At 64.8% G+C, this 224,824-nt stretch carries 222 protein-coding genes and 4 tRNA genes (2 of these 226 only partly in view); 61 read left to right on the top strand and 165 right to left on the bottom strand.

Annotated elements, in window-relative coordinates:
• From EL388_RS06105 to EL388_RS06080, 6 genes are all read right to left on the bottom strand, one after another.
• Positions 1-640, bottom strand: partial view of a segregation and condensation protein A gene (locus EL388_RS06105; RefSeq protein WP_420856657.1) — the 5' portion only. The gene continues 212 nt to the left of window position 1, outside the view; only the first 640 of its 852 coding nucleotides appear in the window; the start codon lies at positions 638-640; its stop codon lies off the left edge, out of view.
• A 110-nt stretch (positions 641-750) separates the two neighbouring features.
• Positions 751-978 carry a hypothetical protein gene (locus EL388_RS06100; protein ID WP_126461097.1) on the bottom strand — a complete coding sequence of 76 codons (228 nt, stop codon included), beginning with the start codon at positions 976-978 and terminating at the stop codon, positions 751-753.
• Positions 978-2,180: a tryptophan--tRNA ligase gene (locus EL388_RS06095; protein ID WP_126461094.1), complete on the bottom strand. Its 1,203-nt coding sequence runs from the start codon at positions 2,178-2,180 to the stop codon at positions 978-980. The genes EL388_RS06100 and EL388_RS06095 overlap by 1 nt, the downstream gene beginning before the upstream one ends.
• A gap of 17 nt (positions 2,181-2,197) precedes the next feature.
• Positions 2,198-2,848 carry a site-2 protease family protein gene (locus EL388_RS06090; RefSeq protein WP_126461091.1) on the bottom strand — a complete coding sequence of 217 codons (651 nt, stop codon included), beginning with the start codon at positions 2,846-2,848 and terminating at the stop codon, positions 2,198-2,200.
• 8 nt (positions 2,849-2,856) lie between these two features.
• A complete protein-coding gene (locus tag EL388_RS06085; RefSeq protein WP_126461088.1) occupies positions 2,857-3,480 on the bottom strand; it encodes an L-threonylcarbamoyladenylate synthase in 624 nt (207 codons plus the stop codon).
• Between the two features lie 6 nt (positions 3,481-3,486).
• Positions 3,487-4,317: a 3',5'-nucleoside bisphosphate phosphatase gene (locus EL388_RS06080; protein ID WP_126461085.1), complete on the bottom strand. Its 831-nt coding sequence runs from the start codon at positions 4,315-4,317 to the stop codon at positions 3,487-3,489.
• An 87-nt stretch (positions 4,318-4,404) separates the two neighbouring features.
• Between EL388_RS06080 and EL388_RS06075 the strand changes: the two genes are divergently transcribed.
• The 4 genes from EL388_RS06075 to EL388_RS06060 are packed head-to-tail and all read left to right on the top strand — an operon-like array spanning position 4,405 to position 6,399.
• Positions 4,405-5,010 carry a septation protein A gene (locus EL388_RS06075; protein WP_126461082.1) on the top strand — a complete coding sequence of 202 codons (606 nt, stop codon included), beginning with the start codon at positions 4,405-4,407 and terminating at the stop codon, positions 5,008-5,010.
• Positions 5,007-5,312 (top strand): YciI family protein, encoded by a 306-nt coding sequence (locus tag EL388_RS06070; protein WP_126461079.1) that lies wholly within the window; start codon positions 5,007-5,009, stop codon positions 5,310-5,312. The genes EL388_RS06075 and EL388_RS06070 overlap by 4 nt, the downstream gene beginning before the upstream one ends.
• Positions 5,312-5,578 carry a BolA family protein gene (locus EL388_RS06065; protein ID WP_126461076.1) on the top strand — a complete coding sequence of 89 codons (267 nt, stop codon included), beginning with the start codon at positions 5,312-5,314 and terminating at the stop codon, positions 5,576-5,578. The genes EL388_RS06070 and EL388_RS06065 overlap by 1 nt, the downstream gene beginning before the upstream one ends.
• Positions 5,579-5,607: 29 nt before the next feature.
• Positions 5,608-6,399: a peptidylprolyl isomerase gene (locus tag EL388_RS06060; RefSeq protein WP_126461072.1), complete on the top strand. Its 792-nt coding sequence runs from the start codon at positions 5,608-5,610 to the stop codon at positions 6,397-6,399.
• Between the two features lie 27 nt (positions 6,400-6,426).
• Here the strand turns inward: EL388_RS06060 and EL388_RS06055 are convergent, their stop codons facing one another.
• On the bottom strand, positions 6,427-7,377 hold the full coding sequence (locus EL388_RS06055; RefSeq protein WP_126461069.1) for a DnaJ C-terminal domain-containing protein: 951 nt from the start codon (positions 7,375-7,377) through the stop codon (positions 6,427-6,429).
• 124 nt (positions 7,378-7,501) lie between these two features.
• On the opposite strand from EL388_RS06055, the gene hfq (EL388_RS06050) reads away from it, so the two are divergent.
• The gene (hfq, locus tag EL388_RS06050) at positions 7,502-7,765 is read left to right on the top strand and encodes an RNA chaperone Hfq (protein ID WP_126461066.1); all 264 of its coding nucleotides are present in this window, start codon (positions 7,502-7,504) and stop codon (positions 7,763-7,765) included.
• Between the two features lie 72 nt (positions 7,766-7,837).
• On the opposite strand, the gene gyrA is transcribed toward hfq (EL388_RS06050), so the two are convergent.
• Positions 7,838-10,384, bottom strand: coding sequence for a DNA gyrase subunit A (gene gyrA, locus EL388_RS06045; RefSeq protein ID WP_126461063.1), 2,547 nt, complete (start codon positions 10,382-10,384; stop codon positions 7,838-7,840).
• A gap of 189 nt (positions 10,385-10,573) precedes the next feature.
• Here gyrA and EL388_RS06040 point away from each other — a divergent pair, with 189 nt between their 5' ends.
• Complete coding sequence (locus tag EL388_RS06040) at positions 10,574-11,896, top strand: TRZ/ATZ family hydrolase (protein ID WP_126461060.1); 1,323 nt, start codon at positions 10,574-10,576, stop codon at positions 11,894-11,896.
• On the opposite strand, the gene EL388_RS06035 is transcribed toward EL388_RS06040, so the two are convergent.
• The gene (locus tag EL388_RS06035) at positions 11,893-12,468 is read right to left on the bottom strand and encodes an rRNA large subunit pseudouridine synthase E (protein WP_126461057.1); all 576 of its coding nucleotides are present in this window, start codon (positions 12,466-12,468) and stop codon (positions 11,893-11,895) included. The two genes, EL388_RS06040 and EL388_RS06035, sit on opposite strands and share 4 nt — an antisense overlap.
• A gap of 35 nt (positions 12,469-12,503) precedes the next feature.
• On the opposite strand from EL388_RS06035, the gene icd reads away from it, so the two are divergent.
• The gene (icd, locus tag EL388_RS06030) at positions 12,504-13,754 is read left to right on the top strand and encodes an NADP-dependent isocitrate dehydrogenase (protein WP_126461054.1); all 1,251 of its coding nucleotides are present in this window, start codon (positions 12,504-12,506) and stop codon (positions 13,752-13,754) included.
• A gap of 9 nt (positions 13,755-13,763) precedes the next feature.
• On the opposite strand, the gene EL388_RS06025 is transcribed toward icd, so the two are convergent.
• Complete coding sequence (locus EL388_RS06025) at positions 13,764-13,952, bottom strand: hypothetical protein (RefSeq protein ID WP_126461051.1); 189 nt, start codon at positions 13,950-13,952, stop codon at positions 13,764-13,766.
• Positions 13,953-14,041: 89 nt separating this feature from the next.
• Positions 14,042-14,245 carry a cold-shock protein gene (locus EL388_RS06020; protein WP_126461047.1) on the bottom strand — a complete coding sequence of 68 codons (204 nt, stop codon included), beginning with the start codon at positions 14,243-14,245 and terminating at the stop codon, positions 14,042-14,044.
• A 192-nt stretch (positions 14,246-14,437) separates the two neighbouring features.
• On the opposite strand from EL388_RS06020, the gene clpS reads away from it, so the two are divergent.
• From clpS to EL388_RS05995, 5 genes are all read left to right on the top strand, one after another.
• On the top strand, positions 14,438-14,749 hold the full coding sequence (gene clpS, locus EL388_RS06015) for an ATP-dependent Clp protease adapter ClpS (protein WP_126461044.1): 312 nt from the start codon (positions 14,438-14,440) through the stop codon (positions 14,747-14,749).
• Positions 14,746-17,016: an ATP-dependent Clp protease ATP-binding subunit ClpA gene (gene clpA / locus EL388_RS06010; protein WP_126461041.1), complete on the top strand. Its 2,271-nt coding sequence runs from the start codon at positions 14,746-14,748 to the stop codon at positions 17,014-17,016. The genes clpS and clpA overlap by 4 nt, the downstream gene beginning before the upstream one ends.
• Before the next feature lie 51 nt (positions 17,017-17,067).
• Complete coding sequence (locus EL388_RS14405; protein WP_420856656.1) at positions 17,068-17,280, top strand: DUF4160 domain-containing protein; 213 nt, start codon at positions 17,068-17,070, stop codon at positions 17,278-17,280.
• Complete coding sequence (locus EL388_RS06000; protein WP_126461036.1) at positions 17,267-17,566, top strand: DUF2442 domain-containing protein; 300 nt, start codon at positions 17,267-17,269, stop codon at positions 17,564-17,566. Before EL388_RS14405 ends, EL388_RS06000 begins: the two co-directional genes overlap by 14 nt.
• Positions 17,567-17,736: 170 nt before the next feature.
• A protein-coding gene (locus tag EL388_RS05995) for an IS3 family transposase (protein WP_420856645.1) occupies positions 17,737-18,848 on the top strand; the annotation gives its coding sequence in 2 pieces (ribosomal slippage) (positions 17,737-17,992 and positions 17,992-18,848; 1,113 coding nt in all).
• Between the two features lie 119 nt (positions 18,849-18,967).
• Here the strand turns inward: EL388_RS05995 and EL388_RS05990 are convergent.
• The 15 genes from EL388_RS05990 to EL388_RS05920 all read right to left on the bottom strand — a co-directional run bounded on the left by EL388_RS05990 (position 18,968) and on the right by EL388_RS05920 (position 31,030).
• Positions 18,968-19,741, bottom strand: a complete 774-nt coding sequence (locus EL388_RS05990) for a TatD family hydrolase (RefSeq protein ID WP_126461033.1) — start codon at positions 19,739-19,741, stop codon at positions 18,968-18,970.
• Positions 19,742-19,847: 106 nt separating this feature from the next.
• Positions 19,848-20,216, bottom strand: a complete 369-nt coding sequence (locus EL388_RS05985; RefSeq protein ID WP_126461030.1) for a PilZ domain-containing protein — start codon at positions 20,214-20,216, stop codon at positions 19,848-19,850.
• The gene (locus tag EL388_RS05980) at positions 20,213-21,196 is read right to left on the bottom strand and encodes a DNA polymerase III subunit delta' (protein ID WP_126461027.1); all 984 of its coding nucleotides are present in this window, start codon (positions 21,194-21,196) and stop codon (positions 20,213-20,215) included. The genes EL388_RS05985 and EL388_RS05980 overlap by 4 nt, the downstream gene beginning before the upstream one ends.
• Positions 21,193-21,801 carry a dTMP kinase gene (tmk, locus tag EL388_RS05975; RefSeq protein ID WP_126461024.1) on the bottom strand — a complete coding sequence of 203 codons (609 nt, stop codon included), beginning with the start codon at positions 21,799-21,801 and terminating at the stop codon, positions 21,193-21,195. The genes EL388_RS05980 and tmk overlap by 4 nt, the downstream gene beginning before the upstream one ends.
• On the bottom strand, positions 21,801-22,802 hold the full coding sequence (mltG, locus tag EL388_RS05970; RefSeq protein ID WP_232019197.1) for an endolytic transglycosylase MltG: 1,002 nt from the start codon (positions 22,800-22,802) through the stop codon (positions 21,801-21,803). The genes tmk and mltG overlap by 1 nt, the downstream gene beginning before the upstream one ends.
• Positions 22,795-23,613 carry an aminodeoxychorismate lyase gene (gene pabC, locus EL388_RS05965; protein ID WP_126461021.1) on the bottom strand — a complete coding sequence of 273 codons (819 nt, stop codon included), beginning with the start codon at positions 23,611-23,613 and terminating at the stop codon, positions 22,795-22,797. Before pabC ends, mltG begins: the two co-directional genes overlap by 8 nt.
• Before the next feature lie 8 nt (positions 23,614-23,621).
• Positions 23,622-24,932: an aminodeoxychorismate synthase component I gene (locus EL388_RS05960; RefSeq protein WP_126461018.1), complete on the bottom strand. Its 1,311-nt coding sequence runs from the start codon at positions 24,930-24,932 to the stop codon at positions 23,622-23,624.
• 19 nt (positions 24,933-24,951) lie between these two features.
• Entirely contained in the window at positions 24,952-26,190 is a 1,239-nt protein-coding gene (gene fabF, locus EL388_RS05955) for a beta-ketoacyl-ACP synthase II (protein WP_126461015.1), read from the bottom strand.
• A gap of 26 nt (positions 26,191-26,216) precedes the next feature.
• Positions 26,217-26,450 carry an acyl carrier protein gene (gene acpP, locus EL388_RS05950; protein ID WP_126461012.1) on the bottom strand — a complete coding sequence of 78 codons (234 nt, stop codon included), beginning with the start codon at positions 26,448-26,450 and terminating at the stop codon, positions 26,217-26,219.
• A gap of 114 nt (positions 26,451-26,564) precedes the next feature.
• Positions 26,565-27,302: a 3-oxoacyl-ACP reductase FabG gene (gene fabG / locus EL388_RS05945; protein ID WP_126461009.1), complete on the bottom strand. Its 738-nt coding sequence runs from the start codon at positions 27,300-27,302 to the stop codon at positions 26,565-26,567.
• 13 nt (positions 27,303-27,315) lie between these two features.
• On the bottom strand, positions 27,316-28,245 hold the full coding sequence (fabD, locus tag EL388_RS05940; protein ID WP_126461006.1) for an ACP S-malonyltransferase: 930 nt from the start codon (positions 28,243-28,245) through the stop codon (positions 27,316-27,318).
• A gap of 65 nt (positions 28,246-28,310) precedes the next feature.
• Positions 28,311-29,270 carry a beta-ketoacyl-ACP synthase III gene (locus EL388_RS05935; RefSeq protein WP_126461003.1) on the bottom strand — a complete coding sequence of 320 codons (960 nt, stop codon included), beginning with the start codon at positions 29,268-29,270 and terminating at the stop codon, positions 28,311-28,313.
• Complete coding sequence (plsX, locus tag EL388_RS05930) at positions 29,267-30,334, bottom strand: phosphate acyltransferase PlsX (RefSeq protein WP_126461000.1); 1,068 nt, start codon at positions 30,332-30,334, stop codon at positions 29,267-29,269. The genes EL388_RS05935 and plsX overlap by 4 nt, the downstream gene beginning before the upstream one ends.
• Before the next feature lie 48 nt (positions 30,335-30,382).
• The gene (rpmF, locus tag EL388_RS05925) at positions 30,383-30,565 is read right to left on the bottom strand and encodes a 50S ribosomal protein L32 (RefSeq protein ID WP_126460997.1); all 183 of its coding nucleotides are present in this window, start codon (positions 30,563-30,565) and stop codon (positions 30,383-30,385) included.
• A gap of 30 nt (positions 30,566-30,595) precedes the next feature.
• Entirely contained in the window at positions 30,596-31,030 is a 435-nt protein-coding gene (locus EL388_RS05920) for a YceD family protein (RefSeq protein WP_126460994.1), read from the bottom strand.
• Positions 31,031-31,095: 65 nt separating this feature from the next.
• Here EL388_RS05920 and EL388_RS05915 point away from each other — a divergent pair, with 65 nt between their 5' ends.
• The 5 genes from EL388_RS05915 (at position 31,096) to EL388_RS05895 (ending at position 36,138) form a co-directional block, all read left to right on the top strand.
• Positions 31,096-32,514 carry an acetyl-CoA carboxylase biotin carboxylase subunit gene (locus tag EL388_RS05915; RefSeq protein ID WP_126460990.1) on the top strand — a complete coding sequence of 473 codons (1,419 nt, stop codon included), beginning with the start codon at positions 31,096-31,098 and terminating at the stop codon, positions 32,512-32,514.
• A gap of 13 nt (positions 32,515-32,527) precedes the next feature.
• A complete protein-coding gene (oadA, locus tag EL388_RS05910) occupies positions 32,528-34,387 on the top strand; it encodes a sodium-extruding oxaloacetate decarboxylase subunit alpha (protein ID WP_126460987.1) in 1,860 nt (619 codons plus the stop codon).
• Positions 34,388-34,487: 100 nt separating this feature from the next.
• Positions 34,488-35,084, top strand: a complete 597-nt coding sequence (locus EL388_RS05905) for a Maf family nucleotide pyrophosphatase (RefSeq protein ID WP_126460984.1) — start codon at positions 34,488-34,490, stop codon at positions 35,082-35,084.
• A complete protein-coding gene (locus tag EL388_RS05900; RefSeq protein WP_126460980.1) occupies positions 35,063-35,773 on the top strand; it encodes an SAM-dependent methyltransferase in 711 nt (236 codons plus the stop codon). Before EL388_RS05905 ends, EL388_RS05900 begins: the two co-directional genes overlap by 22 nt.
• Positions 35,770-36,138 carry a YkvA family protein gene (locus tag EL388_RS05895; RefSeq protein ID WP_197721832.1) on the top strand — a complete coding sequence of 123 codons (369 nt, stop codon included), beginning with the start codon at positions 35,770-35,772 and terminating at the stop codon, positions 36,136-36,138. The genes EL388_RS05900 and EL388_RS05895 overlap by 4 nt, the downstream gene beginning before the upstream one ends.
• A 7-nt stretch (positions 36,139-36,145) precedes the next feature.
• Here the strand turns inward: EL388_RS05895 and cysM are convergent, their stop codons facing one another.
• From cysM to EL388_RS05815, 17 genes are all read right to left on the bottom strand, one after another.
• Positions 36,146-37,033 (bottom strand): cysteine synthase CysM, encoded by an 888-nt coding sequence (cysM, locus tag EL388_RS05890; protein WP_126460974.1) that lies wholly within the window; start codon positions 37,031-37,033, stop codon positions 36,146-36,148.
• 3 nt (positions 37,034-37,036) lie between these two features.
• A complete protein-coding gene (locus EL388_RS05885; RefSeq protein WP_126460971.1) occupies positions 37,037-38,203 on the bottom strand; it encodes a nucleotide sugar dehydrogenase in 1,167 nt (388 codons plus the stop codon).
• Between the two features lie 4 nt (positions 38,204-38,207).
• A complete protein-coding gene (pyrF, locus tag EL388_RS05880; protein ID WP_126460968.1) occupies positions 38,208-38,912 on the bottom strand; it encodes an orotidine-5'-phosphate decarboxylase in 705 nt (234 codons plus the stop codon).
• On the bottom strand, positions 38,902-40,065 hold the full coding sequence (gene lapB / locus EL388_RS05875; RefSeq protein ID WP_126460965.1) for a lipopolysaccharide assembly protein LapB: 1,164 nt from the start codon (positions 40,063-40,065) through the stop codon (positions 38,902-38,904). Before lapB ends, pyrF begins: the two co-directional genes overlap by 11 nt.
• A gap of 6 nt (positions 40,066-40,071) precedes the next feature.
• Entirely contained in the window at positions 40,072-40,329 is a 258-nt protein-coding gene (locus EL388_RS05870) for a lipopolysaccharide assembly protein LapA domain-containing protein (protein WP_126460962.1), read from the bottom strand.
• A 100-nt stretch (positions 40,330-40,429) separates the two neighbouring features.
• Positions 40,430-40,714, bottom strand: a complete 285-nt coding sequence (locus EL388_RS05865) for an integration host factor subunit beta (protein ID WP_126460959.1) — start codon at positions 40,712-40,714, stop codon at positions 40,430-40,432.
• A gap of 14 nt (positions 40,715-40,728) precedes the next feature.
• Positions 40,729-42,450, bottom strand: a complete 1,722-nt coding sequence (gene rpsA, locus EL388_RS05860; RefSeq protein WP_126460956.1) for a 30S ribosomal protein S1 — start codon at positions 42,448-42,450, stop codon at positions 40,729-40,731.
• Positions 42,451-42,546: 96 nt separating this feature from the next.
• Entirely contained in the window at positions 42,547-43,206 is a 660-nt protein-coding gene (gene cmk, locus EL388_RS13820) for a (d)CMP kinase (protein ID WP_165919183.1), read from the bottom strand.
• A gap of 16 nt (positions 43,207-43,222) precedes the next feature.
• A complete protein-coding gene (gene aroA / locus EL388_RS05855) occupies positions 43,223-44,518 on the bottom strand; it encodes a 3-phosphoshikimate 1-carboxyvinyltransferase (RefSeq protein ID WP_165919184.1) in 1,296 nt (431 codons plus the stop codon).
• Between the two features lie 3 nt (positions 44,519-44,521).
• On the bottom strand, positions 44,522-45,385 hold the full coding sequence (locus EL388_RS05850) for a prephenate dehydrogenase (protein WP_126460953.1): 864 nt from the start codon (positions 45,383-45,385) through the stop codon (positions 44,522-44,524).
• Positions 45,382-46,470, bottom strand: a complete 1,089-nt coding sequence (gene hisC, locus EL388_RS05845; RefSeq protein WP_126460950.1) for a histidinol-phosphate transaminase — start codon at positions 46,468-46,470, stop codon at positions 45,382-45,384. Before hisC ends, EL388_RS05850 begins: the two co-directional genes overlap by 4 nt.
• Positions 46,471-46,485: 15 nt before the next feature.
• Positions 46,486-47,568, bottom strand: coding sequence for a prephenate dehydratase (gene pheA, locus EL388_RS05840; protein ID WP_126460947.1), 1,083 nt, complete (start codon positions 47,566-47,568; stop codon positions 46,486-46,488).
• 12 nt (positions 47,569-47,580) lie between these two features.
• Positions 47,581-48,762: a phosphoglycerate dehydrogenase gene (locus tag EL388_RS05835; protein ID WP_126460944.1), complete on the bottom strand. Its 1,182-nt coding sequence runs from the start codon at positions 48,760-48,762 to the stop codon at positions 47,581-47,583.
• A gap of 118 nt (positions 48,763-48,880) precedes the next feature.
• Positions 48,881-49,963 carry a 3-phosphoserine/phosphohydroxythreonine transaminase gene (gene serC, locus EL388_RS05830; RefSeq protein ID WP_126460941.1) on the bottom strand — a complete coding sequence of 361 codons (1,083 nt, stop codon included), beginning with the start codon at positions 49,961-49,963 and terminating at the stop codon, positions 48,881-48,883.
• A 23-nt stretch (positions 49,964-49,986) separates the two neighbouring features.
• Positions 49,987-50,787: a carbonic anhydrase gene (locus tag EL388_RS05825; protein WP_197721831.1), complete on the bottom strand. Its 801-nt coding sequence runs from the start codon at positions 50,785-50,787 to the stop codon at positions 49,987-49,989.
• Positions 50,788-50,869: 82 nt separating this feature from the next.
• Positions 50,870-52,543, bottom strand: a complete 1,674-nt coding sequence (locus tag EL388_RS05820; protein WP_126460938.1) for an ABC1 kinase family protein — start codon at positions 52,541-52,543, stop codon at positions 50,870-50,872.
• 13 nt (positions 52,544-52,556) lie between these two features.
• The gene (locus EL388_RS05815) at positions 52,557-53,195 is read right to left on the bottom strand and encodes a DUF6781 family protein (RefSeq protein WP_126460935.1); all 639 of its coding nucleotides are present in this window, start codon (positions 53,193-53,195) and stop codon (positions 52,557-52,559) included.
• 111 nt (positions 53,196-53,306) lie between these two features.
• On the opposite strand from EL388_RS05815, the gene EL388_RS05810 reads away from it, so the two are divergent.
• Positions 53,307-53,783, top strand: a complete 477-nt coding sequence (locus EL388_RS05810) for a C40 family peptidase (RefSeq protein ID WP_126460932.1) — start codon at positions 53,307-53,309, stop codon at positions 53,781-53,783.
• A complete protein-coding gene (locus EL388_RS05805; RefSeq protein WP_232019196.1) occupies positions 53,752-54,435 on the top strand; it encodes a hypothetical protein in 684 nt (227 codons plus the stop codon). The genes EL388_RS05810 and EL388_RS05805 overlap by 32 nt, the downstream gene beginning before the upstream one ends.
• Positions 54,436-54,514: 79 nt before the next feature.
• Here the strand turns inward: EL388_RS05805 and EL388_RS05800 are convergent, their stop codons facing one another.
• From EL388_RS05800 to hemP, 10 genes are all read right to left on the bottom strand, one after another.
• The gene (locus EL388_RS05800) at positions 54,515-55,684 is read right to left on the bottom strand and encodes a cytochrome-c peroxidase (RefSeq protein ID WP_197721830.1); all 1,170 of its coding nucleotides are present in this window, start codon (positions 55,682-55,684) and stop codon (positions 54,515-54,517) included.
• A gap of 48 nt (positions 55,685-55,732) precedes the next feature.
• Positions 55,733-56,806, bottom strand: a complete 1,074-nt coding sequence (locus EL388_RS05795; RefSeq protein ID WP_126460930.1) for an alpha-hydroxy acid oxidase — start codon at positions 56,804-56,806, stop codon at positions 55,733-55,735.
• Entirely contained in the window at positions 56,806-57,489 is a 684-nt protein-coding gene (locus EL388_RS05790; protein ID WP_126460927.1) for a Fe2+-dependent dioxygenase, read from the bottom strand. The genes EL388_RS05795 and EL388_RS05790 overlap by 1 nt, the downstream gene beginning before the upstream one ends.
• Positions 57,490-57,545: 56 nt before the next feature.
• A complete protein-coding gene (locus EL388_RS05785) occupies positions 57,546-59,768 on the bottom strand; it encodes a TonB-dependent receptor (protein WP_197721829.1) in 2,223 nt (740 codons plus the stop codon).
• 88 nt (positions 59,769-59,856) lie between these two features.
• Entirely contained in the window at positions 59,857-60,279 is a 423-nt protein-coding gene (locus EL388_RS05780; RefSeq protein WP_126460924.1) for an ExbD/TolR family protein, read from the bottom strand.
• Positions 60,279-61,001, bottom strand: coding sequence for a MotA/TolQ/ExbB proton channel family protein (locus EL388_RS05775; protein WP_126460921.1), 723 nt, complete (start codon positions 60,999-61,001; stop codon positions 60,279-60,281). Before EL388_RS05775 ends, EL388_RS05780 begins: the two co-directional genes overlap by 1 nt.
• 2 nt (positions 61,002-61,003) lie before the next feature.
• The gene (locus tag EL388_RS05770; protein ID WP_126460918.1) at positions 61,004-61,684 is read right to left on the bottom strand and encodes an energy transducer TonB; all 681 of its coding nucleotides are present in this window, start codon (positions 61,682-61,684) and stop codon (positions 61,004-61,006) included.
• Positions 61,681-61,980: a hypothetical protein gene (locus EL388_RS05765; protein ID WP_126460915.1), complete on the bottom strand. Its 300-nt coding sequence runs from the start codon at positions 61,978-61,980 to the stop codon at positions 61,681-61,683. Before EL388_RS05765 ends, EL388_RS05770 begins: the two co-directional genes overlap by 4 nt.
• Positions 61,981-61,997: 17 nt before the next feature.
• Positions 61,998-63,350, bottom strand: coding sequence for a carbohydrate porin (locus EL388_RS05760; protein WP_126460912.1), 1,353 nt, complete (start codon positions 63,348-63,350; stop codon positions 61,998-62,000).
• An 81-nt stretch (positions 63,351-63,431) separates the two neighbouring features.
• Positions 63,432-63,629 carry a hemin uptake protein HemP gene (gene hemP, locus EL388_RS05755; protein ID WP_126460910.1) on the bottom strand — a complete coding sequence of 66 codons (198 nt, stop codon included), beginning with the start codon at positions 63,627-63,629 and terminating at the stop codon, positions 63,432-63,434.
• Positions 63,630-63,741: 112 nt separating this feature from the next.
• Between hemP and EL388_RS05750 the strand changes: the two genes are divergently transcribed.
• From EL388_RS05750 to serS, 8 genes are all read left to right on the top strand, one after another.
• Positions 63,742-64,749: a Fe(3+) ABC transporter substrate-binding protein gene (locus EL388_RS05750; protein WP_126460907.1), complete on the top strand. Its 1,008-nt coding sequence runs from the start codon at positions 63,742-63,744 to the stop codon at positions 64,747-64,749.
• A gap of 105 nt (positions 64,750-64,854) precedes the next feature.
• Positions 64,855-66,447, top strand: coding sequence for an ABC transporter permease (locus EL388_RS05745; RefSeq protein ID WP_232019195.1), 1,593 nt, complete (start codon positions 64,855-64,857; stop codon positions 66,445-66,447).
• Entirely contained in the window at positions 66,434-67,501 is a 1,068-nt protein-coding gene (locus EL388_RS05740) for an ABC transporter ATP-binding protein (RefSeq protein ID WP_126460902.1), read from the top strand. Before EL388_RS05745 ends, EL388_RS05740 begins: the two co-directional genes overlap by 14 nt.
• Positions 67,502-67,547: 46 nt before the next feature.
• On the top strand, positions 67,548-69,089 hold the full coding sequence (locus EL388_RS05735; RefSeq protein WP_126464022.1) for a bifunctional aminoglycoside phosphotransferase/ATP-binding protein: 1,542 nt from the start codon (positions 67,548-67,550) through the stop codon (positions 69,087-69,089).
• A 48-nt stretch (positions 69,090-69,137) separates the two neighbouring features.
• Complete coding sequence (locus EL388_RS05730) at positions 69,138-69,383, top strand: FeoA family protein (RefSeq protein WP_232019194.1); 246 nt, start codon at positions 69,138-69,140, stop codon at positions 69,381-69,383.
• The gene (gene feoB / locus EL388_RS05725) at positions 69,380-71,164 is read left to right on the top strand and encodes a ferrous iron transport protein B (RefSeq protein ID WP_126460899.1); all 1,785 of its coding nucleotides are present in this window, start codon (positions 69,380-69,382) and stop codon (positions 71,162-71,164) included. The genes EL388_RS05730 and feoB overlap by 4 nt, the downstream gene beginning before the upstream one ends.
• A 67-nt stretch (positions 71,165-71,231) precedes the next feature.
• Positions 71,232-73,865 carry an ATP-binding protein gene (locus EL388_RS05720; protein ID WP_126460896.1) on the top strand — a complete coding sequence of 878 codons (2,634 nt, stop codon included), beginning with the start codon at positions 71,232-71,234 and terminating at the stop codon, positions 73,863-73,865.
• Between the two features lie 104 nt (positions 73,866-73,969).
• Complete coding sequence (gene serS / locus EL388_RS05715) at positions 73,970-75,241, top strand: serine--tRNA ligase (protein WP_126460893.1); 1,272 nt, start codon at positions 73,970-73,972, stop codon at positions 75,239-75,241.
• 9 nt (positions 75,242-75,250) lie between these two features.
• Here serS and mltF read toward each other — a convergent pair whose 3' ends face one another.
• A complete protein-coding gene (gene mltF / locus EL388_RS05710) occupies positions 75,251-76,636 on the bottom strand; it encodes a membrane-bound lytic murein transglycosylase MltF (RefSeq protein WP_126460891.1) in 1,386 nt (461 codons plus the stop codon).
• 204 nt (positions 76,637-76,840) lie between these two features.
• On the opposite strand from mltF, the gene EL388_RS05705 reads away from it, so the two are divergent.
• From EL388_RS05705 to EL388_RS05680, 6 genes are all read left to right on the top strand, one after another.
• Positions 76,841-76,931, top strand: a tRNA-Ser gene (locus EL388_RS05705).
• Positions 76,932-77,907: 976 nt separating this feature from the next.
• Positions 77,908-78,318: a DUF1924 domain-containing protein gene (locus EL388_RS05700; RefSeq protein WP_126460888.1), complete on the top strand. Its 411-nt coding sequence runs from the start codon at positions 77,908-77,910 to the stop codon at positions 78,316-78,318.
• A gap of 11 nt (positions 78,319-78,329) precedes the next feature.
• A complete protein-coding gene (locus EL388_RS05695) occupies positions 78,330-78,800 on the top strand; it encodes a diheme cytochrome c (RefSeq protein WP_126460885.1) in 471 nt (156 codons plus the stop codon).
• 13 nt (positions 78,801-78,813) lie between these two features.
• The gene (locus EL388_RS05690; RefSeq protein ID WP_126460882.1) at positions 78,814-79,485 is read left to right on the top strand and encodes a cytochrome b/b6 domain-containing protein; all 672 of its coding nucleotides are present in this window, start codon (positions 78,814-78,816) and stop codon (positions 79,483-79,485) included.
• 174 nt (positions 79,486-79,659) lie between these two features.
• Positions 79,660-80,328 (top strand): response regulator, encoded by a 669-nt coding sequence (locus tag EL388_RS05685; protein ID WP_126460879.1) that lies wholly within the window; start codon positions 79,660-79,662, stop codon positions 80,326-80,328.
• A gap of 260 nt (positions 80,329-80,588) precedes the next feature.
• Complete coding sequence (locus EL388_RS05680; RefSeq protein ID WP_126460876.1) at positions 80,589-81,923, top strand: ATP-binding protein; 1,335 nt, start codon at positions 80,589-80,591, stop codon at positions 81,921-81,923.
• A gap of 385 nt (positions 81,924-82,308) precedes the next feature.
• Here EL388_RS05680 and EL388_RS05675 read toward each other — a convergent pair whose 3' ends face one another.
• The 7 genes from EL388_RS05675 to EL388_RS05645 all read right to left on the bottom strand — a co-directional run bounded on the left by EL388_RS05675 (position 82,309) and on the right by EL388_RS05645 (position 89,580).
• Positions 82,309-85,002, bottom strand: coding sequence for a 2-oxoglutarate dehydrogenase E1 component (locus EL388_RS05675; RefSeq protein ID WP_232019193.1), 2,694 nt, complete (start codon positions 85,000-85,002; stop codon positions 82,309-82,311).
• A gap of 351 nt (positions 85,003-85,353) precedes the next feature.
• Positions 85,354-86,649, bottom strand: a complete 1,296-nt coding sequence (gltA, locus tag EL388_RS05670) for a citrate synthase (protein WP_126460873.1) — start codon at positions 86,647-86,649, stop codon at positions 85,354-85,356.
• Positions 86,646-86,888, bottom strand: a complete 243-nt coding sequence (locus tag EL388_RS05665) for an FAD assembly factor SdhE (RefSeq protein WP_197721828.1) — start codon at positions 86,886-86,888, stop codon at positions 86,646-86,648. The genes gltA and EL388_RS05665 overlap by 4 nt, the downstream gene beginning before the upstream one ends.
• Entirely contained in the window at positions 86,885-87,580 is a 696-nt protein-coding gene (locus tag EL388_RS05660; RefSeq protein ID WP_126460870.1) for a succinate dehydrogenase iron-sulfur subunit, read from the bottom strand. Before EL388_RS05660 ends, EL388_RS05665 begins: the two co-directional genes overlap by 4 nt.
• A gap of 139 nt (positions 87,581-87,719) precedes the next feature.
• Positions 87,720-88,013, bottom strand: coding sequence for a HigA family addiction module antitoxin (locus tag EL388_RS05655; protein WP_232019192.1), 294 nt, complete (start codon positions 88,011-88,013; stop codon positions 87,720-87,722).
• 66 nt (positions 88,014-88,079) lie between these two features.
• On the bottom strand, positions 88,080-89,066 hold the full coding sequence (locus EL388_RS05650) for an integron integrase (protein WP_126460864.1): 987 nt from the start codon (positions 89,064-89,066) through the stop codon (positions 88,080-88,082).
• Positions 89,067-89,181: 115 nt separating this feature from the next.
• Complete coding sequence (locus EL388_RS05645) at positions 89,182-89,580, bottom strand: hypothetical protein (protein ID WP_126460861.1); 399 nt, start codon at positions 89,578-89,580, stop codon at positions 89,182-89,184.
• A gap of 93 nt (positions 89,581-89,673) precedes the next feature.
• Between EL388_RS05645 and EL388_RS05640 the strand changes: the two genes are divergently transcribed.
• The 7 genes from EL388_RS05640 (at position 89,674) to EL388_RS05610 (ending at position 94,337) form a co-directional block, all read left to right on the top strand.
• Entirely contained in the window at positions 89,674-90,048 is a 375-nt protein-coding gene (locus EL388_RS05640) for a hypothetical protein (RefSeq protein ID WP_126460858.1), read from the top strand.
• A gap of 82 nt (positions 90,049-90,130) precedes the next feature.
• Positions 90,131-90,682 carry a hypothetical protein gene (locus EL388_RS05635; RefSeq protein WP_126460855.1) on the top strand — a complete coding sequence of 184 codons (552 nt, stop codon included), beginning with the start codon at positions 90,131-90,133 and terminating at the stop codon, positions 90,680-90,682.
• Between the two features lie 78 nt (positions 90,683-90,760).
• Positions 90,761-91,186, top strand: a complete 426-nt coding sequence (locus EL388_RS05630) for a hypothetical protein (protein ID WP_126460852.1) — start codon at positions 90,761-90,763, stop codon at positions 91,184-91,186.
• 34 nt (positions 91,187-91,220) lie between these two features.
• On the top strand, positions 91,221-91,940 hold the full coding sequence (locus EL388_RS05625) for a hypothetical protein (protein WP_126460849.1): 720 nt from the start codon (positions 91,221-91,223) through the stop codon (positions 91,938-91,940).
• A gap of 15 nt (positions 91,941-91,955) precedes the next feature.
• Entirely contained in the window at positions 91,956-92,630 is a 675-nt protein-coding gene (locus EL388_RS05620) for a cation efflux transmembrane domain-containing protein (protein ID WP_232019212.1), read from the top strand.
• A 33-nt stretch (positions 92,631-92,663) separates the two neighbouring features.
• Positions 92,664-93,791: a DUF3800 domain-containing protein gene (locus EL388_RS05615; protein ID WP_126460846.1), complete on the top strand. Its 1,128-nt coding sequence runs from the start codon at positions 92,664-92,666 to the stop codon at positions 93,789-93,791.
• An 81-nt stretch (positions 93,792-93,872) separates the two neighbouring features.
• The gene (locus tag EL388_RS05610; RefSeq protein ID WP_126460843.1) at positions 93,873-94,337 is read left to right on the top strand and encodes a hypothetical protein; all 465 of its coding nucleotides are present in this window, start codon (positions 93,873-93,875) and stop codon (positions 94,335-94,337) included.
• A gap of 17 nt (positions 94,338-94,354) precedes the next feature.
• Here EL388_RS05610 and EL388_RS05605 read toward each other — a convergent pair whose 3' ends face one another.
• Together EL388_RS05605 and EL388_RS05600 are read right to left on the bottom strand one after the other, a co-directional pair.
• On the bottom strand, positions 94,355-94,582 hold the full coding sequence (locus EL388_RS05605) for a hypothetical protein (RefSeq protein ID WP_126460840.1): 228 nt from the start codon (positions 94,580-94,582) through the stop codon (positions 94,355-94,357).
• Between the two features lie 21 nt (positions 94,583-94,603).
• Positions 94,604-95,715, bottom strand: a protein-coding gene (locus EL388_RS05600; RefSeq protein WP_420856648.1) for an IS3 family transposase whose coding sequence is annotated in 2 segments (ribosomal slippage) — positions 94,604-95,460 and positions 95,460-95,715 — 1,113 coding nt in all. Because the reading frame shifts where the segments join, the coding sequence is not laid out codon by codon here.
• Positions 95,716-95,841: 126 nt separating this feature from the next.
• On the opposite strand from EL388_RS05600, the gene EL388_RS13815 reads away from it, so the two are divergent.
• The 3 genes from EL388_RS13815 (at position 95,842) to EL388_RS14205 (ending at position 98,246) form a co-directional block, all read left to right on the top strand.
• Positions 95,842-95,988, top strand: a complete 147-nt coding sequence (locus tag EL388_RS13815) for a hypothetical protein (protein ID WP_165919212.1) — start codon at positions 95,842-95,844, stop codon at positions 95,986-95,988.
• A 478-nt stretch (positions 95,989-96,466) separates the two neighbouring features.
• Entirely contained in the window at positions 96,467-96,985 is a 519-nt protein-coding gene (locus tag EL388_RS05595) for a PAS domain-containing protein (protein WP_126460837.1), read from the top strand.
• Positions 96,960-98,246, top strand: coding sequence for a methyl-accepting chemotaxis protein (locus EL388_RS14205; RefSeq protein WP_126460834.1), 1,287 nt, complete (start codon positions 96,960-96,962; stop codon positions 98,244-98,246). The genes EL388_RS05595 and EL388_RS14205 overlap by 26 nt, the downstream gene beginning before the upstream one ends.
• Positions 98,247-98,275: 29 nt before the next feature.
• On the opposite strand, the gene sdhA is transcribed toward EL388_RS14205, so the two are convergent.
• From sdhA to EL388_RS05555, 7 genes are all read right to left on the bottom strand, one after another.
• Positions 98,276-100,036, bottom strand: coding sequence for a succinate dehydrogenase flavoprotein subunit (sdhA, locus tag EL388_RS05585; RefSeq protein ID WP_126460831.1), 1,761 nt, complete (start codon positions 100,034-100,036; stop codon positions 98,276-98,278).
• Positions 100,033-100,377, bottom strand: a complete 345-nt coding sequence (gene sdhD / locus EL388_RS05580) for a succinate dehydrogenase, hydrophobic membrane anchor protein (RefSeq protein WP_126460828.1) — start codon at positions 100,375-100,377, stop codon at positions 100,033-100,035. The genes sdhA and sdhD overlap by 4 nt, the downstream gene beginning before the upstream one ends.
• Position 100,378: 1 nt before the next feature.
• Positions 100,379-100,750: a succinate dehydrogenase, cytochrome b556 subunit gene (gene sdhC / locus EL388_RS05575; protein WP_126460825.1), complete on the bottom strand. Its 372-nt coding sequence runs from the start codon at positions 100,748-100,750 to the stop codon at positions 100,379-100,381.
• A complete protein-coding gene (locus EL388_RS05570) occupies positions 100,750-101,949 on the bottom strand; it encodes a malic enzyme-like NAD(P)-binding protein (protein ID WP_126460822.1) in 1,200 nt (399 codons plus the stop codon). The genes sdhC and EL388_RS05570 overlap by 1 nt, the downstream gene beginning before the upstream one ends.
• A 343-nt stretch (positions 101,950-102,292) precedes the next feature.
• Complete coding sequence (locus EL388_RS05565) at positions 102,293-103,798, bottom strand: tripartite tricarboxylate transporter permease (protein WP_126460819.1); 1,506 nt, start codon at positions 103,796-103,798, stop codon at positions 102,293-102,295.
• 6 nt (positions 103,799-103,804) lie between these two features.
• Positions 103,805-104,263 carry a tripartite tricarboxylate transporter TctB family protein gene (locus EL388_RS05560; protein ID WP_126460816.1) on the bottom strand — a complete coding sequence of 153 codons (459 nt, stop codon included), beginning with the start codon at positions 104,261-104,263 and terminating at the stop codon, positions 103,805-103,807.
• Between the two features lie 94 nt (positions 104,264-104,357).
• Positions 104,358-105,332, bottom strand: coding sequence for a tripartite tricarboxylate transporter substrate binding protein BugD (locus tag EL388_RS05555; RefSeq protein WP_126460813.1), 975 nt, complete (start codon positions 105,330-105,332; stop codon positions 104,358-104,360).
• Between the two features lie 211 nt (positions 105,333-105,543).
• Here EL388_RS05555 and acnA point away from each other — a divergent pair, with 211 nt between their 5' ends.
• The 4 genes from acnA (at position 105,544) to EL388_RS05535 (ending at position 111,395) form a co-directional block, all read left to right on the top strand.
• Positions 105,544-108,183: an aconitate hydratase AcnA gene (gene acnA, locus EL388_RS05550; RefSeq protein ID WP_126460810.1), complete on the top strand. Its 2,640-nt coding sequence runs from the start codon at positions 105,544-105,546 to the stop codon at positions 108,181-108,183.
• 236 nt (positions 108,184-108,419) lie between these two features.
• Positions 108,420-108,962 carry a DUF302 domain-containing protein gene (locus EL388_RS05545; RefSeq protein ID WP_126460807.1) on the top strand — a complete coding sequence of 181 codons (543 nt, stop codon included), beginning with the start codon at positions 108,420-108,422 and terminating at the stop codon, positions 108,960-108,962.
• Between the two features lie 49 nt (positions 108,963-109,011).
• On the top strand, positions 109,012-110,709 hold the full coding sequence (locus EL388_RS05540) for a tetrathionate reductase family octaheme c-type cytochrome (protein ID WP_126460804.1): 1,698 nt from the start codon (positions 109,012-109,014) through the stop codon (positions 110,707-110,709).
• Positions 110,710-110,795: 86 nt separating this feature from the next.
• Positions 110,796-111,395 (top strand): cytochrome b/b6 domain-containing protein, encoded by a 600-nt coding sequence (locus EL388_RS05535; protein ID WP_126460801.1) that lies wholly within the window; start codon positions 110,796-110,798, stop codon positions 111,393-111,395.
• Positions 111,396-111,470: 75 nt separating this feature from the next.
• On the opposite strand, the gene EL388_RS05530 is transcribed toward EL388_RS05535, so the two are convergent.
• The 3 genes from EL388_RS05530 to clpB form a co-directional block, all read right to left on the bottom strand.
• Positions 111,471-112,331, bottom strand: coding sequence for a TlpA family protein disulfide reductase (locus EL388_RS05530; protein ID WP_126460798.1), 861 nt, complete (start codon positions 112,329-112,331; stop codon positions 111,471-111,473).
• Between the two features lie 41 nt (positions 112,332-112,372).
• Positions 112,373-113,326 carry an IS30 family transposase gene (locus tag EL388_RS05525; protein WP_126460448.1) on the bottom strand — a complete coding sequence of 318 codons (954 nt, stop codon included), beginning with the start codon at positions 113,324-113,326 and terminating at the stop codon, positions 112,373-112,375.
• 167 nt (positions 113,327-113,493) lie between these two features.
• Positions 113,494-116,073, bottom strand: coding sequence for an ATP-dependent chaperone ClpB (gene clpB, locus EL388_RS05520; RefSeq protein ID WP_126460795.1), 2,580 nt, complete (start codon positions 116,071-116,073; stop codon positions 113,494-113,496).
• A gap of 104 nt (positions 116,074-116,177) precedes the next feature.
• Here clpB and EL388_RS05515 point away from each other — a divergent pair, with 104 nt between their 5' ends.
• Both EL388_RS05515 and nadC read left to right on the top strand, forming a co-directional pair.
• Entirely contained in the window at positions 116,178-116,522 is a 345-nt protein-coding gene (locus EL388_RS05515) for a hypothetical protein (RefSeq protein ID WP_126460792.1), read from the top strand.
• A gap of 23 nt (positions 116,523-116,545) precedes the next feature.
• The gene (gene nadC, locus EL388_RS05510; RefSeq protein ID WP_126460789.1) at positions 116,546-117,400 is read left to right on the top strand and encodes a carboxylating nicotinate-nucleotide diphosphorylase; all 855 of its coding nucleotides are present in this window, start codon (positions 116,546-116,548) and stop codon (positions 117,398-117,400) included.
• A 7-nt stretch (positions 117,401-117,407) separates the two neighbouring features.
• Here nadC and EL388_RS05505 read toward each other — a convergent pair whose 3' ends face one another.
• From EL388_RS05505 to EL388_RS05475, 7 genes are all read right to left on the bottom strand, one after another.
• The gene (locus EL388_RS05505) at positions 117,408-117,743 is read right to left on the bottom strand and encodes a hypothetical protein (RefSeq protein WP_126460786.1); all 336 of its coding nucleotides are present in this window, start codon (positions 117,741-117,743) and stop codon (positions 117,408-117,410) included.
• Complete coding sequence (locus EL388_RS05500; protein WP_126460783.1) at positions 117,740-118,597, bottom strand: STAS domain-containing protein; 858 nt, start codon at positions 118,595-118,597, stop codon at positions 117,740-117,742. Before EL388_RS05500 ends, EL388_RS05505 begins: the two co-directional genes overlap by 4 nt.
• Positions 118,598-118,626: 29 nt before the next feature.
• Positions 118,627-119,670, bottom strand: coding sequence for an ATP-binding protein (locus EL388_RS05495; protein WP_126460780.1), 1,044 nt, complete (start codon positions 119,668-119,670; stop codon positions 118,627-118,629).
• Positions 119,667-120,644 (bottom strand): GGDEF domain-containing protein, encoded by a 978-nt coding sequence (locus EL388_RS05490; protein WP_172599383.1) that lies wholly within the window; start codon positions 120,642-120,644, stop codon positions 119,667-119,669. Before EL388_RS05490 ends, EL388_RS05495 begins: the two co-directional genes overlap by 4 nt.
• A 243-nt stretch (positions 120,645-120,887) precedes the next feature.
• Entirely contained in the window at positions 120,888-122,321 is a 1,434-nt protein-coding gene (gene thrC / locus EL388_RS05485) for a threonine synthase (RefSeq protein WP_126460774.1), read from the bottom strand.
• Positions 122,321-123,631, bottom strand: coding sequence for a homoserine dehydrogenase (locus tag EL388_RS05480; RefSeq protein ID WP_126460771.1), 1,311 nt, complete (start codon positions 123,629-123,631; stop codon positions 122,321-122,323). Before EL388_RS05480 ends, thrC begins: the two co-directional genes overlap by 1 nt.
• Positions 123,632-123,656: 25 nt before the next feature.
• A complete protein-coding gene (locus EL388_RS05475; RefSeq protein WP_126460768.1) occupies positions 123,657-124,883 on the bottom strand; it encodes a pyridoxal phosphate-dependent aminotransferase in 1,227 nt (408 codons plus the stop codon).
• A gap of 169 nt (positions 124,884-125,052) precedes the next feature.
• Here EL388_RS05475 and EL388_RS05470 point away from each other — a divergent pair, with 169 nt between their 5' ends.
• Complete coding sequence (locus EL388_RS05470; RefSeq protein WP_126460765.1) at positions 125,053-125,421, top strand: Mth938-like domain-containing protein; 369 nt, start codon at positions 125,053-125,055, stop codon at positions 125,419-125,421.
• Positions 125,422-125,430: 9 nt separating this feature from the next.
• On the opposite strand, the gene yrfG is transcribed toward EL388_RS05470, so the two are convergent.
• From yrfG to EL388_RS05390, 16 genes are all read right to left on the bottom strand, one after another.
• Positions 125,431-126,099 (bottom strand): GMP/IMP nucleotidase, encoded by a 669-nt coding sequence (gene yrfG, locus EL388_RS05465; RefSeq protein ID WP_126460762.1) that lies wholly within the window; start codon positions 126,097-126,099, stop codon positions 125,431-125,433.
• Complete coding sequence (gene rpoS / locus EL388_RS05460) at positions 126,096-127,031, bottom strand: RNA polymerase sigma factor RpoS (protein ID WP_232019191.1); 936 nt, start codon at positions 127,029-127,031, stop codon at positions 126,096-126,098. Before rpoS ends, yrfG begins: the two co-directional genes overlap by 4 nt.
• Before the next feature lie 18 nt (positions 127,032-127,049).
• On the bottom strand, positions 127,050-127,781 hold the full coding sequence (locus EL388_RS05455) for a peptidoglycan DD-metalloendopeptidase family protein (protein ID WP_232019190.1): 732 nt from the start codon (positions 127,779-127,781) through the stop codon (positions 127,050-127,052).
• Positions 127,778-128,437: a protein-L-isoaspartate(D-aspartate) O-methyltransferase gene (locus EL388_RS05450; RefSeq protein WP_126460759.1), complete on the bottom strand. Its 660-nt coding sequence runs from the start codon at positions 128,435-128,437 to the stop codon at positions 127,778-127,780. The genes EL388_RS05455 and EL388_RS05450 overlap by 4 nt, the downstream gene beginning before the upstream one ends.
• Complete coding sequence (gene surE, locus EL388_RS05445) at positions 128,434-129,177, bottom strand: 5'/3'-nucleotidase SurE (protein ID WP_126460756.1); 744 nt, start codon at positions 129,175-129,177, stop codon at positions 128,434-128,436. The genes EL388_RS05450 and surE overlap by 4 nt, the downstream gene beginning before the upstream one ends.
• 28 nt (positions 129,178-129,205) lie before the next feature.
• Positions 129,206-129,282 (bottom strand) — tRNA-Pro (locus EL388_RS05440).
• Positions 129,283-129,339: 57 nt separating this feature from the next.
• Positions 129,340-129,744: a MerR family transcriptional regulator gene (locus EL388_RS05435; protein WP_126460753.1), complete on the bottom strand. Its 405-nt coding sequence runs from the start codon at positions 129,742-129,744 to the stop codon at positions 129,340-129,342.
• On the bottom strand, positions 129,719-130,030 hold the full coding sequence (locus tag EL388_RS05430; protein ID WP_126460750.1) for an integration host factor subunit alpha: 312 nt from the start codon (positions 130,028-130,030) through the stop codon (positions 129,719-129,721). Before EL388_RS05430 ends, EL388_RS05435 begins: the two co-directional genes overlap by 26 nt.
• A gap of 16 nt (positions 130,031-130,046) precedes the next feature.
• Positions 130,047-132,410, bottom strand: a complete 2,364-nt coding sequence (gene pheT, locus EL388_RS05425) for a phenylalanine--tRNA ligase subunit beta (protein WP_126460747.1) — start codon at positions 132,408-132,410, stop codon at positions 130,047-130,049.
• Between the two features lie 117 nt (positions 132,411-132,527).
• Positions 132,528-133,595, bottom strand: a complete 1,068-nt coding sequence (gene pheS, locus EL388_RS05420; RefSeq protein ID WP_126460745.1) for a phenylalanine--tRNA ligase subunit alpha — start codon at positions 133,593-133,595, stop codon at positions 132,528-132,530.
• Between the two features lie 27 nt (positions 133,596-133,622).
• Entirely contained in the window at positions 133,623-134,402 is a 780-nt protein-coding gene (locus EL388_RS05415) for an IS1595 family transposase (RefSeq protein WP_197721789.1), read from the bottom strand.
• A 101-nt stretch (positions 134,403-134,503) separates the two neighbouring features.
• The gene (gene rplT / locus EL388_RS05410) at positions 134,504-134,869 is read right to left on the bottom strand and encodes a 50S ribosomal protein L20 (RefSeq protein WP_126460742.1); all 366 of its coding nucleotides are present in this window, start codon (positions 134,867-134,869) and stop codon (positions 134,504-134,506) included.
• An 11-nt stretch (positions 134,870-134,880) separates the two neighbouring features.
• Positions 134,881-135,078 carry a 50S ribosomal protein L35 gene (rpmI, locus tag EL388_RS05405; protein WP_126460739.1) on the bottom strand — a complete coding sequence of 66 codons (198 nt, stop codon included), beginning with the start codon at positions 135,076-135,078 and terminating at the stop codon, positions 134,881-134,883.
• Between the two features lie 160 nt (positions 135,079-135,238).
• The gene (gene infC, locus EL388_RS05400) at positions 135,239-135,766 is read right to left on the bottom strand and encodes a translation initiation factor IF-3 (RefSeq protein ID WP_126460736.1); all 528 of its coding nucleotides are present in this window, start codon (positions 135,764-135,766) and stop codon (positions 135,239-135,241) included.
• Positions 135,767-135,803: 37 nt separating this feature from the next.
• Entirely contained in the window at positions 135,804-137,708 is a 1,905-nt protein-coding gene (thrS, locus tag EL388_RS05395; RefSeq protein ID WP_126460734.1) for a threonine--tRNA ligase, read from the bottom strand.
• Between the two features lie 55 nt (positions 137,709-137,763).
• Positions 137,764-137,840 (bottom strand) — tRNA-Val (locus EL388_RS05390).
• 135 nt (positions 137,841-137,975) lie between these two features.
• On the opposite strand from EL388_RS05390, the gene EL388_RS05385 reads away from it, so the two are divergent.
• Complete coding sequence (locus EL388_RS05385) at positions 137,976-138,440, top strand: peroxiredoxin (protein WP_126460731.1); 465 nt, start codon at positions 137,976-137,978, stop codon at positions 138,438-138,440.
• Here the strand turns inward: EL388_RS05385 and EL388_RS05380 are convergent.
• Positions 138,435-139,733, bottom strand: coding sequence for an MFS transporter (locus tag EL388_RS05380; protein ID WP_338057668.1), 1,299 nt, complete (start codon positions 139,731-139,733; stop codon positions 138,435-138,437). The two genes, EL388_RS05385 and EL388_RS05380, sit on opposite strands and share 6 nt — an antisense overlap.
• A 54-nt stretch (positions 139,734-139,787) precedes the next feature.
• Between EL388_RS05380 and metG the strand changes: the two genes are divergently transcribed.
• The 5 genes from metG to EL388_RS05355 all read left to right on the top strand — a co-directional run bounded on the left by metG (position 139,788) and on the right by EL388_RS05355 (position 146,950).
• Complete coding sequence (gene metG / locus EL388_RS05375) at positions 139,788-141,860, top strand: methionine--tRNA ligase (RefSeq protein ID WP_126460728.1); 2,073 nt, start codon at positions 139,788-139,790, stop codon at positions 141,858-141,860.
• A gap of 33 nt (positions 141,861-141,893) precedes the next feature.
• Complete coding sequence (locus EL388_RS05370) at positions 141,894-143,174, top strand: methyltransferase domain-containing protein (protein ID WP_126460725.1); 1,281 nt, start codon at positions 141,894-141,896, stop codon at positions 143,172-143,174.
• Positions 143,171-143,446 (top strand): acylphosphatase, encoded by a 276-nt coding sequence (locus EL388_RS05365; protein WP_126460722.1) that lies wholly within the window; start codon positions 143,171-143,173, stop codon positions 143,444-143,446. The genes EL388_RS05370 and EL388_RS05365 overlap by 4 nt, the downstream gene beginning before the upstream one ends.
• A 74-nt stretch (positions 143,447-143,520) precedes the next feature.
• Positions 143,521-144,357, top strand: a complete 837-nt coding sequence (gene map / locus EL388_RS05360) for a type I methionyl aminopeptidase (protein WP_269470958.1) — start codon at positions 143,521-143,523, stop codon at positions 144,355-144,357.
• Positions 144,358-144,379: 22 nt separating this feature from the next.
• Entirely contained in the window at positions 144,380-146,950 is a 2,571-nt protein-coding gene (locus EL388_RS05355) for a [protein-PII] uridylyltransferase (protein ID WP_126460716.1), read from the top strand.
• A gap of 58 nt (positions 146,951-147,008) precedes the next feature.
• On the opposite strand, the gene EL388_RS05350 is transcribed toward EL388_RS05355, so the two are convergent.
• The 23 genes from EL388_RS05350 to rnr all read right to left on the bottom strand — a co-directional run bounded on the left by EL388_RS05350 (position 147,009) and on the right by rnr (position 172,539).
• On the bottom strand, positions 147,009-147,293 hold the full coding sequence (locus EL388_RS05350) for an EscU/YscU/HrcU family type III secretion system export apparatus switch protein (RefSeq protein ID WP_126460712.1): 285 nt from the start codon (positions 147,291-147,293) through the stop codon (positions 147,009-147,011).
• Positions 147,277-148,596: a flagellar hook-length control protein FliK gene (gene fliK / locus EL388_RS05345; protein WP_126460709.1), complete on the bottom strand. Its 1,320-nt coding sequence runs from the start codon at positions 148,594-148,596 to the stop codon at positions 147,277-147,279. The genes EL388_RS05350 and fliK overlap by 17 nt, the downstream gene beginning before the upstream one ends.
• 1 nt (position 148,597) lies before the next feature.
• Positions 148,598-149,047 (bottom strand): DUF2802 domain-containing protein, encoded by a 450-nt coding sequence (locus EL388_RS05340; RefSeq protein ID WP_126460706.1) that lies wholly within the window; start codon positions 149,045-149,047, stop codon positions 148,598-148,600.
• Positions 149,044-153,798 carry a glycosyltransferase gene (locus EL388_RS05335; protein WP_197721827.1) on the bottom strand — a complete coding sequence of 1,585 codons (4,755 nt, stop codon included), beginning with the start codon at positions 153,796-153,798 and terminating at the stop codon, positions 149,044-149,046. The genes EL388_RS05340 and EL388_RS05335 overlap by 4 nt, the downstream gene beginning before the upstream one ends.
• A 57-nt stretch (positions 153,799-153,855) precedes the next feature.
• Positions 153,856-154,848, bottom strand: coding sequence for a hypothetical protein (locus EL388_RS05330; protein WP_126460703.1), 993 nt, complete (start codon positions 154,846-154,848; stop codon positions 153,856-153,858).
• A gap of 42 nt (positions 154,849-154,890) precedes the next feature.
• Entirely contained in the window at positions 154,891-155,946 is a 1,056-nt protein-coding gene (pseI, locus tag EL388_RS05325) for a pseudaminic acid synthase (RefSeq protein WP_126460700.1), read from the bottom strand.
• A complete protein-coding gene (gene pseG / locus EL388_RS05320; protein ID WP_232019189.1) occupies positions 155,943-157,367 on the bottom strand; it encodes a UDP-2,4-diacetamido-2,4,6-trideoxy-beta-L-altropyranose hydrolase in 1,425 nt (474 codons plus the stop codon). The genes pseI and pseG overlap by 4 nt, the downstream gene beginning before the upstream one ends.
• A 44-nt stretch (positions 157,368-157,411) precedes the next feature.
• Entirely contained in the window at positions 157,412-158,092 is a 681-nt protein-coding gene (locus EL388_RS05315; protein ID WP_165919195.1) for an acylneuraminate cytidylyltransferase family protein, read from the bottom strand.
• Between the two features lie 10 nt (positions 158,093-158,102).
• Positions 158,103-159,401: an N-acetyl sugar amidotransferase gene (locus tag EL388_RS05310; RefSeq protein WP_126460691.1), complete on the bottom strand. Its 1,299-nt coding sequence runs from the start codon at positions 159,399-159,401 to the stop codon at positions 158,103-158,105.
• A gap of 8 nt (positions 159,402-159,409) precedes the next feature.
• Entirely contained in the window at positions 159,410-160,204 is a 795-nt protein-coding gene (gene hisF, locus EL388_RS05305) for an imidazole glycerol phosphate synthase subunit HisF (protein WP_126460688.1), read from the bottom strand.
• Between the two features lie 7 nt (positions 160,205-160,211).
• Entirely contained in the window at positions 160,212-160,829 is a 618-nt protein-coding gene (hisH, locus tag EL388_RS05300; protein WP_126460685.1) for an imidazole glycerol phosphate synthase subunit HisH, read from the bottom strand.
• 2 nt (positions 160,830-160,831) lie between these two features.
• Positions 160,832-161,914 (bottom strand): N-acetylneuraminate synthase family protein, encoded by a 1,083-nt coding sequence (locus EL388_RS05295; RefSeq protein ID WP_126464012.1) that lies wholly within the window; start codon positions 161,912-161,914, stop codon positions 160,832-160,834.
• On the bottom strand, positions 161,914-163,077 hold the full coding sequence (pseC, locus tag EL388_RS05290; RefSeq protein WP_126460682.1) for a UDP-4-amino-4,6-dideoxy-N-acetyl-beta-L-altrosamine transaminase: 1,164 nt from the start codon (positions 163,075-163,077) through the stop codon (positions 161,914-161,916). The genes EL388_RS05295 and pseC overlap by 1 nt, the downstream gene beginning before the upstream one ends.
• Complete coding sequence (gene pseB, locus EL388_RS05285) at positions 163,074-164,075, bottom strand: UDP-N-acetylglucosamine 4,6-dehydratase (inverting) (protein ID WP_126460679.1); 1,002 nt, start codon at positions 164,073-164,075, stop codon at positions 163,074-163,076. Before pseB ends, pseC begins: the two co-directional genes overlap by 4 nt.
• Positions 164,072-164,470, bottom strand: coding sequence for a flagellar biosynthesis regulator FlaF (gene flaF, locus EL388_RS05280; RefSeq protein WP_126460676.1), 399 nt, complete (start codon positions 164,468-164,470; stop codon positions 164,072-164,074). Before flaF ends, pseB begins: the two co-directional genes overlap by 4 nt.
• Positions 164,451-164,849, bottom strand: a complete 399-nt coding sequence (locus EL388_RS05275) for a flagellar biosynthesis repressor FlbT (protein WP_126460673.1) — start codon at positions 164,847-164,849, stop codon at positions 164,451-164,453. Before EL388_RS05275 ends, flaF begins: the two co-directional genes overlap by 20 nt.
• A 90-nt stretch (positions 164,850-164,939) precedes the next feature.
• Positions 164,940-165,923 carry a flagellin gene (locus EL388_RS05270; RefSeq protein ID WP_126460670.1) on the bottom strand — a complete coding sequence of 328 codons (984 nt, stop codon included), beginning with the start codon at positions 165,921-165,923 and terminating at the stop codon, positions 164,940-164,942.
• A 444-nt stretch (positions 165,924-166,367) separates the two neighbouring features.
• Positions 166,368-166,856 carry a hypothetical protein gene (locus EL388_RS05265; RefSeq protein WP_126460667.1) on the bottom strand — a complete coding sequence of 163 codons (489 nt, stop codon included), beginning with the start codon at positions 166,854-166,856 and terminating at the stop codon, positions 166,368-166,370.
• Positions 166,857-166,933: 77 nt separating this feature from the next.
• A complete protein-coding gene (locus EL388_RS05260) occupies positions 166,934-167,911 on the bottom strand; it encodes a flagellin (RefSeq protein ID WP_126460664.1) in 978 nt (325 codons plus the stop codon).
• Between the two features lie 173 nt (positions 167,912-168,084).
• Entirely contained in the window at positions 168,085-168,870 is a 786-nt protein-coding gene (locus EL388_RS05255) for an S-methyl-5'-thioinosine phosphorylase (RefSeq protein ID WP_126460661.1), read from the bottom strand.
• Positions 168,870-169,418 (bottom strand): hypoxanthine-guanine phosphoribosyltransferase, encoded by a 549-nt coding sequence (locus EL388_RS05250; protein WP_126464011.1) that lies wholly within the window; start codon positions 169,416-169,418, stop codon positions 168,870-168,872. Before EL388_RS05250 ends, EL388_RS05255 begins: the two co-directional genes overlap by 1 nt.
• Before the next feature lie 5 nt (positions 169,419-169,423).
• Positions 169,424-170,158: a 23S rRNA (guanosine(2251)-2'-O)-methyltransferase RlmB gene (rlmB, locus tag EL388_RS05245; RefSeq protein WP_126460658.1), complete on the bottom strand. Its 735-nt coding sequence runs from the start codon at positions 170,156-170,158 to the stop codon at positions 169,424-169,426.
• The gene (rnr, locus tag EL388_RS05240; RefSeq protein ID WP_126460655.1) at positions 170,155-172,539 is read right to left on the bottom strand and encodes a ribonuclease R; all 2,385 of its coding nucleotides are present in this window, start codon (positions 172,537-172,539) and stop codon (positions 170,155-170,157) included. The genes rlmB and rnr overlap by 4 nt, the downstream gene beginning before the upstream one ends.
• A 35-nt stretch (positions 172,540-172,574) precedes the next feature.
• On the opposite strand from rnr, the gene EL388_RS05235 reads away from it, so the two are divergent.
• Positions 172,575-172,661 (top strand) — tRNA-Leu (locus EL388_RS05235).
• Between the two features lie 133 nt (positions 172,662-172,794).
• On the opposite strand, the gene EL388_RS05230 is transcribed toward EL388_RS05235, so the two are convergent.
• The 17 genes from EL388_RS05230 to ndk form a co-directional block, all read right to left on the bottom strand.
• On the bottom strand, positions 172,795-174,084 hold the full coding sequence (locus EL388_RS05230; protein ID WP_126460652.1) for an adenylosuccinate synthase: 1,290 nt from the start codon (positions 174,082-174,084) through the stop codon (positions 172,795-172,797).
• A gap of 27 nt (positions 174,085-174,111) precedes the next feature.
• Positions 174,112-175,263: an ATP phosphoribosyltransferase regulatory subunit gene (locus tag EL388_RS05225; protein ID WP_126460649.1), complete on the bottom strand. Its 1,152-nt coding sequence runs from the start codon at positions 175,261-175,263 to the stop codon at positions 174,112-174,114.
• A complete protein-coding gene (locus EL388_RS05220) occupies positions 175,260-175,481 on the bottom strand; it encodes a DUF2065 domain-containing protein (protein ID WP_420856653.1) in 222 nt (73 codons plus the stop codon). Before EL388_RS05220 ends, EL388_RS05225 begins: the two co-directional genes overlap by 4 nt.
• 4 nt (positions 175,482-175,485) lie before the next feature.
• Positions 175,486-176,358, bottom strand: a complete 873-nt coding sequence (hflC, locus tag EL388_RS05215) for a protease modulator HflC (RefSeq protein WP_126460646.1) — start codon at positions 176,356-176,358, stop codon at positions 175,486-175,488.
• Positions 176,355-177,569, bottom strand: coding sequence for an FtsH protease activity modulator HflK (gene hflK / locus EL388_RS05210; RefSeq protein WP_126460643.1), 1,215 nt, complete (start codon positions 177,567-177,569; stop codon positions 176,355-176,357). The genes hflC and hflK overlap by 4 nt, the downstream gene beginning before the upstream one ends.
• Positions 177,556-178,698, bottom strand: a complete 1,143-nt coding sequence (gene hflX, locus EL388_RS05205; RefSeq protein ID WP_126460640.1) for a GTPase HflX — start codon at positions 178,696-178,698, stop codon at positions 177,556-177,558. The genes hflK and hflX overlap by 14 nt, the downstream gene beginning before the upstream one ends.
• A gap of 10 nt (positions 178,699-178,708) precedes the next feature.
• A complete protein-coding gene (gene hfq, locus EL388_RS05200) occupies positions 178,709-178,939 on the bottom strand; it encodes an RNA chaperone Hfq (RefSeq protein ID WP_126460637.1) in 231 nt (76 codons plus the stop codon).
• A gap of 87 nt (positions 178,940-179,026) precedes the next feature.
• Complete coding sequence (locus EL388_RS05195) at positions 179,027-180,856, bottom strand: EAL domain-containing protein (RefSeq protein WP_126460634.1); 1,830 nt, start codon at positions 180,854-180,856, stop codon at positions 179,027-179,029.
• Positions 180,857-181,017: 161 nt separating this feature from the next.
• Entirely contained in the window at positions 181,018-182,415 is a 1,398-nt protein-coding gene (gene der / locus EL388_RS05190) for a ribosome biogenesis GTPase Der (RefSeq protein WP_126460631.1), read from the bottom strand.
• A gap of 85 nt (positions 182,416-182,500) precedes the next feature.
• Positions 182,501-183,688: an outer membrane protein assembly factor BamB gene (gene bamB, locus EL388_RS05185; protein WP_165919194.1), complete on the bottom strand. Its 1,188-nt coding sequence runs from the start codon at positions 183,686-183,688 to the stop codon at positions 182,501-182,503.
• Between the two features lie 7 nt (positions 183,689-183,695).
• Entirely contained in the window at positions 183,696-184,325 is a 630-nt protein-coding gene (locus tag EL388_RS05180; protein WP_126460624.1) for a YfgM family protein, read from the bottom strand.
• 2 nt (positions 184,326-184,327) lie between these two features.
• On the bottom strand, positions 184,328-185,593 hold the full coding sequence (gene hisS / locus EL388_RS05175) for a histidine--tRNA ligase (protein WP_126460621.1): 1,266 nt from the start codon (positions 185,591-185,593) through the stop codon (positions 184,328-184,330).
• Positions 185,594-185,618: 25 nt separating this feature from the next.
• Positions 185,619-186,857, bottom strand: coding sequence for a flavodoxin-dependent (E)-4-hydroxy-3-methylbut-2-enyl-diphosphate synthase (gene ispG, locus EL388_RS05170; protein ID WP_126460618.1), 1,239 nt, complete (start codon positions 186,855-186,857; stop codon positions 185,619-185,621).
• Positions 186,854-188,020 (bottom strand): helix-turn-helix domain-containing protein, encoded by a 1,167-nt coding sequence (locus tag EL388_RS05165; RefSeq protein WP_126460615.1) that lies wholly within the window; start codon positions 188,018-188,020, stop codon positions 186,854-186,856. Before EL388_RS05165 ends, ispG begins: the two co-directional genes overlap by 4 nt.
• Entirely contained in the window at positions 188,017-188,799 is a 783-nt protein-coding gene (pilW, locus tag EL388_RS05160; protein ID WP_126460612.1) for a type IV pilus biogenesis/stability protein PilW, read from the bottom strand. Before pilW ends, EL388_RS05165 begins: the two co-directional genes overlap by 4 nt.
• Positions 188,799-189,914 (bottom strand): dual-specificity RNA methyltransferase RlmN, encoded by a 1,116-nt coding sequence (rlmN, locus tag EL388_RS05155; RefSeq protein ID WP_126460609.1) that lies wholly within the window; start codon positions 189,912-189,914, stop codon positions 188,799-188,801. Before rlmN ends, pilW begins: the two co-directional genes overlap by 1 nt.
• Before the next feature lie 258 nt (positions 189,915-190,172).
• On the bottom strand, positions 190,173-190,598 hold the full coding sequence (ndk, locus tag EL388_RS05150; RefSeq protein ID WP_126460605.1) for a nucleoside-diphosphate kinase: 426 nt from the start codon (positions 190,596-190,598) through the stop codon (positions 190,173-190,175).
• Positions 190,599-190,705: 107 nt separating this feature from the next.
• On the opposite strand from ndk, the gene EL388_RS14030 reads away from it, so the two are divergent.
• Entirely contained in the window at positions 190,706-191,314 is a 609-nt protein-coding gene (locus EL388_RS14030; RefSeq protein ID WP_197721826.1) for an SPOR domain-containing protein, read from the top strand.
• Here EL388_RS14030 and tilS read toward each other — a convergent pair.
• The 3 genes from tilS to EL388_RS05130 form a co-directional block, all read right to left on the bottom strand.
• Entirely contained in the window at positions 191,295-192,653 is a 1,359-nt protein-coding gene (tilS, locus tag EL388_RS05140) for a tRNA lysidine(34) synthetase TilS (RefSeq protein WP_126460602.1), read from the bottom strand. The two genes, EL388_RS14030 and tilS, sit on opposite strands and share 20 nt — an antisense overlap.
• The gene (locus EL388_RS05135) at positions 192,625-193,590 is read right to left on the bottom strand and encodes an acetyl-CoA carboxylase carboxyltransferase subunit alpha (protein ID WP_126460599.1); all 966 of its coding nucleotides are present in this window, start codon (positions 193,588-193,590) and stop codon (positions 192,625-192,627) included. The genes tilS and EL388_RS05135 overlap by 29 nt, the downstream gene beginning before the upstream one ends.
• A gap of 63 nt (positions 193,591-193,653) precedes the next feature.
• Positions 193,654-194,145, bottom strand: coding sequence for an FKBP-type peptidyl-prolyl cis-trans isomerase (locus EL388_RS05130; protein ID WP_126460596.1), 492 nt, complete (start codon positions 194,143-194,145; stop codon positions 193,654-193,656).
• Between the two features lie 134 nt (positions 194,146-194,279).
• On the opposite strand from EL388_RS05130, the gene EL388_RS05125 reads away from it, so the two are divergent.
• Complete coding sequence (locus EL388_RS05125; protein ID WP_126460593.1) at positions 194,280-195,425, top strand: cupin domain-containing protein; 1,146 nt, start codon at positions 194,280-194,282, stop codon at positions 195,423-195,425.
• Between the two features lie 466 nt (positions 195,426-195,891).
• Here the strand turns inward: EL388_RS05125 and EL388_RS05115 are convergent, their stop codons facing one another.
• The 5 genes from EL388_RS05115 to typA form a co-directional block, all read right to left on the bottom strand.
• Complete coding sequence (locus EL388_RS05115; protein ID WP_197721825.1) at positions 195,892-196,671, bottom strand: IS1595 family transposase; 780 nt, start codon at positions 196,669-196,671, stop codon at positions 195,892-195,894.
• Between the two features lie 88 nt (positions 196,672-196,759).
• Positions 196,760-197,917 carry a pyridoxal phosphate-dependent aminotransferase gene (locus EL388_RS05110; RefSeq protein ID WP_126460587.1) on the bottom strand — a complete coding sequence of 386 codons (1,158 nt, stop codon included), beginning with the start codon at positions 197,915-197,917 and terminating at the stop codon, positions 196,760-196,762.
• Positions 197,910-198,296: a thioredoxin family protein gene (locus EL388_RS05105; protein ID WP_126460573.1), complete on the bottom strand. Its 387-nt coding sequence runs from the start codon at positions 198,294-198,296 to the stop codon at positions 197,910-197,912. Before EL388_RS05105 ends, EL388_RS05110 begins: the two co-directional genes overlap by 8 nt.
• On the bottom strand, positions 198,274-199,062 hold the full coding sequence (locus tag EL388_RS05100) for a M90 family metallopeptidase (RefSeq protein ID WP_126460570.1): 789 nt from the start codon (positions 199,060-199,062) through the stop codon (positions 198,274-198,276). The genes EL388_RS05105 and EL388_RS05100 overlap by 23 nt, the downstream gene beginning before the upstream one ends.
• A gap of 3 nt (positions 199,063-199,065) precedes the next feature.
• The gene (typA, locus tag EL388_RS05095) at positions 199,066-200,895 is read right to left on the bottom strand and encodes a translational GTPase TypA (protein ID WP_126460567.1); all 1,830 of its coding nucleotides are present in this window, start codon (positions 200,893-200,895) and stop codon (positions 199,066-199,068) included.
• 109 nt (positions 200,896-201,004) lie between these two features.
• Between typA and EL388_RS05090 the strand changes: the two genes are divergently transcribed.
• Complete coding sequence (locus EL388_RS05090) at positions 201,005-202,633, top strand: HD family phosphohydrolase (protein WP_126460564.1); 1,629 nt, start codon at positions 201,005-201,007, stop codon at positions 202,631-202,633.
• A 7-nt stretch (positions 202,634-202,640) separates the two neighbouring features.
• Here the strand turns inward: EL388_RS05090 and purL are convergent, their stop codons facing one another.
• From purL to EL388_RS05075, 3 genes are all read right to left on the bottom strand, one after another.
• Complete coding sequence (gene purL, locus EL388_RS05085) at positions 202,641-206,576, bottom strand: phosphoribosylformylglycinamidine synthase (protein WP_126460561.1); 3,936 nt, start codon at positions 206,574-206,576, stop codon at positions 202,641-202,643.
• A 29-nt stretch (positions 206,577-206,605) separates the two neighbouring features.
• Positions 206,606-207,004 (bottom strand): response regulator, encoded by a 399-nt coding sequence (locus tag EL388_RS05080; protein ID WP_126460558.1) that lies wholly within the window; start codon positions 207,002-207,004, stop codon positions 206,606-206,608.
• A gap of 74 nt (positions 207,005-207,078) precedes the next feature.
• Positions 207,079-207,318: a hypothetical protein gene (locus EL388_RS05075; protein WP_126460556.1), complete on the bottom strand. Its 240-nt coding sequence runs from the start codon at positions 207,316-207,318 to the stop codon at positions 207,079-207,081.
• A 62-nt stretch (positions 207,319-207,380) separates the two neighbouring features.
• Here EL388_RS05075 and EL388_RS05070 point away from each other — a divergent pair, with 62 nt between their 5' ends.
• On the top strand, positions 207,381-208,232 hold the full coding sequence (locus EL388_RS05070; RefSeq protein WP_126460553.1) for an NAD(P)H-hydrate dehydratase: 852 nt from the start codon (positions 207,381-207,383) through the stop codon (positions 208,230-208,232).
• On the opposite strand, the gene galU is transcribed toward EL388_RS05070, so the two are convergent.
• The 17 genes from galU to EL388_RS04985 all read right to left on the bottom strand — a co-directional run.
• Positions 208,233-209,111, bottom strand: coding sequence for a UTP--glucose-1-phosphate uridylyltransferase GalU (gene galU, locus EL388_RS05065; protein WP_126460550.1), 879 nt, complete (start codon positions 209,109-209,111; stop codon positions 208,233-208,235).
• 272 nt (positions 209,112-209,383) lie between these two features.
• Complete coding sequence (gene ligA / locus EL388_RS05060) at positions 209,384-211,417, bottom strand: NAD-dependent DNA ligase LigA (RefSeq protein WP_420856652.1); 2,034 nt, start codon at positions 211,415-211,417, stop codon at positions 209,384-209,386.
• A gap of 10 nt (positions 211,418-211,427) precedes the next feature.
• Complete coding sequence (locus EL388_RS05055; protein WP_126460544.1) at positions 211,428-212,615, bottom strand: cell division protein ZipA; 1,188 nt, start codon at positions 212,613-212,615, stop codon at positions 211,428-211,430.
• Positions 212,612-212,980, bottom strand: a complete 369-nt coding sequence (ftsB, locus tag EL388_RS05050) for a cell division protein FtsB (protein ID WP_126460541.1) — start codon at positions 212,978-212,980, stop codon at positions 212,612-212,614. The genes EL388_RS05055 and ftsB overlap by 4 nt, the downstream gene beginning before the upstream one ends.
• 1 nt (position 212,981) lies before the next feature.
• Positions 212,982-214,265 carry a phosphopyruvate hydratase gene (gene eno / locus EL388_RS05045; protein ID WP_126460538.1) on the bottom strand — a complete coding sequence of 428 codons (1,284 nt, stop codon included), beginning with the start codon at positions 214,263-214,265 and terminating at the stop codon, positions 212,982-212,984.
• 50 nt (positions 214,266-214,315) lie between these two features.
• Positions 214,316-215,158: a 3-deoxy-8-phosphooctulonate synthase gene (kdsA, locus tag EL388_RS05040; RefSeq protein WP_126460535.1), complete on the bottom strand. Its 843-nt coding sequence runs from the start codon at positions 215,156-215,158 to the stop codon at positions 214,316-214,318.
• Positions 215,155-216,825, bottom strand: coding sequence for a CTP synthase (locus EL388_RS05035; protein ID WP_126460532.1), 1,671 nt, complete (start codon positions 216,823-216,825; stop codon positions 215,155-215,157). Before EL388_RS05035 ends, kdsA begins: the two co-directional genes overlap by 4 nt.
• A gap of 164 nt (positions 216,826-216,989) precedes the next feature.
• Positions 216,990-217,745, bottom strand: a complete 756-nt coding sequence (locus EL388_RS05030) for a sulfite exporter TauE/SafE family protein (RefSeq protein ID WP_172599382.1) — start codon at positions 217,743-217,745, stop codon at positions 216,990-216,992.
• 10 nt (positions 217,746-217,755) lie between these two features.
• Positions 217,756-218,070 carry a DUF190 domain-containing protein gene (locus EL388_RS05025; RefSeq protein ID WP_126460529.1) on the bottom strand — a complete coding sequence of 105 codons (315 nt, stop codon included), beginning with the start codon at positions 218,068-218,070 and terminating at the stop codon, positions 217,756-217,758.
• Positions 218,071-218,072: 2 nt separating this feature from the next.
• Positions 218,073-218,453: a fluoride efflux transporter CrcB gene (gene crcB, locus EL388_RS05020; RefSeq protein ID WP_126460526.1), complete on the bottom strand. Its 381-nt coding sequence runs from the start codon at positions 218,451-218,453 to the stop codon at positions 218,073-218,075.
• A 21-nt stretch (positions 218,454-218,474) separates the two neighbouring features.
• Positions 218,475-218,954, bottom strand: coding sequence for a DUF302 domain-containing protein (locus EL388_RS05015; RefSeq protein WP_126460524.1), 480 nt, complete (start codon positions 218,952-218,954; stop codon positions 218,475-218,477).
• A gap of 27 nt (positions 218,955-218,981) precedes the next feature.
• The gene (locus EL388_RS05010) at positions 218,982-219,323 is read right to left on the bottom strand and encodes a winged helix-turn-helix domain-containing protein (protein WP_197721823.1); all 342 of its coding nucleotides are present in this window, start codon (positions 219,321-219,323) and stop codon (positions 218,982-218,984) included.
• A 130-nt stretch (positions 219,324-219,453) separates the two neighbouring features.
• Complete coding sequence (locus tag EL388_RS05005; RefSeq protein WP_165919207.1) at positions 219,454-219,912, bottom strand: nitrate reductase cytochrome c-type subunit; 459 nt, start codon at positions 219,910-219,912, stop codon at positions 219,454-219,456.
• 47 nt (positions 219,913-219,959) lie between these two features.
• Positions 219,960-220,847, bottom strand: a complete 888-nt coding sequence (gene napH, locus EL388_RS05000) for a quinol dehydrogenase ferredoxin subunit NapH (protein WP_126460516.1) — start codon at positions 220,845-220,847, stop codon at positions 219,960-219,962.
• A 2-nt stretch (positions 220,848-220,849) separates the two neighbouring features.
• Positions 220,850-221,623: a ferredoxin-type protein NapG gene (napG, locus tag EL388_RS04995; RefSeq protein ID WP_126460513.1), complete on the bottom strand. Its 774-nt coding sequence runs from the start codon at positions 221,621-221,623 to the stop codon at positions 220,850-220,852.
• 103 nt (positions 221,624-221,726) lie between these two features.
• Positions 221,727-224,498 carry a nitrate reductase catalytic subunit NapA gene (napA, locus tag EL388_RS04990; protein ID WP_126460510.1) on the bottom strand — a complete coding sequence of 924 codons (2,772 nt, stop codon included), beginning with the start codon at positions 224,496-224,498 and terminating at the stop codon, positions 221,727-221,729.
• Between the two features lie 26 nt (positions 224,499-224,524).
• Positions 224,525-224,824: the 3' portion of a chaperone NapD gene (locus EL388_RS04985; protein WP_126460507.1), read on the bottom strand. 18 nt of this gene lie beyond the right edge of the window; 300 of the gene's 318 nt are visible here — the last part of the coding sequence; its start codon lies off the right edge, out of view — the gene reads right to left on this strand; it ends in the stop codon at positions 224,525-224,527.

Below are 224,824 nucleotides of genomic sequence, written 5' to 3'. Positions count from 1 at the left end.
GCACCGAAAGCTCCTGGCGACCGATGCGGTGGTGCTTGTGGCGCGAGGCCCGCTTGAGGATGTCGCGCCAGGCGGCCAGCAGGTCATCCTGGTTGACCTGGGGCAGGCGCCGCACCGCCAGCTTCTCGACCCAGACGTTGACCGGCATGAAGTCACGGCCGATCAGGGGCGCGGCGTTCAGATTGTGCGCCGCCTTCTTCATCTGTTCGTATTCCAGCAGGCGGCGGACCAGTTCGGCGCGCGGGTCGACCTCCTCGCCCTCCTCCAGCTTCTCCGGCCGTGGCAGCAGCATGCGCGACTTGATCTCGATCAGCATGGCGGCCATGACCAGGTATTCGGCCGCCATGTCGAGCCGGGTGCGGCGCATGGCCTCGACATAGTCGATGTACTGCCGGGTCAGCTCGGCCATGGGGATGTCGAGCACGTCGATGTTGTTGCGCCGGATCAGCCACAAGAGCAGGTCCAGCGGCCCCTCGAAGGCGTCGAGGATGACCTCCAGCGCATCCGGCGGGATGTACAGATCCTGCGGCAGCTCGAGCCAGGGCTGGCCGAGTACGCGGGCGATGGCAGGCACCTCGGCCTGGGCAGCCGTTGCCTCGGCGACCTCGGGGGCCTCGGCGACAGTCTCGGTATCGATCATCTCGTTCATCCGCGCGGCTGCGGTGGCTTTTTTATTCGGTTTCGAAGGGCCTGGCGGCCATGGCTTGTGCAGGATTGGGCTCCATCTTACCCGGTTTTCGCGTCGCTGAATTATTCCTTACGAATCAAAGCGATATGCCGAATTCCCAGGCAAAGACCGGGCCGCGCAGCAAACCCCGACGGGGCGGCCCCGGCCAGGCTCAGCCAGACGAAGGCCAGCAGCGAGGTCAGCGGCAAAGGGGCGATCTGGGCGGCAAAACCGCTGGGCCGCTTGGCGATCGCGGACACGGCCACGATGACCAGGGCTAAGAGCAGGACCTTGGCGGCGTAATAGCGCATCAACCGTAATTGAGGCCCATGGCCTCGCGCACGTCGCGCATGGTCTCGCGCGCCAGGTCGCGGGCCTTTTCGCAGCCGTCGGCGATGATGCTGCGCACCAGGTCCGGCTCCTCGGTATAGGCCCGGGCCCGTTCCTGGATCGGCGCCAGCTCGCGCAGCACCGCCTCGATCACCGGCTGCTTGCACTCGATGCAGCCGATGCCGGCCGAGGTGCAGCCCTGGGTCACCCAGGCGCGCACCTCGTCGTTGGAATAGACCTGATGGAACTGCCAGACCGGGCACTTCTCCGGGTTGCCGGCATCGGTGCGTCGCACCCGGGCCGGGTCGGTCGGCATGGTACGGATCTTCTTGCTCACCGCCTCCGGGTCTTCCCGCAGGGCAATGGTGTTGTTGTAGGACTTGGACATCTTCTGCCCGTCCAGGCCCGGCATCTTCGAGGCCTCGGTCAGCAGGGCCTCCGGCTCGGTCAGGATCATCTTGCCGCCACCTTCGAGGTAGCCGTACAGCCGTTCCTTGTCGCCCAGGCTCAGGTTCTGCGCCTCGCCCAGGATGGCACGGGCCGATTCCAGCGCCTCCTCGTCGCCCTGCTGCTGATAGCGGCTGCGCAATTCCGTATAAAGCTTGGCCTTCTTGCCGCCCAGCCTTTTCACCGCCGCCTCGGCCTTTTCCTCGTAGCCCGGCTCGCGGCCATAGAGGTGGTTGAAACGGCGGGCGATCTCGCGCGAAAACTCGATGTGCGGCACCTGGTCCTCGCCCACCGGCACCCGGTTGGCCCGGTAGATCAGGATGTCGGCCGATTGCAGCAGGGGATAGCCGAGGAAGCCATAGGTCGACAGGTCCTTGTCCGTGAGCTTTTCCTGCTGGTCCTTGTAGGTCGGCACCCGCTCCAGCCAGCCCAGCGGCGTCATCATCGACAGCAGCAGGTGCAGTTCGGCATGCTCGATCACCTGCGACTGGATGAACAGCGTCGCCCGGTTGGGGTCGACGCCGGCGGCCAGCCAGTCGATCACCATCTGCCAGGTGTGCTCTTCCAGCGCCTGAGGGTTGTCGTAGTGGGTGGTCAGGGCATGCCAGTCGGCGACGAAGAACAGACACTCGTATTCGTGCTGCAGCTTCAGCCAGTTCTTGAGCACGCCGTGGTAGTGGCCAAGGTGCAGGCTGCCCGTGGGGCGCATGCCTGAAAGGACGCGATCAGCGTACATGGTGGTGGGTTCTCTTCTTAAAAATTCAGGCCGAACACGGCCAGGGAGACCGTCTGGATCAATTCGTACACGGGCCCGATCAGGGTACCGAGCAGACCGGTGAACAACAGGGCGAGCAGGATGAACAGGCCGAAGGGCTCGACCCGCGACAGGGCATAGGCCGCACGCGCCGGCAGCAGGCTGACTGCGATGCGACCGCCGTCCAGCGGCGGGATCGGCAACAGGTTCAGGGCGGCCAGGATGGCATTGATCGACACCCCGGCCATGCCCATCAGGGCCAGGGGCTGGGCGTAATCGCTGCCGACGATGAGGTGGGCGAACTTGACCATGGCCGCCCAGAACAGGGCCATGACCAGGTTGGCGCCGGGCCCGGCCGCCGCCACCCAGAGCATGTCGCGCTTGGGATGGCGCAGGTTGCCGAAGTTCACCGGCACCGGCTTGGCCCAGCCGAACAGGATGCCGCCGAGGAAGATGGTGATCGCCGGGACCAGGATGGTGCCGATCGGGTCGATGTGGCGCAACGGATTCAGGGTGATGCGGCCCATCATCTCGGCCGTGCGGTCGCCGAACATGCGGGCGACATAGCCGTGTGCCGCCTCGTGCAGGGTGATGGCGAAGATCACCGGCAGGGCGAAGATGGCGATTTTCTGGATGACGTTGAGTTCCATTTTTTCTTTCAGAGGCCGAGCCGGCTGGTGTCGCCCTTGCCCTGGCGCACGACCTCGAAGGCCTCGCCCGACAGGTCGATCACCGTGGTCGGCTCGATGCCGCAGAAACCGGCATCCAGGATCAGGTCCACCTGTTTGCCCAGGCGCTCGCGAATCTCTTCCGGATCGTTGAGCGGGTAATCGTCGCCCGGCAGCGCCAAGGTCGCCGACAGGATGGGCTCGCCCAGTTCGGCGAGCAGCGCGGCCACCACAGGGTGCTCCGGCACCCGCAGGCCGATGGTGCTGCGCTTGGGGTGGAGCAGGCGCTTGGGCACCTCCTTGCCGGCCTCGAGGATGAAAGTATAACTGCCCGGCGTGACCCCCTTGAGCAGGCGGTACTGGCGGTTGTCGACCCGGGCGTAATGGGCGATCTCGGACAGGTCGCGGCAGACCAGGGTGAAGTGGTGCCGCTCATCGACGCCGCGGATGGCGCGGATGCGCTCCATGCCCTGCTTGTTGCCGAGCATGCAGCCCAAGGCATAGCAGGAATCGGTGGGATAGACGATGACGCCGCCGTTTCTGAGGATCTTCACCGCCTCGCGGATCAGACGGGGCTGGGGGTTGTCCGGGTGGACAGAAAAATACTGCGCCATAAGCGATTACCAGGCCGACCAGACCGGGCGGCAATGCTCGGGCAAGGGTGGTAGTTTGCCCAGTTCGCGGCCGTTCTCGCCCGGCGCATGGAAGTCGGAACCCACCGAGGCGTAGAGGCCATAGGTTTGCGCGTAATCCGCATAGATCAACGCCTGGTCCTGGGTGTGGCTGCCGCAGACCACCTCGACTGCCTCGCCGCCGGCCGCCTTGAATTCCTCGAACAGAAGATGGCGCTTTTCTTTGCCCATCATGTAGCGACCGGGGTGGGCCAGCACCGCCATGCCGCCGGCGGCGCGGATCCAGCCCACCGCCTCGGCAAGCTGCGCCCATTCGTGGTGGACATAGCCCGGCTTGCCCTTGACCAGGTATTTCTTGAACACCGCCTTGATATTGCGCACGTGGCCTTTTTCCACCAGGAAGCGGGCGAAGTGGGAACGACCGATCAGCTCCTTGTTCTCGGCCAAGGCATAGGCGCCTTCCAGGGCGCCGGCAATGCCCAGCTTGGCCAGGGCCTCGGCGATCTTCCGGGCCCGTTCGGCCCGGCCGGCCCGGTTGCGTTCAAGTCCGGCGACGATCTGTTCATGCTCGGGGTCGACCTGAAGGCCGACGATGTGCACGGTATTGCCGCCCCAGGTGACGGAGACCTCGACGCCGGCGACCAGCTCGATGCCGCAGTCCTCGGCGGCGGCCCGCGCCTCGGCCAGGCCGCGCACGTCGTCGTGGTCGGTCAGGGCCAGGACCTTGACGCCCTGCTCGCAGGCGCGCAAAACCAGTTCACGGGGAGAAAGGGTGCCGTCGGAAACTCGGGAGTGGCAATGAAGGTCGTAGGGCGACATGTAACTGTGCTTGAGAATCAGCGCCAAATCATAGCAAAATGCTCAACTTCCGGCCATGAACGGCCCTTGCAAGCATAGCGACACATTGTGAAATTTCTGTTCGACCTGTTTCCGATCATCCTGTTCTTCGTCGCCTTCAAATGGGGCGACGCCAACCCCGAAGCCGCCACCGCCCTGCTCGCCAACCTGGGCCTGCACCTGAACGGCGCGGCCAAGCCGGGCGTGCTGCTGGCCACCCTGGTCGCCATCCTCGCCACCTTCGGCCAGATCGCCTGGGTCTGGGCCAGGCAGCGCAAGGTGGATGCCATGCTCTGGGTCAGCCTGGCGCTGATCGTAGTCTTCGGCGGCGCCACCCTGTGGCTGCAGGACGAGGCCTTCATCAAGTGGAAGCCGACCGTGCTCTACTGGCTGTTCGCCTCGGCCCTGCTGCTGGCGCCGCTGCTGTTCGAGCGCAACCTGATCCGGCTGATGATGGAAAAGCAGCTCACCCTGCCCGAGATCGCCTGGATCCGGTTGAACCAGGCCTGGGCCGGCTTCTTCGCCTTCATGGGCGGCGCCAACCTGTTCGTCGCCTTCAACTTCTCGACCGACATCTGGGTCGACTTCAAGCTGTTCGGCTCGCTCGGCCTGATGCTGCTGTTCATCCTCGGCCAGAGCGTCTATCTCTCCCGCCATATCAAGGAAAACGCATGAACCGGCTGTATGCCATCGTCGGCGAGGATGTCGCCGGCAGCCTGGAAAAACGCCTGGGCGCCCGGCCCGCCCACCTGGAGCGCCTGACGGCGCTGAAGAACGAAGGCCGCCTGGTCCTGGCCGGCCCCTTTCCCGCCATCGACAGCAACGATCCCGGCCCGGCCGGCTTCACCGGCAGCCTGATCGTGGCCGAGTTCGACAGCCTGGAGGCGGCGCAGGCCTGGGCCGAGGCCGATCCCTATGTCGCCGCCGGCGTCTACGCCCGGGTAACGGTGAAGCCGTTCAGGAAGGTGTTGCCCTGATGAGCGATCTGATCGAACTCATGCGCGCGCGGCTTGCCGGCCTGGCGCCGGAATCGCTTGAGATCGAAGACGAAAGCGCCCAACATGCCGGCCATGAAGGCGCCAAGGGCGGCGGCGGTCATTACCGGATGACCATCGTCTCGCCGCAATTCGCCGGTCTCAGTGCGGTGGCCCGCCACCGCGTGGTCTATCAGGCCCTGGGCGACCTGATGGGCAAGCGCATCCATGCCCTGAGCATCACCGCCTTCACCCCCGAAGAGTTCTAAATAACCGACTACCAGAGGAAACCGACAACATGCAGAACAAGCTGATCCCCACCCTGGCCCTGGCCGCCGCCTTGGTCCTGCCGCAATGGGCCCAGGCCGAGGAAGACAAGGCCGCGGTCACCGTCAACGGCGTCGCCGTGCCCGCCGCCCAGGCCGAACTGCTGCGCCAGGACCGCGCTTCCCGCGGCCAGCCGGCCGAGGCGCTGAACGAGAACGCCATCCGCGAGATGCTGGTGTCGATGGAGATCCTCGCCCAGGAGGCGGTGAAAAAGGGCATCGACAAGCGGCCCCAGGTCGCCGCCACCATCGAACTCAACCGCAAGGACATCCTCGGCCGCATGCTGCTGGAGGACTACATGAAGAACAACCCGATCAAGGAAGAGGACATGAAGGCCGAATACGATCGGGTCAAGGCCAGCGCCGGCAGCAAGGAATACCATCCCCGCCACATCCTGGTGCAGACCGAGGCCGAGGCCAAGGACATCCTGGCCAAGCTGGCGAAGAAGGCCAAATTTGAGGACCTGGCCAAGAAGCAGTCCAAGGATGCCGGTTCCGCCAAGAACGGCGGCGATCTCGGCTGGCTGCTGCCGGGCAATCTGGTGCCGGAATTCAGCGAGGCCATGGTCAAGCTGAAGAAGGGTGAAACCGCCAAGGCCCCGGTCAAGACCCAGTTCGGCTGGCACGTCATCCGCCTGGACGACGCCCGCGACCTGAAATTCCCCGAGTTCGAGCAACTCAAGCCCCGGATCACCACCCAGCTGCAACAGCAGCAGGTGCGCAAGTACCTCGCCGAGCTGCGCGCCGCCGCCAAGGTCGAGTAAGCCTCGACTGGCCGCAGTTTCCCGGGCTCAGTCCTTGGGAAACTGCGGGCGCGGATCGAACCGCGACAGCGCCTGCAACTTTTCGTACAGCCTTTTCTCTTCCTCGCTCAACTCGCCCGGCAGCACGATCTGCAAGAGCACGTAGAAATTCCCCGCCCCCTTTGAACTTGGCATGCCCTTGCCGGCCAGCCTCAATTTCTGGCCGCTGCGCGCGCCGGCCGGCACCTTCAGCCGCACCGAACCGGTCAGGGTCGGCACCGTGATCGTGGTGCCCAGGGCCGCCTCCCAGGGCGCGATCGGCGTCTCCAGCACGATGTCCTTGTCTTCCAGCCGGTAGAGCGCGTGCGGCGCGATCTCGATGTTCAAGTAAAGGTCCCCGGCCGGCCCGTGCTGGCCCGAACCATACGGACTGGCCCCGCCCTTGCCCGGCACCCGCAGCCGCATGCCCGGCAAGGCGCCGGCGGGGATGCGCACCTTCACCGTGCGCCCGGCCTGGCCGGGTGAGGTGAGGTTCAGGCTGCGCTCGCAGCCGTGAAAGGCCTCTTCCAGGCTGATCTGGATGCTGGCCTCGACGTCACGGCCCTTGGCCGCGCGGTGAAAGCCACGCGTCCCGCCGAAGCCGCGACCGCCGTGCATGCCACCCATGCCGCCGAACATCTGGGCGAAGAAATCGCCGAAGTCCATGCCGCCCATGTCGGCCCCGCCGAAGCCGCCGCCGAAACGCTCGCCCCAGCCCGGCGGCGGCCGGAACTCCTGGCCGCTCTGGTAATAGCCCAGCTGGTCGTAGGCCGCCCGCTTCTCCGGGTCGCTCAGCACGTCGTTGGCCTCGTTCACTTCCTTGAAGCGCTCCTCGGCCTGCTGCTCCTTGGACACGTCCGGGTGATACTTGCGGGCGAGCTTGCGGTAGGCCTTCTTGATCTCATCGACCGAGGCCCCGCGCTCGACGCCGAGGATCTTGTAATAGTCCTTATATTTCATGATGTTGCATACACCCCAATCATCCATGAGCAAAGTGGGGCCGCGCGCGACAATTGCAAGCACCCCACAGGCCCTATGCTATGATGCAAACTCTTTTCCGGCCCCGTATTCACAATAAATAATCATGAGCGATAAAGAACGACACAACCTGCAGGATCTCTTCCTCAACACCCTGCGCAAAGAACACGTCACCGTCTCGGTCTTCCTGGTCAACGGCATCAAGCTGGTCGGCCGCATCGAATCCTTCGACCAGTACATGGTCCTGTTGCGCGGTCACGATCAGGCGGTGCAGGCGATCTTCAAGCACGCCATCTCCACCGTCTCGCCGTCCAAGCAGATCAACCTGAACCTGCCTGGTCAGGCGCCCAAGGCACCGGCCGCCGAGTAAGTCTTTCGCCACATCCAATGAAAAGGGGCGACCGCGAGGTCGCCCCTTTCGTTTTCCAGCTCCGGACCGGACTTACTCGTCCTCGTCCGACTCCATCACCCGCTGCAGGCCGGTCAGCTTCTCGCCTTCGCCCAGGTTGATCAGGGTGACGCCCTGGGTGGCGCGGCCGAGTTCGCGGATCTCCTTGACCCGGGTGCGGATGAGCACGCCGCCGGTGGTGATCAGCATGATCTCGTCGTCCGGATCGACCAGGGTGGCGGCGACCACCTTGCCATTGCGCTCGCTGGTCTGGATGGCGATCAGGCCCTGGCCGCCGCGGTTGTGGCGGGTGTACTCGGTGATCGGGGTGCGCTTGCCGTAGCCGTTCTCGGTGGCGGTGAGCACCGCCTGCTGCTCGTTCTCGGCGACCAAGAGCGAGATGACCTTGGCGCCCTTGGCCAGCTTCATGCCACGCACGCCGCGGGCGCCGCGGCCCATGGCGCGGACGTCGCTCTCCTCGAACCGGTTGGCCTTGCCCTCGTCGGTGAACAGCATGACATCGTGGCTGCCGTCGGTGATGGCGACGCCGATCAGGTGGTCGCCCTCGTCCAGGCTGACGGCGATGATGCCGGCCGTGCGCGGACGGGAGAACTCGGAGAGCGGCGTCTTCTTCACGGTGCCGTTGGCGGTGGCCATGAACACGAAGTGCTGCTCGTCGAACTCCTTGACCGGCAGGATAGCGTTGACCACCTCGCCCGGCTCCATCTTGAGCAGGTTAACGATGGGCTTGCCACGGGCGATGCGACTGCCCTGCGGCACCTCGTAGACCTTGAGCCAGAACATGCGGCCGCGGTTGGTGAAGCAGAGGATGGTGTCGTGGGTGTTGGCGATGAAGAGCTTCTCGATGAAGTCCTCTTCCTTGGTCGTGGTCGCCTGCTTGCCGCGGCCGCCGCGCTTCTGGGTGCGGTACTCGTCGAGCGGCTGGGCCTTGATGTAGCCGGCGTGGGACAGGGTGACCACCACGTCCTCGGGTGCAATCAGGTCTTCCAGCGACATCTCGCGGGCGTCGGTGACGATCTCGCTGCGGCGCTTGTCGCCGAAGGCGTTCTTGATGTCGGCAAGCTCATTGCCGATGATCTCGGTCACCCGCTCGGGCTTGTCCAGAATGTCCAAGAGGTCGGCGATGCGGGCCATGACTTCCTTGTACTCGCCGACGATCTTGTCCTGCTCCAGGCCGGTCAGGCGCTGCAGGCGCAGCTCCAGGATGGCCTGGGCCTGGGCATCGGACAGGAAGTAGCCCTTCTTGTGCAGGCCGAACTCGGGGGCCAGGCCGGCCGGCTTGTACTGGTTGCCCTCGGCGCGGGCGAGCATCTCCTCGACCAGGGACGAGCGCCAGGGCTTGCTCATCAGCCCGGTCTTGGCCTCGGCCGGGGTGGGCGAGGCCTTGATCAGGGCGATGATCTCGTCGACGTTGGCCAGGGCCACGGCCAGGCCTTCCAGGATATGGCCGCGATCGCGCGCCTTCTTCAGCTCGAACTGGGTACGGCGGGTGACCACCTCGCGCCGGTGGCGCAGGAAGGCCTCGAGGAACTGCTTCAGGTTCAAGAGGCGGGGCTGGCCGTCGACCAGGGCCACCATGTTCATGCCGAAGGTGTCCTGCATCTGGGTCTGCTTGTACAGATTGTTCAGGATCACCTCGGGCATCTCGCCCCGGCGCAGCTCGATCACCACGCGCATGCCAGACTTGTCCGATTCGTCGCGGATCTCGCTGATGCCCTCGATCGCCTTGTCGCGTACCAGCTCGCCGATCTTGGCGCAGAGGTTGGCCTTGTTCACCTGGTAGGGCAGCTCGTCGATGATGATGGCCTGGCGGCCGCCGCCCTTCTCGATGTCCTCGAAATGGCACTTGGCCCGCATGACCACGCGGCCGCGGCCGGTGCGGTAGCCGTCCTTGACGCCGGAGAGACCGTAGATGATGCCGGCGGTGGGGAAGTCGGGCGCCGGCACGATGTCGATCAGCTCGTCGACCGTGATCTCGGGGTTGTGCAGCACGGCCAGGCAGGCGTCGGTGATCTCGTTCAGGTTGTGCGGCGGGATGTTGGTCGCCATGCCCACGGCGATGCCGGCCGAGCCGTTGACCAAGAGATTCGGAAACTTGGCCGGCAGGATCAGCGGCTCGTGCTCCGAGCCGTCGTAGTTGGGGCCGAAGTCCACCGTCTCCTTGTCGATGTCGGCCAGCAGCTCGTGGGCGATCTTGGCCATGCGGATCTCGGTGTAACGCATGGCCGCCGCGTTGTCGCCGTCGACCGAGCCGAAGTTGCCCTGGCCGTCGACCAGCGGATAGCGCAGGGAGAAGTCCTGGGCCATGCGGACGATGGTGTCGTACACCGCCGTGTCGCCGTGCGGGTGGTATTTACCGATCACGTCGCCGACCACGCGGGCCGATTTCTTGTAGGCCTTGTTCCAGTCGTTGCCCAGTTCGTGCATGGCAAAAAGCACGCGCCGGTGCACCGGCTTGAGGCCGTCCCGGACGTCGGGCAAGGCGCGGCCGACGATCACGCTCATGGCGTAATCGAGGTAGGAACGGCGCATTTCTTCTTCGAGGCTGACGGGGAGGGTTTCTTTGGCGAACTGTTCCATTGGCGGGGTCGTTGACGTCTCGTCGTTATCGGTTGTTTAGCTGGCGAATTCTACCATGTTCGCCCTGCCCGCCCCAGCCCCTGTGACCGGCCGGGAAGCCCCGCCGGACAAGGACCGGACGGCCCAAGCGGCCCCAGGCCGGGGGCCGGCGGTTGCCAGCCGACCGCCCCGCCCTTAGGATGCAAGGCCATGACCAACAAACAAGCGGTGGATACCCGCATCGACGCGGGTTGGATCGTCCCGGTGGAGCCCGATGGGGTCGTCCTGCCGGAGCATAGCCTGCTGATCCGGGACGGCCGCATCGTCGCCCTGCTGCCCTGGGCCCAGGCCGATGCCGGATTCGAGGCCGGACAGCACCAGCGCCTGCCCGACCATGTCCTGATCCCGGGCCTGATCAACCTGCACACCCATGCCGCGATGACCCTGCTGCGCGGCTTTGCCGACGACCTGCCGCTGATGACCTGGCTCACCGAACACATCTGGCCGGCGGAAAAACGCTGGCTGTCGCCGGAATTCGTCTACGACGGCAGCCGCCTGGCCTGCCTGGAAATGCTCCAGGGCGGCATCACCTGCTTCAACGACATGTATTTCTTCCCGGAGGCGGCGGTCCAGGCCGCGACCGAGGCCGGGCAGCGCATCGCGGCCGGCATCATCGTCATCGACTTCCCCTCCAACTATGCGGCCGACCTCGACGGCTATCTGAACAAGGGGCTGGCCCTGCGCGACGCCATGCGCGACCACCCCCTGGTCTCGTTCTGCCTGGCGCCCCATGCCCCCTATTCCACCAGCGACCGCAGCCTGGAGAAGGTGCTGACCTACGCCAAGCAGCTGGACCTGGCGATCCACATCCACATCCACGAGACCCACGACGAGATCCACCAGAGCCTGGAGCAGTATGGCGTGCGGCCGATCGAGCGTCTGCGCCACCTGGGCCTGCTCGGGCCGGAGTTCATCGGCGTGCATGCCATCCACCTCTTGAACGAGGAGATCGACCTCCTGGCCGAGCATAACTGCCACATCGCCCACTGCCCGACCTCCAACCTCAAGCTGGCCAACGGCGTCGCGCCCAAGGCCGCGCTGCTGGCCAGGGGCATCAACGTCGGCATCGGCACCGACGGCTCGGCCAGCAACAACCGGCTCGACTGCTGGCAGGAGATGCGGCTGGCCGCGCTCTTGGCCAAGGGCATGTCGGGCAAGGCCGAGATCGTGCCCGCCCACTACGCCCTGCGCATGGCCACCCTGAACGGCGCCCGCGCCCTGGGGCTGGACGACCGCATCGGCTCGCTCGAGGTCGGCAAGCAGGCCGATGTGGTGGCGGTGGACCTGTCCGGCCCCCACACCCAGCCCTGCTACGACCCCATCTCCCAGCTGGTCTACAGCGCCGGCCGCCAGGAGGTCAGCCACGTCTGGGTGGCCGGCCAGGCCGTGGTGAAAGACAGGACCTGCCTGACCCTGGATGAGGCCGAGGTCGTCGGCCGCGCCCATTACTGGCAGCAAAAACTCTCGGCCTAAGCCCAGCCTTTGGCGGCCTTGGCTGCCGCTGCCGCGCCGACCTCCCGCCACTCGCCCGGCGCCAGGCCGTCCAGCGCATAGTCGCCTATGCGCGCCCGGATCAGGCGCAAAGTCGGGAAGCCCACCTTGGCCGTCATCCGCCGCACCTGCCGGTTCTTGCCCTCGGCGATGGTCAGCTCGATCCAGCTGGTCGGCACGCTTTTGCGGAAGCGGACCGGCGGGTTGCGCGGCCACAGCCCGGCCGGCTCTTCGATGCGCTTTGCCCGGGCCGGACGGGTGACGAAATCGCCCAGGTCCAATCCGCGCCGCAGGGACTCCAGCGCCGCCTCGTCCGGCTCGCCCTCGACCTGAACCCAATAGGTCTTGGCCAGCTTGTGCCGGGGGTCGGTCAGCCGGTGCTGGAGCCGGCCGTCATCGGTTAAAATGAGCAGGCCTTCGCTGTCCGCATCGAGCCGGCCCGCGGCGTACACCCTCGCCAGGGGGATGAACTCCTTCAGCCCGGGGTGGCCGTCCTCAGAAGTGAACTGGCTGAGCACCCCATAGGGTTTGTTGAACAGAATGATGCGCGCCATCGCGTCTTCGTAATGTATTGATTCCAGGAGTCATCGTGTCCGCTAGCCACATCCAGGTTCCCGCCCAGGGCGCAAAGATCACCGTCAACGCCGATTTCTCGCTGAACGTGCCGGACCGGCCGATTATCCCGTTTATCGAGGGCGACGGCACCGGGGTCGACATCACCCCCGTCATGCGCGCCGTGCTCGACGCCGCCGTGGCCAAGGCCTACGCTGGCCGCCGCCAGATCGAGTGGATGGAGGTCTATGCCGGCGAGAAGGCGGTCAAGGTCTACGGCAACGACACCTGGCTGCCGGACGAGACCGTGCAGGCCGCCCGCGATTACGTCGTCTCGATCAAGGGGCCGCTGACCACCCCGACCTCGGGCGGCATCCGCTCGCTCAACGTCGCCCTGCGCCAGCTGCTCGACCTCTATGTTTGCCTGCGCCCGGTGCGCTACTTCACGGGCGTGCCCTCCCCGGTCAAGGCGCCGGAAAAAGTGGACATGGTCATCTTCCGCGAGAACACCGAGGACATCTACGCCGGCGTCGAGTGGGAGGCCGGCAGCGCCGAGGTGAAGAAGGTGATCGAATTCCTGCAGAAAGAGATGGGGGTCAAGAAGATCCGCTTCCCCGAGACCTCGGCCATCGGTATCAAACCGGTCTCGATCGAGGGCTCCGAGCGCCTGATCCGCAAGGCCATCCAGTACGCCATCGACAACGGCCGCAAATCGGTGACCCTGGTGCACAAGGGCAACATCATGAAGTTCACCGAGGGCGGCTTCAAGAAATGGGGCTACGAGCTGGCGGTGCGCGAGTTCGGCGGCGAGCCGATCGACGGCGGCCCCTGGGTCAAGCTGCCGGAGAAATTCGGCGGCATTGTGGTGAAAGACGTGATCGCCGACGCCTTCCTGCAGCAGATCCTGCTGCGGCCGGAGGACTACGACGTCATCGCCACCCTGAACCTCAACGGCGACTACATCTCCGACGCCCTGGCGGCCGAGGTGGGCGGCATCGGCATCGCCCCGGGCGCCAATCTGTCCGACTCGGTGGCCATGTTCGAGGCCACCCACGGCACCGCGCCCAAGTACGCCGGCCAGGACTACGTCAATCCGGGCTCGATCATCCTCTCGGGCGAAATGATGCTGCGCCACATGGGCTGGACCGAGGCGGCCGATCTGATCATCAAGGGCATGGACGGCGCGATCCGCGCCAAGGCGGTGACCTACGACTTCGCCCGCCTGATGGACGGCGCCAAGCAGGTCAAATGCTCGGAGTTCGGCCAGGAGATCGTCCGGCACATGTGAGCCGCCGGCTCAGGCCTCAGGCAGTTCCTGTTCGACTTCGGCGTCGGCAGGGCTGCCGCCTTGCAGCAGACAAATCAATTCATCCGCCAGGGTGCCCAGTTCCGGGCGCAGGCGATCCAGCCCATTCAGCAATTCATGCACATGCCGCCTGCCTGGCTCACTGGGCAGGTCGGCCTGTTTTTCACCCACTGCGCGCATAGCATTACCTCCGCGCCAGACTCTCGTTTGAATCTAGCACAGGGTGCACCGCACGCTAGCGGCAATAGCCTGCCGCTGCGGGAGCGGGATTAAGCGGCTTGGATGTTGGCGGCTTGCTTGCCCTTGGGGCCTTCGGCGATCTCGAAGGAGACGCGCTGGCCCTCTTTCAGGGTCTTGAAGCCGGACATGTTGATCGCGGAGAAATGGGCGAACAGATCTTCGCCGCCACCGTCGGGGGTGATAAAGCCATAACCTTTGGAGTCATTGAACCACTTGACGATACCGGTAGCCATACCAAAAACACTCCTAATGACAACAAGATGAAAAGCTCGCCCGTTTGCCCTTGGCGATTGCAGGGAAATACGCCAATCGGGCAGCGAACAGCCGCATTTAACCGGCTGCCAGCCAGGCCGTCAACAGCCCTTGCAAAAAATCCAGCCGCCTTCAAAATGAGGTAACTATTAGCTAACTTGAAGTGTGTGCCGATGGCTGTGCAGCATCAGGACGAAAGCCTGCTGGAGGTCGAGCGGGTCAAGGCTCCGCCGCCCCCTTTGTACCGGGTGTTGTTGTTGAACGACGATTTCACCCCGATGGATTTCGTGGTCAAGGTTCTGGAACATTTTTTCCATATGGGCCGCGAACAAGCCACCGTCATCATGCTCAAAGTGCATAATGAGGGTGCCGGGTTGTGTGGTGTGTTCCCCCGCGACATCGCCGAGACCAAGGTCAACCAGGTCACCGACTATGCCCGCAGCCACCAGCACCCCTTGCAATGCGTTTTGGAGGAAGATCGATGATTGCCCAGGAACTGGAAGTCAGCCTGCACATGGCCTTCATGGAGGCCAGGCAGAAGCGCCACGAGTTCATCACCGTGGAGCACCTGCTGCTGGCCATGCTGGACAATCCCTCCGCCGCCGAGGTGCTGCGCGCCTGCACCGCCAACATCGAAGAGCTGCGCCGCAGCCTGACCGACTTCATTGAAAAGCACACCCCGCGGGTGCCCGGCACCGGCGAGGTCGACACCCAGCCCACGCTCGGCTTCCAGCGCGTCATCCAGCGCGCCATCCTGCACGTGCAGTCCTCGGGCAAGAAAGAGGTCACCGGCGCCAACGTCCTGGTCGCCATCTTCGGCGAGAAGGACTCGCACGCCCTGCACTACCTCAACCAGCAGGGTGTCACCCGGCTCGACGTGGTCAACTACATCTCGCACGGCATCGCCAAGGCCCCGCAGGAAAGCGCCCCGGCCAGCAGCAGCCGGGCCGAGCCGGCGCAGGAGCAGGACGCCGAGAACGTCACCGGCTCGCCGCTGGAGGCCTTCACCATCAACCTCAACGCCCAGGCCCTGGCCGGCAAGGTCGACCCGCTGATCGGACGCGACCTGGAACTGGAACGGGTGATCCAGACCCTTTGCCGCCGGCGCAAGAACAACCCCCTGCTGGTCGGCGAGGCCGGCGTCGGCAAGACCGCCATCGCCGAAGGCCTGGCCCGGCGCATCGTCCAGGAAGAGGTGCCCGAGGTGCTGAACGGCGCCACCGTCTACGCCCTCGACATGGGCGCCCTGCTCGCCGGCACCAAATACCGCGGCGACTTCGAGCAGCGGCTGAAGGCCGTGCTCAAGCAGCTGGCCGGCCAGGAAAACGGCATCCTGTTCATCGACGAGATCCATACCCTCATTGGCGCCGGTGCAGCTTCGGGCGGTACGCTCGATGCCTCCAACCTGCTCAAGCCCGCCCTCTCCTCGGGCCAGCTGCGCTGCATCGGTGCCACCACCTACAACGAATACCGCGGCATCTTCGAGAAGGACCACGCCCTCTCCCGCCGTTTCCAGAAGATCGACGTCAAGGAACCCTCGGTCGAGGAGACCATCGCCATACTCAAGGGCCTGAAGTCGCGCTTCGAGGCCCACCACGGCATCAAATACACCCAGCAGGCCCTGGCCACGGCGGCCGAGCTGTCGGCCCGCTTCATCAACGACCGCCACCTGCCGGACAAGGCCATCGACGTGATCGACGAGGCCGGCGCCGCCCAGCGCATCCAGCCCAAGTCGAAGCAGAAGAAGGTCATCACCAACAAGGAGATCGAGGACATCGTCGCCAAGATCGCCCGCATCCCGGCCAAGACCGTGGCCAGCGACGAGCGTAACGCCCTGAAGAACCTGGACCGCGACCTCAAGGCCGTGGTCTTCGGACAGGACCCGGCGATCGACGCCCTGGCCACCGCGATCAAGCTGTCGCGCTCGGGCCTGGGCAATCCGCAAAAGCCGATCGGCTCTTTCCTGTTCTCCGGCCCCACCGGCGTCGGCAAGACTGAGGTCGCCCGCCAGCTGGCCTACACATTAGGAGTGGAGTTGATCCGCTTCGACATGTCCGAATACATGGAGCGCCATGCCGTCTCCCGCCTGATCGGCGCGCCCCCCGGCTACGTCGGCTTCGAACAGGGCGGTTTGCTGACCGAGGCGATCACCAAGCACCCCTATTCCGTCCTGCTCCTGGACGAGATCGAGAAGGCCCACCCGGACATCTTCAATGTCCTGCTCCAGGTGATGGACCACGGCACGCTCACCGACAACAACGGACGCAAGGCCGATTTCCGCAATGTGGTGATCATCATGACCACCAACGCCGGCGCCGAATCGCTGAGCAAGGCCAGCATCGGCTTCACCGAGACCAAGGCTGCCGGCGACGAGATGGCAGAAATCAAGCGCCTGTTCTCGCCCGAGTTCCGCAACCGGCTGGACGCCACCATCTCCTTCGCCCCCTTGAGCGAGGCCGTCATCCTGCGCGTGGTCGACAAATTCCTCATGCAACTGGAAGAGCAGCTGCACGCCAAGAAGGTCGAGGCCCAGTTCACCGAGGCCCTGCGCAGCTGGCTGGCCAAGGAAGGCTACGACCCGCTCATGGGCGCCCGCCCCATGGCCCGCCTGATCCAGGAGACCATCCGCAAGGCCCTGGCCGACGAGCTGCTGTTCGGCCGCCTGGCCAACGGCGGCCACGTCACCGTCGACGTCGACGAGACAGGCAAGGCCAGGCTGGTGTTCGAGGAAGAGGCAGCGGCGGTGGTTTGAGCCGCAGGCCGGCTGGTGGGAACCATCCTCAGGATCGGCGGCTGGATTGTCATGATTTATACTCACGACCACCCGCCCGCCCATGCTCATCTCGTCGGACCCAATGGGCGGGCCAAGGTGCTGCTGAACTGCCCCAGCGGTCCGCCAGTCCCGCTCGATATCCGAGGCATCGACAAACCGACCATGCGGCGCCTCATGGAAGTAATCGCGGCGGAACTCAGCCAGTTATGTGAAGGATGGGAGAATATTCATGGACGATCTTGATCGCACAATCGAGGCTGCCATCCGGCGCGGCGAGGATCTTGCCGGACACGAACCGCGGGCGATTTCCGCCCGATTTGATATCGAGCGCAAGCGTCTGGTCATCGAACTCTCGACCGGCGCCGAGTTATCCATTTCCCCGTCCTTGCTGAACCTTCCTGAAGGTGCTGACCTCAGTGGCGTTCAAATCCTCGGCGATGGCTACGATCTATATTTCCCGAAAATCGACGAAGGCGTCTTCGTGCCAGACCTCTGCCGTTCCGCCTTCGACATGCAACTAGCCGCCTGAACTATCGCCCCAAAGACAAGTGGGGCAGGTGCTACTTGGGCGCGTAATGCAGACCGTCTTAAAACCAGCCAAGGCAAAGCGCAAGGCTGGCCGCCTAAAGGTCGTTATTGAAGCCTCCTCGGATATTCGGGCCAATATGAAGTAGAGTTTTCCCTGAAAGGAAGCTCTACATGAAGAAATCGAAATTCACCGAGCAGCAGATCGTGGCGATCCTCAAGGAGGTCGAACTGGGCGCCAAGGTCGGCGAAACCTGCCGCAAGCACGGCATCTCGGACGCCACCTACTACAAGTGGAAGTCGGCCTACGCCGGCATGGAAGTGTCCCAGCTCAAGCAGTTGCGAGACCTGCAGGCCGAGAATGCGCGGCTCAAGAAGATGTATGCCGAACTGGCCATGGTGCACAACGCCCTGCAGGACGTTGTCTCCCGAAAGCTCTAGCCCCGGCGCGCAAGATTGAGTTGGCCGACGTGCTGATGGATGCGCATGGCTTGTCCGAACGCCAGGCTTGCCGGGCGGTACGGCTAGCCCGATCCAGCCGGCACTATGTGCCGGTTCGGCGCGATGACAGCGCCGTCATCGAGGCGGTACAGGCCTACATGGCGGTCAATCCCCGGCATGGTTTCGGCCTGCTGCATGACAGCTTCAGGCTGCAACAGCAGCCTTGGGGCAAGACCGTGCTGTGGCGGGTGTATTGCCAGCTCAATCTGAACCTGCCGCGCCGGGGCAAGAAACGCTTGCCGGCTCGCATCAAGCAGCCTCTGGTGGCCGGGGCGCTGCCGAACGATACTTGGAGTTGTGACTTCATGGCCGATGCGCTGTGGAGCGGTCGGCGCTTCCGGACCTTCAACGTCCTGGACGAGTTCAGCCGCGAGGCCCTGCGTATCGAGGTGGACACTAGCCTGCCGGCGGCCAGGGTGGTGCGGGCCTTGAATGAATTGATTGAACTGCGGGGCAGGCCCCGCCGGCTACGCCTGGACAACGGCCCGGAACTGGTCAGCCAGGCACTGGCCCAGTGGGCCAGGGATAATGAGGTGGAATTGATGTTTACCCAACCGGGGAAACCAACCCAGAACGCCTATATCGAACGGTTCAACCGCTCCTACCGGACCGAGGTGCTGGACTGCTATGTGTTCGAGTCGCTGGCCGAGGTCAGGAAGCTGACGGAGGACTGGCTGCACCGCTACAACCATGAACGACCGCATGAAGCCCTGGGCAGGATTCCACCGGTGGCCTATCGCATGCAAAAATACCCAAACCCTCTACTTCTGAGTGGCACGGAATAACGAGGAGGCTTCACAATCCCCATAAGGCTCCCACCTGATGCGGTTAGTTTTATTTCGGACTATTGTATCATAAATCAAACCGTAGACAACGCACCGACGAGACCAGCAGTTGTCGGGGATTAAGACCGCGCTGCACTGAACAATCTAAAGAAATTCCCCGTCGTCGCCTCGACGACCGCCTCGACCGACACCCCCCGCACCTGCGCGATCAGCTCCGCCACCTGCCGGACATAGGCCGGCTCGTTGCGTTTGCCGCGGTGCGGCACGGGCGCAAGGTAGGGCGAATCGGTTTCCACCAGCAGACGATCGAGCGGCACCTGGCGGGCGACTTCGCGCAGGTCGGCGGCGCTCTTGAAGGTGACGATGCCGGAGAAGGAGATGTAGAAGCCGAGTTCCAGCGCCTGGCGCGCCACATCCCAGCTTTCGGTGAAGCAGTGCATGACGCCGCCGGCCTCGCCCGCGCCCGCTTCGCGCATGATCGCCAGGGTGTCGTCGGCCGCGCTGCGGGTGTGGATGATGAGCGGCTTGCCGGCCTGGCGGGCGGCGCGGATGTGGGTGCGGAAACGGGCGCGCTGCCAGTCGACCTCGGCGCGCGGCAGGCGGTAGTAATCGAGGCCGGTCTCGCCGATGGCGACGACCTTGGGATGCTTGGCCAGCTCGACCAGTTGGTCGACCGTGGGCTCCTGGTAGTCCTGATGGTCCGGGTGGACGCCGACCGAGGCGAACAGGTTGGCGTGGGCCTCGGCCAGGGCCAGCACCCGCGGATAGTCCTCCAGGGTGACCGAGACGCAGAGGGCATGACCGACGCCGGCCTGTTGCATGTTGGCCAGCAGGGGCGCGACGCCCTCGGCGAAGTCGGGAAAATCGATATGGCAGTGGGAATCGACCAGCATGGTTCGGGAATTCGGCTTGTAAAAAAGGCTTCAGTCTCCCCCTCCTAGCCTCCCCCATGAATGGGGGAGGAATCCTCCCTTCAAGGGATGGAAGGTGGGCGAAGGATTACATCGTGTGGGTGGTACGGGTGGACTTCATGGCGTTGCCGAGGATGCCTTCGATCTTGTTGCGCACCTCGGTCGCCTTCTCGTTGCTGTCGAACTGGACGCCGATGCCCTGCTGGCGATTGCCCTGGGCGCCGGACGGGGTGAGCCAGACGACCTTGCCGGAGATCGGCCAGCGGGTCGGGTCTTCCATCAGGGTGAGCACGATGTAGACCTGATCGCCCATCGCATATTCGCGGCTGGTGGGGATGAACAGGCCGCCGTTCTTCACGAATGGCATGTAGGCGGCATACAGGGCGCGGCGCTCCTTGATGCTCAAGGAGAGCATGCCGGCACGGCCCGGTGCTTTTGCGCTGGCGTCGGTGCTCATCGTCTCGCCCCCAGTTCGGCATAGCGGATCAGCCATGATTCTAGCAACAACTGGCCGTTGAGCGGGTGCTGCAGCCAGCGGCCGTCGTCCATGACCTGACGGTAGACCGCCCACAGCCGCCCGGCATCGATGCGCTGAGCCAGCTTGCGCAGGGCCTGGGCGTGGTCGGCGAAATAGCGCACCTGGCCGGTGGTCTGGCACAGGCTCAGGTCGCACAGCCAGCGGACGAGCCAGCCCCAGGCCTCGGCCACCCGCTGCTGGTATTCGCCGGCCAGTGCGCTCAGGTCTTCCCGCTCGGCGTCGAGCAGGCCTTCGATGAAGCGCTGGCGCCGGGCCAGGCGTTCCGGCTCGGCATAGTCGAGGGCGAGCAGCGGCGCGCCGCCCGCCTCGGCCAGCAGGACTTCTGGCGCATCCACCGCCTGCGCGCGCAGCCAGGCCAGGGCGGCGGCCGGCTCGGGGCTGGCCACCGGCAGCTTGCGGCAGCGGCTGAGAATGGTCGGCAGCAGCCGGCGCGGCTGGTGCGAGACCAAGAGGAACACCGTGCGCGGCGGCGGTTCTTCCAGGGTCTTGAGCAGGGCGTTGGCGGCGGCCACCCCCAGGGCCTCGGCCGGCTGCAGCACCACGACGCGCCAACCGCCCTGGTGGGCGGACAGGGTGAGGAACTCCACCACCTCGCGCACCTGGTCGACGCTGATGCGCTTGCCGCCCTTCTTGCCCTCCTCCGCTCCTTCGGCCTCGGCGGCCGGCTCGATCAGGCGGAAATCGGGGTGGCCGCCCTGGGCGAACCACTGGCAGGATGGGCACTCGCCGCAACCGCCGGCAGGCGTGGGGGTCTGGCAGAGCAGCCAGCGCGCCAGTTCCAGGGCCAGCGCCCGCTTGCCGATACCGGCCGGCCCGTGCAGCAGCAGGGCATGGGGCAGGCGCTCGCGCTCCGCGGTCAGCCGCTGCCAGAGCTCGCCCTGCCAGGGATAGACGCTCACCCCAGGGTCTCCAGAATCTGCGCCAGATCGGCGCGCACGGCGTCCAGGCTGCGGCTGCCGTCGATCACCCGGATGCGCTGCGGGTTCTGCTCGGCCCGGCGCAGATAGGCGGCGCGCACCCGCTCGAAGAATGCACGGCCCTCGCGTTCGAAGCGGTCGGGCGAGCGGGCGGCGGCCAGGCGGGCGCGGGCCACCTCATCGGGCACGTCGAACAGCAGGGTCAGATCCGGCTGGGTGGCCTCGTGCACCCAGCGCTCGAGAATTTGCAGGCGCGCCTCGGGCAGGCCGCGGCCGCCGCACTGGTAGGCGAAGCTGGCGTCGGTGAAACGGTCACAGATGACCACCTCGCCTCGCGCCAGGGCCGGCAGGATGACCTGCTCCAGGTGCTCGCGGCGCGAGGCGAACATGATCAGGGCCTCGGTCTCGGCATGCATGGGCTCATGCAGCACGATCTCGCGCAGCTTCTCGCCGACCGGGGTGCCACCCGGCTCGCGCGTGTGCCGGACGATGCGGCCGCGCTGGCGGAAGTACTCGACCAGCCAATCGGTATGACTGCTCTTGCCGGCGCCGTCGACGCCCTCCAGGGTGATGAACAGGCCGCGCATCAGCGCCCTCCCCTCTGGTAACGGTTCACCGCGCGGTTGTGCTCTTCCAATGTCGCGGAGAAATAATGCCGGCCCTCGCCCATGGCGACGAAGTACAGCGCGCGGCTGGCATCCGGCTTCAGCGCCGCGCGCAGGGCCGCCTCGCCGGGCAGGGCGATCGGCGTCGGCGGCAGGCCGGCGCGGGTGTAGGTGTTGTAGGGCGTATCGGTGATCAGATCGACCTTGCGCAGGTTGCCGTCGAAGCGCTCGCCCAGGCCATAGATCACGGTGGGGTCGGTCTGCAGGCGCATGCCCAATTTGAGGCGATTGACGAACACCGCCGCGATCTGCGGCCGCTCCTCCGGCACACCGGTTTCCTTCTCGATGATCGAGGCCATGATCAGCGCCTCGTAGGGTGATTTGTAGGGCAGACCCTCGGCCCGGCTCTCCCAGGCCCGGGCCAGGCGCTCCTGCATGGCGTGATAGGCGCGACGATAGAGGGCGAGATCGGAACTGCCGATGTCGAAATAGTAGGTGTCGGGGAAGAACAGCCCCTCGGGGTGGCGCTCCATTGCGCCGAGCTTGGCCAGCAGGTCCTGGTCACTCAGGCCGGCGGTCTCGTGGCGAAGGTCGGGGCTTTGCTCGACGGCCTCGCGCATCTGGCGGAAGCTCCAGCCCTCGACCACGGTCAGCTTGCGCATCACCGTGTCGCCCCGGGTCAGCTTGTCCAGCAGGCCGAGCGGGGTCAGCGGCGATTCCAGGCTGTACTGGCCGGCCTTGATCCGGCCGGTCTTGTTGAGCAGGATGGTCAACACCACGAACTCGAACTGGCGCGGCAGGATCGCGGCCGCTTCCAGCTCGCGGGCGACGGCGCGGGTGGAACTGCCCGGCTGCACGGCGAATTCCACCGGTTCGGCCGGCAGATCGAGCGGGCGGAAGGCGAACAGGGCCAGCCAGACGGCGGGCCCGAGCAGGAGCAAGACCCAGAGAAAAAGGCCACGCATGGTGGTTCGGCTAGCCATCGACAAATTCTCGCATAACTGAATCCATCCCGGTTTGCGGCCAGATGCGCTCGCCCAAACGGGCCACCCGCCAGACCCGGATCAGGCTGTTGGTCAGCCAGACCGCCTCGGCCGCCAACAGCTCGTCCAGGGTGAGATCCCGCTCGCGCACCGTCATCCCCCGTGCCGCCGCCGCCCGCAGCACGCGGTTGCGCGCCACACCCGCCACGCCGCAATCATGGAGTCGGGGCGTCAGCAACTCGCCCTTGTGCCAGATGAAGACGTTGCTGCTGACCCCGCTGATCACCCGGCCGTCTTCGGCCAGCAACAGCCCTTCGCGAATATCGGGATCATCCCATTCGGCGCGGGCCAGGACGTTCTCCAGCCGGTTCAGGTGCTTGACCCCGGCCAGGCGCGGCTGCCGGCCCAGGCGCAGATCGCAGACCCGTACCGCCACCCCCTCCTGCCAAAGGCTGGCCGGCCACTCGGGCAAGGGCGCGAGCAAGGCGATGCGGGTGGGCCGCGCCGGCTGGGGCGGCTGATAGCCGCGGCTGCCGATGCCGCGGGTCACCACGAGTTTGAGCACGCCATCGGGCCGTTGCGCACTCAGCCGCTGCAGGTCTGCGGCCCAAAGCTCGGGGGCCGGGCAGGCCAGGCCGAGCCGGGCGCAATCGTGCGCCAGCTTGGTCAGGTGCTCATGCCACCACACGGCCTGGCCGGCTTCCAGGCGGAGGGTGCGGAACACGCCGTCGCCGTACATCAGGCCGCGGTCGAGCACGGCGAGGGTCTCACGCGCTTCGCCGTCGATCAGGATCAGGCCCGTGCCGCTCATGCCAGCCGTCATACCAATCCCAGGGCGCGCAAGAGGCCGCGCGCCTTGGCCCGGGTCTCGGCCAGCTCCCGCTCGGGCACCGAGTCGGCGACGATGCCGGCACCGGTACTGAATGCGATGCCGGCCGGCGAACACAGCAGGGTGCGGATCAGGATGTTGAAGTCGAGGCTGCCGTCGTGGTTGATGTAGCCCATGCTGCCGGTATAAGCCAGGCGCGGCGTCGGCTCCAGCTCGCGGATGATCTGCATGGTCCGCACCTTGGGGCAACCGGTGATGGTGCCGCCAGGGAACAGCGCCGCGAGCAATTGGCCCGGCCCGACGCCGGCCCGCACCCGGCCGCGAACGCGCGATTCGATGTGGTGGACGAAGGCATAGCTGTAGACCTGCGCCAGCTCCGCCACCTGCACGCTGCCCGGCTCGCACACCCGACCCAGATCGTTGCGCTCGAGATCGACCAGCATCACATGCTCGGCCCGCTCCTTGGGGTGGGCCAGCAGTTCCTGGCGCAGGCGGGCATCCTCGGCGGCATCCAGCGAGCGCGGATAGGTGCCGGCGATCGGCCAGGTCTCGGCCACCCCGTCGCGCACGCTGACCAGGCGCTCGGGCGAGGAACTGACGATGGCGCAATCGCCCATGTCCAGCAGGCCGGCGAACGGCGCCGGGTTGGCCCGGCACAGCGCGGCATAGAGCGCACCGGGGTCGAGCCGCGCGGGCAGGTGCCAGCGGCGCGAGAGGTTGACCTGAAACACGTCGCCTGCGCGGATGTAGTCCTGGATGCGGCGCACGCCGGCGAGAAACTGTTCGGCCGGCTCTTCCTGCAAAGCGGCCGAAACGCCAAGGTCGGGTGCGGGAGCCGGCCCGGCCTGCGCCACATCCTGCCGCATGGCTTCGAGCAGCGGCGCGCGGCCCGCTTCGGCGAACAGCCAGGTGGTCTGCCGGTCGGGCGCGATCAGGATGGCCGCCGGCACCCGGGCCAGCCAGTAGAGCGGCAAGGCACCCGCCAGCTCACGCGGCTCGACGCTCGGTTCGATGTCGTGCAGCAACTCGTAGCCGAGATAGGCAAACCAGCCGCCGCGGAAAGGCAGCGCTGCGGTGTCGGGTTCCGGCGCCTGGCGTTCGGCCTGCCAATGGCTATCCAGGCGTCTGAAAAAACCCTGGCCCGCGGCCAGGCTGAAGCCGGTCTCGATCTGCTCGGGAAAAGCGAATAGACAGTCCCAGCCATCGCGGCCGAGGGTTTGCAATAGCGCGGGGTAGCGCTCTCGCTGCCGCCGGTGCAGTGCCAGCAGGTCGACTGCACCGGGGAGCTTGAGGATTGGCATAAAGCCCTAGGCTGGCGCCTCAGACTTTCTTGAAGATGAGGGTGCCGTTGGTGCCGCCGAAACCGAAGGAGTTGGACAGCGCCACGTCGATCTTGGCCTGGCGGGCCGTGTTGGGCACGTAGTCGAGATCGCACTCGGGGCCGGCCTCGAACAGGTTGATGGTCGGCGGCACGGCCTGACGGGCGACGGCCAGGGCGGAGAACACCGCCTCGACGCCGCCGGCGGCGCCGAGCAGGTGGCCGGTCATCGACTTGGTCGAGCTGACCATGACCTTGCTCGCATGGGCACCCAGGGTCAGCTTGACCGCCTTGGTCTCGGCCACGTCGCCCAGCGGGGTGGAGGTGCCGTGGGCGTTGATGTAGTCGACCTGATCGGTATTCAGTCCGGCGTTCTTCAGGGCATTGTTCATGCAGCGGGCGGCGCCGGAGCCGTCCTCGCAGGGGGCGGTCATGTGGTTGGCGTCGGCGCTCTTGCCGTAGCCGGCCAGTTCGCAATAGATCTTGGCGCCGCGGGCCTTGGCGTGTTCGTACTCTTCCAGCACCAGGATGCCGGCGCCCTCGCCCAGGACGAAACCGTCGCGGTCCTTGTCCCAGGGACGGCTGGCCGTGGCCGGGTCGTCGTTGCGGGTGGACAGCGCGCGGGCCGCGGCGAAGCCGCCGACCGCCAGCGGGCAGATGGTCGACTCGGCGCCGCCGGCGACCATGACGTCGGCCTCGCCGTATTCGATCATCCGGGCCGCCTCGCCGATGGCGTGGGTGCCGGTGGTGCAGGCGGTGACCATGGCCACGTTCGGGCCCTGCAGGCCATACATGATCGACAGATGGCCGGAGATCATGTTGATGATGGTGGCGGGGATGAAGAAGGGGGAAATCTTGCGCGGCCCCTCCTCCAGATATGTCTTGTGGGTCTCCTCGATCATCGGCAGGCCGCCGATGCCGGAGCCGATGTTGACGCCGATCCGTTCCCGGTTGGCGTCGGTCACCTCGAGACCCGAGTCCTTGAGCGCATCGATCGCCGCAGCCAGGCCGTAGTGGATGAAGACATCCATGCGGCGAGCATCCTTGGCGGTGATGTACTTCGTCACGTCGAAGTCCTTGACCTCGCCAGCGATCTGGGAAGCGAAGGGGGCGGGATCGAAGCGGGTGATGCGGCCGATGCCGGTCTTGCCGGCCATCAGGTTCTGCCAGGCCGCCTCGACGGTATTACCCACCGGCGAGACGATGCCGAGGCCTGTAACGACGATTCTGCGCTTGGACAACGGGATTCCCTTGGTGTTAGTGCGAATTACTTGTGCGCGTTGATGTAATCAACAGCCTGCTGCACGGTGGTGATCTTCTCGGCTTCCTCGTCGGGGATTTCGCACTCGAATTCCTCTTCCAGGGCCATGACCAGCTCAACCGTGTCCAGGGAATCGGCGCCCAGGTCGTTGACGAAGGACGACTCCTGTTTCACATCGGCTTCGTTGACGCCCAGTTGCTCGGCGACGATTTTCTTGACGCGCTGCTCGATATCGCTCATTGCGGATTACTCCCTCAGGTGAAAACAGTGCCCGGCTGCGTTCTGTGGTCGGAACTGACCAGTGCCACGTCCGGGCGCAAAAAAGCGGTGGGATTTTAGCAGAATCCCACCCCCTCAATCCATGTACATGCCACCGTTGACATGCAAGGTGGTGCCGGTCACGTAACCCGCCTGGTCCGAGGCCAGGAAGGCCACGGCCTGGGCGATGTCCTCGGCGCCACCCAGGCGGCCCAGCGGGATGTGCGCAAGCAGGGCCTGGCGCTGGGCCTCGGGCAGGGCCCGGGTCATGTCGGTGTCGATGAAACCCGGGGCGACGCAGTTGACCGTGATGTTGCGGCTGCCGACCTCACGCGCCAGCGACTTGGAAAAGCCGATCATGCCGGCCTTGGCCGCGCCGTAGTTGGTCTGGCCGGCATTGCCCATGACCCCGACCACCGAGGCGATGCTGATGATGCGGCCGTGGCGGGCCTTCATCATCGGCCGCAGCACGGCGCGCGACAGGCGGAAGACCGAGGTCAGGTTGGTGGCGATGATCTCGTCCCACTCCTCGTCCTTCATGCGCATGAGCAGGTTGTCGCGGGTGATGCCGGCGTTGTTGACCAGCACGTCCAGGCTGCCGTGGCCCTTGAGGATGTCCTCGATCAGGCCATCGACCTGGGCGGGGTCGGTGACGTTGAGCATCTTGCCCTCGCCCTTGAGGCCGGCGGCCTTGATCGCCTCGGTAATCGCCGCAGCACCCTTGTCGCTGGTGGCGGTGCCGATCACCGTGGCGCCGCGTCGGCCCAGTTCCAGCAAAATCGCCTGACCGATGCCGCGCGAGGCGCCGGTAACCAGGGCTACACGTCCTTCCATCTCTCTCTCCTTGTTATCCGTTGACCTTGGCCAGCGCCTCGGCCAGGCCGGCGGCGTCCGCCAGGGCCAGGGTCGGCACTTCCACGATGCGTTTGTTCAGTCCGGCCAGCACCTTGCCGGGGCCGGCCTCCAGCATGAGCTCTGCGCCCTGGGCGGCGATGTGCCGTACGCTCTCGACCCAGCGCACCGGGCTGTAAAGCTGGCGGGCCAGGGCGTCGCGAATTTGGCTGGCGTCGCTGAAGGCGGCGACATCGGCATTCTGGATCACCGGCACGCCAGGCGCCTTGATTTCGATCGCCTGCATGGCGGCCAGCAGTTTCTCGGCCGCCGGCTTCATCAGGGCACAGTGCGAGGGCACCGACACCGGCAGCGGCAGCGCCCGCTTGGCGCCCTTCTCCTTGGCCAGGGCCATGCCGCGCTCGACCGCCGCCTTGTTGCCGGCGATCACCACCTGGCCGGGCGAGTTGAAGTTGACCGCCTCCAGCACCTCGCCCTGGGCCGCCTCGGCGCAGACCGCACGCACGACATCGTCGTCCAGGCCGAGCACTGCGGCCATGGCGCCGACACCCTCGGCCACCGCACCCTGCATGGCCTCGGCCCGCAGGCGCACCAGCTTGACGGCATCCTTGAAACCGATGGCACCGGCGCAGGTCAGCGCGGTGTATTCGCCCAGGCTGTGGCCGGCCATCAGGCTGGCCGCCGGGCCGCCCTGGGCCTGCCACAGGCGGTAGACCGCCACGCCGGCGGCCAGCATGGCCGGCTGGGTGTTGACGGTGAGATTGAGCTGCTCGGCCGGGCCGTCCTGGACCAGCGCCCAGAGGTCCTGCCCCAGAGCCTCGGAGGCCTCGGCAAAGGTGTCGCGCACCACGGCATGGTCGCCATAGGCAGCCATCATGCCCACAGACTGGGAACCCTGGCCGGGGAAGACGAAGGCAAATTTCATTACATACTCCGTAAGAGTTTGCAGTCATCAGTTGGCAGTCGTCAGAAATACTGCCCACTGCAGACTTAAAACTTCACTAGCACCGAACCCCAGGTGAAGCCGCCGCCGAAGGCCTCCATCAGGACCATCTCGCCGGCCTTGATCCGGCCGTCGCGCACGGCGGTGTCCAGGGCCAGCGGGATCGACGCGGCCGAGGTGTTGCCGTGACGGTCGACAGTGAGCACGACGTTGTCCATGCTCATACCCAGCTTCCTGGCCGTGGCCTGGATGATGCGGATGTTGGCCTGGTGCGGCACCAGCCAATGGATGTCGGATTTCGCAAGGCCATTGACCGCCAGCGTCTCGTCGACGATGGCATCGAGGGTGTTCACCGCCATCTTGAACACGGCGTTGCCCTCCATGCGCATGTAGGCCTCGCCTTCCTTTTTCAGAGAGACGCCGCCGTCGACATAGAGCAACTGTTCATAGCGGCCGTCGGCATGGATGTGGGTGGAGACGATGCCCGGCCGCTCGCTGGCCTGCAGGATGACCGCACCGGCGCCGTCGCCCCAGAGGATGCAATTGCCGCGGTCGGTGTAATCGGTGATGCGCGACAGGGTCTCGGCACCGACCACCAGGGCGCACTTGGCCTGGCCGCTCTTGATGAAGCTGTCGGCCACGGTCAGGCCGTAGACGAAGCCGCTGCACACCGCCTGGACGTCGAAGGCCGGGGCGCCGTTGTCGATACCGAGCTTGGCCTGGAGGATGCAGGCGGTGCTGGGGAAGATGCGATCCGGCGTGGTGGTGGCGACGACGATGAGGTCGATGGCCTGGGCGTCGATGCCGGCGGCCTCGATCGCCTTCTTCGCCGCCTCCAGGGCCAGGTCGCTGGTGACCTGGTTCGGCGCGGCGATGTGCCGCTCGCGGATGCCGGTGCGCTCGACGATCCACTGGTCGGTGGTCTCGACCATCTTCTCCAGGTCGGCGTTGCTCAGGATGCGTTCGGGCAGATAGCTGCCGGTACCGGTAATGCGTGAATGGTTCACGCGCGCTCTCCTTGTTCTTCTGGCACTTGTTCTTCTGGCACTTGTTCTTCTTGCCGGGTCAGCGCCCCCACCTGGTCGCCGATGCGGCGCAGCAGGCCGCCGCGCACCTCTTCCGCGGCGCGCTCGATCGCCTTGCGGAAGGCGTAGGCATCGGCCGAGCCGTGGCTCTTGATCATGATGCCCCGCAGCCCCAGGAGGCTGGCGCCGTTGTAGCGGCGCGGGTCCATGCGCTTCTTGAACCGCTTGATCACCGGCGTGGCGATCAGGCCGGCCAGCTTGGACAGCGGCCCGCGCATGAATTCGCGCTTGAGTTCCTCGGCGATCATCTTGGCCAGGCCCTCCGAGGTCTTCAGCGCCACGTTGCCGACGAAGCCGTCGCAGACCACCACATCGACCGTGCCCTTGTAGATGTCGTCGCCCTCGACGTTGCCGTAGAAATTGACCCCGCTCACCTTGAGCAGTTCGGCCGCCTGCTTGACCACCTCGTTGCCCTTGATGTCTTCCTCGCCGATGTTGAGCAGGCCGACCGTGGGCCGCTCCTTGTGCTCCACCGCGGTGACCAGGGCGGCGCCCATGACGCCGAACTGGCTAAGGTGCTCGGCGCTGCAGTCGACGTTGGCGCCCAGGTCCAAGACATAGGTCCAGCCGCCGTTGCGGTTGGGCAGGGTGGTGGCGATGGCCGGCCGTTCGATGCCGGGCAGGGTCTTGAGTACGAAGCGGGAAACCGCCATCAGGGCGCCGGTATTGCCGGCGGACACGCCGGCATCGGCCTCGCCGCGCTTGATCAGCTCGGCGGTGACCCGCATGGACGAGTCTTTTTTGCCGCGCAGCGCGGTCGTGAGCGGGTCGTCCATGGTGACGACCTCGGAGGCGGGATGGATGCGGAGCCGGCTACCCGACTCGGCTTTCAGGCTCTTGAGTTCGGCTTCGATGACCTCGCGCAGGCCGACCAGGACGATGTTGACGTCGTGATGCTGCTGGAGGAAATCGAGTGCGGCCTTGACGGTCACATGGGGGCCGTGATCGCCCCCCATGGCGTCGATAGCGATCGTGACTTCACGCATGGGCGTGAGCAGGCGGGCCCGGCGCGCGAGCCCGCTTGCGAAGAGCGATTAGGCGCCGCTCTTGGGGGTACCGACCTTGCGGCCGCGGTAGTAGCCGCTGGGGCTGACGTGGTGACGCAGATGCACTTCGCCCGTGGTCGGCTCAACCGCGGTGGGCGGGTTGGTCAGAAAATCGTGGGCGCGGTGCATGCCCCGCTTGGACGGGGACTTTTTATTCTGTTGAACGGCCATTTCCGTTTCTCCTACAAAAAACTGTTGCGCTCAGGCCCGCTCGGGGCATTCGCCTTCCGGGTGCTTGGGCACCATCGGCAGGCCGAGCAGAATCTCATCTTCAACCAAGGCCAGCACGTCCAGCTGCGCCTCAGCCACCAATCCCTCGCACAAGGGGTCCGCCTCTTCCCAGGCCGCCAGCTCCGCTTCGTTCCGGGCCAGCAGCAGGGTGGCATCCATCTCCAGCCGGAACGGGTAAGGTTCCAGACAGCGCTGGCAGACCAGGTGCAACTCCGCCTCCACCTGCAAATGCAGGGACGGCTTGCGGGTTTCCGAGCCCTGGCCGGTCAGGCGGTAGCGGGCTTGGCCCTCCGCCTTGGCCAACCGGTCTTGCAGCCGAGGCAGGCTTGCCAGATCGACCGCGCCGGCGAGGCTTTCGCCGGTTTTGGCAAACCGCAGGGGATCGATCACCGCCTGTGCAGACATAAGTTGTTAATGATATTCTTTGGCGCTTGCCTTGTCAAAACCAAATTCGGGCCATTTTTAGCGGAATGATCAAGAAAATCCTGGTTGCCAACCGCGGCGAGATCGCCGTCCGCATCGTCCGTGCCTGCAAGGAACTGGGCATCAAGTCGGTGGCCATCTACACCGACGCCGACCGCCATGCCCTGCACGTGAAAAAGGCAGACCAGGCCTTCAATATCGGTTCCGACCCGGTTTTGGGCTATCTGAACGCCCACAACATCGTCAATCTGGCCGTCGCCTCGGGCTGCGACGCCCTGCACCCGGGCTACGGCTTTCTCTCGGAAAACCCGCTTTTGGCGGAAATCTGCGCCCGCCGGGGCGTGAAGTTCATCGGCCCCTCGCCCGAGGTCATCCGCCAGATGGGCGACAAGATCGAGGCGCGCCGCGCCATGATCAAGGCCGGCATCCCGGTGGTGCCCGGCTCCGACCACAACCTGGAGAGCGTCGAGGAGGCCCGCGAACTGGCCAACCGGATCGGCTATCCGGTCATGCTCAAGGCCACCAACGGCGGCGGCGGCCGCGGCATCCGCCGCTGCGACTCCGAGGCGGAACTGCTGAAAAACTACGAGCGCGTGGTGTCCGAGGCGAGCAAGGCCTTCGGCAAGCCCGAGGTCTTCCTGGAAAAATGCGTCATCACGCCCAAGCACATCGAGGTCCAGGTCATCGGCGACAGCCACGGCAACACCGTCCACCTGTACGAACGCGACTGCTCCATCCAGCGGCGCAACCAGAAGCTGATCGAGATCGCGCCCTCGCCGCAACTGACCGAGGCCCAGCGCGAATACATCGGCAAGCTGGCGGTGCGCGCGGCCAAATCCGTGGGCTACGTCAATGCCGGCACGGTCGAGTTCCTGCTCGATGCGGACAACCAGTTCTACTTCATGGAGATGAACACCCGGCTGCAGGTCGAGCACACCATCACCGAGCAGATCACCGGCATCGACATCGTCCAGGAGCAGATCCGCATCGCCGACGGCCTGCCCTTGCAGTACAAGCAGGAAGACATCAGGCACCGCGGCTTCGCCATGGAATTCCGGATCAACGCCGAGGACCCGAAGAACGGCTTTCTGCCCAGCTTCGGCCGGGTCACCCGCTACTACGCCCCGGGCGGCCCCGGCGTGCGCACCGATGCCGCCATGTACACCGGCTATGTCATCCCGCCCTACTTCGACTCCATGTGCGCCAAACTCACGGTGTGGAACCTGGGCTGGGAGAACGTGATCGAGCGTGGCCGCCGGGCCCTGGACGACATGGTGGTCTATGGCGTGAAGACCACCATCCCCTATTACCAGGAGATCTTGAAGAATCCGGAATTCCGCAGCGGTCGCTTCAACACCGGCTTCGTCGAGGCGCACCCGGAATTGACCGAGTATTCCGTGAAACCGCCGCCGGAGCTGGTGGCGGCCACCATTTCCGCAGCGATCGCCGCCCACCTGGGCATGTAACGGGCAAGCACCTATGGCTAAGAAAAAAGTACACATCACCGAACTGGTCCTGCGCGACGGCCATCAATCGCTGATCGCCACCCGCATGCGCACCGACGACATGCTGCCGATCTGCGGCAAGCTCGATGCCGCCGGCTTCTGGTCGCTCGAGGCCTGGGGCGGTGCCACCTTCGACGCCTGCGTCCGCTTCCTCAAGGAAGACCCCTGGGAGCGCCTGCGCAAACTGCGCCGCGCCCTGCCCAACAGCCGCATCCAGATGCTGCTCAGAGGCCAGAACCTGCTGGGCTACCGCCATTATCCGGACGACGTGGTGCGTGCCTTCGTCCAAAAAAGCGCCGACAACGGCGTCGATGTCTTCCGCGTGTTCGACGCCATGAACGACGTGCGCAACATGCGCGTGTCGATCGAGGCGGTGAAGGCCGCCGGCAAGCACGCCGAGGGCGCCATCTCCTACACCACCAGCCCGGTGCACGACATCCCCTACTTCGTCGCCATGGCCAAGGAACTGGAGGCCATGGGCTGCGACACCCTGGCGATCAAGGACATGGCCGGCCTGCTCACCCCCTACAGCACGGTGGAGTTGGTCAAGGCGCTGAAGGCCGCGATCAACATCCCCATCCACACCCACAGCCACGCCACCTCGGGCCTGGCCAGCATGGTGCACATGAAGGGGGTCGAGGCCGGCGCCAGCATGATCGACACCTGCCTGTCCGCCTTCTCCGAGGGTGCCAGCCACCCCACCACGGAAAGCCTGGTCGCCGCCTTCCAGGGCAGCGACTACGACACCGGCCTCGACCTCGGCCTGCTGCAGGAGATCGCCGCCTACTTCCGCGAGGTGCGCAAGAAGTACTGGCAGTTCGAGATGGACTCGCACCAGGTCGACACCCGCATCCTCACCTCGCAGATTCCGGGCGGCATGATCTCCAACCTGTCCAACCAGCTGAAGGAACAGGGCGCGCTCAACCGCATGGACGATGTCTTCGCCGAGATCCCGCGGGTGCGCGAGGACCTGGGCTTCCCGCCACTGGTCACGCCCACCTCGCAGATCGTCGGCACCCAGGCCGTGCTCAACGTGCTCACCGGCGAGCGCTACAAGTCGGTCACCAACGAGGTGAAGAACTACCTGCTCGGCCGCTACGGCGCTGCCCCGGGCAAGGTCAACGAGGAAGTGAAGAAGCACGCCGTTGGCAACCAGGAGGTCGTCACTTGCCGCCCGGCCGACCTGCTGACCGACGAGTTGGACAAGCTGCGCACCGAGGTCGAAGGCCTGGCCAAGTCGGACGAGGACGTGCTGACCTACGCCATGTTCCCCGACCTCGGCCGCACCTTCCTGCAGGAGCGGGCCGCCGGCAGCCTGGCGCCGGAGCCGCTCTTACCGCCCGAGGCCAAGAACGCCCCGGCCGGCGGCGCCCAGTTCGCACCCAACGAGTTCAAGGTCACCCTGCACGGCGAGACCTATCACATCCGCATCACCGGCACCGGCCAGAGCGCCGAGGCCGAACGGCCCTTCTACGTCCACGTCGACGGCGTGCCGGAAGAGGTGCTGATCGAGACCCTGAACGAGATCGAGGTCGGCCCCAGCAGCGGCGCCACGCGCAAGAGCAACAAGAAGGCCCAGGCCGCCACCGCCAAGGACCGGCCCAAGCCCAGCCGCCCCGGCCACGTCACCACCGCCATGCCCGGCACCATCGTCGACGTCCTGGTCCAGACCGGCCAGAAGGTCAGCGCCGGCGACGGTGTGCTGGTGATCGAGGCGATGAAGATGGAAAACGAGATCCAGGCGCCGGTCTCCGGCACCGTGGTCGCCATCCACGTCGCCAAGGGCGATGCGGTGACGCCGGATCAGGTGTTGATCGAGATCCAGCCGGAATGAGCTTGTAGCAGGTAGCGCGTAGCGCAAGCTACCAGCTACCAGCTACCAGCTACCAGCTACCAGCTACCAGCTACCAGCTACCAGCTACCAGCTACCAGCCATGACCCTCGTCCTCGCCTCCACCTCCCCCTTCCGCCGCGAACTGCTCGGGCGCCTGGGCGTGCCGTTCGAGGTCGCCGCCCCGGAAGTCGACGAGACCCCGCTGCCGGGGGAGAAGCCGGACGACACCGCCCGACGCCTGTCGCTCATGAAGGCCCGGGCCATCGCCGCGAAGTTCCCCGATGCCCTGATCATCGGCTCCGACCAGGTCGCCCTGCTCGAAGGCGAGCAACTGGGCAAGCCGGGTACGCACGACAAGGCCGTCGAGCAACTCCGGCGCATGCGCGGCAAGGCGTTGGAGTTTCACACCGCGCTGACCCTGCTCAATGCCAAGACCGGCAACGTGCAAACCGCCAACGTGCCGGTACGCCTGGTGATGCGCGATTACACCGACGCCCAGATCGAGGCCTATCTGCGTAAGGACCAGCCCTACAACTGCTGCGGCAGTGCCAAGAGCGAGTCGCTCGGCATCGCGCTGATCGCGCGGTTCGAGACCGAGGATCCGACCGCCCTGGTCGGCCTGCCGCTGATCAAGCTGACCGAGATGCTGGCCAACGAGGGCCTGGACGTGCTGACGTGGCAGGCACCCTCTACCTGATCCCGACGCCGCTCGGCGCGACGGAACTCGATGTCGTATTGCCCGAAGCCACCCGCCGCATCGCGGCAGGACTGACCACCTTTGTCGTCGAGCACCCCAAGACCGCGCGCGCCTTCCTGAAGCAGGTTGGCACCGCGCTGCCGATCCAGCAGCTCACCCTGCTGGAACTGAACGAACACACCAAGCCGGCTGAACTGAAGGCCCTGCTCGCGCCGCTGCTCGCGGGCACCGATGTCGGTCTGATCTCCGAGGCCGGCTGTCCGGCCGTGGCCGACCCGGGCACCGATCTCGTGCGCCTGGCCCATCAGCACGGCATCCGGGTCAAGCCGCTGACCGGCCCTTCCGCCATCCTGCTCGCGCTCATGGGCTCGGGCCTGGTCGGCCAGCGCTTTAGCTTCCACGGCTACCTGCCAGCCAGGCCGGAAGAGCGGCAGCAGGCCCTGCGCAAGCTGGAGATACGGGCGGAGCAGGACGACGCGGCCCAGGTCTTCATCGAGACGCCCTATCGCAACATGGCGATGCTGGAGAGCATACTCGCCGCCTGCCGCGACGACACCTGGCTCTGCCTGGCCTGTGACCTGACGCTAGAGAGCGAGCTGGTGCAGAGCCGGCGCGTGGCCGACTGGCGCGGCCAGCTGCCGCCGATCGAGCGGCGGCCCTGTGTGTTCCTGCTCTGGCGCCAGCGGTGAAGCAGCGCCTGCTGGGCTGGGCCCGCAGTCTCAAGGTTCAGGCCCTCAGCCTCTGGTTCGCCGCCCGCCATCCCGGCACGCCCTGGCTGGTCCGCGCCCTGGCCGCCTTCGCCGCGGCCTATGCCTTCAGCCCGATCGATCTGATCCCGGATTTCATCCCGGTGCTGGGCTATCTGGATGATGCGATTTTGTTGCCGCTCTTGATCCTGATCGCCATCCGGCTGATTCCGAAGCCTGTCTGGGCCGATTGCCGGGAACGGGCCCGGCAGCAGGCCGAGCGTCCGGCAAGCCGGGCCGCGGCAGGCGTGATCGCCCTGATCTGGTTGGGATTGCTGGTACTGACAGGCTGGCTGGTCACCGACTGATGGCGGTTCAGGCCGGGAAGACGCCGGTCGAGAGATAGCGGTCGCCGCGGTCGCAGACGATGGAGACGATGACCGCGTTCTCCAGCTCCCGGTTCAACTGCAGCGCCGCCCACAGGGCACCGCCGGAGGAGATGCCGGCGAAGATGCCCTCCTCGCGCGCCAGCCTTCTCGTCGTTTCCTCGGCGTCCTGCTGGCCGACATAGATCATGCGGTCGATTCGCGAAAAATCGCAGATGCTGGGCAGGTATTCCTCCGGCCATTTGCGGATGCCCGGGATCTGCGCGCCCTCTTCCGGCTGCACGCCGACGATCTGAATCTTCGGGTTCTGCTCTTTGAGATACATCGAGCAGCCCATGATGGTGCCGGTGGTGCCCATGCTGGAGACGAAGTGGGTGATCCGCCCTTCGGTATCGCGCCAGATCTCGGGACCGGTGCCCTCGTAGTGGGCGATGGGGTTGTCCGGGTTGGAGAACTGGTCGAGCATGACGCCGCGGCCTTCGGCCACCATCTTGTCGGCCAGATCGCGCGCCGCCTCCATGCCACCCTCCTTTGGCGTGAGCACGATCTCGGCGCCATAGGCGCGCATGGTCTGGCGCCGCTCGATCGACAGGTGCTCGGGCATGATCAACACCATTTTGTAGCCGCGGATGGCGGCGGCCATGGCCAGGGCGATGCCGGTATTGCCGCTGGTGGCCTCGATCAGGGTGTCGCCCGGCTTGATCTCGCCGCGCGCCTCGGCCTTCATGATCATGGACAACGCCGGCCGGTCCTTCACCGAGCCGGCCGGATTGTTGCCCTCCAGCTTGACCAGCACCACGTTGGAGGTCGCGCCCGGCAGCTTTTTCAGGCGCACCAGCGGCGTGTTGCCGACGAAGTCCTCGATGGTTTTATACATTTTTCAGTCTGACCCGAACAGATCGCGGCTGTAGACCTTGTTCACCACGTCGCGAATGTCATCAGTGATGCGGTTGGCGACGATGACGTCGGCCTCGCGCTTGAATTGGGCCAGGTCGTTGACCACGCGCGAGTGGAAGAACTCCTTCTCGTGCAGCACCGGCTCGTAGACGATGACCTCGATGCCCTTGGCCTTGATCCGCTTCATGATGCCCTGGATGCTGGAGGCGCGGAAGTTGTCCGAGCCGGCCTTCATGATCAGGCGGTAGACGCCGACCACCTTGGGGTTCTTGCGGATGATCGAGTCGGCGATGAAGTCCTTGCGCGTGGTGTTCGACTCGACGATGGCGTGGATCAGGTTCTGCGGCACGTCACGGTAATTGGCCAGGAGCTGCTTGGTGTCCTTCGGCAGGCAATAGCCGCCGTAACCGAAAGAGGGGTTGTTGTAGTGGCTGCCGATGCGCGGGTCGAGGCAGACGCCGTCGATGATCTGCTTGGTGTCCAGACCGTGGGTGGCGGCATAGGTATCCAGCTCGTTGAAGAAGGCCACCCGCATGGCGAGATAGGTGTTGGCAAACAGCTTGATCGCCTCGGCCTCGGTACTGTCGGTGAACAGCACGGGAATGTCCTGCTTGATCGCACCCTCTTTGAGCAGACCGGCGAAGGTCTCGGCCCGCTTGGAACGCTCGCCGACGATGATGCGCGAGGGATAGAGGTTGTCGTACAAGGCACGGCCCTCGCGCAGGAACTCGGGCGAGAAGATCAGGTTGTCGCAGCGGTATTGCGCGCGGGCCTTGGCGGTGAAACCGACCGGGATGGTGGACTTGATCACCATCACCGCCTTCGGATTGATCGCCAGCACGTCCTTGATCACGGCCTCGACCGAGCCGGTATTGAAGTAGTTGGTCTCCGGATCGTAGTCGGTCGGCGTGGCGATGATGATGAAGTCCGCCCCCTCGTAAGCCTCCTGCTTGTCCAGCGTGGCGCGCAGATTGAGTGGCTTGTTTCGCAGGTAGTCCTCGATCTCGGCATCGACGATAGGCGATTCCTTGCGGTTCAGCATCGCCACCTTCTCGGGCACGATGTCGAGCGCGACCACTTCGTGGTGCTGGGCCAGGAGGATGGCGTTGGACAGGCCGACGTAGCCGGTGCCGGCGATGGCGATTTTCATGGTTTCAGAATGCTCCGGAAATCTCGGTGGAAATGGCTTGCAGCACGGCGACCGGATCGGCCGCCTGGGTAATGGGACGGCCGATCACCAAGTAATTGGCCCCGGCCTGGATGGCCAGGGCCGGGGTCATGATCCGGCTCTGGTCGTCGTGGCTCGAGCCGGCGGGGCGGATGCCCGGCGTCACCAGCATGAAGTCGCGGCCCAGATCGGCGCGCAGCATCTCGGCCTCCTGGGCCGAGCAGACCACCCCGTCGAGACCGGCCTCGTGGGTCAAGCGTGCCAAGCGGCTGACCTGCTCGCGCGGCGAGGCCTGGATGCCGATGCCATGCAGCTGCTCGGCGTCCATGCTGGTGAGCACGGTCACCGCGATCAGCCTGGGCCGCTTGGCCAGGCCCTCCAGCGCCTCGCGCGCGGCGGCCATCATCTTCAGGCCGCCCGAGGCGTGGACATTGGTCAGCCAGACGCCGAGCGAGGCCGCGGTCTTGCAGGCCTGGGCCACGGTGTTGGGGATGTCGTGGAATTTCAGGTCGAGGAAGACATCGAAGCCGCGATCCACCAGCTGCTCGACCAGGCGCGGCCCCTCGGCGACGAACAGCTCCTTGCCGACCTTGAGCTTGCATAGGCCGGGCTCGACCCGGGCAACGAAATCGAGCGCAGGCGCCGCGGCCGCATAGTCGAGGGCGACGATGACGCGCGGTTCACTGTTCATGTTGAGCCTTCTCCGGCGCGATGCTGTCCCAGCCGGCGCAGGCCGGGCATTGCCAGAAGAACTGGCGCGCCTTGAAGCCGCAGCGGCCGCACTGGTAATGCGAGGTACGGCTCACCTGGCGATGCACCAGATCCTGGGCCATGCGCGTCTCCAGGTCGCCGGGCTCGCTCTCGGCGCTACGGGCCTGCAGATAATCGTCGAGCACGCGCAGGCTGGGCGTGCGCTTGAGCGCCTCGGCCGCCAGGGCACGCGCCTCGCCCCAGCCACGGTGTTCGACCAGAACATTGAAGACGATATGGAACAGGTCCGCGCTGGGATAGCGCTCAAGATAGGCCTTGAGCAGTTGCAGGCCCTGCTCGGCCTGGCCTTGGCGCTTGTAGGCCTGGTACAGGCGGTCGGCGACGATGGGCAGGTAGGCCGGGTTCTGGCTTTCGACCTGACGCCAGGCGGCAATCGCGGCGGCATCGTCGCCGGCCTGGGCCTCCAGCTCGCCCAGCTGGATGCTGGCGCGCACCGACTTGCGATGCTTGGCCAAGGCCGTGTTCAGGTTGGCACGCGCCGCAACCGTGTCTTGCCTCAACAGTGCGTTCAGGGCCAGCTCGCAGTGATAGTGGGCAGTCTCGGCGTTCTGCGCCGGCAGGCCGGAGCGCTCCAATTCCTCGGCCATGGCAATGGCCTGCTGCCATTCCTTCTCCAGCACATAGATCTCCAACAGGTTCTGCCGGGCATCCAGGGCATGCGGACTGTCCTGCAGCCGTTTGAAGATGTCCTCGGCGCGGTCGAGCAGACCGGCCTTCATATAGTCCAGGCCCAGTTCGAACAGGGCGCGCAGGCTTTGTTCCTGGTTGAGGTCGGCCCGGTCGACCAGGTTCTGATGCATGCGGATGGCGCGGTCGATCTCGCCCCGCTTGCGGAACAGGGCACCCAGTGCGTAGTGCAACTCCAGGGTGTCGGCATTGACCTTGGCCACCTCGACGAAGGCCTCGATGGCGCGGTCCGGCTGCTCGTTGAGCAGGTAGTTGAGACCCTGGAAGTAGGAGGCCGGCACGGCGCGCGACTCGCGCAGCAGATGCCGGATGTCGACCCGCGCCGCGGCCCAGCCGAGCGCGAAAAACAGGGGGAGAACCAGGAGGTGCCAGGCCTCGAGTTCCATAGATCGCTATTCCTTGTTATCCGTTGCCTGCTGGCCGCGCCGCAGTGCCGCCAGCTCCCTGCCCTGGCGCCAGCGCTGACCGACGCCGATCAAGAGGCCGAGCAACAGGCCCAGCGCGAAGAAGACGAACAGCATCAACACCAGGGGGGCACGCCATTCCAGGCCGAGGAAATAGCGCAAAGACACGGTGTCGCTGTTCATCGCGGCGAAACTGAGCAGCAGCAGGAACAGGACGATCTTTGCGGCCAAGGCCAGGTAGTGCATGCAGGCTCCCTCTTGAACTTCCGCATTGTAGCGGTTCGGCCACCACAAAAAAAAGCGGCGCCGCAGAAACGGCGCCGCTTTCAGGCTTGGGTTCAACAGATCAAGACTTGTAGTCGACCCGGTCGCGCAGCTCCTTGCCGGCCTTGAAATGGGGCACGTGCTTGCCTGCCACGTGCACCTTTTCGCCGGTCTTGGGGTTGCGGCCGACCCGGGGCGGCCGGTAGTTCAGACTGAAACTACCGAAACCACGGATCTCGATGCGCTCACCGGCCACCAGGCTGTCGACCATCGCGTCGATGATCGCCTTGACGGCCAGCTCGGCGTCAGTCGCCACCAGATGCGGATGGCGCTCCGCCAGTCGGGTGATCAACTCCGACTTGGTCATACCGGCGCCTCGGATCAAGACTCGCTGTTCTTGTTGTCGAGCTTGGCCTTGAGCAGGGCACCCAGGTTGGTGGTGCCGGTGCTGGCAGCCTGCTCGCTCGCCATGCGCGACAGCGCATCGGCTTGATCGGCGGCGTCCTTGGCCTTGATCGAAAGGTTGATCTGACGGTTCTTGCGATCGACGTTGATGATCATCACCTCGACCGACTCGCCTTCCTTCAGGTGGGTGCGGATGTCCTCGACGCGGTCGCGCGACACTTCGGAGGCGCGCAGGTAGCCCTCGACATCGTCGGCCAGCTGGATCACGGCGCCCTTGGCATCCATGGACTTCACGGTGCCGGTGACGACGCTGCCCTTGTCATGGGTCGACATGTAGGAGGTGAAGGGGTCACCCTCGAGCTGCTTGATGCCCAGGGAGATGCGCTCCTTCTCGACATCGATGGCCAGCACCACGGCTTCGACTTCCTCGCCCTTCTTGTAGTCGCGCAAGGCCTCTTCGCCACTCTTGTTCCAGGACAGGTCGGACAGGTGGACCAGGCCGTCGATGCCACCGGGCAGGCCGATGAAGATGCCGAAGTCGGTGATCGACTTGATCTGGCCGGAGACCTTGTCGCCCTTCTTGTGGTTCATCGAGAAGTCTTCCCACGGGTTGGCCTTGCACTGCTTCATGCCCAGGGAGATGCGGCGGCGATCCTCGTCGATCTCCAGCACCATGACCTCGACCTCGTCGCCCAGGGCCACGACCTTGGACGGGTTGACGTTCTTGTTGGTCCAGTCCATCTCGGACACGTGGACCAGGCCCTCGATGCCCGGCTCGATCTCGACGAAGGCGCCGTACTCGGTGAGGTTGGCCACCTTGCCGAACATGCGGGTGCCGGTGGGGTAACGACGGGACAGACCCACCCACGGGTCTTCGCCCAGCTGCTTCATGCCCAGGGAGACGCGATTCTTCTCCTGGTCGAACTTGAGCACCACGGCGGTGACCTCGTCACCGACGTTGACCACCTCGGACGGGTGCTTGACCCGGCGCCAGGCCAGATCGGTGATGTGCAGCAGACCGTCGATGCCACCCAGATCGACGAAGGCGCCGTACTCGGTGATGTTCTTGACGATGCCCTTGACCGTGGCACCCTCTTTCAGGTTCTCCAGCAGAGCCTGACGCTCGGCGCCCATGCTCTGCTCCAGCACGGCCTTGCGCGAGACCACGACGTTGTTGCGCTTGCGGTCGAGTTTGATGACCTTGAACTCGCCCTCTTTGCCCTCGTAGGGGGTGGTGTCCTTGACCGGACGCACGTCGACCAGGGAACCCGGCAGGAAGGCGCGGATGCCATTGCACATGACGGTGAGACCGCCCTTGACCTTGCCCTGGATCAGGCCCTTGACGATGCGGCCTTCCTGCATGGCGGACTCCAGGTCCAGCCAGGCGGCCAGGCGCTTGGCGCGGTCGCGCGACAGCTTGGTCGAGCCATAGCCGTCTTCCAGCGATTCGATGGCGACGGGGACGAAATCGCCCACCTTGACTTCCACTTCGCCGCGGTCGTTCTTGAATTCCTCGACGGGGATCAGGCTCTCGGACTTGAGGCCGGCGTTGACGGTGACGAAGTTGTCGTCGATCCCCACCACCTCGGCGGTGATGACTTCGCCAACGCGCATTTCCTGGCGGGCGATGCTCTCTTCGAACAGGGCGGCAAAACTCTCTTTGGGGGCTTGGGTGGAAGTTGCAGTTGCAGTGGACATGAAAGGAAACCTACACAAATACCGTGTTGCCACGGGTCAGTTAAAAAACAAAAACCCGAAGGACCGGGAGCGTCTCCCTTGGGCCTTCGGGGCCTGTTAAGCCGGCGCCTGGCTGTATAAATCGAGCACCGCTTGCACGACCGCTTCGATGGTCATGCCGGTGGTGTCGATCAGCACGGCATCCGGCGCATGCTGCAGGGGTGCGGCGGAGCGGGCGGCATCGCGCGCGTCCCGTTCCTGCAGATCCTGCAGAATCTGGGCGAAGTTAGCACAGAAACCTTTTTCAATCAACTGTTTATAGCGGCGATTGGCCCGCTCCTCGGCGCTGGCGGTGAGGAAGACCTTGACCTGGGCATCCGGGAAGACCACGGTGCCCATGTCCCGGCCGTCGGTGGCCAGGCCCGGTGCCTGGCGGAAGGCGCGCTGGCGGGCGAGCAGGGCCTCGCGCAGCCGGGGCAGCACGGCGATGGTCGAGGCGGCGCGGCCGGCCTCCTCGGTGCGGATGGCATCGCCCACCGGCCGGCCGTCGAGATAGACCTCGGCCCCGTCGAAGCGCAGGTCGAGCCGGCCGGCCAGTTCGACCAGGGCCGGCTCGTCGGCCAGATCGATCTTGTTCTGCAGCGCGGCGTAGGCGGTCACCCGGTAGATGGCCCCGCTGTCGAGGTAGTGGAAGCCCAGGCGCTGGGCGACGATGGCGGCGATGGTGCCCTTGCCCGAGGCGGACGGGCCATCGATGGCGATGACAGGAATGGACATGCTCAGCTTTCGGAAATCAGGCGGCGACCGAGGCCAGGGCGTCCCAATAGCCCGGGAAGGTCTTGTTCACGCACTTGGGGTCGTTGATGCGGATGGGCACGCCGGCGAGGCTGACCAGCGAGAAGCACATCGCCATGCGGTGATCGTCATAGGTGTCGATGGCGGCGTTCTCGATCAGCCTGGCCGGCGGCGTGATCTTGATGTAGTCGGCGCCCTCCTCCACCACCGCGCCGAGCTTGCGCAGCTCGGTGGCCATGGCGGCGATGCGGTCGGTCTCCTTCACCCGCCAGGAGGCGATGTTGCTCAAGGTCGTGGTGCCGTCGGCGAACAGGGCGAGGATGGCCAGTGTCATCGCGGCATCCGGGATATGGTTGCAGTCGAGTTCCAGGGCGTGCAGCTTGTCGGCGCAGCCCAGGCGGCACTCGATCCAGTTGGGGCCGAAGCCGATCTCGGCGCCCATCCTTGCCAGCGCTTCGGCGAAGCGGACATCGCCCTGGATGCTGTTGCGACCCACTCCTTCGACCCGCACCGGCCCGTGGCCGATGGCGCCGGCGGCGAGGAAATACGAGGCCGAGGAGGCATCGCCCTCGACCTGGATGCTACCCGGGCTCTGATAGGTGGCGGCCGGGACGATGAAGCGCTGCCAGCCCTCGCGTTTCACCTCGATGCCGAAGCGCTTCATCAGATTGAGCGTGATCTCGACATAAGGCTTGGAGATCAGATCGCCCTCGACCTCGACCACCACCTCGCGCCCGAGCAGCGGCGCCGAGAGCAGCAGGCCGGTCAGGTACTGGCTGGAGACATTGCCGCGCACCCGGACCAGGCTGCCGCCGGTGTCGGAGACGGGGCGGACCTCCAGCGGCGGGAAGCCGGTACTGCCCAGGTAACGGATGTCGGCGCCGACCTGGCGCACGGCATCGACCAGGTCGCCGATCGGCCGCTCGTGCATGCGCGGCACGCCGGTCAGGGTGTAATGGCCGCCAGCCAGGGCGCAGGCCGCCGTCAAGCTGCGGAAGGCGGTACCGGCATTGCCCAGGAAGAGATCGGCCTCTTTCACCGGGAAGACCCCGCCCACGCCCTCGACCCGGTAATCGTCGCTGTTCGGATGCCGGGTCCAGTTGACGCCCAGGCGCTTCAGGGCCTCCAGCATCACCTGGGTGTCGTCGGAATCGAGCAGGGCCTTGACCTCGGTCGTGCCTTTGGCCAGGGCGGCGAGCAGCAGGATGCGGTTGGAAATGCTTTTAGAACCAGGCAGCTTGACGCTGCCGCGGGCGCCGCGGGCGGCGGCAAGATCGAGAAATTCAACAGTCATGATTTAGCTATTCGGGTTCCAGTCTTTGCGGGCCCGGCTCGCGCGCTGGAAGATGGCTTCCAGCCCTGCCGCGTCGCCGCGGGCAAGCAGGCCGCGGATTTGTTCCAGTTCGGCGATGTAGGCGTCGAGTTCGCCCAGCAGCGCCTCGCGATTGGCCAGGGCGATGTCGCGCCACATCTCGGGATGGCTGCCGGCGATGCGGGTGAAATCGCGGAAGCCGCTGCCGGCGTAGCGAAAATAGGTATCGGCCTCGCTGCGGCCGGCCAGGTCGTCGACCAGGGCGAAGGCGGCCAGATGCGGCAGGTGGCTCACCGCGGCAAAGATGCGATCGTGCGCCTCGGCGCTCATCTGCGCCACCTCGGCACCGCAGGCCCGCCACAGCGCAGCAATGCGCTCGACCGCGGCCGGGGCGTTTTCCGCCAGCGGCGTGAGCACGACCTGGCGACCTTGATAGAGGTCGGCCCGCGCCGCAGCCACCCCGCTGTTCTCGGCACCGGCAATCGGGTGGCCCGGCACGAACCGGCCAAGCCCGCCGGCCAGCGCGGCCCGCGCCGCGGCGACCACATCCTGCTTGGTGCTGCCGGCATCGGTGACCAGGCAGTCCTTCGGCAGGTGCGGCGCGATCTCGCGCAGGACCGCGGGCATTGCCCCGACCGGCACCGCCAGCAGCACCAGGTCGGCGCCGCGCACCGCCGCGGCGGCGGAATCGGCGATCTCGTCGATCACGCCCAGCTTGACCGCCTCGCGCAGATTGTCCCGGCTGCGGCCGACGCCGACGATATGGCGCACCTGGCCGGCCCTGCGCAGGGCCAGGGCGCAGGAGCCGCCGATCAGACCGACGCCGACGACGACCAGACGCTCGATCATTTGCCCAGCACCGCTTGCAGCGCCGCCAGGCACCGCGCGTTCTGCTCGGGCAGGCCGATGGAGATGCGCAGGTAGTCCGGCATGCCGTAATTGGCCACCGGCCGCACGATCACGCCTTTTTGCAACAGCGCCTGAAAGACCGTGCCGGCCGCGCCCACCCTGACCGCGACGAAATTGCCCCAGGACGGGATGTAGTCCAGGCCCAGGCGCCGGAAGCCCTCCGTCAATTGCGCCATGCCGGCGTCGTTCACCCGTTTCGACTCGGCCAGGAAGGCCTGATCGTCCAGCGCGGCGGCGGCCGCCTTCAAGGCCAGGCTGTTGACGTTGAACGGCTGGCGCACGCGGTTCAGGAGATCGGCCACCTCGGGCTGCGCCAGGCCGAAACCCACACGCAGACCGGCCAGGCCGTAGGCCTTGGAGAAGGTGCGGCTGACCAGGAGATTGGGAAATTCCTTCAGCCATTCGACCGAGGGTGTGCGCCTGGCTTCCGGCAGGAACTCGACATAGGCCTCGTCCAGCACCACCAGCACCTCGGGCGACACCTTCTTCAGGAAACCATGCAGCGCATCGGCATCGAGCAGGGTGCCGGTCGGGTTGTTCGGATTGGCGATGAAGACAATGCGGGTGTCGGGCCGGATCGCCGCCAGCATGGCGGAGAGGTCGTGGCTGAATGCCTTCGCCTTGGCCTCGATGCCGGCGGCGCCGCAGGCCTGGGTGACCAGGGGATAGACGGCGAAGGCGTGCTGGGCATAGACCGCGCTGCTGCCCGGCGTGAGCAGGGCGCGGGCGGCCAGTTCCAGGACATCGTTGGAGCCATTGCCGAGCACGATCTGGTCGAGGCCGACGCCGTGCTTGCGGGCGATGGCGCTCTTCAGCTCGAAGCCGTTGCCGTCCGGGTAGAGGGCCAGCTCGTCGAGACTATCGGCGATGGCGGCGCGGGCCTTGGGCGAGACGCCGAGCGGGTTTTCGTTGGAGGCGAGCTTGACGATGTCGGCCTCGTTCAGGCCCATCTCGCGGGCCAGTTCGGCGATCGGCTTGCCCGGCTGATAGGGGGCAATGGCACGGATGTGGTCGGGTGCGATCATGAAAGCTGAAATGAATTAAACGGCGACCGGGTAGGAGCCCAGCACCTTGAACAGGGTGGCATTGGCCCGCACGCGGTCGAGCACCGCGGCTACCCGCGGCTCGCTGCGGTGGCCGTCGATGTCGATGAAAAAGACATATTCCCAGGCGCCGCTGCGGGCCGGCCGCGACTCCAGGCGGTTGAGGCCGATGCCGGCCTCGGAGAACGGCGCGATCAGGTCGAGCAGCGCGCCCGGCCGATTCTGCGCCGAGAGCACCAGCGAGGTCTTGTCGCGCCCGGAAGGCGCGGCATCCTCCGGACCCAGCACCAGAAAGCGCGTGGTATTGCCCGGCTCGTCCTCGATGTCGCGCGCCACGATGGCCAGGCCGTAGCGCTCGGCCGCCACCTCGCCCGCCACCGCGGCGGCCTTGGGGTCCTGCGCCGCCAGCCGGGCGGCCTCGGCGTTGCTGACCACGGGGATGCGCTCGGCCTTGGGCAGATGCCGGTTCAGCCATTCATGGCACTGGGCCAGGGACTGGGCGTGGGAATAGACGCGCTCGATGCCGTCCAGGCCCTCGGGCCCGCCTTCCGTATCAGCTCGGCGCAGCAGCTGCTGGCGCACGCGCAGCATCACCTCGCCGCAGACCTTGAGCGGGGTCTGCATGAGCAGGTCCAGGGTGCGGCTGACCGCGCCCTCGGTCGAGTTCTCCACCGGCACCACGCCGTAGCCGGCCTCGCCGCGCTCGACCTGGCGGAACACCTCGTCGATCGACTCGGCCGGCAGGCGCACGACGGCATGGCCGAATTGCTTGATCACCGCCGCCTCGGAGAAGGTGCCCTCGGGGCCGAGGAAGGCCACGGTCAGGCTGCGCTCCAGGGCACGGCAGGCCGACATCACCTCCTGGAACAGCAGGCGCACCGCCTCGTTCGGCAGCGGACCGGCATTGGCCTCGCTCAGCCGACGCAGCACCTGGGCCTCGCGTTCGGGCCGGTAGATCAGCGAGCCCCCTTTCACATGGCCCACCGCCTGGGCCAGCTTGGCCCGCTCGTTGAGCAGCTTGAGGATCTGTTCGTCCAGGGCATCGATCTGCGCCCGCAGTTGTTCGAGTTGCTTTTCCATTCAGCCCCGCTTTCACTCCGCCGGCAGGTACCGCACCCTGAGCACGCCCTCGATGCCGGCCAGGGCCAGGAGCACGGCCTCGGGCACGGCGCTGTCGACATCGACCAGGGTATAGGCCAGGTCGCCCTTGGACTTGTTCAGCATGTTGTGGATATTGAGCCCGGCGCCGGCCAAGGCGGTCGAGATCTGGCCCAGCATATTGGGCACGTTGGCGTTGGCGATGGCCAGGCGCCAGGTCGACTCGCGCGGCATATTGATGTTGGGGAAGTTGACCGAATTGAGGATGTTGCCGTTTTCCAGGTAGTCGGCCAATTGCTCCGCCACCATCACCGCGCAGTTCTCCTCCGCCTCCTCGGTCGAGGCGCCCAGATGCGGCAGGGCGACGAAGCGCGGATGCTGCCTGAGCAGGTTGCTCGGGAAGTCGCAGACATAGGCGTGCAGCCTGCCCTGGTTCAGGCCATCGAGCACCGCCGGCTCGCTGACGATGCCGTCGCGGGCGAAGTTGAGCAGCACCGTGCCCTTCCTCATCAAGTTGATGCGCTCGGCGTTGATCAGGTCACGGGTCGCCGGCAGAAAAGGTACGTGCAGGCTGACGAAATCGGCGTGCTTGACCAGATCCTCGACGCTGGCCGCCTTCTTCACCTGGGCGGGCAGGCGCCAGGCTGCCTCGACCGTGATCTCGGGGTCGAAGCCGATGACATGCATGCCAAGGCGGATGGCGGCATCGGCCACCATCGAGCCGATGGCGCCGAGGCCAACGACGCCCAGGGTGCGGCCGGCCAGTTCGTGGCCGACATACTGCTTTTTGCCCGCCTCGACCTGCTCATGCAGGCGCTCGGCATCGCCCTCCAGCCGGCTGACAAAGCACAGGGCCGGCGCGAGGTTGCGCGCGCCCATGATCATGCCGGCGATGACCAGCTCCTTCACTGCGTTGGCATTGGCGCCGGGGGCATTGAACACCACGATGCCGCGCTCGGACATCTGCTTCACCGGGATGTTGTTGGTGCCGGCGCCGGCGCGGCCGATGGCCATGACGCTCGCCGGGATGGCCATGTCGTGCATGGCGTGCGAGCGGACGAGGATGCCGTCCGGCTCGGCCACGTCGTTGCCGACGACATAGCCCTCGGGCAGGCGCGCCAGCCCCTTCCGGGAGATGGCGTTGAGCGTCAGGATGCGCCGGGCCTTGGCGCTCATGCCGGAGACCTCGATAGCTGCTGTTTGGTCATGAGCGCTCCCTCACCCCTGCCCTCTTCCAGAGGGGGAGCAGCCTAAATGGCATAGAGGGGATATCGTGTCGATCTGCGGCATTGCTTTAACCATGCTGCTTTTCGAATTCCTTCATGTACTCGACCAAGAGCTGCACGCCCTCGATCGGCATGGCGTTGTAGATCGAGGCGCGCATGCCGCCGACCGAGCGATGGCCCTTGAGCTGGAGCAGGCCGCGCGCCTTGGCGCCTTTCAAAAATTCCTCGTCGAGCGCGGCATCCTTCAGGGTGAACGGCACGTTCATGCGCGAACGGTTGTCCTTGGCGGTGGGGCAATGGAAGAAGCCGCTGGCGTCCAGGCAGTCATACAGGACGTTGGCCTTGGCGATGTTGTGCTGCTCCATCGCCTTGAGCCCGCCCCGGGCCTTGATCCACTTGAACACCAGGCCAGCCATGTAGATGGCAAAGGTCGGCGGCGTGTTGTACATGGAGTCGTTGTCGGCGTGGATCTGGTAGTCGAACATGGTCGGGGTGCCGGGCACGGTCTGGCCGATCAGGTCCTCGCGCACGATGACGATGGTGAGGCCGGCCGGGCCGATGTTCTTCTGGGCGCCGGCATAGATCAGGCCGTATTGGCTCACGTCCATCGGCCGCGACAGGATGGTGGACGACATATCGGCCACCAGGGGCACGTCGCCGGTGTCGGGTGTCCAGAAGATTTCGACCCCGCCGATGGTCTCGTTCGGCGTGTAGTGCACATAGGCGGCGTTCGGGTCCAGCTGCCAGTGGTCCTGGGTCGGCGCGTAGCTGAAGTTCTTGTCCTCGCTCGAGGCCACCACGTTGACCGCGCCGTATTGCTTGGCCTCCTTGATCGCCTTCTTCGACCACTCGCCGGTGTTCAGGTAGTCGGCGCTCGTTTTGCCGCGCAAGAGGTTCATCGGCACCATGGCGAACTGGCTCGATGCGCCGCCCTGCAGGAACAGCACCTTGTAGTTGGCCGGGATGGCCATCAACTCGCGCAGGTCGGCCTCGGCCTGGGCGGCGATGCCCATGAACTCCTTGCCGCGATGGCTCATTTCCATCACCGACATGCCGCAGCCCTGCCAGTTGACCAACTCGTCACGCGCCTGTTCGAGGACTTCCCGTGGCAGCACCGCGGGGCCGGCGCTGAAGTTGTAGATGCGTTCCATGATGCCCTTTCTGCCTTGCTTGATTAGTAACTGCGGCGCGGCCGTGGCGCGGCCTGTTCCGTGGCCTGCACGATTTCCAGTTGGGCGAGCTTCCGGGCGTCGGTCTCGCCGTTGACGTTGACGATGACCAGCTTGCCCTGGCCCTGCTTGAGGTCGTCGCGGAAGTCGTAGACCGCGCCGACCACGATCAGCTCGCCGCTGATCACCTTCTCCTCGAACTTGGCCATGGCCCGTTTGACCTGGTTGTTCACGTTGAGCACCACGCTGTTGATGCCGGCCTCGCCCTTGGGCACCTGCAGGGTATCCAGCTCGTTGCGGATCGGGCCGGACTCGCCGCTGTAATCGCCGGCGGCCGCCTTGATCGCGCCGCAGGCGGAGTGGCCGACGATCAACAAAACCGGGGTATGCAGGTGGTTGACGCCGTATTCGATCGAGCCTTCGGCGGTGGCGATCTGGTTGCCGATGTTGCGCACCATGAACAGGTCGCCGTCCGGCGTGGCGTCGAAGGCATGGCTGTGCACCCGGGAGTCGGCGCAGGTGAGCACGGTGGCGCGCGGGCGCTGACCGTCGACGAAAGGCTTGAAATAGGCCGGCTTGTGCGTGCGCATGAAGTTGCGGTTGTCCTGACCCAGGTTCTGCATCAGGCCCCTGGCATCGGCGTTCAGGTGCTTGGGGCCCAGGCTGGAGGCATATTCGCGCAGCACCTCCTTCACCACCTGACGAATGCGCTCCTGGTCGGCCTCGGCCGGTGCCGACGCCTCGGCCGCCCAGACCGGCATGGCCAGCATCAGCATGAGTAAAACCGGCCCAATCCCCTTTTTCATGCGCTCCCCTTTCCGGCCAAGCTTGGCCTACCGGCAGAAAGCGGTCATTTTAACCAAAACGGCAAAGCGGCGCCGGGCCGAATCAGTCCTTGCCCGAGCGCCAGATGGAATAGAGGATCCAGACGCTGTTGGCGAAGGCCAGGAAAAAGCCCAGCTGGCCAAGAAAACTCAGGCCCGCCGGGGCGTCGGGCACGGTCATGATGATGGAGGAACCGATGACCAGGGAGCCGGTGAGGATGCCCATGGTCAGCCGATTGGCCGCCTGGTTGAGCTGCAGACCGAAGTGGTCGAGCCGCTTGAGGTCGAGGTCGATGCGCAGACTGCCGCGTCGGGCCTGGCGAAACAGCCGGGCCAGATCGCGCGGCAGCCCCATGACCACGTCCATCACCTCGCGCAGACCGTGCCGGGCCCGCTTGGCCAAGGCTCCCGGCGTGAAGCGGCGGGCGTAGACCTCTTTGATGAAGGGCTCGATGTGGTCGACCATGTGGAATTCGGGGGTGAGCTGCCGCCCCAGGCCTTCCAGGGTGATCAGCGCCTTGAACAAGAGGGTGAGATCGGGCGGCAGGGCCAGGTTGTTCTCGCGCATGAGCGCGGTGATCTCGGACAACAGCGGGCCGATCTGGATGTCCTTGAGCGAGAGGTTGTCGTAGCTGAAGACCAGCTCGTCGATGTCGTAGGCCAGCTTCTCCTCGTCGACCTCGGCGTCGCCCGCCCAGACGGTAAGGACGTTGAGCATGCCCTCGGCATCCTTCAGCACCAGGGCATTGAGAAAGTCGATCAGCTGCTCGCGCCGCCGTTCGGTGAGCCGGCCGACCATGCCGAAGTCGATCATGCCCACCACGTTGCCCGGCAGATAGATGACGTTGCCGGGATGCGGATCGGCGTGGAAATAGCCGTCGAGCAGGATCATCTTGAGCACGGCATCGCCGCCGCGCGCGGCGAGCAGTCCAAGATCGAGCCCGGCCGCCCGGGCCGCCGCCAGATCGCTGCCGGGCACGCCCTGCAGCTCGTCCTGGACGTTGACCTCCTCGCTGCAATACTGCCAGTGCACGCGCGGCACCCGCACGGTTTCATCGCCGGCGAAATTGCTGGCGAAACGGTCGATGTTGCGCGCCTCCTTGATGAGATCGAGTTCGCGCATGAGCGAGCGGCGCAGCTGCTGCACGATCTGCACCGGGTGGTAGCGGCGCGATTCCGGCATCTCCAGTTCGACCAGGCGGGCGAAGTGGGTGAGGATGCGCAGATCCGCCTCGATCTTGGGCACGATATCGGGCCGGCGCACCTTGACCACCACCGGGGTACCGTCCTTGAGCGCGGCACGATGGACCTGGGCGATGGAAGCGGCGGCAAAGGCCTCCCGCTCGAAACTGGCACAGGCCTGATCGATATCGCCGCCGAAGGCGCGCTCCAGGGCCGGCCGCACCAGCTCGAACGGCACCGCCGGCACCCGGTTGTGCAGCTTCTCGAATTCCTCGATCCAGGCCGGGGGAAACATGTCGACCCGGGTAGCCAGCACCTGGCCGAGCTTGACGAAGGTGGGCCCGAGATCGGTCAAGGCCAGGCGGATGCGCACCGGCAGATCGAGCTGGGTGATCTCATTCGTGGTCTGCCAGTGCAGCAGGCGACCGGCCCGTTCCAGGATGTGGCTCAGGCCCAGGATGCGCACCGCATCGCCCCAGCCGTAGCGGATGAGGACGCTGGCGATTTCCTGCAGGCGCGGCAGATCCCGCACCACCGAGAGCGTTTCCCTCAGCATGGTGCCGGACGGATCAGCGCATTTTCTGATCGATGGCGTCGGCCAGACCGCGCAGGATGCCGGAAGTCACCGCGGCCAGGCGGCCGGCCGCCTCCTGCGCGGTCTGCCTGGCCTCGCTGGCGGAACCCGAGGCGACCGCATTCAGCTTGTTGCTCAAGACGCTGACCGTGTCGCGTACCTGGCTGCCGGTGTCGGTGCCGGTACGGGCGAGGTGCTCGCGCAGCTTGTCGAATTCGGTCTTCAGCAGGCCCTGGGTCTTTTCGCTCGTATTCTTCAGTGTGCCGACCAGGTCGTCTTCAAGATTCTTCACCGCCTCCAGCGCAGCACGCAGGTCCGCGTCGGCAAACTGCCTGCCCTCGCCCCAGGCTTCCTCGACTGCCATCTTCACCGCATAGACCGACTTGGCCACCGCCTCGTCCAGGCCGGCCATGGCCTCTTTCAAGGCTTCGCCGGCGTGATTGCCGCGCTGGGCCAGGCCGCTGCCAAGGCCATCGACTGCGGCCTGCATCACCGCCTTGATCGCCTTCGGGTCGGCCTCGCGCTTGAGGATGGCATCGGTCACCAACTGCCGCACCCGGGCGCGCAGATTCTCCGCCTCGCTGGCCGCCTGGCGCACCGGCTCCAGCACGTCTTGCACGTTTTCATCGCCCATCATCATCTCCTTTGCTGTCGTCGCCGCGCATTATGCGCCCTTACGGTTTTAATACTAGACAAGATCGATCCGGGCTGGCTTAATCTCGGGGTCGACACCAGGCAGTCATCCATGCGACGCAGCTTCGCCACCCTGCTTTGCCTTGCCGTACTGATCTGCTCCGCCCCGAGCCGGGCGGAAGATTCCCTCTCCGAAGACATCCGGCAACAGACCACCCCGCTTTTGCAGGCCCTCAAGTTGCTCGGCACTCCCTATAAATTCGGCGGCAGCAGCCCGGACAAGGGCGTCGACTGCAGTGGTCTGGTGCGCCATGTCTACAAGCAGGGCGCCGATATCGCCTTGCCGCGCAGCGCCAAGGCCATGAGCCAGAACGGCGAGGCCGTGGCCAAGGCCGATCTCAAGCCGGGCGATCTGGTGTTCTTCAACACCCTGAAGCGGCCGTTCTCCCATGTCGGCATCTATGCCGGCGACGGCAAGTTCGTCCACGCCAGCAGCCGGCGGGAAAAGCAGGTGACCATCTCCAACCTGGACGACGGTTATTGGGCCAAACGCTTCAATGGCGCGCGCCGTCTGGTCCAACCGCAATAGATTCAGGGCGGGGGTCGGGCTCGGCCTGCTTTGGCTCGCGCCGGCCTGGGCCTGGGCCACGAGCGAGGAAGAGCTGTTCTGGAAGAGCATCGACCAGGTCAACGAAGGGCAGTTGCGTTTCCTCGAACAGGCGCCGGACAAGCCGGTGCATCATCTGCACAACCACATCCGCATCCGGCCCGACAGCCTGAAGACCGGTTGGGTCAAGCTCGAGCAGTGTCATGAGCACCTCGACGCCTTCCCGCGCAGCCAAATCGTCTACAACGCCGATCGCATCCGCCGGCTGGCCATCACCCGCCATCAGGGTATCGGCCAGGCCTGGGTCGAGGGCCCCAGCATCCAGTTGCGCGAGACCGGCAAGGGCGCCTCGATTTGCATCCGGGCCGAAACCCGGGCCCTGGAGATCGTCCGCGCCGATCGCTTCACCCTGCACAACGGCCCCTACATGCGGCGCTTTCTCGACGGCTTCTATCCGATGCGGGTCAGCCTGCAAGTGCGGCTCGATGCCAAGGACCTGCGCTATGCCGGCAGCCAACCCGCCCCGCAAACCGGTTTTCGGGTCTGGCAGGAACCGGGCCAGGTCCGCTACGAGGCCCTGTTCGAAGGCATCCTCAATACCGCCTTGCAGTTCGAGCGCGTGCCCGAACCCTGATCGCCCGCCGCAGGCGGGCGCCGAGACCCGTCTCCGGATTGACCGCCCTGGTCTTAGAGCCTGTCTCATAAAATGGCTCTTATTCCGGCCGCCAGCCGTCGGTCAGGGTCCGCATGAAGGCGACGATGTCGTCGACCTCCTGGTCGGTGAGCTTCAAATCGCCCAGTTCTTCGCGGTTGACGTTGGCCGCCACCTCGGGCGCCGGCCAGCAGTTCTGCCGCAGCGCCTCGGCCTCGGGCAGCGCCTGCTTGCAGCGCGGCCGCGTGTCGCGATCGTTGTAGAACAGGGTCACCCCGCGCAGGGTGTTGAAGTAGCCGTTGTGCATGTAAGGCGCAGTCAGCGCGATGTTGCGCAAGGTGGGCACCTTGAACTTGCCATCCTCCGACCGTTTCTTCACCGTCGCGCCCAGGCCGCGATCGACGAAGTGCCGGCCGGCCGGATTGAGCGACTTGGGCAATCGGTAGAAGGGATTGTCCGGGTTCTTCGGCACACCCAGATTGTCGTAGGTGAAGTCGGTGAACAGCGGCGGCTCACCCTGGGGGCCGGGCCGGCTGGGGTGGCAGGCGGCGCAGTTGCCCTTCTTCTCGTCCTCGAACAGCTTAAGGCCGCGCAACTCCTGCTCGGTGAGACTGGCCTGACCGGCCAGATAGGCATCGTATTTGGAACTGAAAGGGGCAAAGCGCGGCGTACGCTCGAAGGCGGCGATCGCCTCGACCATGTGCCGGTAGGCGCGGTCGACCTGGTTCAAGGCGCCCTGACCGAACACCTGCTCGAACAGCGGGGCATAGGCGGCGCGGCGCAGCTTCCGAACCACGGTCTTCTTGTCCGGATTGGCCATCTCCAGGGGGTTGAGGAAAGGCCCCTCGGCCTGCTGCTCGAGATCGGCGGCCCGGCCGTCGAGGAACTGGCCGCCAACATACAGGCCTTCCTCCTTGTCGAAATGGAATTTCGGACTGAAGGCCGCATACAGCGCCGTCGGCGCATTGCGGCTGCCCAGCCGGCCGGGCCGCACGCCCCTGGACACCGGCAAGGCGCGGTTGGGGTCGGTGAAGGCGGCATTGGGGTCATGACAGGTGGCGCAGGCCTGACCGGCCGGCTCCGACAGATTGGCGTCGAAAAAGATCGCCTGGCCCAGTTGTTCCATGACGGCCTGGCGATTGGCGGATACCGGCTCGGCCCCCGCAGGGGGCACCAGCACGGTGACCAACACCGCGAGCCACCGTACAACCTTCAGATTCCTACTCAGCACGAAATTCCGTTCTCCATGACCGGTTACCGCCTGGTGGTTTGAATACAACTATAAATTCCGTGTTTGGACAATCTGGCTCAACTCGGCACAGCCGCACAAGGCCATGGTGGCCTCCAGCTCGTCGCGCATCAGGCGAATCACGTGAGCCACACCGAAGGCGCCAGCACAGGCCAGCCCCCAAATATAGGGGCGGCCGAGCAACACCGCGCTGGCTCCCAGGCTGAGCGCCTTGAAAACATCGCAGCCGCTCCGGATACCACTATCAAGTAATACCGGTACCCGCCCCGCTACCCGGCTGAGGATCGGTGGCAACGCCAACAGGCTAGCTGGCGCACCATCAAGTACCCGGCCACCGTGGTTGGATACCACCAAGCCGTCGCAACCCAAACCGACCACACGCTCGGCATCATCCGGATGGAGAACTCCCTTGACAATGAGGGGCAGACGAATCCGCTCGCGTAACCAGGCCAGGTCATCCCAGGTCGGCGCCTGGGCCATCCAGCCTTGAAACACTCTACTCTGTCCGCTCGGAACCTGATCCGCCATCAACGGCTGTTCCAAATTCTCTGCGGCCACCCCTTCAGGCAGGACCAGCGTCGACTGCTTGAAGGGGGCGTCTACTGTCAGCATCAAGGCCGGACAACCCGCCACCTCGGCCCGTCTGGCGAGGCGTAAGGTGCGCTCACGCTCTCCCTGCCAGTAGAGTTGGAACCAGGGGGCGACACCAATCTGGCAGCCCGCCTCAACAATCTCCTCGATAGACTGACTGGCCAGACTGCTGATCACCATAGCGCCACCCTGGGCGGCAGCAGCCATGCTAGTGGCGCATTCGCCGTCTGGATGAAACAGGCGCTGATAGGCAATGGGCGCGAGCAGGATCGGATGCAACAGCGTCTGACCGAACAAGGTCAGACGCGTATTCCCTTGACGCACATCGACCAGCGGCCGTGGTATCAGAGGTACAGTCTCGAATGCTTGCCGGTTGGCGGCAAGACTCAGTCCGTTCCCGCTGCCATCATGCAGATAATGCCAAGTGGTTGGGTTCAGACAGGCGCGGGCGAGCGGCTCATAATCGGCCAAGGTAGTGATACCTTCCGGCAAGGCGTCGATACGCGCCGACATCAGGAATCCGCCCAGCGCCGCAACAGGTTGTGATATACCCCTGTCAGGCGTACTACCGGGTTGATTTCTCCAACCTGCTCACGCAGCCTCAGCAGGGCCATGTCCATGTCGAACAGCAGACGGCGCTGGCCTGGATCGCGCACCATACTCTGAATGAACATGAAACAGGCCAGGCGCACGCCACGCGTGACCGGCGCGACCTGGTGAATGGAAGAAGACGGATAGACCACGAGGCTGCCGGCCTTGAGCTTGATGCCATGGCAACCGAAGGTATCCTCGATGATCAGTTCGCCACCGTCATATTCCTCCGGCTCGGATAAAAACAGAGTGGCGGAGACATCCGCACGCACATAGCCGCCACCCTCGGGCAGAAGGCGCATGGCATTGTCTGTGTGAAAACCGTAGTAATTTGCCTTGCCAACATAGCGGTTGAAGAATGGTGGCAAGATTTTCAAGGGCAGTGCCGCCGTGAAGAATAGGGCGTTGCGGCCGAGGGCCGTGAGTACCATGTGGCGAAGGGTCGGCAGATGCGTTGCCTCCTCCGGCAATTGCTGATTGTTCTTGACTTGGGCCGCCTGGGTGCCAGCGGTAATGCGACCGCTGGCCCAGACGGAACGACCAAGCAGATCACGGGCGGTAGCCACTTCGTCTGGCGTGAAAACATCGTCAATGGTAATGAGCATTGCTTGCCCCTCTTGCCTCGAATCAAAATGGCCGCCGGTCCTAGCTAGGCGAACCGTCAGAACTTAAACTCACCGGTAAGTAGTAGCCGGCGCCGGATACCGGGTACGGTGAAGCCGCCGTTGTCGTAGACTGCGTCGTAATACACCTTGTCGAATAGGTTCTGCACGTTTAGACGAACGGTGTACTGCTTCTGCTCGTAGGCGAGCATGGCATCCCAGCGTACATAGGCTGGTGCCGTGTTGGGAGTGAACCTACCATCGGCGAACAGGCTATTGGCATTCTGGGTCGATGGTACATAAACCAAACGTTTACCCTTGGCCTCGACCCCACCACCCAGTTTCCAGGAGCCGGCCAGCTTATAGGTGGTCCAGAGGTTGAAAGTATAGTCCGGGGTGTTGCGTGCCTTCTGGCCCTTGAGCCGAGCGTCAGCCACGTCGGGGTCGGTGCCAGCGTCCGGGCCGTCGCGGTTCACCGCTACCTCCAGGATCTTGGCGTTCATCAGGGCCAGACCGGCGAACACTTCCCAACGCTCATTAATGCGACCGGCCGCCTCGAACTCGATGCCGTCGGTGCGGCGCCTGTTGGTCAGGATGGCCGCGCTCGATTCGAGGTCGGTGTTGCGCTCATACTCCTTGTCGGCCCGGTAGAGCGCGGCGCGCAGGGCCAGGTCGCCGTCGAGCAGCAGCTTCTTCACCCCCAGCTCGACCACCTGGCTGCGCTCGGGCGGATAGGCACCGCCGGAGAGCTGGTAGAGGTCTGCGGTCGGACTGAAGGAATCGCTGAAGCTCAGGTAGTAATGGTTGACCTCGCTCGGTTGCCAAGACAGGCCAGTGCGCAGGCTCCACTCGCCGAAATTCAGCTTGGGCGAGGTCAGGCTGGAATACTCGGCGTCAAGCTGGTCGCGCCGGACACCGAACAGCAGCTTCCATTGGGGCATGAACTCGATCGAGTCCTGAAAATAGACGGCATAAGTTTCACCGTTGTAGGTGGTCGGCGCGCCCACGACGTTCTTCGAGTAATAGGGAAAGCTGCCTAGGTTACTCAGGCTCCAGCGGGTGGCGTCCTCGTTCAGATATTCGAAGCCGGCGAGGAACTCGTGCTTCATGCCCAGGGCATCGAACCTGGCGTTGAAATCCGACTGCAGGGTCAGATTCTCGGTATCCATCTTGCGGGTCTTCGGGCTGTTGCCATCGGCGTCTGGCGGCGTGGTGTTGGACGGTGCCGAGGCCCAGTAGGCGCGCTGGTAATGGGCATAGCGCAATTGCGTACGCAGCTCGGCCTTGGTCGAAAATCGGTGTTGGTGGCTGAGCGTGGTCATGCTGGTGTCACTGTCGTCGAAGTTGGCACCGACGCCCCAGAAATAGTCGGCCGGGTATTTCTTGGTCGGCCGCTTGGTCGCCGAGTCGAACGGGACACCGTAGTCCGGGTTGTCCCGGGTACGGGTCTGGATGTGGCTCAAGATGAACTCGTCGTCGGTGCTGATACCCAGCCCCAGACTGACAGCCAGCCCATAGCGGTGTAGATCAGGCTCGGCACCGGTCGCCGGGTTCTCCCGCCAACTGCCCTCGTCGCGCTTCATCACGTTGACCCGGATGGCGCTGGTACGGCCCAGGCGTTTATTGAAGTCGCCGGTTGCCTCGCCGTATTCGTTCGAACCCAAGCTGCCGCTAATCTTGTGCCGGTCAGTGAGCAGCGGCGTCTTGCTCACCTGGTTGATCACGCCGCCGGCCTGACCGCGGCCGAATAGCATGGCGGCCGAGCCGCGCAGCACGTCGACCTGCTCCAGGTTGAAGGTCTCACGGTTGTACTGGGCGGTATCGCGAATGCCGTCCAGATACATGTCGCCGAAGGTGTAGAAGCCGCGTAACATCATGTTGTCACCCGAGCGACCACCCTCGGCGGCGTTGAAGGTCAGGCCAGACACATTGCGCAACGCCTCGCGCAGGCTGCCCACCTGCTGTTCTTCCATGAGCTTGTTGGTCACCGTAGTGACCGCCTGCGGAATGTCGTGCGGATCCTGCAGCGTCTTGCCGACCCGGGTTACGGTGGCCCGGTAGCCGTCCTGTTCGGTCTCGACATCTGCCTCAACAGCGACGGTGGACAGCACCTGCTCGCCAGTCGCAGCACGTGGCGCCTCCTCGGCCAGGGCGGACAGCGACAGACCAGCCATCATCATCGCCCCCAGGGGCAACAGGGCCGGCTTGCGGCCGGAATTGGCATCTTCGGCGAAAACAGGTCTAACCACTTTGCCCGGGCAGAATTTTTTCTTGTGTGGCATCAGCAACTCCTTTGTTCAGATCAGGTTGAATGACATTCAAGGCTGGCTGGCATCGGGTAGCTGGCTGGCACATAAATTGAATGATGACTTATCGCGGCGAGCGTGGATCGGTGACAAAGCCGATCCGGGTCAGGCCCAGGCGCCCCGCCTCCGCCATCACCTCGGCAACATGGCGATACGGCACCGCCTGGTCGGCCAGAATATGCAGCTCCGGCTGTGGCGAGCGGTTGGCAGCGGTGTGCAGACGCAAACTGAGTTCCTCGCGGGAGACCGATTCGCCGTTCCAGTTGACCTCGCCGTCCGGACCGATAGCCAGGCGCACCGGCTCCTGCGGAGTCTGGTCGATCTGGCTGGCAACACGCGGCAGATCGACCTTTACCGCATGGGTCAGCAGCGGCGCGGTGACGATGAAGATCACCAACAGCACCAGCATGACGTCGATCAGCGGGATCATGTTGATCTCGGCTATCGGCCGGCTGTTCGCATTCTGGGAAAAACCGCCAAAGGCCATTACGCGGCCCTCGCCAGGGTTTGTGGCAAGGCATTTCGGCCTTCGGCCCGGATGCCGGTGGACATGAAGGCGAACAAGTCGTGGGCGAAGCCGTCGAGCTCAGCCAGCAACAGGCGGTTGGCACGGGCGAAGGCGTTGTAGGCGAGCACGGCTGGGATGGCCACGGCCAGGCCCAGCGCGGTCATGATCAAAGCCTCGCCGATCGGGCCGGCCACTTGGCCCAGGCTTCCCTGACCGCTCATGCCGATGTTGAGCAGGGCGTGGTAGATGCCCCAGACCGTGCCGAACAAGCCGACGAAAGGCGCGCTGGAGGCAACCGAGGCAAGCACAGTAAGGCCATATTCCAGGCGTGCGGTGTCTTGCTCCATAGCCCGGCGCAGGGCGCGGGTGAGAAACTCGTCGGCCGAGCCGGCCTCGACCAGGCGGTAACTGCTGCGGTTGCGGTATTGCTCGGCCGCGCGCAGGCCGTGATGGGTCAGGTGGGAGAAGGGATCGCCCACGCCCTGCCGATCGATATGCTTGGCCACCTCGGCCATGTCCGTCGCGTTCCAAAACTCGGCGAGGAAGGCCCGTGCGCGGCGGCGCATGCGCCATTGCGCGATGGACTTGCCGACGATGAGATACCAAGTGGCAACCGACATCACAGCCAGCACCACCAACAGGAACTGGCCAAGGCCGTCGGCTTGGCCCAGGAAATGGGCAAATCCCATGTCTTGCTGCATGTTCAACTCCTCAAGGAAAAAACAATCGGGACCACAACCCAGGCACCGACGGCGGCGTCGCCTTGGCGGGCCGGGACGAAGCGCCATTTGCGCACGGCGCTCAGGGCCGCGTTATCCAGCCGCTCGAAGCCGCTGCTGGTCTTGAGCTCGACCCGGGCCGCGCTGCCATCGGGCTCGACATAGACTCGCAGCAGCACCTTGCCCTGCTCGCCCATGCGGCGCGACAAGGCCGGATAGGCCGGGGCCGGGTTGCTTAGATAGTCGGCATCGAAGCGCGGAGGCACCACGGTCGCCGGCGCCGCCGTTGCGGCCTGGGCCGCAGTCGCTGCAGGTGCGACTTCTGTCATTTCCATTTCGGACCTGGCAGCGGCCTGGGGCATGCTTGCGCTCATGGACGCCGGAGTCGACGCCGGCGCGGCCAGGATCGGCGGCTGTGGCACCGCCATCGGTGCCACAGCCGGCCGGGGCCGCGCCGGCTCGGCCGGCTTGGGCGCCGGTGGCGCCAGCTCGACCAGGCTCACCATCAGTGGCCGGTCCTGGCCCCGGGCCTGGACGTCGGGCTTGGCACTGAGCAGGGCGAAGACGGCCAGTCCGTGCAAGAGCGTGACGAGACCAAGCGTACGCCAATTGATCCGATCCGATGCCGGGCGATTCGGCCCGGCAGGATCAAGCTCCATGCTCATCCGGCGAGCCCCCGACACCCCAGACCATCGGCCCATTCCCAGGTCAGCCAGGCCCGGGCACGGGCGGCTTGAGTTGCCGCCGCCCGCGTCGGTGCTGCGTGCTCGGCCATATCCGAGGCCAGTATCTCACTCAAATAGCCGTACAACCGGCGCATGTCGCCATCGAGCTCGCCGGTTTCGGACAGGCGTTCCAAAAGATCGGCTGCCCGCCGGGCGGCCAGGCCGCAGCCGGTGACCGAATAACGCACCAGGTTGTCGAGGGCGGCGACGAAGATTTCGTTTTGTTCCGTTTGCATCGCATTCTCCTTTTCGATCAGAAACTGGCCTTGGCGCGCAGGCCGACCACGGTGAGCTCCCTGGCGGCGCCATTGCCGCCGGGGCGGCCGATCCACTGCAGATCGGGCGAGAGCTCCAGTTGCTCGTTCAGCCGCCAGGTGTAATAGAGCTCGGCCAGCCGCTCGGTGCCGCTGGGGCCATAGCCGTCGGGGTCGGCGTCTCGGTAGGTGTCGGCGGTCTTGAGCCAGCCCACCGCCAGACCCAGCCGGTCGTGCGCCCGGCCCCAATTTGCACCGGCAAGCTCCGCGCCGACCGTGAGCGCCCGATCGAAACGCACGCGCCCCTGAGTGGACTGACCATAGCGGGCGAACAGGCTGGCGTGCTGCGCGATCCGCTGGTCCAGGCTCACGCCCCAACCGCTGTGGCGCTCCTCCGTCACGCCGTCATAGGCAGTGGCCCGGCCGTTGCTCCAGGCATAGAGCCGGTAGCTGCCGGCAAGGCCGGCGCCCAACTCCTGCCCGGCCTCCAATTGGCCGATCACGAAGGGCTTGTCGAAGCTGCCCTCGAACGAGGCGCCCGGCCCCGAGCCGAACAGGCCGAGCGAGGCCTGCCAGTAATCGTTGCGCAGGCCCGGTTGGCGATAGGCCAGGCGGATGCCCGGGGTGAAGCCGTGCAGGTCCACGCCGACATCGCCGCCGGAATCCAACATCGGGTTGTGCACGAAGGCATGGTTGAGAAAGGCGGTCGTTTCGTCCCCGGCGATGGCGTTCTGATCGAAGAAAATGAAGGGATCGAGCTTGCCGACGGTGAACTCCATCCGGGCCGAGGTGCCGGTCTGCGCTTCGCCCAGCGGCAACGTCAGCTGATACCAGGCCTGGGCAAGCAGGGCGGCCGAATCGCCATCGTGCAGTTCGAAGACCGTGGAATTGGGTGTGGCCGTATAGCTCGGGTTGGCCAGGCTCAGGCCTTTACCCTGTCCCAGCCGCAGATGAGCGAACAGCTCACCCTGGGCCGGACCGATCATGCCGCCGGGCAGAGTGACCTCGATGTCGGCACGGTAATTGGCCTGGCTCCGGCTGCCGCGCACCTCGCCGCCCAGCGCGTCCTGCGCCACCATGGTCAGCCCGGCCCCGAAGGCAATCCCCTGCACGGCCTCGAGCCGCTCGACCGGTTTTTGCAGCGCGCCGACCCGGCTTTCGACCTGCGCCAGGCGCTCGGCCAAGCTGTTATTTCCCACGGCCGCAGCGCCACTGCGCTCGGCCTCCAGTTGGGCCACCCGCTCCGACAGCCGTTTGATCTCCTGCAACAGGAGTTCGCTATCGCTTGCGGCCTGGGCCGGCAGGGCCAGGCAACCCATCAGACAGAGCGCCGGCAGCTTGTGGTTGAACATGACTTCTCCTTACTTACGGTTTCCAGGTATCCGGCTGGCTACCAGGGCGGAGAAGCCCTTTGGCTGGCGCTGGGGTAATGCTTATTTGGTCAGGATCAACTTGCCGTTGCGTGTCTGCCGGAGCTGATAGCGTTCGCCCCGGTATTCGATCAGCACCACCCGGGCAGTGCCGAACAGGCTGCCGGCGTCGATCGTCCGGCTCCCGCCTGGCGCCTCGGGCGCCAACCGGCCGGGATGGGCCGGCTTGGTGGGTGATACGGTTTTCTCGCGGTGATCCATGATGGCGGTATCATAATGAGAATAATTCCTGTTTGCAATACTATTGATAATTGTTCTCATTTCTGATTAAATCACCTCACCCTGATTCAACCTGTCCTGATAGGAGTTGTATATGCGCCTTATCCGCACCAGCCTGGCCTTGCTGGCCTTGAGTCTCACCACCGCCGCCCTCGCCGCCGAGGTCGTGGTCTATTCCGCCCGCAACGAGCAGTTGATCAAGCCGCTGTTCGATGCCTACACCAAGGAGACCGGCGTGACGGTCAAGTTCGTCACCGACAAGGAAGGCCCGCTCATGGCGCGCCTGAAGGCCGAGGGCGCGAACACCCCGGCCGATCTGTTCATGACGGTGGATGCCGGCAACCTCTGGCAGGCCGCCGAGGAAGGCCTGCTGCAGCCGGTCGACTCCAAAAGCCTGCAGGCCAACATCCCGGCCCACCTGCGCGACCCGGGCAATGAATGGTTCGGCCTGTCGGTGCGGGCCCGCACCATCATCTACAACCCGAACAAGGTGAAGCCGGGCGAGCTTTCCAGCTATGAAGACCTGGCCGACCCGAAGTGGAAGGGCCGGCTCTGCCTGCGCACCTCGAAGAAGGTGTACAACCAGTCGCTGGTGGCGATGATGATCAAGGAATACGGCGAGCCGAAGACCGAGCAGATCGTGCGCGGCTGGGTCGCCAACCTGGCGACCGATCCCCTGCCGGACGACACCAAGGCCATGGAGGCGGTGGCCGCCGGCCTGTGCGACGTGACCCTGGTCAACACCTATTACTTCGGCCGGCTGATGGAAAAGAAGCCCAACCTGCCGCTGGCCATCTTCTGGCCGAACCAGAATGCCAAGGCCCCGAACGCGGGTGTCCACGTCAACGTCTCCGGCGCCGGCGTCACCCGGCACGCCAAGCGCAGGCAGGAGGCGATCCGCCTGCTCGAGTGGCTGGCCTCGGACAAGGCGCAAAACCTCTATGCCGACGTCAATCTGGAATACCCGGTCAATCCCAAGGTCAAGCCCGACCCCACGGTCGCCGCCTGGGGCAGCTTCCGCCAGAACCTGATCAACGTCGCCGAGGCCGGCCGCCTGCAGACCCGGGCCGTGATGCTGATGGACCGTGCCGGCTACAAATGAGGTGCCGCCGGCTCAGGGTAGAATCCGGCCCTGATGTCCGGACCTGACATGAATCCTCCCACCGGCCCGATCCGAGCGCCTCTTGCAGGCGCTCGCTTCGTTTCATTGCCCGCCTCGCCCTGGCTGGCGGCAGCGCCGATCGCCCTGATCACCGCCGTCCCGGTCCTGGTCCTGCTCGGCCACCTGCTGCATCCGGACCAGGTCATCTGGCAGCATCTGTGGCGTCACGTCCTGCCCGAGCTGCTGGTCAACACGGCCTGGCTCGCACTCGGGGTCGGCCTCGGCGTCAGCCTGCTCGGGGTGAGCCTGGCCTGGCTCACCGCCGCCTGCGATTACCCGGGCCGGCGCTTCTTCGCCTGGGCCCTGCTGCTGCCGCTGGCCCTGCCGGCCTATGTCACCGCCTTCGTCTGGCTCGGCCTGCTCGATTTCACCGGCCCCCTCGCCACCTGGCTGCGCGAGAGCTGGGGCATCCACTGGCTGCCGCCGATCCGCTCGCGCGCCGGGGTCATCCTGGTCATGGTCCTGGCGCTCTACCCTTACGTCTATCTCACGGCGCGCGCCGCCTTCCAGGGCATGGGCCCGCGCCTGACCGAAGCCGCGCAGTCGCTCGGGGTGCCGCGCTGGCGCGCCTTCTTCCGCGTGGCGCTGCCCATGGCCCGGCCTGGCATCACCGCCGGCGTCATGTTGGCCCTGATGGAGACCCTGGCCGACTTCGGCACGGTCTCGGTGTTCAACTACAACACCTTCACCACCGCCATCTACAAGGCCTGGTTCTCCATGTTCTCGCTGCCGGCCGCGGCCCAGCTCGCCTCGATCCTGATCTTCTTCGTGTTCGTGGTGGCCGTGCTGGAAAACCTCGCGCGCAGCCGGCGCAGCTATGCCGCATCGACCCGGGCGAGCCAGATTCCGGCGCGCATCGCGCTCAGGGGCGGCGGCGCGCTGCTCGCCTTCGCCTGGTCGGCCGGGGTCTTCGGCCTGGCCTTCGTCGTGCCCGTGCTCCAGATCGCCGATTGGGCGGCGGGCGTCTATGCCCAGGATTTCGATGCCCGCTATCTCGGCTTCGCCTGGCACTCGCTGCTGCTCTCGGCCCTGGGCGCCCTGATCGTGGTCGCTCTCGCCCTGGTGCTCGGCTATGCCCAAAGGCTGCGGCCGACCCCGGCCATGCGCCTGACCGCGCGCCTGGCCACCCTGGGCTACGCCCTGCCCGGCACGGTGCTGGCGGTGGGCATCTTCATCCCCGTGGCCTGGCTGGACAACCAGCTCATCGCCTTCTTCCGCCTCGACGGCCAGGTCCTCTCCGGCACGCTCTTGATCATGCTGCTGGCCTATTGCGCCCGCTTCCTCGCGGTCGGCTTCGGCCCGGTCGAGTCGGGCCTCTCCCGCATCACCCGCTCGGTCGACGAGGCGGCGCAGAGCCTGGGCGTGGTCGGTCGCCGGCGCCTGACCCGCATTCACCTGCCCATGCTGCGCGCCAGTCTGCTCACCGCCCTGGCCCTGGCCTTCGTCGATATCATGAAGGAACTGCCCATCACCCTGATGACCCGGCCCTTCGGCTGGGACACCCTGGCGGTGCGGGTTTTCGAGATGACCTCCGAAGGCGAGTGGGAGCGCGCCGCCCTGCCCGCGGCGGTCATCGTCCTGGTCGGCCTGCTGCCGACCTATTGGCTGATCAAGCACACCGAACATGCTCACACTTGAACACGTCGCCCAGTCCTACGGCAGCAAGCCGGTGCTCAAGGACGTCTCCTTCACCCTGAAAGCGGGCCAGATCGGCTGCCTGCTCGGGCCCTCCGGCTGCGGCAAGACCACCGCCCTGCGCCTGATCGCCGGTTTCGAGCAGATCAAGAGCGGCGCCATCTATCTCGACAACGAGGTCATCGCCCGGGCCGGCCATTGCCTGCCGGCGGAAAAGCGTCGGGTCGGCCTGGTGTTCCAGGACTACGCCCTGTTCCCCCATCTCAGCGTGGCGGCCAACGTCGGCTTCGGCCTGGGCCATCTGCCGGCCGCCGACCGCAACAACCGGATCGAGGAGATGCTCGACCTCGTGGGCCTGGCCCGCGAGGCCGGGGCCTATCCGCACCAGCTCTCCGGCGGCCAGCAGCAGCGCGTGGCCCTGGCCCGCGCCCTGGCGCCGCGGCCGCGGCTGTTGCTGCTGGATGAGCCCTTCTCCAACCTCGATGTCGAGCTGCGGGAAAAGCTCTCGCTCGAAGTGCGCGACATCCTCAAGCACGAGGCGATCACCGCGCTCCTGGTCACCCATGACCAGCACGAGGCCTTCGCCATGGCCGACATGGTGGGGGTGATGAACGACGGCCTGATCCAGCAGTGGGCCGCGCCCTACACCCTGTATCACGAGCCGGCCAACCGCTTCGTCGCCGACTTCATCGGCCAGGGCGTGTTCCTGCCCGGCCAGGTGCTGAGCGACAAGCAGGTGGAGATCGAACTGGGCGTGCTCGACGGCCGCATCCCGGGCGAGTGCGCCAGCAGCGGCGGTTGCGCCGTGTGCGGCAAGGGTTGCAAGGTCGATGTGCTGATCCGGCCCGACGACATCCTGCACGACGATGCCAGCCCGATGCAGGCCGAGGTCGAGCGCAAGGCCTTCCGCGGCGCCGAGTTCCTCTACACCCTGCGCCTGCCCACCGGCCACCGGGTGCTCACCCTGGTGCCCTCGCACCACAACCACGCCATCGGCGAGAAGATCGGCATCCGGCTCGACATCGACCACGTGATCGCCTTCCGCAGCCAGGAATAAAAACGCCCGGCAGCTATGATGAAGGCGTGTGTCTTCGTCGATTGCCATGCCCCCTGCCCTGATCGCCGGTCTGCTCGCGCCAGACGCCTACCCGCATCCGGCAGGCCAGGTGCGCCTGATCGAGACCCACATCTCCTGGGTGCTGATCGCGGGCGAGTTCGCCTACAAGCTGAAAAAACCGCTCGACCTGGGCTTTCTCGATTTCAGCACGCTGGAAAAACGCCGGCATTTCTGCGAGGAGGAGATCCGGCTCAACCGCCGGCTGGCGCCGGACATCTATCTCGACGTCGTCCCCGTCACCGGCAGCCTGGCGGCGCCCCGCATCGGCGGCGCTGGGCCCGTGTTGGAATGGGCCGTGCGCATGCGCGCCTTCCCGCCCGAGGCCACGCTCGACCGGGCAAATGCAATCAGCGCAGCGCAGGTCGATGCCATCGCCGATGTCATCGCCCGCTTCCACCGCGGCCTGCCCGCTGCCTCCACCGACAGCCCCTACGGCGAACCGGCCGCCGTGCTGCAACCCGCCCAGGAGAACTTCGCCCAGATTCGCGCCCTGCAGCCCGAGTGCAGCCTGCTGGGCCGGCTCGATGCCCTGGAGGCCTGGACCCGGAGCGAAGGCCAGCGCCTGGCGCCACGCCTGGCCGAACGCAAGCGCGCCGGCGCCATCCGCGAATGCCACGGCGACCTGCATCTGGGCAACATCGCCTGGGTCAATGATGCACCGCTCATCTTCGACTGCATCGAATTCAACCCCGGCCTGCGCTGGATCGACCTGCTGAGCGAGCTGGCCTTCCTGTTCATGGACCTCATGCATCGCGCCCGGCCCGACCTCGCCTGGCGCCTGCTCAACCGCTATCTCGAACACACCGGCGATTACACCGGGCTCGACGTATTCCGCTTCTATCTCGTCTACCGGGCCATGGTCCGGGCCAAGGTCGCGACCATCCGGGCGCGTCAGCAGCCAAGCCCAGCGAGCGAACTGCCGGACTACCTCGCCCTGGCCGAGACGCTCGCCCAGCCGCAGCCGGCCGCGCTCTTTCTCATGCATGGCGTCTCCGGCTCGGGCAAGACCTGGCTGGCGCAAATGGCGCTGGAGCGTTTCGGCGCCGTGCGCCTGCGCTCCGATGTCGAGCGCAAGCGCCTGTTCGGCCTCGACGCCCTGGACGACAGCCGCCGCATCGAAGGCGGCATCTACACCGAGGCGGCCAGCGCACGCACCTTCCAGAACCTGCTCGAATTGGCGACAACGCTCCTGCAGGCCGGCTACCGCGTGATCGTCGACGCCACCTTCCTCAAGCAGGCCCACCGCGCACCCTTCGTCGCGTTGGCCGAGGCCAGGGGACTGCCGCTGCGTATCCTCGACCTGCAGGCCGATGAGCCCCTGTTGCGCCAGCGCGTGCAGCAGCGCATGGCCCGGGCCGACGACGCCTCTGAGGCCGACCTCGCCGTGCTTGAGGCCCAGCTTCAGGCCGTCGAGCCGTTCACCGCCGCGGAGTCCAAACGGGTCGCCGTCTTCCGCGCCGAGGCATCGGCCGAGTGGCCTTCACGCCTGGCCAGCCTGCTCGAAGACAAAACCAAACCAAGCCTTTAAAAGACCTGTACATCCGCTGATGTTTTTAGTAGCATGAGAATCATTCTCATGACAGAGGCGATCATGACCCCGCTCGATCAACTCAAACCTCGCATGCGCGGCACCATCCACGACCTGCATGTCGGCAAGGAACTGGCCCGGCGCATGGCCGGTCTGGGCCTACGGCCTGGCAGCACGATCGAGGTAATCCGCCGCGCCCCGCTCAACGGCCCGATCCAGGTCCGCATCGGCCACACCGACCTCATGCTCCGCCGCAACGAGGCCGCCCAGATCAGCATCTGCCTCGCGGTATGAAACGCATCGCCCTGCTGGGCATGCCCAACACGGGCAAATCCACCTTCTTCAACCGGCTGACCGGCGCCGGCGCCCGCATCGGCAACTGGCCCGGCATCACGGTCGACCTCCTGTCGGCCAAGATCCTGCTGGGCGACGCCATGGTCGAGGTGGTCGACCTGCCCGGCATCTACAACATGCACGGCTTTTCCGAGGACGAACTGGTGGTGCGCCGCTTCTTGGAAAGCCAGCCGGTCAATCTCTTCGTCGTCGTGCTCAATGCGACCCAGCTCGATCGCCAGCTCGCCCTGCCCTTGCAGCTCAAGGCCTTGGGCCTGCCCATGGTGTTGCTGCTCAACATGGCGGACGAGGCGAAGAAGCTGGGGGTGCGGGTCGATGCCGAGCGTCTGTCGCAGGCCCTCGGCGCCCCGGTCCGCACCCTGTCGGCCAAGTTCGGCAGCGGCTTCGAGCTGGTCCGCCAGACCCTGGTCGAGCAAGTGCATCGGCACCCCAAGCTGCAACTGGCCGACAAGACCGCCTTCGAACAGGACGATTCGATCGAGCACGAGCTGAGCGCGCTGGTCAGCCAGAGCGTCAGCACGCCGGTGCAAGTGCCGGCCAGCGTCACCGACCGCATCGACCGGCTCATGCTCCACCCCTGGCTCGGCCTGCCGCTGTTCTTCGCCGTGATGTACCTCGCCTTCCAGGCCATCTACAGCATCGGCACGCCGCTGCAGGATGGCCTGGACTGGCTGCTCGGCAGCATCAAGGACGCCTGGCTCCTGCCCGCCGTCCAGGGCCTGCCGGCCGGGGCGCAGAGCTTCCTGGTCGAAGGCCTGTACGACGGCCTGGGCACGGTCGTCACCTTCCTGCCCATCATCATCATCTTCTTCCTGGTCATGGCCGTGGTGGAGGACAGCGGCTACCTCTCGCGCGCCGCCTTCCTGATGGACGCCCTGATGCATCGGCTCGGCCTCGACGGCCGCGCCTTTGTCATGCAGCTGATGGGTTTCGGCTGCAACGTGCCGGCCATCCTCGGCACCCGGGTGATGCGCTCACCCGGTCTGCGCCGGCTGACCATGCTGGTGATTCCGTTCTCGCTCTGCTCGGCCCGGCTGCAGGTCTTCCTCTTTCTCATCGGCGCCATCTTCGCGCCCAAGGCCGCGGCGCTGGCCCTGTTCTCGCTCTACCTGATGAGCTTCGTCATGGTCTTCCTCACCGCCTTGGTCTGGCGCGGCCGCTACCACAGCCGCGACCCATTGATGCTGGAACTGCCGCCCTATCGCCTGCCGACGCTGCGCTTTCTGCTGCTCGAAGGCTGGCGCAGCGCCGGGCATTTCCTCCGTGCGGCCGGCGGTTTCATCGTCGCCGGTGTCGTCCTGGTCTGGTTTCTCACCCATTACCCGTTCGACGCCGCGCCGGCCAGCGCCGCAACCCTGGCCGGCCGCCTGGCCGAGCTGGCCGCCCCCTTGATGGCGCCGCTGGGCCTCGACAGCCTGCTCTCCATCGCCCTGCTGTTCGGTTTCGTCGCCAAGGAGATCGTGATCGGCGCCCTGGCCGTGATCTACGGCCAAGGCGGCGACGAGCTGAGCCGGCTGCTGGCGCAAAAGCTCGACTGGGTGCAGGCCTACAGCTTCATGCTGTTCACCCTGATCTACACGCCCTGCCTGGCCACCCTATCGACCATCCGCCAGGAATCGAAGAGCTGGGGCTACACCCTGCTCGCTCTGGTTTGGCCGCTGACCCTGGCCTGGACGGTGAGCTTCCTGTTCTACCAGGCTGCCCGCAGCCTCGGCTTCTAGCCAGGACCGGCCGGTTCATTCGAACCAGCGGCCGAATCGGTCGGCAAGGCTGCGCTAAACTGCCGCCATGTTCTCCAGCCAAGTCCTTCTCGCTCGGCGCCTGATCTTCACCGTCGGCGCCGGCTTCGCCCTCGCCCTGCTGCTGATGGCGGCGATCACCTTCGTCGCCCTGGACGAGATGGCCGGCATCAACCAGCGGCTGGAACGCATCGTCAAGGAGAACAACGTCAAGAGCCGGCTGGCCAACGAGATGCGGGAGATCCTGCGCGACCGCACGGTGTCCATGCACTCCATCCTGGTGATCAGCGACGAGTTCGAAAAGGACGCGGAGATGCTGCGCTTCTACAGCTATGGAGAGAGCTACTCCAACACCCGAACCCAGCTCGCATCCATGCTGACCGAGCCGGAGGAAAAGGCCACGCTGGCAAGGCTGGATGCCCTCACCCGCGCCAACCAGCCGGTCATGGTCCGCCTGGTCAACCTGGGCATGGAGGGCTATACCTTCCTCGCCTTCGAGGTGCTGCAGAACGAGGCCATCCCACTGCAGCGCCAGCTGTTCGAGGAACTCGACACCCTGATCGACATTCAGCGCAGCATGACCCAGAAGGCCGCCAACGAGGCCGCCGCCGCCTACGCGAGCACGCGGCTCTGGCTGATCCTGCTCGGCATCGCCGCCGCCACCGTCAGCGGCCTGGTCGCGGTGGTGGTGATCCAGCGCACGGCCAAGCAGGCCGCGCTGACCGACCGGGAGCGCACCAAATATCTCACCTTGTTCGAGGCCAACACCGACGGCATCGTCATCCTCGACAGCGAAGGCTTCACCGATTGCAATCCGGCCACGCTGAGCATGTTTCGCTTCGAGTCGGTCGAGGACTTCAGGCGCATGCGGCCGGAGCAGCTCGGCGCCGACCCCCAGCCCAACGGTGAATCGGCCAAAGACATGGCAACCCGGCAGATCCAGGCCGCCATTCGCACGGGCCACAGCACCTTCGAATGGCTGGCCAGGCGCACCGACGGCAGCCAGTTCCCGGCCCAGATCATGCTCAACGCCATCGAACTCGACGGCAAGCCCTACATCCAGGCGATCATGCGCGACGTCACCACGCAGAAGGCCGCCGAGGCAGCGAAAAAAGCGGCGCACGACGCCGCCCTGGCCACGGCAGAGATGAAATCGCAGTTCGTCGCCAACGTCAGCCACGAGATCCGCACGCCGATGAATGGCATCATCGGCATGACCCGCCTGCTGCTCAGCACCGAGCTCGACGCACGCCAGCACGAATATGCCGAGACGGTGGCGCGCTCGGCCCATTCGCTCTTGCGCATCATCAACGACATCCTCGACTTCTCCAAGATCGAGGCCGGCCGCCTGAGCATCGAACAGATCGCCTTCGAGCCGCAGGCCCTGCTCAAAGACGTGCTGGAACTCTACGGCTACCGGGCCGAAGAAAAGCACCTGGCGCTCAAGCTGGAAGGCATGCACCGCCTGCCGGAGCGCGTGATCGGCGACCCTCTGCGCATCCGCCAAATCCTGCTCAACCTGCTCGACAATGCGCTCAAGTTCACCGAGCAGGGCGAAGTCTGCCTCAGCGTCCAGGCCATCGGCAGCGACAGCGAACGCAACTGGTACCGCTTCTCCGTGCGCGACACCGGCATCGGCATCCCGCAACCGGTGCTCGATCGCATCTTCGAGGCCTTCGCCCAGGCCGACGGCTCAACCAGCCGCAAATACGGCGGCACCGGACTCGGTCTCACCATCTGCCGGCAGTTGGCCGAACTGATGGGCGGCAACCTCACCGTCAGCAGCAAGATCGGTCAGGGCAGCAGCTTCCACCTTGACCTGCCCTTGTCCGCCACCACCGAGGAAGCCCCGACCAGCCCGGCCATGGCGCTGCCCGCGCTCCGGTTCAACCAGGTCCGCGTCCTGCTGGCCGAGGACAACCCGGTCAATCAGCGCCTGGTGCAATACATGCTGGAGAACATGGGCATCGCCGTCGAGCTGGCCGGCAATGGCATCGAGGCCTTCGACAAGGTCAAGGCCGGCGGCATCGATCTGGTGCTGATGGACTGCCAGATGCCCGAATGGGACGGCATGACCGCCAGCCGCGCCATCCGCGCCTGGGAAGCGGAACAGGAACTGCCGCAAACGCCTATCGTTGCCTTGACCGCCAACGCCATGCACGGCTTCGAGCAGACCTGCCGCGACGCCGGCATGAGCGACTACCTGACCAAGCCCATCCTCGACGAGGCCTTGGCCATAACTTTGGCCCGCTGGCTGCCGGGCAAGACCGAAGAGATCGAGCCGCCAGCGGGGGCACCGGATGAAGACATGCGCGAACCCGCAGCGGCCATGTCATTCGACCTGGACAAGATCATCCGCACCTGCAAGGGCAACGTGGACAAGGTGCAGGAGATGCTGACGGTTTTCGTCGACAGCACCGCCGGCTCGATCGAGGCACTGCGTCTCGCCCATCTGGCCGAAGACTCGGCCCGACTGGCCCGCGAGGCGCACCAGCTCAAGGGCGCGACCGCCTTCACCGGCGCCCAGGAACTGTATGCCCTCGCCTGCCGTCTGGAGCAAAACGCCAAGCAGGCCGACTGGCCGGCCATCGCCCCCGACCTGGATGCCCTGGGCGAGGCCTTCTCGCGTTTGCGCGCGCAAATCCGGCAACTCCCCGCGGATTCTTTGCAACACCCGGCCTGAATTCTCCCGGCTAATTCGGCCGTTGCCGGCGCCAACGGTCGAAATCGCCCGCCCGGCCCGGTAAAATCGAGGCATTCGCATCGTTCTTATCAAAGCTGTTTTCCATGCTCGACATCCAACTCTTCCGCAAAGACCTCGCCGCCGTCGCCCACCGCCTTGCCAGCCGCGGCTTTCAGCTGGACACCGGCCGCTTCGAAACCCTGGAGGCCGAACGCAAGGACATCCAGACCCGCACCCAGGAACTGCAGGCCAGGCGCAACAGCCTGTCCAAGATGATCGGCGTGGCCAAGGGCAAGGGCGAGGACGCTTCGGCCCTGATGGCCGAGGTCGGCGGCCTGGGTGACGAGCTCAAAGCCATGGAGACGCGCCTGGATGGCATCCAGGCCGAGCTGCAGGAACTGCTGGCGGCCATTCCCAACCTGCCGCAGCCGGACGTGCCGGTCGGCCCCGATGCCGAGGCCAACGTCGAGGTGCGCCGGGTCGGCACCCCGCGCCCGTTCGGGTTCACGCCCAAGGACCACGTCGACCTCGGCGAGGGCCTGGATCTGCTCGACTTCGCCACCGCGGCCAAGATCGCCAGCAGCCGCTTCGCCCTGATGCGCGGCGACCTTGCCCGCCTGCACCGGGCGCTGACCCAGTTCATGCTCGACATGCACACCCAGGAGCACGGCTACGAGGAGGTCTACGTGCCGTATCTGGTCAACGCCGATTCCCTGCGCGGCACCGGCCAGCTGCCCAAGTTCGAGGAAGACCTGTTCAAGCTCTCGAACGACATGTACCTCATCCCCACCGCCGAGGTGCCGGTGACCAACATCGTGCGCGACGAGATCATCCCGGCCGAGAACCTGCCGATCCGCCTGGTCGCCCACACCCCCTGCTTCCGCTCCGAGGCCGGCTCCTACGGCCGCGACACCCGGGGCATGATCCGCCAGCACCAGTTCGACAAGGTCGAGCTGGTGCAATTCGTCCGGCCCGAGGAATCCAACGCCGCGCTGGAGGAACTGACCGGCCACGCCGAGACCATCCTGCAGAAGCTGGGCCTGCCCTACCGGGTGATGCTGCTGTGCACCGGCGACATGGGCTTCTCCTCGAGCAAGACCTACGACCTGGAGGTATGGCTGCCGGGCCAGAATACCTACCGGGAGATCTCCTCCTGCTCCAACTTCGAGGCCTTCCAGGCCCGCCGCATGCAGGCCCGCTTCCGCGCCGACAAGGGCAAGCCGGAGCTGCTGCACACCCTCAACGGCTCCGGTCTCGCAGTCGGCCGCACGCTGGTCGCAGTACTGGAGAATTACCAAAACGAGGATGGCAGCGTGACCATCCCTGAGGTCTTGCGCCCCTATATGGGCGGCATGGAAAAACTCGCGGCCGCTTGAGCGTAAGCCTTACGGCTGGTAGGCCGGCTCGTACTTGAGCAGGATGTCGTAGTAGATGCGCACGTTCTCCGCCAGATAGCGCGCCTCGCCGCCGCGGGCGAAACCAAACTTGAGCTTGTCCTGATAGGCCGACTGCGCCAGCAGGGGCAGCACGTCCTTCACATCCTTCCAGGCATCCGGGTTCTTGCCCAGACTCGCCGTCAGCCGCCGGGCATCCTCCAGGTGGGCCATGCCCATGTTGTAGGCGGCCAGCGCCATCCAAGTCCGGTCCGGCTCGGGGATGCGCACCGGCAGCCCTTCTTTCAAGGTCAGCACGTAGCGGGCCCCGCCGAGGATGCTCTCCAGGGGGTCCAGGCGGTTCTTCACGCCCAGGCGGTCGGCCGTCTCGCCGGTCAGCATCATCATGCCACGCACGCCGGTCGGCGAAGTCGCGTTCGGATCCCAGTGCGATTCCTGATAAGCCAGGGCCGCGAGGAAGCGCCAGTCGAGCCCGGTCTCCATCTGCGCCTGCTGGAACAGCGGCCTGTAGCGAACCAGCAGGCTGGTGCGCCGCTCCAGGATGCCGCGCACGTCGGCCTCTTCCAGGCGCTGGATATGACCGAAATAGCGCTCCTGCAGTTGCTTGAGTTCACCGCTCTTTTTCAGCGCGGCGAAAAATTCTTCCAGCTTTTTCGATAGCGCGAGCGGCGTGTTTTTCGGCATCAGCCAAACCAGCGGACGCGGCTTGCCCAGTTCCATGGCGACGCCGAGGTCGGGGTAGAAGTGGCGGGCGATGGTAAAGGCGGTCGAATCGGCCACGGTGCAATCGGACAGGCCGCTTTGCACCCGTTCGAGCAATTCATCCTCGCCGTTCGCCGAAACCTCAGACCACTTCAGACTGGGGTGGCGCAGACGCAGCCACCAGAGGGCGTCGACATGGCTGCTGTTGGCCACCACCTCGATCCGCTTGCCGGCCAGGTCCTTGGGCCGCTTGGGCAGGTCCTTTTCGCTGCGGCAGATGATCTGCTCGGTCACCTCGGCATATTTCGGCCCCAGGGTGTACTTGAGATCGCGCGCCGGCGTCGCGGTCAGGCCGGCGGCGGCGACGTGGGCGGTGCCGTTGTCGATGCGCTCGAACAACTCGTCGAGGCTGGCCACCGCCTCGACCCGAAGCCGCCAACCGTTGGCCTCGGCGAAACGGCTGACCAGGTCGTACTCGAAACCGGTCGGCTGACCGGAAGGACTGATGTAATAGGTGGAGGGGCTGCTCCGGGTGACCACGACCAGGATGCCGGTCTGCTCCGGACCCTCGATCGGCTTGGGGCCGCACGCAGCCAGCAGCAGCGCCAACAGCGCGGCACCGATGCTGCGCAGCGGGTACGAGATGCCGTGCTTCTGGCTTCCTGGATACTTCATGACAGTCAGAACACCGCCTTTCGGGTTTACGCCTAGCAGCCGTCAAGAAACCGGCGACCGGACCCCGATTATAGGTGCCCGGCCCGGCCCGGAAAAACCCGGAAAACCGCGTAGAAGCGCGGCGCGACTTGAACTAGCCGGCCGCGGCCACTATACTGCCCAGCTTTTCGCGGCCGTCCCGACCCGGCCATGAACAAGTCATCTGGAGAGGTGGCAGAGTGGTCGAATGCACCGGATTCGAAATCCGGCATATGGGTCTCCCGTATCGGGGGTTCGAATCCCCCCCTCTCCGCCAAACAAGAAAGCCGGCCTCTGGTCGGCTTTGTTGTTTGGTGAGCGGGGGGCTGATGAGAACCCCCTCGGGTTCGACAGCCGAGCACTGCTCGGCTGGACGCACCGAAGGTGCGGTCCCGGAGCGCAGCGCAGGGACGAGGGATGCGCCCAAGCGCAGCCCGAGCAATCCCCCCCTCTCCGCCAAACAAGAAAGCCGGCCTCTGGTCGGCTTTGTTGTTTGGTGAGCGGGGGGCTGATGAGAACCCCCTCGGGTTCGACAGCCGAGCACTGCTCGGCTGGACGCACCGAAGGTGCGGTCCCGGAGCGCAGCGCAGGGACGAGGGATGCGCCCAAGCGCAGCCCGAGCAATCCCCCCCTCTCCGCCAAACAAGAAAGCCGGCCACTGGTCGGCTTTGTTGTTTGGTGAGCGGGGGGCTGATGAGAACCCCCTCGGGTTCGACAACACGCCGCGAAGCGGCTTGTTGCGGCGCAGGCTAACGTGAGCACAGCGAACGTTAAGCTGTGCAACAGCGGCCGGAGCCACCACGATGCACAGCTCGGCTGAACGCACCGAAGGTGCGGTCCCGGAGCGCAGCGCAGGGACGCGGGATGCGCCCAAGCGCACCGAGCCATCCCTTCTTCGCCAAACCATGCCTTTATCGAGGGGAAACGAATCCACTTTACTTACCCTCTCCCACCGGGAGAGGGTGGCGAAGCCGGGTGAGGGAATGGGTGCCGAAAGGCGCCCTGTCGGGCACCCTCTTTCTCACCCTGTCCTCCGATAAGCCTCCATTCTTCGGTATCCCGGTGGGGAAGGGTCAAATACATTTGTTTCGGATCAATAAGCGAAGCGGCCGAAGCCAGCACCGCGCAACGCCGCAGATGGCCCACCGCAGTAGTTTTTCAACGGCCTGCTAATGGACAATCTGGGTTTAAGCCCGCCTTAATCTTCGCCGCCTAATCTGCGCTCCGTCGCCACCCATACGAGGAGCCACATCATGTCCACCCGTCACACCCTTCTGCTGGCCGCCGGCCTGCTGCTGGCCGCCGGTGCCCGGGCCGAAACGCCGAACGATTTCCTCGCCGGTTTCGCCAAAGAGGCCCTGGCGGCCGACGCCAATTTCAAAGGTTTCTCCGCCCAGCGCGGCGAACAGTTCTTCAAGACCCGTCATGGCGGCGAATGGAGCTGCGCCAGCTGTCACACCGAACGGCCCGGCCAGACCGGCCGCCACGCCGTCACCGGCAAGCGCATCGAGCCGCTGGCGCCGCAGGCCAACGCCGAGCGCTTCACCAGCCGCCGGCAGGTGGAGAAGTGGTTCAAGCGCAACTGCAACGACGTCCTCGACCGCCTCTGCACCGCCCAGGAAAAGGGCGACGTGCTGAGTTACCTGATGACCGTCAAACCCTGAAGGAGACCGCCATGACCAAACTGTCCAAGCCCCTGTGCGCCCTGCTCCTGCTCGCCGGCCTCGCCACCCAGTCGGCCCAGGCCGACGAGTTGCGCCCGGCCGGCCACAACGCCACCTGGCAGAAGGAATGCGGCACTTGTCATGTCGCCTACCCGCCCAGCCTGCTGCCGGCGGCATCCTGGCGCGAGATGATGAATACGCTCGACCGCCACTTCGGCACCGATGCCAGTTTGGAGGCCGCGCAGGCCAAGGAAATCCTGAATTTCCTCACGGCCAACGCCGGCCGCCGCGCCGCCCTCGACCGCGACGGCAAGCCCTTGCAGCGCATCACCGAGACGAACTGGTTCCGCCACGAACACGACGAGGTGCCGGCCAGGTTGTGGAAAGATGCCCGCGTGAAGAGCCCGGCCAACTGCGCCGCCTGCCACCAAAAGGCCGAGGCCGGCGATTACAGCGAGCGCAGCCTGCGCCTGCCGAGATAGGAGCAAAAAAATCATGGCAGACACCACCAAGGTTCTGGTCTGGGACATCCCGACCCGGGTGTTCCACTGGCTGCTGGCGGCCGCCTTCGTCGGCGCCTGGCTCACGGGCGATTCCGAGCGCTGGCGCCTGATCCACTTCACCCTCGGCTACACCCTCGCCGGCCTGATCGGCTTTCGCCTGATCTGGGGCCTGGCCGGCAGCCGCTACGCGCGGTTCCGGTCCTTCCTGTTCGGGCCGGGGAAGACCTGGGCCTATATCAAGGCCATGCTGGCCAACCGGCCCGCGCACTACCTCGGCCACAACCCGGCCGGCGCCCTGGCCATCTTCGGCCTGCTCGGCCTGGGCCTGGCCACGGCCGGCTCGGGCATCGCCATGGATTACGAGCTGGGCGGCGAATGGCTCGAGGAGTTCCACGAAATCGCCGCCAATGGCATGCTTGTCCTGGTGCTGGCGCATATCGCCGGCGTGGTGCTCGGCTGCCTGCAACACCGGGAGAACCTGGCCCGCGCCATGGTTACCGGCTATAAGCAGGGCGAGGCCGGCAGCGGCATCCGGCGCGGCCATGCCTGGCTGGGGCTGTTGCTGGCAGCAGCGGTGGCGGCCTTCTGGGCCGTCTACCCGAGCGTGGCGACGCCGCCGGTCGACGGCGGCCATGCTGAAGAGCACGCGGAACACGGCGACTGAACCTGAAAGCCGGAGCTGGATAGGCGAATCCGGCCACAAGCCAGTATCGATGCACGGTTCCCTCACCCCTACCCCTCTCCCAGAGGGAGAGGGGCATTTCACCCTTTCCCCTCCGGGGGAAGGGCCGGGGATGAGGGATATCTGCGATTGCTCGATTGAATGGAGAAAATAGGCATGCGCTTGTTGGTGGTGGAGGACGATGCCCTGCTGGGCGATGCCGTGCAGAACGGCCTGCGCCAGGCCGGCTACGCCGCCGACTGGGTGCGCGATGGTGCCGCCGCCGAGGCCGCGCTCGCCGCCGGGGCCTATGCCGCGGTGGTGCTCGACCTCGGCCTGCCCAGGCGCTCCGGGCTGGAGGTGCTGCGCGGGCTGCGTGGCCGGGGCGACACGACCCCGGTGCTCATCCTCACCGCCCGCGATGCCATCGAAGACCGCATCGCCGGGCTCGATGCCGGCGCCGACGACTACCTGGTCAAGCCCTTCGACATGGGCGAGCTCGCCGCCCGCCTGCGCGCCCTGATCCGCCGTGCCGGCGGCCAGCCCGTGCCGGTGCTGAAAGCGCAGGGCGTCGAGCTCGACCCCGCCGCGCACCGGGTCAGCTTTCAGGGCCAGCCGGTGGAACTGTCGGCGCGCGAGTTCGCCCTGCTCCACGCCCTCCTGCTCCACGCCGGCCGCGTGCTCACCCGGCCCCAGATCGAGGAAGCGCTCTATGCCTGGGGCGAGGAGATCGAGAGCAACGCGGTCGAGGTCTACATCCACCATCTGCGGCGCAAGCTCGACGCCAGGCTGATCCAGACCGTGCGCGGCGTCGGCTATCTGATCGCCAAGGACGCTCATGGCTAACAGGCCGTTGAAAAACTACTGCGGTGGGCCATCTGCGGCGTTGCGCGGTGCTCGCTCCCTCGCCTATCTATTTGATATGTCTCGGTCGCTGCGCTCCGTGCGCCTTGCATCTGGCCATCCTCGCTACGTTTTTCAACGGCCTGCTAAAGGACATGGCGAAAAGTTGCCCCAAACCATGAAACCGCGCTTCGCCGAGCCCGTTTCCCCCTCACCCCTGCCCTCTCCCCGCTGGGGAGAGGGGGGCTTTGGCAGCGCTTCGCGTGTTTCAAGCTGAACGCCGCCTCTCCCTGCGCGCGCGCCTGGTCCTGCTGGCGCTGGCCGCCATCATCGCGGTCTGGCTGGCCACGGCCTGGTTTACCTATCGCGATGCCCGCGCGGAGTTCGACGAACTGCTCGACGCCCATCTGGCCCAGGCCGCCTCGCTGCTGGTGGCCCAGGTCGGCCACGAGCTGGACGAGCTCGACCTGGAACACGCCGGCGACGGCCGTCATGCCCGCAAGGTGGCCTTCCAGATCTGGCAGGACGGCCAGTTGCGCCTGCATTCCCTGCACGCCCCGAGCGAGCCCCTGGCCGAGCGCAAGGAAGGCTTCAGCGAACGCGAGCTCGACGGCCGGCGCTGGCGGGTCTATTCCACCCGCGATGCCGGCCGGCACATCCAGATCCATGTCGGCGAGCGGCTGGACATCCGCGACAAGCTCGCCGTCGAGCTTGCGGAAAACCTGCTGCGCCCTTTGCTCTTCGGCCTGCCGGTATTGGCGGCGCTGATCTGGCTGGCCGTGCGCCAGGGCCTTCGGCCGCTGGACGCGCTGGCCGCCGAGGTCGCGGCGCGCGAGCCGGGCAATCTCGCGCCGATCGAGATCGGCGCCAACCCGGCCGAGACCCGGCCGCTGATCGAGCGGCTCAATACCCTGTTCGCCCGCCTCGGCCGCTCGCTGGAACAGGAGCGCCGCTTCACCGCCGACGCCGCCCACGAGCTGCGCACGCCGCTGGCCGGCATCCGCGCCCAGGCCCAGGTCGCCCTCGGCGCCGGCGAGGCGGCCGAGCGCGACCGCGCCCTGCACAATGCCATCGCCGGCTGCGACCGCGCCACCCACCTGGTCGAGCAACTGCTCACCCTGGCCCGCATCGATGCCGCGGCCCAGGCGCCAATGGCGACCGTGGCGCTGCGCGAACTGGCCCGCGAGGTGCTGGCCGAACTGGCGCCGCCGGCGCTGGCCAAGGGCATCACGCTCGAACTGGCGCAGGGCGTGGAACAGACCGTCACCGGCCATCCGGCCTGGCTGCGCATCCTGCTCAGAAACCTGCTGGACAATGCCGTGCGCTACAGCAGCCAAGGCGGCAGCGTGCGGGTGGAGATCGGTCGCGAACAGGGTCGGGCCGCGCTCTGGGTGGTCGACACCGGCCCCGGCATCCCCGAGGCGGAACGGGCCCGGGTGCGCGAGCGCTTCTACCGCGTCCTCGGCAGCGGCGAGGCCGGCAGCGGTCTGGGCCTGTCCATCGTTCAGCGCATCGCCGAGGTGCATGGCGCCGAGCTGCGGCTCTTGCCCGGCGCGGCCGGCCGGGGCCTGAAGGCGGGGATCGTGTTCAGGGCCTGAAGATGCGCCTGCGCTTTTAGGCGGGTTTAACAGGCCGTTGAAAAACGTAGCGAGGATGGCCAGATGCAAGGCGATTGGGGCGCAGCGACCGAGAAAACGAACGAAGTGAGTTTCGGCGCAGCCACATATCAAATAGATAGGCGAGGGAGCGAAAACGCAGTTTCGGCGCAGGCTAACATCGGCGCCGCCGAGGTTAAGCGAAGCGGCCGAAGCCAGCACCGCGCAACGCCGCAGATGGCCCACCGCAGTAGTTTTTCAACGGCCTGTTAAGGGAAGACGCAAAAACTCCCCACCCCATCCCTCCCCATAAATGGGGAGGGTGCTTAACTCCTGTGCACCCTAAAGGGCATAAAGGGGAGGTTGGGAGGGGGATTTCTAGCCCAACTCAAGCGGTGCCGAGTGCCGCCACGATCAGCGCGTCGAGCTGCTTCTTGTGCAGGCTGTGATAGCCGGTGGCCGGCGAGGCCGATTCGGGCCGGCCGGCGTATCGAATGTCTCTGCCGCTCAGCTGCTTCAGGTGATAGGCCATGAAGCGCCAGGCCCCCTGGTTGCGCGGCTCGTCCTGGGCCCAGACGATCTCCGCGGCATTCGGATAGCACGCGAGTTCCGCCCGGATCTCCGCATCCGGCAAAGGATAGAACTGCTCGACGCGCAGCAGGGCGATATGCGCGAGCCCTTTCTCCTTGCGGGCATGGGCCAGGTCGAAATAGACCCGGCCGCTGCAGAACACCAGGCGCGTGACCTTGGCCGGGTCGATGCCGGCATCGGCCTCGCCCAGCACGGGCCGGAAGCCGCCGCTGGCCAAATCGCCCAGGCTCGAGGTCGAATCGGGATGGCGCAGCAGGCTCTTGGGCGTGAAGCAGATCAGCGGCTTGCGGTAGGGCCGGCGGATCTGCCGACGCAGCAGGTGGAACAGCTGGGCAGGCAGGCTGGGCTGCACGATCTGCATGTTCTCTTCGGCGGCAAGCTGCAGATAGCGCTCGATCCGCGCCGAGGAATGCTCCGGCCCCTGTCCCTCGTAGCCGTGCGGCAGGTAGAGCACCAGGCCGTTGAGCCGGCCCCACTTGGCCTCGCCCGCCGCGATGAACTGGTCGATCACCACCTGGGCACCGTTGGCGAAGTCGCCGAACTGGGCCTCCCAGATCGCCAGCTCGTTCGGCGCCGCGCTGGCATAGCCGTATTCGAAGCCGAGCACCGCCTCTTCCGACAGGAGCGAATCGACCACCAGGAAGTGGGCCTGCTCGGGCGCCAGGTTCTGCAGGGGCACATAGACCCCGGCATCCCAGCGCTCGCGCTTCTGGTCGTGCAGCACGGCATGGCGGTGAAAGAAGGTGCCGCGGCCGGAGTCCTGCCCGGTCAGGCGGACGCCATGGCCCTCGGTGAGCAGGCTGGCGAAGGCCAGGGCCTCGGCCATGCCCCAGTCCAGCGCCAGCTTGCCCTCGGCCATCTGGCGCCGGCTTTCCATGACCATGATCACGCGGGGGTGCAGGGTGAAATCGGCCGGCTCCTGGGCCAGCCGCCGGCCCAGGGCCTGCAGGCGCCCGAGGTCGACCGCGGTGTCGGCCGGCACGCGCCAGTCGTTGCCGCGATAGGGGCGCCAGTCGGCGACATAGGGCGTGTAGGGCCGCTCGGGCGCGGCCGGCAAGGCCTCGATCTCCTGCCGGCACTCCTCGATCAGGGCGTCGGCCCCGCCCGCCGGCAGCAGGCCCCGCGCTTCCAGGCGCCCGGCGTAGAGGGCGCGCGTGCTCGGCAGCGCGCGGATCTTCCGGTACATCAGCGGCTGGGTCACCATGGGCTCGTCCTGCTCGTTGTGGCCCAGGCGCCGGTAACAGATCAGGTCGATGGCGATGTCGTGGTGGAAGGCCATGCGGTAATCGAGGGCGATGCGCGCGGCCTTGAGCACCGCCTCGGGGTCGTCGCCGTTCACGTGCAGCACCGGCGCCTCCACCATCTTCATCACGTCGGTGCAGTACAGGCTGGAGCGGGTATCGCGCGGGTCCGAGGTGGTGAAACCGATCTGGTTGTTGACGATGATGTGCAGGGTACCGCCGGTGGTGAAGCCGCGCGTGGCCGACATGGCCAGGCCCTCCATCACCACGCCCTGGCCGGCGAAGGCGGCGTCGCCGTGGATCAGCACCGGCATCACCTGGCTGCCGTCCATGTCGCCGCGCTTTTGCTGCTGCGCCCGCACCCAGCCCTGCACCGCCGGGTTGACGATCTCCAGGTGCGAGGGGTTGAAGGCCAGGGCCAGGCGGATGGGGCCGGCCGCGGTCGCCACCTCGCGCGCATAGCCCAGATGGTATTTGACGTCGCCGGTCGAGGCGCCCTCCGAGGCCAGATTGGCCTCCTGCTCGAACAGGGCCAGGGCCGAACGGCCGAGCACGTTGTGCAGCACGTTGAGCCGGCCGCGATGGGCCATGCCCAGGCCGATCTCCTTGATGCCGCTGGCGGCCGCGCGCTCGGCCAGAAAGTTGAGCAAGGGGATGAGCGACTCGCCGCCTTCGAGCGAGAACCGCTTCTGGCCCACGAAGCGGGCGTGGATCAGCTTCTCCAAAGTCTCGGCCAGGGTGAGCTGCTTGAGCAGCCAGTGCCGGCGCGGATCGGAGATTTCGCGGTCGAGTGCTTCGGACGACTCCAGCCGCGCCTGCAACCAGCGCTTCTGCTCGGTGCTGCGAATGTGCATGTACTCGGCCGACAGCGTGCCGCAATAGGCGCGGCGCAGCCGGGCCTGGATGTTGCGCAGGGTGTCGCGCGGCGGTCCGGCCAGCGAGCCGGTGTCGAACTCGAGATCGAGATCGGCCGGGGTCAGGCCGTAATTGGCCGGGTCCAGCTCGGGCAGCGGGTCCTGGTTCAGGCGCTTGAGCGGGTCGAGATCGGCGGCGCGAAAGCCGTGGAAGCGATAGGCGTTGATCAGCTGCAGCACGCCGACCTGGCCGGTGTTGCACGCCAGCAAGGCCCAGTCGGTGACCGCCGGGCCGCTGGGCTTGGCCGGCGGCGACACCGGCGCCTGCTCGCGCGCCTCCAGCGCCGCCAGATATTCGGCGCTGCCCGAATAAAAAGCCTCGCTGCGCAGTGTCACCTGTCCACCCGGGACGCCTGCAGGAAACAAGCCAGGGCCTCGTCCTGCCCTGGGTTTCCCCACCCCAGCCCTCCCCACAAGTGGGGAGGGAGTCGAAAGTGCCGCCCCCTGCCTGTGTACCCTGAAAGAAAGTCCGCGAGCGGCTCAAACCCAACCCAGCCAAAGCCCCCTCCCCCATTTATGGGGGAGGCCGAGAGGGGCTCAAACCCAACCCAGCCAAAGCCCCCTCCCCCATTCATGGGGGAGGCTGGGAGGGGTTCAAACCCAACCCAGCCATGGACCCCTCCCCCATTTATGGGGGAGGCTGGGAGGGGGAACCCGAGCCTACCCGTCAACTTGCTGTATTTCCTCTCAAACCCGCTTGTCGATCGGCACATAGTCGCGCCGGGCAGGCCCGACATAGAGCTGGCGCGGCCGGGCGATCTTGTGCTCGGGGCTGGCGATCATCTCCATCCACTGCGCGGTCCAGCCGGCGGTGCGGGCCAGGGCGAAGATGGCGGTGAACATCGAGTTGGGGATGCCCATGGCGCGCATGACGATGCCGGAATAGAAATCGACGTTGGGATAGAGCTTCTTCTTGACGAAGTAGTCGTCCTCCAGCGCGATCTTCTCCAGCTTCAGCGCCAGCTTGAACAGCGGGTCGTCGTTCAGGCCCAGCTCGTTCAGCACCTCGTGGCAGGTCTCGCGCATGATCGCCGCGCGCGGGTCCATGTTCTTGTACACCCGGTGGCCGAAGCCCATCAGGCGGAAGGAATCGGTCTTGTCCTTGGCCCGCTCGATGAACTCGCCGATGCGCTTTTCATCGCCGATCTGTTCCAGCATGTTCAGCGTGGCCTCGTTGGCGCCGCCGTGCAGCGGGCCCCAGAGCGAGGCGATGCCGGCGGCGATGCAGGCGAAGGGGTTGGCGCCCGAGGACCCGGCCACCCGCACCGTGGACGACGAGGCGTTCTGCTCGTGGTCGGCATGCAGGATGAAGATGCGCTCCAGGGCGCGGGCCAGCACCGGGTTGGGCTGGTATTCCTCGCAGGGCGTGGCGAACATCATGTACAGGAAGTTCTCCGCATAGCTGAAGCGGTTTTGCGGGTACATGAAGGGCTGGCCGATGTTGTACTTGTAGCTCCAGGCCGCGATGGTGGGCACCTTGGCCAGCAGGCGGAAGGCGGCGATGTCGCGCTGGGCGGGGTCGAAGGCGTCGGACGAGTCGCGATAGAAGGCCGACATGGCGCCGACCACGCCGACCATCACCGCCATCGGGTGGGCGTCGCGCCTAAAGCCCCGGTAGAAGTTGGACATCAGGTCGTGCAGCATGGTGTGTTCCTTCACCGTGCTGACGAATTGGGCCTTCTGCTCGGCCGTGGGCAGCTCGCCGTTGATCAGCAGATAGGCGACTTCGAGAAAATCCGAATGCTGGGCCAGCTGTTCGATGGGGTAGCCGCGGTAATAAAGCAGGCCCTTGTCGCCGTCGATGTAGGTGATGCTCGAGGCGCAGCTCGCGGTCGAGAGAAAGCCAGGGTCATAGGCGAACACCCCATGCTGGCCCAGGCCGCGGCTGTCGATGACGGCCGGCCCCATGCTGCCTTCGAGCACGGGCAGCTCGATGGTCTTGTCCTTGTCGCTGAATGCGATGGTGGCGGTTTTTTTGCTCATCTCGACGTCACTTTTCTAATCTTTTCAATCACGGCCTGAAATTCGGCCGGCGGCGACGCTTGACCCGTCAACCAGGCATACAGGTCCATGTCTTCCTGCTCGACCAAACGGCCGAAGGCAGCCTGCTCGACCGGGTCGAGATGACCGAACGCCGTGTCCAGAAACCCCTCCAGCCAGGCGTCCAGCTCCAGCATGCCGCGCCGGCAACGCCAGCGCAGACGGTTCAATTGCTCGGTCAAAGCGCGCGCTTCACCAGCAAGGCCTTGATTTTGCCGGCCGCGGCCGTGGGGTTCAAGCCTTTCGGGCAAACTTCCACGCAATTCATGATGCCGTGGCAGCGGAACAGCCGGTACGGGTCTTCCAGAAAATCCAGGCGCTCGGCCGTGGCCTGGTCGCGCGAATCGGCCACGAAACGATAGGCCTGAAGCAGGGCGGCCGGGCCCAGGAACTTGTCCGGGTTCCACCAGAACGAGGGGCAGGCCGTGGTGCAGCAGCCGCACAGGATGCACTCGTACAGGCCGTCCAGCTCGGCCCGCTGCGCGGGGCTTTGCAGGCGCTCGTTCTCCGGCTCCGGCTCCAGGTTGATCAGATACGGCTTCACCGCCCGGTAATGGCGCATGAACTCGGCCATGTCCACGATCAGGTCGCGCACCACCGGCAGCCGGGGCAGGGGCCGAATCTCGATCGGCTGCTTGAGCCCCGCCAGCGGCGTGATGCAGGCCAGCACGTTGCGGCCGTTGACGTTCACCCCGTCCGAGCCGCACACCCCCTCGCGGCAGGAGCGGCGAAAACCCAGGCTGTCATCCTGCTCCTTCAGGGCGAGCAGGGCGTCGAGCACCATCTGGCCCTTGAAGCCGGCATCCAGCTCATAGCGCTGCATGCGCGGCGCGGCGCCGGATTCGGGGTCGTAACGGTAGATTGAAAATCGCATCGGCAATCCTAGCGAAGAAGCGGCATTAGTGAGTCGGCTCTATGGCGTGTTGACTGCACATAGCGCCCAAACTCCCTCTCCCTCCGGGAGAGGGCTGGGGTGAGGGAATGCGGTCTCAATTTATTCGTGCGCACAATCTTTACGCCGCCAGCTTCAACGGCGTCACTTTAGGCTTGCCCGCCTTGCGCGCCTTCCACAAATCGTAGGCAGCCTGCTGGGCAATCCAGCCATCGGCACGGCCGCCATGCTCGGTGCCCAGCCAGGCCTCCAAACGCAGGGCCATCTCCGGCGAAATCGCGGCCCGGCCGTTGAGCACCCGCGACAGCGCCGCACGGGTCACGCCCAACTGCTCGGCGGCCTGGGTCACGCTCAAACCCAGTGCCGGCAACACATCGTCGCGCAGGGTTTCACCGGGGTGCGGGGGGTTGTACATACGCGTCATAAGCCTGCCCATCCAAAAATAGCCTGGCCTCAAACCATTGTTCCGATTTTACCGGCTCTACCGGTCGAGCGGGCTGACCACGCCGCGACCACCTTTGTTAAGGACATGGGTGTAAATCATGGTCGTGGAAACGTCCGAATGGCCGAGCAACTCCTGCACGGTGCGGATATCGTAGCCACCCTCCAGCAAATGCGTGGCAAAGGAATGGCGCAGGGTATGCGGACTCACCGGCTTGGCAAGCTCGGCCCGCTCGGCTGCCCGGCGGACCGCCCGCTGCACCCGCTTCTCGTCGATATGGTGGCGACGCACGGCACCGGAGCGCGGGTCGGTCGAAAAACCCGCGGCGGGAAACACATACTGCCAGGCCCAGGTCTTGCCGGCGTTAGGGTACTTGACCGCCAGCGCATCCGGCAGCCATACCTCGCCCTTGCCCATGGCCAGGTCGGCCACATGCTGCGCCTTCACCTGAACCAGATGCACCTTGAGCCGATCTGCCAGAGTGGCCGGCAACATGGTCACCCTGTCCTTGGCGCCCTTGCCCTCGCGCACCACGATCTCATGCCGGGCGAAATCGACATCCTTCACCCGCAAACGCAGGCACTCCAACAAACGCATGCCTGTGCCATAAAGCAAACGCACAACTAGATCCATCAAAGGATCATCCACATATTTAAGCAGCCGCCCCACCTCGTCCCGGGTCAACACCGTGGGCAGGCGCGCCGGCTTCTTCGCCCGCGTCACCTCGTCGAGCCAGGGCAAGGGCTGCTCCAGCACCTCTTTATATAGGAACAGAATGGCCGATAGCGCCTGCGACTGGGTGGACGCGCTGACATTGCGCTCCACCGCCAGCGAAGTCAGAAAAGACTCCACCTCGACCTTGCCCATTTCCAGGGGGTGGCGCTTGTCGTGAAAAAAGATGTATCGTTTAATCCACTGCACATAGGCCGCCTCGGTGCGCTTGCTGTAATGCTTTACCCGCAGGCGATCGCGCACTTGGTCCAGCAGCTTGGGCTGAGAAGTGGCTGACGGTTGGCTATTTGACATGGCTAGACCCATGGGCAGGATATAAGACACACCATAGTCTATAAAACAGGAGGTTACAGAATGCGTCGAGTTTATCCGCCGTGTCCAATAAAACTTTTATCTGGACGTTTGGTGTCTACATTACGTTAGGCACCAATGCCGCCTGCCTCTCGCGCTCAACATTCACGGCCGTCTGCGCGATTCCGAGCGGGTAGTAGGCCCACGCCACAATGCTGTCGCTGTACCAGTCAAGAACTTCACCATCCTCGTCTTTCAGGTCGAACTGGAAGTCGAGAAAATCGGTTTGGTCGCCAGACATGTATTCGTCAAATGCAGTCTCGTCGTCGTACTCGTCGCCAGGTCCTTGTTGTTGAACATAGGCCGTCATCACCACCGTGTATGGTTCAAACGTCCGGCCGCAATCTTCTGAGCGTGAGCCTGCCACCATCAACAGCAGTTTCATGTCGAACGGCGGCGGGGTCACGCTAGGGTTAAACCATCCAATTTCGGTAGTGCCAATCAGTTGTGAAGCCATGTCTTTCTCCTATCGTTTGCTGCCTAACTCGGCGCTCAAGCGGGACCGCCCGCAAGCGGCCGGCCCCTTAGCTCTGCGTTGGGCATCACGATCATGAGCGCTCTATTCTCTTTGCCAGTTCTATTCGCCATCCTTGCCATCGGCATGTCCGTTTTCTATGGCTTGCGCGCTTGCGAGATATTCAGCGTTCCAATCTCAGACCGAAAGCCGTCTTGGCGTTTTCATCAGTTCTGGTTGAACTTCCTTGGTTCTGGGGTCGGCTGGGTGGCAGCGTGGGCTGTTCTTCGCGCAACGGTCGAGTGTGCATCGGTTGATTGCGCATTATCGGTTTCGCCTTCTGCCGTCTCGCTCTTTTTCCTCGCGTTTATTGGCGTCACTGGCTATCTCCCGGCAACAATTGTTGGCGCTATTGGCGGCATTAACGAGTTTGTTTCCAAATTGCTCGCACTTATCGGGGGCAAACCGTGATGCCCAACCCGGCAGTCAAGTGGGACGCGCCTTCGGCGCGCCCCTTACTTTTACGTTGGGCATCTCAACCGGGAATGTTGCAATGAAGTCTTTTTGGCTATGGATTGGTGGCGCAGTAACTCGGGCAGCAGGCACCGGGTTAGTAGTTGGCTTGTTCATTGTTATCTATGGCGCAACACCAGGGCAGGCGGCAGCCGATCTTATTAGTGTGTTGCCTCCTTGGGTAACCGATCCTTGGTTTAAGTTCACCCTGGTCATAATTGGCCTTGCCATAATTGGCGCCTCTCTGTTTTTCAACGTCTGGTCACTGCGTCAAAGTGCTATCGACGACTTGGCGGAGGATCTTTCGTGGGCTATACACAACCTCCTCAATAAGGCAGTTTCAAACGAGGCAGAAGTGGCAACTTGGGAGGCAGAATATCGGTCGTGGTGCGACAAAATAAGCAAAAGGCTGGAACGTCGCGCCTTCTTTACACGCGCAGATCAATTGCACTTTGATCGGTTGGGTTTTGTACCGCCGGCGAATTTCGGAGGCAGTTATAACCAACAGCATGAGTGGTTAGTTTCACAACTGAAACTAAAGTTCGAGCGCCTTCGTGACATCATCAATTGGACACAGATGAGAAGACGGTAATGAAAAAGATGCCCAACAATTCGCTTCAGCCGACGCCGGCGCTAACGCGCCGCCGCGGCTGAGCGACGCGTTAGCGACATGCTCACCTTTATCCGCCTCGTTGCCATTCTTCTCGGGTTGGCCTTGATCGCAGCCCCCTCTTACCTCGGGCTTATGTTCGCGTATGGCGTCGGCGAACCACCTGAGCTCGGAAGTTACCTTTTGTTCTTCGGCCCGCTGTTCATCATAGGGTTGGTGCTAGGCTTGGGGCCATTGCTTATTGGTCTTCCTCGCGTTGTTGCCGGTTCTGTCACCCCCAAAGCGCGGGTCGCCGCTGGCTTGCTTTTGTCTGTTTCTGCCGCGCTAATCGCCTTTTTGGGCATGGGCGGCTCCGTAACACGTGTGGTTTCGCCGGTCATTCTCTTGCTTGAGTTCGTTATGTTTGTTGTCTTCGTTTGGCCTGCGAAACCCTTTTCCGCTAACCTCTCGCTCCAGCGGGACGCGCCGCAAGCGGCGCGCCCCTGAGCTAGCACGTTGGGCATCAGAAGACACATAACGCATGGCAGACGCGCTACTCCAATCCAGCTTAGCCCTTTTTGCCGCAGCACTGGCTGCGTGGTTCGCAGTTCTCACGTACTTCAGGCAGCGCGAGCACGAACTCATCCTATCCCGGTATTTGGAAGGCGGCCTTGACCTGCTGGCTGCGGAAGTGGAACGGGTTTCAGAGACATTCAGCCACAATTGGGCGCGGTGCCTTGCCATCTTGAAGTCGTACCGAGACTTAGAAGATCAGTTCGATATCGAGGAGTTATCGAAGGGGTTTCTTGAACTCCAATCGAGCAAACACAATATCGTGGCCCATCACCGCCTTTACACGCTTACTGGGGCGCGGGAGTACTGGGATTTCTATCAAAAAGCCATGGCGTACTACACCACCGCAAACTCAGTTCTGGTCAAAGAAATTCCTGAGGTAATTCGGGTCAAGTTGACCTCAGATCGAATCGATACACCACATGCGGAGATCGTGAATCACGGTTTCGACGTCGCTAAGGAACAAGATGACGGAAGTCACAAGTACGTTCAGTTAGTGGCTGAGTTGCAAACCCTATCCGCCGCACTGGAATCCGAGAGGTACCGATTCAAGAATCTAAACAAGTTCCGCGACAAGACAGAAGTCCAAGAATCGTTGCAGAGGATAAAAGGTTTACTTGCATCATTGGAAGATGAAACTGATGCCCAACAAGGCGCTCCAGGCGACGCCAAAAAACGGCGCGCCTGAGCTTGGTCGTTGGGCGTGATCGAGACGATGGACGATTGCTGCATCAACAAGACCTGTGCCATTGACGGGCTGCGCGAGCGCCAATCGGCGACTCTGCGTATCGTCCTGTTGGTGAACGCTGCGATGTTTCTCGTGGAGCTCGTGTCTGGTTTGCTCGCCGGGTCCGTGGCCCTGCTCGCCGACTCCCTCGACATGCTGGGCGACGCTCTTGTTTATGGTTTCAGCCTCTACGTGGTCTCGCGAGGCCCTGTCTGGAAAGCGCGGGCCGCTGTGGCGAAGGCAGCGGTCATGGGGCTATTCGGCGTGTTCGTCTTCGGGCAGGTCGTATACAAGCTCCTTTATCCCCAGCTCCCGACAGTCGAGGCAATGGGTGCGATAGGCGCTCTCGCATTTGCTGCGAACGGCGCTTGCTTTGCCCTGCTGTGGCGCCACCGTGCCGAAGACATCAACATGCGGTCGGTCTGGCTCTGCTCACGAAACGACCTCATTGCAAACGTCTCGGTCCTGTTCGCGGCTTTGGCCGTGTGGATGACGTTTTCGCCTTGGCCGGACATCGCAGTTGGCGCGCTCATCTGCGCCGTGTTCCTTCGTTCAGCGTTCCTTGTTGCTCGTGAAGCACGTGCCGAGCTGGGGCTGAATCACGCCCAACCACCCGCTGCAGCGGACGCGCCGCAAGCGGCGCGTCGCTGAGCGGGGACGTTAGACATTGCACCGGGGCGCATCATGTTCTTCTATGTCGATGAGAGTGGTCACACAGGGACGCGGATATTCGATCCCGAACAGCCGATGCTCTATTACGGTGTATTGTCCAGTAATGTAAATGTCGATGCACTTGCAGAGGAAAAACTAAAGCAACTACGTTCTAGGTGCGGCGTAGCAAGGTTGCACGCTAACGAACTCGGTAACGGAGGCTTGGTTGCCATAGCTCCCGACATTGTTGAGCTACAAAAGCGACTCAACATTCGGTTTGATCTATACCGTGTTGCAAAACCAGACCACTCGATCATTTGTTTTTTTGATCAGGTATTTGATCAAGGAAATAACCCGGCAATCACTTGGTCCGGGTACTGGACACCGATGCGATATGTCTTGTTATTGAAGCTGGCGTCCTTGTTTGATGAAGATCTAGCCAAAAAGGCGTGGGAAGCTCGCATAGAAATTCACGACAACAAGGCTGAAGCAGGTCTAGTAAATGTGTGTTCTGAGTTACGTGCTAGAGTAGACCAACTTCCTGATGCTAGGTCTAGGCAATTAATTTCAGATGCTCTGTTGTGGACTGAAAACAACCCTAGTGAGATTTATTACAATACAAAAACAAAAGGGGATCGCCTCCAAATCACGCCAAACGTGATTGGCTTCCAATCTGTTATGCATGGCATTGCGTTACGGATCAAGAAACACGGCAGAAAAGCAGCAAAGATAACCATCGACCAACAGTGCGAATTCAATAAGGCGCAAAACACCCTTGCAAACTTTTATTCCAAGTTGAGCGGCTCGCAATTTGCTAATGGCCCTGGTTTGCCAGAAGTGGATTTTGGCAAAATGCCAACAATACCTATTACGTTTGCCTCAAGCGCAAATAGTGCCGGCCTTGAATTAACAGACATTCATCTCTGGGTGTTTAAACGGGCAATGGAAAACAAGGAATTGGCGCCTGAGTTATTTCAACTTATAAAACGTCAGCTAAACAAAGGGCACACCGATGAGATTTCGCTCAACGCTATTGCTGCTCGTTGGAAACGTTGGTTTGAAGAATTGCCCGACCCCACGCCAGAGCAAATAGAACGAGGGAAAGAGTTGCTGGCAATAGATGAAGCAAGGAGGGTTAAGCCAAATGAAACCAATGTCTAACAAGCGCTTCGAGTGGGACGCTCCAACAGCCGGCTTCGCCGTCTGTTTCCGCGCCCCTCAAGCTAAACGTTATATGCAAGTATGAACGAACCCAGCTCCTTACCTACGCGGCAAATCGGAAAGCTCGGAGAGCTGCTCGTTCAGTACAAGCTTTTGAAGTTCGGTATCGAGTCCGCCCATCTCACAACAGATTCAGGAATCGACCTTGTGGCATATTCCTCTGGAGGAAAGAAGCCACTCACAATTCAAGTAAAGGCAAATCTTAAACCTAAACCGGGTGGTGGCCGGGGAAAGCCCGCCCTGGATTGGTGGGTTCCAGATAATTCCCCGGCTGAAATATTCGCCTTTGTTGATGCCTCGCAGAATCAAGTCTGGCTCTTTACCAAGCCTGAGCTAAAGAAGCTGGCCCAACAGCATTCAAGCGGAAGGTATCATTTCTATATGTACACCGATCCTGTGCTCAAATCGGGAAGCCAGAAGAAAGCCGCACACATAAATGATTTCGAGAAATACCGCCTTGAAAACAGAATCGCAGAGTTATTCTGAGAGAAACTTGCATATAACTATGTTTTCAACCGGACGCGGTGATACGGCGCACTGTTTCCTGGAGTCGCGTGCCCCGCGCCGGTTAAAACGGCGTTGGGGGTCTTCTCCACCATCGCATGCCACGAAGATCGGAGCACCGAACGGTTGAAGAACCACGCCAAGTTGAACATGAATGAAAACTGCTCTTTCGTTTTTCCGCTGAGTTTCCACGCAATCCAAATAATCACGTTCTGGAGATAAATCATGCTTGAGGTGAAGCCTCCTCGTTATTCCGTGCCACTCAGAAGTAGAGGGTTTGGGTATTTTTGCATGCGATAGGCCACCGGTGGAATCCTGCCCAGGGCTTCATGCGGTCGTTCATGGTTGTAGCGGTGCAGCCAGTCCTCCGTCAGCTTCCTGACCTCGGCCAGCGACTCGAACACATAGCAGTCCAGCACCTCGGTCCGGTAGGAGCGGTTGAACCGTTCGATATAGGCGTTCTGGGTTGGTTTCCCCGGTTGGGTAAACATCAATTCCACCTCATTATCCCTGGCCCACTGGGCCAGTGCCTGGCTGACCAGTTCCGGGCCGTTGTCCAGGCGTAGCCGGCGGGGCCTGCCCCGCAGTTCAATCAATTCATTCAAGGCCCGCACCACCCTGGCCGCCGGCAGGCTAGTGTCCACCTCGATACGCAGGGCCTCGCGGCTGAACTCGTCCAGGACGTTGAAGGTCCGGAAGCGCCGACCGCTCCACAGCGCATCGGCCATGAAGTCACAACTCCAAGTATCGTTCGGCAGCGCCCCGGCCACCAGAGGCTGCTTGATGCGAGCCGGCAAGCGTTTCTTGCCCCGGCGCGGCAGGTTCAGATTGAGCTGGCAATACACCCGCCACAGCACGGTCTTGCCCCAAGGCTGCTGTTGCAGCCTGAAGCTGTCATGCAGCAGGCCGAAACCATGCCGGGGATTGACCGCCATGTAGGCCTGTACCGCCTCGATGACGGCGCTGTCATCGCGCCGAACCGGCACATAGTGCCGGCTGGATCGGGCTAGCCGTACCGCCCGGCAAGCCTGGCGTTCGGACAAGCCATGCGCATCCATCAGCACGTCGGCCAACTCAATCTTGCGCGCCGGGGCTAGAGCTTTCGGGAGACAACGTCCTGCAGGGCGTTGTGCACCATGGCCAGTTCGGCATACATCTTCTTGAGCCGCGCATTCTCGGCCTGCAGGTCTCGCAACTGCCTGAGCTGGGACACTTCCATGCCGGCGTAGGCCGACTTCCACTTGTAGTAGGTGGCGTCCGAGATGCCGTGCTTGCGGCAGGTTTCGCCGACCTTGGCGCCCAGTTCGACCTCCTTGAGGATCGCCACGATCTGCTGCTCGGTGAATTTCGATTTCTTCATGTAGAGCTTCCTTTCAGGGAAAACTCTACTTCATATTGGCCCGAATATCCGAGGAGGCTTCATCACAGCATATTAAAACTATCGACCACTTCTTCTATACCGATCTGTGGGAGCTATTGAACAGACATGGCCAAAATCTTGAAGAGATTGCCATCGAAAAGAAAGAAAATGGTGATGACGAAAATGATACCTAACAACGCCATCAACGCGGACAGCAAAAAGCGTCGCTCCTTCGTCGCGCCACTTTTTGCTGCCGGTTATGGCGAACGTTAGCACCACAGGGGGGGCGCAATGGATGCCAAGCAAACTCATCTTGAAATGATCCAGTTGGGTTTTTCTTCCCGGATGTGTCGGACGAATGGCGCAGGGAGATGGCTACTGCGGCCGCGATGCTCGTATTCTTCATGATTTTCGGCATGCGGTGGATCCCATCGACCATAAAAGGGAAAAGCGTAAAAGGGGATGGAGGGATTAAAAAGTAACCAGTTGAAAGGGGGCTAACCCGGCAGTCCACACGGACTGCTGCGCGATAAAGCCGCGCAGCGCCGGTGACTTCTGAGCTTCCCCCGAAATTTCGTCTTCCAAGGGTGACGCTAACGCCATGCCCTGCGTGTCGTCGGCATGAGTGCCAGTGCCTACCGTTACGTCGCTGCGTTGGACGGCTTCACTTCGTAATATTCCCTATTCCAGACATAGGCATCATCATTACAATGTAGAGGCAGAACCTACCCGAAGGACGCCAATTACCGCCATGAAGAGAAAAATCACGCCGACCAAGGTCGAGCGGGTCATGCGGGAAAACGATTTCATCGTTTCCAAGACCGACCCCAAGGGCATCATCACCTACGGCAACCCGATCTTCATCGAGTTCTCCGGCTACACCGAGGAGGAGCTGATCGGCTCGCAGCACAACATCATCCGCCACCCGGACATGCCCCGCGCGGCCTTCAAGCTGGCCTGGGACACGATCCAGTCGGGCCAGGAGTTCTTCGCCTATGTGAAGAACATGTCGAAGGATGGCGGTTTCTACTGGGTGTTCACCCACATCGCGCCGGATTTCGGGCCGGGCGGGCGCATCGTCGGCTATACCTCGGTGCGCCGCTGCCCCAAGCGCGAGGCCATCGGCAAGATCGAGCCGGTATACCAGAAGATGCTGCAGGCCGAAAAATCGGCCGGCGCCCGCGATGCCATCGCCGCCGGCACCCAGGTTCTGGTCGACCTCATGCAACAAACCGGAATGAGCTATGAAGAACTCGTCTTTTCGCTTTAAGCGCCAATATGCCGCCGCCGGTTTGATCATCCTGGGCGCCGCCGGCGCCTTCTGGACGCCGTGGGCCGCCGCGGCCTTGCTGCTGCCGGCCCTGCTGCTGGCGCTGTGGCCGGAGCGACATGGCGCCGCCGAACTGGCCGAACTGGACGACCTGTTGCACCGCATCGGCCAGGGCGACCTGTCGGCCCGCGCCCCGCACGCCTTCGCCGACCCCACGCTGGAGTCGATCCGGCAGGATCTGAACTCGGCGCTGGACCAGACCGAGACGGCCTTCCGCGAGTTTCTCGGCGGCATGGCCGCCGCTTCGGATGGCCGTCATTGGCGGCGCCTGCAGCCGGTGGGCCTGCACGGCACCTTCCGCGACGTGATCGAGCGCATGCAGGTGATGCTCGACCAGCTGAACGCCGCCCAGGAGTCGGTGGCCCGCGAGGCCCTGCTGTCGCGCATCTTCCTGCGCTCGGAGAGCGGGCTGTCGAAAGCGATTGCGCATGTGGAATCCGCGCTGACCGAGGTCACTGACAATTCCGGCCAGTCCGAGACCCTGGCCACCACCTTCGGCCAGTCGGCCACCCACATGTCCGAGGCCGCCCGGCGCATGGCCGGCGCCCTGGGCCAGGCCGAGCAGGCCGCCACCAGCGGCAATCACGCCCTGGACGACCTCAATGCCAAGGCGGCCGCCATCGTGGAGTTCACCGCCCACATCGACGAGATCGCCAAGCAGACCAACCTGCTGGCCTTGAACGCGGCCATCGAGGCCGCCCGCGCCGGCGAACAGGGCCGCGGCTTTGCCGTGGTGGCCGACGAAGTGCGCAAGCTGGCCGATCAGTCGAAGAGCACGGCGCATCAGATCGACGAGGCGATCACCGCCATGTCCGACTCGCTGGGCACGGCCACCAGCCAGATCGAGGAGATCAACCGCTCGGTCTCCAGCGCCCGGCAAACCTCCGGCGAGTTCGGCAAGGAGCTCGAACAGTCGGCCAGCTCGGCCATGCGGGTGGGCGAGCTCACCGCCGCCATCGGCCATGGCGCGCAATCGATGCAGGCTTCCATGCGCCTGGTCTCGCTCGCCCAGAAGGCGCGGGCCGACGCCAATGCCATCCTCAACGGCGAGGAGGTCTGCATCAACAGCCTGTCGGAACTGGAAAACCAGGCGGTCGAGATCGCCCGATCGCGCCAGTGGGTGAAGGGCAGCGCCGACCGCGATGCCCTGATCGCCATCTACGACAACCTGTTCGCCAACATCGAGCAGCAGATTCGCTGAGCCGGCGGGGCCGCTGGCCCCGCCCGCACTCAATACGTCCGTTCCTTGGGCTGGAAGGTCTCCACCGTCATCGGCTTCAGGCGCACCGGCTTGTAGTCGAGCTGGTCGTTCTCGGTGAAATACAGGGTATGGCGCAGCCAGTGGTCGTCGTCGCGCCGGGGGAAGTCCTCGCGCGCGTGGGCACCCCGGCTCTCCTGGCGCGCCGCGGCCGAGACCAGGGTGGCGCGGGCGATGGGCAGCAGGTTTTCCAGCTCCAGGGCTTCGATGCGCGCGGTGTTGTAAGCCTTGGATCGATCTGAAATGGCGGCATCGTTCAGGCGTTGCTGCACGACGTCGAGCTTGGCCAGACCTTCCTTCAGGTGCGCCGCATCGCGATAGACCCCGGCATGTGCCTGCATGATGCGCTGCATCTCCCCGCGCAGCCCCGCCACGGTCTCGCCGCCCTTGGGCCTCTCCCAGCGCGCCAGCCGGGTCAGGGCCGGCTCGGCCGCCGCTTTCGGCACCGGCCGCGGGTAGGGGTTTTCCTTGAGGTATTCGACCATGTGGTCGCCGGCGGCGCGGCCGAAGACCAGCAGGTCCAGCAGCGAATTGCCGCCCAGGCGGTTGGCGCCGTGCACCGAGACGCAGGCGCACTCGCCGGCGGCGTAGAGGCCGGGCACCGGCTCTTCCGGCCCGTAGCGCACCGGGGTGACCACCTGGCCGTGCAGGTTGGTGGGGATGCCGCCCATCATGTAGTGCACGGTGGGCGTGACCGGAATCGGCGCGCAGGCCGGATCGACCCCGGCGAAGCGGATGGCGAGCTCGCGGATGCCGGGCAGGCGCTCCCGCACCCGGGCCTCGCCCAGGTGGTCGAGCTTGAGCAGGACATGGTCGCCATGCTCGCCGCAGCCGCGGCCGGCGCGGATCTCCTGGGCGATGGCGCGCGCGACCACGTCGCGCGAGGCCAGGTCCTGCGCGTGCGGGGCATAGCGCGGCATGAAGCGCTCGCCCTCCCGGTTGACGAGATAGCCGCCTTCGCCCCGGCAGGCTTCGGTCATCAGCACGCCCACCTCGGGAATGCCGGTGGGGTGGATCTGCCAGAACTCCATGTCCTCCAGCGGCAGGCCGGCGCGCAGCACCATGCCCAGCCCGTCGCCGGTGTTGATGTGGGCGTTGGTGGAGTGGCGATAGATGCGCGCCGCGCCGCCGGTGGCCAGCAGCACGGCGCGCGCCTCGAACAGGATGGGCGCGCCGCTGGCGATGTCGAGCGCGATGAGGCCGAGCACGTAGCCCTCGTCGTCGCGCACCAGGTCGAGCGCGAAGTATTCGTCGAAGAACTGGGTGCGCGCCGCGATGTTGCGCTGATACAGGGTGTGCAGCAGGGCGTGGCCGGTGCGGTCGGCCGCGGCGCAGGTGCGGGTAGCCTGCGCGCCGCCGTAGTGCTTGGATTGGCCGCCGAAGGGGCGCTGGTAGATCTTGCCGTTGGGAAGACGCGAGAACGGCAGGCCCATGTGTTCCAGTTCGTACACCACCGAGGCGGCGTTGCGGCACATGAACTCGATGGCGTCCTGGTCGCCCAGGTAGTCCGAGCCCTTCACCGTGTCGTACATGTGCCAGTGCCAGTTGTCCTCGTCGACGTTGCCCAGCGCGGCGGTGATGCCGCCCTGGGCCGAGACGGTGTGCGAGCGGGTGGGAAAGACCTTGGAGATGACGGCCACCTTCATCTCGGCGCGGGCCAGTTGCAGCGCGGCACGCAGGCCGGCACCGCCGCCGCCGACGATGACGGCATCGAAAGTGCGTTTCTCGATCATCGAACACCCCAGAGGATATCCACGGCCCAAACCAGACAGCCGAGGTAGAGCACGCCGAAGGCGAAATACAGCATCAGACGCAGGCCAAGGGGGTGCACGTAGTCGATGAAGATTTCGCGCAGGCCGATCCAGGCATGAACCAGCACGGCGGCGATGCAGAGCAGACCGCCGACCTTGGCCGGCAGCGGGGCAAACAGGCCGCGCCAGGTGGCGTAATCCAGCACGGGCTGGCTGGCGGCATAGATCAGGAAGGCCGGCAGGCCGATGGCCAGCACCAGGGCCGAGGCGCGCTGGATCAGCCAGATGTCCAGCCCGCGATGGGCGCCGGCCACGTGCGGCATGTCAGCGCCCCGCCACGGCGATCAGCGCCGTCAACGCCAGGGCGAGGCCCAGCGCAAGCCAGGCCGTCTGCCGCGCCCGCAGCCTGTCCTCGCCCCAGCCGAAGTCGAAGCCGAGATGGCGCAGGCCGGCCAGAAAGTGATGCAGCAGCGCCCAGCTCACCAGCAGGGCGAGCAGCCAGCCGAGGCCGCCGCCGAGCCAGGCCTGCACCCGGGCGAAATCCTCGGCCGAGCGCAGGGACAGCATCAGCCCATAGAGCAGCGCCGGCACCAGGAGCGAGAGCAGCGCCCCGCTCGCCCGGTGCAGGATGGACACCCAGCCGCCGACAGGCAGGCGGATTTGCAACAGGTTGAGGTAATAGGGCCGCTGGCGCATTACTTGGTGGCCGCTGCCGCCACCGCCTGCGGCACCCGCTGGATCAGGCGCGGATCGAAGGGCTTGGGCAGGATGTATTCCTTGCCGAATTCCAGCTTGTCGACGTTGTAGGCCTTGAGCACTTCATGAGGCACCGGCTCGCGCGCCAGCTCGGCCAGGGCACGGGCGGCCGCCACCAGCATGGGCCGGGTGATGCGCCTGGCCCGGGCGTCGAGCGCGCCGCGGAAGATGAAGGGGAAGCCGAGCACGTTGTTGACCTGGTTGGGGAAGTCCGAGCGGCCGGTGGCCATGATCAGGTCGTCGCGCGCGGCATGGGCATCTTTGGGCAGAATCTCGGGGTCGGGGTTGGCCAGGGCGAAGACCACGGGCCTTTCCGCCATCGCCTTGACCATGTCCTGCGACACCAGGTTGGGGCCGGAGACGCCGACGAAGACATCGGCCCCGGTCATGGCCTGCAGCAGGGTGCGCTGGTCGGTCTCTTTGGCGAACTGCTGCTTGAATTCGTTGAGGTCGCTGCGGCCCTTGTGGATGACGCCCTTGCTGTCGACCAGGGTGATGTTCTCGCGCCTGGCGCCCATTTCGATGAGCAGGTTCATCGAGGCGATGCCGGCGGCGCCGGCGCCCAGGCAGACGATCTTCACCTTGTCCAGCTCCTTGCCCTGCAGGTGCACGGCGTTGATCAGGCCGGCGCAGATGATGACGGCGGTGCCGTGCTGGTCGTCGTGGAACACCGGGATGTCGAGCCGCTCGGTCAGCGCCTTCTCGATGGCGAAGCAATGCGGCGCGGCGATGTCTTCCAGGTTGATGCCGCCGAAGGTGGGCGCGATGTTGGCCACGGTCTCGATGAACTGCTCGACCGAGGGCGCCTGCACCTCGATGTCGAACACGTCGATATTGGCGAAGCGCTTGAACAACACGCCCTTGCCTTCCATCACCGGCTTGGCCGCCAGCGGCCCCAGATTGCCCAGGCCGAGGATGGCGGTGCCGTCGGTGATCACCGCGACCAGATTGCCCTTGTTGGTGTAGCGGTAGGCGTTCTCCGGGTTCTCGGCGATGGCGCGCACCGGCTCGGCCACACCCGGGGTATAGGCGAGCGAGAGCTCGGCCTGGGTGGCGCAGGGCTTGGACGCTTCGACCGAGATCTTGCCGGGCCGGGGATGCTCGTGATAGTCGAGGGCTTGTTGCTTGAGATCGCTCACTTCAAACTTCCTTGTAAATCAAAGATGAATAAATTTGGCGACGCCAAATCCATTGCAAACCAACCCTCCCCACCCCAACCCTCCCCACTTGTGGGGAGGGAGTCCTCCTCCCCCATTCATGGGGGAGGTTGGGAGGGGGAATGAAACTGCCTGCGTTTACCGATTAGGGCAAGCAAATGCTCTCACCGCTTGGCTAAGGAGCCTCTGAAAAAGTCCGATTTCGTCGTTCCCTCGCAGGCGGAAACCCAGAAAGATCAATAAACTGGATGCCCGCCTGCGCGGGCATGACGGCTTAATCAGACCTTCCCTAATCGTAATTAGATCATAGCGCCCTACAGGATGCTCACTCCTCTTCCTGGAAGGCCTCTTCCCGGGTCTTGCGGAAGGCCGGGCTCAGCACCAGGAACAGGGCCACCACGGCCAGGGCCAGCATGGTCGCGCTGATCGGCCGTGTGACCAGCACCATGGGGTCGCCGCGCGAGATCAAGAGCGCCCGGCGCAGGTATTCCTCCATCATCGGGCCGAGGATGAAACCGAGCAGCATGGGCGCCGGCTCGCAGTCGAGCTTGGCGAAGACGTAGCCGAGCAGGCCGAACAGGGCCATGAGATAGATGTCGAATTCCCGGTTGTTGATGCTGAACACGCCGATGGCGCAGAACACCAGGATGGCCGGATACAGCAGCCGGTAGGGTACGGTGATCAGGCGCACCCAGAGCCCGATCAGGGGCAGGTTGAGGATGACCAAAAACAGGTTGCCGATCCACATCGAGGCGATCACGCCCCAGAACAGGGCCGGCTGCTCGGTCATCACCATCGGGCCGGGCTGGATGCCCTGGATGATCAGGGCGCCGATCATCAGCGCCATCACCGGGTTGGACGGGATGCCGAGGGTGAGCATGGGGATGAACGAGGTCTGGGCGCCGGCGTTGTTGGCCGACTCCGGCGCGGCCACGCCCTCGATCGCGCCCTTGCCGAACTGGGCGGCGTTGGGCGAGATCTTCTTCTCCACCGAATAGGCGGCGAAGGCGGCCAGGATGGCGCCGCCGCCGGGCAGGATGCCAAGCAGCGCGCCCAGGCCGGTGCCGCGCAGGATGGGCGCGGCGATGCGCCTGAAGTCGGCCTTGCTCGGCATCAGCCCGGCCACCTTGGTCACCATGGCGCTGCGCACCTCCTCGTGTTCCAGGTTGCGAATGATCTCGCCCAGGCCGAACATGCCCATGGCCAGCACCACGAAGCTGATGCCGTCGGCCAGCTCGGGCAGGTCGAAGGTGTAGCGCGGCAGGCCGGAATTGATGTCGGTGCCCATCATGCCCAGCAGCAGGCCGAGCACGATCATGCCGATGGCGTGCAGCAGCGAGCCGTGGGCCAGCACCACCGAGGCGACCAGGCCCAGCACCATGAGCGAGAAGTACTCGGCCGGGCCGAACTTGAGGGCGAACTCGGCCAGCGGCGGCGCGAACACGGCGAGCAGGAAGGTGGCGACGGTGCCGGCGAAGAAGGAGCCGATGGCGGCGGTGGCCAGGGCCTTGCCGGCATGGCCCTGGCGCGCCATCTGGTAGCCGTCGAGGGCGGTGACCACCGACGAGGTCTCGCCCGGCAGATTGACCAGGATGGCCGTGGTCGAGCCGCCGTACTGGGCACCGTAATAGATGCCGGCCAGCATGATCAAAGCCGAGACCGGCGGCAGGCCGAAGGTGACCGGCAGCAGCATGGCGATGGTGGCCACCGGCCCCAGGCCGGGCAGCACGCCGATCAGCGTGCCCAGGGCGACGCCGGCCAGGCAGTAGAGCAGATTGGTCAGGGTGAAGGCGGTGTCGAAACCGAGCGCCAGGTTGGCCAGCAGTTCCATCGCGGCTCAGCCCCCGAACCAGCTGCCCCAGAGGGGGAGCGGAATGCCCAGGCCCTTGCTGAAGACCAGGATGCTGAACACGGTCAGGCCCAGGGCGAGCAGCAAGGTGGGGCGCCAGCGGAACTGCCGGCTGGCATAGGCGCTGACCAGCACCAGCACGAACAGGCTGAGCGCGAGCCCCGCCCCGCGCACCAAGAGCCCGAACAAGGCCGTGGCGCCGAGCACGAGCAGGGCCGCGCGCCAGGCCAGGCGGCCGATGGCCTCGCCCGGCCGCAGAAAGCTGCGGACCAGGGCGAGCAGTCCGATCAGCCCCAGCAGGCCGGCCAGCACCTTGGGAAAATAACCCGGCCCCATGCGCACGGCACTGCCCATCTCATAATCCTGCGCGAGCTGAAACGCCGCCAGACCGATGCCCAGATAGATCAGGCCGGCCCAGAAGTCCTTGGGATTGCGAATTGCGCTCATCGAACACCCCTTGGCGATCGGAAAAGAATGGGGCCGTGCCCACCGGACACGACCCCACCCTGATGTTATTGGTAATTTTCCGGCGCGCCGGATATCAGTCGGCGTAGACGCCGGCCTTCTTGATGATCGGGCTCCACTTGTCGATCTCGGAGCGAAGCAGGCTGCGCAGGGCGGCCGGCGTCACCTGGCTCGGGTCGACCGGCTCGGTGCCGAGATCGCCGAACCGCTGTTTGACCGTCTCATCCTTGAGGGAGAAGGCCAGGGCCTTGGTCAGCTTGTCGATCACCGGCTTGGGCGTGCCCTTGGGCGCGTAGATACCGTGCCAGACGGTCACCTCGAAGCCGGGCAGGCCGGATTCATGCAGCGTCGGCAGATCGGGCAGCGAGGCCACCCGGTTCCTGGTCGTCACGGCATAGGCGCGAATCTTGCCGCCCTTGATCTGGCTCGTGGTGTTGGTGGTCTGGTCGCACATGAAATCGACCTGGCCGCCCAGCAGGTCGTTCATGGCCGGGCCGGTGCCCTTGTAGGGCACGGTGGTCAGATCGGTCTGGATCGCGGTCATGAACAGCATGCCGCACAGGTGCGAGGCCGAGCCGAGGCCGGCGTTGGCATAGGTCACCTTGTCCTTGTTGGCCTTGACGTAGGCGATCAGCTCCTTGATGTCCTTGGCCGGGAAGTCCTTGCGCGCCACGATGGTCATCGGCACGCTGGTGACCAGGCCGATCGGCTCGAAATCGTTGATCGCGTCATAGGGCAGCTTGCGATAGAGCGAGGGCGCGGTGGAATGGCCGATGTGGTGCAGGAAGATGGTGTAGCCGTCGGGCGCCGAACGCGCCACCCGCCCGGCCGCCAGGGTGCCGCCGGCGCCGCCGACGTTCTCGATCACCACCTGTTGCTTGAGGTAGGTGCTCATCGGCTGGGCGATCAGCCGGCCGACGGTGTCGGTGGGACCGCCGGCCGAGAAGGGGATGATCATGGTGATGGGCTTGGACGGATAGTCGTCGGCGCTGGCGGCGCCGAACGCCATTGCAGCACAGAGGCCGAACAGTCCGATAAGTTTGCGTTTCATCGTTCTTGCTCCTCCAGGAAGACTGCGATCGCCGACCGGCCGGCTGGCCGGGCAGCACCCATGACACGACGTCTGCCCGCACAGACTAGCGGGACCGACCGTGCGAGACAAGCGGCTCCGATTGCGCCATGCGAGCAGCGCGCCCTGACGATGGGACGCGAAGTTTGGGTAAAATGTTGATTTTTCACGCCTGCCCTACAGGAACCACGCCATGCACAACCTTTTCGACTCCCGCCAGACCTTCGACCTCGGCAACGGCCAGACCGGCGCCTTCTATTCCCTGCCCCAACTGGAAAAGGCCGGCGTCGGCGCCATCTCGAAGCTGCCGGTGTCGATCCGCATCGTGCTGGAGTCGGTGCTGCGCAACTGCGACGGCAAGAAGATCACCGAGCAGCACGTGCGCGACCTGGCCAACTGGCAGCCGAACGCCGAGCGGGTGGAGGAGATCCCCTTCGTCGTCGGCCGCATCCTGCTGCAGGACTTCACCGGCGTGCCGCTCTTGGCCGACCTGGCCGCCATGCGCAGCGCCGCGGCCCGCGCCGGCAAGGATCCGAAGCGGGTCGAGCCGCTGGCCCCGGTCGAGATGGTGGTGGACCACTCGGTGCAGGTGGACGTGTTCGGCCGGCCCGACGCCCTGCAGCAGAACATGGCCATCGAGTTCGAGCGCAACCGCGAGCGCTACCAGTTCCTCAAGTGGGGCATGCAGGCCTTCGATACCTTCAAGGTGGTGCCGCCCGGCGTCGGCATCGTGCACCAGGTCAACATGGAATACCTGGCGCGCGGCGTGATGGAGAAGGACGGCGTGTACTACCCGGACACCCTGGTCGGCACCGACAGCCACACCACCATGATCAACGGCCTGGGCGTGGTCGGCTGGGGCGTGGGCGGCATCGAGGCCGAGGCCGGCATGCTCGGCCAGCCGGTGTACTTCCTCACCCCCGACGTGGTCGGCGTGCGCCTCAAGGGCCAGGCCCAGCCGGGCATCACCGCCACCGACATCGTGCTCACCATTACCGAGATGCTGCGCCGCGCCAAGGTGGTCGGCAAGTTCGTCGAGTTCTTCGGCGAGGGCGCCGCCAAGCTGCCGGTGACCGACCGCGCCACCATCGCCAACATGGCACCGGAATACGGCGCGACCATGGGCTTCTTCCCGGTCGACGAGGCCACCTGCCAGTACTACCTGGCCACCGGGCGCGACAAGGCCAAGGTCGATGCCCTGCGCAACTACTTCAAGGCGCAGGGCCTGTTCGGCGTGCCACTCGACGAGCAGTGCGAATACAGCCAGGTGCTGGAGCTGGACCTCGGCACGGTCAAACCTTCCGTGGCCGGCCCCAAGCGTCCGCAGGACCGGATCAACCTCTATGCCCTGAAAGAGAGCTTCGAGACCCTGCTCGGCCTGGCCAAGGAAGACGGCGGCTACGGCAAGACCGGCGCCGCCCGCAAGGCCGGCGAGCTGAACCATGGCGACATCGTCATCGCCGCCATCACCTCCTGCACCAACACCTCCAACCCCGGCGTCATGCTGGCCGCCGGCCTGGTCGCCAAGAAGGCGGTGGAACTCGGGCTCAAGACCCCGGCCCACGTGAAGACCTCGCTCGGCCCCGGCTCGCGCGCGGTGACCGAATACCTGAAGTCCGCCGGCTTGCTGAACCATCTGGAGCAGCTGGGCTTCGGCGTGGTCGGCTACGGCTGCACTACTTGCATTGGTAACTCCGGCCCGCTGCCCGAGGCGATCGAGAAGCAGATCCTCGACAAGGATCTGGTCGCCTGCTCGGTGCTCTCCGGCAACCGCAACTTCGAGGCCCGCGTGCATCAGAACGTGAAGGCCAACTTCCTGATGTCGCCGCCCCTGGTGGTGGCGCTGGCCCTGGCTGGCCGGGTCGATCTCGACTTCGCCAACGAGCCCATCGGCCAGGGCAAGAACGGTCCGGTGTTCCTGAAAGACCTGTGGCCGAGCAACGAGGAAGTCGCCGCGCTGCTGCCGAAGGCATCGGATGCCGCCGCCTACTCGATCTACAAGAACGTAGGCGCCGACAACCCGCTGTGGGATGCCGTGCCCGCCCCGGCCGGCCAGGTCTACCAGTGGGATACCGCCTCCACCTACATCCAGGAGCCGCCCTTCTTCCAGAGTGCGGCCAAGCCCGACCCGGTGATCCGCAATGCCCGCGCCCTGGCCATCTTCGGCGACTCGGTGACCACCGACCACATCTCGCCTGCCGGCGGCATCAAGCCTGCGGCGCCGGCCGGCAAGTATCTGGTCGACCACGGCGTCGAGCAGAAGGACTTCAACAGCTACGGTGCCCGCCGCGGCAACCACGAGGTGATGATGCGCGGCACCTTCGCCAACGTGCGGATCAAGAACCTGATGATCCCCGGCAGCGAGGGTGGCGTCACTCTGCACAACGGCGAGCAGATGAGCATCTACGACGCCGCCATGCAGTACCAAAAGGAAGGCACCCCGCTCTTGGTCTTCGCCGGCGAGGAATACGGCACCGGCTCCTCGCGCGACTGGGCGGCCAAGGGCACTCAGCTCCTGGGCGTCAAGGCCGTGGTGGCCAAGAGCTTCGAGCGCATCCACCGCGCCAACCTGGCTGGCATGGGCGTGCTGCCCTTGCAGTTCAAGGACGGCCAAGGCGCGCAGGACCTCGGCCTCACCGGCACCGAGACCTTCGACATCAAGGGCCTGGAAAACGGCATCGCCCCGCAGCAGGACGTCACCCTGGTCATCCACCGGGCCGATGGCGCCAGCCAGGAGGTGCCGCTCAAGCTGCGCCTGGATACCCCGATCGAGATCGACTACTACCAGGCCGGCGGCATCCTGCCCTTTGTCTTGAACCAGCTGCTCGGCTAAGCTGTCCCTATCCGGCTGCCCCCAGGCAGCCGGGTTTTCTCCCCTGCCCACCGCCGTCAGGCAATATCCCCCAACAAATCAATCGCTTAATTTGGCATCCCGGCAGACGCCCAGGGAATGGTCGAGAAGTTTATTAGGATATAAATATCTTGTGATATTTAGAATTTCCAATATGATGAAACTAGTACAATCCATCTAGCCGATGGGCGGAATTGACCTTCATCAAGGAGACCAAAATGGGAAAACTGATAGGCGGTTTTATTGCAGGCGTGCTGTTCACCATGGTGCTGGCGTATTTCATGATGCCCAGCCTGATGTTCAAGGAGCAGGTCAGTCCCTACGGCATGGAAGAAACCATCGCCCGCATCCAGCACAACATCCAGAAGAACCCCAACGGCTGGTCTCTTTCCGGCCTGCGCGATCCGGCCAAGGCGGTACAGGCCGACGGCAGTAACGTGCTGCCGGTGATGATGGTCGAGGCCTGCAGCACCAAGTATTCCGGCCCCATCCTCAAGACCGACGATCGCCGCTTCCTGTCGATCCTGATGCCCTGCAAGGTCTCGGTCTACAAGAAGAACGACGGCAAGGTCTATATCGGCACCATGAACGCCGGCCTCATGGGCAAGATGTTCGGCCCGCTGGTGGGCGAGATCATGACCCATGTGGCAGCCGACCAGAAGACCTTCCTGGAGTTCGACCCCAACATGCCCGCACCCCAGATCATCCTGCCCAAGGCCCCCACTGGCGGCGGCGCGGGCGGCGGCGGTGGCGGCTGTTGAGCGGTCAAGACCGGACCACGATCGAACCCAAATAAGAGGAGTGTCCACAATGCTAGGCAAACGACTCCAGTTTCTGGCCTTGCTAACCAGTATCGCCTTCCCGGTACCGGCTGCACAGGCCGCCACGGCGCCTGCCGCCGAGGCGAAAACGGCCGCCGCGCCGGCACCCGCGGCCGGCGCCCACGGCTATGCCCCCCTGAATGGCACCGCCCCGGCGGCCCCGGCCAGGGAGATCAAATCCACCGCCGACCACAGCAAGTTCAAGGAACTGCAAAAGGACTTCAAAACCGGGCCTGAGGTGACCGAGGCCTGCCTTACCTGCCACACCGAAGCGGCCAAGCAGGTGATGAAGACCAAGCACTGGACCTGGGAATTTCTCAACCCCCAGTCCAAGCAGCGGCTGGGCAAAAAGCACATCATCAACAACTTCTGCACCGCGGTGCCCTCGAACTATGAGTTCTGTACCGCCTGCCACATCGGCTATGGCTGGAAGGACAGCAGCTTCGACTTCAACAAGCAGGAGAACGTCGACTGCCTGGCCTGTCATGACAACACCGGCACCTATCGCAAGCTGCCGGGCCTGGCCGGCCACCCGCCGTACAAGGACATCGAGTTCCCGCCCCACTCGGGCAAGATCGTGCCGGCGGTGAACCTGAAGAACGTGGCCCAGAACATCGGCAAGACCAGCCGCGCTACCTGCGGTGCCTGCCACTTCTACGGTGGCGGCGGCGACGCGGTGAAACACGGTGACCTTGACAGCTCGATGAAAAACCCGAAGAAGTACCTCGACGTGCACATGGCCAAGGACGGGCTCAACTTCACCTGCGCCACCTGCCATGAGACCGACGGCCATAACGTGCCGGGCAGCCGCTATACCCCGACGGCCAAGCCCAAGGACGTCAGCCCGCACATGCGCGGCAAAGTCGACGAGAACCCGGCGACGTGCCAGTCCTGCCACGGCAACAAGCCACACAAGAGCGTGGCCAAGCTGAACACCCACACCGAGAAAATCGCCTGCCAGACCTGTCACATCCCCGAGTTCGCGCGCGGCGGCGTGCCGACCAAGATGGTCTGGGACTGGTCGACCGCCGGCAAGCTGGACAAGGACGGCAAGCCGTTCAAGCTCAAGGACAGCGGCGGCCATGACGCCTACGACAGCAAGAAGGGCGACTTCAAGTACGAGGCCAACGTCATCCCGGAGTACATCTGGTTCAACGGCAAGGTGAACTACACCCTGCGCGAGACCAAGCTCGACCCGAGCAAGCTGATCAAGATCAACAGCTTCGAGGGCAGCCCGAACGACGGTCAATCGAAGATCTGGCCGATCAAGGTGTTCCGCGGCAAGCAGCCGTATGACATCGGCAACAACCAGTTGGTGGTGTTCCACACCTACGGCAAGGACGACAGCGCCCTCTGGTCGAACTTCAACTGGGACAAGGCGATCGAGTTCGGCATGAAGGAGATCGGCGCCGAGTATAGCGGCAAGTACGCCTTCGTCAGCACGGAGATGTCCTGGCCCATCACCCACATGGTCGCACCCAAGAAAGATGCCCTGAGCTGCGCCCAGTGCCACGCGCCGCAAACCGGCGTCGGTCGGCTGGACAAGGTGCCCGGCATCTACATGCCTGGCCGCCGCGCCAACGAGTGGCTCAACACCGCCGGCTGGGGCCTGGCCGGCCTGGCCCTGCTCGGCGTCATCGGCCACGGCGGTCTGCGCCTCTACCTCTGGCGCAAGGGCAAGAAGTGATATGGCTCAAGGCCTTCACCACTCACCCCAACCCTCTCCCATAGCGGGAGAGGGCGACGCAGAGCTGACTTCTACGGAGTAGAAAAATGAGCGAGAAAATTTACGTCTTCAAGGTCTTCGAGCGCTTCTGGCACTGGTCGCAGGCGGCGCTGATCATCACCCTGCTGCTCACCGGCTTCGAGGTCCACGGCAGCTATGCCCTGTTCGGCTTCGAAAAGGCGGTCAACACCCACACCATCGCCGCCTGGACCCTGGTCGGCCTCTGGGTCTTCGCCATCTTCTGGCACTTCACCACCGGCGAGTGGAAGCAGTACATCCCCACCCTGCAGAAGGTCGATGCCATGTTCAAGTATTACCTGACCGGCATCTTCACCAATGCGCCCCACCCCTTCCGCGCCACCCGGCTCAAAAAGCACAACCCGCTGCAGCGCCTGGCCTATCTCGGGGTCATGCTCTTCATCGGGCCCCTGATCTGGTTCACCGGCTGGTTCTACATCTTCTACGACAAGTGGCCCGACTGGGGCTGGGATCAGTACCTCGCCCTGGAATGGGTCGCCTTCTTCCACACCGTGGCCGCCTTCCTGATGCTGATCTTCCTCATCGCCCACGTCTATCTCACCACCGCCGGCCATACCCTGACCTCGCACATCAAGGCCATGATCACCGGCTGGGAGGAAGTGGAATAAGTTTCGCGGCAAGTCAGAGCATTGGGGCAGGTCGATGACCTGCCCCTTTTTTATTCTGCCGCCGATTCCTGCAAGCTAGCGCCCGGAGCGGGCAGCCGCATCGCGCAGGAAGGCGATGTACTCGGTCCAATCCGGAATCGGCCCGTTGTGCGAGAAGAGCACGATGCCGTGCTTGTCCAGCACGTAGGTGGTGGGGAAGACCTTGGCCAGTTGGCGATCGGGCAAGGTACTGCCATCGCTCAACGGCAGCTCGCTCTTGCCCGGCCCTTTGACCTGGGAATCGGACAGGGCGAGATCCAGCTTCAGTTTTTGCTTGACGAAGCCCTTCGCGGTGGCGAAGTCCTCGCGCACCTGCAGGCAGGTGAAGACGATATCGCGCTCGTCCCGGAGCCGGAGTGCGGTCTTGCGCAGCTCCGGCATCTCTTTCAGGCAGGGCGGACACCATGAGCCCCAGAAATGCAGCACGACCACCTTGCCGCGCAGGTCTTTCAGGGTGGTCGGCTTGCCCTGTGGATCCTTGAAGGCGAGGTCGGGGAAACGCATGCCGCGGCCAAGGCCCACCGGCGCCTGCTCGGCCTGGGCACGGCTCAGATAGGGCCCCCACAACCGAGGCCAGGCCTTGGCGTTGAACACCACGCGGTCGTTGACCGCGTAGGGTACGCAACGCTGCTCGGTGTTCTCCTGGCAGTCGCGCAATGCGGCATCCTCGGCCGCTTCCACGCTGCCCATCTCAGCCCGCCAGCTCCAGTGGCCGCCGGGCGCCACGAAAAACGCCTTGTGCCCGTCCGCCTTCAGATAGTCGAGATAGGCGGCCTTGCCCCGGGCGTCGAGGTGGGGCACCGCACCGACGTCTTCCAGCGGCATCTCGGCCCGGGCCGAGGCCGCCAACATCAGCGCGAGGCCGGCGAAGGAGAGGATTTGTCTGAATGGCGCCACGACGTTGCTCCTGAATCGGTTTGTTCGCGCATTAGGCGGATTCAACCACGAAGTGCAACACGACTGAATGATTGCATAAAAACCTGATGCGGGGTTTTCCAGCCCAGGCGTTTTCTGGGGCGATGGTTCAGGCGATCCATGATCATGGCCAGTTCCTCCTGGGTGACGGTGTGAAAGGGCCTGGATTTGGGCAGGTACTGCCGGATGAGGCCGTTGGTATTCTCGTTCGTGCCGCGTTGCCAGGAGGCATAAGGGTCGGCGAAATAGGACGTGGATTCGAGTGCCCGGTCGATCTCGCCATGGCGGGCGAACTCCAGGCCATTGTCGAAGGTGAGCGTCTTCACCCGTGCCTTGAAGGGTGAAAGCAAGCGGATGATGGCCTCGCTTACCGCCTCGCTGGTCTTGTTGCGCACGTGGGCCAAGAGGCAGAAACCCGACTTACGCTCGGTGAGGTTGACGATGGCCTGTTTGCGGCCAGCGCCGATGAGGGTGTCACCCTCCCAATGGCCGACCAGGCTGCGCGACTCGACGGCCTGCGGGCGCAAGGCAATCGGCCTGCGACCGGGGATATGGCCGCGCAGGCTTCGGCCCGAGGCATAACGTTTGCGGCGCTGTTTCTGACATCGGAGGTGGCGCCACAACGCGCCGCCGGCTCGCTTGTCGGCATAGATGCGCTGGTAGATCGCCTCATGGCTGATCGGCAGATGCGCGGCGATCTGCTCGGGACTGTGCTGCAGGGCAAGTCGTCTTTGGGCTTCCTCCCATACTTCCGGCAAGATGCGCGGCGCGTTGCGGCTATTGGCCGCCCGCGCCTCGGACAGGCGCTGCGCCTGCCGGGGCCGGTAGCCGCGCAATCCGCAGTTGCGGGCAAGCTCGCGGCTGATGGTGGAAGGGTGACGGTCGAGCAACTGGGCGATCTCGCGCTGTGTATGGCCGGCTTTGAGGAGGGCGTAAATTTGGTATCGTTCGTTCTGGGTCAGATGCGTGTAGTTCATTGGGCAACTTCGACTTGGCGGTTGATGGGGCAAAATGCTCACGCATTCTGACCCACCTTCCAGTTAATCAAAATTGCACTTCGAATTTGAATCCACGTTATCCTATTGGCGATCGGACAAGAAAAAGGCCCACCCGTTCGGGTGGGCCTCAGCCAGACCGATAGGCGTCAACCCTTGGTGAACACCAGGCGGCCGTTCTCGACCTCGACCCGGATGGTGTCCTTGGCCGCGAAGTGGCCGGCAAGGATCTCCTTGGCCAGGGGGTTTTCGATCTGGCTCTGGATCGCCCGCTTCAAAGGCCGGGCGCCGAACACCGGGTCGAAGCCGGCCTTGGCGATCTCGGCCAGGGCGGCGTCGCTGACCGCGAGCTTCATCTCCATCTGGGCCAGGCGTTTTTCCAGGTATTGCAGCTGAATCCGGGCGATGCCGGCGATATGCTGCTCGTCCAGGGCGTGGAACACCACGACCTCGTCGATGCGGTTGATGAACTCGGGGCGGAAGTAATTCTTCACCTCGGCCATCACGGCGAGCTTGATCACCTGATAGTCGTCGCCGGCCATCTGCTGGATCATCTGGCTGCCCAGGTTGCTGGTCATGACGATGACGGTGTTGCGGAAGTCCACGGTGCGGCCCTGGCCGTCGGTCAGGCGGCCGTCATCCAGCACCTGCAGGAGCACGTTGAACACGTCCGGGTGGGCCTTCTCCACCTCGTCGAGCAGGATCACGCTGTAGGGCTTGCGCCGCACCGCTTCGGTGAGATAACCGCCCTCCTCGTAGCCGACATATCCCGGCGGCGCGCCGATCAGCCGGGCCACCGAATGCTTCTCCATGAACTCGCTCATGTCGATGCGCACGATGTGTTCCTGCGAATCGAACAGGAAGTCGGCAAGGGCCTTGCACAGCTCGGTCTTGCCCACGCCGGTAGGGCCGAGGAAGAGGAAGGAGCCGTAGGGCCGGTTGGGGTCGGAGAGGCCGGCACGCGAGCGGCGGATGGCGTCACTCACCACGCGCACCGCCTCGTCCTGGCCGATGACGCGCTGGTGGATGCGTTCTTCCATCTGCAGCAGCTTGTCGCGCTCGCCCTGCATCAGCTTGGACACCGGGATGCCGGTTGAGCGGGAGACCACCTCGGCGATCTCCTCGGCGCCGACCTCCTTGCGCAGGAGCTTGAACTCGCGCTTGCCCTCGCCTACCGCTTCCGCCTGCTTGGCCTGGGCTTCCAACTGTGGCAGCTTGCCGTACTGGATCTCGGCCACCTTGTCGAGTTTGCCCTGGCGCTGCAGCTCGGCCATCTCGGCCTTGAGCTGGTCGATCTCTTCCTTGATGTGGGCGGCGCCCTGGACGCTGGCCTTCTCCGCCTTCCACACCTCTTCCAGGTCGGCGTATTCCTTTTCCAGCTTGCGGATCTCGTCTTCCAGCAGCGACAGACGCTTCTTCGAGGCCTCGTCCTTTTCCTTCTTCACCGCCTCGCGTTCGATCTTGAGCTGAATCAGCCGCCGATCGAGCTTGTCCATCACCTCGGGCTTGGAATCGATCTCCATCTTGATCCGGCTGGCGGCCTCGTCGATCAGGTCGATCGCCTTGTCCGGCAGGAAGCGGTCGGTGATATAGCGGTGCGACAGCTCGGCCGCGGCGACGATGGCCGGGTCGGTGATCTCGACGCCGTGGTGCAGCTCGTACTTCTCCTGCAGGCCGCGCAGGATGGCGATGGTCTGCTCCACCGAGGGTTCATCCACCATGACCTTCTGGAAGCGGCGCTCGAGCGCGGCGTCCTTCTCGATGTACTTGCGGTATTCGTCCAGCGTGGTGGCGCCGATGCAGTGCAGCTCGCCGCGCGCCAGGGCGGGCTTGAGCATGTTGCCGGCGTCCATGGCGCCCTCGGCCTTGCCGGCGCCGACCATGGTGTGGATCTCGTCGATGAACAGGATGATGCGACCCTCGTCCTGGGCCACCTCTTTCAGCACGGCCTTCAGCCGTTCCTCAAACTCGCCGCGGTACTTGGCCCCGGCCAGCAGGCCGGCCATGTCCAGTACCAGCACCCGCTTGCCCTTCAGCGTTTCCGGTACCTCGCCGTTGACGATGCGCTGGGCCAGGCCCTCGACGATGGCGGTCTTGCCCACGCCCGGCTCGCCGATCAGCACCGGGTTGTTCTTGGTGCGCCGTTGCAGGACCTGGATGGTGCGCCGGATTTCGTCGTCACGGCCGATCACCGGGTCGAGCTTGCCTTGGCGCGCGCGCTCGGTCAGGTCCAGGGTGTATTTGCTCAAGGCCTGGCGCTGGCTCTCGCCTTCCTGCGAGGAAACCGACTCGCCGCCGCGCACCTCCTTGATCGCCGCCTCGATGGCGGCCCGGTTGCCGCCGTGATGCTTGAGCAGCTTGCCGGCCTCGCCCTTGTCCTCGCACACGGCGAGCAGGAACAGTTCGCTGGCGATGTAGGCATCGCCGCGCTTCTGCGCCTCCTTGTCGGTGAGGTTGAACAGGTTGTTGAGCTCGCGCGAGACCGAGACCTCGCCCCCGGCACCTTCCACCTTGGGCAGGCGGTCGAGCGCCTTCTGCAGGGCATCGATCAGGGCCGCCACCCGCACCCCGGCCTTCTCCAGGATGGGACGGGCCGAGCCGCCATCCTGGTTAATCAGGGCGGCCAGCAGGTGGGCCGGCTCGATGTAGGGGTTGTCATTGCCCACCGCCAGGCTCTGGGCATCGGCCAGGGCCTGCTGGAACGGCGTGGTCAGTTTGTCGAAGCGCATGGACATGCTCCTTGCAGGGTTTTCTATTGTCACTGTAGTTGGGGGAATCCAGCCGCATTTCAAGGGATATACTTGCTGCCGAGACAAATCGCCCGACCGGAACCATGATCCGACTCAGCCAAGCCCTGGCCGCCTGGGGCACCGAGACCTTCCGCCACGCCCTGAAACAGGAGATCGAAGCGCTGGATGCCCGGCTGCTGCCCCTGCAGCAGGGGCTGACCCGCGGCAGCCATGCCCTGGAAGGCCGGCACGAGGCGGTGCCGCTCGGCGCGGCCGACCTGGGCGAGAAGCTGCAGGCCAAGGTGGGGCTGTTCTACGCCAGCGTCATCGCCGGCTGCAGCTGCGCCGACGACCCGACGCCGGTGGGCGAAGAAACCGAGTATTGCGTGCTGCAGCTCGACATCGACAAGCGCACGGCCGAGACCACGGTCTCACTACTGGCCGAATAACCGAACTTCTTTCAATGTAAACCATGGATTTGAGCCAAAGCATCGCCGCCAACGTCCGCGCCGCTCTTGATGAAGATCTGGGAGGCCCGGATTTTTCAAACATCAGGGGCGACCTGACCGCCCAGCTGATTCCGGCCGACAAGACCGCCCGCGCCCGCATCATCACCCGGGAGGATGCCGTGCTCGCCGGCCAGGCCTGGTTCGAGGCCTGCTTTCGCGCCCTCGACCCGCAGGCGCAGATCGTCTGGCAGGCCAAGGACGGCGACCGGGTGGCGGCCGGCCAGACCCTGTGCGAGGTGAGCGGCCAGGCCCGCGCCCTGCTCTCGGCCGAGCGCTCGGCGCTGAACTTCCTGCAGACCCTGTCCGGCGTGGCCACGGTCACCCGCCGCTACGTCGAGGCCGTGGCCGGCACCAAGGCGCGCATCTACGACACCCGCAAGACCCTGCCCGGCCTGCGCCAGGCGCTGAAATATGCCGTGCGCTGCGGCGGCGGCGTAAACCACCGGGTCGGCCTCTACGACGGCATCCTGATCAAGGAAAATCACATCGCCGCGACCGGTGGCATCCGGCCCGCGCTGGAACGCGCCTTTGTCTTGGCGCCCGAGGGCGTGTTCGTGCAGATCGAGGTGGAAACCTTGAGCCAGTTGGAAGAGGCCCTGGCCTGCGGGGTGAAGCTGGTCCTGCTGGATAATTTCGACTTGGCGGGGATGCGCGAGGCGGTGCGGCTGACGGCCGGCCGCGCCCAGCTGGAGGCCTCGGGCGGGGTGGATCTGGCGACGGTGCGGGCCATCGCCGAAACCGGGGTGGACCGCATCTCCATCGGCAGCCTGACCAAGCACCTCAGGGCCGTCGATCTGTCGATGCGCCTGCTCGATTAAGCGGTATTCAGGTTTCCACCGTCAGCGCGGTGTCGAAAGGTGGCGGTCCCCGCAGCAGGCTGGACAGCGCGAAGGCGGCGGTCGGCTGCATCTGCACGCAAACCATGCGCACGTTGATCGCTGTGCAGGCCCGTGCCAACACATCCAGCCAGCTGTAATAGATATCGTCGATCAGCGGCACGTTGCCCAAGTCGTAATAAAGCAGGCTGGCCTGACCTTGCTGCAAACGGTGCAACACCGCGTCGAGCAGCTCGTCGCGCTGGCTGACGTCGAGGCCATCGCTGGGCTCCATCAGATAACGGCCCTGGCCAATGCGGGTCAAATGCAGTCCGGGCAGGCTCATGCCTTGACGACCTGGATGTTCATGCGGCGGAAGGCCTCTTTCAGACCGTCGGACAGGGTGGCGCGGGTGGTGACGTTGCCCAGGTCGATGTTGAGGCTGGTCAGCGCCCGGGCGATCTCGGGCCGGATGCCGGTGACGATGGCGTCCGAGCCCATGAGCTGGATCGCCCGCACCATCTGGATCAAATGATGCGAGACCTGGGAGTCGATGCTCTTCACCCCGGTCAGGTCCATCACCACGGTCTCGGCATGCTCGGCCGCGATGCGGTTGAGCAGGGCCTCCATGATCACCATGGTGCGGCTCGAATCCAGGGTGCCGATGATCGGCAGGGTGAGCACGCCGTCCCAGATCTCGGTGATCGGGGTGGCGGTCTCGCGCAGTTCGGCCTCCTGAGCGTAGATGGTCTTTTCCTTCTCGTCGAGATAGGCGCGGAACACCGCCAGGATCATCTCGTTGAACAGGCCGGAGAGATAGACCAGGATGGCGCGGGTGTCCTGGGTGCTGACGTTCTTGGCGGTGCCCAGCGCTTCGATCAGCACGTGCTGCATGAACTGGATGTAGCGCACCAGGTCCTCGACCCGGCCGCCGCGGATCAGGAGCTGCTTGGACAGGTTGTTGAAGAAGATTTCCAGGGCGTGGAACTGGGGCGAGGAATCGTCGTGCGGGTCTTTCGATTCCAGCAGCTCGATCAGCAACTGCAGGAACTCCATGCAGAAGTCGGTGATCTCGTCGTGGCTCAACAAATCGCTGCCGCCGAGAACGGTCTTGCCTTCGTGCTCGATCCGGTCGGAGATGCTGCCGATCTGGAGTTTCAGCACCTCGATCAGAATGGTGCTGGTCTTGGTCTTCGCCATCTTGCCTTCCTTCCCCAAATGCCGCCCGGTCAGGGCACGCGTACGACACACAAGGATTGATCGTCGGAAATCCTGCCCATGATATTGCCCAAAACATAGGCAATCAACTGCGGGTGCAGATGGAACAGGCCAGGAAACATGGCCTCCTCCCAGCTGCGCCGAATACCATCGCTGGCGGTGATCACCGTCGCCTTCGCGGCCAGATCGATCACCTGCGGCAGAGGCTGCTTGTATTCCTTGCCCAACACGCCAGGTCCGAAAGACAGCCGCTGCATGCTGTCGCCTTCAATCACATAGGCCTGCATGTCGCCGATGCCATGCAGGGCCAGCTGCCGGCTCTGCAGATCGAGGTCGGCCAGGATGGCCACCGCCCCGCGCGATTCGCGCAGGCGCTCATGCAAGGTTCGCAGCACGGCCTCGGGCTGATCGTGTTCCACGAGGCAGTTAGCCAGATTGGCCGTCGCCGACTGGGCGCTCTGGCCATGACCCAGGCCATCCAGATGCAGCCAGCGCAGACCGCTCCCGGTTGGCTGCAGATAGAGGCGATCGCCATTGAAACGCTCGTCGACCAATGCCCGGGCGAACAGACCTGTGTTGGTTCGGCCGCCGGCGGTGCCGCCATTGCCCTTGCCAAAACGGGCCAGTACCGCCGTGCCGGTCCAGACCTTGCCTTGTCGTTCGGTGCTGGCAGCCTGGGTAAAAATATGGACTTCATCGGCCAGGCGCTGGATGCTGCCCAGCCCCTTGCCCAGGGTGTTGGTGCTGGAGTAGCCGTCCTGCTGCGCCAGCTTGAGGTCGGCAATGCCCGGCCCATAGTCGAGGGCCAGGATGTCGAGGATGGGCCCCGGCTGCTCCCAGACCTGGATCATGCCGCGGCCGCCGGCATATTTGAGTTGGTTGCTCACCATCTCCGCCGCGACCAGGGCCATGTTCTGCCGCTTGAGATCGCTAAAACCAAGGCGTTGGCCAATGGCGAACAGCTTGGAGCGGACCAGGATGCCGGCGGCCTCGTTTTGAACGGCATTGTTGTAATAAAGACGGCAGGTCTTCGCGCTATCGATAGGCAGGCTCATGTCGCGGTGGCTTTGATCACGCACTCGCTGATGCAGCCCAGATGATTTTGCGGACAGCAGATGACCCGGCCGCGGCCGGCCCGCTTGGCCTGATACAGCGCCTCGTCGGCCTGATGGATGAAGGCCTCCAATGTCAAGCCGTCCGGCGTGTCTTGATCGACCGAGGCGATGCCGACGCTGACCTTGCCCGCCATGCTGCGCAGGACCTGGCGCGCCTTGTCGCAGGCGGTGACATTGTCGGCCATGAGCAGCATGGCGAACTCATCGCCGCCAAAGCGGAAGGCACCGTCGACGTCCTGGCGAATGACGCTCAACATCGCCTGGGCCATCTTGTTCAAATAGGCATCGCCGTACTGATGGCCAAAGTGGTCGTTGACCTCCTTGAAATGATCGAGGTCGAACAAGAGCAGGGAGAGCGGCTCGTCGTGCTGACGCATGGCCCGGCGGAAGGCCATTTCGATGCGCATGTCGAAGGCACGGCGGTTGCACAGGCCGGTCAAGGGATCGGTCTCGGCCTGGCGTAAGGTTTCATGCAATTCCTTCTGGCGGGCATCGAGCGATGCCTGTAGCTCGGCCAGCTCGCGCTCGGTGCGGGCGCGGGTCTCATCCAAGTAACGGGCCATTTCCTGGTTGCGTCGCAAGAGGAAGGCGGGATCGGTGACTTCGGTGGATTTCTGTAGCTTGCGGCTAAGCTGCTCGACCTTGCGCGGGTTAGGGTCTTCCCGCAGTTTGGCCAGGGTGATGTTGTGGCCGGTTTCGCAGCGGATGCGCACATCCAGGCCGTCGACCTCGAGCACGACCGGCAAGGGATAGCCGCTGCCGGCACCGGCACCGCGCAGACGGCGAGCCACTTCGACCAGGGCGAGCGACGCCGAGAACGGGTTACCGCCCAGCTCGCCGATGGCCGAGAGCGAAAGCCGGATGAAATGCTGCACATCCGGCTCGATCGCCAAGTTTTGTTTGAAAAGCTCCACTTGTCTCACCATCCCTTTTTGTGTTTGTGCCCCTTAAGTTAATGGTATTTGCGGGGCATTTGAAGCCCGGCGCAACCCGCGCCGGTGCTCGACATCTGCTTTATCTAACTGATTTTATTGGTTTTAATAAAACTGAAAAAACGCTCCGTACGACTACTTATCAAGCGCGGATTTTAATGGATAGCTGTCTATTTTTTGGGCGGCTATTCAGGGTTAGCCCTCTTTTCCCGCCCCAATTGTCCGTCAATCGTTCGCGTGCGCCGCGATAAGGTTTTTCACCGCCTCGGTATCGGCGTCGAGTACTTCATAGCGCTGCGGCAGCGCTTCCAGATTGGCCAGGCTCTGCGGGCGCTCCGGTTCCCTGCCCAGGGCCTCGCGGATGGCATCCTCGAACTTGGCCGGCAAGGCGGTTTCCAGGCAGATCAGCTTCACTCCGGCCTCGCGCCGCTCCAGGCCGACCTTGAGGCCATCGGCGGTGTGGGTGTCGATCATCACACCGTACTTGTCCCAGACCTGGCGGATGGTGGCCATGCGGTCGGCATGGCTGCTGTGGCCCGAAACCAGGCCATACCCCTTCACCTTGTCGAACAGGCCGGCGGGCTTGAGATCGAAGCTGGCGCCGCGGTCGACCGCCTGCCACAGCTCGGTCACCTTGGCGTAATCACGGCCGGTCAGGTCGGCGATGAAACGCTCGAAGTTAGAGGCCTTGGAGATGTCCATCGACGGGCTGGAGGTATGCTGGGTTTCGCCCGAGGTGCGCGGCCGGTAGACACCGGTCTGGAAGAACTCGTCGAGCACATCGTTCTCGTTGGTGGCGACGATGATCTGGCGGATGGGCAGGCCCATCATGCGAGCGACGTGACCGGCACAGGCATTGCCGAAGTTGCCCGAGGGCACCGAGAAAGCGACTTCTTCGTCGTTCGACTTCGTGGCGGCGAAATAGGCCTTGAAGTAGTAGACCACCTGGGCCGAGACCCGGCCCCAGTTGATGGAGTTGACCGCGCCGATGCGATAGCGCGCCTTGAACTCGAGGTCGTTGGACACCGCCTTGACGATGTCCTGGCAATCGTCGAACACGCCGCGCACCACGATGTTGTGGATATTGGCGTCCTGCAGGCTGTACATCTGGGCCTGCTGGAAGCGGGTCATACCCTCCAGCGGCGAGAGCATGAACACCCGCACGTTCTTCTTGCCGCGCATGGCGTATTCGGCGGCCGAGCCGGTGTCGCCCGAGGTGGCGCCGAGGATGTTGATGTCCTGGCCGGCGCGGGCCAAGGCATACTCGAACAGGTTGCCGAGCAACTGCATGGCCATGTCCTTGAAGGCCAGGGTCGGACCGTTGGACAGCTCCAGGATGTAGAGGCCGTCCTCCAGCTTGCGCACTGGGGTGATCTGGCTGAAGTCGGAGTCACTGCGGCCGAAGCCGTAGACCTCGGCGGTGTAGGTCTTGTCGATGATGGCCTTGAGATCGGCGGCGGGGATGTCGTCGGCAAAGCGCGACAGCACCTCGAAGGCCAGCTCCCGATAGTTCATGCCGCGCATGCGTTGAAGATCCGCTTTGGTGAACTGCGGGTACCGCTCGGGCAGGTAGAGGCCGCCGTCCGGGGCCAGGCCGCCGAGCAGGATTTCACTGAAGGTTTGCGCGGGCGACTGGCCGCGGGTGCTGACGTACTTCATCAATTCAATTCTTCCAGACGGATGCGGGTGACCCGGCCATCGATGCTGCCCAGGGCCTCGATCCTGGCGATGGCCGCGTTGACGTGCTTCTCCAGCGCGACATGGGTCAGGATGATGATGTCGGCTTGCTTCTCGCCCTCGGCCGGCTCCTTCTGCAGCATGGCGTCGATCGAGATGTTGAGGTCGGCCAGGATGCGGGTGATGTCGGCCAGCACGCCCGGCTTGTCCAAGGCGCGCATGCGCAGGTAGTAAGAAGTCGCGACCTCGTCCATCGGCAGCACCTTGAGGTCGGTCAGCTGATCCGGCTGGAAGGCGAGGTGCGGCACGCGGTGGTGCGGGTCGGCGGTGTGCAGGCGGGTGACGTCGACCAGGTCGGCGACCACGGCCGAGGCGGTCGGCTCGGCGCCGGCACCCTTGCCGTAATACAGGGTGGCGCCGACGGCATCGCCGTTGACCAGCACGGCGTTCATGGCGCCGTTGACGTTGGCGATCAGCCGCTTCTCCGGGATCAGGGTCGGGTGCACGCGCAGCTCGATGCCGTCGTCGCGCCGCTTGGTGATGCCGAGCAGCTTCACCCGATAGCCCAGCTCCTCGGCGTAGCGGATGTCCTCGCGGGTCAGCTTGGAGATGCCCTCGATGTAGGCGGCGTCGAACTGCATGGGCACGCCGAAGGCGATGGCGGAGAGGATGGCCAGCTTGTGCGCGGCATCGACGCCCTCGACGTCGAAGGTCGGGTCGGCCTCGGCATAGCCCAGGCGCTGGGCCTCCTTCAACACGGTATCGAAGGCCAGGCCCTTGTCGCGCATCTCGGACAGGATGAAATTGGTGGTGCCGTTGATGATGCCGGCCAGCCACTGGATGCGGTTGGCCGACAGGCCCTCGCGGATGGCCTTGATGATGGGGATACCGCCGGCCACCGCCGCCTCGAAGGCGACCATGACGCCACGGCCTTGCGCCGCGGCGAAGATCTCGTTGCCGTGCTTGGCGATCAGCGCCTTGTTGGCGGTGACCACGTGCTTGCCGTTCTGAATGGCCTTGAGCACCAGGCTACGCGCCGGCTCGATGCCGCCGATCAGCTCGACCACGATGTCGATCTCGGCATTGTCGACCACGGCCATCGGGTCGGTGGTCAGGTCCAGGCCCTCGCCGGCGAAGGCGCGGGCCTTGGCCAGGTCGCGCACGGCGGCCTGCACCACGCGAATCTCACGCCCGGCACGACGGGCGATTTCTTCCTTGTTGCGGCGCAGCACGGTAAGGGTGCCGCCACCGACGGTGCCGAGGCCGAGCAGGCCGACATGGATGGGTTTCATGGTTGAAGTTCTTCTATGGGTTGAATCAGGTCGAATGGCGTTTGCGGTAGTTGGCAAGGAAGCGCTCCATGCGCTGGATGGCCTCGCGCAACACCTCTTCATGGGGCAGGAACACGACGCGGAAGTGGTCGGGACTCGGCCAGTTGAAGCCGCTGCCCTGGACCACCAGCACCTTCTCCTCTTCCAGCATCTCCAGGACGAATTGCTGATCGTCCTGGATGGGATAGACCTTGGGGTCGAGGCGGGGGAAAAGGTAGAGGGTGGCCTGCGGCTTGACGCAGGACACGCCGGGGATGGCGTTGAGCATCTCCCAGGCGAGATCGCGCTGACGGGTCAGCCGCCCGTCCGGCGCCACCAGTTCGTAAATGCTCTGGTAGCCGCCGAGAGCGGTCTGGATGGCATGCTGGGCCGGCACGTTGGCGCACAGGCGCATCGAGGCCAGCATGGTCAGGCCTTCGATGAAGTCCTGGGCATGGCGCTTCTCGCCCGACAGCACCACCCAGCCGGTGCGGTAGCCGCAGGAGCGGTAGTTCTTGGACAGGCCGTTGTAGGTGAGGAACAGCAGGTCGTCGGCCAGCGAGGCGAGCGGCACGTGCTTGGCGCCGTCGTAGACCATCTTGTCGTAGATCTCGTCGGCGCAGATCACCAGTTGATGCTCGCGCGCGATCTCGATGAGCTCGCGCAGCACCGGCTCCGGATACAGCGCCCCGGTCGGGTTGTTCGGGTTGATCACGACGATGGCCTTGGTCTTCGGCGTGATCTTGGCGCGGATGTCATCGAGGTCCGGCAGCCAGCCCGCCTCCTCCCTGCACAGATAGTGGCGCGGCGTGCCGCCGGCCAGCGTCACCCCGGCGGTCCAGAGCGGGTAATCGGGCGCTGGCAGCAGCACCTCGTCACCGATATCGAGCATGGCCTGCATGGTCATCACGATCAGCTCGGAGACGCCGTTGCCGATGTAGATGTCCTCGATCTGCACGCCCTTGATGCCCAGGCGCTGGGTCTCGTGCATGATCGCCTTGCGCGCCGAGAACAGGCCCTTGGAATCGCAATAGCCGGCGGCGTCCGGCAGGTTGCGGATGACGTCCTGCACGATCTCTTCCGGCGCATCGAAGCCGAACGGCGCCAGGTTGCCGATGTTCAGCTTGAGGATGCGGTGCCCCTCCTCCTCGAGCTGCTTGGCGCGCGCCATGACCGGCCCCCGGATGTCGTAGCAGACATTGGCGAGCTTCGCGGATTTGCCGAGCGGACGCATTTTGGACTTTCGTTTGCCGGCACTCACGCGCAACCGCCCGTTTCGGTCGACTGGGAGAGGGGTTGCGGATTCTTGAGCATGCGCGCCGGGGCCTTCATCAAAAGGTTTAATTTTACCCGACCGCTTATTTTCACGGCAAACTAGCGGTCTTGAAACCGCACCTCGGGCCATGAAACTGCACCTCGACTCCACCGCCGGCCAGTACGCCTTCACCAGCTATGGCGACGGCTATGTCCTGGTCAACGGCCAGCGCCACGAGCGCAACCTGCTGGTCCTGCCCGACCGGCTGCAGCCGGACTGGCTGATCGGCGGCTTCGAGGATCTGACCGGGGCCCATTTCGAGGCCTTGCTCCAGTTCGCACCCGACCTGGTCCTGCTCGGCACCGGCAGCCGGTTGCGCTTTCCCCAGCCCGGCCTCTATGCCGGCCTGATGACGCGGGGAATCGGGGTGGAAATCATGGACCTGGGCGCGGCCTGCCGGACCTTTAATTTTCTTTCGGCCGAAGGCCGCCGGGTCGCGGCGGCACTGATTATTTAGGGGCAGGCGCTAAGCCGCCTTGGCCTGCACCGGCATGATCTCGCCAAAGCGGCGGATCGCGGTGAATTCCCCGACATCCTTCTCCGGCAGCCGGGTATCCGGCTGGTAGACCGCCAGCAGATGGGCAATGCCATAGCCCCGCGCCGAGCGCAGCACCGGCAGGCTGTCGTCGACCAACAGCGAGCGCGCCGGATCGAACAGCTCCACCGCCTGCAGCCTGGCCCAGAAGCCTGGGTTCTCCTTGGCCAGGCCGAATTCATGCGAGCTGTGGATGGCGTCGAAATGCACATCCAGGCCGGTGCGCTGCATCTTGAGGTTGAGGCTCTTGTGGTGGGCATTGGTCACCAACACCACCCGCTTGCCGGCTGAGCGTGCCGCTTGCAGGAATTCCGGCACGTCCGGATGCACCGCGATCAGGTGGGCGACCTCTTCCTTGAGCGCAACGATGTCGAGTTGGAACTGCTCGCTCCAGTAGTCCACGCAATACCAGTCAAGGGTGCCGGCCTTGGCGTTGTAGCGGCGAAAGCACTCGGCATGCGCCTCGTCGGGCGGCAGGCCGTGCCGCTCGGCGTATTTCTCCGGGACATAGACCTGCCAGAAATGGTTGTCGTAATGCAGGTCGAGCAGGGTACCGTCCATGTCGAGCAGGACGGTGTCGACCCCCCGCCAGTCGATCACAACAGGCCGTCCTTGGACATGCCCTTGCGCCGCAGCATCTTGCGCAGGGTCTGCAAGGCCTCCAGCTGGATTTGCCGCACCCGCTCGCGGGTGACCTTGAGCACCTCGGCCAGTTCCTCCAGGGTGGCGATCTCCTGGTTGTTGAGGCCGAAGCGGCGCTCGATCACCCAGCGGTGCTTTTCGGGCAGTTCCGCCAGCCATTCGTGGACGTAGTGTTCGATCTCGGCGGTGGCCAGCATCTCTTCCGGCATCTCCGAGTTCTCGTCGGCGATCGCCTCGCCGATCGACAGGCTGGGGTCGATGTCCAGCGGGGCGTCGAGCGAGGCGACCCGATCGTTCAGGGCCAACACCCGGCGCACATCCTCGACCGGCTTGCCGGTCAGGTGGGCGATCTCCTCGGGCCCGGCCTCGGGACAGCCGTGCATCTCCAGATGGCGCTGGGCCCGCAGGTAGACGTTGAGCTCCTTGATCACGTGCACCGGCAGGCGGATGGTGCGCGACTGGTTCATGATGGCGCGCTCGATGTTCTGGCGGATCCACCAGGTGGCATAGGTGGAAAAGCGGAAGCCGCGCTCGGGGTCGAACTTCTCCAGGGCATGCATGAGGCCCAGATTGCCCTCCTCGACCAAATCGAGCAGGGTCAGGCCGCGATTGAGGTAATGCTTGGCGATGTTCACCACGAGGCGCAGATTGCGCTCGATCAGGATCTGCCGGGCCTCGAATTCGCCAGCGCGCATGCGCACCGCCAACTCGCGCTCCTGAACCTGGGTGAGCAGTTCCTCCCGGCCGATCTCGTTCAGGTAGATCTGGGTGACGTCGAAGATCTCGTCGAAATCGAATTCGGTTTCGGCATGGACCGGCTCGGTGGTCGGCTCTTCTTCCTCGGCCGCCTCCGCTTCCATTTCAGGATCGACGTACTCTTCGTCCTGCATTTTCCCTCCTGCTTGGGTTTACCCGCTCTTGGGCAGGTAAATCAGTGGATCCTGTGGCCGGCCGAAACGCCGAATCTCAAAGTGCAGCTTGACCCGGTCGCTGTCGCTGCTGCCCATCTCGCCGATCTTCTGGCCTTGGGCGACAGTTTGCCCCTCATGTACCAGGATACGGGAATGATGGGCATAGGCAGACAGGGTCGTCTGGTTGTGCTTGATGATGATGAGTTTTCCATATCCGCGCAAGCCTTCGCCGGCATAGACCACCCTGCCCGGCGCCCCGGCCAGGACCGGGGTGCCTAGGCTACCGGCGATGTCGATACCTTTGTTACCGGCCGCCTCATCGAACCCCTCCAACAGGCTGCCACGGGCCGGCCAGATCCAGGCCGCCACCTCTTCGTTCTCCATCGGGGACTCCGCTTCGACCGGAGGCGGGCTGTTGCGAGCCGGTTTGGCCGGCGCTGTCGCCACACTCGGCTTGCGCTGCGGTAGCAGGCGCAGGCGTTCGCCGGCTCGGATCAAGTTGACGTCGGCGATGCCATTCCAGGCGGCGAGATCGCGGTAATCGAGGCCGTGCTCGAAGGCGATCTTGAACAGGGTGTCGCCCGGCTGGACGACATAGGACTCGGCAACCGGGCCGGCCTTGCGGGTCTTGCCAATCTCCTTGATCGGGGCCAGCCAACGGGTGCTGCCGCATCCGGCCAGCATCGCAGCCAGACCGGCAAGCAGCAGCCAGGCGAGCGGACGGCTCAACTCACCCCAGGCAGCAGGGGCACGAACTTGGCCGCTTCCAGGTCGCTTTCGACATACCCCTCCGGACCTGCCTCCACCAGCTTCAGCCGCTGGTTGTCGCCCGAACCGACCGGCGCCACCAGACGGCCGCCCGGCTTCAGCTGCGCCAGCAGTTCTTCCGGGATATAGGGCATGGCGGCGGCCACCACGATGGCGTCGTAGGGGGCGGCATCCTTGTAGCCCAGCGTGCCGTCGGCGATCTTGATCAGGACATTGGTCACACGCAGTTCGCGCAGGGTGTTACGCGACTTGCCGACCAGGCCAGCGATGCGCTCGATGCTGATCACCTTCTGCGCCAGCTTGGACAGCACCGCGGCCTGATAGCCGCAGCCGCCGCCGATCTCCAGCACCTTTTCCAGACGTTTGCCATTGCAGGCCAGTTCGCAGGAACGGGCCACGGTGTAGGGGCTGGAGATGGTCTGGCCGTAGCCGATGGGCAGCGGCGTGTCCTCATAGGCGCGAATCTGCAAGGCATCTTCCAGGAACACGTGGCGCGGGATGGCGGCCATGGCCGCCAGTACCATCGGATCCTGGATGCCCTGTTCCTTCAGCCGCTCGACCATGCGCGCACGGGTGCGCTGCGAGGTCATGCCGATGCCGGAATGACCGCCGTTCATGCCTCTATCCAGCCCTTGATCATGTCCATCTGGGCATAGCGGGTCAGGTCGACCTGCAAGGGCGTGACCGAGATGCGGTTCTGGGCCACCGCATAAAAATCGGTGCCGGGCCCGGCATCCTGGGCCGGGCCGGCCGCGCCTACCCAATAGACCACCTGATTGCGCGGGTTGACCGCCTTGACCACGTCCTCGGCCTTGTGCCGCTTGCCCAGACGGGTGACCTCGACACCGGTAACGGCCTCCGGCTTCACGTCGGGCACATTGACGTTGAGCAGGGTCGGCTCCTTGATCGGCTTGGCGGCGAAGCGCCGGGCCAGTTCGGCGACGAAATTGGCCGCGGTCTGGAAGTTCTCGCCGCCGACATTGACCAGGGACACCGCAATCGAGGGGATGCCGAGCAGGAAGCCCTCGGTCGCCGCGGCAACAGTACCCGAATAGATGGTGTCGTCGCCCATGTTGGAGCCGTGGTTGATGCCGGAGATCACCATGTCCGGCAGCTCCGGCAGCAGGCCGGTGACGGCCAGGTGGACGCAGTCGGTCGGCGTGCCGTTGACGTGATAGAAGCCGTTGGGCGTCTGCCGCACGATAAGCGGTCGATCCAGGGTGAGGGAATTGCTGGCGCCGCTGCGGTCGCGCTCCGGCGCCACCACGATGACCTGAGCGAATTCGGACAAGGTCGCGGCCAGGACGGCCAGGCCGGGTGCGAAATAGCCGTCGTCGTTGCTGAGCAGAATCCGCATCGGCACGAATGGGAAAGTGGGGAAATTGTGGTCGGGGCGAGAAGATTCGAACTTCCGACCCCCTGCACCCCATGCAGGTGCGCTACCAGGCTGCGCTACGCCCCGAACGGCGCGAATTATATGTGTTTCGCTGCGGCCGGTAAAGGAAATTCCGGCGTGGAATCAGCCGCGCAAGAGCGACAGGATATCGCCGAGTTCGCGCTTGATCTCGGCGACGGAGACGGCCGCTCCGGCAGGCCGGACCACCGGCGCCGCAGGCATGGCCGCAGCCGCGAGCGGCACGGCGACCTCGGCCAGCTCCTCGCTACTCAAACGGTTGCGGGCACCGCTGATGGTGAAGCCTTCCTCGTAGAGCAATTGGCGGATGCGCCGGATCAGCATCACTTCATGGTGCTGGTAATAACGGCGGTTGCCGCGGCGCTTGACCGGCTTGAGCTGGGAAAACTCCTGTTCCCAGTAACGCAGCACGTGCGGCTTGACCGCGCAGAGCTCGCTCACCTCACCGATGGTGAAGTAGCGCTTGGACGGAATGGGGGGCAGATCACTCTGCGGCAGGTGTTCCGGCATGGGCCGTCTCGACCATCGCCTTCAGCTTCTGGCTGGCATGAAAGGTCACCACGCGGCGCGCGGTGATCGGCATCTCTTCCCCGGTCTTGGGATTGCGGCCGGGACGCTGGGGCTTCTCGCGCAACTGGAAATTGCCGAAGCCCGACAGCTTGACGCTGTCGCCGGTTTCCAAAGCGGTGCGCACTTCTTCGAAAAACGCCTCGACCATCTCCTTGGCCTCGCGTTTGTTCAATCCCACTTTTTCGAACAACAAATTGGCCAATTCGGCCTTGGTCAGGGTTGTCATTGTTTTGAAGACTCCATCAAGCGGCGCGCAGGTTCACATTGAAGCGTTCAGCAAGAAACTGGACCATCTTGCCCACGGCCGCTTCGATCTCGGCGTCTGTAAGCGTTTTCTCAGTATCTTGTAATAACATGCTGAAAGCAAGGCTTTTTTTGCCGGCCTCCATGCCTTTGCCCTGGTACACATCGAACAAGGCGATATCGACCATCTTGGTCGGCAGATTGGCCTTGGCCGCGGCCAGTACCTCGCCCACCGGCAGCTCGGCATCGGCCACCACGGCGATATCCCGGCGCACGGCGGGAAACTTGGACATGCCGGCATAGCGCGGGGCCCGGCGGGCGGCCACCGCGACCCAGTCCAGTTCGAACAGGATCGGCGCCCGGGCGAAGTCGTACTTCTGCACCAGCCGCGGGTGCAAACTGCCCAGCCAGCCAATTGCCTGGCCATCGAGGCTGATGCGTGCGGTGCGGCCCGGATGCAGCGCCGGATGTTCGCTCCGCTCGAAGTGCAGGGGCAGCGGATGGAACAGGGCCTCGACATCGCTGCGGATGTCGAAGAAATCGGTCTCGCGCTTGGTCTCACCCCACTGCTCGGGCCGGGCCGCGCCATAGGCCAGGCCGGCCAGCCGCAAGGGCTGGGCGTCGATCCGGGCACCGGCAAAGCAACGGCCCAGTTCGAACAGGCGCAGTCGCTCCTGGCCATGGTTCAGGTTATGGCGCAGGGTCTGCACCAGACCGCCCATCAGGCTGCCGCGCATGGTGTCCATCTGGCTGGCGATCGGGTTGATCAGGCGCACCACTTCGCCGCCGGCACGGAAATCGGCATCCAGCTCCGCCGCGATGAAGCTGTAGGTGATGATCTCCTGATAGCCGCGACCAGTCAGCAGGCACTTGGCCTCGGTCGCCGGGCGCACGGATTCGGCCACCGGCAACAGCCGCGCGGCACCCTGCGGCGGCAAGATGGGAATGGCTTCATAGCCGTGGACGCGGGCAATCTCTTCGATCAGGTCGACCTCGCGCTCGATGTCGAAGCGGAAGCCGGGCGGTGTCACTCGCAGCGCCTCGCCCTGGACCGCGACCTGCATGCCGAGACGACCGAAGATCGCCAACATCTCAGCCTCGGGCAAGTCGATGCCGAGCAGACGTCGGGCCCGCTCCGGCCGGAAATGGACGGCGGCCCTGCGCGGTAGATCGGCCGCCACGGTCTCCTCCAGCGGGCCGGCCTGGCCACCGCAGATGTCGAGGATCAGCCGGGTCGCCCGCTCCAGGGCATGGCGCGGCAGGTCGATGTCGACCCCGCGCTCGAAGCGGTGCGAGGAATCGGTGTTGAGGCCATAACGGCGGGCGCGGCCGGCGATGGCTGCCGGCGCGAAATGGGCCGACTCGAGGAAGATGTCGCAGGTCGCATCGGACACCGCGCTCGCGGCACCACCCATGACACCAGCCAAGGCCAGGGCGCCGCTGTCATCGGCGATGGCCAGGGTGTCGGCTGCCAGCTCGATGGTCTGCTCGTTGAGCAGTTCAAGCTTTTCCCCAGGCTGGCCCATGCGCACACGGATGCCGCCCTTGAGCTTGGCCAGGTCGAAGGCGTGCATGGGCTGCCCCAGCTCCAGCAGCACGTAGTTGGTCACGTCGACCACCGGGTGGATGCCGCGCAGGCCGCTGCGCTCCAGGCGCTCCAGCATCCAGGCCGGCGTTTGCGCCCGGGCGTCGATGCCGCGGATGACCCGGCCGCAGTACCGCGGGCAGGCGCCGGGCTCATCGACGCTGACCGGGAAGGTGTCGGCGATGCTCGCCGCCACGGCCGAGCAGTCGATGTGATTGAGTGGTGCGCCGGTGAGCGCGGCCACCTCGCGGGCAATGCCCAGCACCGACAGGCAGTCGCCGCGATTGGGCGTGAGCTTGAGTTCGATCAGCTTGTCGTCGAGCCGGCGCCAGACGCGGAAATCCTCGCCTACCGGTGCGTCGGCCGGCAGCTCCAGGATGCCTTCCGAGGCATCCATCAGACCCAGCTCCTTGGCCGAGCACAGCATGCCGAAGGACTCGACGCCGCGCACCTTGGCCTGCTTGATCTTGAAATCATTGGGCAACTCGGCGCCGACCAGGGCACAGGCGGTCTTCAGCCCGGCCCGGGCGTTGGGCGCGCCGCACACGATCTGCAGCGGCTCGCCCTCGCCCACCCTGACCCGGCAGACCTGCAGGCGGTCGGCATTGGGATGCTTCTCGGCGCTGAGGATTTCGGCCACCACCACCTTGCTGAAGGCGGGCGCAGCGGGCTCCACGGCCTCGACCTCGAGGCCGGCCATGGTCACCAGGTGTTCCAGTTGCGCCGCATCGATATCCGGGTTGCACAAACTGCGCAGCCAGTTTTCGGAAAATTTCATCTTGCCTGCCCCAGATGCTCAAGCGAACTGTTTAAGGAATCGGACATCGTTTTAGTTACGGCATCACATCGGCAAATGCCGATATGAGCCTCCACTGAAACGATGTCCGCGCTCATATCAAGCAAACTGTTTAAGGAAACGGACATCGTTTTCGAAAAAGAGTCTCAGGTCGTCGACGCCATAGCGCAGCATGGCCAGGCGCTCGACACCAAGGCCAAAGGCGAAGCCCTGGTAGCGCTCGGGATCGATGCCGACGTGGCCGAAAACGCTGGGGTGCACCATGCCGCAGCCGCCGATCTCCAGCCAGCGCTCGCCCCAGCTCATGTCCATCTCGGCCGAGGGCTCGGTGAAGGGGAAGAACGAGGGCCGAAAGCGCACGCGCAGGTCGTCGCGCTCGAAAAAGCGCTGCAGGAAGTCCTGGATCACGCCCTTGAGGTTGGCGAAGCTTGCCTGCTCGTCCACCCACAGCCCCTCCACCTGATGGAACATGGGCGAATGGGTGGCGTCGGAATCGACACGGAAGACCCGGCCGGGCGCGATGATGCGGATCGGCGGCTGGTGGTCCTGCATGTAATGCACCTGCACCGGCGAGGTGTGGGTGCGCAGCAGCTGCCCGCCATCTGATGCGGCGTCGCGTAGCGACTCCACGTTCCCCTCTCCCTCTGGCAGAGGGTTAAGGGTGAGGGAGCCACTGCGCGCAGTGGTGACATAGAAGGTGTCGTGCATGGCCCGGGCCGGATGGTCCTCGGGGATGTTGAGCGCGGTGAAGTTGTAGAAATCGGTCTCCACCTCGGGGCCATCGGCCACCTCGAAACCGATCGTGGCGAACAGCTGCTCAATCCGGGCCAGAGCCAGGGTCACCGGATGCAGACCGCCCACGGCCTCGCCCCGACCGGGCAGGGTGACGTCGAGCGACTCTTCCTTGAGCTGACGCTCGAGCTGTGCGGCCTGGATGGCCTCGCGCCGGGCCTTGAGCAGGGCCTCGACCTGGTCCTTGACCTGGTTGATTTGGGCGCCGGCGGCCTTGCGCGCCTCCGGCGCCAGGGCGCCCAGCCCTTTCATCTGCTCGGTGATCAGGCCGCTCTTGCCCAAAAACCGGGCCTTGGCCTGATCCAGGGCGGGCAGGCTCTCGGCCGCGGCGAAGGCGGCCTGCGCCTCGCCAAGAATCTCGTCCAACTTGCTCATATCGGGCTCTGCAAAATAAGGTAATTCCTAACGAATCTGGACCAATTTTGGGCTGATATCCTGGATGCTGGTGGTCTTGAGAAGCTTGACCAGCAAGGGTTTCAGGTCATCAGTCCGGTGGTTGAAACGGTAACAAACTTCCCCAAGGTAAAGATGGAAGTATTTGCGAGGCACTCCCCGGTAAGGATACAACCAGTTCTTGGCATAGCTCCAGAAGCCCTCGATGCCGTTGATATGGTCCCGCCCCACCGGCTTGCCTTTCTCCTTGCGGATCACCACGTGCTCACCCCGCAGCTTCAGTGTCGCGTAAGCTTGCCACTCGTCGGTGTAGTACAACGCGCCCTCCCGGGTATGGGCCTGGATGTGGCGCATCACCTCTGCCCGGCTGTGAGCCGCGATCGGCATCGCCTTGACTTGGCCGTTGCGCTTGACGATGCCAAACACGATCACTTTGCCGACCGCACCCCAGCCCCGTTTGCCGTGCCGAGCCCCGCCAAATGTGGTCTCGTCGCATTCGACCGCCCCGGCAAAGGGTTCTCGGAACTCCTCCGCCCACGCCATGCAAGCACGCACCAGCCGGTAAAAGCGTTCGATCGCCGGCGCACTGGCCAAGGCGCCGAAGCGCTGCCGGTAAACCGGCACGCCCCAAACGAAGCGACGCAGCAGTTCGTGCTTGGTGGCGTCGCTCAGCCGGCTGGCCGACCACGCGCTACGCCAGCGAAAGCGATGGCCGCAGCGTTTGCATTTGTGGCGGCCATCAGCCAACTGATACAGTCGACTGTAGCCACAACCAGGGCATTTCTTCATGACCAAATCCTTCCAGATTTGGTCCAGTTTGGTTAGGTATTACCCAAAATAAAAGGGAGGCCTGGTGAGAGGCCTCCCTTCTTTTGGGTTTGGGGTGTGGCTTAAGCCCCCAGGCTGGCCTTGGCCTGCTCAACCACCTTGGCGAACGCCGGCTGATCGAACACGGCCATGTCGGCCAGGACCTTGCGGTCGATCTCGATCGAGGCCTTCTTCAGACCGTTCATGAACTGGCTGTAGTTCATCTCGACGCCCATCTCGCGTACCGCCGCGTTGATCCGGGCGATCCACAGGGCGCGGAATTGGCGCTTGCGCTGGCGACGGTCACGGTAGGCGTACTGGCCCGCCTTCATCACCGCTTCTTTGGCGACGCGGAAGACGTTACCACGACGACCACGGTAGCCTTTGGCCGCGTCCATCACCTTCTTGTGATGGGCGCGGGCGACGGTTCCACGTTTAACTCGAGGCATGGTTCAACTCCTTAGGCGTAGGGCAGCATGGCACGGACATGACCCACGTCCACGGCGGCGACGCCGCCCATGCCACGCAGGTTGCGCTTGCGCTTGGTGCTTTTCTTGGTGAGGATGTGGCGCAGATAAGCATGACTGCGCTTGACGCTGCCACTGCCACGCACGCGGAAGCGCTTTTTCGCCCCGCTCTTGGTCTTCATCTTGGGCATGTGAATGCTCCTAACTCTTGGATGCCTGCAGGTGACCCCCAGCTGCGGGGATGCTTGACCGACCTGTCGGCACTTGTCCGATGCGGATATTTACGAGGCCCGCATCAAGCCTCTTAAATCTGGATTCCCACCTTCGCGGGAATGACTTGGCTATGCCAAGTCACTTTTTCTTCTTCGGCGACATCACCATCACCATCTGGCGGCCTTCCAGCTTGGGGAACTGCTCCACCGCCCCCAGCTCGGCCAGATCGGTCTCGATCCGCTTGAGCTGCGCCACGCCGAATTCCTGGTGGGCCATTTCACGACCGCGGAAGCGCAAGGTCACTTTCACCTTGTCGCCCTCCTCCAGAAAGCGCGTCATGTTGCGCAGCTTGATCTGGTAGTCGTTCTCATCGGTGCCTGGCCGGAATTTGACTTCCTTGACCTGGATTTGCTTCTGCTTGAGCTTGGCTTCGTGCTGCTTCTTCTGTTCCTGGTATTTGTATTTGCCGTAATCCATGATCCGGCAAACCGGAGGCGCCGCCGTCGGCGCAATCTCCACCAGGTCCAGCTCGGCGTCTTCCGCCTTGAGCATCGCCTCTCTCAGACTCACGACGCCGAGCTGTTCGCCGTCGCTCCCGATCAATCGAACCTCGGGCGCATCGATCTCGCCGTTGATCCGCAGCTCTTTTTCCTGTGCTATCGCCAAGCTCCTGAAAAATTTACCAAATGCTAAGGGCGCCCGATCAGGCGCCCTTCAGCTCCTGCCGCAGTCGGGCGATCAGCTCGTCCAGGCCCATCTGGCCCAGGTCTTCGCCGCCGCGAACGCGTACAGCCACTTTGCCCTCCGCCCGTTCCTTGTCGCCGACAACCAGCTGATAAGGCACGCGCTGCATGGAGTGCTCGCGGATTTTATAGGTAATCTTTTCGTTTCTCAAGTCCGAAATGACCCTGAATCCTTGTTTTTTAAGGGCTTCTTGCACCTGCCCGGCGTATTCGGCCTGGCCGTCGGTGATATTCATGACCACCGCCTGCACCGGCGCCAGCCAGAGCGGGAAATTGCCGGCATAGTGCTCGATCAGGATGCCGATGAAGCGCTCCATGGAACCGACGATGGCCCGGTGCAGCATGACCGGGGGCTTGCGCGAGTTGTCCTCGGCCACGTATTCGGCGCCCAGGCGCACCGGCAGGTTGAAGTCGAGCTGAATGGTGCCGCACTGCCAGAGCCGGCCCAGGCTGTCTTTCAGGGTGAACTCGATCTTGGGTCCATAGAAGGCGCCCTCGCCCGGCTGCAGGTCGTAGGCCAGGCCGTTCTGGCTCAGGGCGGCGGCCAGCGCGGTCTCGGCCTTGTCCCAGGTCTCGTCCGAGCCGACCCGCTTCTCCGGCCGGGTGGACAGCTTGACCAGCACGTCGTGGAAGCCGAAATCGGCATAGACCGCCTGCAGCATCTTGATGAAGTCGGACACCTCGGCCTGCACCTGTTCCTCGGTGCAGAAGATGTGGGCGTCGTCCTGGACGAAGGCGCGCACCCGCATCAGGCCATGCAGCGAGCCGGACGGCTCGTTGCGGTGGCAGGAGCCGAACTCGGCCAGGCGCAGCGGCAGGTCGCGGTAGGAGTGCAGGCCGTGGTTGAAGATCTGCACATGGCCCGGACAGTTCATCGGCTTGACCGCGTAGTCGCGGTTCTCCGAGGCCGTGGTGAACATGTTCTCGCGGTAGTTGTCCCAGTGGCCAGACTTCTCCCACAGGCTGCGGTCCATCACGGTCGGGGTCCTGACCTCCTGATAGCCGTACTCGCGGAATTTGTTCCGCATGTACTGCTCGATCTCCTGCCAGATCACCCAGCCGTGCGGGTGCCAGAACACCATGCCTGGCGCCTCGTCCTGCATGTGAAACAGGTCGAGCTGCTTGCCCAGCTTGCGGTGATCGCGCTTTTCCGCCTCTTCCAGGCGGTGCAGATAGGCCTCCAGGTCTTCCTTCCTGGCCCAGGCCGTGCCGTAGATGCGCTGCAGCATCTCGTTGTTCGAATCGCCGCGCCAATAGGCCCCGGCCACCTTCATCAGCTTGAACACCTTGAGCTTGCCGGTGGAGGGCACGTGCGGGCCGCGGCAAAGATCGACGAAGTCGCCCTCGCGGTAGAGCGAAATGGTCTGGCCGGCGGGGATGCTGGCGATGATCTCGGCCTTGTAGTGCTCGCCGATCGATTTGAAGAACTCGACCGCCTTGTCGCGCTCCCATTCCTCCCGCACCACCGGGATGTCCCGCTTGGCCAGCTCGGCCATGCGCTTTTCGATGGCGGCCAGGTCTTCCGGAGTGAAGGGACGCTTGTAGGCGAAATCGTAATAGAAGCCGTCTTCGATCACCGGACCGATGGTGACCTGGGCCTCGGGGTAGAGCTCCTTCACCGCGTAGGCCATGAGATGGGCCATGGAATGGCGGATCAGCTCCAGCCCCTCGGCGTCCTTGTCGGTGACGATGGCCAGATCGGCATCCTGCTCGATGCGGTAGGAGGTATCGACCAGCTGGCCGTTGACCTTGCCGGCCAGGGCGGCCCGGGCCAGGCCGGCGCCGATGCTGGCCGCCACCTGGGCCACGGTCACCGGCTCGTCGAACCTGCGCTCGGAGCCATCGGGAAGACGGATAACGGGCATCGTGCCAACCCCCTAAAACAACAAAAGCCAGAAGAATCTGGCTTTTGGATGTAGCTGGTAGGCGCGATTGGACTCGAACCAACGACCCCCACCATGTCAAGGTGATGCTCTAACCAGCTGAGCTACGCGCCTAAAGAGGTCGGCATTGTATACGGTCACATGAGGCAGGGCAATCGTCATTTGCATAAAGCGAAACAACTCTCGCTTGCCGGCACCTGCGGGCCGACGTTAAATCTAGCCACAAACCTATCCGAGGAGCCCACCCACATGCTCAGTAAAAACCAGACCGCGCCCGGCTTTGCCTGCGCCGACCAGGACGGTCAAATGGTCGATCTTGCCGACTTCAAAGGCAGCAAGCACGTGGTCCTGTATTTCTATCCCAAGGACGACACGCCTGGCTGCACCATCGAGGCCAACCAGTTCACCGCCCTGATCCAAGAATTCGACAAGCTCGACACCGTGGTGCTCGGCGTCAGCAAGGATTCCTGCGAGAGCCACCGGGCCTTCATCGGCAAGTTCGGGCTCAAGGTGCGGCTGCTGGCCGACACCACGGGCGAGCTGTGCGAGCGCTACGGCGTCTGGCAGCTGAAGGAAAAGAACGGCGAGAAGAAGCCGGGCATCGTCCGCTCCACCTTCATCATCGACAAGGCCGGCCGGCTGGCCGACGTCGAATACCACGTCAGCCCCGACGGCCATGCCCAGGCCGTGCTGGAGAAGATCAGGGCCCTATGAGGCCCGCCGCAGCGCTGCCCGACGGCCGCGCTGCACGTCGATGCCGAGCAACAAGACCAGGCCGGCCAGGAAATAGATGCCGGTGAACAGCATGGCCAGGCGGTGGTTGCCGCCGCTAGCCCAGGCCGCCGCACCGTAGGTCATGGGGCCGAGGATGGACGAGAGCTTCACCGCCAGACCCCACAGGCCGAAGAACTCGGCCCGGCGCGCGGCCGGGCTGAGATAACCGACGAAGGCGCGGCCGGCCGATTGCGAGGCCCCCAGGCACAGGCCCGCGACATTGGCCGCCAGCCAGAACCGGCCGGGCTCGGTCGCGCTATAGGCCAGGGCGACCATCAGCAGCCAGCCCAGCAAGGTGATACCGATCGCGCGCTTGTGGCCGATGCGGTCCTGCACGTAGCCGAAGCCGAGGGCGCCGATGGCGGCGGTGACGTTGACCACCAGGATCAGCTGGATGGTCTCCTTGGTGTCGAACTGCATGGCCTGCTGGGCGTAGATGGCGGCCAGGGCGATCACGGCCTGGATGCCGGCCTGATAGAACACGATGCAGACCAGGAAGCGGAACAGGTCGCGATACCGCAGGACATGCGCCAGGCTGTCGGCCACCCGGCGGAAGGCATCGCGGGCGAAGCCGGCGGCCCGAGCCTGGGGCAGCGCCCGCTCGCGCAAGAACAGGAAGGTCGGCAAGGCACAGAGGGCGAACAGGCCGGCGGTGAGGAACATCACCCCAGGCACGAAGTCCTGCGCAGCGCCGCCGGCCGCCTGCACCTGGCTGACATAGGCCAGGGCGAGCGCCAAAACCAACAGCCCGCCGAAATAACCGACACCCCAGCCCCAACCCGAGACCCGACCCATGGCCCGGCCGCGGGCCAGTTCCGGCAGGAAGGCGGCAATCAGGTTCTCGCCGGTGCCGAAGAAGAAGTTGGACAGCGCGATCAGCACCATGGCCAAGGCCACCTCGCCCGGGCTCGGCCAGGCCAGCAGGGCGGTGCCGGCCACACAACCGATGGTGGACAGCAGCAATAATCTCTTCTTGGCGCCGTGTCGGTCGGCATAGGCCCCGAGCAAGGGACCGGTCACCATGATCGCCGCATAGGACACGGCCAGCGCCGCGCTCCAGGCGAAGCTGGCCCAGGCGGCGTTGGCCGCGATCGCCGCGACGAAGAAGGCGTTGTAGACCGCGGTGATCACCACCGTCGTGTAGCCGGAATTGGCGAAGTCGTACATGGCCCAGGCCCAGACCTCGCGCCTTTTCACCCCGGGATTGAGGGCGCCCGCCCGATTCGATGCCAAAGAAATGCCTCCGAACGCGTAAAATAGCCGCCATTCTGAAATGAAATACCGGTCATGACACGCAAAACCCCCGCCGCGCAGAGAAAAATTCTGGTCACCTCCGCCCTGCCCTATGCCAACGGCAGCATCCACCTGGGCCACCTGGTCGAATACATCCAGACCGACATCTGGGTGCGCTTTCAGAAGATGCGCGGCCACGAATGCTGGTATGTCTGCGCCGACGACACCCACGGCACGCCGATCATGCTGCGCGCCGAGAAGGAGGGCATCCGCCCCGAGCAGCTGATCGACCGGGTCTGGCACGAGCACAAGCGCGACTTCGACGGCTTTCTCATCGGGTTCGACAACTACTACTCGACCAACTCGCCGGAGAACCGCGAGTTCGCCAGCCGCATCTACCTGAAGCTGCGCGAGGCCGGCCTGATCGAGCGGCGCAGCATCGAGCAGTTCTACGACCCCGAGAAGGCCATGTTCCTGCCCGACCGCTTCATCAAGGGCACCTGCCCGAAGTGCGGCGCGAAGGACCAGTATGGCGACAGCTGCGAGGCCTGCGGCGCCACCTACGCGCCGACCGACCTGATCGACCCCTATTCCGCCGTCTCCGGCGCCAAGCCGGTGCGCAAGGCGTCCGAGCACTACTTCTTCACCCTGGGCAAGTGCGAGGCCTTCCTGAAAGACTGGACCCGCAGCGGCCGGTTGCAGGCCGAGGCCGCGAACAAGATGGACGAGTGGTTCAGCGCCGGCCTCGCCGACTGGGACATCTCGCGCGACGCCCCCTATTTCGGCTTCGAGATCCCGGAGGCGCCGGGCAAGTACTTCTACGTCTGGCTCGACGCCCCGGTCGGCTACATGGCCAGCTTCAAGAAGCTGTGCGACGACAAGGGCCTGGATTTCGACGAATACTGGAAACCGGACTCGACGGCCGAGCTCTACCACTTCATCGGCAAGGACATCCTCTACTTCCACGCCCTGTTCTGGCCCGCCATGCTGGCCTTCTCCGGCCACCGCACGCCGAGCGCGGTGTTCGCCCACGGCTTCCTCACCGTCAACGGCCAGAAGATGTCCAAGTCGCGCGGCACCTTCATCACCGCCGAGAGCTATCTCAAACACCTCAACCCGGAATGGCTGCGCTATTACTACGCGGCCAAGCTGTCGAACACCATGGAGGACATCGACCTCAATCTGGAGGATTTCACGGCCCGGGTGAACGCCGACCTCATCGGCAAGTTCATCAACATCGCCAGCCGCTCGGCCGGCTTCATCGCCAAGCGCTTCGGCGGCCAGCTGGGCCAGGTGCCGGCCGGCCAGGAGTTGCTGGCCCGGATGCAGCAGGCGGCCGGGGACATCGCCGGACTGTACGAATCGCGCGAGTATGGCCGGGCGCTACGCGAAGTGATGGCCCTGGCCGATCTGGCCAACCAGTACGTCGACAGCCACAAGCCCTGGGAGATCGCCAAGCAGGCAGGGCGCGAGGCCGAACTGCACGAGGTCTGCACGGTCGCAATCAATGCCTTCCGCCTGCTCGCGCTCTATCTGAAACCGGTGCTGCCCAAGCTGGCCGAAAACGTCGAGCGCTTCCTCGACATCGCGCCGCTCAAATGGAGCGATGCCGGCCACCTGCTCAGCGGCCACACCATCAGGGAATACAAGCACCTGATGACCCGCATCGACCCCAAGCAGATCGAGGCCATGATCGAAGAGAACAAGCAGACCCTGGTGCCGGCGCCGACGCCGGAACCGCATTCGCAGCAGCGCCACGCCGAACACCAGCAGCAATCGGCCAAGACCGAGGCCGAATCGCCCGTCATCAACATCGACGACTTCGGCAAGGTCGATTTGCGCATCGCCAAAATCGTCAATGCCGAGCAGGTCGAGGGCGCGGAGAAGCTGCTCAAGCTCACGCTCGACATCGGCAGCGGCACGCGCACCGTGTTCGCCGGCATCAAGTCGGCCTACAAGCCGGAAGACCTGATCGGCCGGCTGACCGTGATGGTGGCCAACCTCGCCCCGCGCAAGATGAAGTTCGGCGTCTCCGAGGGCATGGTGCTGGCCGCCTCCGACGAGCGCGGCGGCCCCTTCCTGCTCGCGCCCGACAGCGGGGCGCAGCCGGGCATGCGGGTGAAGTAGGAAACTTGGCGACCGATTGCCGCTCATAGGGCCATGGACATCATCAGCAACGAGTTCCTGTCCCTGGCCGAGACGGCCAATCAGATCGCGCAGCCGCGCCAGCGGGTCGAGCGCACCTCGAGCCGCGCACTGGCCAGCCTCGAGTTCGCCCTGCACTGGCAGTCGGAACAGGCGCGCCACACCGATCTCTACCTTGCCAGCCCGGTCAACCTCTGGCGCGATTTCTTCCCGCCCGAGATCGAGGCGGCCGTGCTGGACAAGCCGGTGGGCCACACCGAGCGCCTGCATTGCCTGCCCGGCTGCCTGGTGCCGGCCTACGCCGCCGGCGACTGCCTGGACATCGCCGACAGCCGCTTCAACCGACAGTACCGCCCGCGCAGCCTGATCGAGCCGCGCGCCGGCCGCTTCTACCCGCGCGGCTTCATCGCCGGCGTGAAGGACATCTATTCCGAGGACATGACGCCCTTCCGCGTCGCCCGTGTGCAGGGCGACACGCTGACGGTGGACCTCAACCACCCACTGGCCGGCCGCGACCTGAACCTGGATATCCGCATCCTCGAGGCCTGGCAGGCCGGCCCCGAGACCGGCGGCCGCGCCAGCGACATCGCCGAACTCGTTGCCGGCAGGGGGCCGGGCATGCAGGCCCGCTGGCGCGGCGAGCCGACCGATTTCTTCGCCGCTGCGGCCTTCGCCCGCGGCGACACGGGCGACGATGCCGAGTTCTACGGCAGGCCCCGCCTGGTCGATCATCTCGACCGCCTCGCCCTCAAGCAGGTGGAAAAGCTCTACGGCCGGCTGTTGCCCCAGGGCGGCCGGGTTCTCGACCTGATGACCAGCTGGAAATCGCATCTGTCCGAAGCGGCGCCCGCCGAGGTCGCCGGCCTGGGCATGAATGCCGAGGAACTGGCGGCCAACCCGCTGCTCGCCGAGCGGGTGGTGCAGGACCTCAACCAGCAGCCGAAGCTGCCCTTCGCCGAGGCCGAATTCGACGCCGCTGTCTGCACCGTCTCGGTCGAATATCTCACGCGCCCACTCGAGGTGTTCCAGGAGGTGGCTCGTGTCCTGAAGCCGGGCGCGCCCTTCGTGCTCACCTTCTCCAACCGCTATTTCCCGCCCAAGGTGATCCGGGTCTGGGAGGACTGCCACCCTTTCGAGCGCATGGGCCTGGTGCTGGAATATTTCCACCGCGCCGGCGGCTTCACCGACCTGGCGACCTTCTCCCTGGTCGGCCTGCCACGGCCGGAAGACGACAAGTACGCCGACCGCATGGCCTATTCCGACCCGGTCTATGCCGCGTGGGGCAAGAAGGCATGAGGCAGACCAGGCATCTGCAGATCCACGGCCGGGTCCAGGGCGTCTGGTTCCGCGACTCCATGTGCCGCGAGGCCGAGCGGCTTGGTGTGACAGGCTGGGTGCGCAACCGGGGCGACGGCACGGTGGAGGCCGTGGTCCAGGGAGAAGCCGCGGCCGTGCAGGCGATCATCGACTGGGCCCACCGGGGCCCGCCCAAAGCTGAAGTGCTCAGGGTCGAGATCGACGAGGCCGGCGGCGAGTTCAGCGGCTTCGAGCAACGGCCCAGCGCCTAAAGCCCTGCCCCTGGCAGGGCCAAATCCGCGGCCAGCCAGCGGGCACAGTACAATAGCGGCAAAACCCGAAGCGGATTCGGCAAGACAAACAGGGCCAGAAAGCAAGCATGTCCATCGTCATCAAGACCCCGGAAGAAATCGAAAAGATGCGCGTCGCCGGCCGCCTGGCCTCCGAGGTGCTCGACTACATCACCCCCTTCGTCCAGCCCGGCATCACCACCGAGGAACTCGACAAGCTCTGCCACGACTACATGGTGAACGTGCAGGGCACCGTGCCGGCCCCGCTCAATTACGCGCCGCCCGGCCACACGCCCTATCCGAAATCGATCTGCGCCTCGGTCAACCATCAGGTCTGCCACGGCGTGCCGGGCGGCAAGAAGCTGCGCGCGGGTGACATCGTCAACCTCGACATCACCGTGATCAAGGACGGCTGGCACGGCGACACCTCGCGCATGTTCACGGTCGGCGCCCCCAGCATCCTGGCCCGCCGCCTGATCGACAATACCTACGAGTGCATGTGGAAGGGCATCCAGATGGTGAAGCCGGGCATCCACTTCGGCGACATCGGCCATGCCATCCAGCAGCATGCCGAGGCCAACGGCTTCTCCGTGGTGCGCGAATTCTGCGGCCACGGCATCGGCAGCAAGTTCCACGAGGAGCCGCAGGTGCTGCACTACGGCAAGGCCGGCACCGGTGCCGTGCTGCAGCCGGGCATGATCTTCACCATCGAGCCGATGATCAATGCCGGCCGGCGCGATATCCGCATGCTGAACGACGGCTGGACCATCGTGACCAAGGACCACAGCCTGTCGGCGCAATGGGAGCACACCGTCCTGGTGACCGAGACCGGCTACGAGGTGCTCACCGTCTCGGCCGGCAGTCCGCCGCCGCCGGCCTTCGTCGCGGCATGAAGCGCAGGCTTGAATACTGGGCATGAATACCGGGCCTGAACGCCTCGCCCACTGGCGGGCGGAGTTGCAGGCCGCCCGCGACGACCTTTATCGCGACTATCAAAGCCACCGCCGTCCGGCCACGCTGCTGGCCGGCCTGAGCCAGGCGGTCGATCAGCTGCTCAACGAGATCTGGCAGGCGCACGCGCTGCCGGGCGCCGCGGCCCTGGTCGCCGTCGGCGGCTACGGCCGGGCCGAGCTGTATCCACAGTCCGATGTCGATGTCCTGTTCCTGCTCGACGACCGCCTGGGCGAGGCCGATTGCGCCTGTTTCGAGCCGCTGATCGCCCTGCTCTGGGATGTCGGCCTGCCCATCGGCCACAGCGTACGCCGCCTGAGCGAGTGCCTGGATGAGAGTCGCAAGGACATCACCATCCAGACCAATCTGCTCGAGGCCCGCTTTCTCAGCGGCGACCGGCGGCTGTTCAGGCGTTTCCAGCAGGCCTTCCAGCAACAGCTCGACCCCCAGGCCTTCCTCGAGGGTAAGCTCTTGGAGCAAGGCAACCGCCATGGCCGCTTCGCCGACCGCGCCATGCTGCTGGAGCCCAACCTGAAGGAGAGCCCGGGCGGCCTGCGCGATCTGCACACGGTGCAATGGGTCAGCCGCGCCTTGGGCCTGCCCTGGCACTTGGCCGGCCTGGCCCGCGAGGGGCTGCTGCAGCCGGCCGAGGTGCGCCGGCTGAATGCGGCGGTGCGCCTGATCAGTCGGCTGCGCATCCAGCTGCATCTTGCTGCCCGGCGGCGCGAGGATCGCCTGCTGTTCGAATATCAGGAGGCGCTGGCGCTCGAATTGGGCCTCGCCGCCAAGGGGCCGCGCCGCGCCGCCGAGCTCCTGATGCAGCGCTACTACCAGGCCGCGCGCGAGATCAGCTTCGCCAACGAGCTCTTGCTCGGCATCCTGCGCCAGCGGCAAAGACCCATCGTCGAGATCGCCCCGATCGCCGATGCGCCGGGCTTCCTGCAGCGCGGCAATCGTCTCGACCTGGCCGACGAGGCCCTGTACGAGCACATGCCGGAGGCGATCTTTCAGACCATCCTGGTCCTGCAGCGCCACCCCGAGCTCAAGGGCCTGACCCCGAACGCCTACCGCGCCCTCTGGCGAGCGAGCCAGCGCATCGATGCCGGCTTCCGCCGCAACCCGGCCAACCGCGCCGCCTTCCTCGACATTCTGCGCCAGCCGCGGGGCGTGACCCAGGCCACCCGCCTGCTGCATCGGCTCGGCATCCTCGGCCGCTACCTGCCGGCCTTCGAGCGCATCACCGGCCAGCTGCAGCACGATCTGGTGCACATCTATCCGGTCGACGAACACACCCTGATGGTGCTGCGCAACCTGCGCCGGCTGGCGCTGTCCGAATTCGCCCACGAGTTCCCGCTGGCCCACCGCCTGATGCGCGAGTTCGAGCGGCCCGACCTGCTCTACCTCGCGGCCCTGTTCCACGACATCGCCAAGGGCCGCGGCGGCGACCACTCGACCCTGGGCACCGTCGATGCCCGCCGATTCGGCCAAGCGCACGGCATGGCCAAGGCCGATGTGGAATTGGTCGCCTGGCTGGTGCGCGAGCACCTCTCACTTTCGCGCACGGCGCAGAAAGAGGATCTGAGCGATCCCGAGGTGATCACCGCCTTCGCCCGCCGCTGCGGCAGCGTCGAGCGACTGACCGCGCTCTATCTGCTGACCATGGCCGACATCCGCGCGACCAATCCGAAGATCTGGAATGCCTGGAAGGACAAACTGCTGCGCGAGCTGTATCTGGCCAGCCGCCGCGTGCTGGAAGGCGGCGCACCGGTGCAGGACGACATCGAGACAAAGAAGGAGCAGGCCCGCGCCGCCCTGCGCCTGTATGGCTACGAGACCGGAGTCGAACAGGCGCTGTGGACCAAGCTGGACGACGTCTATTTCATCCGCCACGAAGCACAGGCGATCGCCTGGCAGACCCGACGTCTGCTGCCGCTCTTGCGCCGCGGCGAGTCGATCATCGTGCGCGCCCGCCTCGCCCCCATCGGCGAAGGTGCGGAAGTGCTGGTCTACGCGCCGGACGAGGCCGGCCTGTTCGCCCGCATCTGCGGCTTTTTCGCCGGCATGCAATACACCGTGCTCGAGGCCAAGGTACACACCACGCGCGACGGCTTCGCCCTCGACAGCTTCCTGGTCATGGACGAGGCCAACCGCGCCGTCGCCTATCGCGACGTGCTCAACTACATCGAATACGAGCTGGCCGCGAGCTTGCGGGCCAGGCCGCCGCTGGCTGATTTGGCTGGCCTGCGGCTGTCGCGACGACTGAAGTACTTCCCGATCGAGCCCGAACTCGCCCTGAGCCCGAGCGACAGCGGTCACAGCCACGTGCTCTCGTTCACCGCCGGCGACCGCCCCGGCCTGCTCTACGACGTGGCCCGGGTGTTGAGCCGGCACCAGGTCGAGCTCAGCAGCGCCAAGGTCAACACCCTGGGCGGCCGGGCCGAGGACGTCTTCGTGCTCAAGGGAGAAGCGCTGGCCGAGCCCGGCGACCGCCTGGCCCTGGAAAAGGATCTGCTGGCCGCCCTGCAGCCGGCCTGATCCAATCCGCGCTTGGTCGGTAGGATGTGCGCACCAGTGGATGATGCACAAAGTGCATCTACGATTGGCCGGGCTCGGGCAGGCCCTTCTCCAGGCGATAGATCCAGGCCAGCAACTCGGCCACGGCGATATACAAGGTGGGCGGGATGCGCTCGTCGAGGTCGACCTGCATCAGCAGGCTGACCAGCTCGGGCGACTCGTGGACATAGACCCCCGCCTCCCGCGCCCGGCGGATGATCTCCTCGGCCAAGAGGCCGCGGCCCTTGGCCACCACCCGCGGTGCCGCCTCGGTCTCGTTGTAGGCCAGGGCCACGGCCTGGACCGGTTTAGCCGGCGACTCCATCGCCCTCCTCCGCTTCGGCAAACCCCGGCTCGATCCGCACCGCCAACACCGCCAGGCCGGCGGCATCCAGCCGCTTGGTCAGCAGCGGCACCGCCTCGCGCATCTGGGCCAGGGTCTGCGCATCGTCCGCCCGCAGGCGAAAGCGCAGGCCTTGCGCCATGAGATCGATCTCGGCGAACACCCCACCCAGACGCGGCAGCTTCAAGCGCATCTGGGTGCGCCAGGCCGGCGGCTCCTCCTCGCCGCCACCCTCGCCCTCGGGCCGCTCCTCGATCAGCCATTGCAGCATCTGGCCCGGCCAGGCCTGGCCCTGCCAGACGAAGGGCTGGCCCTCCAGCATCTGCAACTGGCGGCCGGCCAGGCGCGCGGCCTCCTCCGGCATGCCGTCGAGCTCGGCCACCCGGTTGCCGGCAAATTCGGCCTGGGCCAGCTTGGCCTGTGGCTCGCGCTGCAACTCGGCCAGGGTCTGCTCGCCGCGCACCCAGCGGGCCTGGTGGGCCTCGTAGAAGAGGCCGCTGGTCTTGACCGCCTGGCGCAAGGGACCGAGCCAGGCTTCGGCCTCGGCCGAGCCTTCTTCCAACAGAGGCACCGACGCCAGCAAGGCGGCGCTGCTCGCCGGTGTCGTGCCGCCCGGCAGGGGCGGCGCGACCAGACGGGCGCCGAGCTGGCTCGCATCGGGCTGGGCCAAGCGGCCGACCAGGCCCGGGGTTGCCTGATTGGCCGTCTGATTGGCCACATAGTTCGACGCCGGACCGCCGGCAGCCTGGCCCGCGGCCGGTGCACGAGCGGTCAACCCGGCGGCATCGGGTAGCGCAGCCTTGAGCTGGGCGGCCTGGGCCGCGCCGCCGGGTGTGGCCGATGTCGGATTGCCTGACGGCTGCGTCACTGCCTGGCTGATGGGATTCGCGGACTGACTGGCGCCCGCCGGCATTGCCGTCGTCCCGGCCCAGCGCACCAGGGTGGCGATTCGGCTCGCTGCCTCGCTCAGGCGCACGGCCTGGGTCTCGCCAATGCGGCCAGGCTGGGGTTGCAGCAGGAAAGTCGGCTGCGGAGCCGCCTTGAGATAGGTGAGCCTGAGCGTATCGCCCGGCTTGCTGCCCTTGGGCAGGGCCATGTCAAGCAACTGGTTGGCGATCTGGACCAGGGAGCGGCCACCGGCCAGGTTTTGCAGCAGCCTGCCTTCGTAGGTCTTGCCCGGCTCGAACTGCAGGGGTCGCGTTACCGGCCTCTGCCCCTGCAGCAGCGTCGTGCCCTGGCTTTTCAGCCACTCAACGACGGCGGCGGGCAGCAGGTTGATGTTCACGTCAGGAGGTAATCGAAGGGGGCTGATTGAGCGCGACGATCAACTCGGCCTCGCCGCGAGAGATGCCGCAACGCTCCGTCAACTCGCTGGCCGTGGCACCCTGGCGGGCGAGTTGGGTGGCCTGGGCATAGGGCGACAGGGCGGCCTCCTCCCTCGCCCCGCCGAACCTGGGCGCGGCCGGCTTGGCTTCGCCGAGTCGCGCGCTCTGTTCCACCAACTCGCGTTCGAGAATTTCCAGCCGGGCGCTCAGGGCCAGCACCTGAGCCTTGAGCATCGCCACCTCGGCCTCGTTGCCGGCCTGGGGCTCCACCCGCACCGCAGGTTGCGCCTTGCTGCGCCGATTGCGGGAGAACAGCAACCACTCGACCAGATAGATCAGGGTGGCCAGCACCACCGCCAGCAGCAGTTCCTCGGCGTTGATCGAGATCGGCGGCAGCTCGGGCAGGGTCATGGCAGCCAGGCCTTGAGCCAGACGTCGAGGTGGTCTTCCAGCATCCAGTTGGCCTGCACGTAATCGCGCAGGCGATCGCCCATGCGGGCCAGTTCGTCCATGTCGGCAACATGGCCGCGGATGGCATCGACCCAATCCTTGTGCTTGTTCGATATGCGGGTCACCGGATAGTCGCCGCGATAGGGCGTGATGTCGGTGCAGATGACCGGGAAGCCGAGGATGCCGTATTCGAGCAGGCGCAGGTGGCTCTTGGCATGGTTGAAGGGCACGTCTTCCAGAGGGGCGACCGCCAGGTCGAGATTGAGGCTGGCCAGCTTCCGCGGATATTCCTCCAGGTCGACGCCGAGATGGAATTCGACCAGGGGGTGGATCACCTCCGGACACAGACCGAAGAACACCCATTGCACCTCTTCATGCGTCTCTTTGACCACGTCGATGATGAGATCGAGATCGCCGGCATGGTGCACGCCGCCGGCCCAGCCCACGCGCGGCTTCTCGCCCTGCCGGCGAAGCGAGGTCAGCTCGCCCCAGCGGGCCCGCTCCAGATAGTTGGGCACCACCCGAACGTCCTGGTTGAAGGAGCCATACTCGTCGGCCAGATACTGGGTCGAGACTACCAGCCGGTCGCACAGGCCGATGGCCTTGCGGAACTTCTTGTTCAGTCCGGCGGCCTTCAGTTTCTCGAAATCCTTGCGGCCCAGGCTTTTCAGCGGCACATTGGTGATGAGGTCGTCGATCTCATAGACGCGGAAGGACTTGAGATTCCTGATGTAGGACTCGATCAGTTCGAGCTGATGGGTCTCGATCTGGCGCTGGAACACCACGGCATCGGGCGCAAAACGCAGCAGCTCGGGCACCGAGACATAGTTGCCCGTCTCCCAGCCCTGAACCAGGCCGGCCTGGTTGAGCTGGCGCATGGGCGAGATGATGCGGTACTCGCCGCAACCGAAGCGGTCGGCCGGATGGGCCAGGATGCGCGGCCGCGGCCGCCAGTCCGGATCCAGGGTCAGGGCCGGGGTCACCTCGATCCGGAAATCGCGGGCATTGAGGCTGAGGTTGCGGTTGTAGAACGGATCGTAGGCGATCAGCCTGCCCCACTTGCCATACATCGCCTGCTGCTCGCCCTTGAAGCGCTCGGCCTTCGCCGCATCCTGCTTCTGCTCGACGCCGCCGCGCTGGCTGACCGAGCCCTCGTGCAACAGCGTGGCATGCGGGGTCCAGACCACACGATAGCCCTGCTGGCGCACCTTGAGACAGAGATCGATATCGTTGTAGGAGACCTTGAACATCGCTTCGTCAAGGCCACCGACCGCATCGTAAACCGATTTGCGGATCAGCAGACAGGCCGCGGTCACCGCCGACAGGTCCTGCGGCAGCTTCAAGCGGCCGAAATAGCCCACCTCGTCCCCCGCACAGCCGATGAACGCATGTTCGGCCGGCGAATCGCCGATGCCGAGGATGACGCCGGCGTGCTGGATCTTGCCATCGGGGAAGACCAGGCGCGCCCCGACGATGCCGACCTCCGGCTGCTGGGCGTAGCCCATCATCTCCTCCAGCCAATCGGGCTGGAGCACGGCGGTGTCGTTGTTGAGCAGCAGCAGATAATCGCCGCTGGCAGCTTTCGCTGCCAGGTTGTTCATGGCCGAGAAGTTGAACGGCTTGGGATAGCTCAGGACCTTGATCCGCTCCGGCTCGGCCTGGCGCAGCTTGTCGAGATAGGCCCGCGCCTCCGGCTCGTCGCTGCCGTTGTCGACCACCAAGAGTTCCCAGTCGGGCCAGCTGGTGAATTCGACGATGGAGCCGATGCAGCGCTGCAACATCTCGACCTGGTTGCGCGTGGGCACGACGATCGAGACCTTGGGCGTCGCCTGGTGCCGATAGCGGATGTGGAAGGTTCCGGGGATCAACCCTTCGGCGATATCGCCGGCCAGCGACTGCCGCTCCAGATGCTCGGCCAGCGCATCGACCGAAGCGGCCTGCACCACTTCGGCCGGCCGGCTGCAATGGCCGCCCGTTGCGGCCCGGTGATAGAGCATGTCGGCGATATGGCCGATGCCGGCCTCGCCCACCTGCTCATAGGCGCGCAGGCTCAAATCCCACTGCTCGGCCCCCTCCAGTTCGCTGCGGAAGCCGCCCAGCTGCGCGAACAGATCCTGCCGGGCCAGCAGCACGCCGCCGATGGCGAAGGGCGCAGAGCGCACGGTGTCGATGCTGAAGTCGGGCTTGAAGTAGGGGTTCGAGCGGCTGCCGTCGTCGGCCAGGCTGTCTTCGTCGGTATAGATAAGCCGCCAATCCGGCTTGCGCACGATGATGTCGGTCAAGCTGAACAAGGCATGCGGTGCCAACTTGTCGCCGGCCTCGATCATCGCCACCCATTCGGCATCGCTGGTCAGCAGGGCGGCATTGAGCAGCGGCAGCGCAGGCTTGGTCTCGTCTGCCACCAGCCATTGGATCACCTCCGACTGCTCGGTGTCCGCCGGCAATTCGCAATGGGCGACGATGGTCAGCCGCCAGGTCTGGTTGACGAACTGACCGGTCAGGCTTTGCAGGGTGCGGCCGATGCCTTCCTCGCTGCCGGGCGGCACGATCATGCCGAAATGGAAGAGCGGCAACCGCGGCCACTGACCCATGCGCTCGGCCAGCCAGGCGGCATCGCGGTCCTGGAACTGCCGGGCCGCGGTCCAGATGCGATACATCTCTTCCGGCGTCGGCCCCCGGCCTGGCTCGGGCGGTCGAATGGCGAGCATTTCCTCGTCCGGCATCGGCCGCGCCACCACCAGGTGCTGCAGGGTCTTCAGATCGAGGAACTCCTCGGGGCTGACGTCCTTGAGGATGAGTTTTTCCGTTTCGATATGCCGGGCATTGTCCGGCAATTCCAGTTTTTCCAACCGGCCATCGAGGGTGCGATCCCACTTCTCGATAATGAAGCCCGTCTCATGGAAAAACTTCTCGATCTCCTGTCGGGTGAAGAAGCGGATATGGGTGACGTCGAGCAGGCCCTCTTTTTCATAGGGGAAACGCCCATTGGCCAACTCGTTAAGCACCCAGAGATTGCGGGTATTGGGGATGCTGGCAAGGATCTGGGCATCCGGCGTCAACCACTGACGCAGGCGGAGCATGGCCGCCCAGGGGTCGTACAGGTGCTCCAGCACGTCGGCCACGATGACGGTGTCGATGCTGTGCGGTTCGATGCCGAAACTGGCGAAGTCCACCTCCTCCAGCGGCCGGTCGATGACCAGATCGATCCGGCCGCGGGCGACCTCGGCGGCCTGGCGATTCAGTTCGATGCCGATCACCTGCGAGTCCGGGAAATACTCCTTGATCTTAGCCCCGGTGGCGCCGCCGGCGCAGCCGATGTCCAGCACTCGATTGGGCGCCTTGCCCATCAGGATCAGCAGTTCCGCCCGCAAGTGGTCGTGATAGGCGCCTTTGAGATCGGCTTCGGCGCTGGCCGACAGCTCTTCCCAAACGAAGCCGCGGCGCGGAATGTCGGTGGCAGGCACAGTCCCCGCCTCGGTAAGCGGCCGGGCGCATTCGAGCATCACTTTGGCCACCCGCTCCGCCGCGCGGCCATCATTGGCGCAGTTGAAATAGGCCAGACGCTTGCGCTGCGCCTGTAACACAGCAGCCCGATACGGCCTGTCCTCATGCAACCTCTGCAAGGTCGATGCCAGGTCAGCAGGGGCTATCTCGATAATGCCGTCATCCGCACCAAAGGACGGCCCCATCAACCAGCCGAAATCGGTAATCAGATTGACCGCCGGCACCCCCGCCAGCATTGCCTCGATCGAGATATTGGAATCCACCGAGACTGCAACATCGGCAGCCGTCAGCCAGGACTCAGTGGATTCCGAGGTATAGAGGTAATCGCTTGGCTGCAGCCCAGACTGCACAGCCAACTCGGCCACCCGCGCCGGCCCGAAATCCATGTTGGATGGCCGGTCCTTGATGACGCAAACCAGTTTCTGGCCGGCCTTGCGCAAGCGTCCGCACGCCTCGAAAAAGGCGGTAATGGTCTCGTCGTAGATCTTCGGCTCGGAGAAGGCGGTCATCCCGGCCGCCCAGGTCGTGGCAAACATCACGATCCGGGCATCTTTCGGGAAGCCATGGTGGGCCGACAGGACATCCCGAATCTCCTGCTGCCGCATAGGCAAATGGGCGTAAACATCCCAAGCGGGGTTGCCGGTGATGCGCAACCGATCTTCGGCAACGCCGGCATCGATGCAGCTTTCTGCGCCACGCTGACCCAACACGGCAATGATATCCGCCTGCAAGCGCTGGTGCGCATTGTAGTAGCGCGACAGCCCAACGCCGTGGGTCAGATGCAGACTGGGAACGCCACGCTGCTTCGCCCATTGGATCGCCAGGGCCGAGAGCGTCATCCACTCCTCGTTGACCATGAGCAGTTCGATGCGATAGCGCTGACGCGCGGCATCGAGCACGGTGACGATATTCTGGCCGACGATCATGCCGCTCTTGATCATCGGCGCATAGATTTCGAACAAATCCTCTTGGGATAACCCGCCCGCCGAGCCCAAGCCGGCCCATTCCGGCGACTGGAGTTGCTTCAGGATCGCATCAACCCTGCCTTCTGCCTCGATGGCATTCGCCTGGCGTGTCGAGGCATCGAGCAGCTCCTCCAGCGTCATCAGCGTGCTGCCGGATTCCAGGACCAGTTGCTTGAGCTCATCCGTGCAATAGTCCTGAATCGTCAATACGACACGTGGCCGGTTGTGGAGGTAATGCCGCAAGGCCCCAAAATTCTTCGGCCACAGCAGGCAGATAAGCGCGTTATTCATCGATGTCTTTCACGATTGCCGGCTCAGGCAGGCACTCAGCAACTTGTTGATGGCGTTGTAGTCGGTCATGGATCCGAGATCGATCTCCCGGTAGATGAAATTTTGATGGACCGGCTCCTGCTGATGCCACGCCTGCGCCAGGGTAGTCACCCACATATCCAAAATTTCTCGATGAGCCCAATCGGCCAGTATCCGGCCTTGCCCGTCCGGCAGGAACGAAGCGACATCGACGCTGGGCGCATTCGCCCAAAGCGCTGTAAATAAATGGTGAAAAACCACCCGGTTGCGCGCATGCTGAAGATGGTCCTGCAGTTTCTTTTGCCAGGACTTGGGCTCCGCCAGGTAAGGGGAAATCACCTGAAAATCGATATTGCCGGCGATGGCCTCGTTCATCGCGGCCTGCCGTTCAAGCCAGATCCGGTTTGCTGCCGGATCGGCCCGCTTTTCCAGTACCGCGACGATGTGCGGCGAGAGCGACACAGGCATGCGGGCGAAGAACTCTCGCTCCAGAAACCGGCAGAATGCGGCCAGTTTTTCGTCGGAATGAGCCCACGACAAGGCGCGCTTCCACCAATACTGGCCCGATAACGGCCGACCATCGGCTGGATGGACGAATAGCCCGGCATCGAGCGCACAAAGCGGCACCACCTCCAGAATCCGCAAACCAAGCTCGTCGGCCGCCGCCACAATATCCGAAGCTGAAGGCTTCAGCTGATGCTGCTGGCTGTCCGGCATGGCGACATATCGCTCGAGATGGTCACGCGCGCGGCCGCTGAACAATATCCGGCCGCCCGGGCGCACTTTCACTGTCCACCCCCTGAGTGCCTCGCGCCAGTCCTGACCTTCGAATACGGCATCGATTGCCAGGACGCTGTCAAAGACATCGGCCGCATCGGCACCGGCCTGGGCCGTCAGGTCGAGAATTTTCGGCCCCTGAACCCAGGCCTCGCATACCGAGGTCATCATCTCGGCACACCGGGTCATCGTTTGAGATTTTTCCACCTCTTCCCCTATCGCCTTATTCTTTAGGCCGCCGCACGTGGGCTAGGCCAGGACATCCCACGTGAGCGGGGTGCCCCGCTTGAGATCGCAATTCACTTTTTTGCCCAGCACGATATCCAGATATTTCGGTGCCAGGCCCAGACCGGGCCGGACAGCCCGCAGGTTGGCACGCGTCAGCGTCTCGCCGGCCCGCATGTCTTCGGCGATGTAGAGCGAGCGCCGGAATACCAGCGATTTGCGCTCAGCCTGGCTCGGTCCGTAACGCACCTCGCCCAGCGCCTGCCAGGCCCGCTCGCTCTCCACGACAAGGGCCCGCATCTCCTCCGGCTCAAGGGAAAAAGCCGAATCGACCCCGCCATCGGCCCGACGCAGGGTGAAGTGTTTCTCGATCACCGTGGCCCCCATCGCCACCGCGGCGACGGCGGCGCCAACGCCCATGGTGTGATCGGACAGGCCCACTTCGCAAGCGAACAACTCGCGCATGTGCGGAATGGTGCGGATATGGCTGTTTTCCGGGGTGGCCGGATACGTGCTGGTGCATTTGAGCAGGATCAGGTCGCGACAGCCGGCTTCGCGCGCGGCACGCACCGTCTCGTCCAGTTCGGCGATGCTGGCCATGCCGGTGGAAATGATCAGCGGCTTGCCCGTGGCCGCCGCCTTGCGAATCAGCGGCAAATCGGTGTTTTCGAAAGAGGCGATCTTGTAGCAGGGGACCTGCAAATCCTCCAGAAAATCGACGGCGGTTTCGTCGAATGGCGTGCTGAAGGCCAGCATACCCAATTCGCGCGCCTTGTCGAAGATGGGCTTATGCCAGTCCCAAGGCGTATACGCCTCCTGATAGAGCTGATGCAGCGACTTACCGGCCCACAGACTGTCGGCATCGGCAATGCGGAATTCGCCCTCGGCCAAATCCAGGGTCATGGTGTCCGCGGTATAGGTCTGGATCTTCAGGGCATGAGCTCCAGACCTGGCCGCTGCCTCGACGATGGCCAAGGCCCGGTCCAGGGATTGGTTGTGGTTGCCTGACATCTCGGCGATGACGAAAGGGGAATGCCCGGTCCCAACCGCTCGTTCGCCAATGTGTAGCGTCTGCTTCACCGCGTCATATCCTTTGTATAGATGCCATAGGCCTGCTTATAGCCTAGCCGCCCGAATACAGCCTTGGAGGCCGCATTCTCAGCCCGGATCGAGGCCTTGAACCGGACGATTTCCGGATGCTCCTGCGCCAGCCATCGCTCACCAGCGCGCAAAATGGCCTCGCCATGCCCCAAACCCATGCACTCGGGCCGTAGATAGACCGAAACCTCGGCCTCATCGCCAGCCAAATCGTACCGCAATACACCAATCGGCTGACCCCCGGCAGCCTCGCCGACCAGCAAAATACGGTCCACCTGTCTCAAAGTCGCCTGAAACCATTGCTCGTGCTGGGCATAGGGAATCGGCGAAGGGTCAAGAGCGTAGCGCCGAACCTCGGGATGGTTCCGCCACTCGTGCAGCATTTGGCAATCCGCCCTGACAGCCCGTCGCAAGTGAAGCTCCCCAGCCAGCAGGACTGCCGCCACCCGCTGTGCCCCTCGGCCATCGCACAACTGGCTGCCACGTTGGGCGAGCGCTTGGCGCCATGCCGGGTTGTGCAGCAAGGCATATAGGTGGTGGGCAATCCCCTCCGGCGTCGCCAGCGAGTCCGGCGACGGGCTGGCCAGCGCCCCCTCGGCCGCCAGCACCGCTAGGCCAGGTCGCTGATTGTCGGCCACGGCCCAAACCAAACTGGGCAGGCCGACAGCCAGGCGCTCCCAGGTTGCAGTCCCGCCGGCCCCGACTGCAAGGTCGGCAGCTGCCATCAATTCGGCCATATTGTCGACCTGTCGGTGCAGATGCACGTTGCCCCCGATATGCTGGCACTGCTCCAGCAATGCGGGGTAGTGGGGGTTCGCCCCCCCCACCACGACATCCACCTGCATCCCTGAGAGATCAAGCAATCCCAGAGCCGTCAGCAGACGGCCGGTTTCATTGCCGGCATCGCCGCCTCCGAAGAAGACCAGGAGGCGCCTTACCGGGCTTGCGGTCTCAGTGCTGGCTCGCCTGAGTCTAGCGAATTCCGACCGCAACAAGGCATAGCGCGGCCCCAGCAGCAAACGGCAGCCCGCCTCCGTCAGCTTGGCATATCGAGCTTCGGCTGACGGATGCAGGTTCTGGTCCAGAAGGATGTCGCAGTCGTGCGCCCGATCTGCCAGATCGTCGATCGCCAGGATATGCCTGGCCCGACCGCGCATGGCCTGTTCCCAGACCCGGCCAAGCGAGTAATGGTCAACCACCAGCCAGTCCACGGCTTCGGTCAGAAGTGCCAGGCAGGTCTCGGCATCTTCCAATTCGGAATCAAGCCCGATCCCAGGCAAGCGATGGCAGTCGTAGTCCTGTTGCTCAATCGAATCGATAAGGTTGCCGGGCAGGGAACGGCAAAGAAAAACCACCTGGGCGCCACGGGAGCGAAGCTCGCCAGCCAAGGCCAGGCAGCGCATGATGTGGCCGCTTCCCAAGCTGATGGAAGCGTCGGCCCGGATGGCTAGCCGCACACCCGTTCCTCGATCCGGCGCCGCGCGCACTCGATATCCTGAATGGTGTCGATATCGGCGGCTTCGTCCGCCGGGACGACAAAGCCCTTGAGCCGGCTGCCATAGAAGCTGCGCTCGCGCTGGAGGGCCTCGGCGCGCGCCCAGTAGAACGTGCCGTTGCTTACCACCAGGTGCGGCTGGAACTGGGATTGCACCCCTCGCCATTCCGGCCACATATAGGAAAGAAAGCCCTGCTCGTCGGCCTTGAGGGCCTGAACCGGCGGGTGCTCATACTCCGACACCCCCATTACAAAATCCGCGGCCGGTGCCTCATCGAGCAAGGCGCGGGAAGCTACCAGGGTTTGCGGCCGAAGCAGACAGGCAGTGGCATATATGCAGCAAAGCAGCTCGATGTCGGGCTGTATCTCCAGGGCATGCAGGCAAACCTGGACAACGGTGGACCGATCCTGTGCGATATCAAAGGGGCGCTCGATCACTTCTGCGCCATACCGGCGGGCGACCTCGGCGATCTCGGCGTCTTCGGTGCTGACGCAGATACGGTCGAACATGCCGCTTTCCTGCGCGGCGTGGATGGGCCAGGCCAACATGGGCAGCCCCGCCATCGGCAAAATATTCTTACGGGGGAGCCGCTTGGAGCCGCCGCGCGCCGGGATCAGGGCAACGGTGCTCATCCTGCCTCGCTTACAAGACCTGGCAGCGCAGCGGAAACTCGTCGGCCGCCGGGAAGCCGCGCTTGAGCGGCGGATTGAGCGGGTTGAAATAGAGGGCCTGGTTCGCTGGCGAAAAGGTGCGATCGACATTCTGCTTGACCCTGGCCGCCTCCTCCGCCGCGCCGATTGGGTGGCGATAGACGGCATCCTTCATGCGCCAGTCGCCGTTGACCTTTTCCCAGATCGCCGGGTCGCGCATCGGCTCGATGATGCGATAGAACTCGTCGACGCTGATGCCCATCAACTCGCAATAAAAAGCCAGGGTGCGCGGCTCGCGGGCATCATAGTGGCGCACCTGCTCGATGCCCTCCTCCCGCGTCATCCGGCCATGGCGGATTTCCATGCTGGCATCGTCGGTCGCCCGGCCATAGCCGAATTTCAGGAATTTCAGATAGTCATGCACATCGTTGGCATGATCCTCGACCTTGGCATACAGATTGAAAGTCCGGTCGCGCTCGTAACTGACCGGCGAAAAATCCCATTGCCGCATGACCGTTTCCACCTGGAACTTGGCGTCCCATTTGAAGAAATTGCTCATGTAGATGCCACGCACGCCGACCCGCTCGATTTCCTCGTCGGTCGGAAAGACATAGGGGGCGATGTCGCTGGCGGTAATACCGCCCTTGCCGATCAGCTCGTGCGCCTCGATGCCGCGCATGTCGTGCTCCTTGCGCGTCCACTTGGTGAATTCGACGAAATCCTCCAGGGTGACGATGCCGGTGAGCTCGGCGAAACCGTGCTCGCCCCAGACGATGAGTGGGATGTTCTTTTCCACGGCGACCCGGAACGGCAGGGTGCGAATGCCGGCGTGATAGTGCCAGGTCAGGTCACCCACCGTCTTCAGCATATGCAGCGACAGACGCCGCACCGAATCGAGACCGGCCGTCTGGCGGATGTGCTCGCAGCCCGACTTCTCGACCAGATTGGCCAGATTGCGATCGCCGATCGGCGAATTGAAGGCATGATTGAAGGTAACCAGCAACGGGGTCATGCCATAGCGCTCTTTGAGCAGCCAGACCTGGTAGTGGGAATCCTTGCCGCCGCTTACCGGCACGATGCAGTCGTATGGGTTGCCCCGCTCCTTGGCCAGTCGCTTGGCCTCTTCGCAGATGCGCGCGAACATGCGCTCGCGCTCATCCCAGTCGATATTGGCCAGCCTGCTCTCGCGGCTGGCGTGGTAGTTGCACCCGCTGCAGACACCGTCCTCCTCGTCGAAAATAATGGTTGGCTTGGCGTTGGCGGGATAAAGACAGCGGCTGCAGTATTCCATGATGTTCCTCAGTCGGCATTTTCCTGAAACGTCTTTAGGGTGCCGCTTCGGCGGACATTGACCCCGTGTTCCAGCAAATAGGTCTTGGCCTTTTTCGTGCTGTGTTCAGTGTAATGGAAGATATTCGCCGCAGCCACGGCATCCGCCCCGGCCTGAATCCCCTCCAGCAGATGTTGCCAGGTGAACACACCGCCGAAGGCGATCACCGGCACGCCGACCGCCCCGCAAACTGCCTTCAGGCTGGCCAAATCGTACCCCTGACGGGCACCGTCCTGATCGACGGAATTGAAGAAGATTTCCCCGGCCCCCAGGGACTCGGCCCGTCGCGCCCATTCCGCCGGCGGCTGGCCGGTGTCGCGGCGGCCACGATCGACGAATACTGTCGCCTTGCCCGCGGCGTCATGCTTGACATCGAGCGAGGCGACGATGCACTGCGCACCGTATTTCTCGGACAGTCGGCTGACCAGGGCCGGGTCGTCGGCCAGGGCGGTGTTGAGCACCAGCTTGTCCGCCCCGCTGCGCAACAAGCGGCTGGCATAGTCGTCGTCGCCGATCCAGCCTCCCGCCGCTAGCGGCACGAAGCAGTAGCGCGAGGCACTTTCCACCACCTGGAGAAAACCATCCCGGCTCTCCGGCTTGCGCGATACGTTGAGCAACACCAATTCGTCGATATCCCAGGCATTGAAGGCCTCGACTGCGTGAATGGCGTCGTAGTGGATGACGTTGGTGTGCTTGAACTGAACGCTTTGCACCACCTGGCCCTGGCGCACGATGATGACAGCAATGAGACGGTGCTTGAGCATGACCGGCTCAGTCCATGTTGTGAATGAAATTGGACAACAGCGTCAGGCCCACGTGGTGGCTTTTTTCAGGATGGAACTGCATGGCGCAAAGATTATCCCGCCCCAGCATGCTGGCATAGCGCACGCCATGCTGGGTCATGCCCAGCACGTCCGCCGCCTGATCGGGTCGGGCATAGTAGCTGTGCAGAAAATAGACGTCGAAACGGTCCTCCATGCCCTCGAACAGGGGATGCACCCGCTGCACCTCGACAGTATTCCAACCGATCTGCGGCACCCTGAGCCCGGGCTCTGCGGGAAAACGGACCACATCGATATCAAACCACCCCAGGCCGGCATTCACCCCGCCCTCTTCCGAAGATCGACACATCAGTTGCATGCCAAGACAAATACCCAACAACGGCCGCCCCGAGCCAGCGTATTCGATCAGGGCATCGGCCAAACCGGTGGCACGCAGTGTTTCGATGGCCTGGGCGAAGGCACCGACGCCGGGCAGGATCAGGTGATCGAATTCGGCAAGCGACTCGGGGCCGGCGACCAGGACGGGATGCCCCCCCACCTTCTCCACCGCATTGGCCACCGACTTCAAGTTGCCCATGCCGTAGTCGACAATGCCGGTATGGCTCATGCTCAGACGTTCCCCTCACCCGATTCGACAAGGTGGCCCGCTTCCAGGCGCATGCCGGCCGGCAGGTCGACGCGGAAACGGTATTCGAGCATGGCCTCATACTGGTCAGGGGCCAGACCGAAGCCGGGCCGGAGAAACTGGACCCGGGCATCGGCGAGGCGCTGGCCGGCCTTGACCGGCTCGACCAGATAAACGCTGCGACGCACCCGGATGCGATTGCGCTTCTCGGTATCGGACAGGATGCGCCGCGTCTGGCCAAGCGCGGTCTCCACGCTGCGAATGGTTTCGACGAATCGGCGCATCTCATCCGGTTCAAGCGACATGATGTGCTCGACGCTGCGGATGGTACGGTCCTCGGTGATGGTTTTCTCGACCAGATTGGCGCCCAAGGCCACGGCCGCCACATCCATCTCCCAACCGGGTGTGTGGTCGGAAAAGGCGACAGGACAAGCGAACAGCTGCTTCAGGCTTGGCAGCATACGCAGGTTGATGCTCTCCAGACGCGCCGGATAACCGGTCGGGCAATTGTGGATCATGACCTGATCGTTGCCCTCGGAACGAATCAAATCCACCGCCGCCTCGATTTCGCCGAAGCTGGCGCTGCCGGTATCGAGCTGCAGGCTGATGCCTGTGCGAGCGGCAAGGCGCAGGAACGGGGTATGGTTGATGTCGGCCGAGGCGATTTTTAACGAGTGGCAATTCAGCTGTCGGGCCAGGGCAAGGCCGACCTCATCGCCTATGGTTGCAATGAAGCCGATCCCGAGCTTGCCGCAGTGCGCGCGCAGCTCGGCCCACTCGGCATCGGTCATCGCCCGGCGGATGAAAATATCGCGCAAAGGCTCGGTCACCATCTCGGTCTTGCCCGTGAGCTTGTCGAGCAGCACCTCGTAGGAATAGCTCAGATCCTTGTCGGCAATCAGGCGATCAGGATCGAAGATCTGGAACTTGATGCCATCGGCGCCGGCCTCCGCTGCCAGGGTCGCCAGACGCTTGGCCGACTCCAGGCCTTGGTGGGTAGGGCCTGCCTCGAAGGTGATATAGCAGGGCGCGCCGTCGCCGACGTTGCGGTTGCCAATGCGATACATCACGAATTCTCCTGTTTTAAGCTTGCCGCCAGCACGGCCGCGACACGGTCCTGATCGGCCTCGCTCAGGCCCGGAAAAAGCGGCAGGCTGATCGCCGCCGCATAGTGCCGCTCGGCTTCGGGGAAGTCGCCTGGCTTGAAGCCACGCTTGCGGTAATACGGCTGCAGATGCACCGGGATGTAATGGACATTGACGCCGATGTTCGCCGCCCGCATGGCATCGAACAGGCGCCGGCGCGCACCATCGGGTGCATGCACGACATACAAGTGCCAGGCCGAGGTCATCGGTGGCCTCAGCGCAGGCCGACCAACCGGCAAATCGGCCAACAGGCGGTCGTAACGGGCCGCAAGCAGATTGCGCCGGGCGACGAATTCATCCAGTCGCTGCAACTGACTCATGCCCAGTGCCGCTTGAATATCGGTCATCCGGTAATTGAAGCCCAGTTCCACCTGCTGGTAATACCAGGCCCCTTCGCTGGGGCCCTCCATCTCGGCCGCCTCGCGGGTGATGCCGTGGCTGCGCAGGCGGCGCATTGCGGCGGCGAGCTCGGGCGAGTTGGTCAGCGCCATGCCGCCCTCGGCGGTGGTGATGATCTTGACCGGATGGAAACTGAACACCGTGATGTCGGCGTACTTGCCGCAACCCACCCGCTCATCGCCATAGCGGGCGCCAATGGCGTGGGAGGCATCCTCGATGATGCGAAAGCCGTATCGCTCGGCCAGACCGCTGATGGCCGGCATGTCGCAAGGCTGGCCGGCGAAATGCACCGGCACCAGGATATCCGGCAATGCTCCCTGCCGTTCCGCTCGCTGCAGCTTCTCGGCCAGGGCAGCCACGCTCATGTTGCCCGTATCGAATTCGATATCGACGAAATCGACCTTAGCCCCACAGTACAGGGCGCAATTGGCGCTGGCGACGAAGGTATTGGGCGAGGTCCACAAGCGCTTGCCCGGCCCAAGGCCCAGGGCCAGACAGGCAATGTGCAAGGCGGAGGTCGCGCTGTTGACCGCAACGCCGTGGTCGGCACCGCAGTAGTCGGCGATGGCCCGCTCGAAGCGCTCGATGGCCGGCCCCTGGGTGAGCCAGTCGGATTGCAATGTTTCCACCACCGCCGCGACGTCCGCCGCGTTGATGTCCTGGCGGCCGTAGGGGATGAAGTTCATGCAGCGGCGACGAAGCTGCGCAATTCCTCGACGCTGAGGAAATGTGAGTTGGTGCCGGAGTTATATTCGAAACCCTGCGGTACCGACTGGCCCTGCTCATTCAGGCCGTTGACCATGTAGTCGGTCTCGACCACGAAACGAATTGCCGGCCGGATGACGAAGTGGTCGGCAAACTCAACGGTCAGGTGCGAATCGTCTTCCGGACACATCACCTCGTGCAGCTTCTCGCCCGGGCGGATGCCGATGATCTTTTGCGGCAGCCCCGGCGCCATGGCGGTGGCCAGATCGGTGATTTTGGACGAGGGGATCTTGGGCACGAAGATCTCGCCACCGCGCATGCGGGCGAAGTTTTTGATGACGAAATCAACGCCCTGCTCCAGGGTAATCCAGAACCGAGTCATGCGCGGATCGGTAATCGGCAGCTCCTTGGCGCCATCCTGGATCAGCTTTCGGAAATAGGGCACCACCGAGCCGCGCGAGCCTACCACATTGCCATAGCGCACCACGGAAAAGCGCGTCGGCCGGCTGCCCGCCATGTTGTTGGCGGCGACGAACAGCTTGTCCGACACCAGCTTGGTCGCGCCATAGAGGTTGATCGGACTGGCCGCCTTGTCGGTCGACAGCGCGATCACCCGCTTGACTCCCATCTCCATGGCCGCATGAATGACGTTCTCGGCACCGTCGATATTGGTCCGGATACACTCGGTCGGGTTGTATTCGGCAGTAGGCACCTGCTTCAGCGCCGCGGCATGGACGACATAGTCGATGCCGCGCATGGCCTGGAGCAGCCGCTCTCGATCACGGACATCACCGATGAAAAAACGCATGCGCGGATCGGTAAAATCCTGCTGCATCTCGAACTGCTTGAGTTCATCGCGGGAATAGACCACCACGCGCCGGGGCTTATGCTTCTCGAGCAAGGTCTGGATAAAGCTCTTGCCGAAGGAACCGGTGCCGCCGGTCACCAGAATCGAGGCATCATCGAATAGCTTGGTCATTTTTGGCCCGACTGGGTCGGCTCCGTATTGCCGACCAGACCGGCGGCAATGTTGTGGTTGATTCGGATCAGCATATCCAACTTTTCGGGCGAGGGATCGGCCATGACCTTGTAGGTGCGGGTGTCGACGAAGTTGGCCAAGGCCAGAATGTTCTGCTTGACCTCCATCGGCAGCGGATTGCTCTCTTCCATGATCTCGGCCTGGAACAGGGTCCAAAGCTGCTGGTTGAAGCGCAGGGCGAAATCCAGGCGCGCAGTCAGGTCAGGGGCATGCCAGTTCTGCTGCACCTCGGCCAGAATGGTGGCCGCCTTGTTCAGGACCGATGCCTCCAACTCACGACCCGATAAGGACTCCTTTTGTACGTCCCTATAGGAATCAAGAGGATTCTTTGCCATGCTCGGTCAGCCCTTTTTCATAAGCAATCAGCTGGTTCGCCAGTCGTAGAGCAGGATAATACTTCTGTTGCAGGACCATCTGCGCGATTTCGTTCAGCAATTCTGCCGTGTTCGGGTCCGCCGCCGCGATCTCCCGCGCCAGAACGGCAAAACGTTCCTGATACCCGGCAGCGTTCTCGCCGTCCATGTACATCAGTTGCACCAGGAAATAAGCGAGCTTGCAGGGCGTATCGGCCTTTGCCTCGGTGAGAATGTCCTTCTCGCGCAGGATGGCCGCGTCGTTGAGGACCGTAAAGCTGGCCCGGGTGCTGCCATTCTCAATCACGGCGCCCGCCAGGAATATCTTCTCGTGTGGCTTCAAAATGATCTTAAGCGGCACGGTTCAATCCTACCCAAGAGGTCCAGGAAGAACTGACGGAACGAAACCCATCAGACCCTAGGTGGCGGGCCTGACGGCCCGCCGCTGCCCTTAGCCGAACAGCCTCAGGATGGACTGGGCCGACTGGGAAGCCAGGCTCAGGGAGGTGACGCCCAGGGACTGGCGCGTCTGCAAGAGCAGCATGTTCGCGCCTTCCTCGTTGGTATCGGCCACCGTCAGCTTGGTCGCACCCTCGGTCAGGGTATTGACCGTATCGGTAATGTAGACCTGGCGCGTGGTCAGAATGCTCAGATTGGCCGCCAATGTGGTCGATTCCTTCTGCAACTTGGCCAGAGCGATGTTCAGCGAACTCTCCATTCGCTCGAAACGAATATCGCCTGCGGTACCTGTCATGGTCGCCGAACTGAAGTTGACGGACTGCGAGCTAATTCCGCCCGCACTGTTGACATAGGCGACATCGAATCCACCCGTATAGATTACGGTTGCAATCTGCCCAGCAGTTCTACCGCTGATTACGCCGTTCGCCGTACCCAAGCCGTTTCCGCTTGTTATCAGCCCCAGACCGCTCAGCGTACCGGCGAAGCCACTGAACTTCAGGAATGTGGTGGCGTTCTCGTTGAAGTTGATTTTCATCGCCACGCCACTCGACATCAGGCTGATGCCGTTATAGGTCGAATCGAGCCGCAGATTGTCGATCTGCTTGTAGATATTGGCCATGCCACTGGCGATACCACGCATCAGCGCTGCGGAGCCGACTTGGGTCCGCGCCGTACGGGCTGTCGCGATCTGTGCCCGCAGGTTTTCGATCAGGGTCGTGATGCTCTTGACGGTATTGTCCGTCTGTTTGATCGTCTGGATGGCCTGACCGATGTTGTCCTTGAGGCCATTCAGAAGATCCGCGCGCTGGTTATTCGCCCGGGCGATAAAGTAGTTGGCTGGGTTATCCAGTGCGGTATTCACTCGATTTCCCGTCGACAAGCGCTGCTGGGTCCGCCCCATCAACTCCGTGGTTTGCTGCAAGCTCACCAAATTCGACCGCATTGCTGTGGTCAGGGCAATATCACCGACACCCATCTTGGACTCCTTTCACAAGATCCAGCCATACCAGTTCTTGGCCTAACGCGCCCCTCCGGGACACGACCCATTGATTGCGACCAGGTAAAAGCAAGCTGTGTGCCAGATACTTTTTTGCCCATAACGGGGGGACGTGCCAGCCCCTCGCCCGAACAAGCCGCCCGGACAGGGGAAATTACCCTTTTTGGCCGAGCGGCCTATGAATTCGGGAAATTACCGACTTCCGATTGGCCGGCGTTGCCGGGCATGGCGGCACCGAGCGGCACCGACACCCCCAGCGGGCCAAATTTGATTTGAACAGGGAAAAGGAAAGGCAAATTCTGATGGCTTGCCGGCAATTTTTGCCGGTAGGCCTGATGATGCAGACACACACCGCAATCGGTGGCAATAAACAGCCTATCGACCCAGGCTACCCATGTGTCCGGGCCGATAGAAGACTTAAGGTCAAGCCGCCCTCAGGGCCTGCTCAACCGAACGCACCGCCGCCACGACCTCCTGGTCGCTGGCCTTGACCGGATCCAGAACGGGCACTTGAGCCGCGGCCTTGGCCGATTGTTCCACACTCTGGCCAAGGGGAGCAGTCAGCGCCTCGATCTCTTTCCTCAGGCCGCTGAAAAGCTGCAAGTACGCCACACGGCGACGGTCTTCGACCGAATAGGGCGGATATTGCTTCACGATCTCGGTCAGGGCCTCTTTCATCTGGCTCAGGCGCTGGCCGATCGCGGTCTTCACATCGCGGGCGGATGCCTCGCCCTGCAGACGATCACGCGCCTCCTGGCTGATGTTTACCTGGCTGGAGCCGACAGGCTGCGACCCGTTGGCCGCTTCTGGCACAACATGCCCCTGGCGCGGCGAGTTGGACTGCCCGGCAGGCGCCGAACTGATATAAGAGGTGTAACTGCTATCTAGGGCATTCACTTGGGAGTTAGCCATGGCCTACTCCTAGGCAAAACCGGGTGAAACCCATTGCTGGATTTCACCCGTCACGCATCAAACTACCTATGCGTTGTTTAGAACAACCTCAGAATCGACTGCGCCGACTGAGAGGCCAAGCTCAAGGAGGTGACACCCAGAGACTGGCGGGTCTGCAAGAGCAGCATGTTCGCGCCTTCCTCGTTGGTATCAGCCGCAGTCAGCTTGTTGGCACCCTCGACCAGAGTATTGACCGTATCCGTGATGAAGGTCTCACGGGCGGTCAAGATGCTCAGGTTGGCGGCCAGCGTAGACGATTCCTTCTGCAGCCGGCTCAAAGCCAGGTTCAGCGAACTCTCCAGACGCTCCAGGCGGGTATCGCCCGCAGTACCGGTGAAGGTGGCAGAGCTGAAGTTGATCGTGGCAGTCTTGGTCGTACCGTCGACGTCCACATAGCCAACCTTGAACTCGGTGTAAAGCGCAGTGGCGATCTCACCGGCAGTTGCACCACTGACAACCTGGTTGCCAGTGCCCATGGAGGCGCCGCTGGTGATGAGGCCCAGGCCGCTCAGAGTACCGGCAAAGCCAGAGAACTTCAGGCTGGTGGTGGCATTTTCGTTGAAGTTGATCTTCATCGCCACGCCGCTGGACAGCAGGGAGACACCGTTGTAGCCAGCATCACGACGCAGGTTGTCGATCTGCTTGTACAGCTGAGCCATACCGGAAGCGACACCGCGCATCAATGCGGCGGAGCCGGTCTGGGTACGCGCCGTCCGGGCACTGTTGATCTGGGCCCGAAGGTTTTCGATCAGGGTAGTGATACCCTTCACAGTGTTGTCCGCCGACTTGATGGTCTGAATGGCCTGACCGATGTTGTCCTTCAAGCCGTTCAACAGATCAGCACGCTGATTGTTGGCCCGGGCAGTAAAGTAGCTGCCCGGGTTGTCCAGAGCGCTGTTCACCTTCTTGAAGGTCGACAGACGCTCCTGGGTACGCGCCATAAAGGTTGAGGTTTGTTGCAGACTTGCGAGGTTAGACCGCATTGCAGCGGTCAGAGAAATATCACCTACGCCCATGACAAGCTCCTTTTCTAAGGTGGATCAGGGGATTCTTCCCCTATGGGATAAAAGGACTGAAACAGCACCCCTCCCAATACCGGAAGAGACGCCGTCAGCTCATTTATCGGAGCCGCCCAGGAAAACTTTAGACCAGGCGCAGAAAATATTTTATCTTTATAAACAAATAGTTATTAAACGGAACAAACCCCGTCCGGTACCGGCGGCACGGTCTCGCCGTAGCTCATACAGGCCAAGCCCTTGAGCACGTTGCGCACCCGGCCCATGACGGCCGCCAAGTTGGCCTCGATCGTCTCGGGCGAGATGCCGCCGGCGCTGTCGCCGCGGCCGGCCGCCCAGTTGGCGGACACCCCGATGGCGGCATAGCAAAGGCCGATCTCTCGGGCCAGGGCGGCCTCGGGCATGCCGGTCATGCCGACCATGTGGGCGCCGTCGCGCTCCAGGCGATCGATCTCGGCCTTGGTCTCCAGACGCGGGCCCTGTACCGCGGCATAGGTACCGCCGTCGATGAAGTCCTCGTTCAATCGCTTGAGAACGGAAATGCAGCGCGCGCGCATGTCCGGGCAATAGGGCCAGGTGAAGTCGATATGGGTGACCGGCTGCTCGCCCGGCACCGAGAAGGTGGTCTCCCGGCCGTGGGTGTAGTCAATGATCTGGTCCGGCACCACCAGCCGGCCAGGGCGCAGATCGGGGTGGATACCGCCCACCGTCGCCACCGAGGCGACATGGGTGACCCCCTGGCAATGCAGGGCCCAGAGGTTGGCCCGGTAATTCACCAGATGGGGCGGGATGGTGTGGCCATAGCCGTGACGGGCGAGGAAGATCACCTTGTGGCCGTCAAGGTCGCCGAAGGTCAGCGCACCCGAGGGCTCGCCATAAGGCGTGCGAATGACCTGGCGGTGGGTGATATTCATGCCCGACAGCTTGGTCAGGCCGGTGCCACCGATGATTGCGAGCATTAGTCCTTCTCCTTCATGGCGTAGATCGCGGGCAGGTTGCGCCACATGCCGTGGACGTCCATGCCCATGCCAAAGACAAAACGATTGGGCAGGCGCAGGCCGACATAGTCCGGCGCCACCGGCTTGTCGTGATCCAGCAGCTTTTCGGTCAGGACGGCGATCTCGACCCGCGCCGCGCCCATTTCCAGGAGCTTGGCCTTGGTCGCGGCCAGGGTATGGCCCTCGTCCAGGATGTCATCCAGCACCAGCACAACCCGACCGGCGACCGGGGTGCGCGGCAGCACCGCCCATTCGATCTCACCGCCGCACAGGCCGCCGCGATAGCGGGTGGCATGCAGGTAGTCGAATTCCAGGGGAAAACCCAGGCGCGGCAGCAGTTCGCCGGCGAAAACCACGCCGCCGCCCATGATGCACAGCACCAGCGGGCACTCGTCGGCCAGGGCAGCGGTGATCTGGCCGGCCAGGCGATCGAGGGTCAGCTCGATCTCGGTCCGGCCGTGCAGCAGCTCGGCGCCGTTGATCAGGGACCAGGCCTCGCGCGTATCCATGGTCATCAGGTCCTCTGGCGTCGCGCCTCGTACAGACAGACGCCGGCCGAGACCGAGACGTTGAGGCTTTCGACCTGGCCGAACATGGGGATGCGGGCCAGGACATCGCAGTTCTCTCGGGTGAGCCGGCGCAGGCCCTCGCCCTCCGCCCCCAGCACCAGGGCCACAGCGCCCTTGAAATCGACCTCGTTCATGGTCGCCGCGCCTTCGGCATCGGCGCCGACCACCAGGATATCCCGCGCTTTCAGCTCACGCAGGGTACGAGCCAGGTTGGTCACGGTGATGTAGGGCACGCTCTCGGCCGCCCCGCTCGCCGCCTTGACCGCCGTGGCGTTGAGGCCGGCGGCGCGGTCCTTGGGCGCCAGCACGGCGTGGGCGCCGAAGGCATCGGCCGAGCGCAGGCAGGCACCCAGGTTGTGGGGATCGGTGACGCCGTCGAGCACCAGCAGCAGGGCCGGCTCGGTCAACGCCTCCAGCACGTCGTCCAGATGGCTGGCCAGCCGCACCGGATCGACCTGGGCCACCACCCCCTGGGAGCGGCCGCCCTTGGCCATCTCGTCGATCCGCGCGGCCTCGACCGCAACCAGCTTGACCTGGCGCTCCTCGGCTGCCTTGATCAGGTCGCGCGCCCGCTTGTCGCGCCGACTCTGGTCGAGGTAGATGACGTGGATGCCCTCGGGGTGATGGCGCAGACGGGCGAGGATGGCATGAAAACCGTATATCTGGGTACGCCCGCTCATTTTGCCTTACCCGATTTCTTGCCGGCCGCCGACGGCTTCGCGGCCGCGGGCTTTTTGGCGGCCGAGGATTTTTTATCGGCTGGCGCCTTGGCCTTTGCTGCCGGCTTGGCGGCCTTCTTCGGCTTTGCTTTGGCCGGCGCGGACTCGGCGGCCTCCGGCTTGGCCTCTGTGGCCCTGGCCGCGCGCGTCTCCTGCACCAGGGTGAAATCGATCTTGGCCGAGTCGAGGTCGACCCGGATCACCCGGATGCGCACGGCATCGCCCAGGCGGTAGCGCTTGCTGGTGCGCTCGCCCAGCATCTGGTGGCGGGCCTGGTCGAAGTGGAAGTAGTCTTGCCCGAGGTCGGAGACGTGGACCAGACCCTCGACGAAGACGTCGTTCAGAGCGACGAAGATGCCGAAGCCGGTAACGCCGGAGATCACGCCGTCGTATTCCTCGCCGATGCGGTCCTGCATGTAGTAGCACTTGAGCCAGTTCACCACGTCGCGGCTGGCCTCGTCGGCCCGGCGTTCGGTGGTCGAGCAGTGCAGGCCGATGGCCTCCCAATTGCCCGGCTGGTAGTGCTCGTTGTTGAGGCAGGCCTTGATCGCCCGGTGCACCAAAAGATCGGGGTAGCGGCGAATGGGCGAGGTGAAATGGGTATAGGACTCGTAGGCCAGGCCGAAGTGGCCGACATTGTCCGGGCTGTACATGGCCTGCTTGAGCGAACGCAGCATCACCGTCTGCAACAACTGCTCGTCGGGTCGGCCCTTGATCCGGTTGAGCAGCTCGGCGTAATCCTTGGCGTGCGGTTCGTCGCCGCCGCCCAGGGAGAACCCGAACTCGGCCAGGAATTCGCGCAAGGCCTTGAGCTTCTCCGGCGTCGGTCCTTCGTGCACGCGGTAGAGCGCCGGGTGCTTGCGGCTTTGCAGGAAGTCGGAGGCACAGACGTTGGCCGCCAGCATGCACTCCTCGATCACCCGGTGCGCGTCGTTGCGCGTGGTCGGCACGATATTGGCGATCTTACCTTGCGCGTCGAACACCATCTTGGTCTCGACCGTCTCGAAGTCAATGGCGCCGCGCACCCAGCGCGCCTTGAGCAGGGTCTTGAACAGCTTGTACAGATCCTGCAGGTGCGGCAGCAGCCAGGCCTGTTCCTTGCTCGGCGCGGCCTCGCCCGAGAGCCAGCTCCAGACCAGGTTGTAGGTGAGCCGGGCCTTGGAGTGCATCACCGCCGGGTAGAACCGATACTGCTTGATGTTGCCGGCCGTGCTGATCTCCATCTCGCACATCATGCACAGACGGTCGACCTGGGGATTGAGCGAGCACAGGCCGTTGGACAACTCCTCCGGCAGCATCGGGATCACCCGGCGCGGGAAATAGACCGAGGTGCCGCGCTCGTAGGCATCGCGGTCGAGCGGCTCGCCCGGCCGCACGTAATGCGAAACGTCGGCGATGGCGACATAGAGCTTGTAGCCACCGCGGCCGAGCGCTTCGCAATAGACCGCATCGTCGAAGTCGCGCGCGTCCTCGCCGTCGATGGTGACCAACGGCAGATGGCGCACGTCCTCGCGCCCGGCCCCGAGATCGGTCTGCGACACCCCCTTGGGCAGTTTGCGCGCCTGGGCCAGGGTTGCCTTGGAAAACTCGAACGGCAGCTCGTGCTTGCGCAAGGCGATCTCGATCTCCATGCCGGGATCGGCATAGTTGCCCAACACCTCGATGATGCGGCCCATGGGCGGGCTGTGCTTGGTCGGCTGCTCGACCACCTCCACCGTGACCACCTGGCCCTGTTTGGCCTGCATCTCCTCGCCGGCGATGACCACGATGTCCTGGTTGATCTTGGGGTTCTCCGCCCGCACCCACTGATGGCCGTGTTCCCGGTAGAAGCGGCCCACTACGTGGACATTGGCCCGCTGCAGCACCTCGACGATCTTGCCTTCCTTGCGCCCGCGCCGGTCGGTGCCGGATTCGCGCACCATCACCCGGTCGCCGTGCAGCACCTGGTGCATCTCGCGCTCGGAGATGAACATGTCGCCGGAACGATCGTCCGGCACGAAGAAGCCGTAGCCGTCGGGGTGGCCCTCGACCCGGCCGGCCTTGAGCTCGATCTTGTCCGGCAGGCAGATCAGGCCCCTGCGGTTGATCACCAGCTGGGCATCGCGCTGCATGGCGCCAAGACGGTTGCGGAAGGGGTCGTATTCCTCCGGCTCCAGCCCCAGGCGGAAGGCCAGATCTTCCATCGGCACCGGCTCGCCCGCCTCCTCCACCAGTTGCAGGATGAATTCGCGGCTGGGCAGCGGCTGGCCGTATTTCTCCTGCTCCCGCTTGAGGAAGGGATCCTGCCAGCGCAGACCCTTGCCTGCGCCGCGATGAGATTTTGCAGTTTTTTTCGTTGACAAAGATTCAGTCCAATCGTTAGAATTCGCGCCTCTTTGCCCAGATGGCGGAATTGGTAGACGCACTAGGTTCAGGTCCTAGCGCCGGCAACGGTGTGGAGGTTCGAGTCCTCTTCTGGGCACCAAATAGTAGTAAAGAGAAAAGCCGGCGCAAGCCGGCTTTTTCTTTTTCCGCACCCCATCCCCCGCAAATTGCGACAACACCCCCTCTGCGCCCGGCTTGCCGGGCATGCGAAGAGGGTTGTTGCGGCAGGCTGCTCACTCGAATGGATGGCGCTTGACGATGGTCTCCTCCCGGTCGGGACCGGTGGAGATGATGTCGATGGGCACGCCGCACAGCTCTTCCATGCGGTTGAGATAGGCCTGGGCCTTGGCCGGCAGATCCTTGAAGTGCTTCACGCCCACGGTGCTGTCGCTCCAGCCGGCCCAGTCCTCGTAGACCGGCTGACAATCGGCCAGGGTCTCGGCGCCGACCGGCAGGATGTCGCAGAGCTCGCCGTCGATCTTGTAGCCGGTGCAGATGCGCACCGTTTCCATGCCGTCGAGCACGTCGAGCTTGGTCACGCACAGACCGGAGACGCCGTTGATCTGGATCGCGCGCTTGAGCGCGGCGGCGTCGAACCAGCCGCAACGGCGCGGCCGGCCGGTGGTGGCACCGAATTCGTGGCCCTTCTCCGCCAGCCAGCGGCCGTTGTCGTCGAATAGCTCGGTCGGGAACGGGCCTGAGCCGACCCGGGTGGTGTAGGCCTTGGTAATGCCCAGAATGTAGTGCATGCCGCCCGGGCCCATGCCGGTGCCGGTGGCGGCGCCGCCGGCGGTGCAGTTGCTCGAGGTGACGAAGGGATAGGTGCCGTGGTCGATGTCGAGCAGGGTGCCCTGGGCGCCCTCGAACAGCAGGTTCTCGCCCCGCTTGTTCGCCTCGTACAGCTGGCGTGGCACATCGCCGATCATCGGCTTGATCTTCTCGGCCAGGGCCATGGTGTCGTCCAGGGTCTTCTGGAAGCTCACCGGCTCCCACTGGAAGTAATGCTTGAGCACGTAGTTGTGGTAGTCCAGCACCTCGCCCAGCTTGGCCGCAAAGCGCTCGCGGTGGAACAGGTCCTGCATGCGGATGGCGCGGCGGGCCACCTTGTCCTCATAGGCCGGGCCGATGCCGCGGCCGGTGGTGCCGATCTTGCCGGCGCCCTTGGCCGCCTCGCGGGCATGGTCGAGGGCAACGTGGTGGGGCAGGATCAGCGGGCAGGCCTCGGAGATGATCAGGCGCGATTTGACGTCGATGCCGTTGGCCTCGAGCATCTCCACCTCTTCGATCAGTGCCTCGGGCGAGCAGACCACGCCGTTGCCGATGTAGCAGCGCACGTTGTCGCGCAGGATGCCGGAGGGAATCAGGTGCAGCACCGTCTTCTTGCCGCCGATGACCAGGGTATGGCCGGCATTGTGGCCGCCCTGGAAACGCACCACGCCCTGGGCGCGGTCGGTCAGCCAGTCGACGATCTTGCCCTTGCCTTCGTCGCCCCACTGGGTGCCGATGACCACTACGTTCTTCATGTCGCTATCCGCTTTTCAATAAGGTTGTTACAAGGGAATGACTTGCCAGGTGCCGCCTTGCAGCGCCAATTGCCGATCGCAACCGGCCTCGGCCCGATGCGCCGCCTGGCCCGGCAACTCGATCACCACCCGCTCGCCGACGGCGCGCAGTTTGGCAACGGCCGATTGTAGACCGGGATCCTGGCCATAGGGCGCCAGAATGCCGGGCCGCAGGACCGGCTCGGGCAGACTGTCGATAACCTGGCGTAAATCGAGGCTGAAGCCCGTGGCCGGCCGGCTGCGGCCGAAGATGGCGCCGGCGCCGTCATAGCGGCCGCCCTGGCCGATGGCGCCGGCCTGGCCGCCGACATAGGCGGCAAAGACCACGCCGTTGTGATAACCGTAACCGCGCAGATCCGCCAGATCGACCGAGAGGGCGATGCCGTCTGCGGTCGACAACAGGGCCGCCAGATCGTCCAGCGCCGCGGCAACGCCAGGCAGCGCCGGCAGGTCGCGCCGGGCAGCGGCGAGCATGTCGACCCCGCCGTACAGCTCGGGCAGACGGCGGAAGGCGGCGGCCAGCTTCGACTCCAGATTGGCAGTCAAGGCCGCGATCTGCGGGGCATCCTTGTGCTGCAAGGCGGCAAACAGTTCGGCCTCCAAATCGCCGGCAACGCCGGCGGCCTGGGCCAGGGCGCGGAACAGGCCGACATGGCCGAGGCTGACCCGGGCGCTATCCAGGCCGGCAGCCTTGAGTGCGGCAGTCAGCAGCTGCAGGCTCTCGCGGTCGGCCTCGATGCCGGCATGGCCGAACAGCTCGGCGCCGACCTGGAACGGCTCGCGCGAATTGAGCATGGCCGAGGGCCGGGTATGCAGCACCGTGCCGGCATAGCAGAGTCGGGTCACACCCTGGCGGTTGAGCAGATGGGCGTCGATCCGGGCGGCCTGCGGGGTGATGTCGGCCCGCACGCCGAGCAACCTGCCGGACAGGCTGTCGAGCACCTTGAAGGTCTTAAGATCGAGGTCCTGCGCCGCGCCGGTCAGCAGGGAGTCAAGGTATTCGATCAGCGGCGGCTGCACCAGCTCGTAGCCATGGCTGGCGAACAGATCGAGCAAGCGGCGGCGCAAGGTTTCCAGCGCCAGGGCATAGGGCGGCAGGACGTCTTCGACGTATTCGGGCAGCAACCAGGCGTTTTTCATCGGAACAGCAACAGGAGCAAAAGACCGGCCAGCATGGAGATCAGGCCCATGAAGCGGATCTGGCCGTCGTTGAGTTGAGTCATGCGGGTGAAGGCCTCGCGCCAGGTCCTGGGTGATAGGAATGGCAACAGGCCTTCGATCAGCAGCATCAGCGCAAGTGCCGGCAAGAGCATGTCTTCCAGGTTCACGGCGCCACGCACCTGCCCGACAGCGGCCATGGCATTACTTGCCGCTGCCGCGGGGCGACTTCATATAGCGGAAGAAGTCGGAGTTCGGCTGCAGGATCATCAAATCCTGCTTGCCCTTGAAGCTGGCCTTGTAGGATTCCATGCTGCGATAGAAGGCATAGAACTCCGGGTTCTTGCCATAGGCCGCGCCGTAGATCGCCGCCGCCCTGGCGTCGCCCTCGCCCTTGGTTTGCTGGGCGTCGCGGTAGGCCTCGGCGATGATCACCTCGCGCTGCTTGTCGGCATCGGCCCGGATCTTCTCGGCCTCGGCCGCACCGGTCGAACGCAGCTCGTTGGCCACCCGCTTGCGCTCGGCCTCCATCCGGCGATAGACCGATTCGCTCACCTCGCTCGGCAGATCGACCCGCTTGATCCGGACATCCATGACCTGGACGCCGAAGCGGCGGGCATCCTGGTCGGCCGATTTGCGCAGGACCTCCATGATGTCGTCACGTTCGCCGGAGACCACGTCGTGCACGGTGCGTTTGCCGAACTCGGCGCGCATGCCATCGTTTACGGTCTGGGCCAAACGGTTGACACCGCGACGCTCGTCACCGGCAAAGCTGACGTAGAACTTGTTGACATCCTGGATGCGCCATTTGACGAAGTAGTCGACCAGGACGTTCTTCTTCTCCGAGGTGATGAAGCGCTCCGGATCGACCGCGTCCAGGGTCAGGATGCGGGTGTCGAAATAGCGGACGTTCTGCACCAGCGGGACCTTGAGGTAGAGCCCAGGATCCTTCTTGATGCCGACGATCTCGCCCAGCTGGAAGACCATGGCCGCCTGACGCTGGTCCACGGTATAGATGGACAGCGACAGCAACAAGATGGCGCCGATGACGGCAACGAAGAGATTGGCGGGTTTCATGGCCGCTCCTCCCGTTCGCGGCTGCGGAAGGCATCCCGCGAACGGAACAGGTTTTCCTGCGGCGCCGCTGCCGGTGCCGCAGTTGGCGCTGCCGGGGCAGCCGCCATGGGATCAGGCAAGGCCGGCGCTCCGGGCGTGGCCAGCTGCATCAGCTTATCCAGCGGCAGATAGAGCAGATTGCCGCCGCTCTTATCGTCGACCACGACCTTGGTCGTGCTCGACAGTATCTGCTGCATGGCGTCCTGGTATAGGCGCTCGCGGGTGACTTGCGGCGCCTTGCTGTATTCGACCAGGATCTGGCTGAAGCGGGCGGCATCGCCCTGCGCGTTGGCAACGACCCGCTGCTTGTAGCCCGCGGCCTCCTCGATCAGGCGGGCGGCGACGCCGCGAGCCTTGGGGATCACGTCGTTGGCGTAGGCCTGGCCTTCGTTCTTCAGGCGCTCGCGGTCCTGGCCGGCCTTGACCGCATCGTCGAAGGCGGCCTGGACCTGCTCGGGCGGCTGGGCATTCTGCATGTTGAGCTTGCTCACGTTGATGCCGGTCCGGTAGCGGTCGAGGATTTCCTGCATCAGTTTGGTCGCCCGCACGGCGATCTCGGCGCGTCCTTCGTAGAGCACGAAGTCCATCTTGCTCTTGCCGACGATCTCGCGCATGGCCGTCTCCGCCGCCTGCATGACGGCCTCGTCCGGGTTGCGGTTCATGAACAGGTAGTCTTCCGGATCCTTCAGGGTGTACTGCACGGAGAATTGCAGGTCGATGATGTTCTCGTCGTCGGTCAGCATCAGCGACTCACCCTGGACCTTGGATTTGACGTTGTTGCGATAGCCGACTTCGACCGTGCGCACCTGGTCGACGTTGACCTCCTCGACCGTCTCGATCGGATAGGGCAGATGCCAGCGCGGGCCGGGCATGGTGGTTTCGACGTATTTACCGAAGCGCAGCACCACGCCGCGCTCGCCGGCATCGACGATATAGAAGCCGCTGGCCAGCCAGATGGCGACGACGATGCCGACGATCAGGCCGACACCGGGCAATTGAAAACTGGGCATACCCTGGCCGAAGCCGCCACCACCGGAACCGCCCCGGCGTTTGAACAGACCGTTCAGTCGCCGGTTGAAGTTGCGCCAGAGCTCGTCCAGATCAGGCGGGCCGCCGTCACCCCGGCCTCGGGGGTTATTGTCTTTCCCCCATTGGGGATCATTCCATGCCATCGGTCACGGGTTCCGTTTGAATCTCGGTTTTGGGTTGTTTCGCCCGGGCAAACGCCTCAAGCGCCTGCTTGAGCAAGTCGACGCCTTCGCCTGTCCTGGCGCTCAGACGAACCGCAGCAATCTTACCATACTCATCCCGCACCAAATCGGGCGCGGCACCGGTCAAATCACACTTGTTGTAGACCAGGATCTGGGGCACATCCTGGGCACCGATCTCGGCCAAAACCTTGTTCACCTCCTCGATCTGCCGGTCACGGTTGGGGCTGGCCGAATCGATCACGTGCAGCAGCAGATCGGCCTTGGCGGTCTCCTCCAGTGTGGCGTGGAAGGCCGCCACCAGGCCATGCGGCAACTGGGTGATGAAGCCGACCGTGTCCGACAGCACGACCGAACCGACCTCGGGCAGCCACAACTTGCGCGAGGTGGTGTCCAGGGTGGCGAACAACTGGTCGGCGGCATAGGTCCCGGCCCGGGTAAGGCGATTGAACAAGGTGGATTTGCCTGCGTTGGTATAGCCCACCAGAGAGACCGAAAGCACCCCGCCCCGGTTCCGGGCACGGCGCTGAATGGCCCGGCTCTGCTCGAGCTTTTTCAACTTGGCCTCGATGGTGCGGATGCGGTTGGCCAGCATGCGCCGGTCCAGTTCGATCTGTTTCTCGCCCGGGCCGCCGCGCACGCCGATGCCGCCACGCTGGCGCTCCAGGTGGGTCCAGCCGCGAACCAGGCGGGTGGCATAGTGCTTGAGCTGGGCCAGTTCCACCTGCAGCTTGCCCTCGCCGGAGCGGGCGCGCTGGGCGAAGATGTCCAGGATCAGGGCGGTGCGGTCGAGCACCCGGCACTGCAGGGCGCGCTCCAGGTTGCGCTCCTGGATCGGGGAGAGTTCGTGATTGAAGATGACCAGGCCGGCACCGTGTTCTTGCACGGCCGCGGCCACTTCCTCGACCTTGCCGGAACCGGCGAACAAGGCGGCATCGGGCTTGCTGCGCCGACCTTCGACGACCGCAGCCACCTTGAACCCGGCGCTCCGGGTCAGCAGAACCAGTTCGTTGAGGCTGTCTTGGTAATCGGGACTACCGAAATCGAGGCTGACCAGGACGACCGTCCCGCCCGCCTCCGGGCGTTCGAACATCGAGAGCAGGTCAGGCGGCGCTGTCTTGGTTGAGCACGACCGGGCGGGCAGGCACCACGGTGGAGATGGCGTGCTTGTAAATCATCTGGGTGACCGCGTTCTTCAGCAGCACCACATACTGGTCATAGCTCTCGATCTGGCCCTGCAACTTGATGCCGTTGACCAGATAGATGGACACTTGCACCTCTTCCTTGCGCAGGGCATTCAGGAACGGGTCTTGCAGCAGCATCCCTTTGTTCATTGTCGTTGCCTCGAATAAATCGGTTTTTTAATAAGCATTGAAAATTCTATCCCATTTGCAAAGCGCCGGGATAGCGATATCAATGAACTAGCTCAATTCCGGCCGCCCATAATACCAACCCTGGGCCCAGTCCACCCCCATTTCCCGCAGCAGGCGGGCGGTCTCCTCGTCCTCGACCCATTCTGCCACCGTGGTGATGCCCTGGTCCCGGCAGAAACGGGCCAGACTTTCGATGATCGCGGCGGTCTTCCGCTCCTTGCGCATGTTCGCCACCATCCAGCCCTCGATCTTGAGGAAGCTGATGGGTAAACGGGCCAGGTAGAGGAAAGAGGAATAGCCGCTGCCGAAGTCATCCAGAGCCAGACGGAAGCCGAAGTCGAGCAAGGGCTGGAGGTCGGCTTCCAGGCTGTCGAGGTTGCCCAGAAACTGCCGCTCGGTGATCTCGAACACGATGGGCTTGACCTGGGGCATCTCGACGCCACAGGCCATGCAATAGCTCTGGGCATTCATCAGCGTCTCCATCACCAGGTTCTTGCGGGCGAGAAACTGCGGCGACAGGTTGACGAAGTGGGCGAAATTCGGCCGTTTCTGGCCCTGGGCCAGGAGGTTGGTGCAGCGGGCCATGGCCTGACGGGTGATCTGGCGATCGATCTCCACCATCAAGCCCAAGCCTTCGGCCGTCTCAATAAACTCCCCTGCCGGCAACATGGCACCGTCGGGCATGACCAGCCGCGCCAGGGCTTCGTCGGCCACGACCTCGCCGGTCGCCAGGTCGACGATGGGCTGGCTGGCCAGCTGGATGCGCTCCTCCCGCACCGCATTCTTCACCGCCTGCGCCATCCAAAGGATGCCACCCACCCGGCTGCGCACCTCGACCCGGTCGCGGCCATGAACCTTGGCCTGATACAGACAGCTGTCGGCCTCGGCCAGGGCGACCTGGATGTCCCTATCCTCCCGGCCGGGATAGCCGATACCCACGCTCACGGTCATGACGATGTCGCCGACGCTGGTCTTGATCGGGGTCTCGCGCACCTTCTGCACGATCCGTTCCAGCACATACATCGCCTCTTTGATGTCGGCCTTGCGCAGAAGGATCATGAATTCCTCGCCACCCCAGCGCGCCACCCAGTCTTCGCTGCGACTCTCGCTGTCGAGCAGCTTGGCCATGCCCTGCAAGACCTGATCGCCGACGCCATGGCCATAGCGGTCATTGATCGACTTGAAGTGATCGAGATCGACCAAGGCAATGGCAAAGCCTTCATCGTGCCGCTTGGCCCGGGCAAATTCCTCCGTCAGCCGGCGTTCGGCCGCACGGCGGTTGAGCAGGCCCGTCAGGGGATCGGTCAGGGCCAGGCGTTCGAGCAGCTCCTGTTGCTGGCGTTGATACAGAAAGTTGCCCAGCCAGGCGGCGAGCAACTCCATGAAGGCGATGTCAGCCTCGCCGAAGGGCGCTTTGAACGGCGTCCTGCTGAAAAAGGCCAGCACGCTGTGCACGCCCTCGCCCACCCAGATCGGCAGGCCGGCATAGGCGCGCAGGCCGGCCTGGGTAACGGCCAGACTGTGGCTGAATGCCGGGTGCCGGGTCAGATCCTCGACAAAGACCGGGCCCTTGGCATCGTGCACGTGCTGGCACAGGGTATCGCCGGTCGGGAAGGTCATGCCGGCCTTGATCGCTCCAGCCTTGTCGTACACGTAGTTGACGGTATAGACGTCGGTGAAATTGCCGACCGCCGCCATGTCCATGCCCAGCGCCTCCACGGCCAGGGCCAGCATGGCATCGATCGGGTCGCCGACCGAATCCCGGCTGGTCACCAGCTTCCACAGCAATTTCAGGCGTTCGAGATGGCGGTTCGCCTCGTCCAACGCCGCCTTACAATCGGCGGTGGCGGCTCCCTGCTTGGGCTTTTGTAGCGGCATGAACTCTCTCGGTTAGGCCCCTTCGGGCATCCCATTCTCTGTAAATGGATTAACCGACAGGGCGGCGCATCCCGTCAAGTTCCGGTCACGGGAAATGGGCTTCATTCAGGCAAGGCGTTGCGCAGGCGCTCGGCTACCGTCTCCGCCCCTATTGAGCGGGCTTATTTGCTGAAAATCTTGCGTCGGCGGATGCGCTGACGATGGGCGCGCTTGGCCTCTTTCTCGGTCAAGGGCTTGGGTTTCTTGCCCTCGTAGGGGTTCACGTTGGCCTTGAATTCCACCCTGAGCGGCGTGCCCTGCAACTTGAAGGCCTCGCGGAAGGTGTTTTCCAGATAGCGGCGATAGCTGTCGGCCATGTGTTCCAGGGCGTTGCCGTGGATCACGATGATGGGCGGGTTGCTGCCGCCCTGGTGGGCATAACGCGGCTTGGGCCGGAACAGGCCGGTCTTGGCCGGGGCGTGTTTGGCCACCGCCTCTTGCAGCACCCGGGTCAGCTTGGGCGTGGGCAGCTTGGCCATGGCGGCGGCATAGGCCTCGTTCACCGATTTGAGCAGATCGCCCACGCCGCTGCCGTGCAGGGCGGAAATGAAGTGGAACTTGGCGTAATCGAGAAAGCCCAGCTTCAAGGCGATCTCGCGCTTGACCTGCTCGCGCCGGTAACTGTCCACCGCATCCCATTTGTTCACCGCCACCACCAGGGCGCGGCCGGCCTCCTGGATGAAGCCGGCGATATGGGCATCCTGGTCGGCCACGTCCTGCTGGGCGTCGAGCACCAGCACGGCGACGTTGGCGTCCTCGATCGCCTGCAGGGTCTTGATCACGGAGAACTTCTCGACCGCCTCGGTGACCCGGCCCTTGCGCCGTACCCCGGCGGTGTCGATCAGGGTGTACTTGCGGCCATTACGTTCGAAATCGACGAAGATGGAGTCGCGCGTGGTGCCCGGCTCATCGAAGGCGATCACCCGCTCCTCGCCGACCAGGGTGTTGACCAGGGTGGACTTGCCGACGTTGGGCCGGCCGACGATGGCGATCTTGGGGTGGTCCTCGGCCGCCTCTTCCGGCTCGGCCGGGAACGGCGCCAGGGCCAGTTCGATCAGCTCGCGCACGCCTTCGCCGTGGGCGCCGGAGATGGCCACCGGCTCGCCCAGGCCCAGCTCGTGGAACTCGGCCACCACCGAGTCGCGCGCCATGCCCTCGGCCTTGTTCACCGCCAGGAACAGCGGCCGGCCGGTGCGGCGCAGGCGTTCGGCGATGATCTTGTCCTGTGGCGCCAGGCCGGTGCGGCCGTCGACCAGAAAGATAATGACGTCGCCCTCATCCACCGCCTGCAGGGTCTGCTTGGCCATCTCGGCCAGGATGCCGGTGTCGGCCACCGGTTCGAAACCGCCGGTATCGACCACCAGGAAGGGCTTGTCGCCGACCCGGCCATGGCCGTAGTGACGGTCGCGGGTCAAGCCCGGCAGATCGTGCACCAGCGCGGCCCGGCTTTTGGTCAGCCGATTGAACAGGGTGGACTTGCCGACATTGGGGCGGCCGACCAGGACGAGGGTGGGTTTCATGCGTCAGGCATCAGGGATCAGGGATCAGGCATCAGGCATCAGGCATCAGGCATCAGGCATCAGGGATCAGGGGGGAAGCTTCGCTTCACGGATTCCTGATCCCCGATTCCTGGATTCTGAAGGCGTACACGCCGCCGTTGGCGGTCTGCACGATGAAGCCGCGGTCGAGCGCCAGCATGGGGCCGCGGATGGCGCCACCGTCGGTGCCGATCCGGGCGGCGAAGGCGCCATCCTCGCGGTTGAGCAGGTGGACATAGCCCTGGTAGTCGCCGACCGCGACCCAGCGGTCCAGGACCAAGGGGGTCGAGGTGCGGCGGTCGCGCAGCTTGTCCTGTTTCCACAGGTTGACCCCACGCTCGCGGTCATAGGCATAGACGGCGGCGTGGTCGTCGGTCACATAGAGCTGGCGGGCATCCATGTCGACGCCGCTCAGGCTGGACAGCTCGCGGCCCCAGACCGGCTGACCCTCGCGCGCGTCGAAGCAGGCGACCCGGCCCTGGTAGGCGGCGGCGCAGACCATGCGTTCGTCGGCCGCCAGGTTGCCGGTGATATCGGCGATACGCTCCAGTTCGGTGGCGCCGCGCGGCAGGGCGACGCTCACTTCCCACAAGGGCGCGCCGTTGGCCAAGGACAGGGCGGAGAGCTTGCCGCCGGCATGGCCGGCGTAGATCGCCCGCCGGTCCATGACCAGGCTGCCCGCCTCGCGCAGGGTCAGCGCCGGCAGGCTGCGGCTTTGCGCCCAGCGCAGCTTGCCGTCGGCCGATTCGAGCAGATAGATGCTGCCGTTGTTGGAGCGGATGACGGCCACGCCATAACCGACCACGGGGGCACTCAGGATCTCGCCGGCCAGGGTGGCGCTCCAGGCCGGCTTCAGGTCGCCGCTGCGGAAGGCCAGCACCTCGCCCTTGAGGGTGCCGACCAGGACCAGGCCGTCGCCCACGCCGACGCCGGCGGAGATCGGCCGGCCGATGTCGGCCCGGGCCAACTCGCGGCCGGAGGCGATATCGATCTTGACCAGGCGGCCGTCCTTGCCCGCGGCATAGACCGCCTGACCGTCGCTGCCCGGGACGAAGCTGAAGGGCGCCCCGCTACCGACGCTGACGTCCCAGGCACGGCTGAGGCTGACGGTCTGCTTGAACTCGACCAGTTCCGCCGGCTTGACCTTGGCCACGCCGCCGCCGAACCAGCCGCCGACCCAGCCACCCATCTTGTCCATGGTGCCGCAGCCGCTCAGCAGGCTGGCGGTCAGTGCGGCGATCACGATCGGATTCATGCGCATCTCAACCCCCCAGGCCTTCGAGTTTGATCTCGGCCAGCTGCTTCAACTGGCTTTTCTCGTTCAGCTTCTCGACCGCGAGCTTGTAGGCCGCCTTGGCCTCGGTCGACTTGCCCTGGGCCGCCAGGACATCGCCCTTGAGCAGGGCATAGAGGCCGGCGAAAGCGGCCTCCGGCTCGTGGCTGAGCTGAGCCAGGGCCCCTTCGTAGTCCTTCTCGTCGAGCAGGATGGCGGCCAGGCGCAGGCGCGCGAGCTGCTCCAGCGGCTTGTCCCGGGCGTGGTCCAGGGCGAACTGGAATTGCGCCCTGGCGCTCTTCAGATCACCGGCCTCGTAGTTGAGGCGACCCACGAGCCAGGCCGCCGGCGCGCTGTAGGCGCTGCGCGGATAGTGTTCCATGATCTGGCCGGTGATCTCCTTGATCGCCTTGGCGTCGTTCAGGGCCACCGCCTGCATGGCTTGTTCGAACAGGCGCGAGGCCTCGCCGGCCTGCTTGGCGGTCCAATACTGCCAGCCGCGCACGCCGCCGACCACGATCAGGAAGGCCGCCACCGCGGCGATCACCCATTTGCCGTTCTGCCGCCACCAGGCCTTGAATTCGTCCAGTTGCTCCTGCTCTTCGAGATCGAGTGCCATGCTCAGCCCTTCTTCAGTAATTGCGTGACATTATCCAGCTTGACCCGCTGCTGCTCACCCCCGGCCCGCAGCGGCTTGACGCTGACCTCGCCGGCCTGGGCCTCGTCGTCGCCGATGATAAGGGCGAATCGGGCACCACTGGCGTCGGCCTTCTTCATCTGCGACTTGAAGCTGCCGCCGCCGCCGTGCAGGGCCACCTTGAGCCCGGCGTCGCGCAGCCGTTCGGCCGCCTGCAGGGCAAAGCGGGCGGCGGCCTCGCCGACGTTGACCACATAGGCATCGAGCGGATCGCTTGCAATCGGCGTGCCCGCCTCCTGCATCAGGGCCAGCAGGCGCTCGACGCCCATGGCAAAACCGCAGGCCGGGGTCGGCTTGCCACCCAGCTGGGCGACGAGGCCGTCGTAGCGGCCGCCGGCGCAGACCGTGCCCTGGGCGCCGAGCCGGTCGGTGACCCATTCGTACACCGTGTAGTTGTAGTAGTCGAGGCCGCGCACCAGACGCGGATTGACCTTGAAGGCGATGCCGGCGTCCGTCAGGCCCTGCTGCACCGCGTCGAAATGCCGGCGCGCCTCGGCGTCCAGCTCGTCCATCAGCCGGGGGGCGGCACTCACCAGGTCCTGCATGGCCGGATTCTTGGTATCGAGGATGCGCAGCGGGTTGGTGTAGAGCCGACGCTGGGCGTCCTCGTCGAGCTGGGCGCGATGCGCCTCGAAGTATTCGATCAGTTTCTGCCGGTGGCGGGCACGCGACTCCGCGCCGCCCAGGCTGTTGATCTCCAGGGTGACGCACCCGGCCAGCCCCAGCTGCTTCCAGAGTCGTGCGCCCATCAACAGGTGCTCGATGTCGAGGTCGGGGCCGGCATAGCCCAAAGCCTCGATGCCGACCTGATGGAACTGGCGGTAGCGCCCCTTCTGCGGCCGCTCGTGGCGGAACATCGGGCCCATGTACCAAAGCCGCTTGCCGCCGTCGAACAGGAGGTTGTTCTCGATCGCGGCGCGCACGCAGGAGGCGGTGCCTTCCGGGCGCAGGGTCAGGCTCTCGCCGTTGAGCTCGTCGACGAAGGTGTACATCTCCTTCTCGACGATGTCGGTCACCTCGCCGATGGCCCGCTTGAACAGGGCGGTGTGTTCCAAAATGGGGGTGCGCAGTTCCTGATAGCCGTAGGCGGCGAGCCAATCGCGCACGATCGCCTCGAACTGGCGCCAAAGCGCCCCCTCGGCCGGGAGCATGTCGTTCATGCCGCGCACGGCACGCAAGCTGTCACTCATGATCGGTAAATGGTTTCCAAAGACCTCAGGCGTTCCGGCCCGGGCCGTATTTGCGTTGCACGTAATCGTCGACGATGGCCTGGAACTCCTCGGCGATGCGGTCGCCCTTGAGGGTGACGAACTTCTCGCCGTCGACATAGACCGGGGCCACCGGCACCTCGTTGGTGCCCGGCAGGGAGATGCCGACATTGGCGTGGCGGCTCTCACCGGGGCCGTTGACCACGCAGCCCATCACCGCCACGTTCATGGTCTCCACGCCCGGATACTGCTCGCGCCAGATCGGCATCTGGCCGCGCAGCCAGACCTGGATCTTCTGCGCCAGTTCCTGGAAATAGGTGCTGGTGGTGCGCCCACAGCCCGGGCAGGCGGTGACCAGCGGCGTGAAGGAACGGATGCCCATGGTCTGCAGGATCTCCTGCGCCACCTGCACCTCCAGCGTGCGCGGCTCGCCCGGCTGGGGCGTGAGCGAGACCCGGATGGTGTCGCCGATGCCTTCTTGCAGCAGCACCGATAGCGCCGCAGTGGAGGCGACGATGCCCTTGCTGCCCAGACCGGCCTCGGTCAGACCCAGGTGCAGCGGGTAATCGCAGCGGGCGGCCAGATCGCGATAAACCCGGATCAGGTCCTGCACGCCGGAGAGCTTGCAGGACAGGATGATCCTGTCGCCCGGCAGGCCCAGCTCCTCGGCCCGCGCCGCCGATTCCAGGGCCGAGGCGATCAGGGCGTGGCGCATCACCTCTTCCGGCTCCAGCGGTTTGGGCCGTAAGTGGTTGTCGTCCATCATCCGCGCCAGCAATTCCTGATCCAGACTGCCCCAGTTGACCCCGATGCGAACCGGCTTGTCGTACTTGCAGGCGAACTCGATCAGGGTGGCGAACTGCTCGTCGCGCTTGGCACCGCGGCCGACATTGCCCGGATTGATGCGCAGCTTGGCCAGGGCCTGGGCGCACTCGGGCACGGCGGTGAGCAGCTTGTGGCCATTGAAGTGGAAGTCGCCGATCAGCGGCACCGGGCAACCCTGGGCATCCAGGCGCTCTCGAATCTGCGGCACCGCGCGCGCCGCCTCCTCGGTGTTCACCGTCATCCGTACGATTTCCGAGCCGGCGCGCCAGAGCTCGGCGACCTGGCGCACGGTGGCCTCGACATCGGCGGTGTCGGTGTTGGTCATCGACTGCACCACCACCGGCGCGCCGCCGCCGACGGCGACACCACCGACGGTCACGCGCCGGCTCGGGCGCCGGATGAAGGGAGATACAGGGGTCATTGCGCCTGGCCGTCGGCCGGCTTGGACGCCGGCGGACTCAACTTGCTGGCGCCCTCGTCGCCCAGTTTCAGCCGGGCCACCTTCTCGCCGATGAAGGGCTTGAGATCGACCAGTTTGCCGTTGTGGCTGAGCTTGGTGGTCGCCGCGTTGCCGACCACCAGACGGAACGGCGGCGTGCCTTCCACGGTTTCGGTACTACCGGCGCGCAGCAGCTTGGAGAAGCGCTGGCCCTTGGCATCCACCACTTGTACCCAGGAGTCCTCGACCGGTTGGAAGACCAAGGTACGACTCGCCGACGCTTTGGCGAGCGGGGCGTTAGCTGCCGGGGCTGCGGGCTTGGCCGGCTCTATGGCCGCCGGCTTGCTGGCCGGCGCAGTTGCCGGCGCCGGGATGACAGTGGTCGACGGCTTGGTCGCGACGGCCGCGACTGGGGCTTTCGCCGGGACCGGTACCGAGGGCTTGGCTGCTTCGGGCGCCGGCTTAATCGACACACCAGGCAGGGGCGGCAAGACCGGCTTGGCGGCATCGATGACCGAGGGCTTGCTCGCCGGCGGCAGGCTGGTGGCCGTCGGGGCCGGGGAGGCCACGGCACCGGGCGCCGGGGCGGCAGCCGCCGGAGCAGCGGCGGGCTGCGTCTCGCCGGCTTCGGTCGCCGCTTCCGGGCTGGCCGCGGCGGGTTCGGCCTGGGCCTGATCCAGCACGACTGGTTGCGGCGCCACGATCTGGCTGTCCTGCGGCGCCGCGACCATATCGTGCGCAGCCGTTTCCACTTCGGCCTGCTCGCCGCTGCTCAACCAGGCATAGAGCAGGGCCACCAGGGCGAAGAACAGGATGGCACTGCCCACCGGCAAAAACAGCCAGCGCTGGATCGGCGAGGGCTGGAAACGCAGATTGGTCGAGGGCACGGTCAACTGGTCGGAGACGACCACGTCCTGGCTCGGCAGCAAGGCATCGGGATCGAGGTCGAGCAGCTTGGCGTAGTTGCGGATGAAGCCGCGGACGAAGACCTCGCCCGGCAGCTGCTCATAGGCATCGGCCTCCAGGGCCTCGATCTGGCGCACGCCCAGCCGCAGCTTGGCCGCCACCTCGGCGGTCGCCATGCCCTTGGCCTCGCGCGCCGCCGCCAATCGCGGACCGACCCCTTGCAGAACCTCATTGTTCATCGAACTGTCCCCTCATAGTCTCCACTCATGAGTCGTTTGGTCTGGACTGCTTCAGGAAACTTGCGGCGCAGCTGGGCGCCATAGCTGGCCTCGGCCGCCCGGTCGCCGAGCTTGCGCTCGATGCGCACGCCGAGCCAGAGGCCGGCGGCATCGAGGTCGTGCTGCTCGGCCAGCTTGAGCAGCGCATTGCGGGCGCCGAGATAATGGCCGCGCTGGAAATGGAGTTCCGCCATGGCCTGCAAGGCGACCGGATGGTTGGGCGCACGGGCCAGGGCGCGCTGCAGGTAGTCCTCCGCCCGGGTCAGATCGCCCATGGCCACGCTGCAGGCGCCGGCATTGGCCAAGGCCTTGTCCGGCGAGGCATAGAGCGGATTCTTCAACGCCGCATCGAACTGCGCCAGGCCTTCGGCATGGCGGCCGCGCTGGCAGAGGAAATAGCCGAAGTTGTTCCGGACATCGGAATAGTTCGGCATCAGGTCGATCGCCCGCCGGAAATTGGCCTCGGCCTCGGGATATTCGCGCAGCTCGACATGGACCAGGCCCAGCATGTTGTAGGCCGGGGCGTAGCGCGGGCTGTCTTCCAGCGCGATGCGCAGCTCGCTCAAGGCCACGGCATGCTGGCCGCGGGTGTAGTAGTGCGCCGCCAGTTCGGTGTGCACCTGGGCCCGCTGATTGGCCTCGTTGTGGCTCAGCTCGGCGGCCGTGCTCGACGAAGGGGACGGGGTCTGGGCGCAGGCCGTCAGCAGGCCTAGCGACAGGATCGCCGCGAGTCTCAGCATCAAGCCGCCTCCTGGTCGATGGCGCCGGTCGACGACGCATCCATGCGCTTCATGGTGCGCCGAGTCTTGTCTTCCACCTTGCCGGCGAGCTGGCCGCAGGCGGCATCGATGTCATCACCGCGGGTCTTGCGCGTGGTGGTGATGATGCCGGCGGCGGCCAGGATGCCGGCGAAGCGGCGCACCGCCTCGGCCGGCGACCGGCGATAGCCGGAATTGGGAAAGGGATTGAACGGGATCAGGTTGAATTTGCAGGGCACGTCGCGCACGAGTTCGATCAACTGCCGGGCGTGTTCCGGCTGGTCGTTGATGCCTTCGAGCATGACGTACTCCATGGTGATGAAGTCGCGCGGCGCCACCTCGAGGTAACGCCGGCAGGCGGCCATCAGCTCCCTGAGCGGATACTTGCGGTTGATCGGCACCAGTTGGTCGCGCAGGGCGTCGTTCGGCGCGTGCAGGCTGACCGCCAGCGCCACCGGCATGCGCTCGCCCAGCCGGTCCATGGCCGGCACGATGCCCGAGGTGGACACCGTCACCCGCCGGCGCGACAGGCCGTAGGCGTGGTCGTCGAGCATGATCGAGATGGCGGTCACCGTGTTGTCGAAATTGAGCAGGGGCTCGCCCATGCCCATGAGCACCACGTTGGAGATGAGGCGCTCGCCCTTGGGGTCGCGGCCCAAGGCCTTGTTCGCCCACCAGAGCTGGCCGATGATCTCGGCCACCGTGAGGTTGCGATTGAAGCCCTGACGCCCGGTCGAGCAGAAGCTGCACTCCAGGGCGCAGCCGACCTGGGTCGACACACACAAAGTACCCCGGCCAGCTTCCGGGATGAACACGGTTTCGACCCGGTTGCCGGGACCGACTTCCAAGAGAAACTTGCGGGTGCCGTCCTCCGAGACCTGCGCGTCGAGCAGCCGTGGCGGCCGGATCTCGGCCAGCTCGGTCAGCTTGGCGCGCAGTCCCTTGGCCAGATCGGTCATCTGCTCGAAGTTCTCGGCGCCATACTGGTGCAGCCAGCGCAGCACCTGCTTGGCGCGAAACGGCTTCTCACCGATGCTTTCGAAGTAGTCGGTGAGGCCCTTGAGGTCGAAGTCGAGCAGATTAGGGCGTGTTGGCATTCATTTTCGCGCATGCGACTCGGGCGATTTGGGATGCCGCCCGCGAAGCAAGTCGCGCCATTGTGTCATCACAATTAGCGGCTTGCGACAAAGGGAGGCGCCCAAATCGCCCCCGTCCCGTAGGGTTGCGGCGAGAAAGCGCGTCTGCGGCGTTGCAAAGCTTGCGAATGGAATCACCATTCGCCGCGCTTCGCGCCTCGCATCCATCGCTTTCTCGCCGCAACGCATGTGCGAAATGAGTGCCAACACGCCCTGGGGTCAACGGGAGTAAATCTCGCTCGCCGGGAAGAAGTAGGCGATCTCGACCGCGGCGGTCTCCGGCGCATCCGAACCATGCACGGCGTTGGCGTCGATGCTCTCGGCGAAGTCGGCGCGGATGGTGCCCGGCGCGGCCTTCTTGGGATCGGTGGCGCCCATCAGCTCGCGGTTCTTGGCGATCGCGCCCTCGCCTTCCAACACCTGGATCATGACCGGGCCGGAGATCATGAACTCGACCAGGTCGTTGAAGAACGGACGGCCCTTGTGCACGGCGTAGAAGCCTTCGGCTTCCTGGCGCGACAGGTGCTTCATCTTGGCGGCGACAATCTTGAGGCCGTTGCTCTCGAAACGGCTGTAGATCTTGCCGATCACGTTCTTGCCGACCGCATCGGGTTTGATGATGGAAAGGGTGCGTTCGATAGCCACTTTTTGCTTCTCCAGAAGGGATTGAGTTTGCTTGAAAAAACCCGCGCAAGGTAGCACGAAACACCTTTAAAATAAAGGCAAAAGCCCATCCGGAGGAGACCAGAACCATGGCGGAAGAAACAATCCAGGAAGAAGGCGGCGACATCCGACGACGCGCGTTGTTTCGACTGGCCGTCGCCGCCGCCGTCACTTCCGCGGCACTGGCCGGGCTGTGGTGGCTCGATCACAGCGGCAAGCAGGAAAAAGCCAAGCCGACACCGCCACCCAAACCCATCGTCAGCGCGCCGCCGCCAGCCCCCGCCCTGGCGCCGGAGCAAGCGGCCGGCACCGAAGCGACCCCCGCCCCCGCGGAGCCCCCGCCGCCGCCGGTGATCGGCAAGCTGCCCGAACCGGCCCCGGCGGCGCCGAGCGTCGCCAAACCGGCCCAGCCCCCCTCGCCGGCGCCGAGCAAGCCGCTGCCCAGCACCGCCGTGGCCAGCGCCATCGTGCCTGCCGCGAAGGGCGGCTTCGTCGTGCAACTGGGCGTCTTCAGCAACCCGGACAATGCCCGGGAACTGGTCGAAAAACTGCGCCAGCAGGGCATCCGTGCCGAGATGGAGACCCGCGTCCACGTCGGCCCCTTCCTCAACCGGGCCGAGGCGGAAAAGGCCCAAGCCGAACTGCGCAAGCTGGGCCTCACGCCGGTGGTGACAACGGTCAACGGCGCCAGAAAATAAGCCAGCCAGGCTCATCTGGCCCAGCCTGAAAGGCGCAATCGACACCGACATCGGCCAGCCAGACCAGTTGCCCGCCGCAATAGAGGGCGGGCAACTGCCGACGCTGCCAAGGTGGCACCGCGAGCTCCTGCAGCAGGTTTTTCACGCTGCGGCGCGGCCGATTGCAGTCGGGCCGGATCTGCCCCGCTCCCGGATACAGGCGCACCGTCACCGGCGCGATCAGCCGGGCCTGGCTGACGCCCTCGCCCCAGGCCGCAGCGAATTCCAATTGCCCCAGGCCCGCCAGCGGCAACACGGCCTCGCCCTGCCAAGACCATTCACCCGTCTCGATCGCTGGCGCGGCCTCAAACACATGGATGCGGTCGCGATAACGGGCCAGGCTGCGCCCTGACAGCTTGAGCCGAAGTTCGGCATCGGGCCGGGCCGTGAGCAGCTGGGCCAGGGCCTCGTCCAGCCAGTCGGCCGGCGGCGCAGGCCAGCCTTGCGCAATCAGGTAATGGCGCAGCAGATTGCGCGCCCGGGCCGGCGACAACGCGGCCAGGGCCGACACCCGCAGGTCGCCATCGACCATGGCGCGCCCGGCATCCTCGCGCGCCAGTTCATCCAGCAACTGATCGCAGTCGGCGAAATGCCGGGCCGCTCGGGCCAGGGTGTCGCGATAGGCCGGGAAGCGGCGCTCGATGGCGGGCAGGACATGATGGCGCAGGTAGTTGCGGCTGTAGCCGGGATCGAGATTGCTCTCGTCTTCGACCCAGACGAGGCCATGCAGCTCGGCATAAGCAGCCAGCTCCGCCCGGTCCAACCCCAGCAGCGGCCGCAACAGGCGCAGCGGGCCGCCATCGAAAGGCCGCTCCGGCGGCATCGCCGCCAGGCCCTTCACGCCTGCCCCGCGCAACAACTGGTGCAGCACGGTCTCGGCCTGGTCGTCGCGATGCTGGGCCAGGACAATGGCGTCGCATGCCTGCTCGGCGAAGACGGCATAGCGCGCCGCCCGCGCCGCCGCCTCGAGCCCGCGCCGATCCCTGCGGTCGATACGCACCCGACTGATGACCAAAGGGATCTGCCAAGCGGCACACAGCCGCCGGCAGGACTCGGCCCAGGCATCGGCATGCGGGCTCAAGCCGTGATGCACGTGCACAGCGGAAAGCGCCAAGCCGGCTTGCTCGCGCAGACCGTGCAGCAGATGCAAAAGAACGACGGAGTCGAGGCCGCCCGAGAGGCCGACGCACAGGCGCCGGCCGGCGGCATGATGGCTTTGCAGAAACTCGAGAACCCGGCCGGGCAGGCCGGCCGTGGCGGCAGAAACCGGACTAGGCCTTGGCTTCTTTGAACTTGCCATAGCTCATGAGCCGGGCATAGCGCTCGTTGAGCAGGGTGTTGAGCGGACGTTCCCTGACCTCGCGCAGGGCGTCTTCCAGGGCCTCGCGCAGGCTTTCGTACATGGCCTCGGGGTCGCGATGGGCGCCGCCCAGGGGCTCATTGACGATGCCGTCGACCAAGCCCAGGGCCTTGAGCCTGGGTGCGGTGATGTTCAGCGCTTCGGCCGCCACCGAGGCCTTGTCCGCGCTCTTCCACAGGATGGAGGCGCAGCCCTCGGGCGAGATCACCGAATAGGTCGAGTTCTGCAGCATCAGCACCCGGTCGCCGACGCCGATGGCCAGGGCGCCGCCGGAGCCGCCCTCGCCGATCACGGTGCAGATGATGGGCGTGCGCAGCTCGGCCATGACGTAGAGGTTGCGGGCGATCGCCTCGCTCTGGCCGCGCTCCTCGGCGCCGATGCCGGGGTAGGCGCCGGGGGTGTCGATAAAGGTGAGGATGGGCAGTTTGAACTTCTCCGCCAGGCGCATCAGGCGCATGGCCTTGCGGTAGCCCTCGGGCCGCGGCATGCCGAAGTTGCGGTACTGGCGCTCCTTGGTGTCGCGCCCCTTCTGGTGGCCGATCACCACCACCGGCTCGCCCTCGAAGCGGGCGATACCGCAGACGATGGCGGGGTCGTCGGCGAAGGCGCGGTCGCCATGCAGTTCTTCGAAATCGCCGAACAGGTTCTGGATGTAGTCCAGAGTGTAGGGCCGCTGGGGATGGCGGGCCACCTGGGAGACCTGCCAGGCATTGAGCTTGCCGTAGATCTGTTTGGTCAGCGTCGAGCTCTTCTTCTTCAGTCGGGCGATCTCCTCGGAGATGTCGACCGACTCGTCGCCTTGCATGGCGCCGAGCTCTTCGATCTTGGCCTCGAGTTCCGCGATTGGTTGCTCGAAGTCGAGAAAGGTCACTTTCATGCCGATATCAGTCTGTAGAAAAGGCGGATTCTACCGGAAACGCGTTCAATCCCAGTAAATGCGTCAGTGGTCGTGATGGTGACCGCCCGCGCCATGGACATGGCCGTGGGCGATCTCCTCGGCCGAAGCGGCGCGGACGTCGACCACCTGGCATTGCAGGCGCAGGGACTGGCCGGCCAGGGGATGGTTGCCGTCGACCACCACCTTGCCCTCGGCGATGTCAGTCACGGTGTAGAGCAGGTGATGATGGCCGTCCTCGCTGCTGCCCTCGAACTGCATGCCGACCTCGACGTTGGCAGGGAACAGGCTCTGGTCCTCGACCCGGACCAGATTCTCGTCGTAGTCGCCGAAGGCATCCTCCGGCTGCATCAGAAGGTCGATCTGGGCGCCCGGCTCCTTGCCCTCCAGCGCCGCCTCGACCGCCGGGAAGATGCCGTCATAGCCGCCATGCAGATAGGCGGCCGGCTCGGCGGCACTGGCCTCCTCCAGCAGTTCCCCCTGGGAATCGGTCATACGGTAGCTGATGCTGACGACGGTGTTTTTTTCGATGCGCAAGGCAGGGCTCCTAGATTCGATTGGCGGCGTGCAGGGCACGGACGGCAGGCCGCTATTGTCCGCTATCCCGAGCGAAAGGTCATCTGGCGGCGTATCATGCCGCCAACACAGGCAGCAAATCCCCGAACCGCACCATGCAGACCAACACCCCCTCTTATTCGCTCAAAACCCTGCTGGGCGGCATCAGTCCGCGCCAGTTCATGGCGGAATACTGGCAGAAGAAGCCCTTGCTGGTGCGCCAGGCCCTGCCCGGCTTCCAGGGCCTGCTGGGCAAGAACGGCCTGATCGAACTGGCCTGCCGCGAGGATGCCGAAAGCCGCCTGGTGCTCAACCAGCGCAAGCGCTGGCAGCTGGAACATGGTCCATTCGAGGCGGCAGACCTGCATGAACTGCCGGCGCGCGGCTGGAGCCTGCTGGTCCAGGGCGTCAACCACTTCCTGCCCGAGGCCGACCGCCTGCTCCGAACCTTCAATTTCGTGCCCTACACCCGGCTGGACGACCTGATGGTGAGCTTCGCCCCGCCCGGCGGCGGGGTCGGCCCGCACTTCGATTCCTATGACGTCTTCCTGATCCAGGGCCTGGGCCGAAGGCGCTGGGAGATCAGCGGCGGCGACGATCTCAGCCTGGTCGAGGGCGCCCCCCTGCGCATCCTCAAGCATTTCGAGCCGGAGCAGTCCTGGGAACTGGAGCCGGGCGACATGCTCTACCTGCCGCCGAAATACGCCCACAACGGCGTCGCCCTGAGCGACTGCATGACCTATTCGGTCGGTTTTCGCGCCCCTTCGGCCCAGGAGATCGCCGGCCAGTTCCTCGGCTACTTGCAGGATCAGTTGCAACTCGAAGGCATGTATGCCGACCCGAACCTGCAACCTAGCCGCCATCCCGGTCGAATCGATGCCGACCTGATCGAACGCCTGGCCACCATGATCGGGCGTATCCGCTGGCGCCGGGCCGACATCCGCGACTTCGCCGGGCGTTACCTGAGCGAGCCCAAACCCCATATCTTTTTCGACCCGCCGGCCAAGCCCTTGTCCGCCAGAGCCTTCGCCAAAGCGATCGAGGACCGCGGCGCCCGGCTCGACGCCAAGAGCCTGCTGCTCTACCAAGGCCGCCGCCTCTACCTCAACGGCGAATCCTATACCGTCGAAAGCGCCGGCCAGGCGGCCTTGCGCGAGCTGGCCGACCGCCGTGCCCTGGGCCCGGGCCGGCGCGATGCGGCCCTGATCGCCTGCCTGTACGATTGGTACTGCGCCGGCTTCGTCCATCCCGGCATCGAGTGAACAGCCGGAATCCCAAGCCTCGCCGGGCTGTCGCACGGGAACCACATTCCCTCGCCAACCCAAAAAAAACTTCTGCAACCCCTTTTTTTCCTGATGGCTTTTGCTAGAATTTTCGCGTCAGTCGGCCATCGGCCGGTTGCATCAAGTGAATGTTGATCAACTTTCAAGTTAAGGGAACACTAAATGAAATACTCCGTCCTGCTCGCCGCCCTGCTGGCTCTTGGTCTGACCGCCTGTGGCAAGAAAGAAGAAGCTGCCGCTCCGGCTCCCGAGGCTGCTGCTCCCGCCGCCGCTCCGGCTCCCGAGGCCGCTGCTCCCGCCGCCGCTCCGGCTGACGCTGCCGCTCCGGCTGCCGCTCCTGCCGACGCTGCTGCTCCTGCTGCTGCCCCGGCCGCTCCCGCCAAGTAATCCTGGCGTAGCGACGAAAAAAGCCGGCCTCGTGCCGGCTTTTTTCATTTGGTAATTCCTAACGAATCTGGACCAATTTTGGGCTGATATCCTGGATGCTGGTGGTCTTGAGAAGCTTGACCAGCAAGGGTTTCAGGTCATCAGTCCGGTGGTTGAAACGGTAACAAACTTCCCCAAGGTAAAGATGGAAGTATTTGCGAGGCACTCCCCGGTAAGGATACAACCAGTTCTTGGCATAGCTCCAGAAGCCCTCGATGCCGTTGATATGGTCCCGCCCCACCGGCTTGCCTTTCTCCTTGCGGATCACCACGTGCTCACCCCGCAGCTTCAGTGTCGCGTAAGCTTGCCACTCGTCGGTGTAGTACAACGCGCCCTCCCGGGTATGGGCCTGGATGTGGCGCATCACCTCTGCCCGGCTGTGAGCCGCGATCGGCATCGCCTTGACTTGGCCGTTGCGCTTGACGATGCCAAACACGATCACTTTGCCGGCCGCACCCCAGCCCCGTTTGCCGTGCCGAGCCCCGCCAAACGTGGTCTCGTCGCATTCGACCGCCCCGGCAAAGGGTTCTCGGAACTCCTCCGCCCACGCCATGCAAGCACGCACCAGCCGGTAAAAGCGTTCGATCGCCGGCGCACTGGCCAAGGCGCCGAAGCGCTGCCGGTAAACCGGCACGCCCCAAACGAAGCGACGCAGCAGTTCGTGCTTGGTGGCGTCGCTCAGCCGGCTGGCCGACCACACGCTGCGCCAGCGAAAGCGATGGCCGCAGCGTTTGCATTTGTGGCGGCCATCAGCCAACTGATACAGTCGACTGTAGCCACAACCAGGGCATTTCTTCATGACCAAATCCTTCCAGATTTGGTCCAGTTTGGTTAGGTATTACCTTTCATTTCCGCCCCAGTTTCATCCGTACTGACGCTCTTCCCTCTCAGCGCAGCCAGGCCTCCATCCGCGCAATGGCCTCGCGCAAGCGCGGCAAATCCACCGTATAGGCGAAGCGCACATAACCGCGCCCGCTCAACCCGCCAAAGTCCGTGCCCGGCGTGATCGCCACCCCTGCCTCGAGCAACAGGCGTTCGGCAAACCGCTCGCTGTCGCCATCGAAGCGGCTGCAGTCGGCGTAGATATAGAACGCCCCGGCCGGCTTAGCCGCCACCTCGAAACCCAGTCGCCGCAGTGCCGGCAAGAGATAATCCCGCCGCGCCCGCAACTCCATCTTGCGCGCCTCGAGCAGCGGCCGGGTCGCCGGCGCCAGGGCGGCCAGGGCGGCATGCTGGGCCACAGTCGGCGCGGCCAGGAACAGGTTCTGCGCCAGCTTGTCGATCGCCGGCACCAGCGCCGGCGGCAGCACCAGCCAGCCCAGGCGCCAGCCGGTCATCAGAAAATATTTCGAGAAACTGTTGATGACGATGACATCGTCGCCCAGGCCGACGGCTGTCGGCTCGGGCCGATCGTAGATGAGTTCGTGATAGATCTCGTCGACCAGCAGCCAGCCGCCCTTCTCCCTTACCACGGCATGAATCGCGCGCAACGTGTCGGCCTCGATCACGCTGCCGGTCGGATTGCCCGGGTTGGCCAGCAGCACGCCGCGCGTGCGCGGCCCCCACTGGCTGGCGACCAGTTCGGCCGTGAGCTGGTAGCCGGTATCCGGCCCGACGGCGATGGTTCTGGCCCTGGCCTCGACCACGCGGGCGAAATGGCGATTGCAGGGATAACCGGGGTCGGCCAGCAGGATTTCATCCGCGGGATCGAACAGCGCGGCCATCGCCAGCAGCAGGCCGCCGGAGGCGCCCGGGGTGACGGCAATGCGCTCCGCCGCCAGATCGATGCCGTAGCGCCCGCCGTAATAGCGGGCGATGGCCTGGCGCAGTTCGGGCAGACCCAGGGCCGGGGTGTAGTGGGTCTGGCCGGCCTTGAGCGCCGCGATGCCGGCCTCGACGATGGGCGCGGGTGTGGCGAAATCGGGCTCACCGACTTCCAGGTGAATGATGTCGCGGCCCTCGGCCTCCAGGGCGCGGGCCCGGGCCAGGATGGCCATGACCCGGAACGGCTCGATGGCATCGAGCCGTTTGGCGCAATCAGGCATCGAGATGCTGGTCGATGAATTCACGCACGAAGTGCTCCGGCTTCGCCCCATGGAAACGGTCGACCATCTCGCCGTTCTTGTACAAGAGCACCGTGGGGAAGCCGCGCGCGCCGTGACGGCCGGCGATCTTCATGTTGTCGCCCTCGTCCACCTCGACCTTGGCGAGCCGCACCTTGCCGGCGTATTCCGGGATCACCTTGCCCAGCACCGGCGACAGGAAATGGCACGGGCCGCACCAGTCGGCCCAAAGATCGACCAGCACCAGGTGCTGCTTCGAGGCCTCGACCACGTCGCGTTCGAAGTGCTCCAGGTCGGTATCGAAGATGAGGCGGCCGGCGACGGCCTTGTCGTGGGCTTTATCGTGATGCTGCAAGGTCATGAGGCTGTCCTTTCAAACGCGCCAAGGGGTCTTGGCGATAAAAGCGTTGCATCTCCTGGTATACCGCCGGATAGGCCGCCTGCAGCGGCTCCGGCCACTCGAAGAAATACTCGCTCAACACGGCGAAGAACTCGGCCGGGCTCTCCGAGGCATAGGGGTCGAGCTCGGTCGACTCTCCCGCATCCACTCGCCTGCAGAAGTCGTCGTAGGCCGGGCTGAAGGCCGCCGCCCAGGCCTCGACCGCCAGCGTCGAGGCCAAGCGAGGCAGGCCGTCGACCGCGCCATTCATCATGTCCAGCTTGTGGGCGAACTCGTGGATCACCACGTTATAGCCCTCGCAGTGACCGGACTCTTCGACATCGCCCCAGGACAGCACCAGCGGCCCGCCTTGCCAGGCCTCGCCGCTCAGCGGCCGGCGCACCCGGTGGACCACGCCGGCCTCGTCGACCTCGTCCCGCTCGGGCACGAACTCGCCGGGATAAATGACGATCTCCTGCCAGCCCGCGTACCAGCCCTCGCCCAGCTTGAGGATGGGCAGCGCGGCCTGGGCCGCGATGATCGCGACCATACGGCCGTCGACCTGCAGGCCGGCGGCGCCGGAGAAGGTCTTGTCGGCCACCAAGCGCTGGGCCAGGGCCAGCAGTCGTTCTCGTTCCTCAGCCGTAAGCCCGACAAACAGGGGCAGGCTCAGGGCCTGCCGCCAGTCTGCCTCGCTCACCGCCAACGGCTCCGCCTTGCCCAAGAGCCAGGCCCAGAGCCGCCGCATGATTTAGCCTTCGCGCGAAGCCCGCTTGCGCTCGTGTTCCAGCAGGTAGCGCTTGCGGATGCGGATCGACTTGGGCGTGATCTCGACCAGCTCGTCGTCGTCGATGAATTCGACGGCGGATTCCAGGGTCAGCTTGATCGGCGGGGTCAGGCGCACGGCCTCGTCGGTGCCCGAGGCGCGCACATTGGTCAGCTTCTTGCCCTTGATCGGGTTGACCACCAGGTCGTTCTCGCGGCTGTGGATGCCGATGATCATGCCCTCGTACAGCTTGTCGCCGGGGGAGACGAACATGCGGCCGCGGTCTTCCAGGTTCCACAGGGCATAGGCCACCGCCTCGCCGTTTTCCTGGGAGATCAGCACGCCGTTGTGGCGGCCGGGCAGGTCGGCCTTGACCGGGCCGTAGTCGTCGAACACGTGGCTCATGAGGCCGGTGCCCCGGGTCATGGTCATGAAGTCGGACTGAAAGCCGATCAGGCCGCGCGCCGGGATGTGGTATTCCAGGCGGGTGCGGCCGTTGGGATCGGATTCCATGTTGGTAAGTTCGCCCCGGCGCCGGCCGATCTCTTCCATCACCGCGCCCTGGTGCTCGTTCTCCACGTCGATGGTGAGGTTCTCGTACGGCTCGCACTTGACGCCGTCGATTTCCTTGTACACCACGCGCGGCTTGCCCACCGCCAGCTCGAAGCCCTCGCGCCGCATGTTCTCCAGGAGGATGGTCAGGTGCAGCTCGCCCCGGCCGGAGACGCGAAAGACGTCGGCGTCGGCGGTGTCCTCGACGCGCAAGGCCACGTTGGTCAGAAGCTCCTTGTGCAGGCGGTCGCGGATCTGGCGGCTGGTGACGAACTTGCCCTCGGTGCCGGCGAGCGGCGAGGTGTTGACCATGAAGTCCATGGTCAGGGTCGGCTCGTCCACCGACAGCATGGGCAGGCCGACCGGGTTGTCCTTGTCGCAGATGGTGACGCCGATGCCGATGTCCTCCAGGCCGGAGATGATGATGATGTCGCCGGCCTCGGCCGCGTCCACCGGGATGCGTTCCAGGCCCTTGAAGCCGAGCACCTGGTTGATCTTGCCGGTCGCCACCTGCTCCTCGTGGTTCATCACCGCCACCTGCTGGCCGGGCTTGATCCGGCCGTTGAGCACGCGGCCGATGCCGAGACGGCCGGTGTAGGTCGAGTAGTCCAGCGCGGCGATCTGCAGCTGCAACGGCGCGTTGGGGTCGCCGGGCGGGCTCGGCACGTGGCTGAGTATGGTGTCGAACAGGGCCTTCATGTCCTTGGCCGAGCCGCCGTGCGAGGGGGCATCCTTGAGGTCGTGGCAGGCCCAGCCGTTCAAACCCGAGGCGTAGATGATGGGGAAGTCGAGCTGCTCGTCGGTGGCGCCCAGCTTGTCGAACAGGTCGAAGGTCGCATCCACCACCCAGTCCGGGCGGGCGCCCGGGCGATCGACCTTGTTGATCACGACGATGGGCTTGAGGCCCAGGGCCAGGGCCTTCTTGGTCACGAACCGGGTCTGTGGCATCGGCCCCTCGACCGCATCGACCAGCAGCACCACGCCGTCGACCATGCCCAGCACCCGCTCCACCTCGCCGCCGAAGTCGGCGTGGCCCGGGGTGTCGACGATGTTGATCCGGGTACCCTCATAGTCGATGGCCGTGTTCTTGGCCAGGATGGTGATGCCCCGTTCCTTTTCCAGCTCGTTCGAATCCATCACCCGCTCGGACACCTGCTGGTGCGCGGCGAAGGTGCCCGACTGCTGCAGAAGCTTGTCGACGAGGGTGGTCTTGCCATGGTCGACGTGGGCGATGATGGCGATGTTGCGAAGTGCGCGGGACATGGTGAAAATGGCCAATCAGAAAAAGGGTCGAATTCTACCATGCCGGTCCCTCCAGCCGACGTTCCGGCCACAAGACGCTGCTAGCATAGAGAAAAATGGGAGCTTCGCCATGGATAACGCCCTACCCAGCCTGATCCGCCGCCTGGAGCAGCTCAATCAGATCGGCATCGCCCTGTCCGGCGAGCGCGATATCCAGACCCTGCTGGAAAAGATCCTGGTCGCGGCCAAGGAAATCACCGGCAGCGACGCCGGCACGCTCTACTCGGTGGTGGAGGGCAGGGAGCTGCAATTCAGTATCCTGCGCAACGACAAGCTCAAGCTGGCCCAGGGTGGCACCACGGGCGCCCCGATCCGGCTGCCCAACATCCCGCTCTATCAGGCCGATGGCCGGCCCAATCACCGTATGGTGGCGGCCCACGCCGCGGTGACCGGGCAGACGGTGAACATCCAGGACGCCTACACCGAAAGCGGCTTCGATTTCACCGGCACGCGCGAATTCGACGCCCGCACCGGCTATCGCTCGCAGTCCTTCCTGACCGTGCCCATGCGCAACCACGAAGGCGACATCATCGGCGTGCTGCAGCTGATCAATGCCCTGGAACCGGCCACCGGCGCCATCCGCGCCTTCGACGCGGAAGATCAGCACCTGGTCGAATCGCTTGCCTCCCAGGCCGCCGTGGCGCTGACCAACCGCAAGCTGATCGAGCAACTGGAAGACCTGTTCGAGTCCTTCATCGACCTGATCAACGAGGCGATCGACGAGAAGTCGCCCTACACCGGCGGCCACTGCCGGCGCATCCCGGAGCTGGCCATGATGATCGCCGACGCCCTGGACCGGCAAACCAGCGGCCCGCTGGCCAGCTTCAAGCTGAGCGAGCAGGATCGCTACGAGCTGAAGATCGCCGCCATGCTGCACGACTGCGGCAAAATCACTACGCCGGTGCACGTGGTGGACAAGGCGACCAAGCTGGAGACCCTGTTCGACCGCATCCACCTGGTCGACACGCGCTTCGAGATCCTGCGTCGGGATGCCGAGATCGCCCTGCTCAAGGCGCGGCTCGAGGCCCTGGAAAACGGCAACCACCAAAGCCTGGAGACCGCCCAGCGCCTTTATGACGACACCCTCAGGCAGCTGGAGGCCGATCGCCAGTTCCTGCACAAGGCCAACATCGGCGGCGAGTTCATGGATGCCGACGATCAGGCCGAGGTGGACCGCATCGCGGTCTATACCTGGCAGGACCATTACGGCAAGTCGATGCCGCTGTTGAACGGGGACGAGGCGGCCAATCTGAAGATCGCCAAGGGCACGCTGAATGATGCCGAGCGGGCCATCATCAACAACCACATCGTGGTGACGATCAAGATGCTCGAGGCCCTGCCCTGGCCCAAGCACTTGAAGAACGTGCCGGAATACGCCGGCGGCCACCACGAGCGGATGGACGGCAAGGGCTATCCCAGGGGCTTGCGGGGTGACCAGATGTCGGTGCAGGCGCGGCTCCTGGCGGTGGCCGACATCTTCGAGGCGCTCACCGCGGCCGACCGTCCCTACAAACGGGGCAAGACCGTGTCCGAGGCGCTCGCCATCATGGGCCGGATGATGCTGGACCGGCACATCGACCCGGCCATCTTCGACAGCTTCGTGCGTGACAAGGTCTACCTGCGCTATGCCGAGGAATTCCTCGACCCGGCCCAGATCGACGCGGTCGACGAGAGCAGAATCCCCGGCTACACGCCCTGAGCCAGGCTCAACCCACCCAGACCCGCGCGTTGCGGAAGATCCGCAGCCAGGGGCCGTCCTCCTGCCAGCCGTCCGGCCGCCAGGAGTGCTGCACGGCGCGGAAGACCCGCTCCGGGTGGGGCATCATCACGGTGAAGCGGCCGTCCGTCGTGGTCAGGCCGGTGATGCCGCCCGGCGAGCCATTGGGATTCATGGGGTAGGCCTCGGTCGGCCGGCCATAGTTGTCGACGTAACGCAGGGCCACCTGCGCCTTTTGCCGGTCAGCCTCGGCGGCGAACACCGCCCGGCCCTCGCCGTGCGCCACGACGATGGGCATGCGGCTGCCGGCCATGCCGGCAAACAGGATGGATGGGCTTTGCGGCACCTCGACCATGACGAAGCGGGCCTCGAACTGCTCCGACAGATTGCGCTCGAAGCTGGGCCAGTGCTCGGCACCGGGGATGATGGCCTTGAGCCGGCTCATCATCTGGCAGCCGTTGCAGACCCCGAGGGCGAAGGTGTCGCCGCGCTGGAAGAAGGCCTGGAACTCGTCGCGCGCGCGGCTGTTGTGCAGGATGGAGGCCGCCCAGCCGCCGCCGGCGCCGAGCACGTCGCCGTAGCTGAAGCCACCGCAGGCGACCAGGCCCTTGAAGTCCTTGAGCGAAACGCGGCCGGACAGGATGTCGCTCATGTGCACGTCGATGGCGTTGAAGCCGGCCTTGGTGAAGGCAGCGGCCATCTCGACCTCGCCGTTCACCCCCTGCTCGCGCAGGATGGCCATCTTGGGCTGGCTGGCCGCCTTCTTCACATAGGGCGCCGCCACGTCTTCGTTCAGGTCGAAACCGAGCTTCACCGATAGGCCGGGGTCCTGGGCGTCGCCCAGGCCGGCGAATTCCTGGCGGGCGCAGTCCGGATTGTCGCGCAGAGCCTGGATGCGATGGCTCACCTCCGACCAGGCGGTGATCAGATCGGTCCGCGCCTCGTCGAACACCGGCTCGCCTTCGCGCAGGATGCGCACCCGGTCGCTCTGGTTGGTCGTGCCGACGATGTAGATGGCCTCGCTCAGGCCCTCGGTCATGAAGGCCTCGACCACCGCGGGCGTGTCGGCCCGGCGCACCTGCAACAGGGCGCCGAGCTCCTCGTTGAACAGCACGCCAAGCAGGCGGGCCGTCGAGAACTGCTCGATGCCCTCGGCCTCGGGGTCCGCCTGCTCGTCCTTCTGGATGCGGTAATAGCAAAGCTCGGCGATATCGAGATCGACCCCGGTATGGCCGGCGAAGGCCATCTCGCAGGCCGTGGCGAACAAGCCGCCGTCAGCACGGTCGTGATAGGCCAGCAGCTTGCCCGCCTGGTTGAGCCGCTGGATCAGGCCGAAGAAGGTCTTCAGCCGCTCGGGCGATTCCAGGTCGGGGCAACGATCACCCAGTTGGCCGTAGACCTCGGCCAGGATGCTGCCGCCCAGGCGGTTCTTGCTCGCGCCCAGGTCGACCAGGATCAGATCGGTCTCGCCCTGGTCGGTACGCAGTTGCGGGGTGAGAGTGCGACGGGCATCCAGCACCGGGGCAAAGGCGGTGATGATCAGCGACAAGGGCGAGACCACCGCCTTCTTCTGGCCCTGGTCTTCCCAGCGGGTCGCCATGGACATGGAATCCTTGCCGACGGGGATGCTGATCCCCAGTTGCGGGCACAGCCCCTTGGCCACGGCCTTGACCGTATCGAACAGCGCGGCGTCCTCGCCCGGATGGCCGGCCGCGGCCATCCAGTTGGCCGACAGCCGAATGTCGGAGATATCGGCCACCGCGGCGGCGGCGAGATTGGTCACCGACTCGGCCACGGCCATGCGACCGGAGGCGGCCGGGTCGATCAAAGCCAGCGGCGTGCGCTCGCCCATGGCCATGGCCTCGCCCAGGTCGGTGTCGTAACCCAGCGTCGTCACAGCGACGTCGGCCACCGGCACCTGCCAGGGACCGACGAACTGGTCGCGCGCGGTGAAGCCGCCGACGGTGCGGTCGCCGATGGTGATGAGAAAATTCTTGCTCGCCACGGTGGGATGGCGCAGCACGCGATAGGCCGCCTCCTTCAGCTCGATGCCGGTCGCGTCGAAAGGCTTGAGCACGGGCTTCACATGGCTGACGTCGCGGGTCATGCGCGGCGGCTTGCCCAGCAGCACGTCCATCGGCATGTCGACCGGCGTATTGCCGAAATGGCGGTCGGTCACGGTCAGCTGGCCATCGTCGGTGGCGACGCCGACCACGGCGAAGGGGCAGCGCTCGCGTTCGCACAGGGCGCGGAAGCGGTCCAGGTCCTTGGGTGCGATGGCCAGGACATAGCGCTCCTGCGACTCGTTGCACCAGATCTCTTTCGGCGCCATGCCCGGCTCTTCGCTCGGCACCTCGCGCAGCTCGAATTTCGCGCCCAGGCCCGCGCCGTGCGCCAGTTCCGGCATGGCGTTGGACAGGCCGCCGGCGCCGACGTCGTGGATGGAGAGGATGGGATTGTCTTGCCCAAGCTGCCAGCAACGGTCGATCACCTCCTGCGCCCGGCGCTGGATCTCCGGGTTGCCGCGCTGGACCGAATCGAAGTCCAGGGCCTCGGCGTTGGCACCCGCGCCCATGCTGGAGGCAGCACCGCCACCCATGCCGATCAAAAGGCCCGGACCGCCCAGCTGGATCAAGAGCGTGCCGGCCGGAAACGACCGCTTGTGAATGTGATCCTCGCGGATGTTGCCCACGCCGCCGGCCAGCATGATCGGCTTGTGATAGCCGCGCACCTGGCCGTCCGGCGTCTGCTGCTCATAGGCACGGAAATAGCCGGCCAGATTGGGCCGGCCGAATTCGTTGTTGAAGGCGGCGGCGCCGATCGGCCCCTCGATCATGATCTGCAGGGGCGAGACGATGCGGCCCGGCTTGCCATAGCCCTTCTCCCAGGGCTGCTCGAAGCCCGGGATCTTCAGGTTCGACACCGTGAAGCCGCACAGGCCGGCCTTGGGCTTGGAGCCGGTGCCGGTGGCGCCCTCGTCGCGGATCTCGCCGCCCGAACCGGTGGCCGCGCCGGGGAAAGGCGCGATTGCGGTCGGGTGGTTGTGGGTCTCCACCTTCATCAGGATGTGGGTGGGTTCCTCGTGGAAGCGATAGCCGTGGTCGGCATCCGGATAGAAACGGGCGATGGTCGCGCCCTCGATCACCGAGGCATTGTCGGAATAGGCCGACAGCGTGCCCTGCGGGCGTACCTGGTGGGTGTGGCGGATCATGCCGAACAGCGACTCGCTCTGTTCCTTGCCGTCGATGATCCAGCTGGCGTTGAAGATCTTGTGCCGGCAGTGCTCGGAGTTGGCCTGGGCGAACATCATCAGCTCGACGTCGGTCGGGTTGCGCCCCGCCTTGGTGAAGTTCTCCACCAGATAGTCGATCTCGTCCGGCGACAGGGCCAGGCCCCATTCGGCGTTGGCCCGCTCCAGGGCGGCCTTGCCACCCGCCAGCAGATCGACGCTGGCCAGCGGCTGCGGCGCCACGTGCTCGAACAGACGGGCGGCCTCGCGCTCGTCGAACAGCACGCTCTCGGTCATGCGGTCGTGCAGGTGGCCCAGCGCAGTCTGCAAAGTCGCGTTGTCCGGCACCCGGCTGCCGTTCCAGTCCAGGCGGTAGGCGATGCCGCGCTCGATGCGCTTGACCGCGGCCAGGCCGCAGTTGCGGGCGATGTCGGTGGCCTTGGACGACCAGGGCGAGACCGTGCCCAGGCGTGGGGTCACCAGGATGGCGACCGGCTCGGCCTGGTGCGGCCCGGCATGGAGCAGTTCAGTGAGAAAGGCCAGGTCGTCGGCCGCCAGCGGGGCCGACAGCTCGACGAAATAGCGGAATTCGGCCACCACCGACTGGCAGCCCAGCGGGCGCAGGCGCTCCAGCAGCTTGTCGATACGGAAGGCGGACAGCGCGGGCGCGCCGCGCAGAGTGAGGACCTCGGACATGGGTCAAACCGGCGTGGAAAATCCGGATTTTACCCGATGCCCCCCTCCGGCGTGGCCTTCATTGCCTGATGCAGGGCGTCGGCCACCCGCTTGGCATTGAACGGCTTGATGATGTAGCCCATGGCGCCGAAGCTGACCGCCTCGCGCACCGTCGCGGTGCTCGAATCCGAGGTGATCATCACCACCCTGACCTCGGGGCATTCCTTGCGCAGCGCCTTCAGGGTATCCACCCCTGACATGCCCGGCATCATCACGTCCAGGCAGACGATGTCGGGGTCCAGACCCTTGCACATGGCAATGGCATGCTCGCCGTCCATGGCCTCCCCGGCCAGATCCCAGCCTTCGGAGCGCAGGATCACCTTGAGCAGGCTGCGGATCATGGTGTCGTCATCGACGATGAGCACCTTGCCGTGCGGCTTCTTATCCATAAACACTCGGTCTAGAGCAAAAAACGAGCCGGCATAGCCGGCTCAGGCAGCCCGTAATGATACGGCAAACAGGCTTATTTTTTGCGATCGGTGCCCGACGTCTGCTTCAGATAATCGACGCCGCAATAATGCAGCAGGTAATCCGGCGCGTCCGGACTTTCGTCCAGCACGTCGGCCACCTCGTCGGCCAATTGCTCGCAATCGACCTGGACACAGGCCTTGTCCAGCTCACAGGCCACCACCGGCCCGCCGGACGGGGAAACCGGCATGTTCAATACCGGCTCGGTCGGAAGAGTTGTCAGATTCGGCTTCATGGTCACCTCCTCTCAAGACATCTGTAATAAATTTATAGACCATACAAATCGGTCAAATATCCATGAACCAGGCAATTGACATCCACCCCGAGACCCTGCGCCACTGGCTGAAACCCCGCGCCGCAGACAGCCACAAGGGCGACTTCGGCAGCGTCGGCGTCGTCGGCGGCGCCCCGGGCATGGCCGGCGCCGCCCTGCTGGCGGCCCGCGCCGCGCTGTGGCTGGGGGCCGGCCGGGTCTACGTCGGGCTGTTGGACAACCGAATCGCGCTCGACCCCGGCGCGGCGGAAGCAATGCTCGTACCACCGGAGCGAGCCTTGCAGCTCGAAGCGCCGGCCTGCCTGGTGCTCGGGCCGGGCCTGGGCCACAGCGGCACCGCCCGGCAATGCCTGCAAGAGGCCCTGGCCAGCCCCCTGCCCCTCTTGATCGACGCCGACGGCCTGAATCTGCTGGCCCGCGATACCGAACTCCAGGCCCTGCTCAGGCAACGCCAAGCCCCCAGCCTGCTCACCCCCCACCCCGGCGAGGCCGGCCGCCTGCTGGGCCTCGACAGCAGCGCCGTGCAGGCCGACCGCCTGGGCGCCGTGCAACGACTGACCGAAACCTATGGCTGCCTTGCCCTGCTCAAGGGCGTCGGCAGCCTGATCGCCGGCCCGAGCGGCGTCCTCTGGCGCAACACCACGGGCAACCCCGGCCTGGCCAGCCCCGGCATGGGCGACGTACTGGCCGGCATGATCGGCGCCCTGACCGCCCAAGGACTGGATTTGGAAAAAGCGGCCGTCTATGCCGTGCACCTGCATGGCGCGGCGGCGGACAAACTGGTTTCGGATGGGACGGGGCCGGTCGGGCTGACGGCGAGCGAAGTGGCGCGGGCGGCGCGCGATTTGCTCAATGCCTGGCTGAAACCCGCCTGATCATTGTTGGCAGAACCTTGCCTTGAGATAGCGCGAGATTTCCTCGCTGATCTCCGGGTGCTTCAGGGCGTATTCCACCGTGGCCTCGACATAGCCGGCCTTGCTGCCGCAGTCGTAGCGCTTGCCGATGAATTCGTAGGCCAGCACCGGCTCGTCCGCCAGAAGCGCCTCAATGGCGTCGGTCAACTGGATCTCGCCGCCGGCGCCGCGCGGGAGGTGCTTCAGGTGATGGAAGATGCGCGGAGTGAGCACGTAACGGCCGACCACGGCCAGGGTGGACGGCGCGACCTCGGGCTTGGGCTTTTCGACGATGCGGGTGACCTTGTGCAGGCGTTCGGCCTGCGGCGCGGTGGCGACGATGCCGTAGGAACTGGTCTCGTCCCGTTCGACGTTCTGCACGCCGACCAGCGAGCACTGCTGCTGCGCGTAGAGCGCCGTCATCTGGCTCAGGGCGCCGGGCTCGGCGTCGATCAGGTCATCGGCCAGGATCACGGCGAAGGGCTCGTTGTTGATCGCCGGCTCGGCGCAGAGCACGGCGTGGCCCAGGCCCAGGGCCTCGGCCTGGCGGATGAAGATGTAATGCACGTTGAGCGGCAGCATGGCGCGCAGCTCTTCCAGCACCTTGGTCTTGCCGCGCGTCTCCAGTTCCACCTCCAGCTCGTAGGCCTTGTCGAAGTGGTCGGCGATGGCGCGTTTGGTGCGGCCGATGATGAAGATGAGATCGGTGATGCCGGCGGCGATGGCCTCCTCCGCCGCATACTGGATCAGGGGCTTGTCGACGATGGGCAGCATCTCCTTGGGACTGGCCTTGGTCGCCGGCAGGAAACGCGTCCCCATCCCCGCAGCCGGAAAAACAGCCTTCGTGATCTTCTTTGTCATTTATCCTCTCCACCTTCACGCCACAACCCAAGCGAAGGCTGTTTTCGGCGTAGGCTAATGCCGGCATCGCCGGCGTTAAGCGACCGAAGGGAGCGGCCGGAGACAAACACCGCCTTGGTAATGCGTTTCATAGAACCCCCCGATTCCAGGGTATTGGCACGTGCATCGGTGTCAGCAGGCGGTGTTCGTCGTAGGCTAACCCCGCGTAGCGGGTGTTAAGCGACCGCAGGGAGCGGCCGGAGACAACAACCGCCCTCACAATATCCACCAACTTATTTCTCCCCCAGCAATTCCAGCAACTGCGCCTCATCCAGAATGGTAACGCCCAATTCTTGCGCCTTTGTGTATTTCGAGCCGGGGTCGGCCCCGGCCACGACGTAGTCGGTCTTCTTCGACACGCTGCCGGCCACCTTGCCGCCCGCCGCCTCGATCCTGGCCTTGGCCGCCTCGCGCGACAAATCAGGCAGGGTGCCGGTGAGGACGAAGGTCTTGCCGGCAAGGTGTCCTGCCGTGACCGGCTGCGCTGCGCCATCCTGCCAGGCCTGGGCCGCGCGCAGGCGCTCGATCACCGCCCGGTTGTGCGGCTCGGCGAAGAAGGCGAGGATGGATTCGGCCACCACCGGCCCGACGTCGGGCACCTGCATCAGCATCGCCGCATCGGCCTGCATCAGGGCATCCAGCGTGCCGAAGTGGCGGGCCAGGTCCTTGGCCGTCTGCTCGCCGACATTGCGGATGCCCAGGGCCAGGATGAAGCGGGCCAGATCCTTGTGCCGGCTGGCTTCGATGGCGGCGATCAGGTTGCTCGCCGATTTCTCGGCCATGCGCTCCAATTCCGAAAGCTTTACAAGATTGATCTTCTTCACGTCATACAAGTCGGCCGGAGTTTCAATCAGCCCCTTGTCGACCATCTGCTCGACCAGCTTGTCGCCCAGTCCCTCGATATCCATGGCCCGGCGCGAGGCGAAGTGGATGATGGCCTGCTTGCGCTGGGCCGGGCAGGAGAGGCCGTTGGTGCAGCGCGCCGCCGCCTCGCCCTCGAGCTTGACTACCGGGGCGCCGCACTCCGGGCAACGGGTCGGCATCGCAAATGGCTCATGCAGCGGTGTGACCAGATCGCGCATGGGCCGCCGCTCGGGCAGGATCGCCACCACCTCGGGGATGACGTCACCGGCCCTGCGCACGATCACGGTGTCGCCCACGCGGACATCCTTGCGCCGCACCTCGTCCTCGTTGTGCAGGGTGGCGTTGGTGACGGTGACGCCGCCGACGAAGACCGGCTTCAGCCGCGCCACCGGGGTGAGCACCCCGGTGCGGCCGACCTGGACGTCGATGGCCTCGACCACGGTCAACTCCTCCTGGGCCGGGTACTTGTGGGCGATCGCCCAGCGCGGCGCCCGGGCGACGAAACCCAGGGCCTCCTGCTCGGCCAGCCGGTTCAACTTGTACACCGCGCCGTCGATCTCGTAGGGCAGCTTGTCGCGCTTCGCGCCGAGCTCGGCGAAGTAGTGCAGCAGCCCCTGCACGCCGCGCACGATGCGGCGCTCCGGGCAGACGGGGAAACGCAGGCGGCCGAGCCAGTCCATCACCTCGCCGTGGGTGGGCGGCAGCTCGACACCCTCGACCCGGCCGATGCCATAGGCGAAGAAGGTCAGCCGACGCCTGGCGGTGACCCGGGAATCAAGCTGGCGCAGGCTGCCGGCCGCGGCATTGCGCGGGTTGGCAAATTCCTTTTCGCCGCGGCTGCGGGCATCGGCATTGAGCCGCTCGAAGTCGCGCTTGAGCATGAGCACCTCGCCGCGCACCTCCAGCCACGGCGGCGCGTCCTCGAGCTTCAGAGGGATGGCGTGAATGGTGCGCAGATTGGCGCTGACGTCCTCCCCGGTATAGCCATCGCCGCGAGTGGCGCCCTGGACGAACTGGCCATCCTGGTAATGCAGAGTGATGGCGAGGCCGTCGAACTTGGGCTCGACGGCATACTCCAGTTCGCCGTCATGGCCCAGGCCCTCGCGCGCCCGGCGGTCGAAGGCCACCACGTCTTCCTCGCTGAAGGCGTTGTTGAGCGAGAGCATGGGCACGGCATGGGCGACTTCGGCAAAGGCCTTGAGCGGCGCGGCGCCCACCCGCTGGGTGGGCGAATCCGGCGTCGCCAGTTCGGGATGCGCCGCCTCCAGCGCTTGCAGCTCGCGCAACAGCCGGTCGTATTCGGCGTCGGGGACTTCCGGGGCGTCGAGGACGTAATACTGGTAGTTGTGGTGCTCGATCAGCCGGCGCAATTCGGCGATGCGCCGCTCCACCTCACTGCTCACGCCCTGCGCCTCACACGAAGAGCCGGCTGGCGCGCTCGCCGCCGGCCGGGATGCCGCGGGCATCCATGCTGGCATAGGCCTCGGCCAGGCGCTGGTGGATCTTCTGCAGGCTCTCCTGACTGACCAGCTTGCCGTTGTCGTCGACCAGGCGGCCACCCAGGGACCGGGCCAGGCGCTGGGCGAGCTCGGCCATGCGGTCGAACACCATCAGGCCGTCGGCCACGTTGGGCACGTCGAACAACAGAGTGATGCCGTGCGTGCTGGCGCCGACCCGCTCGGGCTGGAACGGCTCATCCGACTGATTGGCCAGGCTGTAGAGGGTACGGCCGGCGGCATTCTTCAGGGCATAGCTGCCGTCGGGCTGCAGGGTGAGGCCGGCCTCGGTGGCGCAGCGATGCACCTCGGAGACCAGGAAGGGCCGGCCGTCGGGGGCCACGATGTTGAGGCCGATCAGGACGTCGACCTCGATGCAGAACAGATCCAGGGCGCGAGCCAGCTCCAGCGCGGCGTACTTGTCCGGGCAGGACACCGCCCCGCCCTGCTCGGCCGCGAAGTTGTAGAGGGCCCGGCAGAAGGCGTCGATCTGCGCCGAGGTCACGGCGCCCGAGCGGTCGGCCAGCTGCAGGCCCAGTTCCAGGGCCGCATAGCTCGCCCGGCTGGGGCCGGCCACGGGCTCCCAGCGACCGTCCGGCCCTTGGGCCATCGCCCGTACCGGCTTGCCGATCTGGCGCACCTGCTCGATCAGGCCGACCACCGGCGCCATCACCGGCTGACTGAAACGCAGCCGGGCGATGTATTCGGTATCGGGATCGAGCGGACTTTCCTGCTCGAACTGGGCAGCCTCGAACGCCGGGGCAGGAGCCGGTTGAGCGGCAAGGGCTTCAGGCTCCGGCTCACGCGGCGCAACGAACGGCCCAGGCTCCGCCTCGGCCTGGCCGGCCCCGATCTCGGGCTGACCCCAGGACTCGTTGCCAGGGGATGCATAGTCGTGGACTTGGGCGGCATCGAGCTGGATGCGCGGCTCCACCCGCTCGGGCTCGGCCGTCGCTGGCTGGGCCAAATCGAGCGGCTCGATCTCGCGATGGAACAGGCGCAGGGATTCCTGGCGGTATTTACGCTCCTGCCACCAGTTGTAGAGCAACACCCCGAGCACCAGGGCGACGCCGAAGCCGATCAGCACGAGCTGAAAGGGGGTCATGGCCGGCCCTTGCCTTGTTCGGGCGCAGTCAGCGGCGCCGGACCGCTGCCTTGACCATTGCCTTGATTCGTCTTCACCGAGGTCTCCCCACCAGTCGGTTCCATGACCTGGAAAAATACCTCATTGCGCTTGATCATGCCCAGTTCGAACCGGGCCCGCTCCTCGATGGCGTCGAAGCCCTGTTTCAAATCGTTCACTTCGGCCGCCAGCTTGGCGTTGCGCATGGCCAGGGCCTCGTTGGCGGTCTTCTGCTGCTCGACCTGGCGCTCCAGCTCCCAGACCTTGAGCCAGCTGCCCTTGCCCAGCCACAAAGGGTATTGCAGCAAGAGGATGAGCAGGGCGAGCAGAAGCCCTAGGCCGCGCATGTCACTTCAATTGGTAAAAGGCCTCTCGACCGGCATAGGCAGCACGCTCGCCCAGCTCTTCCTCGATGCGCAGCAACTGGTTGTATTTGGCCATGCGGTCGGAACGGGAGAGCGAGCCGGTCTTGATCTGCAGGGCATTGCTGCCCACGGCCAGGTCGGCGATGAAGGCGTCCTCGGTCTCGCCCGAGCGGTGCGAGATCACCGAGGTCCAGCCGGCGCGCTTGGCCATCTCGATCGCCTCGAAGGTCTCGGACAGGGTGCCGATCTGGTTGACCTTGATCAGGATGGAATTGGCCACGCCCTTCTGGATGCCCTCTTTCAGGATTTTCGTGTTGGTCACGAAGATGTCGTCGCCGACCAGCTGGATGCGCTTGCCCAGCTTGGCGTTCAGGGTCGCCCAGCCGTCCCAGTCCTGCTCGGCCATGCCGTCCTCGATGCTGACGATGGGGTACTTGTCGACCCAGGCGGCCAGGTAGTCGGCGAACTCGGCCGCGCTCAAGGCCAGGCCCTCGGATTCCAGGTGGTACTTGCCGTCCTTGTAGAACTCGGAACTGGCGCAGTCGATGCCGATCAGCACATCGCTGCCGGCCTGGTAGCCGGCGGCGCCGATCGCCTCGACGATGACCTTGAGCGCCTCTTCGTTCGACTTCAGGTTGGGCGCGAAGCCGCCCTCGTCACCCACGCTGGTGGCGTGCCCGGCCTTGTGCAAAAGCTTCTTCAGGCTGTGGAATACCTCGGCGCCGCAACGCAGGGCCTCGCGGAAGCTCCCCATGCCGGCCGGGATGATCATGAACTCCTGCATGTCGATGCTGTTGTCGGCGTGGGCGCCGCCGTTGATGATGTTCATCATCGGCGTCGGCAGGCGCATCGGGCCGGCGCCGCCCAGATAGCGGTAGAGCGGCAGGCCGGCCTCCTCGGCGGCGGCGCGGGCGCAGGCCAGGGACACGGCCAGGGTGGCGTTGGCGCCCAGGCGCGACTTGTTCTCGGTGCCGTCCAGCTCCAGCAGGGTCTGGTCGATGAAGCTCTGCTCCTCGACATCCAGGCCGATCAGGGCCTCGGCGATCTCGGTGTTGACGTTCTCGACCGCATTGAGCACGCCCTTGCCACCGTAGCGCTTGGCGTCGTTGTCGCGCAGCTCGATCGCCTCGCGGCTGCCGGTGGAGGCGCCGGAGGGCACGGCGGCGCGGCCCATGACACCGGATTCCAGCAGGACATCGGCTTCGACCGTGGGGTTGCCGCGGGAATCCAGGATCTCGCGGGCGATCACATCAACAATGGCACTCATTTCTTTTCCGTTTCCTTTTCTCACACATCGACAGCGGCGAGCCGCCGCTGTTACATCAATTTTTGTTCGATGAAGCCGCGCTGTTTCACCAAAGCATCGATCTCCTTCAGCGTGGTGAGCAGCTCGCGCATCATGGGCAGCGGCCAGGCATTGGGGCCGTCGGACAAAGCGCGGGCCGGGTCGGGGTGGGTCTCGGCGAACAGGCCGGCCACCCCGACCGCCACCGCCGCCCGTGCCAGCACCGGCACGAACTCGCGCTGGCCGCCGGAGCAGGTGCCCTGGCCGCCTGGCTGCTGCACCGAGTGGGTGGCGTCGAACACCACAGGACAGTTGGTCTCGCGCATGATGGCGAGCGCGCGCATGTCGGAGACCAGGGTGTTGTAGCCGAAGGAGGCGCCGCGCTCGCAGACCATGATGGTGTCGGCCCCGCCGTTGGCGGCCTTGGCCTTGTCCACCACGTTCTTCATGTCCCAGGGGGCAAGGAACTGACCCTTTTTGATGTTGACCGGCTTGCCGGTGGCGGCCACGGCCTGGATGAAATCGGTCTGCCGGCAGAGGAAGGCCGGGGTCTGCAGCACGTCGACCACCTCGGCCACGGCGGCGATCTCGGCCTCGGTGTGGACATCGGTCAGCACCGGCACGCCGATCTCTTTCTTCACCTCGGCCAGGATCGCCAGGCCGCCTTCCATGCCCAGACCGCGGAAGGAGGCGCCGGAGGAGCGGTTGGCCTTGTCGTAGGACGACTTGTAGATGAAGGGCACACCCAACTCGGCACAGAGCTCCTTCAACTGGCCGGCGGTATCGAAAGCAAGCTGCTTCGATTCGATCACGCAGGGTCCGGCGATCAGGAACAACGGCTTGTCGAGGCCGACCTCGAAACCACACAGCTTCATGCTTGCTCTCTTTCAGTCTTGCTTTGGGCCGCATCGCCCAGCCGGCGCTGACGCTGGGCCAGGGCGGCCTCGACGAAGGCCTTGAACAAGGGATGACCTTCGCGCGGATTGGAGGTGAACTCAGGGTGGAACTGGCAGCCGACGAACCAGGGATGGTCCGGCAACTCGACCATCTCGCACAGGTCGGTGCCCGGCGCCCGGCCGGAAACCCGCAGGCCCTTGGCCTCGAGCTGGGCCAGCAGGGTGTTGTTGACCTCGTAACGGTGACGGTGGCGCTCGATGATCTCGGGCTGGGCATAGACCTGGCGGGCCAGCGAGCCCTCGGCCAGCTTGCAGACCTGGCCGCCCAGGCGCATGGTGCCTCCCAGGTCGGAGTTCTGGTCGCGCCGCTCGACCTGGCCTGCGCGGTCGAGCCACTCGGTGATCAGGCCGATCACGGGGTAGGGCGTCTCCGGCTCGAACTCGGTGGAATGGGCCCCCGCCATGCCGGCGACATCGCGGGCGAACTCGACCACGGCCAGCTGCATGCCCAGGCAGATGCCCAGATAAGGCACCTTGTTTTCGCGGGCATAGCGGATGGCCGCGATCTTGCCTTCGACCCCGCGCTTGCCGAAGCCGCCGGGCACCAGGATGGCGTCCATGCCTTCCAAGGCCTTGGTGCCCTCTTTCTCCAGCTGTTCGGAATCGATGTAGTGGATCTTGACCTTGCTCCGGGTGTGCATGCCAGCGTGGATCAGGGCCTCGGTCAGCGACTTGTAGGATTCGGTCAGGTCGACGTACTTGCCGACGAAGGCGATGTCGGCCTGGTATTGCGGGTGCTCCAGGGCCTCGACCAGGCGTTTCCAGACCGAGAGGTCGGCCGCCCGGGCCAGGATGCCCAGCTTGTGGCAGACGATCTCGTCCAGCATCTGGTCGTGCAGCATGCCCGGGATCTTGTAGATGCTGTCGGCGTCCAGGGCCTCGATCACCGCCTCCGGCTGGACGTTGGTGAACAGGGCGATCTTGCGCCGCTCCTCGGCCGGAATGGAACGGTCGGCCCGGCAGAGCAGGACATCGGGCTGGATGCCGATCTCGCGCAGGTCCTTGACCGAGTGCTGGGTCGGCTTGGTCTTGAGCTCGCCGGCGGTCGGGATATAGGGCAGCAGGGTGAGATGGATGAAGCAGGTCTTGTCCCGGCCCTCCTCGATGCCCATCTGGCGGATGGCCTCGAGGAAGGGCAGCGATTCGATGTCGCCCACCGTGCCGCCGATCTCGACGATGGCCACTTCGGCATCGCCGGCGCCCTGGCGGATGTGCAGCTTGATCTCATCGGTGATGTGCGGGATGACCTGCACGGTCTTGCCCAGGTATTCGCCCCGGCGCTCCTTCTTGATCACGGATTCGTAGATCTGGCCGGTGGTGAAGTTGTTGCGCTTGGACATCTTGGCCGTGCTGAAGCGCTCGTAATGGCCAAGGTCGAGGTCGGTCTCCGCTCCGTCCTCGGTCACGAACACCTCGCCGTGCTGGAACGGGCTCATGGTGCCCGGGTCGACGTTGATGTAGGGATCGAGTTTGAGGAGGGTGACCCGGAGGCCGCGGGATTCGAGAATCGCGGCGAGCGAGGCGGCGGCAATCCCTTTACCCAGGGATGAAACCACGCCACCGGTGACAAAAACGTATCGGGTCATGGCATAGGCGGTGGAGGTGATGCGAGATTCTACTAAAAAAGCCGGACCTTGGCGAAGGCGGGGCCGGCTTTCGACGCCGGCCAATGCCTGCCAGGCAGGCGTTGAGCCGCGCAGCGGACGGCGCCCCAACCCATGCCGCCGCGCGCCGGCGCCTGTCTGCGCGCCTAGCCGAAGATCAGCTTGAGCCCGATCAGGATGGTGGTGGCCTCGAAGGCGCGCTTGATCCAGCGATTGCCCTTCTTGATCGCCAGATGGCTACCGAGATAACCGCCCAGGATGGAGCCGGCCAGCAGCGCCGGCATCCAGCCCCAGGCCACGGTGCCGAGCACGCCGAGCACCAGCGCCCCCGTGCCGTTCCAGAAAAATCCGCAAAGAATCAAGGTGTAAGCCACCGCGCGCTTGTAGTCGAGGCCGAAATGGCGGATCAGCCAGATGGTGAGAAACAACCCGGTGCCCGAGGTGATGGAGCCATTGAGAAAACCCACGACGAACAGGCCGGCCATGCCCAAGGCCAGGCCCGCACCCGTCTGATTGCGCGGGGTGTAGTCCATGCCCAGGCGCGGTTTGAACACCGAATAGAGGCCGAGTCCTGCGGTGAGCAGGCCCAGCAGGAAGGTGGCGATCTGCGGCGGCACCTGCAGGATGGTCGAGGCACCCAGGACCACCCCGGGCAGGCCGGCGCCCAGGATGATCAGGGAAAAGCGCCGCTCCAGATGGCTTTCCCGCCAATGCCGGGTGATCGCGCCGATGCCGAGGAAGACGCTGGCCACCTTGTGCGTGGCCAGGGCGACGCCGAAGGGCAGGCCGAGGAAGATCAGCATGGGCAACTGGATCAGGCCCGCCCCGCCGCCGGACAGGGCGGAGAACCAGTTGGCGACGAGGGAGACGAGGAAAAGGACGAACTGGTCGGTCAACGGCACGTCAGCCGGATCAGCGCCCGGTCACGCCGTAGCTCACGGCGTAGGTGATATAGGCCAGCTCCAGGCCGGCCTCGGCCACCACTCCGATCAGGGCCCGGATGCGCTCGGCCTCGGCGAAGAATTCGACGCATTCGGGCAAGGTGCCGGCCAGCTCGAAGAAGGTGTCCTCGTGCAGACCGTGCCGGCCGAAGCCGGCGTGGGCCCGATAGGCGGTGCCGCCCGGTATGCCCTGGGCCTGCGCCTGCTCGAACAGCCAGTCATGGATGGGGCGCCCCTGGTGGCGCATGACCTCATGAGTGAAGAACCGCACGCAAAGACCGTCCATGCTCAACCTTTCAGCAAACGAAACGTCCAGACCCCCAGGCCGGTCATGACCAGGGAGCCGATCAGATGGGCCCCGATCGCCGCCAAGCCCATTGCATACTGCGCCCGGCTCAAGAGGGTGAAGACCTCGGCGGAAAAGGTGGAGAAGGTGGTCAGGCCACCGAGAAAGCCGGTGATCACGAACAGCCGCGCCTCGGGCGACAGGCCGGGATGCTGGGCGAAATAGGCGATGGCCAGGCCGATCAGGTAGCCGCCGATCAGGTTGGCGGCCAGCGTGCCCAGCGGCAGCCCGGCATGGACCGGGTTGAGCCAGAGCCCCAGGCCCCAGCGCAGCCAGGCACCGAGGGCGGCCCCCAGGCCGACGGCAGCGAACGACGCAAGCATATCCACCCAGCCCCGGCCGGCTTACTGCAGGGCCTCGTGCGCGATCTCGTTCAGCATCTTCTCGATGTCGGCCAGGGCCTTCCGGCTCGCCTTGCCGGCGCCGGGCGCCAAGGGCTTGCGGTAGGCCACGTTGACCACGTCCGGCTTGTCCGGAGTGACATAGATATTGACGATGAAGGGGCAGAACGCAATGTTGCGCGGATCGGCCTCCATCATCGCCCGCGACAGGTCGGCCTTGCAGAACTGGATCTGGTCGCCGCGCAGATAGACCTGGCGGGTCAGCCCGATGTCGCGGCCGGTGCGGGCCAGCATGTCGGCGATATAGCTCTGGTGGTCGATCTTCATGCCGCGGTTCTCGATCGCCATCACTGCGCTCTCGCGGACATCGTCGAACTTGGCCTTCTTGCTCATGACCACGATGTAGTCGCCGCTGGCGAAGGCCGCCGGTGCCAGCAGCATCAGCCCGACAAGGCCGGTGAAAAAGAGGTTCAGTCGTTTCATATTCATCTCCTTGATTTTATTCACACTTCAGCGCGCCAAAGCCAACATGGCCTCCACCTCTTTCGAGACCGCCTTGGCAGCTTTGGTTTCCATGCGCCGGTAGCGCTCGAGCACGGTTTCGCCCAGCTCGGTCAGGCACGCACCGCCGCCGCGCACACCGCCGGCAGCGGTATCGATCAGAGCCTGGGGGAACACCCGGTTCAGGCCATCGGCCATCAGCCAGGCCCGGCGATAGGAAATATGCAGCTGTCTGGCCGCGCCGGAGATCGAGCCGGCCTCGCGGATCGCCTCCAGCAGACGAACCTTGCCCGGGCCCAGATTGAGCGGGTCGGAGAACAGGATGCGAATTTGGCAGGTGGCGGCGGACACGTCGATAGCGCGAATCTCGATGCCGCCATTCTAGCAGGCCGAGGCCGAGCACCCCGGCAAAGAAAAGCCGGCGGCCCGCCGAAACTGCGCGGGACGCCGGCAAGGAGGAGACCGGATTGAACTGCTACTGCTACTTCTGCTTGCTGAAGGTGTTGTCGACCAAGGGCTTCACCGTCGCCTGCGGGGTGTGGCACTGGGTGCAGTTGTAGCGGCCCATGTGCATCGCGCTGGCCTTGTCGTCGACATAATGGCTGATCGGCATGGGCGTCGGCTGCCCCTTCACCTTCTTGCCGATCATCGAGGGCTGCTGATGACAGCCGATGCAGGCATTGGAATCACGGGTGATCGGGGTGAAGCCATCGATGTTGTGCGGCACCTGCGGCGGCGCGCCCAGATAGGCCCGCGGCAGCACCTTGCCCGAGAAAGGCGCGACATCCCGGTACTGGAAAGTCTGCGGGTCGGGCACGTCATAGACACTGGTCTTGGACAGGCCGATCTGGTCATCCGCGACGGCTTTCTTGTCGGCTGCCCCCGCCTGCACAGCAAAGACCAACGACAGCGCCGTTCCGATCATTAAGAGCTTTTTCATCACATCCTCCTTTGCACACCCAAACAAGATACGTCCTGCCATTAAACTCAATTGCCCTTGCCTGCCCGCACCGCAACCGCGTTGTGCTTGCCAATCAAGGGCCGCAAGTCGAAACGTAGACTGCCCTCCGGGCAGACCGGCGTACAGCGCCCGCAATTGCTGCATTCGCCGGAAAACACATAGCCCACCTCCTCCAACCGCTTCAAATTCAGCACCTGCGGCTCCGGACAAATCTTGGCGCAGTCGCCGCAATGGGTGCAGCTGTCCTTGTCGAAGCGCACCCGGATCTGGGCGGTATGCCGGCCGACCGCCGACCAGAAGCCGCCCAGGGGACACAAGTGGCCGCACCAGCCATGCTTGAGGATCAGGAGGTCGAACAGGAAGATGGCCAGCAAGGCAAGAAAGCCGAGACCGAAGCCGAAGATGATCTCGCGGTGCATCATGCTGATCGGGCTCACCCACTCGAAGGCCGCCACGCCGGTGATCGCCGAGAGCACCAGGGCCGCGATCAGGACGAAATAACGGGTAATACGGTTGAGGATGAACAGGGCGGGAATCTGCAAACGGTTGCGCAGCCAACCGGCCAGATCGGTCACCACATTGACCGGGCAGACCCAGGCGCAGTAGACCCGGCCGCCAACCAGCATATAGAAGCCGAAGACGATGGCCGCGCCGAGCAAGACCTCCTGCTGCAGCATATGGCCGGTCAGCAGTATTTGCAGCACCGCGAAGGGATCGGCCATGGGGATCAGGGCGATGAACTCCGAGGCGCTGAGGTTGCCAGTGAGCAAGGGCACGTTCTTGGCCAACTGCCAGCCCCAATGGGCGGTGCCGAAGAACAGCAGCAGGAAGCCGAACTGGCTCAGCCGACGCAGCACCAGATAGCGCCAGGACCAGAGGCGGGCGCCGAGACCGGGGGATCGATGGGCGCTCATGGTCACAGGCCCTGATTAAGATAGTCCATGCCCGGCGCCTGCTTTGGCACCTCGGCCGGCGCCTCGGACGAGGCCGGTGCGGCGGGCTGGAAGTCCTGGGTGATCTCGGTCTCGAAAGTCCAGCCCAGGCGATAGTGTTCGCCGATCCGCCCCTGCACCAGCTTGTGCGGCAGGATGCGGATGGCCGGCTCGGTGGTCGGGCAGGCCTTCTCGCAGATGCCGCAGCCGGTGCAGGCATCCGACTTGACGATGGGGAAGAACATGGCGTGCTTGGATATCTCGCGCGGGTGAGTCTCCAGCACGATGGCCTTGCCCTTGAGCGGGCACTCACGATGGCAGATCTCGCAGCGCAGGCCTTTCCAGGACAGGCAGTTCTCCAGGTCGATCACCGCCAGACCCATGCGCGAATCGTTGATGTTCTTCAGCTTCGGCGACAACGCCCCAGTCGGACAGGCCTTCATGCAGGGGATGTCCGGACACAGGTAGCAGGGTATCTGCCGCGGCGTGAAATGCGGGGTGCCGAGCGGGATATCGCCGCCGGCCCCGGCCAGCTTGAGGGTATCGTAGGGGCAGGCGTTCACGCACTGGCCGCACTTGATGCAAGTGGCATTGAAATCCGCCTCGGGCAGGGCACCCGGCGGCCGCAAGGCAAAGGGGGCGGCCCGGGTCTCCTGGCGGACCAGATAGCCCCAGAGCAGACCGCCGGTGGCGGCCAGCGAGGTGCCCTGGGCCAGCTTCACCAGGAAATCGCGGCGGGTGACGGATTTGTCAGCCATGTCTGTCTAACCGGTAGTCGCAACCGGCGCCCGTGACCGAAGTCTCACGCGGTGAGCGCACTTCGATCGCGGCATGCTGCCGGCTGCTGCTACGCGCGGTCGTTCAGGCCTTGTAGACCTTGACCGAGCACTTCTTGAAGTCGGTCTCTTTCGAGATCGGGCAGGTCGAGTCGAGAGTGACCTTGTTGATCAGCACGCCCTCGTCGAACCAGGGCACATAGACCAAGCCACGCGGCACCTTGTTGCGCCCCCCGGTCTCGATGCGCACCTTGACCTTGCCCCGGCGCGACTCCACCCAGACCAGGTCGTTGCGCTTGAGACCGCGCGACTCGGCATCCTTCGGATGCATCCAACACACGGCAGCCGGCACGGCACGGTGCAGTTCGGGCACGCGCCGGGTCATCGAGCCCGAGTGCCAGTGCTCCAGCACCCGACCGGTACACAGCCAGAGGTTGAATTCCTTGTCCGGCTGTTCGACCGGGCTGGCATAGGGCCGGAAGTAGATCTTGGCCCGGCCGGAGATATCGACCTTCTTGCTGCCATCGCCCGGCTTGTCCAGATCGCCCATGACCAGGGCCTTGCCGTTGTTGCCGTAGAAGTCGATGCCCGAGCCCTTCTTGCAATAGGGATCGTACTGCTCGTTGAAGCGCCAGGGGGTTTCCACCCACTTGCCGTCCTTTTGCACCACCGGCCACTTGAGACCGCGCACCTTGTCGTCGTAGTAGACGTCGAAGGGAGCGAGGTCGTGGCCGTGACCCGTGCCGAACTTGCGGTACTCCTCGAACATGGCTTTTTCCGGGAACCAGCCGTCCTTGAGGGTTTCGGCGATGTGGTTGCCATGGCCCTTGGCCACCGCATCGGGCCACTTGAAGTTGGCCTTGTTCTCCTTGGTGGCGAACAACGCGTCGTACAGGCTCATCTCGGGGTCATAGCCCATGGCCTTGGCGGCATCGAGCACCGAGGGCAACTTGCCGTCCTCGAAGCCGGCCTCTTTCAGCCCGGGCACCTTCTGCTCGCCCCACACATCCTTGAGCTTGATCCGCTTGGCCATCTCCAGCAGGATCCAGAGGTCGCCCTTGGCCTGGCCGGGGGGCGACACCTGCTGGCGCCAGCACTGGGTGCGCCGCTCGGCGTTGCCGTAGAAGCCCCACTTCTCGTAGATCATGGCCGCCGGCAATACCAGGTCGGCGACCTTGGCCGAGACGGTTGGATAGGCGTCGCAACAGACGATGAAGTTGTCCATCTCGCGCGCGCCCTTGATCCAGTGATTGAGGTTGGCGGTGTTCTGCCAGGGGTTGTTGACCTGGACCATGGCCCATTTGATGGTGCCGTCCTCGAGATCGCGCATGATCTTGACGAAATGGCTGCCAATCGCGGGGTTGAGAGTGTTGGCCGGCAGTTTCCAGATCTTTTCCGTGATGTCGCGGTGCTTTTTGTTGTTGACCACCATGTCCGCCGGCAGGCGATGTGAGAAGGTGCCGACCTCGCGCGCGGTGCCGCAGGCCGAGGGCTGGCCGGTCAGCGAGAAGGCACCGTTGCCGGGCATGGATTGCTTGCCCACCAGAAGATGGTTCATGTAGCACTGCTCGTTGACCCAGGTGCCGCGCTGGTGCTGGTTAAAACCCATGGTCCAGTAGGACACCACCTTGCGCTTGGGGTCACAATAGAGGTCAGCCAGCTTCTGCAGCTTGGCCTTGAACGAGGCATCCGACTCGTCCGGATCGCCCTTGGCCACAGCCGTGGTGAAATCGGCGTCGTACGGCTCCAGCGCGCGGGCGAAGTCCTCGAAGCTGATCGCCCAGTCGGCCGCCGGCTTGGCGCCGAGAATATTGGTCTGCTTGACCACCTCGCCCTCCTGCTTGCGCTGGGCGATGGCCTCCCACTTGTCGATCACGTGGGCCTGCTCGTTCTTCACCACCTCCATTTCCTTGGCCGAGGCGAACTGGTCGGCCTTGGCCGGGCGGAAGCCGTAGCCGATGTCGTAGGGGCCGGTGGCGAACACGGCATGCTTGTTGACGAAGTCCCAATTCACCGCATTGCGCTTCACGATCTCGCGTGCGATGTAGTTCTGGATCGCCAGGTCGCCGCTGGGCCGGAACACGATCTCGATGTCGGCGATGTCGGACGACATGTTGGCGTAGGTCGACAGGTTCACCACCACCATGTTCTTGTGAGTAAGCCGGCGGTTGGTGATGCGCGACCAGAGGATGGGGTGCATCTCGGCCATGTTGGCGCCCCAGAGCACGGCGGTATCGGTGTGCTCGATGTCGTCGTAGTTGCCGGCCGGTTCGTCGATGCCGAAGGTCTGCATGAAGGCAGCCACGGCCGAGGCCATGCAATGGCGGGCGTTGGGGTCGATGTTGTTGGAACGGAAACCGGCCTTCCACAGCTTGGCCGCGACGTAGCCCTCGGGCACGGTCCACTGGCCGGAACCGAACAGGCCGATGCCGTGCGGGCCCTTCTCCTTGTAGGCGGCCATGAACTTCTCGGTCATGATCTCAAAGGCTTTGTCCCAGCTGACCGGAACGAACTGGCCCTTCTTGTCGAATTTGCCGTCCTTCATCCGTAGCAGCGGCTGGGTCAGGCGGTCGGCGCCGTACATGATCTTGCCGTTGAAGTAGCCCTTCACGCAGTTGAGACCGCGGTTGACCGGGGCATCGGGGTCGCCCTTGGTCGCGACGATCTTGCCACCCTTGGTGGCCACCATGATGCCGCACCCGGTGCCGCAGAAGCGGCATACCGCCTTGTCCCATTGCCAGCCGGCCTCGGTTTGCTGTACTGCCGCCTCGGCCGACTTGGCCAGGGGCATCCCTACTGTGGCAGCCGTGCTTGCGGCAATGCTCGTTTTAAGAAAATCGCGACGCGTCAGACCCATTTCATCCTCCTGTCCAAAGGGATTGATCAGTCCTGCAGATATGTCGGTATGGCGCAGGCTTCGCCTGCATCGGCTTGCAGTTCGGGCGGCAATTGGTCGTAGACCTTGTCGTCCTCGGCAATGTAGTGATAGACCATCTCGGCCATGATGACGTGCGGCACCGCCTTGATCCGTTTGAGCGCATCCAGCTCGGCATGGATGTCGGCAGCCTCTTGAACGACGACGATGCGGCCGGTCTCGGCGTCGGTTTGATGCACCTCCACGCCCGGCAGCCCCTGCAACGAGGCAACAACCTGCTCGACCCATTCGGGTTTCGCGACGACCAG

Source organism: Sulfuritortus calidifontis (assembly GCF_003967275.1).
Taxonomy (GTDB): domain Bacteria; phylum Pseudomonadota; class Gammaproteobacteria; order Burkholderiales; family Thiobacillaceae; genus Sulfuritortus; species Sulfuritortus calidifontis.
This window is presented reverse-complemented; position numbering and strand designations above follow the sequence as displayed.

Excerpts from the sequence above, each read along its gene's own strand:
- EL388_RS06100 (WP_126461097.1), bottom strand. The coding sequence starts at position 978 with ATGCGCTATTACGCCGCCAAGGTCCTGCTCTTAGCCCTGGTCATCGTG.
- EL388_RS06095 (WP_126461094.1), bottom strand. The coding sequence starts at position 2,180 with ATGTACGCTGATCGCGTCCTTTCAGGCATGCGCCCCACGGGCAGCCTG.
- EL388_RS06090 (WP_126461091.1), bottom strand. The coding sequence starts at position 2,848 with ATGGAACTCAACGTCATCCAGAAAATCGCCATCTTCGCCCTGCCGGTG.
- EL388_RS06085 (WP_126461088.1), bottom strand. The coding sequence starts at position 3,480 with ATGGCGCAGTATTTTTCTGTCCACCCGGACAACCCCCAGCCCCGTCTG.
- EL388_RS06080 (WP_126461085.1), bottom strand. The coding sequence starts at position 4,317 with ATGTCGCCCTACGACCTTCATTGCCACTCCCGAGTTTCCGACGGCACC.
- EL388_RS06070 (WP_126461079.1), top strand. The coding sequence starts at position 5,007 with ATGAACCGGCTGTATGCCATCGTCGGCGAGGATGTCGCCGGCAGCCTG.
- EL388_RS06065 (WP_126461076.1), top strand. The coding sequence starts at position 5,312 with ATGAGCGATCTGATCGAACTCATGCGCGCGCGGCTTGCCGGCCTGGCG.
- EL388_RS06060 (WP_126461072.1), top strand. The coding sequence starts at position 5,608 with ATGCAGAACAAGCTGATCCCCACCCTGGCCCTGGCCGCCGCCTTGGTC.
- EL388_RS06055 (WP_126461069.1), bottom strand. The coding sequence starts at position 7,377 with ATGAAATATAAGGACTATTACAAGATCCTCGGCGTCGAGCGCGGGGCC.
- hfq (WP_126461066.1), top strand. The coding sequence starts at position 7,502 with ATGAGCGATAAAGAACGACACAACCTGCAGGATCTCTTCCTCAACACC.
- gyrA (WP_126461063.1), bottom strand. The coding sequence starts at position 10,384 with ATGGAACAGTTCGCCAAAGAAACCCTCCCCGTCAGCCTCGAAGAAGAA.
- EL388_RS06040 (WP_126461060.1), top strand. The coding sequence starts at position 10,574 with ATGACCAACAAACAAGCGGTGGATACCCGCATCGACGCGGGTTGGATC.
- EL388_RS06035 (WP_126461057.1), bottom strand. The coding sequence starts at position 12,468 with ATGGCGCGCATCATTCTGTTCAACAAACCCTATGGGGTGCTCAGCCAG.
- EL388_RS06025 (WP_126461051.1), bottom strand. The coding sequence starts at position 13,952 with ATGCGCGCAGTGGGTGAAAAACAGGCCGACCTGCCCAGTGAGCCAGGC.
- EL388_RS06020 (WP_126461047.1), bottom strand. The coding sequence starts at position 14,245 with ATGGCTACCGGTATCGTCAAGTGGTTCAATGACTCCAAAGGTTATGGC.
- clpS (WP_126461044.1), top strand. The coding sequence starts at position 14,438 with ATGGCTGTGCAGCATCAGGACGAAAGCCTGCTGGAGGTCGAGCGGGTC.
- clpA (WP_126461041.1), top strand. The coding sequence starts at position 14,746 with ATGATTGCCCAGGAACTGGAAGTCAGCCTGCACATGGCCTTCATGGAG.
- EL388_RS14405 (WP_420856656.1), top strand. The coding sequence starts at position 17,068 with ATGATTTATACTCACGACCACCCGCCCGCCCATGCTCATCTCGTCGGA.
- EL388_RS06000 (WP_126461036.1), top strand. The coding sequence starts at position 17,267 with ATGGACGATCTTGATCGCACAATCGAGGCTGCCATCCGGCGCGGCGAG.
- EL388_RS05990 (WP_126461033.1), bottom strand. The coding sequence starts at position 19,741 with ATGCTGGTCGATTCCCACTGCCATATCGATTTTCCCGACTTCGCCGAG.
- EL388_RS05985 (WP_126461030.1), bottom strand. The coding sequence starts at position 20,216 with ATGAGCACCGACGCCAGCGCAAAAGCACCGGGCCGTGCCGGCATGCTC.
- tmk (WP_126461024.1), bottom strand. The coding sequence starts at position 21,801 with ATGCGCGGCCTGTTCATCACCCTGGAGGGCGTCGACGGCGCCGGCAAG.
- mltG (WP_232019197.1), bottom strand. The coding sequence starts at position 22,802 with ATGGCTAGCCGAACCACCATGCGTGGCCTTTTTCTCTGGGTCTTGCTC.
- pabC (WP_126461021.1), bottom strand. The coding sequence starts at position 23,613 with ATGAGCGGCACGGGCCTGATCCTGATCGACGGCGAAGCGCGTGAGACC.
- EL388_RS05960 (WP_126461018.1), bottom strand. The coding sequence starts at position 24,932 with ATGCCAATCCTCAAGCTCCCCGGTGCAGTCGACCTGCTGGCACTGCAC.
- acpP (WP_126461012.1), bottom strand. The coding sequence starts at position 26,450 with ATGAGCGATATCGAGCAGCGCGTCAAGAAAATCGTCGCCGAGCAACTG.
- fabG (WP_126461009.1), bottom strand. The coding sequence starts at position 27,302 with ATGGAAGGACGTGTAGCCCTGGTTACCGGCGCCTCGCGCGGCATCGGT.
- fabD (WP_126461006.1), bottom strand. The coding sequence starts at position 28,245 with ATGAAATTTGCCTTCGTCTTCCCCGGCCAGGGTTCCCAGTCTGTGGGC.
- plsX (WP_126461000.1), bottom strand. The coding sequence starts at position 30,334 with ATGCGTGAAGTCACGATCGCTATCGACGCCATGGGGGGCGATCACGGC.
- rpmF (WP_126460997.1), bottom strand. The coding sequence starts at position 30,565 with ATGGCCGTTCAACAGAATAAAAAGTCCCCGTCCAAGCGGGGCATGCAC.
- EL388_RS05920 (WP_126460994.1), bottom strand. The coding sequence starts at position 31,030 with ATGTCTGCACAGGCGGTGATCGATCCCCTGCGGTTTGCCAAAACCGGC.
- EL388_RS05915 (WP_126460990.1), top strand. The coding sequence starts at position 31,096 with ATGATCAAGAAAATCCTGGTTGCCAACCGCGGCGAGATCGCCGTCCGC.
- oadA (WP_126460987.1), top strand. The coding sequence starts at position 32,528 with ATGGCTAAGAAAAAAGTACACATCACCGAACTGGTCCTGCGCGACGGC.
- EL388_RS05905 (WP_126460984.1), top strand. The coding sequence starts at position 34,488 with ATGACCCTCGTCCTCGCCTCCACCTCCCCCTTCCGCCGCGAACTGCTC.
- cysM (WP_126460974.1), bottom strand. The coding sequence starts at position 37,033 with ATGTATAAAACCATCGAGGACTTCGTCGGCAACACGCCGCTGGTGCGC.
- EL388_RS05885 (WP_126460971.1), bottom strand. The coding sequence starts at position 38,203 with ATGAAAATCGCCATCGCCGGCACCGGCTACGTCGGCCTGTCCAACGCC.
- pyrF (WP_126460968.1), bottom strand. The coding sequence starts at position 38,912 with ATGAACAGTGAACCGCGCGTCATCGTCGCCCTCGACTATGCGGCCGCG.
- lapB (WP_126460965.1), bottom strand. The coding sequence starts at position 40,065 with ATGGAACTCGAGGCCTGGCACCTCCTGGTTCTCCCCCTGTTTTTCGCG.
- EL388_RS05870 (WP_126460962.1), bottom strand. The coding sequence starts at position 40,329 with ATGCACTACCTGGCCTTGGCCGCAAAGATCGTCCTGTTCCTGCTGCTG.
- EL388_RS05865 (WP_126460959.1), bottom strand. The coding sequence starts at position 40,714 with ATGACCAAGTCGGAGTTGATCACCCGACTGGCGGAGCGCCATCCGCAT.
- rpsA (WP_126460956.1), bottom strand. The coding sequence starts at position 42,450 with ATGTCCACTGCAACTGCAACTTCCACCCAAGCCCCCAAAGAGAGTTTT.
- cmk (WP_165919183.1), bottom strand. The coding sequence starts at position 43,206 with ATGTCCATTCCTGTCATCGCCATCGATGGCCCGTCCGCCTCGGGCAAG.
- aroA (WP_165919184.1), bottom strand. The coding sequence starts at position 44,518 with ATGACTGTTGAATTTCTCGATCTTGCCGCCGCCCGCGGCGCCCGCGGC.
- EL388_RS05850 (WP_126460953.1), bottom strand. The coding sequence starts at position 45,385 with ATGATCGAGCGTCTGGTCGTCGTCGGCGTCGGTCTGATCGGCGGCTCC.
- hisC (WP_126460950.1), bottom strand. The coding sequence starts at position 46,470 with ATGATCGCACCCGACCACATCCGTGCCATTGCCCCCTATCAGCCGGGC.
- pheA (WP_126460947.1), bottom strand. The coding sequence starts at position 47,568 with ATGGAAAAGCAACTCGAACAACTGCGGGCGCAGATCGATGCCCTGGAC.
- EL388_RS05835 (WP_126460944.1), bottom strand. The coding sequence starts at position 48,762 with ATGAGCGCCAAGGCCCGGCGCATCCTGACGCTCAACGCCATCTCCCGG.
- serC (WP_126460941.1), bottom strand. The coding sequence starts at position 49,963 with ATGGAACGCATCTACAACTTCAGCGCCGGCCCCGCGGTGCTGCCACGG.
- EL388_RS05825 (WP_197721831.1), bottom strand. The coding sequence starts at position 50,787 with ATGAAAAAGGGGATTGGGCCGGTTTTACTCATGCTGATGCTGGCCATG.
- EL388_RS05820 (WP_126460938.1), bottom strand. The coding sequence starts at position 52,543 with ATGCTGAGGGAAACGCTCTCGGTGGTGCGGGATCTGCCGCGCCTGCAG.
- EL388_RS05815 (WP_126460935.1), bottom strand. The coding sequence starts at position 53,195 with ATGGGCGATGAAAACGTGCAAGACGTGCTGGAGCCGGTGCGCCAGGCG.
- EL388_RS05810 (WP_126460932.1), top strand. The coding sequence starts at position 53,307 with ATGCGACGCAGCTTCGCCACCCTGCTTTGCCTTGCCGTACTGATCTGC.
- EL388_RS05805 (WP_232019196.1), top strand. The coding sequence starts at position 53,752 with ATGGCGCGCGCCGTCTGGTCCAACCGCAATAGATTCAGGGCGGGGGTC.
- EL388_RS05795 (WP_126460930.1), bottom strand. The coding sequence starts at position 56,806 with ATGTCGGCGCGTATCGACGCCTTGCCGGAAGGTATCACTACCTTGGCC.
- EL388_RS05790 (WP_126460927.1), bottom strand. The coding sequence starts at position 57,489 with ATGCTCATTACCATTGACGATGTTTTCACGCCAGACGAAGTGGCTACC.
- EL388_RS05785 (WP_197721829.1), bottom strand. The coding sequence starts at position 59,768 with ATGCCACACAAGAAAAAATTCTGCCCGGGCAAAGTGGTTAGACCTGTT.
- EL388_RS05780 (WP_126460924.1), bottom strand. The coding sequence starts at position 60,279 with ATGGCCTTTGGCGGTTTTTCCCAGAATGCGAACAGCCGGCCGATAGCC.
- EL388_RS05775 (WP_126460921.1), bottom strand. The coding sequence starts at position 61,001 with ATGCAGCAAGACATGGGATTTGCCCATTTCCTGGGCCAAGCCGACGGC.
- EL388_RS05770 (WP_126460918.1), bottom strand. The coding sequence starts at position 61,684 with ATGAGCATGGAGCTTGATCCTGCCGGGCCGAATCGCCCGGCATCGGAT.
- EL388_RS05765 (WP_126460915.1), bottom strand. The coding sequence starts at position 61,980 with ATGCAAACGGAACAAAACGAAATCTTCGTCGCCGCCCTCGACAACCTG.
- EL388_RS05760 (WP_126460912.1), bottom strand. The coding sequence starts at position 63,350 with ATGTTCAACCACAAGCTGCCGGCGCTCTGTCTGATGGGTTGCCTGGCC.
- hemP (WP_126460910.1), bottom strand. The coding sequence starts at position 63,629 with ATGGATCACCGCGAGAAAACCGTATCACCCACCAAGCCGGCCCATCCC.
- EL388_RS05750 (WP_126460907.1), top strand. The coding sequence starts at position 63,742 with ATGCGCCTTATCCGCACCAGCCTGGCCTTGCTGGCCTTGAGTCTCACC.
- EL388_RS05740 (WP_126460902.1), top strand. The coding sequence starts at position 66,434 with ATGCTCACACTTGAACACGTCGCCCAGTCCTACGGCAGCAAGCCGGTG.
- EL388_RS05735 (WP_126464022.1), top strand. The coding sequence starts at position 67,548 with ATGCCCCCTGCCCTGATCGCCGGTCTGCTCGCGCCAGACGCCTACCCG.
- EL388_RS05730 (WP_232019194.1), top strand. The coding sequence starts at position 69,138 with ATGACAGAGGCGATCATGACCCCGCTCGATCAACTCAAACCTCGCATG.
- feoB (WP_126460899.1), top strand. The coding sequence starts at position 69,380 with ATGAAACGCATCGCCCTGCTGGGCATGCCCAACACGGGCAAATCCACC.
- EL388_RS05720 (WP_126460896.1), top strand. The coding sequence starts at position 71,232 with ATGTTCTCCAGCCAAGTCCTTCTCGCTCGGCGCCTGATCTTCACCGTC.
- serS (WP_126460893.1), top strand. The coding sequence starts at position 73,970 with ATGCTCGACATCCAACTCTTCCGCAAAGACCTCGCCGCCGTCGCCCAC.
- mltF (WP_126460891.1), bottom strand. The coding sequence starts at position 76,636 with ATGAAGTATCCAGGAAGCCAGAAGCACGGCATCTCGTACCCGCTGCGC.
- EL388_RS05700 (WP_126460888.1), top strand. The coding sequence starts at position 77,908 with ATGTCCACCCGTCACACCCTTCTGCTGGCCGCCGGCCTGCTGCTGGCC.
- EL388_RS05695 (WP_126460885.1), top strand. The coding sequence starts at position 78,330 with ATGACCAAACTGTCCAAGCCCCTGTGCGCCCTGCTCCTGCTCGCCGGC.
- EL388_RS05690 (WP_126460882.1), top strand. The coding sequence starts at position 78,814 with ATGGCAGACACCACCAAGGTTCTGGTCTGGGACATCCCGACCCGGGTG.
- EL388_RS05685 (WP_126460879.1), top strand. The coding sequence starts at position 79,660 with ATGCGCTTGTTGGTGGTGGAGGACGATGCCCTGCTGGGCGATGCCGTG.
- gltA (WP_126460873.1), bottom strand. The coding sequence starts at position 86,649 with ATGAGCAAAAAAACCGCCACCATCGCATTCAGCGACAAGGACAAGACC.
- EL388_RS05660 (WP_126460870.1), bottom strand. The coding sequence starts at position 87,580 with ATGCGATTTTCAATCTACCGTTACGACCCCGAATCCGGCGCCGCGCCG.
- EL388_RS05655 (WP_232019192.1), bottom strand. The coding sequence starts at position 88,013 with ATGTACAACCCCCCGCACCCCGGTGAAACCCTGCGCGACGATGTGTTG.
- EL388_RS05650 (WP_126460864.1), bottom strand. The coding sequence starts at position 89,066 with ATGTCAAATAGCCAACCGTCAGCCACTTCTCAGCCCAAGCTGCTGGAC.
- EL388_RS05645 (WP_126460861.1), bottom strand. The coding sequence starts at position 89,580 with ATGGCTTCACAACTGATTGGCACTACCGAAATTGGATGGTTTAACCCT.
- EL388_RS05640 (WP_126460858.1), top strand. The coding sequence starts at position 89,674 with ATGAGCGCTCTATTCTCTTTGCCAGTTCTATTCGCCATCCTTGCCATC.
- EL388_RS05635 (WP_126460855.1), top strand. The coding sequence starts at position 90,131 with ATGAAGTCTTTTTGGCTATGGATTGGTGGCGCAGTAACTCGGGCAGCA.
- EL388_RS05630 (WP_126460852.1), top strand. The coding sequence starts at position 90,761 with ATGCTCACCTTTATCCGCCTCGTTGCCATTCTTCTCGGGTTGGCCTTG.
- EL388_RS05625 (WP_126460849.1), top strand. The coding sequence starts at position 91,221 with ATGGCAGACGCGCTACTCCAATCCAGCTTAGCCCTTTTTGCCGCAGCA.
- EL388_RS05615 (WP_126460846.1), top strand. The coding sequence starts at position 92,664 with ATGTTCTTCTATGTCGATGAGAGTGGTCACACAGGGACGCGGATATTC.
- EL388_RS05610 (WP_126460843.1), top strand. The coding sequence starts at position 93,873 with ATGAACGAACCCAGCTCCTTACCTACGCGGCAAATCGGAAAGCTCGGA.
- EL388_RS05605 (WP_126460840.1), bottom strand. The coding sequence starts at position 94,582 with ATGATTTATCTCCAGAACGTGATTATTTGGATTGCGTGGAAACTCAGC.
- EL388_RS13815 (WP_165919212.1), top strand. The coding sequence starts at position 95,842 with ATGGCCAAAATCTTGAAGAGATTGCCATCGAAAAGAAAGAAAATGGTG.
- EL388_RS05595 (WP_126460837.1), top strand. The coding sequence starts at position 96,467 with ATGAAGAGAAAAATCACGCCGACCAAGGTCGAGCGGGTCATGCGGGAA.
- EL388_RS14205 (WP_126460834.1), top strand. The coding sequence starts at position 96,960 with ATGAAGAACTCGTCTTTTCGCTTTAAGCGCCAATATGCCGCCGCCGGT.
- sdhA (WP_126460831.1), bottom strand. The coding sequence starts at position 100,036 with ATGATCGAGAAACGCACTTTCGATGCCGTCATCGTCGGCGGCGGCGGT.
- sdhD (WP_126460828.1), bottom strand. The coding sequence starts at position 100,377 with ATGCCGCACGTGGCCGGCGCCCATCGCGGGCTGGACATCTGGCTGATC.
- sdhC (WP_126460825.1), bottom strand. The coding sequence starts at position 100,750 with ATGCGCCAGCGGCCCTATTACCTCAACCTGTTGCAAATCCGCCTGCCT.
- EL388_RS05565 (WP_126460819.1), bottom strand. The coding sequence starts at position 103,798 with ATGGAACTGCTGGCCAACCTGGCGCTCGGTTTCGACACCGCCTTCACC.
- EL388_RS05560 (WP_126460816.1), bottom strand. The coding sequence starts at position 104,263 with ATGAGCGCAATTCGCAATCCCAAGGACTTCTGGGCCGGCCTGATCTAT.
- EL388_RS05555 (WP_126460813.1), bottom strand. The coding sequence starts at position 105,332 with ATGAAACGCAAACTTATCGGACTGTTCGGCCTCTGTGCTGCAATGGCG.
- acnA (WP_126460810.1), top strand. The coding sequence starts at position 105,544 with ATGCACAACCTTTTCGACTCCCGCCAGACCTTCGACCTCGGCAACGGC.
- EL388_RS05545 (WP_126460807.1), top strand. The coding sequence starts at position 108,420 with ATGGGAAAACTGATAGGCGGTTTTATTGCAGGCGTGCTGTTCACCATG.
- EL388_RS05540 (WP_126460804.1), top strand. The coding sequence starts at position 109,012 with ATGCTAGGCAAACGACTCCAGTTTCTGGCCTTGCTAACCAGTATCGCC.
- EL388_RS05535 (WP_126460801.1), top strand. The coding sequence starts at position 110,796 with ATGAGCGAGAAAATTTACGTCTTCAAGGTCTTCGAGCGCTTCTGGCAC.
- EL388_RS05525 (WP_126460448.1), bottom strand. The coding sequence starts at position 113,326 with ATGAACTACACGCATCTGACCCAGAACGAACGATACCAAATTTACGCC.
- clpB (WP_126460795.1), bottom strand. The coding sequence starts at position 116,073 with ATGCGCTTCGACAAACTGACCACGCCGTTCCAGCAGGCCCTGGCCGAT.
- EL388_RS05515 (WP_126460792.1), top strand. The coding sequence starts at position 116,178 with ATGATCCGACTCAGCCAAGCCCTGGCCGCCTGGGGCACCGAGACCTTC.
- nadC (WP_126460789.1), top strand. The coding sequence starts at position 116,546 with ATGGATTTGAGCCAAAGCATCGCCGCCAACGTCCGCGCCGCTCTTGAT.
- EL388_RS05505 (WP_126460786.1), bottom strand. The coding sequence starts at position 117,743 with ATGAGCCTGCCCGGACTGCATTTGACCCGCATTGGCCAGGGCCGTTAT.
- EL388_RS05500 (WP_126460783.1), bottom strand. The coding sequence starts at position 118,597 with ATGGCGAAGACCAAGACCAGCACCATTCTGATCGAGGTGCTGAAACTC.
- EL388_RS05495 (WP_126460780.1), bottom strand. The coding sequence starts at position 119,670 with ATGAGCCTGCCTATCGATAGCGCGAAGACCTGCCGTCTTTATTACAAC.
- thrC (WP_126460774.1), bottom strand. The coding sequence starts at position 122,321 with ATGAAGTACGTCAGCACCCGCGGCCAGTCGCCCGCGCAAACCTTCAGT.
- EL388_RS05480 (WP_126460771.1), bottom strand. The coding sequence starts at position 123,631 with ATGAAACCCATCCATGTCGGCCTGCTCGGCCTCGGCACCGTCGGTGGC.
- EL388_RS05475 (WP_126460768.1), bottom strand. The coding sequence starts at position 124,883 with ATGCGTCCGCTCGGCAAATCCGCGAAGCTCGCCAATGTCTGCTACGAC.
- EL388_RS05470 (WP_126460765.1), top strand. The coding sequence starts at position 125,053 with ATGAAACTGCACCTCGACTCCACCGCCGGCCAGTACGCCTTCACCAGC.
- rpoS (WP_232019191.1), bottom strand. The coding sequence starts at position 127,031 with ATGCAGGACGAAGAGTACGTCGATCCTGAAATGGAAGCGGAGGCGGCC.
- EL388_RS05450 (WP_126460759.1), bottom strand. The coding sequence starts at position 128,437 with ATGAACGGCGGTCATTCCGGCATCGGCATGACCTCGCAGCGCACCCGT.
- surE (WP_126460756.1), bottom strand. The coding sequence starts at position 129,177 with ATGCGGATTCTGCTCAGCAACGACGACGGCTATTTCGCACCCGGCCTG.
- EL388_RS05435 (WP_126460753.1), bottom strand. The coding sequence starts at position 129,744 with ATGCCGGAACACCTGCCGCAGAGTGATCTGCCCCCCATTCCGTCCAAG.
- EL388_RS05430 (WP_126460750.1), bottom strand. The coding sequence starts at position 130,030 with ATGACAACCCTGACCAAGGCCGAATTGGCCAATTTGTTGTTCGAAAAA.
- pheT (WP_126460747.1), bottom strand. The coding sequence starts at position 132,410 with ATGAAATTTTCCGAAAACTGGCTGCGCAGTTTGTGCAACCCGGATATC.
- pheS (WP_126460745.1), bottom strand. The coding sequence starts at position 133,595 with ATGAGCAAGTTGGACGAGATTCTTGGCGAGGCGCAGGCCGCCTTCGCC.
- EL388_RS05415 (WP_197721789.1), bottom strand. The coding sequence starts at position 134,402 with ATGAAGAAATGCCCTGGTTGTGGCTACAGTCGACTGTATCAGTTGGCT.
- rplT (WP_126460742.1), bottom strand. The coding sequence starts at position 134,869 with ATGCCTCGAGTTAAACGTGGAACCGTCGCCCGCGCCCATCACAAGAAG.
- rpmI (WP_126460739.1), bottom strand. The coding sequence starts at position 135,078 with ATGCCCAAGATGAAGACCAAGAGCGGGGCGAAAAAGCGCTTCCGCGTG.
- thrS (WP_126460734.1), bottom strand. The coding sequence starts at position 137,708 with ATGCCCGTTATCCGTCTTCCCGATGGCTCCGAGCGCAGGTTCGACGAG.
- EL388_RS05385 (WP_126460731.1), top strand. The coding sequence starts at position 137,976 with ATGCTCAGTAAAAACCAGACCGCGCCCGGCTTTGCCTGCGCCGACCAG.
- metG (WP_126460728.1), top strand. The coding sequence starts at position 139,788 with ATGACACGCAAAACCCCCGCCGCGCAGAGAAAAATTCTGGTCACCTCC.
- EL388_RS05370 (WP_126460725.1), top strand. The coding sequence starts at position 141,894 with ATGGACATCATCAGCAACGAGTTCCTGTCCCTGGCCGAGACGGCCAAT.
- EL388_RS05365 (WP_126460722.1), top strand. The coding sequence starts at position 143,171 with ATGAGGCAGACCAGGCATCTGCAGATCCACGGCCGGGTCCAGGGCGTC.
- EL388_RS05355 (WP_126460716.1), top strand. The coding sequence starts at position 144,380 with ATGAATACCGGGCCTGAACGCCTCGCCCACTGGCGGGCGGAGTTGCAG.
- EL388_RS05350 (WP_126460712.1), bottom strand. The coding sequence starts at position 147,293 with ATGGAGTCGCCGGCTAAACCGGTCCAGGCCGTGGCCCTGGCCTACAAC.
- EL388_RS05340 (WP_126460706.1), bottom strand. The coding sequence starts at position 149,047 with ATGACCCTGCCCGAGCTGCCGCCGATCTCGATCAACGCCGAGGAACTG.
- pseG (WP_232019189.1), bottom strand. The coding sequence starts at position 157,367 with ATGCGCTGCCTGGCCTTGGCTGGCGAGCTTCGCTCCCGTGGCGCCCAG.
- EL388_RS05315 (WP_165919195.1), bottom strand. The coding sequence starts at position 158,092 with ATGAGCACCGTTGCCCTGATCCCGGCGCGCGGCGGCTCCAAGCGGCTC.
- EL388_RS05310 (WP_126460691.1), bottom strand. The coding sequence starts at position 159,401 with ATGGAATACTGCAGCCGCTGTCTTTATCCCGCCAACGCCAAGCCAACC.
- hisF (WP_126460688.1), bottom strand. The coding sequence starts at position 160,204 with ATGCTCAAGCACCGTCTCATTGCTGTCATCATCGTGCGCCAGGGCCAG.
- hisH (WP_126460685.1), bottom strand. The coding sequence starts at position 160,829 with ATGAGCCATACCGGCATTGTCGACTACGGCATGGGCAACTTGAAGTCG.
- EL388_RS05295 (WP_126464012.1), bottom strand. The coding sequence starts at position 161,914 with ATGTATCGCATTGGCAACCGCAACGTCGGCGACGGCGCGCCCTGCTAT.
- pseC (WP_126460682.1), bottom strand. The coding sequence starts at position 163,077 with ATGAACTTCATCCCCTACGGCCGCCAGGACATCAACGCGGCGGACGTC.
- pseB (WP_126460679.1), bottom strand. The coding sequence starts at position 164,075 with ATGACCAAGCTATTCGATGATGCCTCGATTCTGGTGACCGGCGGCACC.
- flaF (WP_126460676.1), bottom strand. The coding sequence starts at position 164,470 with ATGGCAAAGAATCCTCTTGATTCCTATAGGGACGTACAAAAGGAGTCC.
- EL388_RS05270 (WP_126460670.1), bottom strand. The coding sequence starts at position 165,923 with ATGGGTGTCGGTGATATTGCCCTGACCACAGCAATGCGGTCGAATTTG.
- EL388_RS05265 (WP_126460667.1), bottom strand. The coding sequence starts at position 166,856 with ATGGCTAACTCCCAAGTGAATGCCCTAGATAGCAGTTACACCTCTTAT.
- EL388_RS05260 (WP_126460664.1), bottom strand. The coding sequence starts at position 167,911 with ATGGGCGTAGGTGATATTTCTCTGACCGCTGCAATGCGGTCTAACCTC.
- EL388_RS05255 (WP_126460661.1), bottom strand. The coding sequence starts at position 168,870 with ATGCTCGCAATCATCGGTGGCACCGGCCTGACCAAGCTGTCGGGCATG.
- EL388_RS05250 (WP_126464011.1), bottom strand. The coding sequence starts at position 169,418 with ATGGATACGCGCGAGGCCTGGTCCCTGATCAACGGCGCCGAGCTGCTG.
- rlmB (WP_126460658.1), bottom strand. The coding sequence starts at position 170,158 with ATGAGCGGGCGTACCCAGATATACGGTTTTCATGCCATCCTCGCCCGT.
- EL388_RS05230 (WP_126460652.1), bottom strand. The coding sequence starts at position 174,084 with ATGAAGAACGTAGTGGTCATCGGCACCCAGTGGGGCGACGAAGGCAAG.
- EL388_RS05225 (WP_126460649.1), bottom strand. The coding sequence starts at position 175,263 with ATGAAAAACGCCTGGTTGCTGCCCGAATACGTCGAAGACGTCCTGCCG.
- EL388_RS05220 (WP_420856653.1), bottom strand. The coding sequence starts at position 175,481 with ATGGCCGCTGTCGGGCAGGTGCGTGGCGCCGTGAACCTGGAAGACATG.
- hflC (WP_126460646.1), bottom strand. The coding sequence starts at position 176,358 with ATGAAACCCGCCAATCTCTTCGTTGCCGTCATCGGCGCCATCTTGTTG.
- hflK (WP_126460643.1), bottom strand. The coding sequence starts at position 177,569 with ATGGCATGGAATGATCCCCAATGGGGGAAAGACAATAACCCCCGAGGC.
- hflX (WP_126460640.1), bottom strand. The coding sequence starts at position 178,698 with ATGTTCGAACGCCCGGAGGCGGGCGGGACGGTCGTCCTGGTCAGCCTC.
- hfq (WP_126460637.1), bottom strand. The coding sequence starts at position 178,939 with ATGAACAAAGGGATGCTGCTGCAAGACCCGTTCCTGAATGCCCTGCGC.
- EL388_RS05195 (WP_126460634.1), bottom strand. The coding sequence starts at position 180,856 with ATGCCGCTACAAAAGCCCAAGCAGGGAGCCGCCACCGCCGATTGTAAG.
- der (WP_126460631.1), bottom strand. The coding sequence starts at position 182,415 with ATGAAACCCACCCTCGTCCTGGTCGGCCGCCCCAATGTCGGCAAGTCC.
- bamB (WP_165919194.1), bottom strand. The coding sequence starts at position 183,688 with ATGAATCCGATCGTGATCGCCGCACTGACCGCCAGCCTGCTGAGCGGC.
- EL388_RS05180 (WP_126460624.1), bottom strand. The coding sequence starts at position 184,325 with ATGGCACTCGATCTCGAAGAGCAGGAGCAACTGGACGAATTCAAGGCC.
- hisS (WP_126460621.1), bottom strand. The coding sequence starts at position 185,593 with ATGAGTGACAGCTTGCGTGCCGTGCGCGGCATGAACGACATGCTCCCG.
- ispG (WP_126460618.1), bottom strand. The coding sequence starts at position 186,857 with ATGACCCCTGTATCTCCCTTCATCCGGCGCCCGAGCCGGCGCGTGACC.
- EL388_RS05165 (WP_126460615.1), bottom strand. The coding sequence starts at position 188,020 with ATGAACAATGAGGTTCTGCAAGGGGTCGGTCCGCGATTGGCGGCGGCG.
- pilW (WP_126460612.1), bottom strand. The coding sequence starts at position 188,799 with ATGCTGAGACTCGCGGCGATCCTGTCGCTAGGCCTGCTGACGGCCTGC.
- rlmN (WP_126460609.1), bottom strand. The coding sequence starts at position 189,914 with ATGCCAACACGCCCTAATCTGCTCGACTTCGACCTCAAGGGCCTCACC.
- EL388_RS14030 (WP_197721826.1), top strand. The coding sequence starts at position 190,706 with ATGGCGGAAGAAACAATCCAGGAAGAAGGCGGCGACATCCGACGACGC.
- tilS (WP_126460602.1), bottom strand. The coding sequence starts at position 192,653 with ATGGCAAGTTCAAAGAAGCCAAGGCCTAGTCCGGTTTCTGCCGCCACG.
- EL388_RS05135 (WP_126460599.1), bottom strand. The coding sequence starts at position 193,590 with ATGAAAGTGACCTTTCTCGACTTCGAGCAACCAATCGCGGAACTCGAG.
- EL388_RS05125 (WP_126460593.1), top strand. The coding sequence starts at position 194,280 with ATGCAGACCAACACCCCCTCTTATTCGCTCAAAACCCTGCTGGGCGGC.
- EL388_RS05115 (WP_197721825.1), bottom strand. The coding sequence starts at position 196,671 with ATGAAGAAATGCCCTGGTTGTGGCTACAGTCGACTGTATCAGTTGGCT.
- EL388_RS05110 (WP_126460587.1), bottom strand. The coding sequence starts at position 197,917 with ATGCCTGATTGCGCCAAACGGCTCGATGCCATCGAGCCGTTCCGGGTC.
- EL388_RS05105 (WP_126460573.1), bottom strand. The coding sequence starts at position 198,296 with ATGACCTTGCAGCATCACGATAAAGCCCACGACAAGGCCGTCGCCGGC.
- EL388_RS05100 (WP_126460570.1), bottom strand. The coding sequence starts at position 199,062 with ATGCGGCGGCTCTGGGCCTGGCTCTTGGGCAAGGCGGAGCCGTTGGCG.
- typA (WP_126460567.1), bottom strand. The coding sequence starts at position 200,895 with ATGTCCCGCGCACTTCGCAACATCGCCATCATCGCCCACGTCGACCAT.
- EL388_RS05090 (WP_126460564.1), top strand. The coding sequence starts at position 201,005 with ATGGATAACGCCCTACCCAGCCTGATCCGCCGCCTGGAGCAGCTCAAT.
- purL (WP_126460561.1), bottom strand. The coding sequence starts at position 206,576 with ATGTCCGAGGTCCTCACTCTGCGCGGCGCGCCCGCGCTGTCCGCCTTC.
- EL388_RS05080 (WP_126460558.1), bottom strand. The coding sequence starts at position 207,004 with ATGGATAAGAAGCCGCACGGCAAGGTGCTCATCGTCGATGACGACACC.
- EL388_RS05075 (WP_126460556.1), bottom strand. The coding sequence starts at position 207,318 with ATGAAGCCGAATCTGACAACTCTTCCGACCGAGCCGGTATTGAACATG.
- EL388_RS05070 (WP_126460553.1), top strand. The coding sequence starts at position 207,381 with ATGAACCAGGCAATTGACATCCACCCCGAGACCCTGCGCCACTGGCTG.
- galU (WP_126460550.1), bottom strand. The coding sequence starts at position 209,111 with ATGACAAAGAAGATCACGAAGGCTGTTTTTCCGGCTGCGGGGATGGGG.
- EL388_RS05055 (WP_126460544.1), bottom strand. The coding sequence starts at position 212,615 with ATGACCCCCTTTCAGCTCGTGCTGATCGGCTTCGGCGTCGCCCTGGTG.
- ftsB (WP_126460541.1), bottom strand. The coding sequence starts at position 212,980 with ATGCGCGGCCTAGGGCTTCTGCTCGCCCTGCTCATCCTCTTGCTGCAA.
- eno (WP_126460538.1), bottom strand. The coding sequence starts at position 214,265 with ATGAGTGCCATTGTTGATGTGATCGCCCGCGAGATCCTGGATTCCCGC.
- kdsA (WP_126460535.1), bottom strand. The coding sequence starts at position 215,158 with ATGAAGCTGTGTGGTTTCGAGGTCGGCCTCGACAAGCCGTTGTTCCTG.
- EL388_RS05035 (WP_126460532.1), bottom strand. The coding sequence starts at position 216,825 with ATGACCCGATACGTTTTTGTCACCGGTGGCGTGGTTTCATCCCTGGGT.
- EL388_RS05025 (WP_126460529.1), bottom strand. The coding sequence starts at position 218,070 with ATGGACGGTCTTTGCGTGCGGTTCTTCACTCATGAGGTCATGCGCCAC.
- crcB (WP_126460526.1), bottom strand. The coding sequence starts at position 218,453 with ATGCTTGCGTCGTTCGCTGCCGTCGGCCTGGGGGCCGCCCTCGGTGCC.
- EL388_RS05015 (WP_126460524.1), bottom strand. The coding sequence starts at position 218,954 with ATGAAACGACTGAACCTCTTTTTCACCGGCCTTGTCGGGCTGATGCTG.
- EL388_RS05005 (WP_165919207.1), bottom strand. The coding sequence starts at position 219,912 with ATGAAAAAGCTCTTAATGATCGGAACGGCGCTGTCGTTGGTCTTTGCT.
- napH (WP_126460516.1), bottom strand. The coding sequence starts at position 220,847 with ATGAGCGCCCATCGATCCCCCGGTCTCGGCGCCCGCCTCTGGTCCTGG.
- napG (WP_126460513.1), bottom strand. The coding sequence starts at position 221,623 with ATGGCTGACAAATCCGTCACCCGCCGCGATTTCCTGGTGAAGCTGGCC.
- napA (WP_126460510.1), bottom strand. The coding sequence starts at position 224,498 with ATGGGTCTGACGCGTCGCGATTTTCTTAAAACGAGCATTGCCGCAAGC.